Genomic DNA, 162,355 nt, shown 5'->3' with positions numbered 1-162,355 from the left:
CCAGCACCTCGCCTTCGCGCGGACCTTCGAGGTCGACCTCGACGATCTCGAGCGGCTTGGCTTTCTCAAAGGCAACGGCGGCGCGGGTTTTCATGTCCACGATTCTCCTTCAGCATTTTTCATCGATCTAGCCCGGCGGGCGCCGGGCCGTCCACCCCAAGACAGGATCGCGGAATCAGGCCTTGAGGACGCCCGAGGCCTTGGCGACATGGGTGGCGATGTAATCCATGAGCGGCGGCGACAGGCAGTCATAGGGCTCGAGGCCAATTTCCTTGAGCCTCGCTCTGACAGCGCCCATCTGATCGGGTTTCGCGCCGGATTCGATGATCGAGGAAACGAAGGCCGCGAATTGCGGCGGCGACCAGCCTTGCTCCTTGGACAACTCCGTGTGGATGAAGTCGAGGCCATAGAAAGGATGCTTGGTGTTCTCGACCCGGCCATACATATGAACGCCGCAGCCGGTGCAGGCTTGGCGCTGGATTGTGGCATTGGCATCAACGACCTTGAGCTTGTTGCCATTGGCGGTGACGGAAAGGCTGTCGCGCGGCACAACGGCGACGACCGAGAATACCGCACCTTCCGGCTTCCAGCACTTGGTGCAGCCGCAAGCGTGATTATGGGCGCTCTGGCTCGTTATCTTGACCGTCACCGGATTGCTCGCGCATTTGCACGTAAGCGTGCCGCCCTTGAAGTTTTCGGCAGCCGGCTTGAATCCATTGTCGACCGACGGATGAATGGCAACTGGCATTAAAACTCCTCCCTGTTGAGCACAAACTACTGGAGGGGCGCTGAACCCAGCACCCTCATCTCTCATTTTGCAGAAATCCCCCTAGGTCAGGATACCGCCTTGAGAAGGCGACAGCAAGCCACCAGCCTTTCACCGGTGCGATCATCGTGAGACGGCTTGCGTTCTACTGTCTGCGGACATGCGCGCTGCCGGCTGCGGTCATGGCTTTCAGCGAAATGCTCAGCCGCTTCAGGAGCCTCATGATCCATCCCGATGCGGCATTGGGAATCGCGGGACGGCTTTTCATTGGTGCTGTCCGAAGGGCCAAAGCCTCTCGCTCGATTTCCTTGAGATGCATCATTGGGCCAAGCGGATTGACGTCGGACATGGCGTTGTCTCCTTCAGCTGCTTTTTCACGTCACCCACCCGGTTGACGCGGTGAGAGGATGGCGCTATGGCTAGCAACTAGTAAACTGGTCTACTAGACATGCTGGAAAAAAATAACCCGACCCGTGACCGGCTGATCGCCGAAGGCCTCAAGGTCTTGATTTTGAAAGGTTTCGACGGAATCGGTCTGAACGCCATCCTGCATTCGGCCGGCGTGCCCAAGGGCTCCTTCTACTATTTCTTCAAGAGCAAGGAGGAGTTCGCCGGCGCGGTTCTGGACGCCTATGAGCGCCACTATGTCAACATGCGCGCTGAAATATTCAAAGACACGTCCCGCAGCCCCTTGCAGCGGCTTCGCGACTATTTCGACGCGGCCGAACGTCTGCATCTGGCCGAAGCGCCTCTTGGAGGGTGCCTTTACGGGGTCCTGAGCCAGACCGCCGCCGCGCGCAGCCCCGAATTCAGGGCAAGGCTTGCCCGGGTGTTCGTCACCTGGGAAAGACAGCTGCGCAGATTGCTGGAAGAGGCACAGGCCGCTGGCGAAGTCGATCCGAGGCTCGATGCCAAAGAGGCGGCAGCCTTTCTTATCGATTGCTATGAGGGAACGCTGGTCCGCATGAAGGTCGACGGCGATCGAAATTCATTCCGCAGATTCCGGCGCCTTGCGCTCGAGTCCCTCGCGATCGACAAACGATCACAGTGACCGATATTGCACTGCCGCTATTTTGATTGCTTCTGCTTCCGTTCAGGCTTTTTTCGTTGCTGCTCTTTCGGTGGCGGTGGAGGCCGCTTTGGTTTCCCCAATTTGTCCGGGTCCACGCCGGCTATGCCGTTTACATTGTCGCCGGGAAGGACATTGAGCACACGGGAGTTCACCACCAGACGAAGCGGGCCGGGAAAGACCTGTATGATTTTTTCGCCGGGAGGAAGTGGAGCGGCGGGAGGAGGGTTCAGGCTGACCCAGACCACATCATCTGGGGTAAGATCGTTCTGGTCGCGGTTGCGAATGGCGAGTGCATCGATGTTGACGTTCGGCCCCAACCCCAACTGCGCGGCCGTAGCCCAAACGCGCGGCGGTGTTCCCGCTCCGGTCGCCGGATCAATGTCGACGCGAATGATGTCCGCCGGCCCCCAGTTTTGACCGGGCACAGGGCCGCGTACTGAAAAATAGACGCTTTGGCTTGTGGCACCCGTCGTGAACACCAAGCCGTCAATGTCGGACTCATTGGCGGCACCGCCCGTGGGCGTGAGGCCAAGTGCCACCGAGTCCGCCGTGAGCCCACGCGTGATCGGCACCATACCCACGCCAGGCGCGAAGCGGGCCGTCAGGAAAAAGATATCACCGGCAGCACCATTGCCGTTGACCTGCACGCGTACCGCGCCGGCCCCTGGTTGGGGGCCAGCCGGCAAGCCTCGGGTGGCTCGATCAACAGAATAAAAGATGGCGACGAAAGCCGTCGGGCTGATCGGGACGATCTGGTCGTGACCGAAGCTCAACCCGTCGATTTCCGTTGCAGCCGGGAGTCCCAGCGCAGTTGCCGATATGACCACGCCGAGCCCGCTTTCGAGAATGTCCGCCTGGCTAACTGCGGGCACCTCGGGTGATTGCTCATCCAAGCTAAAGAGAAATTGAGCCTGTGCGAGATTGCTCTGCAGCCATAGGGCCGCGGCGATGGCGATCAAAGTGCTTCGAGATTTCATCGGCCTTCTCCCCTTAGGGCTTGGCTGTCGTCTCGGGTGCCTTCGTCTCGGGTGGTTTCGTCTCAGGTGCTTTCGTCTCAGGTGCTTTCGTCTTAGGTGTCTTCGTCTCAGATGTTTTCGCCTCGGGGGCTTTCTTCTCGGGCATTTTCTCAGGCACCGATTTCGGCGCGCGCTCGAGCAGGATCTTGCCGGACGGATCGATGGGATTGCCCTTCGGGTCCGACATGATGACATGGACGTGGTTGGGCACTTCCGGCGGATAGACGGGATGAAGGTCCTGGGCCTTGCCGAGCACGGTCTCGCCAGCCTTCACCTCATAGCGGCTCTTGTCCTTCAGCGCCTTGTCGATCTCAGGTGTCAGTTCGACGAAATAGATGCTGACGCGGTAGCCGTCCTTGTTGCGCAAGATGAGGCCCTGGAATTCCTTGCGCGGATCCTTGCGCATCTCGACCCAGCCATCGATCGTCGCATAAATCGGATCGCCGGGCTTGGTGAGATAATCGGCACCGCCATAGAAGCGAAGCTTCGTCTTGTCGAGCCGGTCGGTGAGGAAGCCGCCGCCACCGCCCTTCTCGCAGCAGGGGCGGATCTCGCCCGACTTGGTCGGCGGCACGAGCTTCTCCTTCTCGGGGAAGCCTTCGCCGAGCTTGGCATTGGGCAAGAGGAAGCGCCGGAACTTGTAGACGTCGCGATCCTCGATCTCGGACGGCGTCAACTCCTTGGTCTTCACATAGGCGGCGAATTTGCTGAGCTCCTTGTCACGATCGGTGGCTTTTGGATCGGTGTCATCGCCGCGGTACTTCTTCTTGGGGTTCTTCGGGTCATAGGCATAGGTGCCTTTCTTGTCGCGCCCGACGCTGCTGTTGACGCGGCATTTCCGGTTCTCGGAGAGCTTGCAATAGCCTCTTTCCATGTCGCGGCCGAGCTTGCGCGCGCCGCGCCCGATGGCATTGCCCGCATCCTCGACACCCTCGCCGATGGCGCGGCCAACCTTGTTGGCGCCGCGCTTGATGTCGGTGAGGAAATCGGCATTCGCGGATCCCGACTCCGCCGCCGAAAAGGCGACGAGAAGCGTGCAACAAAGAGCAAGGCGCTTGAGGGTCATGAGCTTCCGCCTTTCGATGTCCGATGGACGCCAGAATCGCATCCCGGCTCGAAGATTACAATGACGATCCGTGTGGTTGGACCCACATCTTGTGGGAAGAATTCGCTAACCGCATAGTGCGTTTTCGGTTTGTTTCCGTAGAGGAACCACAGACGACACGATACACTTTGAATAGAAGTTTGGTCGGTCAGTGGTGAGTATCATGGCAGCTCCAGGGCGCGCTTATTGGAAGGGTTTCCTCAGGCTCTCCCTCGTCTCCGTCGGCGTCGCCGCCTACAATGCCGTCGATCCGGGCGCCGAAATCAAATTCAACCAGATCCACAAGCCGACCGGCCAAAGGATCAATTACACCAAGACCGTCAAGGGCCTGGGCCCCATCGACAATGCCGACATCGTCAAGGCCTATGAGGTCGACGAGAACACCTATGTGACGCTCGAGCCGGAAGAGCTCGCGGCGATCAAGCTCGAAAGCACGAAAACACTCGAACTCAAGCAGTTCGTCGAGACCGAGGAGATCGATCCGCGCTATTTCGAGCGTCCCTATTATCTCGTGCCGGTCGATGAGCATGCGGTCGAAGGCTATCTCGTCATCCGCGACGCCCTGAAGAAGAGCGGCAAGCTCGGCGTCGGCCAGGTGACCATGTCGGGACGCGAATATCTCGTCGCCGTCGGCCCGCTCAGCCAGGGCATCGGCATGCATATCATGCGCTATGCCGACGAGATCAGATCGACGGCACAGTATTTCGGCGACCTGCCCGACCAGAAGCTCGATTCGGAGATGGTGGCGCTGGCGGGCGAGCTCATCGGCCGCAAGGCTGCGAGCTTCAAACCCGAGCAGTACAAGAACCGCTACTCGACGGCGCTGCAGGAGCTGGTGAAGGAGAAGGCCAAGGGCCACAAGATCGTCGCCACAAAGGAAGACCGGCCGACCGGCACCAATGTCGTCGATCTCATGGATGCCTTGAAGCGGAGCGTCAAAGGCGACAAGGTGGCGAAAGAGCCCGCCGCTCAGAAAGCCGCCACGGCCAAGGGTGGCGACAAATCCCCGCCGAAGAAGAAGGCGGGCGGCGGCAGCCGGCGTTAGACTGGTTTCCCCAAACGGAACGCCTTATGTTCGTCGCATGACGAAGCTCGATCCTGTCTCGCATGGCGACGCCTAGCTCTGCGAAAAAGCCCAAGAAGCGCGCGTCCGGCCGTCTCAAGGCCTATCGCGAGAAGCGCGATTTCACCAGGACAGCCGAGCCCAAGCCCAAGATCCGCCGAGAGAAGGCCTGGCGCTTCGCCGTTCAGCGCCATGACGCGCGCCGGCTCCATTTCGACCTCAGGCTCGAGCTCGACGGCGTGCTCAAGAGCTGGGCCGTCGCCAAGGGCATCAGCATGGTTCCGGGCGTCAAGCGCCTCGCGGTCCAGACCGAGGACCATCCGCTCGACTATCTCACCTGGGAAGGCACCATCCCCAAGGGCGAATATGGCGGCGGCACCATGATCGTGTGGGATCGCGGCACCTGGATGGCCGATGGCGATCCGCGCGAAGGCATCAAGCAGGGCAAGTTCATTTTCGCGCTGAATGGCGAGCGGCTCAGAGGCCACTGGCACTTCGTGCGCATGAAGCGGAAACCCGGCGAGACCAAGGACAACTGGCTGCTGTTCAAGGGCGATGATGAATATTCGATCGGCGCCGCCGATCCCGAGCCTTCCGCAACCGAGCTCACCTCCGTCATCTCCGGCCTCACCAATGAGGATCTCGAGAAGCGCAAGCGGGTCAGGCCCGACCACAAAGCGCGTGAGAAGATCAGGAAGGAAAGCGGCGCCTCGGCCGCGCGCTACGGCAAGCTTGAAGGCGCCAAGAAGGGCATCCTGCCGGTCTTCGTCGAGCCCGCCTTGGCGGAAACACAGGATGGGCCGCCCACCGGCAAGGGCTGGCTGCATGAGATCAAGCAGGACGGCTATCGCATGCAGGCACGGATCGATGGCGGCAAGATCAAGCTCCTGACGCGAACGGGACTTGATTGGACAAAGCGCTTTCCGACCATCGCCAAGGCGCTCGAGCAATTGCCGGTGAGCTCCGCCCTGATCGACGGCGAGATCGTCGCCCAGGAAGAGAGCGGCATATCGACCTTCACCGCTTTGCAAAGCGACCTGCGCGACGGGCGGCGCGACCGGCTGGGCTATTTCCTGTTCGACCTTCTCTATTGCGAAGGCGTCAATCTCACCGGCGTCGTCCTCACGGAGCGAAAGGAAGCGCTGGAGGAGATTTGCCAATCGCTTCCCGCATCGTCATTGATCCGCTACAGCCAGCACATGGACGAGGGCGACGCCCGCACCATTTTCCAGCATGCCTGCCAGATGGGGCTCGAAGGGCTGATCTCGAAACGCGCCGATGCGCCCTATCGCAGCGGCCGCACCACTACGTGGATCAAGTCCAAATGCACCTTGAGCGATGAGTTCATCATCATCGGCTATGTGCCGTCCTCGACCTCGCGCCAGGCGGTGGGCTCGCTGGTGCTGGGCTTCTATGAGGGCAAAGGCAAGGAGCTCGTCCATGCCGGGCGCGCCGGCACCGGTTTCACCGACGAGACGGCGCTCGCTCTGCGTAGCGGTCTTTCGGCGATCGAGACGGCAAAACCCAAATTCAAGCGGCCGATCGAGCGGGAATCGCTCGAGGGCGTGCGCTGGGTCGAGCCCCGCCTCGTCGCCGATATCCAGTTCAGAGGCTGGAGCCCGGACAAGCTTTTGCGCCAGGCTGCCTTCAAAGGTATCCGCGAGGACAAGGCGCCAGAGGACGTCGTGCTCGAGGAACCCTGGAACCGGAAGGGGACGCGCGCCAAGGAGGTGCCGAGCGGCGCCAAGCTCACGCATCCCGATCGCATTCTCTGGCCGCAAGACGGCATGACCAAACAGGGCCTCGCCGAGTTCTATACCGATATCGCCGACTGGATCCTGCCGCATGTCACCGGCCGGGTGCTGAGCCTGGTGCGCTGCCCAGGCGGCGTCGGCAAGTCCTGCTTCTATGCCAAGCATATGTGGGAGGGCGCGGGCAATGCCTTCGAGCCCGTCGATGTCGGCGAGGCCGAGCCGATGATGGCGATACGCGATCTCGATGGGCTCCTGGCGCTGGTGCAAGCCAATGTGCTGGAGATCCATCCCTGGGGATCGCGCGTCGATAAGCTCGAGCAGCCGGACCGGATCATCTTCGATCTCGATCCGGGCGAAGACGTCGCCTGGGAAGAGGTCATTGCGGCCGCGGTCGAGGTCAAGGAGCGGCTCAAGGCGCTCGGCCTCGAAAGCTTCGTCAAGACCACGGGCGGCAAGGGCCTCCATGTGGTGAGCCCGATCGTGCCCGAGGCGCAATGGGAGGAGGTCAAGGCCTTCACCAAGACATTCGCCGAAGCGATGGCGGCGGATTCATCGAAGTATCTGGCGGTGATGAGCAAGTCGCGGCGCAAGGGCCGGATCTTCGTCGATTATCTGCGCAACGGACGCGGCGCCACGGCGGTCGCCGCCTATTCGACCCGCGCCCGGAACGGGGCGACGATCTCGGTGCCGCTCACCTGGGCCGAGCTCAAGACCGGCATCAGGGCCAATCACTTCACCATCGACAATCTCCGCCAGCGGCTCAGCCACCGCAAGCGCGATCCTTGGGCGCAATTCTTCACGCTCAAGCAGAAATTGCCGCGACGAAGCGCTTGAGGCTCTTCTCGACGAAGCGCGCCACGTCCTCCTCAGGCTCGAAGCCCCACCACAGAAGCGAGCCCTGCCAGTGCGTGGCCATCAGGAGCCCGACATCCTTCGGCGCCGACGGAATTCCTGAGAAGCAGCGGTCGAGCGCCTCAGACAAAGCCCGACGCCAGGCGGTGCCGCGGGCGCGGAGCACCGGATCGCGCAGATCCTCGCGCAAGATGAGCAAGCCCTCGGCATAGGATTCGATCCCGCCATAATCGCCCGAAAGCGCCGTCAATAGCCGGACAGCGCCTTGCGGCGTCCTCGGCATACTGGCCGCGAGCTGCGCGGTCTTGGCATCGAGCCCGTCCCAGGCATAGAGCAAGGTCGCCTGCATGAGCCCGGCCTTGGTCTTGAAGCGCTGTACCAGGGTGGCCGGCGCCAAGCCGCAGGCTTGCGCAAGGCGCGCGAAGGTCAAGGCTTCCGGCCCCTCCTGATGGATGAGCCGGTGGGCGGCCGCGAGCACTTTTTCGTCGGACTGGGTTTTTGGACGCGGCATCTTGACTTTCATTTATAAACGAACGATCATTTATATATTATTCTGCGGGTCATTGGCAAGGCGTCAGTCAGTTGGAGGAGAGTCATGAAGCTTCAGGGAAAAGTCGCGCTTGTGGCGGGCGCGACGCGCGGCGCCGGGCGCGGCATCGCGACCGAATTGGGTGCCGCCGGGGCCACGGTCTATGTCACCGGCCGGACGACCCGCCTGAAGCCATCCGAATATCAGCGGCCCGAGACGATCGAGGAAACCGCCGAGATCGTGTCATCGCTTGGCGGCAAGGGCATCGCCGTAGAGGTCGATCATCTCGTCTCGGCCGAGGTCGCCAAGCTCATCCAGCGCATCCGGGACGAGCAAGGCCGCCTCGACATATTGGTGAACGACATCTGGGGCGGCGAGAAGCTGTTCGAATGGAACAAGGCGGTGTGGCAGCACAATCTCGAAAACGGCCTCAGGCTCTTGCGCCTCGGCATCGACACACATCTCATCACCGCGCATCACGCCCTGCCCTTGCTGATCGAACGGCCGGGCGGCCTCCTGGTCGAGGTGACGGACGGCACCGCCGACTACAATGCGACCCATTACCGGCTGTCGCCCTTCTATGATCTCGCCAAGGTCGGGGTGACGCGCATGGCGTGGGCGCATGCCAAGGACCTCAAACCCCATGGCGCGACATCGGTTGCGATCACGCCCGGCTGGCTGCGCTCGGAGATGATGCTCGAGCATTTTGGCGTGCGCGAGGACAATTGGCGCGAGGCCACGGCGAAAGTGCCGGATTTCGCGATATCGGAAACGCCGCGCTTCGTCGGACGCGCGGTGGCGGCGCTCGCCGCCGATCCCGACAGAGCGCGTTTCAACGGGCAATCGCTGTCGAGCGGCGGGTTGGCGCAGGTCTATGGCTTCACCGATCTCGACGGATCGCGGCCCGACGCCTTCCGCTTCATCGTGGAAGTCCGCGAGGCGGGCAAGCCCATCGACGTGACGGGCTATCGCTGATTTGATCCTCGCCCCGCGCAGCGGGGAGAGGAAGGGGCCCATTGCGCCCTTGCTCCGCCGAAGCAGTGCTACCTTTCTCCGTCGAAGCAAATCCTTGGCTTCGCGAAGGCGAGAGCAATGGGAAGGTGAGGGGCTTTCTAAGGCGCGTATAACGCTCTATCACGAGCTCCAGTTGCACAAACGAAAACGGGAAATCGACAATTCACAAAATGCCCCTCACCCTCCCTCTTCCCGCTTCACGGCCGAGGGTAATTGCCAAAGATCATGACTAATCAATCATCCTCACGGTCGACTACCGGCATCCTGCTCATGACGCTGGCCATGCTGTCCATCCCCACGGTGGACGGCTTGGCCAAATATCTGAGTGCCGCTTATTCACCGCTCTTCCTCGGCTGGGCGCGCTATATGGTGGCATCGCTGATCGTGCTGCCGATCGCCGCCTTGCGCCCCCGCGGACAGGTCTTTCCCACAGAAGGGCGTGCCTCGCATGTCCTGCGCACGCTGTTCCTGGTCATATCGATGACCCTCTATTTCCTCGCTCTGGCGCGCATACCGCTCGCGACCGCGATCAGCGCCTTCTTCATCGGTCCGATCGCCGCGGTGCTGTTGTCGGTCTTCGTGCTGAAGGAGCGCATGACTTGGCCCAAGACGCTCAGTCTCGTTCTGGGCTTCCTCGGCGCGCTCGTCATCTTGCGGCCAGGCACTGAGATCAATCCCGGCATCCTGCTCGCTTTCGCTGCCGGCCTGTGCTTCGGCATCTACCTGGTGGCGACCCGGCTCGCGGCGCAAAGGAGCGATCCCTTGAGCACGCTTGCATTCCAATGCGCCGTCGGCACGCTCTTGCTGACGCCGCAAGCCATCGCTACCTGGGCCGTGCCGCAGTGGAACGACCTCGTCTTCTTCCTCGCCCTCGGCCTGTTCTCGGCCCTCTGCCATCTCCTGTCGATCGCCGCCTTCCGTTTCGCCGAAGCCTCTATGCTGGCACCTCTGGTGTATCTGGAGCTGATCGGCGCGGCCTTCATCGGCTATTATGCCTTCAATGAGATCCCAGACGCCTATACGGTCATCGGGGCGGGCCTCATCATCGCGGCGGGCCTCATCCTCCTGAAGAGATCAAGGGGCAGATAGCGACCCGCGAAGCCATCCAATTTGGCTAGTGTTTCGTGGAACTTAACCCGATAACCGGCGTTGAATCGGCGAGTACCGCGCTCACCTTCCGGGGCGCGATGCTCTTCTTTTACCCAATATGGAGACGATCATGACCAATCGTAATCCGCAGGACCAGAAGCACGTCCAGGGCCAGAAGCAAAAAGAAGAGGATAAGCGCCAGAAACAACAGCAGGCCGAGAATCCCGATCGCGAGCAGCAGGGCGGCTTCGATCCAAACAAGGATCGCCAGCAGGGCAATCCCGATCCGGTACGGCAAATGCCGGACCAGAGCCGCTAATCACTCAGGTAATCACTCAGGGCGCTTCGGCGCCCTGTTCCCTGGAGAACCAATGGAACGCGCCCATCCCAATCACGATCTGATCTCATCCCAGCAAGTGGAGGGAACCAGCGTCTTCGACCGCCAGGGCGAGAAGATCGGCAAGATCGATCATCTCATGATCAACAAGAAGACCGGTCAGGTGATCTATGCGGTGATGAGCTTCGGCGGCTTCATGGGCCTCGGCCACAATCATTATCCCCTGCCCTGGTCGGCGCTGTCCTACGATATGGACCTCGAGGGCTATCGCACCGCGGTCAGCGAACAGCAGCTGCGTGACGCGCCTGAATTCACCGATGATGCGTGGCAGGACCGCAACTGGGAAAGCCGGATCCACGACCATTATGGCGTGCCCTACTACTGGTAGCCATGGCAAAACACGAACAGCAGAGCACGGGCAGCAAGGAGATCGATGCCCGTTTTGCGAAGGTGACCTCCTGGGTGGCGCGCCAGGCGGGGAACCCCGTCGCTTTCGCGCTCGCCGCCTGCCTGATCATCGCATGGGCGGCGGCGGGGCCCTTCCTCGGCTATTCCGACATGTGGCAGCTCACCGTCAACACGGCGACGACGATCATAACCTTCCTGATGGTGTTCATCATCCAGAACTCGCAGAACCGCGACACCGAGGCGCTGCAGATCAAGATCGACGAACTCATCCGCGCCAGCCGCGGGGCGGAGAACGCCCTCCTCGACCTCGAGAATCTACCACAGAACAGCCTCGACGAGTTCCGCGACCATTATCGCAAGCTCGCCGAACATGCGCGCGCCAAGGGCTTCGACTTGGCCGCGGTCATTGCCGGCATGGAGGCGGAGAAGGAGCTCCTCAAGGCTCAGCGCCGCACCGGAAAACCGGACCAGAAAACGCGAAAACGCAAGCTATCTCTGGCTGTTAAGGGAACCTGATGCGCGAAAAGCGCGTTAGGAGAGTGACGGCCAGAGAATTCAAGGAGTTCCCTCATGAAAAGATTCGCCATCCCTGCAATCTCGCTCGCGGCTCTGATGGCGAGCGCAGTTGCTTTTGCCCAGACGACGCCGGACCAGCAGCCTTCCACGCAGCCCTCCCAGGAGATGCAGCAGAAGCAGCAACCGTCCACTGAAGCGCCAACGACGGCACCAGATCCGTCAAAGTCTTCGGAACAGCCGAAGGACGACACCACGGCTGAGCAACCCAAGCCGTCGGATTCCAACCTCGCCGTGACGGTCGATGCCGGCAAGGCGGTGCTCGCCACGAGCTTCATCGGCAGTGCCGTCTATACGACGACAGACGAGAATATCGGCGACATCAACGACCTGATCTTCGACGATAAGGGCGCGATCCAGGCGGTGATCGTCGGTGTCGGCGGCTTCCTCGGCATGGGCGAGAAGGACGTGGCCCTGCCTCTGGACAAGATCACCGTGACGAAGGACGAGAACAACGCGATCAAGCTGACGGTCCAGGCCTCGCGTGAGGAGCTGGAAAAGGCTCCCGCCTTCGACAAGACCCTGTTCCTGGTGAAGGCGCCGGCTTCAGGCTCGTCGCCGACGACGCCGACAACGCCGAGCGGCGGTTCGAGCACGACGCCGCAACAGTAACTGATAACGAGCTTGCCCGGCCCGGAGCGGACGAACCGCTCCGGGCCTTCTCAAAAGGGAGTTGAGACAAGTCCCAATGTTTCGAGTACTCTGCCGTGCTTTCCCGTAACAGACCTCAAGCGTATATCGTGCGACAGGCGGCAAACAGCAACAAGAGGGGAAACAAGGAGCGCGACGCGACAGCGGCCGCGATGCTCAATGACGTCTCGACGGCGGTGGGCCTGTCGGGCGCCATGCTCTACCACCAGGATAGCGATCTCAAATATGTATGGGTCAACAACCCGCCCGCCGGCTACCAGCCGCAACAATTCGTCGGCCACGCCGATGAGGATATCTTTTCCGCCGAAACCGTGAACATCATTGTCCCGGCCAAGCGCAAGGCCTTGGAGAGCGGCGAGCCGCAGACCGTCGAATTCCAGATGCTGGTCAACGGCAAGCCGCGATGGTTCGAACTGCGCATCGCGCCTGCCAGCCTGGACAAGAAACGGAAAGAGAAGGGCCTGCTCTGTGCCGCCATCGACATCGGCGAGCGCAAGCAAACCGAATATCATATGCGGGTGCTCCTGCTTGAACTGGCGCACCGGTCGAAGAACCTGCTTGCCGTCATCCAGGGCATCGCCAACCGCACCGGCCAGACGTCTTCGACCATCGACGAGTTCAATCAGCGATTTTCCGGCCGGTTGATGTCGCTGTCGCGCGCCCATGACATTCTTACCGACGAGAATTGGCGGGGCGCCGCAATGGGCGAGCTCATTCGCACGCAAGTGCTGCTCTTCGCCGGCAAGGCGGCGGAGCGCGTGCACTACGGGGGCGATCAGATGTCGCTCCGGCCGTCAGCGGCACAGCATGTGGCGCTGGCGCTCTACGAGCTCACCGCCAATGCACTGAAATTCGGCGCCTTGTCGGGTGAGACCGGCCGGGTCGACATCACCTGGTCCCTCATCGCGAAGGCTTCCGAGGCCAATCCCCTGTTCCAGATTCTGTGGACCGAGACCGCAGGCCCCAAGGTCGCGCCGCCCAATGCGCGGCATTTCGGCCGCGTCCTCCTCGAAGAGGTGGTGCCTCTGTCGGTACAGGGCAAAGCCAAGCTCGAATTCACCCCCGAGGGCATCAGCTACCGGCTGACCATGCCGCAAAGCGAGCTGATCTAGCCTTCTGACATTAAAGCGCGATGGTTTTTCCTCGAGTCACCATCGCGCTTTATCCTTTTGTTTGCGCATGATCTTTCGGAAAACCGGTATCCACTTTTCCGGATCATGCGCGAGGGAACAACCAGGTCACAGGCGCATTTTGTCCTCAGGCACATGTCAGCGCATGGAGGAACTCATGAACTGGGATCGTATCGAGGGTAACTGGAAGATGTTCAAGGGCCAGGTCCAGCAGCAGTGGGGAAAACTCACCAATGACGATCTGGACGTCATCGCCGGCAATCGCGAAGAGCTGATCGGGCGCATCCAGAACATCTATGGCATCGCTCGCGATGACGCCGAGAGGCAGGTCGCGCAGTGGGAGAAGGACCGGAAGGTCTTCTGACCTTCACCGCCATCACAGTTTTACATTCCCGTCGGCCGCGCTGAGCGCGGCCGGCGAAATTCGTTTTTACCTTACGACACCCTCGAGCGCCCGATGAACGTTGCGCTCGAATACGACCATTAACCTTCCCGGTGCTTTTTGACGACCGGTGCGGGAACGATCTTCTCGTCGCCGCATTCGGTGTCCGGAGGGGGAGCCTCTCCCGGGACGATATCCACGGAGATCGAGTGATGACTTTAGTGTCACCTGTGAAACTGGCTGCCTTGGCCGCAATCGCCGGTATGATGATCATGACCAGCACACCCGCCCGGGCGCATCATGGCGGGGCATTGATCGGCGGCCTGATCGCCGGCGCCATAGTGGGCTCTGCTATCGAGGCCTCCCAGCATAAGCATAAGAAATACTACTACTATGGGGGACCTCCACCAGTTTATTACCCACCGCCGCGAGTTTATCCGCCAGTCTATGCGCCGGCTTATTGCGGCTATCCACCCTATCCGCCCTGTTACTAGCGCAGGTTCTGGAAGTGGTTGCGCTTTTCCGACAGGCCATGTTCAGGTTGTTTGCCCTGGCAATGGACCATGGGCGAGAAGCGGATTGATCGATTGGCTCAACATACGGAGCATCTCCAATGCATAGATTCACCATCGCGGCTCTTGCACTCGCCTGCATGAGTGGCACAATGCTGGCCCAGGAAGCCAAGACGGAAACACCGGCACAGCAGCCTGCCACGGAAGCACTGCCGACACCCGCCGATTGCACGCTGACGAAGGCGCAGCTCTGCAAGGCGGATGGCGGCTGTGCCGAAAGCGCTTCGCTTGGCGACCTCGCATTGCCGGCGAGAGTCCTCGTCCATTACACCGATCGGGTGATCGCGAGCACGAGCGCCGACGGTCTGCCGCATGTCTCCACCGTCGACACGCTGTCGAGCGTGGGAGACAATCTGACCCTGCAAGGCGTGGATGGGCTTACGGGATGGATCGTCCAGACGTCCAAATCGGAGGATGGCGTTTCCTTCACCGTGGTGTCGCATGAGGTGGTCCTGACAGCGTTCGGAACATGCCAGGCAACCCACTGAATCTCCACCGGCGCTGGGCGGTGATGCCATGATCGCCGGCCGGCCTCCCAGCGCCGGTGCAGACTTCCCGCTGCAAGGAAGGAGGAGGCCACTCATGTGTGGATACAGCGATCTTATCCATCGAGGCGCAAAAAGCGTCACGATCGGCCTCATGGGGCTGGGAATGACGCTGACGCCCGCTCTCGCCGCGAAGAACGATTGCGACGGCGTGAAGGTCGAAGTGACAGAGGCGCGCAAGCAGGAATATGCCCCTCTCGTCGCCTCGGCGATTACCAAGAAGGTGAAACCCGCAGAGGTGAAATTCCTCGCGATCCTAGAAAGCAGGAACTGGAGTGCCGCCTACGTCACCACACCCCTTAGCGATGACGGCATGATGTTCTTCCAGACGGTCAACGGAAAGAAGCAATTTCGCGAAGTATGGGGCGGTTATGCCGATCCGTCGGAAAAGCCTGAACTGGCAAGCTGGGCAGAGAAGCTTGGAGCGCCCCAAGATCTAGCCAGGTGCTTCGCCAAGACGGTTACGGAATGACGGTGACGATCGCCTGAGATTGCCGCCGGCCGGATCAATCAGACGTCAGGCCGCGAGGGCATCCTTGGTGAAGTCGAGCTGGATGCGGGTTCCACGCCGGGGTCCCGCAGGAAGGACGTGGCTGCGGGTCAATTGCGCCCGCAGGCTCATCGACAGCGCTTCGGTGATCTGGCTGCCGAACCCGGCCTGGCTGCTGCTGTCGTCATAGCCCGCACCATCATCCTCCACGGTGACACGCTGGAGCTTCTTGGCCTGATCGCCCTCCAGCGTGACCGCGATGCCGAGCGGTCCTCCCGCGCTGCCGGCATATTTGATGGCATTGTTGATCGCCTCGGTGACGATGACGCCGATGCTCACCGCATCATGGCTCGGCGCCACGACCTCATCGGCCTTCAGATTGATGGTCACGTGTTCATTTCCGCCGAGCGCCGAGCGCAAATCCTGGATCAGAGTGTCGAGGAAATGATTCACCTCGACGAGATCGTTGGCGCCGCTGAGACGCACGCGGCGCTGCGCCGAGGCGATGGCATGGACGCAGCCGCGCACCGCCTCGATCACGTCGCGGGCTTCCTGGCTCTTGACCCGCGTCCCATGCATGCCGAGAAGGGACGACACGATCTGCAGGCTGTTGCCCACCCGATGATTGAGATCCGCCAGCAAGGCCTCGGCCCGGTCCTTCTCGCGCTGGATATCGCTCTTGGCCGCCTCCAATTCGTGTGTCCTCTGGCGCACGCTCATCTCAAGCTGCGCGTTGAAGGCGGCGAGGACCCGTTCGCTGGCCTTGAGCAGATTGACGCGCCGGCGCAGCAGGAACAGCGCGCCCACGCACAGCAGACCGGAGAGAAGGAATGATGTCACCGAGCCGACCGTCTGCCACCAGCGTCCGGTCTCGGAGTCGCTGCGGCTCTGCACCAGATTGATCATCTCGGCATTGGCGATCTGCCGGAGCAGGCCGCCCATTTCGTCGCGGGATGCTTCACTCACATTGTGAAACTCCTCGTTGAAGGCGGCATCGAGGCCGCTCGCGCGGCGATCGTCCACGGCTTCCTTGAAGCGGGCTGACCGCGCGGCGATCTGGTCGCCGATCGTGCGGAGGGCGTCAGCATGACGGCCTGCCTTTTCGGTCAGGGCGGCGAGATTGGCGAGCTTGCCGCCCAAGCTCTCCTCGCTGCGATCATGGGCCGCGAGCGATGCGTCATCGCCGGTCACCAGGAATTCCCTGGCCGCGATCTCCTCGTTCTGCACGGCATTGAGAAGCTCGAGGCTGGCGACACGGATCTCATTGGCATTGCGCGCCAAGGCGCTTCGATAGGACGTGTCCCAGGAGAGATAGGTCGAGATCGCCGCCACCAGGAGCAGGAGCCCCAGTCCCAGGAGCAGCGCCGCGCTGCTCATCTCCTCGCGCAGCCGCCAGAAACTGCCATTCGTCATCAGCGCCCTGATGCGGCTGGTTGAAGACATTCTCGCACGTCCTTCCGGTTTGCCTGGTCCGGCAAGTAAAAGGCGATCACGTTCATCACTTCCGATTGCAAACGATCCGAAGTGATCGCGATCTGACGCAAACGTCTCGCGGGCGACAATCCTGGCGGGAAGCGCCTGGGAACCCTGCCTCGATCCCTACGTTGATATTAAACAACATTCTGAAAGGGTACAGCAATGACAAAATCGGTCGTTAATGAGGCGATCGCCGATCCGTCACGAATGTTTCCCAATCCCATGGCGGTGGTCGAGGCTAAGGATCTGTCGCGCGAAGAAAAGATCAAAGTGCTTCAGAACTGGGAACTCGACGCCAAGAGGCTGCTCGAATCGGACGACGAGAACATGTCGGACGAGCGCGGCCGCGAACGCAACCAGCTCCCGGAAATCCATAGAGCACTCAAGGCTCTCAGCCCCGAGCAAGGCTCTGGCAAGCGATGACGGAAAGCTCCTGAGTTAGAGAAAAGGCCCGCGAATTCGCGGGCCTTTTCCCTAGATTGCGGACCTCAATCCGATTTTCCGGAGCCGCCCTGGCGCAATTGCGAGAAAGTCGCCTCCGATGTGTGATCGGGGCCGATATCCGCGGTGCTTTCGATATTGAGACGCTTGGCCAGATGGGTGCGGGCGCGATTGACCCGGCTCTTGATGGTGCCGATCGCCACGCCGCAGATCTTGGCGGCATCCTCGTAGGAGAAGCCGGAAGCGCCGACGAGGATGAGAGCTTCGCGCTGATCATCCGGGAGCTTCTGCATCGCCGCCTTGAAGTCGGCCATGTCGAGATGGCCATACTGGGCGGGGTGGGTTGCGAGCGTTGCCGAATAGCGGCCCTCGACATCCTCGATCTCGCGCCGGCGTTTGCGGATCTCGGAGTAATAGTGATTGCGCAAGATCGTGAAAAGCCAGGCCTGGAGATTGGTGCCCTCCTCGAATTTGTCGAGATTGGACCAGGCCTTGACGATGGTTTCCTGAACCAGGTCGTCGGCGAGATCGGTGCGGCCGCACAGCGAAACGGCGAAGGCGCGCAACGACCTGATCGACTTCAGCATCTCTTCGGTTATTTGCGGATTGAGCTTCATTCCTTGGAACGACTTTCCAGCTTCTCGAGCAAATCCATGATTTCCTTGGGCAGCGGTTCGGCCGCGACCTCGTCGTATACGGCCTTCAATTTCCGGCCGATATGAGCTTGGATCTGGCGGTCGAGCACGGGCTTTGTTCCTGTTTTATTGGGACGGCCACCAGCCGCCTCGGCGTCATCGTTCGACATTCATGATTCGGCCTGCCTCAGCAGCACCCCTTCCGATTTGTAGTCGTCACCACATGCCGATAACTCCCATTTCCCCCCAGGGTTTCCTAGGGGCGGAACTTTTTTGCGAGGCGAGGAACCGGAGCGGCCGCGAAACGTTGAAAACCAGCTGCTACGCTGCCAAATTCGACCAGGGACAGAGGGATAGGCATGGCCATTGCACAGAAAATTTCCCCGCATATTCCGTATCTTAGACGGTATGCGCGGGCGCTGACCGGCAACCAGAAATCGGGCGACGCCTATGTCGCGGCAGTCATTGAATCCCTGCTTGCCGATCCATCTTCCTTTGATCATGAATTAAATCCTAAAGTGGCGCTCTACAAGGTCTTCACCAAGATCTGGCACTCGCTCAGGATCAACCGCCAGAAATCCGAAAGCCGGCCTTTCGATCACGATATCGACAACAAGCTCGACATCATCACGCCGCCGGCCCGGCAGGCCTTCCTGCTCCTCTCCATCGAGGATTTCAGCAATGCCGAGGCCGCCGCCATCCTGGACGTCGACGAGAAGGAGTTCGACGAGCTCCTGACCCAGGCCGGCCGCGAGATCGCCGAGCAGATCGCGACCAATGTCCTCATCATCGAGGATGAACCCATCATCGCCATGGATGTGGAGCATATCGTCCGCTCGCTCGGCCATGATGTGGCCGGCATCGCCCGCACCCATAACGAGGCCGTGGCCATCGCCCGCAAAGGCGGCATCGGACTGGTGCTGGCCGACATCCAGCTTGCCGACGGCAGCTCAGGCATCAATGCGGTGAACGAGATCCTGCAGAATATCGAGCTACCGGTGATCTTCATCACCGCCTATCCGGAGCGGCTTTTGACCGGCGAGCGGCCGGAGCCCACCTTCCTGATCACCAAGCCCTTCCAGCCGGAAACGGTGAAGGCGGTGATCAGCCAGGCGCTGTTCTTCGAATCCGCCGCTCATACGCTCACCCGGAAGACCGCCTGAGGGGTCATCCAGAATACGCCCACCGAGAGGACGATTTCTGCTCGATGGGCGATAGCATCTCGAGATTTAGTCGAGGCTTCACATAGGATGCCGCTCAGTTGACAAAGCGCGTCCAGCCGAACAATACGCGCAAAGGGGCAAAGTCGCTGCGGCTTGCATGGTCCGGTTTGCTCTCGACCGTGGGCGCCGGCTCAAAGCCGATATCCTCCAACAAGCGCCGGTCGAGAGCGCGGAGCATCGCTTCTTCGCGATGCCTGGCAATGCTCCGATCAATCGCCAGAAGCCCTGCCAAAACCGTGGAAGATACGAGCCCAAGTCCGTTGCGGAAGAACGAGCTCTTTGGCTGCAGCGCAGGAAATATCTTGCTCATAGTGTTCACCTCTGCTCAGTCTGCCGTTTCAGACCGGCCTTTCAGCCCATGTCTGTGCCGATGAGACTAGAAAAAGGCGCCGTATTCTGGCGTCTCTGCCACGTGAAACGCGCGTGAATCTGCGTTATAAATCGACGCGGGGCGTAAAAACCGCTGGTTCGGCGGATCTTTGGGCGCAGAGCCGTCATGGCATCTCTCAAACTGGGTCTCCTGGGTAGCTTTGAGGTCCGCGACCGGGCAGATCTGCCTGTGGTCATTTCGGCGAAGAAATCCCGGGGCCTTCTCGCGCTCCTAGCTTTCTCCCCATCGATCCCGCGCGAGCGACTTGCCAATCTTCTGTGGAGCGACCGCGGCGATGCCCAGGCGCGCAGCAGCCTTCGTCAGGCACTGGCGTCTCTGCGCAAGGATTTGGGACCGGTCTACGCCTCGTGTGTGAGCATCGATGACGAAAGGGTTTCCCTCGATCCGGCTCATGTCGAAACCGATGCCGCTGTCTTCCAGGAGCTCGCCCGCCTGGAGAAGGCTGAAAGCCTGCGCACCGCGCTTTCACTTTATCGAGGGCCGCTGCTTGAAGACACGACGATCGACGACCCCGCCTTTGAGGAATGGATCACTTCGAAACGCGCCGCGCTGCACGACCTGGCAGTCGCGACCTTCGAGAAATTGTGGGGCATGGAGAATGGATCGGCGCGAGTCCGGCTCGCCAAACGGCTTGTCGAGATCGAACCGCTCAAGGAATTCTCGCATCTCGCCCTGATGCAATCCTATGCCGATACCGGCGAAGACGGGCTTGCCTTGCAACATTATTCGGCGTGTCAGAATCTGCTCCGAAGCGAGCTGGGAATCGCACCGGGTCGAGACATCGAAATCCTGCGGCAACGGCTCTTGGAGCGTGGGCAGGCAAAGCCGGCGCCCGGGACGGACATGACGGTGGCGGTAAATTCCGCGCCGGTCCTGCCTGACAAACCGTCTATTGCGGTCCTGCCGTTCCAGAATCTGAGCGGCGATCCCGGGCAGGACTACTTTGCCGATGGCGTCGTGGAGGAAATCATCGTCGCTCTGTCGCGCCTCCACTGGCTCTTCGTGATCGCCCGCAATTCGAGCTTTGCCTATAGAGGCCGTTCCGTGGATGTGAAGCAAATCGGGCGCGAGCTTGGGGTCCGTTACGTGCTTGATGGCAGTCTGCGCAAATCGGCCGACAAGGTCCGTATAACCGGCGAGCTCATCGACGCAGCCACGGGCGCCCATATTTGGGCGGACCGTTTCGAGGGACGTCTCGAAGACATTTTTTCCCTGCAGGATCAGATGACCGCAAGCGTGGTCGGTGAGATTTCACCCCGGCTGGTACAAGCCGAAATCGACCGGGTCCAGCGCAAGCCAACCGACAGTCTCGACGCTTACGATCATTTCCTGCGCGGTCTTGCCAATCTGCATAAATGGACACGCGAGGGCAATGATGCGGCACTGACCCATTTCTATCGCGCGATCGAGCTCGATCCCAATTTTGCGACAGCGCACGGCTTGGCGGCGCGCACCTATGTCGCCCGCAATTCCAGCGGCTGGATGAGCGACCACGTGGCGGAAATCGCCGAAGCCGAGCGGCTGGCCAGGAGAGCGGCCGAGCTCGGCCGCGATGATGCCGTCGCTCTGAGCTCTGCCGGCTTCGCCCTCTCCGATCTCTGCGGCAATGTCGATGACGGCGATGCCTATGTCGAAAGGGCTCTTGCCCTCAATCCCAATCTCGCTTCAGCCTGGCTGTTCAGCGGATGGGTCAAGGCTGCCAAGGGCGAAGCTGCCCTCGCCCTCGAGCGCCTCGCCTATGCCAAGCGCCTGAGCCCGAACGACCCGCAGGATTTCAGCCGCCAATGCGCCATGTCCTTCGCGCATTTCGTCGCCAGCAACTATCTGGAGGGGCTCGCCTGCGCGGAAGCCTCGTTGCGGTTCAGGCACCCTCTTCTGTATCCGCTCGTTTCTATCACCATCTGTGCCGCCCTTGCCGGACGCAACGATCAGGCGCGCAAGGCCATGGCAAGTATTCGGCAGATCAACCCCACCTTGCGCATTTCCCGTATCTCCACATACCAGGCCATGCGGCCGGAAGATTTCGTAAGGTGGAAAGAAGGCCTCCGGCTGGCCGGAATGCCTGAATGAAAGGCCGATAGTCGATCATTGATTGACTATTCAGCCAGAATAGCCATAGCTTGACGCCCGCAAAAGCGGATCAAGGAGCTTATGGCCGACCACGGCACCGGCGGAGAACTCTATTCCGGACAACTCATCGGCATGCTGGAGCTTGTCTGGGGGGAAGGCTGGCTGTCGCCCGGCGGCCCGGAGGAAGTCGCCACCGTGATCAACGGCATCGATTTCCAAGGCAAGACCGTTCTCGATATCGGCTGTGGGGTCGGCGGGGTCGACTTCCTTCTCATCGAGACGCATGGCGCCAGCTATGTGACCGGCATCGATGTCGAGGACACCGTGCTGACGACGGCGCGCCGCCGCGCTGAAGCCAAAGGCCTTGCCGGAAGATGCGGCTTCGTGAAGGTCTGGCCAGGGCCGCTCGCCTTCCCGCCGGAAAGCTTCGACATCGTGTTCAGCAAGGATGCGGTCGTCCATATTCCCGACAAGCATGCGCTGATGCGCGATGTCTTCCGCATCCTCAAGCCCGGCGGCTGGTTCGCGGCGTCGGACTGGCTCATCGGCCATGACGGCGATCCTTCGCCCGAAATGAAGGCCTATGTTGCCGTAGAGGGACTCGATTTTGGCATGGCCTCGCCCCAACGCTATCGGGCGGCACTCACGGAAGCCGGTTTCGGCAACATCGCCGTCGCCAATCGCAACGACTGGTATCGCCAAACGGCGCGTCAGGAGCTGGCGCAGATGAAGGGGCCGCTCTATGGCAAGGCGGCGGAGCGGCTGGGCAAGGATTTCGTCGACCACAATATCGACATCTGGGGCAAGATGCTTGTGGTCCTCGACAAAGGAGAGCATTGTCCGACGCATCTCAGAGGACAGAAGCCCGCTTAATGGCCACGCTCGAACAAACCACCATCATCGGCCGCAAGGCGTCGAAGGAAATCCGCCGCCAGCAATTGATCGAAGCCACCATCGATGTGATGGCGCGCAAGGGCTATTCCGGCACCACCATGCTGGATGTCGCCAAGGCGGCGGGCCTGTCGAGCGGCATCGTCAATTTCCATTTCGAGACCAAGGAGAAGCTCCTGGTCGAGACGCTGAAATATCTCGCCGACGAATATCGCGCCAACTGGCACAAGGCGTTGACGGCGGGCGGCGACGACCCGGCGATGAGCTTGCGCGCGCTCTTGTTCTCCGACTTCAATCCCGAGATCTGCTCACCCCGCAAGCTCGCGGCCTGGTGCGCCTTCTGGGCCGAGGCGCAAAGCCGGCCGACCTATCTCGAACATTGCGGGTCGAATGACGAGGAATATTCGGCGATCGTCCTCGATCTCTGCCGGGCGATCATCAAGAAAGGCCGCTATCCGCTTGCGCCTGAGCTCATTGCGCGTGCCCTCGATGCCCTGCTCGAAGGCCTGTGGCTCGATCTCATGACCATGGCCAAACCCTATTCGCTCGACGACGCCAAGCAGACGATCGCCGCCTGCCTGCATGCCTTCTTTCCCAAGCATTATCCAGCCGCCGGACCATCATGACCTTCACTTTGCCGCCGGAGGCGGTCCATTGGCGTGACAAGGCTCGGGATTTCGTCGACCGCGAGCTCAAGCCTTACGAAGTCGAAGCGGAAATGAATGACGGCCGCATCCCCGAGGCGGCACGCAAGGCGCATGAGAAAGCGTGCATCGCGATGGGGGTGACGGTGATGGACGTCCCCAAGGAGCGCGGCGGCCTTGCTCTTCCGATTCTGACCCAGACGGCCATCGTCGAGCAGTTCGGGCGCGTGACCAATGCGCTGGGCTGGTGCTATGGCGAAGCGCAAGGGTGGATGTTCGAGGCCTTCAATGAAGACCAGATCGCCCGCATCGTCATGCCGGTCACGCGCGGCGAGATCCATCTGTGCTATGCCATCACCGAGGAGAATGCCGGCTCAGACCCGGGCAATATCGCGACGACGGCGCGGCGCCAAGGAGACACTTACACCATCACCGGCGAGAAATGGCATGTCACCAGCCACAATCTCGCGAGCCACATGGTGGTCCAGGCCAAGCTCGCGGATGGCCCTCATGCGGGCGAGCATTGCCTGTTCGTCTGTCCCGCCGACGCCAAGGGCGTCACCATCGCGCGCTCGCCCGCCTATGCCCATAATTACAACCACCATCATCCGATCCTGCGCTTCGACGATGTCGCCGTTCCGGCCCGCGACCGGATCGGCGCCGAAGGCGACGGCATGGGCTTCACCCATTCCTGGTTCCGGCGCGAACGGCTCCTGATCGCGGCCCGCTGCTGCGGCGCCATGGCGAGGCTCATCGAGGACGCAACCGATTTCGCCAAAAACCGCATCGTCTCCGGCAGCGCAATCGCCGACCACCAGATGATCCAGGCGATGCTGGCCGACAGCGTGCTCGATCTCCATGCCGCGCGGCTCCTGACCTATGAAGCGGCCGCCGCCCATGATCGCGGCGAGAATCTCAAATCGCTGCATGCGCGCTGCTCCATCGCCAAGCTCTTCGCGTCGGAAGCCGCTTTCCGGGTGGCCGACCGGGCGGTGCAGATCTTCGGCGGGCGCGGCTATATGCGCGAAAATGTCGCCGAGCGGTTCCTGCGCGAGGTCAGGGTCGACCGGATCTGGGAAGGCACCAGCGAAATCCAGCGGCTGATTATCGCACGTTCCCTGATCAAACGGGGGCTTGAGGGGACGATTGGGCCGAACTAGTATTGAATGTCCATTCAATGAACCGGCCGGAAAGAGCCGGCACATAGGGAGTAAACATAATGAAGCTTACCAGACGTTCTGCGATCCAGCTTATCGGGGCCACGTCCCTCGCCATGCCCTTCGTCAAAAGGGCCAGGGCCGAGGAAGGCAAGGTCCATGTCTATAACTGGGTGGACTATATCGGCGAGACGACGCTCGAAGACTTCAAGAAAGCCACCGGGATCGAAGTCGTCTACGACACCTATGATTCGGCCGAGACCGTCGAAGCCAAGGTGATGGCGGGCTCGACCGGCTATGATGTCATCGACATTGCCTCGGTGAACCTGCCGCGCTTCACGGAGAGCGGCGCCTTCGAAAAGCTCGACAAATCCAAGCTGCCCAATATCGCCAATATGGATCCCGCGATCATGCAGGTCCTCGCCGACCGTGATCCGGGCAATCAATATGCGGTACCCTATATGTGGGGCACCGTCGGCACGACCTATAATGTCGACATGGTGAAGGAGCGGCTGCCCAATGCCGATCTCAAGTCGCTCGACACGATCTTCAAGCCGGATAACATCTCCAAGCTCGCCGATTGCGGCATCAACATGCTGGAAAGCCCCGGCGACATCATACCGATGGTCCTCAAATATCTCGGGCGCGATCCCGATTCCGAGAAGCAGGAGGACTATGATGCGGTGGTCGAGGCCTTCAAGCCGATCCGGCAATATATCAAGACATTCGACTCCGCGAATTATTTGAACGCGCTGCCCAACAAGGAACTGTGCGTGTCCGGCACCTGGTCGGGCGACTATGCGACGGCGGCGACCCGAGCCAAGGAGGCCGGTATTGAGCTCAAGCTTGAATACAACGTGCCGTCCTCAGGATCGCCTGCCTGGTTCGATGTCCTGGTCATTCCGGCGGACGCACCGAACAAGGAGGCGGCTTACAAATTCATGAACTACATGATGGATCCGGAAGTCATCGCCAAATGCACGAACTTCACCAACTATGCCAATGCCAATCTGGCGGCCAAGAAGTTCGTCGACAAGGGCGTGCTCGAAGATCCGGCCGTCTATCCGAGCGATGACATCATGAAGACGCTGTTCGTGCCCAAGATGCTGTCGCAGAAAGGCGAGCGGATACGCACCCGGGCCTGGAACAAGATAAAGTCGGGCTCATAATTCCCCAGCGCACAAACCCGGCATCGAAAGATGTCGGGTTTTCACGTTGAAAGCGAGGGATGAGAATTATGGATGTCGAGACGAAAACCTCGAGCAGCAGCGATAGGCCCTGGCTCGATCAAAAGGCAAAACCCTACATCCGCATCGAGAAGGTGACGAAGAAATTCGGCGACTTCGCCGCCGTCGACAATGTCAGCCTCGATATCTTCAAGGGCGAGCTGTTCGCGCTGCTCGGCGGATCGGGCTGCGGCAAGACCACGCTGCTGCGCATGCTGGCCGGCTTCGAGATGCCGAGCGAAGGACGCCTCTATCTCGATGGCGAGGACATGACCGACATGCCGCCCTATGAACGGCCGGTCAACATGATGTTCCAATCCTATGCGCTGTTCCCGCATATGACGGTCGAGAAGAATGTCGGCTATGGCCTCAAGCATGAGGCGATGACCGACAGCCAGCGCAAGGACCGGGTGAAGCAGCTGCTCGATCTCGTGCAGTTGACGCCGCTGGCCGGGCGCAAGCCGCACCAGCTCTCGGGCGGCCAGCGCCAGCGCGTGGCGCTGGCGCGGGCGCTTGCCAAGCAGCCCAAGGTACTGCTGCTCGACGAGCCCCTGGGCGCCCTCGACAAGAAGCTCAGGGAGCAGACGCAGTTCGAGCTCATCAACATCCAGGACAAGCTCGGTGTCACCTTCATCGTCGTGACCCACGATCAGGAAGAGGCGATGACGCTGGCGAGCCGCATCGCGGTCATGGACCGGGGCATCATCCGGCAAATCGGCACGCCGACCGAGATCTATGAATTCCCAAGGACCCGCTTCGTCGCCGACTTCATCGGATCGATCAACATCTTCGACGGCGAGGTGAAATCCTCCGCCAAGAACAAGGTCACCGTCGCTTCGCCCGGCCTCGGCGCCGATGTCGCCGTCGATCACGACGGCCCCCTCACCAATGGCGCCAAGGTCACGATCGCGGTCAGGCCGGAAAAGATCGCCATCGAGCGCAAGAAGCCCGGCGCCAAGGCGGCCGGCAACGCCATTGCCGGCAAGGTCATGGATCTCGGCTATTTCGGCAAGGATTCGCTCTATCGGGTGAAGCTCGCCTCCGGCACCATGGTGCGCGTCAATGCTGTCAACAACCGGCGGGCCGGCGAAGCCGAGCGCGTGGCAGTGTGGGAGGACGATGTCTGGCTCACTTTCGCGCCCTCTTCCGTCATCATCCTGACGGAGTAGCCCATGGCCGCATTCGCTCCCGCTTCCACAGCCGCGCAAGGCGATGAAAGCCACCTGCCCAAGGCCACGACCTGGCGGCAATGGCTCGACCGCGAGGCCTGGCGCAAGGCCATCATCGCCATTCCCTATCTGTGGCTCGTCTTCTTTTTCGTCGCCCCCTTCCTCATCGTGCTCGCCATCAGCGTCGGCACGTCGCAGGTCGCTATCCCGCCGGTCGTGTGGAGCGACAGCTGGCCTTTCGGCACTTTCGATAATTATGTCTTCCTGACGGAGGACGACATCTACTGGCAAGGTTATCTCAACGCCCTCAAGATCGCGGTGATCTCGACCTTCTTCGCGCTCCTCATCGGCTATCCGATGGCGCTTGGCATCGCGCGCACCTCGGGCACCTGGCGCAACGTGCTGCTGCTGCTGGTGATCCTGCCCTTCTGGACCTCCTTCCTGTTGCGCGTCTATGCCTGGATCGGGCTCCTCGGCAACAACAGCTGGTTCAACCACGGCCTGACCTCGATCCTCAGCACGTTTTTTCCCTTCTGGGTGCAAGGCGACCACATACAGATGATGAACACGAATTTCGCCGTCGTGCTCGGCATCGTCTATTCCTACCTGCCCTTCATGATCCTGCCGCTCTATGCGACGCTCGAGAAGCTCGATCGCACCCTCGATGAAGCGGCGATGGATCTGGGCTCCAAACCCTGGCAGGTGTTCAAGGACATCACGCTGCCTTTGTCGGTGCCGGGCATTGTCGCCGGCGCCATGCTGGTCTTCATCCCGGCGACCGGCGAATATGTCATCCCCTCCCTTATGGGCCGCGGTGACAGCCCGATGATCGGCCGGGTGCTGGCGGATGAGTTCTTCCAGAACCGCGACTGGCCGGTCGCGTCCTCGGTCGCGGTGGCGCTCCTCGCCATCCTCGTCATCCCGATCATGATCTACAACTTCTTTCAGGCGCGCAGCGAAGGCGGTGCGAGATGAAGCGCCGCCCCTATTTCCTCATCGTCGTCCTGATCTTCGGCTACGCCTTCTTCTATGTGCCGATCGCCTCGATGATCTTTTATTCCTTCAACAAGTCGCGGCTGGCGACCGTGTGGGGCGGCTTCTCGACGGAATGGTACGGCAAGCTCGTCGAGAACCAACAAGTGCTCGATGCCGCCTGGCTTTCCTTGCGCATCGCCTTCCTCTCCGCCACCATCGCCACCATTCTCGGCACCATGGCCGGCATGGCGCTCGCCCGCTTCGCGCGCTTCCGCGGCCGCACGCTGTTCTCGGGGCTGGTCTCGGCGCCGCTGGTGATGCCGGAAGTCATCACCGGCATCTCGCTGGTGCTGTTCTTCATCGGGCTTGAATATCTGATCGGCTGGCCCAATGGCCGCGGCTTCACCACCATCACCCTCGCCCATATCACTTTCTCGCTCTCCTATGTGACGGTGGTGGTGCAGTCGCGCCTCGCCTCGATGGACCGCTCGGTCGAGGAAGCGGCAATGGACCTGGGCTCCAAGCCCTTGCGCGTCCTCTTCGACGTGACCTTGCCGATCATCGCGCCCGCCATCGTCGCCGGCTGGCTGCTCGCCTTCACGCTGTCGCTCGACGATGTGGTGATCACCGCCTTCACCAATGGCCCCGGAACGACGACGCTGCCGCTCTACATCTTCTCGAAGGTCCGGCTCGGCGTCACGCCCGACATGAATGCGCTCGCCACCATCATCGTGGTCCTGGTCGGCGGCGGCGTCGCCATTGCCGGCTGGATCATGTACCGGGCAGAGAAGAAGCGTGAACGCGATGTGCAAATGGCGATCGCGGCGAATAAGTAGAACCCCACCCGGCGCTTTGCGCCACCCTCCCCCACGCCTCACGGCGCGTGGCAGGGAGTTTTTTAGCCGAAATAGCTCAGCACCAGATTGCCGAGGATGACGATGCCGAAGACGGCGATGGCGACGCCGGCCCAGATATTGAGCCTGACCAGCGTGTAGCTGGTGACGCGGCCCTTGATGTGGGTGACGAGATAAGTGACGAAGCTCCACCAGATGAGCGTGCCGAGGATGACGCCAACGATTGCATTCAACGGCCGGTAGGGCACGCTGCCGAGATCGAGCACGCCGCCGAGCCCGCTGAAGATCGCGAAGAAGCCGAGGAGCGCGCCGGGATTGGTGATGGTGAGGAACAGGCAGGTCAGGGACTTGCGCACATAGGCGCCGCGGCCGAGATCGGACAGCGACAATTCGGCATCCTTCACATGATGCATCGCGGTGCGGATGCCGATGAAGATGAGCAGCAGGCCGCCCGCGATCTGGATCACGGTCGAATGGGCATGTACCCAGTCCTCCACCCAGCGCACGCCATAGGCGGCGAGCGTCGCGAAGAGCGCATCGCCCGCCATCGAGCCCGACGCCGCCGCCATGCCGCCGCCCATGCCGGCGCGCAGCGCCGCGCGGATCACGGTGAGATTGACCGGCCCCAGGGGCGCGGTGACGGCGATGCCAATGGCCACACCAATGGCGATGAGCTCGGGATCCATCAGATGTCTATGACCACACGGCCGCGGATCTTGCCGGCAATGATATCGGCGGCGATCGCCGGCACATCATCGAGGCGGGCATGGCTGGTGAGGTCCTTGAGCTTGGCGAGATCGAGATCGCGCGAGAGGCGCGACCAGGCCTCGGCGCGCCGTGTCGGCGAGGCGGTCACCGAATTGATACCGATCAGCTTGACGCCGCGCAGGATGAAAGGCGCCACCGAACCCGGCAGATCCATGCCCTGGGCGAGGCCGCAGGCGGCCACCGCACCTTCCGGGTTGATCTGGGAGAGCACATTGGCGAGCGTCGTCGATCCGACCGCATCGACGGCCCCGGCGAAACGCGCTTTGGCGAGCGCCTTCACCGGCCCTGCGAACTCACCGCGGTCGATGATCTGAGTGGCGCCCAGCTTCCTCAGAAAGGTCTCTTCCTCGGGCCGGCCGGTCGAGGCGGCCACGCGATAGCCGAGCTTCGCCAAGAGAGCGATGGCAATGGACCCCACGCCGCCCGCCGCACCGGTGACCAGGATCTCGCCGTCTTCCGGCCTCACCCCCTGGCGCTCCAGCGCAATGACGCAGAGCATGGCCGTATAGCCTGCCGTGCCGATCGCCATGGTGTCGGCCGTGGTCATGTTCTCAGGGACGGGCACCAGCCAGTCGCCCTTGACGCGGGCGAGGCCGGCATAGCCGCCATGATGGCTCTCGCCGACGCCCCAGCCATTGAGAATCACCTTGTCGCCCGCCTTGATCAGGCGATGGCCCGAGGCGGTGACGGTGCCGGCAAAATCGACCCCCGGAATGAGCGGGAAATGCCGGATGATCGGGGCTCGCCCGGTGACCGCGAGGCCGTCCTTGTAGTTGACGGTCGAATGCTCGACGGCGACGGTCACATCGCCCGGCATCAGATCGTCTTCATTGAAAGTCACGAAAGCGAGGGACTGGCCCTTGTCCGTCTTGCTGATCAGGATGGCGCGAAATTGTCGATTCATGAAATCCCCTTATCCAAAGGTTATACAGAGGGGAGTGCTTCCATGAAAGCGATGGGTTGGCCCTGGGCCGGCCCCAATATCTCGCCTTCCCACATCACGCGCCGTCCACGGATGATTGTTCCCTTGGGCCAGCCCTGAACCTCGACGCCGTCATAGGGCGTCCAGCCGGCCCGGCTCTCCATCCATCGATTGGTGATGCGCTGGCGCTGCTTCAGATCGACGATGGTGAAATCGGCGTCATAACCCTCGGCGATCCGGCCCTTGCCGGCAATGCCGAAAATGCGGCCCGGACCATGGCTCGTCAGATCGACGAAACGCTCGAGCGTGAGACGGCCCTTGTTCACGTGGTCGAGCATGATCGGCACCAGCGTCTGGACCCCGGTCATGCCGGAGGGCGATTCGGGGTAAGGTTTTTCCTTCTCGGTCAGCGTATGGGGCGCATGATCGGAGCCCAGCACATCGACGATGCCGGAGAGCAGCGCCCGCCAGATCGCCTCCTGATGATGCCGGTCGCGCACCGGTGGGTTCATTTGCGCCTTGGTGCCGAGCTTCTCATAGGCCTCGGGTCCCACGAGGGTGAGATGATTGGGCGTCACCTCGACGGTCGCCAAGTCCTTATTGGCGGCGAGCAGCGGCATCTCGTCCGCCGTCGAGACATGCAGCACATGGACGCGCTTGCCATGCCGGCGCGCGAGCTTCAGCAGGCGCTCGGTGCACAGACGTGCGGCTTCGGCATCGCGCCAGACCGGGTGGCTCGCGGCGTCGCCGGCGCGCTGCTCGTTCTTGCGCGCCCGCAAGCGGAACTCGTCTTCGCTGTGGAAGGCGGCGCGGCGCTTCACCTGCGACAGGATGAGATCGATCCCGGCATCGTCATCGACCAGGAGATCGCCCGTGGAAGAGCCCATGAACACCTTCGTCCCGGCACAGCCCGGCAGGCGCTCGAGCTCGGGGAGGAACCGCGCATTCTCGCGCGTGCCGCCCATATAGAAGGCGAAGTCGCAGAACATCCGATTGGTGGCGCGTGCGATCTTGTCGGCCAGGGCCTCGGCCGATGTGGTGAGGGGCTTGGTGTTCGGCATCTCGAAGACGCCGGTGACACCGCCCGCCACCGCGGCGCGGCTCCCGGTTTCGAGATCTTCCTTGTGCTCAGCCCCGGGCTCGCGGAAATGGACCTGGCTGTCGATGACCCCGGGCAGGATATGGAGTCCGCTGCAATCGATGGTCGTCCCGGCCGCTTCCGCCGGAAAACTGCCCAGGCCCGCGATCCGCGCCGCTCTGACGGCCACGTCCCGGACCGCCACGCCGTCGTGGTTGGCGACAGTTCCGCCTTTCAAAACAAGATCATAGGTGGCGGGCATCACGGCTCCTTGAATAGAACGGTGAGCATTCGTAGATGTTGAGCCCCGGAGGTGCAATATCCATGCAACGCCTGCCCTTTGCCACCCAGAGGCTTCCTTCCCGTGCCGTCATCTCGGTTGCGGGTGAAGGGGCGAAGGAGTTCCTGCAGAACCTGGTGACCGCCGATATCGATACGCTCGAGCCGGGCCAGGCGACCTATTCGGCGCTCCTCCAGCCGCAGGGCAAGATCCTGTTCGATTTCTTCATCCTGGCCGAGAACGGGCGCTATGCGATCGACTGCTCCAAGGCGCAAAAGGCCGATCTCCTCAAGCGCCTCAGCTTCTACAAATTGCGCGCCAAGGTCAGCTTGAGCGACAGCGACGAGGACGTGGGCATCGCCCCCGTGAAGCCTGCCAATGGCCTCTCCTATACCGACCCGCGCGCGGCTCAACTGGGCGCCCGCCTCATTGCCCGCAAAGGCGATCTGCCCCAAGGCGATGCGGAAGCCTATCGCGGCGGGCGCATCAGGCTCGGCATCGCCGACACCGACGAGGATATCGGCTCGGGCGAATTATTCCCGCATGAGGCCAATCTCGACCAGCTGGGCGCCGTCAGCTTCAAGAAAGGCTGCTTCATCGGCCAAGAGGTCGTCTCGCGCATGGAGCATCGCGGCACGGCGCGCAACCGCATCGTGCCCGTCTACAGTCCCAAGGGTAGCGCGGCCAAAGGCAGCGTCGTCACAGCGGACGGCAAGACCATCGGCACCGTGCTTTCCTCCTCCGACAGGGACGCCCTCGCTCTGATCCGGCTCGACCGGCTGAAGGACGCGGTCGGGGCGCAAGAGGGACTGCTGACAGAAGCGGGGCCCATCTATGTTAGAAAGCCGGGCTGGGCGCGATTCGACGTCGCCCTGCCGAAAGACGACGAATGACCAAAGCCAATGACTCCGTGATCAAGCATGAAGACGGCATCAGCCGGTGCTTCTGGTGTGGAACCGATCCGGTCTATATGGCCTATCACGATGATGAATGGGGCGTGCCCGAATATGACTCGCGCGCGCTGTTCGAAAAGCTCCTGCTCGACGGTTTCCAGGCCGGTCTCTCCTGGATCACGATCCTGCGCAAGCGCGACGCGTTCCGGAAAGCCTTCGACGGCTTCGATCCCGAAATCATGGCGCGCTACCAGCCCCGTAAGCTGCAGAGCCTCATGAAGAACGAAGGCATCGTGCGCAACCGGCTCAAGATCGAGGCCAGCGTCAGCAATGCGCAAGCCTATCTCAAGCTCTCGGAGCATCAGGACTTCTCGACCTATCTGTGGAATTTCGTCGGCGACAAGCCGCTGCAGAACCGCTTCCGCGCTGCCAAGGACGTGCCGGCGGCCACGCCTCTGGCCGAAACGATCGCCAAGGACCTGAAGAAGCGCGGCTTCCGCTTCTGCGGTCCCACCATCGTCTATGCCGTGATGCAGGCCTGCGGGTTCGTCGACGATCATATGGTCACCTGCCACCGCCATGGCGCGTTCCGGGACAGCCGGCGGCCGAAATCGAAATAATGGCAAGACGCCGGACAGAGGAACCGCGCGCCTGGCAGCGCATGCTGTCGGGCCGCAGGCTCGATCTGCTCAATCCCTCGCCGCTCGACATCGAGATCGAGGACATCGCCCATGGGTTGGCGCGCGTGGCGCGCTGGAACGGCCAGACCAAGGGTCCGCATGCCTTCTCGGTGGCGCAGCATTGCCTCCTGGTCGAGGCGCTGGTCGTCTATGCCGAGGACAATCTCGATCGCCAGGCAAGGCTCGCCGCCCTCCTCCATGATGCGCCGGAATATGTGATCGGCGACATGATATCGCCGTTCAAGGCGGCCCTCGGCGTCGATTACAAAGCCTTCGAGAACAAGCTGCTCGCCGCCATTCATCTGCGGTTTGGCCTGCCGCCCAAGACCACTGAGCTCCTGGCCAGGAAAATCAAGAAGGCCGATCAGATCGCCGCCTATCTCGAAGCGACCCAGCTCGCGGGCTTTAGCCTGGAGGAGGCGGCAAGATTCTTCGGCCGCCCCTCAGGGCTCGACGGTACCAAGAGCTTCCATGCGCTGCGCCCCCTTGCGCCCAATGACGCGGAAGCGGCATATGTGCGCAAATTCAAGCAACTTCTTTAGGTATCATGGAAATCATCGTCAGCCCGCTCGCCGCCGTACAGCTTCTGGTCAGCAAGCACAAGGTCAGCCACGTCGTGAGCCTGCTCGGCCCCGAGACGCCGCATCGCAGCTTCTCCGGCATCACCGATGCCAACCATCTCAAGCTCACTTTTCACGACATCCTCGCGCCGTCCGAAGGCCTGACCGCGCCCGCGTCCGATCATGTCGAGACGCTCATCGCCTTCCTGAAAGCGCGCCAGGGCGAAGATCCGATGCTCATCCATTGCTGGGCCGGCATCAGCCGCTCGACGGCGTCGGCCTTCACCGCGATGTGCCTCTATAATCCGCAAGTCGATGAATGGCGGCTCGCCCAGCAATTGCGCTCGCTCTCGCATGTGGCGACCCCCAACCGGCGCATCGTCGCCTTCGCCGACGACATCATGGGCCGGCAAGGCCGCATGGTGGACGCGATCGACGCCATCGGGCGCGGCGAAGAGGCCTATGAGGGCGTCATCTTCCAGTGGAAGATGACGCTATGACATGCGACCAAGCTTCCGAGGCAGCCAAGGCTTCAATACGGCTCAGCGAAACTCAACAGATAGAAATGCGCCGCAGGATTGAGGCGCCCGAACCCTTCATTCCAGACCACGAGATGCAGGCGTTTTTCCGTAAGCTTGCGGGATGATCGTCCGCTAACGGGGAGGGCTATCGCAAAATGGAATTTGTAAGACCCCTCCCATCATTTCCCTTCTCCCGTTGCGAAGCAATGGGAGAAGGTGCGCAAAGCGCGGATGAGGGCTCTTTCGCGCAGCGCGCTCTAATCTCAACGAATATGACTTACTGAGACAAAGAGCCCTCACCCGCCCTATCGGGCACCCTCTCCCATTGCTTCGCAACGGGAGAGGGGGAGCTGGCTCCTTCAGCCGCCATGCGCGAATTCCCAATAGAGCTCGCGCGCTTTCTTGAAGAGCGGGCCGGGCTGCAGATCACGCGTCTCGATGCGAGTGACGGGAATGACCTTGCCATAGTTGCCGGTGGAAAATACCTCATCGGCCGCGAGCACATCGCGCCAGGGGACGGCGCGCTCATGCACCGTGACGCCCGCCTTGCGCAGGAGCTTGATGACACGCTGGCGGGTGATGCCGTTCAACAACGTGCCATTGGGGATCGGCGTGTGCACCTCCCCGTCCTTGGCATGGAAGAGATTGGACGTGGAGAATTCGGACACGTTGCCCACGGCATCGAGCAATACCGCATTGTCGAAACCCCTACCTTGCGCTTCGCGTATGGCGCGAGCGGAATTGGCATAGTGGCAGGCCGCTTTGGCATCGGTCGGCGCATATTCGTAAGACGGCCGGCGGAAGGATGAGAGGCCGGCGGAGAAGCCCTTGGTCGACGGCATGGCCGATTCATGGACCGAGATCGAGTAGCGTGTCTCGATCGGTCCCGCATCGAGGAAGTTCGTCTCCGCCCAGAACATGGGGCGCAGATAGAGGGGGGTATTCTTGGGGAACTTGCCGATGCCGTCGCGCACCAGTTCTTCGATGGCGCCCGCCTTCAGGGGTTCCAAGCCGAAGGCCAAGGCTGAACGCTCGCAACGCTGGCAATGGAGATCGAGGTCTGGGGTCACGCCCTCGAAGGCGCGCGCACCGTCAAATATGGCGGAACCTAGCCAGGATGCATCGCTCCACGGCCCCATGATGGGAGGATTGCCCTGATGCCATTTGCCGTCGAGATAGGTCCACCATTTGCTGTCGTCATATTGCGAAATCGCCATGTTTTTCTCCCATTGCCGACAAGCTTAGGCAAATCGGGTGTAAAAGACAAAGCGGCAAAATCAAGAAATCGGCATCCCGGACATGCACCAAAATCTTGTCACAGAGTTAGCCGATGGAGCTAATGGGACATCAATCACTGGATGGCATCAATGTTGAACAGACCGGCCGTTTCGCCGAACAGGATGAAAGTTGCGTGCCTGGCGCTGGCAATCACGGCGTTCGCCCTGCCGGGCAAGCTCGGCGCGGCATCGCAGAACCAGATCGCGATCTCCTATGAGGTCGAGGTCGGCAGCATGTCGGCGATGCACATTGCCTACAAGGCCACACTTTCCGACACGGCCTATCAGTCGACAGCCTCGATCAAGACCAAGGGCCTGGCGAGCATGTTCTCGGACTACCAGATGGACATGACCTCGTCCGGCGCCTTCGACGGCGAGGGCCTCAAGCCACAGCATTACCGTTCAAAAGCGGACAAGAAGAATGCGGAAAAGGTCCTCGAAGTGAGCTGGCCGAGCGAAGATCCTCCGGCCGTCAAGACCACTCCCAGGGACAAGGAGGACGAGGCCCTGCTGGCACCGGCACTCACCACCGGGCTCGTCGATCCCCTGTCCATGCTGCTGCGCATGACGGCACTGCAGGCGGGCAAGCCCTGCCAGAGCGTCGAAAGAGTGGTCGACGGGCGGGAAGTGTATGAGCTCCGCTTCGCTCTCGCCGGCGAAGTGAAGCTCGGCAAAGACAGCCCGGGCGCCTATCGCGGCCCCGCCTTCAAATGCAGCATGACCTACACGCCGGTCGGCGGCCGGCCGGCCGTCAAGTACAAGAAGAGAGGCGGCGTGCCGTCCAAATTCGACATCTGGTTCGCGCCGGTCAAGTCCGGTGCTTCCGATGAAGCGCTGTTCGTGCCGGTGCTGGCGACCGGCAGGCTGCAAGGGCTCCGCTTCATCGCCTATGCGCGCAAGGCGAGCATCGGCGGGCAGTCGATTGCCGGCAGCGCGGATTAAATCCTATTGGAAATGCACGCGAAGGCCGGTCGTGACGAAGGTCGACCCGCCCGATGCGCCATCGAAGAGGCCAAAAACACCGGAGCGGTGATGGAGTTGGACCAGCCACTCGACATTCTTGTCGTCGGGATCGGCAAAGGTGATCTCGGGCGTCAGATAGTGCATCAGCTGTGAACTCTGGCCGTCGCTCCGGCCTTTTTCAAATTCCGACGTATGGGTGATGTAGCTGACGCCCGTGTTGGCCGCGATCGTCGTATAGATCGTGTCGTTCCACGGAAATCCGTCATAGCGAAGGTAAATCGCGCCCCAGAACTCGCCCATCTCTTCATCGCCGCATTCATCGCCGCATTCATCGCCGAAGCGGTATGCGGCGCCTGTTTCCAGGTCGATGGAAAAATCATCGCCGATGCTGCCGAGATCCCAGCCAGTCAGCTCGTTCACCGTTCCGACCCGAGCGGACACAGCAGCACCCACGATACCCAGATCGACAAAATGTATCGTCCAGGGCTGGGTCAAGGCCGAAAAAAAGTCGGTGTCCGTTCCCTTGCCGGCAAAGACGGTGAAGGCATAAGGATCGCTCTTCTCACCGGCGAGCACCGGCGTCGTGAAGCAGAGGAGCGCCATCGCACCGCCCAGCGCAGTGAGAAAGCCCGTGGACCCGCTTTTGCAGCCTTCCGCCAATCGAATCATCCCCGCCCCAAATCTCAGCCAGCCTCCGGGAACGAGACGGTTCTGAATCGACCCCTTCCCCGAGGCTAAGTCTCCCATGGTATTGCGCCAGGGACAAGGGGCCTAGAGGCCAATGCTGAATGGATTTTTCGTCAATTCAGGGGGCGGGGCGATGCCCTCGGGGCGGTCGACTAGCTGTCGGAATAGAAAATGTGGCGGCCGATCTTGATGAGCTTGCGCATTTCCTTGGCCCAGCGCGGGCGCACATAATCGGCATGGTAGTTGGTGGCCGCGCCGATGACGCGAATGGTCTGGTCGCCGTCGATGGCCTTCTGGGCGACGCGCTTGGAGTTTTCCCAGGCCGCCTTGTTCTTCACTTCGTCGGCGACGCCGTCGCAAGCGAAGGAGAATTGGCAGGAATTGCGCCGATCGGAGCCCTGATAGACGACGCCGCAGATCGTCTTGGGGAAGTTCGGGTCTTTGACGCGATTGAGAACGACTTTCGCCACCGCGAGCTGGCCCAGCTCCGATTCGGAGCGCGCCTCGAAATAAACGGCCTTGGCGAGGCAGTTCTCCTCAGCCATACGGATGCGGCGCTGGGCGACGACCTTCTGCTTCTCGTTGCGCTTGAGCTTGAAGGTCGATTCCATCTTCCACACCGGCGGCGTCAAAGCGAGACGCTTCTCGATCTTTTCCGGCTCGTGCTTCACCACCGCTTCCGGCGCTTCCGGCACGTCGGGCTCAGGCTCGATATAGTCGCCCTTGCTGGTCGAAACGACTTCCTGCTCGCGGATGATCGGCAGATTGACGAGATCAAGGGTCGCATCGCTCGGCATCAGCGAACCCTTCTGGATCAAGGTCGATACCGGCGAGGATGTCGCCACTTGCGGCTCTTCTTCGACGAGGCTGTGAGCTACGGCATTGCGGCCCATATAGTGGCCGGCAAAGGCAAAGCTCGCGATCAGCATGGCGCCGCCAAAAGCATAGGGCACGTAGCTCAGCATGCCATTACGCTCAGGCTGCAGCGGCTCGTCAAAATCAGGCTCGAAAGCCCTATGCCCTCGCTTCGCTGGTCTCACTTCCCCTCGCGCTACCGTCTAAACCCTTAAAGCTTCCCGAACAGGCGGTAGTATGATCTCCGAGCGTTTAGCATAGGTTAACCATGGCGGCAACACAAAGCCGCCCATAATCAGCCGCTAAATGCTCTAGGGTTAACAAGGCCTTAGAGGACTGCCTTGCCTTAATTCAGCCACGATTTGCGAGGGCGGCTTGAGCCGCGGCAAGCCGCGCGATGGGCACCCTGAAGGGTGAGCAGGAAACGTAATCGAGGCCCACTTTCTCGCAGAATCTGATGGATGCCGGATCGCCGCCATGCTCGCCGCAAATGCCGAGCTTGATTTCGGGCCTCGTCTTGCGTCCCCGCTCTGCCGCGATCTGCACCAGTTCGCCGACACCTTCCGTGTCGAGCGACACGAATGGATCCGTCTTGATGACGCCCTTGGCCGTGTATTCACCAAGAAATCGGGCCGAATCATCGCGGCTGATGCCGAAAGTGGTCTGGGTCAGGTCGTTGGTGCCGAAGGAGAAGAACTCGGCCGTCTCGGCGATGTCGCCGGCCCGCAAGGCGGCGCGCGGCAGTTCGATCATGGTGCCGACGAGATAATCGAGCTTGGCGCCCGTCTCCTTCTGGACCTCTTGCGCCACGGCGACGATACGATCGCCGACGATGTCGAGCTCAGACTTGGTGGCGACGAGCGGCACCATGACCTCCGGGATCGGCGGTGTGCCGGTCCGCCGCGCTACCTCGGCCGCGGCCTCGAAAATGGCGCGCGCCTGCATCTCGGCAATCTCGGGGTAAGAAACCGCGAGCCTGACGCCACGATGGCCCAGCATCGGGTTGAACTCATGCAGCTCCGCCACCCGGCTGCGCAGCGAATCGGCGCTGACGCCGATGGCGGTTGCGACCTCGGCGATCTCGGCCTCATTCTGCGGCAGGAATTCATGCAAGGGCGGATCGAGGAGCCGGATCGTCACCGGCAGCCCGGCCATGATCTCGAACAATTCGATGAAATCCTCGCGCTGCATCGGCAGGATCTTGGCGAGTGCTGAGCGCCTGCCCTTCTCGCTCGAAGCCAGGATCATCTCGCGCATCGCGACGATGCGGTCGGCCTCGAAGAACATGTGCTCGGTACGGCAGAGGCCGATGCCCTCGGCGCCGAATTCGCGCGCGGCTCTCGCATCGAGCGGCGTCTCGGCATTGGTGCGCACCTTCATGCGGCGCGCCTTGTCGGCCCATTGCATGATGATGGCGAAGTCGCCGGAGAGCTCGGGCTTGATGGTGGGGACGGCGCCCTTCATCACCTGCCCGCTCGAACCGTCAATGGTGACGACGTCGCCCTTCTTGAGGGTGACCCCCATCGCGGTCAGTGTCGCTCGGGCGTAGTCGACGCGGATACTGCCGGCGCCCGACACGCAAGGCTTGCCCATGCCGCGCGCCACGACCGCGGCATGGGACGTCATGCCGCCCCGCGTGGTGAGGATGCCTTCCGCCGCATGCATGCCGTGGATGTCTTCCGGGCTCGTCTCGACCCTGACCAGGATGACGGTGCGCCCCTCGCCCTTCAGCCTTTCGGCCTCGTCTGAATCGAAGACGATCTCGCCCGAGGCGGCACCGGGCGATGCCGGCAGGCCCTGGCCGATGATCTCGCGCTTGGCCGAAGGGTCGAGTGTGGGATGCAGGAGCTGATCGAGGGATGCCGGGTCGATGCGCTTCACCGCCTCCTCCTCGCTGATCAGGCCCTCATTGGCGAGATCGACGGCGATCTTGAGCGCCGCCTTGGCGGTGCGCTTGCCGGAACGCGTCTGCAGCATCCACAGCCTGCCGTCCTGGATGGTGAATTCCAGGTCCTGCATGTCGCGATAGTGCTTTTCGAGACGCGCGAAAGTATCGGCCAGCTGGACGAAGGTTTCGGGCATCAGCCTCTCGAGCGAGGGCGCCTTGGAGCCCGCCTCGACGCGCGCGGCCTCGGTGATGTTCTGCGGCGTGCGGATGCCGGCCACGACATCCTCGCCCTGGGCATTGACCAGGAACTCGCCATAGAGCTCATGCACACCCGTCGAGGGGTTGCGCGTGAAGGCGACGCCGGTCGCCGACGTGTCGCCGAGATTGCCGAACACCATGGCCTGCACATTGACGGCAGTGCCCCACTCCTCGGGGATATTGTGAAGCTTGCGATAGGTCTTGGCGCGCGCCGACATCCACGACTGGAAGACGGCGCCGATGGCGCCCCAGAGCTGCTCTTTCACGTCCTGCGGAAAGGGTTTCCCCGTCGCCTTCTCGACGCAGGTCTTGTATTGGGCGATGACCTTCGTCCAGTCCTCGGCGGTGAGATCGGTATCGAGGCCGAACGCCTTCCCATCCTTGTATTCGCCGAGAATGTCCTCGAACTGATGATGCTCGACGCCCAGCACGACATCCGAGTACATATGGATGAAGCGGCGATAGCTGTCATAGGCGAAGCGGCGGTCCTTGGCGCGCGAGGCCAAGCCCTCGACGGTCGCGTCATTGAGGCCGAGATTGAGAACGGTGTCCATCATGCCGGGCATGGACGCACGGGCGCCGGAGCGCACGGAAACGAGAAGCGGATTTTTGGCGTCGCCGAAGGCCGCGCCGACGATGCGGCCCACTTCGGCCATGGCGGCGTCGACATCACCGGTGAGCGCTGCGGGATAGGTGCTGCCGTTCTTGTAGTAGCCGGTGCAGACTTCGGTGGTGATGGTGAAGCCGGGCGGGACCGGCAGACCGAGATTGGCCATTTCGGCAAGATTGGCGCCCTTGCCGCCGAGCAGGTTTCGCATTCCCGCATCGCCATCGGCCTTGCCTTCGCCAAAGCGGTAAACGAGTTTCCCATTCGCTTGCTGATTCACCCTCAAAGCTCCTCCTGGACAGGATCGGTTGGTTCAGTAGCGAGCGCCGCTCATGAGCCGCACTAGCCATATTGCAGTTGCGAAATCAACTGTGCATTTGCGGCGGGAATGCCGCAGCATCACAACTCAGCCGTAATGGGCGAGGTTCCGGCGGAGCCCTTCCGCTGTCTGAGCGTAATCCGAGGGCGAATAAAGGTGGCGGCCATGCTTGTCCTTGGGGTTGTTGGCAATGAACTCCTGGAAGCGCCTTGCGAGCCCGCTTTCGATCGCAAGCCCCAGGCGCTCACAGACGCGCCGAGCCACTTCGAGGGGCTGGCGCGTCAGGGTCTCATAGTCCACCTCCAGAATGTGACCGCGCCATGTCGCATATGCCGATAGGTAACGTCCGGTTTCTGCCGCATAGAACGCCAGGTTCGACTGGCCGAGCGCCGCACGGTCGCTCGCGCGCGAGGTCACCTTGTGCACCCCGTCAAGGAGGCTGTTGAGGCTGGTGAGAGCCACCACGGGATCGCGCCGGCAGACGACGATGAGGGCCTCAGGGACAGCGGCGAGAAGCTCGGCGACGCCGCCCAGATGGTCCGGCGCCTTGAGGAGCAGGCGCCTTTCCTGGTCGCGGCGCTGCAGGAGGCAAAGAATGTCGCGATATTCGCGGTATTTCTGACGGCGGTCGGCGGTGCTGAGCCAGGCGAGATAGGAATGCACCGGCGCCAATGTCCAAGGCAGCACGGTGCGGAACGAGATCGCCAGAGCGAACATGCATTCTTCCGGCTCCTCGCCGCGGGTGAAGTGCCTGGCATCGAGCCCACGATTGAAAAGCCGCATCACCGCCAGCTCGCATTTGAGACGCAGGTCAAGCCATCGCCGCCGCCAGTCCGAGCCCCTGGGCACCGGTTCGAGAAGCTCGTTCAGAACGGGCGCACGCATCGCCGGATCGGCGGCGAGCAGGCGATGGAGGAAGGTCGTGCCGCTCCTCGGCATGCCGGTGATGATGACAGGCGGCATAAGCCTGCCTTTGAATATCTGGGGCTCCGTCCGTCGCAGATGCTGGATCATGAGGCGCTGCTCAACGGCGGTGGCGATGCTCCGCCCGAGCAACATGCGGCCGATGAAGGTGAGTTGGGCCTCGCGCCGCAAGCTGCGCAGGAGAATGCGTAAACCGGTGCGATAATAGGGATCGCCGAAATCCGCCAATCCGGTCGAGCGGCGCGCTGCGGCGCAGAACTTTTCGAGGCAGCCTAGTGTGGTGGATTTGACATTCGCCCCAGTGTTTCGGTTTGCGTTCATGGCGAATGTCAAATCCAAGACCACACTAGAATCCTAGATTTGCTAGTATCCCTTTGATCCTGACATTCGCAACATGCCGGCCGTGAACTGGAGCGAATGTCAGGATCAGGACACTAGCGCGCCGCCTCGCCATCTACCCCTCGATCTTGGAGAAGTCGGCGACCTCGCGGGTCGCGGCGCGAATGCGGTTCAGGAGCTTGAGCCGGTTCTCGCGGAAGGAGGGATCATCGGCATTGACGGTCACCTTGTCGAAGAAAGCGTCGACCGGAGCCCTGAGCTTGGCAATGGCGCGCATCGCGCCTTCGAAATCTTCGGCGTTCACCGATTGGCGCGCCCGGGCCGCCGCGGCATTGACCGCCGTGTTGAGCTCGCGCTCCTCGCCCTGGATGAGGATGTTGGTGTTGACATTGCCGTCATAGGAACGGCCGTCCTTCTTCTCCTCGATCTTGAGGATGTTGGTGGCGCGCTTGACGCCGGTCAGGAGATGGTCGCCATCCTCGGTGTCGAGGAACTTCGACAACGCCTCGACACGCTTGACGATCATCAGCAGATCATCCTGACCACCCAAAGCGAAGACCGCGTCGATCAGATCATAGCGGGCACCTTGGTCGCGCAAATAGACCTTCAGACGATCGGCGAAGAAGGAGAGGAGGTCATCTGCACGCGTATCTATGTCCTGCCCAGTAGCAGGGTCCCGGCGAGATACCTTCACCTTGACTTCACCGCCTGTGAGTATGGCGATGGAGGGATCAGTCGACTTAACAATGTCTTCCGGTTTCCTTCGAGGATGAATCCTATCCATCGCTGACGATGCAATCGGCAGAAACCTAAGGCGTAGTTGCTGCTCAAGAATGATCCGCACACATCCTAGGGCAGCTCGTCTGAGCGCATATGGATCCTTTGAGCCTGTCGGTTTCTCGTCAATCACCCAAAAGCCAGCGAGCGTATCGAGCTTGTCAGCGAGCGCCGCCGCAACGCCTATTCTTGAAGCAGGAAGTGAATCCGACGGACCTTGTGGCTTGTAGTGGTCTCGGATCGCATCGGCAACCTCCTCATCCACGTGTTGCGCCTGCGCATAGTAGCTGCCCATCAGGCCCTGCAATTCGGGAAATTCGCCGACCATGCCAGTGACGAGATCAGCCTTGGCGAGACGAGCCGCGAGCATGGCCTTGTTCTGATCCGCACCGATTGTTTTGGCGATCTCGCCGGCTAGCGTCTCGATGCGCTTCACCCTTTCGCCTTGCGTGCCAAGCTTGGCATGGAAGGTGATCTGGTCGAGCTTGGGCAAGAGCTTCTCGAGCGGCGTCTTCTTGTCGTGCTCCCAGAAGAATTTCGCATCCGAGAGGCGCGCCGCGATGACCTTGTTGTTGCCCTCTGTGATCTTAAGGCCGCCATCGCTGGCGATCATGTTGGAGACGAGCAGATAGCGGTTGGCGAGCTTGGCCGTCTTGCCGTCTTTCAGCGCGAAGCATTTCTGATGTTGCTTGATCGAGGTGACGATCACTTCCGGCGGCACTTCGAGGAAGCTCTCGTCGAACGAGCCCATCAGCACCACCGGCCATTCGACAAGCCCCGCGGTCTCCTTGAGCAGCGCCTCGTCCTCGATCACTTCGAGGCCTTGCGCGAAGCTCAAATTCTTCGCTTCCACGCGGATGAGCTCGGTGCGGCGGGCGGCATCGACCACCACTTTCGCGTCAAAAAGCTTCTGCGCATAGTCTTCGAAGCGGCGCGCGGTGATCTCTTGAGGCGCGAGGAAACGATGGCCCCTTGTGACGGCGCTGCTCGCGAGGCCTCCGATCTCGAAAGGCACGACCTCGCCGTCGAAGCAGCACAGGATCGACTGCAAGGGCCTGACCCAGCGCAGGTCGCCCGAGCCCCAGCGCATGGATTTGGGCCAGGGGAATTTGCGGATCACATCGGGCACGATCTCGGCGACCACATCGGGCGTGGCCCGCCCCGGCTTGCTGATCCGGGCGATATAGAACTTGCCCTTCTTGTCGTCCTGTTGGGTGAGGTCGGAAAGCTCGAGGCCGGTCGATTTGAGAAAACCTTGGATTGCCTGCTCCGGCGCGTCGATGCGGGGGCCTTTACGCTCCTCCGTCACATCCTTCGTGCGCGCGGCCAGGCCTTCGACCGAGAGCACCAGCCGGCGCGGCGTCGCATGCGCCTGCGCGCCCTCATAGACGAGGCCCAGATCGACCAGCGCATTGGTGACGAGCGATTTCAGATCCTCGGCCGCCTTGGCTTGCATGCGCGCCGGGATTTCCTCGGAAAAAAGCTCGAGTAGAAGCTCAGGCATCAACTTCCTCAAAATCGCTCTTCGGATAATTCACGTCGGCAATATCAAGCTTGCCGGTCTCGTGGTTCCAAAAATAAACATCACTTTTGCCAGCAAGGAGTACGAGGCAATCTCCACTGCCATTACCAGCAATAGCAACAGCTTCCGATGGGAACGCAGGAAAGTCCCGGAAGGAGTCAGTCTCACGCAAGATATGATTGGCCGAACGGGCAATATGCTTGCGGCTGCTCTGATCCAATACCGGAAATGCCTCCCAATTTTCGCAACTCGCTTCGATCGAAAATCCATTCGAGCGGAGCAGCATGCGCTTCCATGGCAATGGTAACGCGAAGCGACCACTATGCTCTGCCTCCGCGATATGACTTTCGCTCGTCGGCAAGCCCATCAGCTGCTCCCTCGTCTCAGGCTCGATCGAGCTTCACAACGTCTTATGCGTGCCGTCGCAGAAGGGCTGGCCGTTGGTGTGCTTGCAGGCGCAGAAGAACTTGCGGCCTGAAGCCTCGGCCGTCCATTTGACGGGCGAGAATTCGCTGCCCTTGTGGCTGCCGTCGCAGAAAGGCTGGTTCTTGGAACGCCCACAGGCGCACCACCAGTAATCCTTGCCCGCTTCGACCACGACCGGGATCGGCGCCTTCTGGACGATATTGGGTACCGACATCGCGTGTCCTCCCTCGTTGCCATCGCGATCATTGAGCACCTCCGCCCGCGGTCCTGGCCCAGGCCTCGCAGCAGCCCTTGGCCAATTCGCGCACGCGCAGGATATAGGCTTGGCGCTCGGTGACCGAGATCACGCCTCGCGCGTCGAGCAGATTGAAGACATGACTCGCCTTGATGCATTGGTCATAGGCGGGCAGCGCCAGTTCATGGCGGTTGCCCTTGTCGCCCGCCTTCAGCAGAGCCAGGCACTCCTTCTCCGCATCCTTGAAATGCTGGAGCAGGATGTCGGTGTCGGCATATTCGAAATTGTAGCGTGAGAACTCCTGCTCGGCCTGCAGGAACACATCGCCATAGGTGATGCGCTTCGCCCCGTCCGCGCCGTTGAAGTTGAGATCATAGACATTGTCGACGCCCTGCACATACATCGCCAGGCGTTCGAGACCATAAGTGAGCTCGCCCGAGACCGGCGCGCAGTCGAGGCCGCCGACCTGCTGGAAATAGGTATATTGCGAGACCTCCATGCCGTCGCACCACACTTCCCAGCCGAGACCCCAGGCGCCGAGCGTCGGGCTCTCCCAATCATCCTCGACGAAACGGATGTCATGCAGTTGGGGCTCGATGCCGATGGCATAGAGGGAGCCGAGATAGAGCTCCTGCAGGTCGGGCGGCGATGGCTTGATGATCACCTGGTACTGATAATAGTGCTGCAGGCGATTGGGGTTCTCGCCATAGCGGCCGTCCTTGGGCCTCCGCGAAGGCTGCACATAGGCGGCAGCCCAGGGCTTGGGACCCACCGAACGCAAGGTCGTGGCGGGATGGAAAGTGCCCGCCCCCACTTCCATGTCATAGGGCTGCAGGATGACGCAGCCCTTGCTGCCCCAATACTGATGCAGCGTGAGGATGAGGTCCTGGAAGGATTTGCGTGGGTTTAAAGACATTTGCGCCCGCAAAGCATGAACTGTTGCGGGCGCAAACTATGGGTCCGGACCCTATGGGTCAAGAAGTCTTACGGCTTCTTGGGCGCCTGGGATTCCTCTTCCTCGTCGGCCTGGGTGTCGTCGGGATCGACCTCATCGCCAGGGGTGTCCTCATCGCCCTGGGTGTCGTCGCCCGCGACTTCGCCACCGTCTTCGGCAGCCTTCATCCAGGCCTGCAGCGTGTAGAAGGTTTCCTCGTTGATGCGCTGGCCCCAGAGATCGGCGCCTTTGAGCGGACCGCCATGGATGGCGACGACCATCGGGCCGCTGGACCCTTTGTCGACCATCCAGATCGCCGCTCCCGCCATGCCTTCGAGCGGCTTCTTCAGCGGACAATTATAGGCGATGAATGCCTTGTCGGCGGCCTTCACCGGGCACGTGGTCTCCCACATGGTGAAATCGGGCACGCCCGCCGGATAGCCGGTCATGGCCGGACCCTTCGGGAATTGCGGAACGTGGCCATAGCCGAACCAGCCGTTCTGATCGCCGACATCGCTCTGCAATTCGACGAGGCCGAAGGCCAGCTCCCAATTGCCCTCTTCGGCAAAGCCCTTGGTCACCCAGGCATTCTTCCACTGCACGCCGTCAAAGGGACGGCTGTTGCCATTGATGCCGGGATAGAAATCGAGATTCTGGTCCCACTGCTTGGTCTCGAGATTATAGATGCAATAGGCGGCGGTGAGCACGAAGCGCTTGCCGATCAAGGTGCCGGAGCAGCCATTGGAAAGCAGACCCACGGCCGTATAGGGATATTGCGTCGTGTCCTTGATCGCAACGAGCTTGCCGGGCTTCGGCGCCTCCTGGATGGCGGCGGCGCCCTGGCCCTTCAGGATCATGCCGCGCAGGCGACCCGGCACCTTCATCGAACGGCTCTTGCCGTCGCGGCTCATCGAAAGACCGGTCAGCGCATCGAGCTTGCCCGCGGGGGTGAGCTTTTCCGGCGCCTTGCGGGTGGGATTGGCGGCAGCGGGCTTCGCCGTGGGTCCCTTGCCGTCGCTCGGTTTGGCCGCACCCGCGTCCACGGACGGCCATTGGCCGCGCTGGACCGCGGCCTTCTCGGCGGAAGCGGACCCGGCGAGAAGTGTCGCGACGATGAGCGAACTGGTGAAAGCAAGGGAAGTGATCGATAAGGATCGAATCATTAGCCGTCCTTGGGTTGTTGTTAGATTGCAGCCGTTTGTTCAAACGACATTACAATCTAGCCATGTTCCCATGACGAAAACTAGACCTCGCGGCAATATTTTGTAGGCGGAAAAGTGCTCGTGGCCGGGCATGACTCGGCCATCCAGCGGCGCTTAAGCTTCCGGATAGTAGATGCCGGTCCTGGGATCCTGCCGGAGACGGGTCACGGCGCGCGGATCGACCGGGCGCCTGGCCGCGACACGAGCCTTGGCGGCGTTAAGCCCATCCATGAGCTGCTTAATGGCGGCGGCCGTCAGGATACCGGCTACGGCAATCGTCAGGGCTTTCAACATGAAATGGTCCTCTCCGTCACAAGCACGCTCAAGGCATCATAAACCGAAACGTCCCCATAGTGCACGTATTTCCATGGCATCAATGAGGCCTGAGACCGGATCGGCTTCCATGCCGAAGCCCAGCCGGCGCAATCCCCAGCCTTGCGGCTTGGCTATCACCTTGAATTCAGTCTTTTCTCCGAAACGGGCGCGCATAATGTCGCGCAAATGACCGATCCCGTCGATGAGCCCGAGCGCCAGCGCCTGGCGGCCCGACCAGAAGGCGCCGGAGAAAAGCTCAGCCTCCTCACCCCGCAACTTGCCGTTGCGGCGGCTGCGTACCAACGCCTTGAAGTCCTCATGCACGTCGCGCTGCAGGCTTTTCAGGCGCTCGACATCCTCAGGCTTTTCGGGCTGGAACGGGTCGAGGATCGCCTTCGATTCACCCGCGGTGTGCACGCGCCGCTCGACGCCCAGCTTCTTGATCGCCTCGACAAAGCCGAAGCCCGCGGCGATGACGCCGATCGAGCCCACGATGGAGCTCGAATCGGCATAGATCTCGTCGCCGGCGCAAGCGAGCCAATAGCCGCCCGAGGCAGCGACATCCTCACAAAAGGTGAAGACCGGGATTTTCTTCTCCTCCGCCAGGGCGCGTATGCGGGCATGGATCAGGGCCGACTGGACCGCAGCACCTCCCGGCGAATTGATGACCAGGGCGACCGCCGAAATGCCCTTGCGGGCGAAAGCGCGCTCGAGCGTCGGGGCGAGGCCCTCCATGGTCAAGGGCGGCTTGAAGGGCGTGCCGACGCCGATGGTGCCGGTGAGGCGCACGACATGGACAAGCGGGGTCGTCTTGCGCCAGCGGCGGGGGATCAGGCGCTCGAGGAGATTGGGCATGGGGCACACATAGGCATCCGGGCGAGAGCGGGCAAGGACCGCCGCGCTTTGTGAGTTTCCGCACCGACGGCTTGGCCGGCACCTTCTAGATATCCTTCGTGGGGTTCGAAAACCGGCCGTTCATAGCCGGAACAGCCACAGGAGGACATCATGGCCACGCATGTCGAGCATGGCACGATCCGTCAGGCCGGCTCGCCTCTGTTCACCCACCTCGCCGCCGCACTACGGGCAAAAGTCAAGGCATGGCGCGCCCAGCGCATCGAGCGCGCGCAAACCGAGGCGCTGAAAGCGCTGGACCCTGAGGTCCTGGACGATATGGGCGTCAGCTTCGGGAAAGACGACAAGGCGCCTTTCTTCCTGCCCGTGGTGAACCCTTATGCGATCGTCGTGACCGCGCTCATGACATCGCGGCCTACGGACCGTCCCGAGTTGTAGAGCTCGCCCGGTGCGGGGCTGTTCCGGGCGGCCCCGCCTACTTGGAATTCATGTTCCAGCTGTCATAGAGAACTTTCCAGCTGCCCTTCTCCTTGCGCCAGACCACGACATATTTCGCGATCTGCATTTGCGTCTTGCCGTTCACCTCCTGACCGAACTCGACCTTGCCGAAATCGGAGGCGAGCGAGGCATCATCGGAAATCACGATACGCTCGGGCGTGAAGCGCAGTTTAAGGCCCGTGATGGTGTCCATCATCTTCTTCCAGTTGGCGCGGATATTCGCGGTGCCGTGCACCGCGGGCTCATCTGGCCAGACCAGCGAGCCGTCATGGGCGTAGAAACTTACGACCGCGTCGATATCGCTGTTCGTCGCCGCCTTGCCCCATTCCTCGTCCAGCCGGCGGATCGCCGCTTCGTCGGCTTTGTGTTTTTCACCCATGTTTCACTCCTCTCCGCAACTGAAGCCCAAGCTCATCGAGGAGAGCCCTGGCATCCGTCAAATCCCTGGTGTTGAAGCCTTCGGTGAACCAGCCATAGATGGCCTGGAGCATGTCGAAGGCACGGGCCTCTTCGCCCTCTTCGGCGAGAAGCCGGGCAAGCGTGGTCGTGGCGCGCAACTCCCACGACTTCGCACCTTGGGCCCGCGCGACGGCAAGCGCCGCGCCGAGCCGCTTCTCGGCCTCAGCGCGCCTGCCCTGCCGCGCCAGAAGCCAACCCTTGAGGCGCAGCACCTCGGCATAGTGACAACGTTCCTCGCCGCCCTCGATCCTGGCGATGCTCTCGTCGAGGAGAGCCTCGGCAGCCTCGACATTGCCGCCCAGCGCCAGCGCTTCGGCCTGGAGCGCCCGCAAATAGGCGATCCAGATGCGATGGCCGGTCGCGGCGAGGCGGGTGATGGCGCGGTCGAGCCGCGTGGCGCTGTCGGCATGACGCCCAGCCCGAAGCCAGGCAATGCCCTGGCTGATCTCGGCCATGACCTCGAAGAACAGCGAGACACCAAAGCGACGGCCCACATTGTCGGCCTCCGCCGCGCGCGCCAGCAATTCTTCAGGCTGCGAGAGGAAATCGAACGCCTGGGCGCCCAGCGTCAGCGAGAAGGCGAGGTCGAAGGGATGATTGCGGCGCCGCGCGTGGTCGTCCCTTGCATCGCTCGCCGCCACCGCCTGGTCGGGATAGCCGATGATCCAAAGATATTGTGCCCGGTAGATGCTCTCGCCGGTCAGCGGATCGGTGTTGGTCAGCTGCGCAATGTGCCAATGCTTCCCGGCGTCGTATAGTGCATGAAGCTTGTCGCCATGGGCTTTGGCCACGTCGAAGCGACCCTGCCAGAAGGCCGAGCCCGAGACCGCACGGTGACCGACGATGACCAGATTGTCGTCTTGGGTCTCAGCCCCGACCTCCAGCAATTTCTCCGCCCAATGCATCGATACATCGAGCCGGTCGGTGCACAGGCAATGCACCCAGAGCGCATTCAGGATGGGCAGATAGCCTTGGCGATGCGTGAGCCTGCGGGCCAGCGACCAGGCGGGTTCCATGACCGCGCTCAGCTCCGGATGGCCCCAGCCGCGCCCGGCCACGAGCGCCGGCCCCAATGCGGCGCGAAAGCGCAATTCCAGAAGATCGCGCTCGGCGCTCGGCGAAGACGTCGCGAGCAGCTCCATGCCCTTGCGCAGATGACTGTCGGCCTCGGGCACCGCGAAACGCCGCATCGCCACCTCGCCCGCCTTGAGCCACAAGGGGGCTGCCGCCGCCTGGTCATCGGCCGCCGAATAATGATGCGCGAGCAGTTCCGGCTCGCGCTCGCGCGTCTCGGGATGGCGCTCCTCCAGCACTTGGGCGATGCGCGCATGCAAGGGCTTGCGCTGGCTGCGCAGCAGCGAATCATAGGCCACGTCCTGGACCAGGGCATGCTTGAATGTGTAGGACACGGGGCCAGGCGACACGCCCGAGCTCATGGCGAGACCCGAGGCGGTCAGTTCCGCCAGGCCCTCGGCCAAGGCGGCCTCGTCCATCTGAGCGAGCGCCGAGATGAGCTCATGGCTGAAGGTGCGCCCGACGACAGAGCCGATCTGGGCGACGGGCTTCGCCTTGGCGAGGCGGTCGAGACGCGCGGCCAGCGAATCGCGCAGTGTCTCGGGGATGGCGAACCCCAAAGTCGGGCCGGTATAGACATAGCGCCCGCCCGCTTCGACGAGCCCGCCCGATTCGAGGATGGTGCGCGTCAGTTCCTCGACGAAGAGCGGGACACCATCGGTCTTGGCGATGATCTGCTCGACGATCTCGGCCGGCAGCGACTTCCCCTCGGCGAGCCTCGAGACCATCTCGCTCGATTGCTCGGCCGTGAGCTTGGCGAGATTGAGCACCGCGACATTGACATGACGCGACCAGTGCGGCTCGAATTCCGGCCGATAGGTGGCGACGATCAGCAAAGGAATGCCGGCAAGCTTGCCGATCAGCCGCTCCAATGTCTCGAGCGTCGTCGGATCGGCCCAGTGCATGTCCTCGAACAGGAGCAGCGTGGGACGCAAGCGGGCGGCGGCGGCCACCATGTCCTCCATCACGCGGACGGTTTCCTGCTTGGCGAGCCGCGGCGATATATCGAGCGCGCCATAGCGCTCCTCGCAGGGGATGGACATCATGCTCGCGATGAAGCGCACGTCGGAACGAGGCAGGCCGTAACGCCCGACGATCAGCGCCTCCAGCTTGTCGAGCCTCGCATCGGCCGGGCTGTCGTCGCCGATCTGCAGCACCTCATCGAGATGCGTCCTGATCGGGTAGAAAGCGCTGTTGAGATGGAAGGGCGAGCATTGGAAGCGCCAGATCTGGGCATGCTCATGCTCGAGGCTGGCGCATAGCGCATCGGCGATGCGGCTCTTGCCGATGCCCGGCTCGCCGCAGAGATTGATGGTGAAGCCCTCGCCCGCATCATGGACGCGCCGCCATTTGTCGAGCAGCGCCTCCATCTCGGGCCCGCGTCCGATGAGCGGCTTGTCCTTGGCCTGGCGGTCTTCGGCGGTCGCCACACCTGCCACGCGATAGACCTGGACGGGAAGCGTGATGCCCTTGAGACTTTGCGCGCCGATATCGGCATAGCCGAAGACGTCCGCAGCGAGCTTGCGCACCTTGGAGCTGACCGCGATGGTGCCCGGCTCGGCCACGCTCTGCAGGCGCGCCGCGAGGTTCATGGTCTCGCTCACGGCGGTGCGCCCGTCGGCGGAGACGACGACGATGCCGGTGGCGATGCCGATGCGGACCTCGAGCTTCGCCGTATCGGGCGTCTTGAAACAGGCCATCGCGTCGAGGATGTCCAAGCCGGCGCGGATGGCGCGCTCGGCCTCGCGCTCATGGGCGAGCGGGAAGCCGAAGAAGGCGATAATGCCGTCACCCAGGCGCTGGAACAGATAACCCTCGTAACGGGCGATGCAGGCGGCGCAGGCATCCTCATAGGCGCGCACGATGTCTTTCAGCACCTCGGGATCGACGCGCTGGGCGAGCCCGGTAAAACCCACCATGTCGCAGAACATCACGGTGAGCTGACGCCGCTCCTCGGCCCTGACCGCCGGCTCCGGCTTCAGCGCCTTGGCCTCGGCCAGCGCGCCGAGCAGGCGCTTGCGGGCGCCGAATGAGAGACCGAGCTCCTTCAGGTCATTGTCGGTCAAGAGCAGCAGCGTGGTGAAATCGACATCGTTGTCGATGAAGAGCCGCGCATGCTCGGAAAAGCCATGCGCGTCGAGCCAGTCGGTGAGCGCGCTCATGGCAGCACCCCGCCGCGGTCGACCAGAATGCCGCTGTTGCGCAGCCAGATGGCGATCGACAAAGCGGATTTGAACGGCATGCGCCGCGACCAGCCTTGCGCGATCTCGACCAGCGTCGCGCCGGACGAGAGATCGTTCACCAGCGGCGCCAAGGGCTGACCACCGAGAAAAGCGACGGGACCCGCAAGCCCCGGATGGCGCAACGCCTTGGCGAGCGTGACGAACTCACCCTCGATGCAGGGCAGATCCTCGATGACGAGATCGCGCGAGAGCTCGACCGGTTGCGCGGCCGCACCTGCGGCATCGGTGGAAACCACCGCTGCGCGGGGAATTTCGTCAGGCGCGGCTGCCGCGCGATCCTGCCAGAACGAGGCCGGTCGCGTCCGCGCCGCCTCGGCATAATAGCCGGCGGCCCAGCTGCGATGGCGCGTGGAGGCTTCCTCCAGGCTTGCCGTGTAGAAATCCATGGCGGCCGCGGCCCAGGCCGGCCTTCTGATCAGCGTATTGGCGACGATGGCGCCGGCGAGCGATGTCTGGATCGCTTTCTGTACGCCCGACGACGACAAAGGATCGAGCGCCAAGGCCGCTTCACCGAGCCCGATGCTCGAAGATGTCGCGGCGCTGCGGGCGACATAGGGCGTCGCATCACTCGCCATCACCTCGCTCTGGCGCAAGCCGCGCCGGAACCCTGAATGATCGAGAAGATCGAGATAGCGCGCCGCCAGCGCGGCTTTCGGCGCAGCGCCGAATTGCCTGGCATCGACGAAGACCTGCAGGTTCGAGGTGCCGTCGGGAAGCGGCACGGCCCAATACCAGGCCTCATCACCCGCCTGGATCACCGGATGCGTCGGAGGTCCTGTTCCCTTCCAATAGGCATGAAGCGCCAAGGTCAGGGGTCCGGTCGTCGCCCTGCGCCAGGCGCCCGCCGCAGCGCGGCCACGCGCATCGGCGAGGAAATCGGCCGCGCGTTCCTCTCTTCCCGCTTCCGTCTCGATGGTCAGGCGAAAGCCCCGCTCATCCTGCCGCCGCTCGATGATCCGGGCCGGCTGGCGGATGCGCACGCCAAGGCCTCGCGCATGATCGATGAGCCGGCGGTCGAAAGTGCCGCGATCGACCAGCCGCCCCTCGGCGCGCACATCCGCGCGGATCAGCGGCGGACCATCCCAGGCGACCTCGACCTGGCGCACCGGGCGTGCGCCGGCAAGGGCGCCCTCGGCGCCGAGGCTCTCGAGCAGCGGCACAACACCCGGGCTCAGCGACTCGCCCAGATGCGGCCGGGGAAAGCGCGCGCTCTCGATGAGCTCCACCTCATGGCCGAGCTCAGCCATGCGGATGGCGAAGATGCTGCCCGCCGGACCGCCGCCCATGACGCAGACCAGGGCCATGGCTCACCCCGCCATCGGCTGCAGGGCAGCCTGGCCGAGGCGCAAATAGGCCTCCAGGCAATAATGCAGCCAGCCTCTGATGTAGTCGCAGGCCGGACGGCCGCGCTTCGTCACTTCATGATGGCAGCCGCCGCCACAGAGATAGCGCGCCCAGCAGCCATTGCAGGGCTCCTGGCGATGCACATGCCTCTCGGCCAGCCACGCCCTCTGGCGCGCGCCATCGATGCCGTTGGCGAGCGAGCCCATGGCGCCTTCGGCGTCATCGACAAAACGATGGCAGGCGGCAAGATCGCCGGAAGCGGAGACGCCGAGATAGCCGGCGCCGGCGCCGCATGGGTAAGGCCGATGCGTGCCCCGCCCGATCTCGCGGAGCGCATTCAGCATGTTGGCGAAGGGATAGCGCTCGCCGGCCCGCGTGCGGCGCTCGAATTCCTGCCCGCACGCGATCATCTGCTCGAGCATCAGCGCCAGATCGTCACGCCCCATCTCGCCTTGCCGCGAGGGCGAAGCGAGCATGGGCGAGAAACCGACGCTGTGGAAGCCGGCTTCGATGAAGCCATCGAGCGTGGCGCGCAGATCGAGATTGCGCGGCGTGACGGTGACGCGCGCCGAGACCTGCATGCGGCGCTGGTGAGCGAGCAGCGGCGCGATCCGGCGCATGATCCGCTCGAAGCTCCCCTGGCCATTGCGGAAGGGGCGCTGGTCGTCATGCGCTGCTCCGATGCCGTCGAGGCTGACGGTCACCGCGAAGCCATGCTCCTCGAAAAAGTCCACATCGGCGTCGGTGACGAGCGTGCCGTTGGTGGTGATCGAAAAGGTGATCGGCGTGCCCCTTTGGCGCGCGAGATCGGCGGCATGACGGGTCGCCTTCTGCAGCACCGGCCGGTTGACCAGGGGCTCGCCGCCCAGAAAGGAGAGATTGAGCCTGGCGCCCGGACCCGCATTGCCGATGAGCTGCTCGACCGCCTGAAGTGCCGTCGCCTCGGGCATATTCTTCGGCGCGCCGCCAAAGCCACCCTGTTCGGCATAGCAATAGGTGCAGCCGAGATTGCATTTCTGCGCCACGGCGAGCGAGAGCGCATGGATCGGCGGCGGCTCGAGCGGCGCATCGTCGATCAAGGGCGCACCGTCGAGGCCCGCTCGCGCCAGCAGGCTTGCGACCTTGCCGGCATCCAATCCCGTCAAGGCCGTGTCGAACGCGGCGAAGAGATCGGCATCGATATCGAACAGCCGGCTGCCGTCGGCGACGAAAAGATGCCGGCCCGCTTCGGTGGCCAGAAGATGCGCCGCCGGCAAGCGCGGGCCGGAGGCCTTCATATAGTGACGGGCGAGACCGCTCACGATCGCTCCTCGCCCTGCGCATCGCGGCCCTTGACCTGGAAGCGCAGCCATTTCTCCCACTCGGTGAACAGGTCGTCATAGAAGACGAGACGGGAATCGGTGTAGTCGTCGGGCACATATTGCCCGGTGCGCTTCTTCTGCAGCCAGTTGTCGCCGATGCTGAGACCCTTGGGGCCGGGCTCGACATTCACATAATCGGGCCGGGCGGAAGCCCAGTAATAGCACGAGCATTCCCGGTAATCATTCTGCCAGGGCGAGCACAGGCCCTGGGTGAGCTCGCCCGCTTGCGCCAGGGCCTCGGAGATGACCGCCGTATCGGGCGCGAAGAAATGCCGGACCTTGAAGCTCAGCGTCTCATAATTCTTCGGATCCTCGATGCACGGCACTTGCGCGTCTTCCTCGGCAAGCGAGATGTCGCATTGGACGGTCTGGCCCTGGAAGCCGTTCAACAGACGCGCCAGCGCATTCGACCATTCGAGCGGCGCCAGGCCATAAGGATTCTCGTCCGTGGTCAGAATGACATAGCCTTCGGGATCGGATGCCGCCGGCCCCTTGATATAATTCATGGGCTCGATCGGTTTCTGGCGGCCCGGAAGGTTGATGCGCAGCAGGCGATGGCCTTTCAGCCGCGCGAAGGCCGGATCGGCAGCGACGATCAGATTGTCATATTCGCGCAGCTCCAGGCCCTCGAGCATGCGCCGCCAGATGGCGCGGAAATCCACTTCGAGTCCCGGGCAGCAATTGGCGACCGACGTCACCGGCCGCGAACTCACCGGATTGCCCGCCGCCTCGTAGTGAAGCTGGGCGGTGAGATTGCGCGGCGTGAGCGCGGGCGCCTTGGGCGCAGCGGCAGGACGGCCGAGAGCGCCTTCCGCCACTTTGCGGATGGTGTCGATCTGGCGATGAGTGAGAGCGAGATAGCTGTTGTCGGCGCCGCACATCAGAGCCGGCATCTTGCGACGGCCGCGGTCGGTGAAGTCGGAAACCTCATCAGGGTTCCGCAGCAGGCGCAGGAACCAGGGTGCGGCGCCACCGCGCAAGGCGGCGTAGACCTGCTGGTGCAAAGCGAGGATCGCCAGCGTATCGGCGCCGCCGGGCGCGATCACCGGGCGGATGGCGCGCTCGGTGTCGGCGGCCTCCTCCTCGGGCATCGAATCGAGCGAGAGCGCCGAGCGGCCCTTATAGTCGTTGCCGTTCATCACCGCGACATTGAGGAAGCGCACGGTCTCGAAAGCGCGGCGCACGATATCCTCGGCGCGCGCCCGGGTGACTTCGGGCGGCTCGTCATCGCCGACGGCCGGACCGTGGATGACCTGCTCCAGATCATCGGCGAGGCTGCGCACGAAGAGCGAATCCGGCACCACCGCGGGCGGCGACGCGCAGATCCGCGCCGTCGCGGTGAGCGCCTGGCCGTCGGCAGAGGTGAGCCTTACCTCGACGAAGCCGTCACAGGCATCATCGAGATAGCCGCGGCTGACGGCGACATTGTCGTTGAGCCACGACGGCGCCGGCGGCTCGATGGCGAAGAGCGAGGGCGGAATGGTCTCATCCTCGCCATGCGTTTCGAAGTGATACCATTTGCCCTTGCCGCGATCATAGATCGCGCGCTCGGGCGGGATGACCGGATCCTTCGCGTCGGGCGCTTGCGGCCCGTAGATCAAGCCTTTCGCCGGCGTGAAGCGCAGGCGGATCTGCGGAAATCCATCGCTGGGCTTGATGAAGCGCGCGCTGCCGAAATCGACATGGGCTTCCTGCGATATGAAGTTCCGGCAGTGGCCTTCGAGCGGTCGCGGCGCGTGATCGGAAAACCAGCCGGTATCGGCGGAAACGAGATCAGCTTCGTCCCTCGTGCGCCGGACCACCTTGCGGTTGGCCAGCGTGACGCGCCAGGCGAGCTCGCCGCCCGCCAACATGTCGCCAGTCAGCGGCACAAGCTCGTCATTCTCCGTCAGCGCGAAGACTTCGAGGAACGGCGCCACCGGACGTATCCGGCCGTCCTGTTTGAACGCGATCTCTTCCGGCACATGGCTGCCCGTGATCTCGCCCGTCGCCGCATCGACGATCAATGTTTCAACCGGCCTGATGCTGCGATAGCCCAGCGGCCCCTCGGCATCGGTCGCGATGGTGTAATTGTCGAGCGGATCGGGCGCCGAACCGAGCCTGCCGATGGCGAAAGGCGGCAGGATGCGAAGCTCTTTTATCTTGGTCGTCTCACGGGTCACTTGCGTCTGCTCCCCTGGCCGTCGAGCAAGGCGTCGATGGAGGCGATGGCCCGGCGGTCGAGATCCTTGAGCGCCAGAAGATAATCGCGTTGGGCGCCCTTCGCCTGCTCCAACAGCAGCTCCGCCACATCGATCGAGCCCTGGAGGAACTCCTGATGCAGCCGCCAGGCATCGGGCTCGGCGTCCGGCAGCGTCAGCATGAAGGGCATCTCGAAAGGCGGCCCGGCGAAGCGCGGGCTTCCCTGCGGCGCTCCTTCCTTGTGCAGGTCGAGGCCGACGATGATCCCGGCGATCGTCTTGATGTTGTACATCTCGCCGAAAGCCCGATGCATGACCATGCCGCGCAGATTGGGCTCGCCCGCTTGCGAGAGCCGCTGCAGCCGGAAGGAATGAGCGAGACAGGTGAGGAGCAGCCGGTAGCGGTAATTGAACAGCGTGCCCCAATCGCGGGCATGATCGTTGTCGATATAGACCGCGTCATTCTTGTTGAATTGCCGGGTCGTCGGATTGTCCGGAATGTCGCGCGCCGGCACCCAGTCGTCCGGATATTGCTGGAAGATCTTGAGGAAGCGCTCGAAATGCGAGAGCTCGTCGGTGCGTTTGGGCTCGAGGTGTATGGCCTCGCCCTGGCTGCCGATCGCCTTCAGCGCCGTGAGCGCCTCGGTGCGCGTGGCGGCGCGCATGATGAGGAGGTTGGCCTCGCGCTGGCGCTCGGGGTCTCCCACCGCCGATCCGCTCGCATCGAGGCGGCGCAATTCGGGCCCATAGCCTCGTCCCCAATCGTCCCAGGAAGCCTGGCAGACATAGCTTTCCTCATCGAAGGCGGAATCGGGGATCAGCTCCTCGTTGCCGATGATGCCGACGATCTCGTCATAGATGGCGGCAACGGTATGGATCTGGCCCCTGGCCCGCTCCTTGACGAGCCGGTCGATCCAGGCCTTGTCCTTCTCGGTGAACTCCTTGAAGCGCCGGGAAAGCTCCGGATATTTCTTCAGCATGGCGGTGATATGCGGCGGCATCTCGGCATGGACGTAGCAGGCGAGCGATGATCGCGTGAGCTTCTCGAGCCGGAAGGGATAGGGATAATAGGGAACGGTCCAGGGATAGTTTTCGCGCCCGAAATGGACCGGCGCGCCGATGAGACAGAGGATGTTCTGCACGGTGAGGAGATGGCCCATCTCCTCCTTGGCGACTTTGATCAGGCTCGCCTGCCAGTGCTTGATGAGATCCTGGCGCTCAGGCGTCGCCGAGGCATCAGGACCGCCCAGCGAATAGGCGGCATAGAGATACTGGACCATGAGCCCGTGCTCGATCTCGGCGGCGACATGGAGCAGCATGACGAGATGATCATGCCAGGTCAGGCCCGGATGCTTGGCCGCGCGCGATGTCGGCTCATGTTCCGCCGACGGCACAGGCTCCAGGACAAGATACTGCTGCCAGGCCTGTGCCATTGACACCCCTTCGTGTTCTTATCGGACAACGTGGCGTGGTCCAACGCTCGCACCCCCGTGCCTCCTAACATTTTTGCCGGGCGGCGTCGATTGTGGGAAGCGCGCGTTAACCAGTTTCGCCTCGGCAGCACTCAAATGTGTGACGCGCGGCTAGCGCATCGGCCAGGCGGCACCTTCGCGCAATACGGCTTCGGCGGCCTCTGTAAACTTCCCGTCATCGCCATGGAGGATGAGGCCGGGAAGGATCTGCAGAGGAGCGCGTGAGCCTTTGACGCCCTGGACGATGATGCGGGTCGCGGCGAGCCCTGCGCGCGGAAAGAGCGGCGCGACAGTGATATCGCCGAAGCGGCCTTCGAAGGTGGCGAGCACCCGGGCGAGCGCCTCGGCCCGGTAGATGATGGTGGCGGTGCCGCGGGTCTCGATCAGCCCGTGCATGGCCTTGACCCAGAGATCGAGGTCCTCGGGCCCGAAATTATGGGCGCCGGCTTTCAAGGCCACGGGCGACGGCGTCGCCTTGCCCTCCTCGAAATAGGGCGGGTTGGCGAAAGCATGCGCCATGGAGCCGGCCGCCGGCAAGAGGGCCGAGCCCCGGCGCAAGGCCTCCTTGATATCGGCATGGATGACTCGGACGCCCGAACCACAGTCGTTCCGACGGGCGTTCTCCTCGGCCAGCAGGGCGTAGCGGGCAGCGATCTCGACGCCCGTAACCTGGAGGCCTGGCACTCGATAGGCCAGGCAAAGGGCAGCGACCCCCGTGCCGATGCCGGCCTCGAAGACATGATCGCCCGTGTTGCAGGGGATGCTGGCGGCGAGGAAAACCGCGTCGATCCCGGCCCGGTAGCCCTTTTCCGGCTGCAATATGCGCAGGCGGCCATTGAGGAAGCCGTCCTCGGTCAGGCTCGGCGGAATGGCCCCGGTAGGCATGCTGGGATCGGCGGGCGAAGCGTTTGGCATGGCGGGCGGCAGCCTACTATTGCCCAGTTATCGCAACGTTACCCAATTCGCGCAAAGCCTGGGCAATATCCTCGTCCTGGACCATCAGGCGGCGGGGAAAGGCCCCGATCGAGCCCTCGACCGCGCTCATATGGGCATCGAAAACCACGGCCTCGATGCCGGCCTCGGCCAGGACATGGGTCGCATAGGAGAGCAGCACGAGGTCGTTGGTCCGCAGCACTTCCTTCATAATCTATTATCCTTAGCGTCAACCGGTCGCGCTTGCCCGGGGGCGGCAAGCCCCCTTATTGTCCGGGACAGTATCATAAGCAGGCAGGTTCAACCTTGGGTGTCGTCATTCCCTTCGAAGGCAGCGGTGAAAAGCAGCCGAGCCTCGATCCTCTGATCGCTCTGACCTCAGGCGATATGGTCAAGGTCAACGAGGCCATTCTGGCGCGCGCCGCGTCGCATGTCGAACTGATCCCGGAACTCGCCGGCCATCTGATCAATTCCGGCGGCAAGCGGATCAGGCCGATGCTGACCGTGGCCTCGGCCCGCATGTGCGCTGCCAAGGGCGACGCCCATATCAAGCTCGCCACTTCCGTCGAATTCATGCACACGGCGACGCTCCTCCATGACGACGTCGTCGATGAGAGCGATCTCAGGCGTGGCAAGAAGACGGCGCGGCTCATCTGGGGCAACCAGGCGAGCGTGCTGGTCGGCGACTACCTCTTGGGCCAGGCCTTCAAGATGATGGTCGAGACCGGCTCGCTCGAGGCCTTGCGCATCCTCGCCAATGCCGCCGCGGTGATCGCCGAGGGCGAGGTGCTGCAGCTTTCCGCCGCGCATGACACATCGACCACCGAGGACGCCTATATGCAGGTGATCGTCGCCAAGACGGCGGCCCTGTTCTCGGCCGCGGCCGAAGTCGGCGCCGTGGTCGCCAGAAGGCCCAAGGACGAACAGGCGGCACTCGAATCCTATGGCCGCAATCTCGGCATCGCCTTCCAGCTCGTCGATGACGCGCTCGACTATTCCGGCAAGCAGGCGCTGATGGGCAAAAGCGTCGGCGACGACTTCCGCGAAGGCAAGATCACCCTTCCGGTGGTCCTCTCCTATCGCCGGGGCTCCCAGGAAGAGCGCAATTTCTGGAAGCGCACGCTCGAGGAAGGCAACCAGACGGCGGACGACCTCCTTTATGCGCAGAAGCTGATCGAGCGCCACAATGCCATCGCCGACACGGTGGAGCGCGCCCGCCATTACGGCGCCATCGCCCGCGACGCGCTCGCCATCTTCCCCGACAGCGCGCATAAGTCGGCGCTCGCCGAGGCGGTCGATTTCTGCGTGGCGCGCGCTTATTGATCGTTGTTTTGCGCATCGGATTTTTCTGAAAACCGCTTCACACTTTTCAGTCCGATGCGCTAAGCTCCTCCGAAAACAGACAATTATCAGGGGAAACGAGGCAAGGGGCGAGCTGCCACAAAGCTTTCCCCCTCTCCCGTCCGAAGGATGGGAGAGGGTGGCCGAAGGCCGAGTGAGGGCTCTTTGTCTCAGCAGGGAATACGCGTGAAGATCGGAGTGCACTGCACGAAAGAGCCCTCATCCGCGCTTCGCGCACCTTCTCCCATTGCTTCGCAACGGGAGAAGGGAAAAGAGGCGAGAGGGACGCGGCTTCAATGATCCAGCAGACGCGTTTCGCCTGGTATCTCTTGGCGCCGGCGCTCGTCCTGCTCATCTTGCTGCTGCTGCTGCCGATCGTCATCATGGGCATCTACACATTTTACGAATTCGTCACCGCCGGCGTCGAGAAGGCGAATTTCACGCTTGCCAACTGGCAGGAATTCTTCACCGACAGCTATTACCATCTGTTCCTGTGGAAGACCGCGCGGGTCGCCGCCATCACCGCCATCGCCTGCGCCATCATGGGCTACATCCCGGCCTATTTCATCTGGATGACGTCCTTCCGGCACAAATGGCTGTTGCTGCTCCTCCTCATCGTGCCGTTCTGGATCTCCTTCACCATCCGCACCTTCTCCTGGATCCACATACTGGGCGAGCAAGGCGCCATCAATGTCACGCTGACGTCATTGGGGATCATCGAGAGCCCGATCCAGATGCTCTATACCGAGGGCGCGGTGATCATGGGCATGATCCATTTCCTGCTGCCCTATATGATCCTCAATGTCTATGTGAGCCTCGAGGGCATCGACCGCGACCTGATCTCGGCGGCGCGCACCTTGGGCTGCACCAGCGCTGAGGCCTTCCGCGAAGTGACGCTGCCGCTGTCGCTGCCGGGCCTCTGCGCCGGGCTGCTCTTGTGCTTCGTGCTGGCGGCCGGCAGCTATGTCACGCCGCAGATCCTCGGCGGCACCCGCGATGCCCTGTTCGGCAATCTGATCTTCGACACGATCATGGGACAGCTCAACTGGCCGATGGGCTCGACGCTCTCGATCGTGCTCTTCGTGCTGCTCGGCATCGTGTCGGCGATCTACAGCCGCTATATGGGCCTCTCCACCATCTTCAAGGGCTTGAGCCGATGAGTGGGACCCGGCAAGTCGAGGATGCGAGCGGCATCTGGGGCTGGCGGGCGGTGAAGCTCGTCACCGTCCTCGTCTATATCTTCATGTTCGCGCCGATCCTGGTCACCGTCATCCTGTCCTTCAACGCCTCGATGTTCGGCGGCTTCCCGATGACGGGCCTCTCGCTGCAATGGTACGGCAAATTGTTCCAGAACGAGGCCGTGCTGCGCGCGTTCAAGACCTCGATCTGGATCGCGCTCCTGACCGCCGCCGTCTGCACCGTCATCGGCGTCATGGCGGCGTTGGCACTTACCCGCTACGAGTTCCGCGGCAAGCACTGGATGAACACGCTGGTGATCATGCCGGCCTTGGTGCCGGAGACCATTCTCGGCGTCGGCCTCCTGCTCTTGATGAAATGGGCGAACCAGCCCAGGACCTATCTGCTCCTGGTGCTCGGCCACATCATGCTGGCGCTGCCCTTCGTCGTGCTGGTCGTCCAGGCGCGGCTCATCGGCGTCAAGCGCGTCTATGAGGAGGCCTCGCTCTCGCTCGGCGCCAACCGGTTCAACACCTTCCGGGAAGTGACCTTGCCGCTGCTGATGCCCGCCATCGTGGCGAGCGTGCTTCTCGTCTTCACCATCTCCTTCGACAACATCACCGCGAGCCTGTTCTGGCGCCCGCCCGGGGTCGAGACCATGCCGACGCAGATCCTGGCCATGCTGAAAATCTCGATCAGCCCGGAGATCAATGCGCTCGGAACCTTGATGATCCTCATCACCATCGGCCTCCCCTTGGCAGGCGGTCTCTTAGGGCGCATTCTATTTGGTAATCGTCAATAATAACCAGGGAGAAACAGAAAGATGAAACTCACGCAGACCAAGAGACTGGAGCGGCTCAAAGAGCGCTACCAGAATGGCGGCATGGACCGCCGCACCTTCCTAGGGTTGACCGCGGCGGCGGCGGCCTCGGCCGGCCTGATGACGCGCTGGAGCGGACCGGCCCTTGCGGCGGTGACGGAAGTGCGCTTCGACGGCTGGGGCGGCACGGTGCAGGAGGCGATCGATAAATTCGCCTTCCAGCCCTACACCAAGAAGACCGGCCTCAAGGTGGTGCAAGGCACCTTCGGCGACGAAAACGAGGTCATCACCAAGGTGAAGACCTCCAATCCGGGCGACTTCCAGATCATCCACTCCTCCGGCACCGAATATTACAAGAAATATGTCGATGGCGGCTGGGTGTCGGAGATCAACGAGGCCAACATCCCGAACATGGTCAATGTCATGGCGGCGATGATCGAGCCGTTCCGCAAGCTGACGCCGAAGCTTTCGGCGGTGCCTTACGACTACGGCACCACCGGCATCGCCTACAACACCAAGGTGATCTCGCCCGAGGAAGCCAAGGAAAAGGGCGCCAACCTCCTCATCGACAAGAAATACACCGGCAAGATCGGTGGTTTCGGCGACAAGAACACGCGTGTCTGGTATGCGGCGCTGCAGACCGGCCAGAGCCCCAACGACATCAAGGACATCGAGGCGGTGTGGGCCAAGGTGCGCGAAAGCCGCGACATGGCGAAGAAATACTGGAGCTCGGGTGCGGAGCTCATGGACCTCCTGTCGAAGGGCGAGATCGTCGTCACCGACGCCTGGTCGGGCCGCATCGCCGCCCTTCAGGAGCAAGGCCATCCGATCGGCTATCTCGACCCCCCTGGCAGCTATGCCTGGATGGAGGACATGCTGATCCTCAAAGGTTCGCCGATGGCCGAATGCGAGGAGCTGTGCAACTTCATGCTGGAGCCGGCGACGGCGATCGCGGTGGCCGAGGGGCAGAGCTATCCGCCCTCGCTCGACCCCAACAAGGTCAAGCTCACGGAGAAGATCGCCAAGCTTCCGGCCTTCGATCCGACCGGCACCATGAAGGCGCTGACCTTCGCCGACCCGAACTATTGGGCCGAGCACGACGCCGAATGGCAGAAGCAGTGGGACCGCATCTCGAAAGGTGCGTGAGCTGAAGCTTGAAGTGAGCGAGCCGCCTCCGATGTTCCCCCTCTCCCGTTGCGAAGCAATGGGAGAGGGTGCCCGACAGGGCGGGTGAGGGCTCTTCGCTTGCAAAGGAAATAGCTTTTGAAAATCCGTTCTTGCCTCGACAAAGAGCCCTCATCCGGCCTTCGGCCACCTTCTCCCACGCGTGCCGCGCGGGAGAAGGGAAGCACTCTTACCGCATCATCATGACCGAAACCGCCGTCGATCTCAAAGGCGTCACCCTGACCTACGGCCCGTTCGTGGCCGTGAAGGATGTCGATCTCAAGATCGACAAGGGCAGCTTCGTGACGCTCCTCGGCCCTTCGGGCTGCGGCAAGACGACGATCCTGCGCTCGATCGCCGGCCTCGTCTCGCCGACCGCGGGCGAGATCGTCGTCGCCGGAAGGCTGATCAACGACGTGCCCATCTACAAGCGCAATATCGGTCTCGTCTTCCAGAATTATGCGCTCTTCCCGCACAAGACGGTCGCCGACAATATCGCCTTCGGCCTCAAATATCGCAGCGTCCCCAAGGCCCAGATCCTCGCCAAGGTGAAGCGGGCGCTCGACATGGTGCGGCTGCCCGGCGTCGAGAAGAAGCTGCCCTCGCAACTCTCCGGCGGCCAGCAGCAGCGCATCGCGCTCGCCCGCGCCATCGTGATCGAGCCCGACGTGCTCCTGCTCGATGAGCCCTTGTCGGCGCTCGATGCAAATCTGCGCGAGGAAATGCGCACCGAGCTCAAGATCATCCAGCGCGAGGTCGGCATCACCACGATCTTCGTGACGCATGACCAGGAAGAGGCGCTGGCGATGTCGGACCGCATCGTCGTCATGAATCACGGCCTCATCGAGCAGAACGGCACGCCCGAAGAAGTCTATCGCACGCCAGCTTCCAAATTCGTCGCAAGCTTCCTCGGCCAATCCAATCTCATCGCCGGCACCATTGCGGAAGCCGCCGATGGCAAGGCCAAAATTACCCTCGACAACGGCTTGAGCATCGAGGCCGAGGCCCCGGCTTCAGCGAAGCAAGGCGGCAAGGTCACGGTCATCGTGCGCGCCCAGCGCCTCGAGGTCGGCAAGAAGGCCAAGGGCCCCAACAAGCTCAAGGGCAAGATCGCTGCGACCTCCTATCTCGGCGGCAGCGCCATCTATGCCATCGAGGCGCAGGGCCTGAAGCTGCAGGCCAACACGATCATCGAGGACCAGGTCTTCCGCGAAGGCGATGCGGTCGATGTCAGCTTTGCGCCCTCCGACTGCGTGCTGCTCGGCGAGGATGATCGAAGGCTTGCCTGAGAGGGCAACCCTTCTCTGGCAATAGCCGGTCGCTCCCGATCAGCTCACGGCGTGGTGTCGAATCCGCATTGCTTGCGCTCCATGGCGATCTGCTCGGTAATGCGGATGGCGTTCTCCGCATAGGCCTGCGTCACCGAGCCATGATTCACGGTCTTGCCGCGCAGAGGACTTACCGCCTCGCAAAGATGGAAGACATGCGGGGTCTTGGACTTCGTGGCGCCTGGTTCCGGCGCGATCCAGTACACGACATCCTGGCCGTTCGGGTTCTGGGCATCTTTCGTCGCGTCGGCCACCACCGCGGAATCCCGGGCGATGTCCTGCGCCTGCGAAGCGACCTCGGGTGAGCAGGCGGTGGTTGGCTGGCCGGCCTTGATCTGTTGGGCGCACTCATTCATGTCCTGGGTGTACTGCTCGACCGATGGCGGCTGGAAATTCACCCCGATAAGGGTGGCGAGCACCGCGAGGACAGCGCCGATGCCGCCGGCAATCTGCTTGTTCTTGGGATCCATGTCCTTGTCCATGAGGATCAGGACAATCAGCGGAAGGAAGGCGATCAGCGTTATGATCGCGCCGAGCTGGTTCTGCACGAAGTACCGGAACCCGTCGGCCTTGCTGGCCGGATTTTTCCGGTTGGCGGCCTTCCACAGCAAGCTGCCGGCAATGGCGAAGACGGCGATCCCGACAAGAATGCCGATCAGCAGGAGAAGATTGCCGCTGTCGAATCTGTGCTGCAGGAGCAGATAAATGCCGACAGCCTCGCCGGCAATGGCCACGGCCCAGCAAATCAGGGCGAAAATCCGAAGCCGCCGGGAAGAGCTCTTCTGGTCCTGACTGGCTTGCCAGTCTTTGGTGACATCCGGCTTGTTCTCGGCCATGGTCTCAACCCTCATATCGACGCTTCCCGCAGCGCTGATGCGCCGTCCGGTGCGCTTAAGCGTCACGGGTCGAAGTTTGGCAAAACTTTCCCACATGTCAACAATCATTCAATGGCGCTCTGACCTCGAACGATGAGGTCGATGTCGGATTTTCGCCGTCCGACTGCGTGCTGCTCGGGGAAGACGATAGCGGCTCACGTGAGCGCCATTTTTCAGGCGCTCGCCTTAATCTTCTCCCTTGCCGCCGACGCCAGAAAGGCCGAGCGGGTAAGACCGAGGCGCTCCGCCTCCTTGTCGATGGTTTCGAGCAGGCCGGCGTCGATCGAGACATTGGCGCGAACGGGTTTGCCGCTTTCGCGCAACAGGGGAACGGTCGCGATCATGCCGCCTTGGCCAGGGTCGAATTCGTTGGACTTGAGCAGTTGCATATAGGTGCGCGGCACGGGCGCCGGGCGACCGTCCGCAACCTCATCGGCAACCCATTCGGCAAGCGCCTCGATGGCATCGGCGATCACTTCGGCCTCGGTTGCACCCATTGCGGTGGCGCCGGGTGCATCGGGGAAGTATGCGCCGTATTTTCCGCTCGCTTCGTCATAGTCGATGATGGCGATATATCGAGACATTCTGACCTCCAATAGACGGGCCGGACTTTACTTGGTCCAGCCCGCAGCTTTGGCAATGGACTTTGCCACGCCGGGGGTAACGGTGCGGTGCCGAGGCACCATGATGGAAGAGTGACCGGGCTTCTTATACTTGTCGTGCTTCGTGCCGCCTTCCCGCGTCCAACCCTCACGCTCGAGCCGGGCCTTTATCCTTCCGGTGTTGTTTTCATGCTGCATATCGCGCCCAGTTATGCGCAAATATATACGCAATTCATCCCGCGCGTCAATGGAAAATGCGCAAAATATTGCGTAATATCTCGCCCCAAGATGATGCCAGGTCTTTCGAGATGACTTCCGCGAAGGCGATGACCTCGATGACGGCTTCGCGCCGTTTTAGCTGAAGGCTGCGACCACTGTCTCTATGGGCAGGAACAGGGTCCGGCTGTCTTCGGGATATTCGATGAACTCCGCGCAGCGCAGATAGAAGCGCTTGGCCGCGTCGTCCTTGGCGTGGACGAGAACAGCCCCGATGCCGATGCTCTGCGAGGCGATTGCGATCCGCCGCAGCGCGTCCGCAAGCAGGTCCGCGCCCAACCCCTTCCCGGCATGTTGACGGCTGACAGCAAGCCGCCCGATCACCGAAACTTGTATAGTATCGGGCGCGTTGCGTCGCAGCTTGCCCGGCACGGCGCCGCGTTCCACCGCGCCCGCCGAGATGCAGAAATAGGCGATGACCCGATTGCCTTCGCAGATGACATAGGTGCGCGAGAACCGGCTTTCATTCTTCAAAGCCCGATGGCGCAACCAGTCGTTCAGCGCGGGCTCGCCGCAGTCGAACGCCGACAGGTCGTGCTCCGCCGTCAGCGGAACAGGAGCCGACGGTCGCGATAGAGGACGGTCCGGCACAATCCTATTTCCGCCATGCCGGTGTCCGGCGCAGCAGCGACTTGAGCTTTGGTCCTGGTGCTGGTGGATTGTCGAGCGCCTGCATGAAGGCGTCGTAGCGCTCTGGATCGAGGACGAACAGGCGTTGGTCGAGCAGCACGTCGACCGCTTGCCGCCGCGCACTCTCGACCATGAACTCCGTGCGCGTCTTGCCGAGGATCGCCGCCGCATCGTCGATGAGCTGCCGGGTCCCGGTCTCGATCCGCAGATTGATGCTGCCCTTCGTGTCGGACGCAGAAACGCGGTCCACGACCGTGACGGTGGCGGAACGGGAGGATTCCGAAGGGGCGTTGCGAGCTTTGGCCATGGCCGGAATATGAGCACTTGTATCCACAATGTCAATACAGCGCGCGGCAATGCGGAATGGGCGCAGCTAGCGCATGATCCGGAAAAGTGGATACCGGTTTTCCGAAAAGATCATGCGCAAACAAAAAGATAAAGCGCGATGGTGACTCGAAGAAAAGCCATCGCGCTTTAGCGCCGGCGCTGAAACACCGAAGGCGGGCGCAGGTCTCGACCAGCTCGAGGGCAAGCCGAAGCACGAACTCAGGGGCGCGGACCCGCGCCGCCCGGGGCAACGTGCTGCACCGAGGCGGCGATGGCGCGCAGGTCGTCGGCGACGGAGGGATATTGTCCGGCCAGCGCATCGAGGTTTCCGATCTCGACATCGGCCGGCAGCACGCCCGGCCATTCGGTGCTGGCGCCCAGAAACCAGCGCTGGCGTCCGATCAGCCTTGCGGTGTGGAACGTATCACCGGGGATGAGGAGCTGAACGCGCTGGCCTTGGCGCAAGTCGGGCCCCACGACGACACGCTCAGAGGCGCCGTCGCCATGCAGCAGGAAGACCTCGAGCGGGTCGCCCAGATAATAGTGGTAGAGCTGATCGTTGCGGATGCGATGCAGGCGCACGGGGGCGCCGGGCGTCACCATGAAATAGAGCGCGGAGCCGAGCGGCCGCCCATCCGCGAACGGCGCCGGCAGGCCGCCCGCTGCAATCGCGTGCTTGCTCACAAACGTCACCCTTACATATCCGCAGGTGGCATTGGGCTCGAGATCGAGGAGCGTGCGGATTTCGTCGGCGCTGAGCTCGTCCGTCATGGGCGTCCCCTCGGGCGCGGTTTGAGCATGGGCCGCGAATGCCGGCGCCATTGTCGCCCCGCCGGCGAGGACGGTTGCCTGCAGGACGCGCCGGCGGCCGACAAGCGGCGGATGACCTGTTGGCACGGCGACCTCCCTATCATTGCGCCGGAACCGGGCTCACGCAAGCACAGCGAGAAACGCGGGCGAGATGGTCGCGCCAGCCGTCCCTGCTCCCCATGGGTCGCAATCCAACAACAGAATGGCCCGCAAGGCAATCGGACGGAAATCCCGGGAGGGGCGCGCGCGGCTCGGCGGGGCGGCGCCTCAAAAATCGCAAAGCGCTGGGCGCAGGTCGTCAGACCAGTCCATGAGCTTCACGGGCGTGAACGTCCCGTCGATCGGCTTCTCCTCGTCGAGCCCCTCCGACACGACGCCTTTTCCCGCGAGGAAGTCGATGTCGCAGCCGCCCATGATCGTCTCGACGCTCCCGTCCGCGAGATGGCTGTTCCAGTCCCAGTCCCTGGCATAGCGGGCGACCAGGAATTCGCCGGAGCGATAGACGATGGTCAGCGTCTGGCTCCATGATTTATTGGCGCCGCAGCCATAGCAGGACTGAACGACCAGCGATGCGCCGTCCGTGCTCTCGAGCGGCTGGACCCAGGGTGTCTCCTCCGGGTCGACGATTTTCCTCTTGAGAAGGGCGGGCTGGCGCGAAAGATCGAGCTTTTCATCGCCGGCAGCCAGATAGAGGTAAAGATCCACGCTCTCGCCGTCGCCCACCGCGGTGAGCTCGCCGGTCGCGGGGCCGATGTCCGTGCGGTTGGACCCGGCCAGCACCAGCACGGCCCGATCCGTCCTGCCGTCCTTGTCGATGTCGAGCGTAACCTCGTAGAGCGCCGACGGCTTGTCGCCGGCGACCGCCGACACCGGACCCATCGCGAGGGCGACGATCGCGAGCCAGACCGAATGTCGAAATGCCGTCTTCATCAGCACTCATCCCATGCGTGGGCTCATCTAGCGTAACATCCACCGGACGAGAGGGCTATCGCATACAAGAATCCTGAAATGAGCGAGCCGCCTCCGATGTTTCCCCTCTCCCGTTGCGAAGCAATGGGAGAGGGTGGCCGAAGGCCGGGTGAGGGCTCTTTGTCCCAGCAGGAATGCCCGTTGAAGTCGGAGCACACTGCGCGAAAGAGCCCTCATCCGCGCTTCGCGCACCTTCTCCCATTGCTTCGCAACGGGAGAAGGGAAGGAGAGGACCTTGCAAACCTTCGAATGCGATTGCCCTACACCAAACTAGAGGCTCAAGGACCAGCCGTCTCCAACTAAAACAAATGAAATTGTAAGCCTATGCGATCTTCGTCGGCATGGCCGGCCAATCGAGATGAGCTTGCGTGACATGTCGGCCGCAAGATCGCCGCTTGGCATAACCCCGAAAGCCATCCTCACGCGGCCCCGAAGACATGGCGCAACATCAGGAAGGTGACAACCGCCTGGAGGCTGATCGACACTGTGCGCGGCCAATTATAGCGGATCAGCTCTGAGATGATGGCGTCGTTCCGGCCACCCTTCTCCAGCCTTGCGTGCCGCGGTATCTCGAGCAGCACCGTGACCAGGAGGCCGGCAAGGCCGGCCATGATGTTGGCGGCGCTCATCCACAGGGGAACGGCGGGGCCATAGACGGCCAAAAGAGCCGGCAGCAGGAAACTGGCGAAACCGGGAAGGATGACCGGCAGCGGGATGCGCCGCGTGTAGGAACGGTGATAGCGGATATAATCCGCCGCGCCGACCTCGGCGAAGAGCGGATAGATGACGATCTGGACCAGCCAGATCTGTCCCAGCACCCAGAAGGCGAGCGCCGCCCACAGCAGCAGAAAGAGGTTTGCCGTTTCCATCGCGAGACCCGGCGGTCAGCGGGCTTCGCCGCGGGCGAGTGCCGCGGCATGGTCCAGGCCGATGCCGGCAACCAGGGGATCGGCGTGGCGATGCGCCAGCCGCCATTCATCCTGCTCGCGGCGATAGACCAGGGTTACGCGTAGCGGCCAATCCTGGGCCGGCAGGCCGCCGACCTCGCCATGTCCGTGTTCGATGATCACCAGCACCACCATGTCGGCCGAGGCGTAGGATTGAACCAGTTCGTGCTGCAGCGTCCCGTTCCGGAAGAACCGCCCCATCGCCGCCCAGCGCTCTTCTGTCATGTCGCGGCCGCGCGTCGGCGTTCCCCCGAACGGCGCCATCAGCGTGAAGTCGTCCGCGAGCGTGATCAGCGCGCGGTACGTGTCGACATCCCCACGCATGAGTGCAGCGTTCGATTCCGCCGATCGCTGGATAAGCAGGGCAATCTCCTTGCCGATTTTCGACATGCCTTCACTCGCTTCTTGACGGCCCGGACTTGGCCAAAGGGACGATGAGCTTTCAAATACGTGCAGTGCGTTACGCTCATTCCAAAGGCACTTTGTTCTCCGGGCAAAAGGGCCAGAAGCTTGAGTTTCGCGCCCGGAATGATCCGGGCTGAGGGCTTCATGCCGCACCAGATCGACATGGATTTCGCGGCGGAGGCAATCTCCGACTGCGTGCTGCCCGACTTCTTCGCCAATCGTTAAAGAGATGCAGCAGCCGCTCTTGGCGACGCGAGGCACGTATGAAGCCTTGCTTAGAGCCCGCCAACTTTCGAGGCCTACCGGACGACCGCTGTATGAGTATCGTTTTCCTACATTGGCGCGCAGGCAGCGGAGCTTTCTTTACTCCTGCGGCGGGTCGCTTTGGCGTTCGGCCGTAAACCCGAAGAGATACGGTACGTCGCGACCTCCGCAACTATTGGTGGCGAAAACGCCGGTGGACTTCGCGGATTTCTACGCGATCTATCCGGTGCGCCGGAAGAAAACGTTCACGTGATACGTGGCACCCGCGCTCCACTTCCCAAAGCGCCGGCGCTCTCACAAGAGTGTGTAGATCTCGCACTTCTCAGGGCATCGGAACCCGCGGTCGCGGGAAAAATGCTTGCGCAGTCGGCGTCTCTGAGAGAGCTTCGCGAAAAGCTCCGTCAAGGTTTGACTATCTCATGGAACGGCTGGATGAGGGAGGCGGCAAAGATATGCGGGCCTTCGGCGGATCCAACCAAACTTCTTGTGCATGCGGCTCAGGCTCGCGACCCTTATGCCGATGAACTTCTGGTAAAGAACGGTGGTAATTCAATTTTGCCCACTCGGGTGCATATCTTCCACCGCACGCTTACTGGACTTTGGGCCTGCGTCAATCCTGACTGCCTTGACAGGCCGAAGATAGTAAAAGGCGACTGGCCTTTTGGCGCAGTATATTTCGAAAAGCGCGAACACTGCCAATCCTGCCAGTCGCTTGTGCTTGAGTGGGCTTTCTGCTCCCGCTGCGGCGAAGGTGCCTTCAAAACAGAGATTGCCGATGAAGGTACGCGCATAGTCCCCTGGGACGAGCCAGCGCGGGAGGACGGCTTTGACCAGGCACTCGATCGTGACGAAACTTACGGTGCGGAGGCGGAGGACGATGCAACTCCGTCTCCTGTCATAACCCCAGCAATTGATCGCCGCTACCTTTCGAAGTCGACCGGAAAGCCAATCCCAAAGCTCACCTTCCATCCTGGCACGGGGATAATTGCCGAGGGGCCAGGACCGAGTGGCCTTACATTGTATAGCAGCCACGACGTCACCCATTGTCCGTTTTGTGGCTTCCCACCAGAAGGTAGTGATCCCGACCGAGGTGCTCTTCGGTCGCTGGCAGCGGGCGCGCCTTATCTGATGTCCCAGATAGCGCCGGGCGTGGTTGGTCGGTTGTCGCCTAAAACGCCCGCTAGCGAAGCACTACCCCTCGACGGCCGGCAGCTCATCACCTTCACTGATGCTCGGCAGGGCACTGCTCGTCACGCGGCGAATATCCAGATAGCCTCAGAGCGGAGCTACATTCGCAGCTTTCTCTATCATTTTGTCCAAGAAAGGCCGGCCCGCAATGAACTTGAACTTGCGAACCTAGACCGCAGCATTGCCAAACTTCGCACAATGGCCGCTGAGGATCCGGACATATCAGCTGTCATTGCGACGCTTGAAGCCAGGCGGCCTGAATTCGAAGGCAAAAGTAGTCCGAAGCCGTGGAAGGAATTGGTTCGAAGGTTGGCGAGCGAGGAGACCGTTGCCACCTTTCTGAGAACCATATGGGCCGAACGAGAGGAGACTTTTTCCGATCCTACACAGCTGGCTGAATTCCTCTTATACCGCGAGATTATGCGTAGGCCGGTGCGAGCTAACAGTGCTGAAACGCTAGGCCTCTTGCAGCTAATAGTGCCCGCCGTCGATGTGAAGGAGACAAACTTACCGGGGGCCGCGGCGAAACTTGGCCTTACGCTAGACGACTGGCGCAATGTGGTACGACTTGTCTTAACTCACTTCATCCGCACCAACGTTATCCTAGACTTCGATGCCAGACGCTGGATGCGTTGGATTGATCGACGCCAAGCTCAAATCGTCATGCTTCGACGCCGCGAACGCGGGGCTCCGACACCGCCCTTTACAAGGTTTTGGCCTGACCCATATGCGCCTGGAAAAGGCATCGTGGTGGATGGTGTAGTTCGCGAATCCAGCGGGGTAACACTTAACTGGAAAAAGCCAGCTGACGAAGAAGGTGTCCGCGAAGTCCAGAACCTTCGTCAGGTGCGTGAGTGTCGGACGTGCGGCGGGCTTACGTCTGCGCCTGCTTCGGTCGGACTCAGCACGTGTGACGAATGCGGTGGTTCAGAGTTTCGCGTGGTACGCTTTTTGGCGCCAGCCGGCTTTACCGTCGATTTGCGTTACGAAGTGCACGACGATACCCGTGATCTCGGCGGCTCGCCATCAATTGACCCATGGGTATCAGCGAGGACGTCCAATTGGCGCGCCCTTCCTGACCCAAGGATCGGGCGAGTGCGTACTGGAGCCGATGGTTTGGTGTTCTGGTTTAATCCAGGCCCACACGGATTGGGATTCGAAATCTGCCTTCATTGTGGGCGCTCAGTTCCCGAGACGGCGGCCGACGGGCCTAGCGCCCTCGGCGGACACAAGCCATTGCGAGGGGTACCTCGGGCCCACGACGGGGTTACCTGCACAGGCGGGGTGGCGAACGACGCCCCTTTCGCGGTCGCGCGTCATTTGAGCCTTGGTCAGGAGATCCGCACTGATGTTTGTGAACTCCAGCTGTACGAGTGTTCGAGCCGGGAAGCTGCGCTCACTATCGCGCTGGCATTAAGAGAGATAGCCGCTCGTAGGCTTGGGGTCGATGCGGATGAAATGGGATTCGCTGCCCCTGAAGCTGCGCATCCTTCGTTGGGTCGAAGCTACAGTGCCGTTGTTTTCGATCGGGCGAGTGGCGGCGCGGGTTTCTGCTCCACTATCGCGCGTGATCCCATGGGTTTTCTTGCCGAGGCTCGCGACCTTCTTGACTGTAACGCTCAAGGCAGATGTGGCGATCCCGACGCCACGCACGCCTGCCCTCGTTGCGTGCTTGCGGTCGACAGCCAGCATGCAGCCGAAGATACAGACCGGAAATTAGCGCGCCAGATTCTCGCAGCTGCGGTCACCCGTTTGTCGCTTCCAGATTCGGCGAAGCTCTTTGGCAATGAGACTGCGTACGAGCCGGCGCCTTTGGCGGACGCACTTTCTGAGTGCCTTGTCCACGACTCCTCTGCAGAAGTCATCGTGCTTATGACCGGCAATCCGGCCGACTGGGACTTGGGCGCATGGCCAATGACTCCCATTCTGGAACGCTGGGGGGCGCGCGGTCGCTCCGCTGTGGCTATCGTGGATGCAGCATTGGTCAAGGCAGCCGACCCGATCACTCGACGGCAATTCGTACTCTGGGCTCAGCGGGCTCGGGTCACAGTGCGGTCGGCCGAAAATATCGGGTCGCTTACTTGGCTTGCGGGTGTTGTAAGTCCCAAGGGCGCTACCGGTTGGTCGTCCAGTTCCAAAAGTGCGCGAGAAATTGGAATCGCGTGGGCGGCTGCGTCCGATGCGCCAGTAGTCAGAGGCAAAATCGAGCAGCCTACGTTCGGTCCGGTAGTTGATCTCGCTTCGCTACTAACCTCGCTTGGTGGCGAAGCTCTGCTTGAAATCGAGAACGAATTGGACGGACCGACAACTAGTTTTGGGAGCCGTCTACTCTCGATGCTAATCGGCAAATCGCCCGAATTGGACCACGTGCTATCAGCTAAGTTTCTCTCATTATCTTACTCGGATCGATATATTTTCAGCCCGCTAGCTGTTCGCCTTGTAACCGAACTAATAGCGGGATTCGCCAATATGGATACAGAAGTCACGATCATCACCCTTTCCGGCAGACCAGACGGTCGCCCACGGTCCGGCCGCTGGCTTCACACCGACTGGCCAGACCTCGGCATACGTTCGTTTGTGCTGGAACAGATGCTGGCTGCCGTCGCGCCGCGATCTTCGGTTGATTTGCGGAATCGCCTTGGCCATAGGCGAAAGTTAGATTTTCGGACTGAGCGGGGCGCGGGCACAATCTTCTTCGATCAGGGCGTGGGCTCCTGGTCGACGCCTAATCGAGTAGAGTTTGATCATTACGCTCCGGTTGGGAGTCAAATATACGCGCTAAACCAGCCTCTGAAAATCACAAACGGTCCGGAAGGTACCTTCGTGGCAGTACGAATTACCAATTGATGTTCATGTTCACCAAGCAAGCCGCTTGTCTCGTTTCAATCAGCCGGTTAGTCCTTCAATGTTTTGGTCGGGTCAGAAATCGGCCTTGCCACAGCCATTCGCCTTTGTTGGTCTTGCGGGCAACAGTTCAGGTCAATTGATGACGAGTCCTGTTCCCGGCGTCTCAATTGTCTCTTTATTCCTGAGCTGTTATCTTTTCGGCGGTTCTAACCATTGGAACTGAAATGCACGGTCCAGACATTCTCGTTCGCACACTTTCTCGGGAAACGCGCGAAGATCGCCATGGCAATCGTTGGCAATATCACTCTCGAAGTGACCACCATTCGAAGGTCGCATGCTGGGGTATCGTCTTTGATTTATTGCGTACCAACTCTCTTCTGCGCCGTCATGTTGAAGAGGCTCGCGTCTTTTTCGGAATTAATCATGAAATGCGCGATTTTGTTCATGACCGGAAGAAGAATCTCGACCTAGTCCTCTGCACACCATCAAGTTCCAACGGAGGGCATTCCGTACAAAATCTCAGCCGCATGGCGAAAGACTACGAAATCAAACTAACTGCGGATCAACAAACGGAGCTTAGGGAGTTGCCGGTACTACGCGGGGGCCCGGTTGGGAGCGTCCTTATGGCGCTGGAAGCAAAAGCGTGCATGACAGCCCATCAGCGTGCTCTTCCTCGACTATATGATGAGCTGAATTCGTCGCATCTGACCGTGCACGGTGCGACCGATCAAGCGATCGCCGCCGGCTTCGCGATGGTAAATATTTCCTCTCAGTATCTCAGCCCGGACCTCAATAAGAGTAACCGTTCGACAAATCCAGTCTGGAGCTCTCACGATCAACCGCGTGATGCGGGCTTGGCAATCGACAAGATTCGCCAGCTGCCGAGGCGCTCCAAAACTGGAGATACCGGATACGATGCGCTGGCCATTGTCGTAGTAGATTGCGCCAATGACGGTTCAACCGTACGGCTTGTTGGGACGCCACCTGCGCCACAGGCCAACGACATCTATCATTACTCGTCAATGATCGATCGTCTTGGGCACATATATGCGACGAGATTCAAGCAGCTTTGAGAGCCTGTTTGTCAGGGTCAGATCGTCCTTGGCTTTGCAGGCCCAAACGATTGCGACACGAAATCCCGCACTGCGTAACGTGCGAATAGCCTTCGCATCACGCTGGCGGTTAGTAAGGAATTTATCTCGCCAAAATCGTTTGTTGGTTTTGGGAATAGTTGCTTGACGACAGCCGCTGTGGTGGTGCCAAAAACAACCATTGACAAAGATAGCCCACTTCCTCTTGCGGTTTGCAAAGTCTGGCGACCCAGGTAAAGACTTGACATTCAGACGATAGGCATATCCAAGGTTCCTCAGGATAACAGCGACTTCAAGTTCGGTTGCTGTTCCTCGTTGCCTAACTCGGCTCATCAAGGCACTTCGTTTTGGATCGCGGGGCGTAGGTGCCTTCATTCAGCCGCGATTGCCAAGGCTCTCAAATTTATTTTCGAAAGGTCCATGTGTTCCATTCGATCCAAGTGCTGTCGCAGCCTATCTAAGAACCCAGGAACGAAACGTAGCGTACTTCTGTCCGTTCGTGAGAGAAATCCTCGTGTGGCACGTGTAGAAAGCAATTTGCCATCAAACTGGAGAAATTCTACCAGGGAGGAGCGTTCTCGCCAAACGGGGAAAGTGCCGATGTCCACTTTCTTTCTTTGACGGCCGTCAAAACGTGCCGCTTTCGGCCAACGGGAATCATTGGAAAGCTCCCGATCCCGACTCTTTTGATAGAGGCTTGGGGCCGCAAGGCGCATTCCAAGCCATTCGGCAACCGGTACACTCACAGCATTTCCAACCAACGACCACCGAAGTGACGCTCTCCCCACCGACGATGCCGGCTCCGTCCATCCGAATTCAAAGCCCTGTAACCGCTCGGCGTCCCGAATATCCGGAGTTATGACAGCTCCATTGGGCAGCATAATCGCCGGCGGTGAAGGGATGCCAACAGTCGACCCATTCTTAAGTGTTGGGATCGCATCCGGCGCCCACCCCAGGCCACGGATTCCCTCCGTCCAATAGAAGCCATGAGCATGTGTAGTTATCGATGTCACCAAATCAGAAACAACAGTGTCATCCGCCAAAAGAACATCAGCCGGGTCAACATCTGTCTTTGTCGCAACAAAAATCACGCGCTCTCGCCGTTGAGGCAGAAATGCAAGCGAGTTTACTACGCGATACGCCCAGCGATAACCGCGCTCTTCAAAAGCCGCGACGAGTGTCGTCAATGCTCTTCCCTTATCAAGGTGAAGCATAAAGGATACATTCTCGAGGACGACCCAAGGCACAGGCTGCTGATCTAGAAGCCTAAAGACATGTCCTACGAGGCCTGACCGTTTTCCATCAATTCCTGCAGTCAACCCGGCCTGACTCAAATCTTGACATGGAAACCCACCGACCAGCACGTCGATATCACTTGGAAGGTCTTTTAATACCGTGATGTCCCTTTCAATCGGAATATGTGGAAATCGCCTTTCCAGAACTGCACGCGCCGGCTCCCAGATTTCGCAGAGCATCATCGCGTGATGTCCTGCTTGGGCAAGGCCGGTCTCCAGACCGCCGATACCGGCAAACAATCCTACGACCTTCATCACAATGCCTTACGTTCCTTGGCTCTGTTCGAATCAGTGCACTTGAGACCGATTCAACGAGAGCCACAAAAAATGCGAGTCGTCCAGACGTTCTCATAATGTTCATGTCCTGTAAAGAGTATATTTTCAGTTATACAATTATAGATTGAATTCATTCGGGCCAAAGCGTGAGATTTGGGAAATATCACCTGCGAGCGCCGCGCCTTCGGACGATGAGGAGAAACAGGACGCTGGCGATGGCAGCGGTACTCCCGCAGCTCCCGAATTCGAGGTCTACATTGTCGATCCGAAATAGGCTTGAAATCCCGCGCGCCTTCAAGCCGCTGCTGTTCCCTAAGCGGGTCCTCAGGTCCACTTCATCCTGTGGAAGTACGCTCGCCAGCGCTTTCGACAAAGAAGGAATCGGAGCGTGAATAAGTCTGTTACTGAGTTGCGCCATGAGAAATTGCTTGACATCGTGGGCCAAAGCATAAGATTTGGGAAATATCAGGATCGAAGAAATTGCGCCTGCGGCTCAAACCCGCGGGCGTTTCGATTCTGAAGCTCGGCTTGCGCTCAAACCGCAAGCGAGGCGCAGCTTCTCGGTGGCATGGCCACCGGACATGCCGCTTCCCACTCTCCCCAACACATCACGGTGCATCATGGTTGGCCATCGCTTCAGGAGCCGGAACCCTTCTATCCCGACGTTCCTGACTGAAACCGGCCACAGGCATTCGAACAATCATATGGAGGCCCTCTCGCCAACCGCGCAACTACCTGAGACATCAGGACAATCGCCGCGATTTGCTGCCCGGGCACCAACACTATCCGACATCTCATCGGCCAGTCCGGATTCCTCACCCATACGGCCGCTACGCAATGCCGAGCGGATTGCCGCCGACCGCCAGAAGATCACCGAGAGCGGCGTCCTCGACCTCCTGCTCGATCACGTTCGCGGGCGGCAGGAGCTCACCCCGTCCCAGATCTCCACCGCCTTCGGCCTGCTCAAGAAAATCCTGCCCGACTTCTCCACCAGCGCAGCCCCGCGCGACAGCGAGGAGAGCCGGGAGAGCCAGGACGACGGCGCTTCCTCCGATTCAGACTTCGAGCTTTACATTGTCGACCCGAAAGAGGCTTGAAATCCCGCGCGCCTTCAAGCCGCTGCTTTCGCCTCGGCGCTACAAGGGCGCCTATGGCGGCAGAGGCAGCGCCAAATCGCATTTCTTCGCCGGCGAGCTCATCAGGCGGTGCCGCAGCACCCGGCTGCGCTGCGTCTGCATCCGCGAAGTGCAGAACTCGATCCGCGAATCGGTGCGCCAGCTCCTGATCGACAAGATCGCCGCATTCGGCTTGAGCGACTTCTTCAGCGTGCTCGAGCAGGAGATCCGCGGACGCAACGGCTCGCTCATCATCTTCAAGGGCATGCAGTCCTTCAATTCCGAGAACATCAAGTCGCTCGAAGGCTACGACATCGCCTGGGTCGAGGAAGCGCAGAACCTCTCCGAACCCTCGCTCAGGCTGCTCAGGCCCACCATCCGGAAAGCCGGCTCCGAACTCTGGTTCTCATGGAATCCGCGCCATGAGACGGACGCCGTGGACCGGTTCTTCCGCGGCGGGCCCCAGCGCGCCGATGCCGCCCTCGTCGCCGTCAACTGGCATGACAATCCGTGGTTTCCGGACGTGCTGAGAATAGAGAAGGAGTCCGATTATGCCAGCGATCCCGAAATGGCCGATCATGTCTGGGGCGGCAATTACGAGATCGTCAGCGAGGCCTCCTACTATGCGCGCCTCATCGCCGAAGCGGAGCGCCAGGGCCGCATCGGCGATTTCCCGCATGATCCGGCACGGCCCGTCGACACCGCGTGGGACATCGGCATCGACGATTATACGGCGATCTGGTTCCTCCAGGACGACGGCGTGCAGGTGACGGCGATCGACTATCATGAGACGAGCGGCCAGGGCGCGGAGGAGATCGTGCGCGAGGCCCTGCCCGAATTGCAGCCGGAGCCGCGCCTGGTCGCGCCGGCTCTCTCATGCGTGGGACGCGAGCGCGCTTTCGCTTACGGCGAGCACTATCTTCCCCATGACGTGAAGCTGCGCGAATGGGGTGCTGCCGGGCGCAGCCGCGCCTTGACGCTGATGCGGCTCGGCGTGAAGCCGATCCGCGTCGGCGCGCAGCAGGGCCCGGCGGAGCGCATCAACGCAGGCCGCGCTCTCCTGCCGCTCATGCGCTTCAACCGCACCAAGCGGGTGATGCTGGGCCTGTCGCGCTTGCGGCGATACTCGCGCCGGCAGAGCGCCACGCTCGGCGGCTTTGCCGGCCCCTTGCATGACGTCAACAGCCACGGCGCCGATGCCTTCGGCGAATATGCCGTCAACTGCCCGCTCATCGCGCCGAAGGTCCCTGCCCCGAGGGAGCGGCCGCGGCTGCAAGGCGGCGTCTACCTCGAAGGCCCGCCGGTCGAAGGCTCGGGGCGAAGGATGGTGACGTGAGACCGCTCCCCTCCGGGGCAATCGCATATGGAAGTTGTAAGGCCCCTCCGTCCTTTCCCTTCTCCCGTTGCGTAGCAATGGGAGAAGGTGCGCGAAGCGCGGATGAGGGCTCTTTCGCGCCACGGGCTCTGACCTCAACCAGCATTCCTTGCTGGGACAAAGAGCCCTCACCCGGCCTTCGGCCACCCTCTCCCATTGCTTCGCAACGGGAGAGGGGAAACATCGGAGGCGGCGCTGCTCGCCTTGAAAGAATTCAATGGATCCCGGCTTTCGCCGGGATGACGAAAGGAGGATAGGGTTTTCACCGAATTGCCGTTTCGGCGAAGCATCTCTGTACGGCCACCTCGACCTCAGCCGGCCTTCTCCGGGCCAAGCGCCAGCAGCTTCTTCCTGACGTCTTTGGTGACCGCGGGGCCGTGTCCCGAGCAGAGCCACTCGACGTGCGGCAGGGCGCGCAGATACCTCCGCACATTGGCGCGGCAACGTTCGACATCCTCGGAGAAGGCGGCATCGGCGAGGCTGATCCACTCGATCATGCGCAAGGGCGGCGGCCCGGCCAGGATCGCATCGCCGGAGAACAGGGTGGCACTCGGCTCGTGGTAGAGCAGGCAGCTCCCCTCGGTGTGCCCCGGCACCGGCGTCACGTCGAAGCCCCATTGCCAGCGGCCCTCGCCAAAGGTGCCATCGACGTCGAGGCGGGCCGGCATCAGGTCCTCGATGCGACAGAGGACGTCCGCCCAGAGCGGCGCACGCCTTCCGGAGAGCGGGGCAGCTTTGCTTGTGCCGTCGAGGACAGAAGCGTCGTCCGGGTGGCAGAGGATCAGGGCGCCATAACGCTCGCGCAGCCATAGGGCGTTGCCGGCGTGATCGCTATGCCGGTGTGTCAGGAGGATTGCGTTGAGGTCACCCCGCCCGCGGATGCCGGCGGCATGGAGCTCCGCCATCAGCAGGGGGCGCTCCACCTTATGGCCGGTGTCGATGAGAAAGCGGTTGCCGTCGAACTCCAGCAGCCAGACATTGGAGATGCGCAACAACGCGCACAGCCGCAATGTTCCATGAACACGACGCATGACGGATCAAGTATACGACAATCCGCGGCGAGGCCTCACTCAAAACACCCTCATGCTGAGGTGCGAGCGAAGCGAGCCTCGAAGCATGATCCAGGTACAAAAAGCACGCCGCTTGCCACCCTTCGAGGCCCGCCTGCGGCGGGCACCTCAGGGTGAGGGTTATGGGTTGGACTAGAGTCGTCACGCTCGAGAGCGATGCGCCGCGGTGATCCCTACAAATAACTGGTCCCGACATAGATGAGGACGGAGCCGAGCCCGATAAGTGCAAGGCCGGGCCAGTTCGCTCTGGGATCAAAGGCAGCACTTCGACCCTTGGGTTCCAGAGTTGGGCTTTCCGCCGTTGAATCGCGCCGGCTCGCACCGCTCAACCGCCCGCGCCAGATGGCCACGTAGGCCATGAACAACAGGCCGGCAAAGACGAGGAGCGCGCCAATGAGGATGACGATCATTCCAACCTGCTCGTCTGGAGCGTCGGGCGTTCCGATGGAATCGCCTCGGCGCTCTATTCTTTGTTTGCGCATCGGATTATCCGAAAACCGCTTCGCACTTTTCGGTCCGATGCTCTAGCCTACATTCCCGTGGTCTTGAGATAGGCGATGACGTTGGCGACATCTTGCGGATTCTTGAGGCCGGGAAAGACCATCTTGGTGCCGGGCACGAAGGCCTTCGGATCGGGCAGATAGGCGGTAAGGGTGGCCTCGTCCCAGATCACCCCTTCAGCGGCCTTGGCCTGCATGGCGGGGGAATATTTGAAACCTTCGACCGACGCCGCCTTGCGGCCGACAATGCCCTTGAGCGAGGGCCCGACCTTGTTGGTCGCGTCCGTCGCCGTATGGCAGACCAGGCACTTCTTGAAGACTTTCTCACCCTCGGCCGCATCTTGCGCAAAGCCGGCGGTGCTGAAGCCCATGAGCGCCAGGGCGGCGAGAACCAATCTGAACTTCATCCGTCACTCCTTTGGGGTTTGTAAGGCTTCCGCGTCACTCCCCTTCGCCCGTTGCGAAGCAATGGGAGAAGGTGCGCGAAGCGCGGATGAGGGCTCTTTCGAGCAGTGTGCTCTGACCTCAACGAGCATTCCTGCTGAGACAAAGAGCCCTCACCCGGCCTTCGGCCACCCTCTCCCATTGCTTCGCAACGGGAGAGGGGGAACACCGCAGCCAGCTCACTCACTTCAAGAATTTTCATATGTGATAGCCCTGTCTTTGCGAGGATCAGGATCCTGCCTTGAAGAAGAGTTCGCGCGTGATGAGGGTGTAGTCCGATTCAAGCGTCATGAGGCTCACAAACACCAGCACCAGGACCGGCGGGAGCAGGATGGCATAGATCAGGGCCAGCCGCTCCCAGGCCATATGCATGAAGACGGCGACGATCAGCCCCGCCTTCAGCACCATGAACAGGAGGATCAGCGACCACCGGAGATGGCCTTCGAGGTTGAAGTAGTCGACCAGGTAGGAAAAGGTGCTGAGGACGAAGAGCAGTCCCCATGTCCACAGATATACGCCGATCGGATGCTGCTGCGCCTGTGCGTGTGCCATGTCTTGCCTCACCAAAGATAGAACAGGGCAAAGATGAAGACCCAGACCAGGTCGACAAAGTGCCAGTAGAGACCCATGATTTCGACGACCTCGTAGTTGCCTTTGCGGCTCGTAAAGAAGCCGCGCCGGTTGACGTCGAAATCTCCGCGCCAGACTTTTCGGGCGATGGCGATGAGGAAGATCACCCCGAACGTCACATGCGTGCCGTGGAAGCCGGTGATCATGAAGAAGGTCGAGCCGAACTGCGGCGCGCCCCAGGGGTTGCCCCAGGGACGCACCCCTTCGAGGATCAGCTTGGTCCACTCGAAGGCCTGCATCCCGACGAATGTGGCGCCGAAGGCCGCCGTCACCAGCATCAGGATCGCGGTCTTCCTGCGCTCGCGGGCATAGCCGTATTTGACCGCCATGGCCATCGTGCCGCTCGATGAGATCAGGATGAAGGTCATGATGGCGATCAGGATGAGGGGGATGCTGGTGCCGCCGATATTCAGCGCGAAGACCTCGCTGGGATTGGGCCACGGCACCTTCGTCGACCATCTGACCGTCATGTAGGACAAGAGGAAGCAGCTGAAGATGAAGGTGTCGCTGAGCAGGAAGATCCACATCATCGCCTTGCCCCAGGGCACGTTCTTGAATGCCCGCTGATCCGAGGACCAGTCGGCAGTGAAGCCGCGCAGGCCTTGAGGCCGCGCCAGGGGTTCGGTCGTATCGCTCGCTGCAGTATCTGCCATGGGGATTGTTCCCTTCACCTGAGCCCGCAGAGCGCCAGCAGGACGCCCAGATTGTCGTTGCCCGAAAACAACAGGCCGAAAAGGACCAGCCAGACCAGAAGCAGGAAGTGCCAATAGACGGTGCACAGCTCGACGCTCAAGCGAACCTGGGCGACATCCGAGCCGCGCCATGCCTTGGCGGTGGTTCTGCCCCAGGCCACGAGACCGCCCAACAAATGCAGCCCGTGCAGCGCGGTGATGAGGAAGAAGAAGGCGATCGCCGGGTTCGCGACGTCGAAGACGGCCAGCATGTTCAGTTGCCGCCAGGCCAGGATCTGCCCGCCCAGAAACGCAACGGCACAGGCGCCGCCCGCCAGCAGGCCGTTGCGCACGCCGTCGATCTCGCCGCGGCGCGCGGAAACCTCCGCCCACTGCATCGCGAGGCTGCTCAGGACGAGAAGGCCTGTGTTCAGCCACAGGAGCCTGAGCGGCGGCGTGGGGCGCCAGTCCTCGAACTCCATCCTTGTGCCATAGCTGAGGACGAGAAGCGTGAACAGAACCGTGACCACGGCAAGAAACGTGCGCAAGGCTACCGTCTTGGCCGGCAATCGGAATGTGCCGCCGCGGTGACGGTCGTCGATCCTGGCCTGTGCCGGAACCCAAGGTTTTTCCGTCAGCTGGCGGATGAGGTTCATGGCTTTGCTGCCGAGGTGGCGACCTGATCGGGCGGAAGGTTCTGCGGCAGGAAGTCCTGAGCGGCGCCCGGCACGCTGTAATCGTAAGCCCAGCGATAGACCACCGGCAGCTCCTTGCCCCAGTTGCCGTGCGCGGGCGGCATCTGCGGTGTCTGCCATTCGAGCGTGGTGGCCCGCCAGGGGTTGCGCTCTGCCCGCTTGCCTTTGAACAGGCTCCACGCCAGGTTGAAGATGAACACCACCTGCGCGAAGCCGACGATCAGGGCCGCGACGGTGATGAACTCGTTCAGCGTCTGGGCGGATGGCGGCACGAAGGCGACGTCACCCATCTCGTAATAGCGCCGCGGCACGCCGATGAAGCCCAGATAATGCATGGGAAAGTAGATCGCATAGGCGCCGAGGAAGGTGACCCAGAAGTGGAAATGACCCATGGCCTGGTTCAGCATCCGTCCGGTTATCAGCGGATACCAATGGTAGATGGCCCCGAAGATGACGAGGATGGGCGCCACACCCATCACCATGTGAAAATGGGCGACCACGAACATGGTGTCGGAAAGCGGAACGTCCACCACGGCGTTGCCGAGGAACAGGCCGGTCAGCCCGCCATTCACGAAGGTCAGGATGAAGGCGATGGCAAACAGCATCGGCAGGGTCAGATGGATGTTGCCCCGCCACAGCGTCAGCACCCAGTTGTAGACTTTGATGGCGGTGGGCACCGCGATGATGAGCGTGGTGGTGGCGAAGAAGATGCCGAAATAGGGGTTCATGCCGCTGACATACATGTGGTGCGCCCACACCACGAAACTCAAGGCGCCGATGGCGACGATCGCCCACACCATCATCCGGTAGCCGAAGATGTTCCGTCGCGCATGGGTGCTGATCAGGTCGGAGACGATGCCGAAGCCCGGAAGCGCTACGATATAGACCTCGGGATGGCCGAAGAACCAGAACAGGTGCTGGAACAATATCGGGCTGCCGCCGCCATATTTCAGGCTTTCGCCGAACTCGACGATATCCGGCATGAAAAAGCTGGTGCCGAGAAGCCGGTCGAACATCATCATCACAGCGCCGGCGAACAGAGCGGGGAAGGCCAGCAGCGCCAGAATGGTGGCGACGAAGATGCCCCACACCGTCAAGGGCATGCGCATCAGCGTCATCCCGCGCGTGCGCGCCTGCAGCACCGTCACCACATAGTTCAATCCGCCCATGGTGAAGCCGATGATGAACAAGGCGAGCGAGGCGAGCATCAGGATGATGCCGTAGCTCTGTCCCGGGGTGCCGGCGAGGATGGCCTGCGGCGGATAGAGCGTCCAGCCGGCGCCGGTGGGCCCGCCCGGCGCGAAGAAGCTCGCAACCAGCACCAGCACGGCCAGCAGATAGACCCAGTAGCTCAGCATGTTCACATAGGGGAACACCATGTCGCGGGCGCCGACCATCAGCGGGATGAGGTAGTTGCCGAATCCGCCCAGGAACAGCGCGGTCAGGAGATAGATGACCATGATCATGCCGTGCATGGTGATGAACTGCAGGTAGGATTCGGGCGTGATGAAGGAGAAGGCCTCCGGGAATCCGAGTTGCAGCCGCATCAGCCACGACAGCACCAATGCCACCAGGCCGATCGCGATCGCGGTCAGCGCATACTGTATGGCGATCACCTTGGCGTCCTGGCTCCAGATGTATTTGGTGACGAAGCTTTTCGGATGATAAAGCTCCACATCCTCGACTTCGGCGGGTGCCACATAATTGATGGCGTCGGGTGCTGTATCGGTCATCGCGTCACCCTTCGGTTTGAATATCTCTCGAAAATGCGGGCTGCGTATCCGTTGCGGGTAGGGCTATCGCATATGGATATTTCCGTGGAGGGCCGTGCCAGGTTTCCCCTTCTCCCGCTTGCGGGAGAAGGTGGCCGAAGGCCGGATGAGGGCTCTTTCGTGCAATATACTCTGATTTCAACCAACTTCCTTGCTGAGCCAAAGAGCCCTCACCCGCCCTTCGGGCACCCTCTCCCATTGCTTCGCAACGGGAGAGGGGGAAGCGTGGAGAGGCCTTCACCAACGCCATATGCGACAGCCCGGCCTTCGTTTTGACGGTGCGCGTGCTCATGGCGCGGAACCCGTTTTGGTCGCGCTCAAGGCGAGACTTGTCCCCTCACCCGTGCCGTTCCCCGCATCGGCCGACTGCTTGAAGATCGACTGCTCCTGCAGCCACGCCTGATAGGCGCCCTCTTCCTCGACCACGACCACGCCGCGCATGGTGTAGTGTCCGGTGCCGCACAGCTCGGCGCAGATGGCTGCGAATGTTCCGGGTCGGGTCGGGGTGAACCAGAAATAGGTGACCATGCCCGGAACCATGTCCATCTTGGCCCGGAACTCCGGCACGTAGAAGTCGTGGATGGTGTCGATCGAGCGGAGCAATACCCTGACGGGCCGGTTGAGCGGCAGGTGCAGGTCGCCGCCCGCGATCAGGACATCATCCTCGCCATGGGGATCGTTCGGATTGAGGCCCAGCGGGTTTTCAGGCGTGACATTGCGGGTGTCGGAAGTGCCCAATACGCCGTCCTTTCCGGGGAGGCGGAAATTCCACTGCCACTGCTGGCCGATGATCTCGACCACATCTGCTTCCTTGGGCACGGTGACGAATTGGTGCCAGACGAACAGGCCGGGCGTCAGCAGGGCCGCTACCCCGACCGAGGTCAATATGGTGAGCCACCATTCCAGCCTCTTGTTTTCCGGCTCATATGCCGCCTGCGTTCCTGCCTGGTGGCGGAAGCGCCACAGGCAATAGGCCATGAACAGGACGATGGCGACGAATACGATGCCGGTGATCCAGAATGTGAGGGTGATCGTGTGGTCGATATAGTCCCAGTTCGAGGCGATCGGAGTCCACCACCACGGGCTCAGCAGATGAAATACGACCGAGCCCAAGGCCAGCACAATCAAAGCGAACGCGATCTTCATATCGACACCGAAGTCAAACCGGGTAGTGCTTGACGACCTTGCGATACAGGTGCCAGGTCGCATGCCCGAGCACCGGCATCACGACAGCGAGGCCGGCGAACAACGGCAGGGCCCCGATCAACAGCAGGCTGGCGACGATGAAGCCCCACAGCATCATCGTCGTCGGATTGGCCAGAAACGCGTGAACGGACGTCCGTATCGCCGTCACCACGCCGACATGCACATCGACAAGCATCGGAAAGGACACGGCGCTGATGGCGAGCACCACGACGGCGAAAAGAAAGCCGACGCCGCAGCCGACGATGATGAGCGCCCAGCCGGCTGGCGTGGTGAGAACCTCCCAGACGAAGGGGGTGATCGCCGTCGGCACGGTGCTGCCGTAGATCTGCCGGTAGATGAGGAACGCCGCGCCGAGCCACACGAAATAGATCACGCCGACCAGCACGCTCAGCGTCAGGACGCTGATGGACGGCCTGCGGATGACGTTATAGGCGTGCTCCCAGGAGATATCGAGGCCCTGCTCGCGCCGCCGGCTGATCTCATAGAGGCCGATCGCGGCGAGCGGGCCGATCAGGGCGAATCCCGAAAGCAAGGGAAAGACCAGCGGCAGGGGTATGTAGCCGGCCGCGATATTGGCCGACACCACCATGGCGAGCGGGTAGAGAATGGCGAGGATGACCAGGTGGCTGGGTTTCGCCTTGAAGTCATCGACGCCTTTGGACAAAGCGTCCACGAGGTCAGCTGCACTGATCTTTTGGATCTCACCGTAAGCGGTGCTGTCGTCTACAGCGCCGATCGGTTTTCCATGTAAAGAGGCCATGACTGACCTCCTGAACAACCGCGTCCGAATGGCCTGATATGCCTTCTCCTTGGGCGTTCAGGGCCAACTCGAACACGGCGGGATTATACACCCCTAACCCGGTCCCTTCAATTCTGGACGCGCCGTCCGACGGCGCGCTGCGCGGCGAGGATGACCGGCGGTGAGCCTGGGCAAAAGGAAAGCAACCCAAGCCACAAAATTCAACGTTACACAATAATATCAAATAGATATATGAAATCCGCCAGAGCTTTGCGGATGACGGAGCTGCTTCTCTTGATACGCCAATCTCTTTTGATTCGACGCCAGCGGCCTGAAGTCGAATTGCGGTTCTCACATCGCTCGCCTAGAGGGCGTCCGCTTCCGGCGTGGCGCAGGCTGTGCCGGCTGCGAGAGGGGCGACTAGGACCCCCGGGTCGCTTCCCGCCCCCGGCGCAATACCCCCCGGTCTGCGCCGGGGGATTATTGCCGCCGGAGCCACCGCCAAATTCGCGAGGCCAGCCGCCAGGCGATGACGGCGCCGGCATAAAGCAGCCCGCCCAATGCCATTCCCGCCACGATGGCGCCAAGGAACGACGCCGTATCCGAGAGCAACATCATGGCCGGCTCGTTCATGGTTTTCCATCACGTGAAGAATGGCGCCGCATTCGGGCGCGGCCTTTGCCGTCGGGAAAAAGACTAGCGGTCTCACGGGGCGCGAGAGCCGCTAGTCCGACACCGGGACTCTGAGTTCTTCTGTGACCCGGCGCCTGTCGCTTTCCCTAGCGGGCTTGAGAAGTTTCGGCCCGTGACTTAGGCATTCGGTGCCTCAAAATTCTTTCGAAACCCCGCCAAACGCTTGCCATTTCGTGACAAACGGTTCCCAATGGCGGGTTCCAAGCTTTCGGGATGACGATCATGGCCAAGCGGCAGACCAGGCTCGATCCGGGGAAAATCCTGGTTCGGGCTTTATGGGCAAGGATGGTTGTCGACAAGCTCAAGCAGGCGGGAGCCGACCTCGAAGCGGCGCTTGCCGAGGCGGGGCTCGAGTTGCGCATGCTCAACAAGGCCGATGCCTGGATCCCCTTCACCGACCATGCGAGGCTTCTCGAGATCGCCGCCCGCGAGCTCAGCGATGACTGCTTCGGTCTCAATTTCAGCGCCACGATCGACATTCGCGATGCCGGCCTCCTCGCCTATCTCGGCATTGCGTCCCGCACCGTCGAGGAGGCCATGCACAACCTCGCCCGCTATCTGCGCGTGTTCTCGGAAGCCTATCAGATCAGCCTCAAGGTCGCGGGTGAGACCGGGACGCTCACGATCATTCCGCTGCATTCCTCCTATGGCCAGTCGCGCCAGGCGGTCGAATTCTCCTATGGCGTCGTCATCCATGCCTATCGCCAGCTCGCCGGCATCAGGCTTGCCCCCCTCTCCGTGCAATTCGTCCACAATCGCCGCTCGCATCTCGATCAATTCGCGAAACAGTTCGGCTGCCCGGTGAAATTCAACCGCAACCAGGGGCACATCGTCTTCTCCCGCAAGACGCTGGCCATGCCCATCCGGTCATCCGACGACCGCCTCCTCGCGGTGCTCAGGGACCATGCCGATGACCTGCTGCGCAAGCGTCCGCCGCAGCGCGAGGAATTCCTGGATCAGATCGAGCGGCGGCTGGCGGAGCTCCTGCCCAGAGGCCAGGCGCGGATCAAGACGATCGCCACCGAGCTCGGCATGAGCGAGCGCACGCTGGTGCGCCGGCTGGCGGAGATCAACATGCCGTTCACCACCATCGTCGAGCGCCTGCGCCAGGACCTGGCGTCGCGCTATCTCGCCGAGGAGGAGCTGAGCTTCACCCAGATCGCCTTTCTTCTCGGCTACTCCAACCCGAGCGCCTTCTCGGTCGCCTACAAACGCTGGACCGGCCGGAGCCCGCGCAAAGGCCGGGCCGAGCGGCCGGCCGGATAGTCTTGCACGGAGGTTATCATGCTGCGCCAGCTGCTTCTCGCCGGCCTGTTGATCGCCATTACCATCGCCGTCCAGGCGCTCTTCATGGCTTTTGGACTGCGACGGTTCAGGTCGATCGAGCAGCACCACCCTGCCATTCTGGCGCGCTGGCCGACCGCCGTGACGGTCATTTGGATTTTGTATCTCCTGCTGCCGATTGTTCTCGACGTGGTGGTGTGGGCGATCTGTTACGACCTGAAGCAAGCCTTGCCGACCTTTGAGCAAGCGCTCTATTTCTCGATCGTGACATTCACCACCGTCGGTTACGGCGACATAACACTGGGACCCGACTGGCGTGTGTTGGCTACGTTCGAGGCCGTCAATGGCTGGATCATCTTCGGCTGGGCGACGGCGTTGATCATGGCGGTCATCCAGCGGCTGTATTTTCGCTCCGATGCTTCGAGAGGATGAGGAAAGAAAGGTAGAGGTTTCTCTTCCGCCACGTAAGTAAAAGCGCGAGCGCAGCGTTTAGCCGATCATGGTCGGCACGACCCACCATTGCGGATGAGTCTGGGAAATGCGCCGTGCCGCTTCCTTCGCCGCCTCCCGGGATGCGAAAATGCCAAAGCACGTCGCGCCCGATCCCGACATGCGGGCGAAACGCAAGCCGGCCTGGACGCTCAAGCCCGCCATCACCTGGCCGATGACCGGCGCCGAAGCGAGCGCCGACACGGTGAGGTCGTTGCGGCATGAGGCCAGATCCATGGGCGTCGTGAGGCCGGCAAAGGCCTTGTCGCCGGGCTTCAAGGCAAGCCTCGCGAAAACATCCCTGGTCGCAAGCTCAAGGCCGGGATTGACCAGCACGGCCGGCATCGGCTCGATGTCGTCCAGTAAGTCGATGCGCTCGCCAATCCCTTGCATGCGGCAGGCCTTGCCGACGAGGCAGACCGGCACATCGGCGCCAAGGCCGCAAGCGAGCTTCCCCAGATCATCGCTGACGCCGGCGAGCGATGCGAGCGCCCTGAGGCAGGCGGCGGCGTCAGCCGATCCGCCGCCGATGCCGGAAGCGATCGGCAGGTTTTTTTCCAGCCTGATGCGGTAGGTGCGCGACGGATAGGCCGCGGCAAAGGCACGAGCGGCCTTCAGCACCAGGTTGTCCGGCGCGGCCTCGAGACCTTCCGCAAAGGGGCCCGCAATATCGAGGCGCCAGTCGGGGGCCTCCTCGAAGGTCAGGCGGTCGGCGACCTGGGCAAAGGCGACGATGCTGTCGAGCTCGTGATAGCCGTCGTCTCTGCGGCCAAGCACATGCAGCGCCAGGTTGACCTTGGCAGGCGCCAGCTCCGTATGAGGCAAAATATCAGCCGTTATTGCCGCCGGCGCTGTTCTGCGCCGGAGTCACGGGCGGCTCGTCGGCCAGCCCCTCTTTCAGCTTCTTGTCGATGCGCGCCAGGTCTTCGGGCTCGGGCTTGTTGTCCTTGGCATGCTGCCATTGGAAGCGGGCCTCGAGCTGGCGGCCGACGCGCCAATAGGCATCGCCCAGATGATCGGCGATCACCGGATCCGAAGGTTTGAGCTCGACGGCGCGCTCCAGCTGCTTGACCGCCTCCTCATATTCGCCGAGGCGGAAATGCGCCCAGCCGAGGCTGTCGACGATATAGCCGTCATTCGGCTTGAGCTCGACCGCCTTGCGCACCATCGCGATCGCCTCGTTGAGATTGAGCTTCTTGTCGACCATCGAATAGCCGAGATAGTTGAGCACCATCGGCTGATCGGGCTCGAGCTGGAGGGCTTTGCGGAAATCGGCCTCGGCCTTGTCCCACTGCTTGGTGCGCTCGAAGGAAATGCCGCGATAGTAGAAGACCGTCCAGTTGTCGCGCGTGGGCACGCCGAGGAGAGCAATGGCCGCGTTGTAGGTGTCGGCCGCAGGTGCGAATTCCTCGTTGTTGCGGTAGAGATTGCCGAGCGTCACCAGCGCTTCGTAGTCCTTGGGGTCCGCCTGGGTCAGCGCCTTGAGCCTCGCCTTCGCCTCATCCTTCTTCTCGAGCCTTTGCAGGTTGACCGCGACCTCGAGCTCGGCATTGGGCTTGAGCACCGAGTTCTTTTCGATTGCGTCATAGGCATCGATCGAGCGCTGATAGCTGTTCATGCTTTCATAGATGTCGCCGAGCAGCGTCAGGTTGATGTTGCGATCGCCGTCGATGGAGAGAGCGAGCTGGGCATAGGCCAGCGCTACATCGAGGCCCTGGTCGTCGGAGAGCGCGCTCGCCACCGAGAACAGCGCTTCGCTCATGCCGGCCTGCGGTGTCTTGATGAAAGCTTGCGGCTTGACGCCCTTGTTCAGATTGTCGAGCGACTGGCCTACCAGCGGATTCTTCTCGGCCGTCGAGAGGAACTGCTCATAGATCTTGCGCGCCTCGTCCTTGTGCCCGTTGCGCTCGAGATAGTTGCCATAGGCCTGGACGACGCGCAACGAATTGCCGGCCTGGGCATAGGCCTTCTTGTAGAAGCTTTCGGCGCGCAAGGAGGTGCCGAGATAATCGGCGATGAGGGCGCCGTGATAGGCTTTGAAATTCTCGAGCGACTCGTTCTGGTCGAGCTTGTCGAGCGCGTTGAAGGCCGCCGCCTGGTTGCCCTGGGCGGCATAGGTCCAGGCGGAGAGGAGTGCCGAGGTCAGCTCGCCGATCGGCGTATAGGCCGCCTTCTTGAAGTTCTCGCGCGCCCGCTGATAGCGCTTCAGCCTGACATCGCGCAGGCCGAGCACGAAACGCGCCATGCGATGCTGGCTGTTGAAGGAGAGGACCCGCTCGGCATAGTCCTCGGCGCTGGCGATCTTGCCTTCCGACAGGTCGAAGACGAAGACCCGCTCGATGAGCACGGCATTGTTGGGATCATCGCGCAGAGCCTGCTGGAAATACTGGCCGGCGGCGTCCATGTCGCGCTGCTTGCCGGCGAAACGGCCCGCCAGATAGCTGCCGGAAAGCGAGCTCCCCTCGATGTCGAGTTCTTCATAACCCGCATTCGCGGGAAGGGCGGCAAAGATGACGAGGCCAGCGGCCAGGGCCGGCAGCATCCGGTGCAAGGTCTTGATCATTAAAGCGGAACTCTTTCCGATCGCATCAGGGCTAAGGCTGGCGATTCAGGACATAAAATGAGGTTTTTTCACGATTGCCGCAAGGGGCATTGCGAGCATAGGGCGGCAAACCCCAAGAAAAAGGGGGCATTTCGCCAGGAAACGCCCCCAGGATGCAAGCCGACCTGAGGTGGTGGAGAGGGTCACTTGCTTGATATCGACGCCGTCGCGCTGGCGGCTATTTGATCAGCGCCACCTTTTCAGTGCCGCCGGCCTTCACCGTCGGGCATTCCATGACGATCCGGATATCGTTGTAGTCGCGGTCGGAGCCGCCCTTCTCGGGCGGGCGGTCTTCCCAACCGTAATAGAGGAACTTTCCAGGCGCGCAGGCGCCCGTCTTACTATTATCCGGCGTCCGGTTCGGACCTTCCGGAAGCGTGCCGCCATCCTTCGGGAGCTGGCAGGCGCTCCGGCTGTCGCAGAGCACGGTTTCGAGCAGGCTGTACTCGAGAGCGTAGCTTTCCTTGCCGCCGGTGATGACCGTGTCGGTGTAATAGTCGTAGTGCTCCGCCTTCGGATCATCCCATTTCGACTTCTGGGTCCGCGCGTTGCGCACATTGTGGAGACGGAAGCTCAGGGTTTCCTTGGGTCCGCATTCCGGCATTGTGTAGTTGTATTTCGTCAAGGCGTTGTCGGCGACGGCCGTCATCTTCGTCCGCCTCTCGGACGCCTTTTTCTTCTCGCTGTTGAAGCAATAGACAGAGACGCGGTTGTAGTCGGCGGCATCCGGATTGAGGTCGGTGAGAACGGGCGGCTTGTATTCGAGCACCGGCTCGGCATAGCGGGCCACCGCAGCGACGCTCACTTTCATCGTCTTGGAGAAGCCGGGCACGGCCGCGAGCAGCGACACGGGCACGGTGGCGCTCGCATCGACGCCGAAATCCGTGGCCGACAGCCATTTGCCCTGAACGGAGACGTCGCTGACGCCCGCTCCAAATCGCGATTTCGTGTGCCCCTCCGCTGCCGTCGCCCATGTCGCATCATTGGCCGAGGGCCCGCCGACGGCGGCGCCAAGGGCCGCGGCATCGGCCTCGGCCTGCAGGTATGAACGCACGAAACTCGCATGCGAATAATCGATGGCAACGCCTCCGGCCGCACACAGCGGAATGGCGGCAAGAGCTGTGATGACGGCGACATTGCCCCGCGCGTCGCTGGTGAAGCGCCGCCGCAGCGCGCTGCCTTTGATTGTCATGGCCTTCAGGTGATGTCTCATGGCTGTCCCGGTCGCGAGGCGCTCTTCGCCTGCGGGGCAAGCTATGCAAAGACCGTTCCACAGACCTTGCCGGTTTAATTAAAGTTTTAGGCAATCGGGCATTGTCGCCCGCATCTTTAGCGCCTTGGCTAAATGGCGCTGAAGGCGCGCGAAGAAGAATCGCAGTCTTTTCCTAGATCTACATGTTCGGATAATTGGGGCCTTCGCCGCCTTGCGGCACCACCCAGTTGATGTTCTGCGAGGGATCCTTGATGTCGCAGGTCTTGCAGTGCACGCAGTTCTGGTGGTTGATCTGAAAGCGCGCATCCTTGCCTTCCTCACCCACCACCTCATAGACGCCGGCCGGGCAATAACGCTGGGCGGGCTCGGCCCATTTGGGCAGGTTGACCGCGATCGGCACCGTCGGATTGATGAGCTTGAGATGCGGCGGCTCGTCCTCTTCGTGATTGGTCGCCGAGAAAGCCACATTGGTGAGCCGGTCGAAGGAAATGACGCCGTCGGGCTTGGGATAGTCGATCGGCTTCATCTCGGAGGCAGGCTTCAGCGTCGCGTAATCGGGCTTGCCGTGCTTCCAGGTGCCGAGGCCGAAGCCGAAGAGCTGGTTGAGCCACATATCGGCGCCGCCCAGCGCCAGCCCGCCGATAAGGCCGAGCTTCGACCACATCGGCTTCACATTGCGCACCCGGCTCAGATCCTTATAGACCCAGGATTTCTCGTAAGCCTTCTCATAGTCGGCGAGCTCATCGCCGGCGCGGCCGGCCTTGATCGCCTTGAAGGCCGCCTCGGCCGCCAGCATCCCGGTCTTCATCGCATTGTGCGAGCCTTTGATGCGCGGCACATTGACGAAGCCCGCCGAGCAGCCGATCAGCACGCCGCCGGGGAAATAGAGCTTTGGCACCGACTGCAGGCCGCCCTCGGTGATGGCGCGCGCGCCATAGGCGATGCGCCGCCCGCCGCGCAGCACCGGCTCGATCAAGGGATGATGCTTGAAGCGCTGGAACTCCATGTAGGGATAAAGATGCGGATTGTCGTAGTTGAGGTGTACGACGAAGCCGATCGACACGAGATTGTTCTCGAGGTGGTACATGAACGAGCCGCCGCCCGCCTTGAGACCGAGCGGCCAGCCCATCGTATGCGTGACCTGCCCGGGCTTGTGCTTCTCGGGCAGCACCTCCCACAGCTCCTTCATGCCGAGGCCGAATTTCTGCGGCTCCTTGCCGGCCGAGAGACTGAACTTCGCGATGATCTCCTTGGCGAGCGAGCCGCGCACGCCTTCGGCAATGAATACATATTTGCCGAGGAGCTCCATGCCGGGCTGGAAATCGGGCTTGCGCGATCCATCCTTGGCGATGCCGAAGACGCCCGCGACGACGCCCCTGACGGAACCGTCCTCGCGATAGAGCACCTCGGAACAGGCGAAGCCCGGATAGATCTCGACGCCCAAGGCTTCGGCCTGCTGCGCCAGCCAGCGGCAGACATTGCCGAGCGAGACGGCATAGTTGCCGTGGTTGTTCATGAGCGGCGGCATCATGATATTGGGCAGGCGCACAGCGCCCTGCGGACCCAGGACATAGAAGCGGTCTTCGTTGACCTCGGTGGTGAGCGGCGCCCCCTTCTCCTTCCAGTCGGGAATGAGCTCGTTGAGCGCGATCGGATCGACCACGGCGCCGGAGAGAATATGGGCGCCGACCTCCGAGCCCTTTTCGAGGACACAGACCGAGACCTCCTGGCCGGCAACCGCTGCGAGCTGCTTCAGCCGGATCGCGGCGGCAAGCCCCGCGGGCCCCGCGCCCACGATGACGACGTCATATTCCATGGCTTCGCGCTGGACGTCTTCCACAGTCTCTCGTCTCCCAATTTCAACCGGCTTCGCCTGCGCGACCGGCCCTTGCTTTTCGCATAACCTTCTATGGCTACGATGGTTTCCGGCCTGTTATAGTGGCAAGAGGCAGGGGCGCAAGCCACCCTTTAAGACATCGGGAACGCTGAGTGCGACATGAAGGCAGCTGAAGCAGCGGCCATGATCGAATGGCTGGTCGAGATGGGAGCGGACGAGATCATCGGCGATCGGCCGGTGAACCGGCTCGTCGCGCCCAAGCCAAAGCCTGAGCCCGAGGCCAGGAAGCCCGCCCCCGCCCCGATCCTCCGGCCCCAAACGGTCATCGGAGAGTTCCGCGGCGGCCCGCTTCCCGCGCAGTCCTCGGGAACAAGCGATGCCGCACAAATGGCGGCCGAATGCGGTACGCTCGCCGAGATCGAGCAGGCGCTCATGCGTTTCGACGCCTGCCCGCTCAAGAAGACCGCGACCAATCTGTGCTTCGCCGACGGCAACCCGCAAGCGCAAGTGATGCTCATCGGCGAAGCGCCTGGCCGCGACGAAGACATCCAGGGCAAGCCCTTCGTCGGCCGCTCCGGCCAGCTCCTCGACCGCATGCTGCAGGCGATCGGCCTGTCGCGTCGCGGCGAGACGCCTGAGACCTCCGTCTACATCTCCAATGTCATCTTCTGGCGGCCGCCCGGCAACCGCACGCCGACCGACCAGGAAACCCTCATGTGCCTGCCCTTCCTCAAGCGCGCCATCGAGATCAAGCAGCCGCGCCTCCTCGTCTGCCTCGGCGCCACGCCGACGCAGCGCCTGATCGGCAAATCGGAAGGCATATTGAAGCTCAGAGGCCGCTGGTTCGACTTCGCTGCCGGCCACGGCAGCATCCCTTTGCTGGCGACGCTGCATCCCGCCTATCTGCTGCGCCAGCCGGCGCAGAAGCGTCTCGCCTGGCGCGATTTCCTGTCCCTCAAGCAGAAGCTCAACAGCGATGCCCACTAATGCTACGACGAAATCTCCCGCCGCCGCCGAAGGCGGGGAGGGTGGCGCGCGGAACGCGCGACGGGTGGGGTGTCCCCACAAGAAAGATCTCTCAAGGAAGGCATTTGCAAGCTGCTTAAGCCGATCGTTGAGTACCTCCGGGCGGAGACACCCCACCCGGCCGCCCTTCGGGCGTTCTCCCTCCCCGCGCTTCGCGCGGTGGAGGGAGAATGGTGCGTCACCCTTCGAGCGGCGCTGACATGGCCGAAGCCCGGCAAGACCGTCCGTTCGTTCCGGTGCGCATCGCGGTGCTCACTGTGTCGGACACGCGTACGCCTGAGACCGACAAGTCGGGCGGCGTGCTCGCCGAGCGGATCGCCGAGGCCGGGCACAACTTGAGCGACCGCCGGATCGTCAAGGACGACATCCGCGCGATCCGCGCCCAGGTGCGCAAATGGCTCAAGCGCGAGGATGTCGATGTCGTCATCTCGACCGGGGGCACAGGGCTCACCGGGCGCGATGTGACGGTCGAGGCGATGCGCGGCCTGTTCGAGAAGGAGATAGAGGGGTTCGGCACCGCCTTCCACATGATCTCCTTCCAGAAGATCGGCGTCTCGACGGTGCAGTCGCGGGCCACCGCGGGTGTGGCCAAGGGCAAATACATCTTCTGCCTGCCGGGATCGCCTGGCGCCTGCCGCGATGGCTGGGACGGCATCCTCAAGAGCCAGCTCGACTACCGGCACATGCCGTGCAACTTCGTCGAGATCATGCCGCGGCTCGCCGAGCACATGCAGCGGCGCAAGGGCTGAGGCGAAGTGATCATCGAGAGCGCCTCGGGCACGACGGTCCATACCGCGTTCGATCTTGTCGCGGCGCTGGCGGCCACGGGCATGACCCTTGTCGTCTATCGCTGGCGGCTTTCCCATGCCGCGGCGCGGATCGAAAGCGCGGGCCTCTTCTATGCCGTGGCGCTCATCGCCGGCGCCGTCATCGGCGGCTTTGGCGCGGGCACGCTCAATCTCTGGCTCTCGGGACTCGCCGGCGCCGGTCGCAGCATCGTTGGTGCGCTGGCCGGCGCCATCGCCGGCGTCGAGCTCTACAAGTGGAAGAAAGGCATAACGGGATCGACGGGACTCATCTTCGTAGCGGCCTTCGCCACGAGCGTCGCAGTGGGCCGCTGGGGCTGTTTTCTTTCTGGCCTGGGGGACGAGACCTATGGCACACCCACGGCACTTCCCTGGGGCCACGACTTCGGTGACGGCGTCATGCGCCATCCGGTGCAGCTTTATGAGTCCTTCACCATGGCCTTATTCCTCGTGGTGGCCCTCATTCTCATCGGCAGACGGGACGCGTGGTTCCTGCGCTGCGGCTTTTACGCGATGGTGCTCGTCTATGCCGGGCAGCGCTTTCTCTGGGAATTCCTCAAGCCCTATGGAACGGTGCTAGGCCCCTTCAACCTCTTCCATTTCATCTGCGGTGGACTTGTGATCTATTCCGTCATTATGATCGGCAGAACGCAGGCGGAGGGAGCGGTGCACAGGCCATGAATGCCCCGCTTCGCAAGATAGCGCCCTACATCTTCTACGGCCAGACGACCTCGATGTGCGGCGTGTGCATGGCGCTGGTCCCCGCCAAGATCATCATCGAGGGAAACCGCGTCTATTATCTCAAGCGCTGCAAGACGCATGGCGTCGAGAAGACGCTCGTCTCGACCGATGCCGCATATTACAAGCTCTGCCACGATTACCTGAAGCCCGGCGACCGGCCGCTCACGGCGCAGACCCGCACGGAGCTCGGCTGTCCCTATGACTGCGGCCTCTGTCCCGATCACGAGCAGCATTCCTGCCTCGCCCTCATCGACGTGAACGAGACCTGCAATCTCACCTGCCCCGTCTGCTTTGCCGATTCCTCCGTGCACCGGACGGCGCACCGCCCGTTGGCCGAGATCGAGCGCATGATGGACGCGCTGGTCGCGAGCGAGGGCGAGCCCGATCTCCTTCAGCTATCGGGCGGCGAGCCCACCATCCATCCGCAGATCATCGAGATCATCGAAGCGGCGAAACGGCGCCCCATCCGGCACATCATGCTCAACACCAACGGCATCCGCATTGCCCAGGAGCCGGATTTCGCCAAGCGCCTCGCCGCCTTCAAGCCCGGCTTCGAGATCTATCTCCAGTTCGATTCGCTGCGCGCGTCCGCGCACAAGGAGCTGCGCGGAGCCGACCTCACCCGGATCCGGAAAGAGGCGCTCGAGGCCCTCGAACGGGAGGCGATCTCGACCACTCTCGTCGCCGTCGTGAAGAATGGCGTGAATGACGACGAACTGGGCGAAATCATCCATTTCGCCCTGCAATGGCGGTGCGTGCGCGGCATCACCTTCCAGCCCATCCAGGATGCCGGCCGCAACGAGGATTTCGATCCCGCGACCGACCGCATCGTGCTCTCCGACATCCGGCGCAGAATCATCGAGGCGGGAACGCCGTTCGGAGCCGGCGACATCATTCCGCTGCCGTGCAACCCCGAATCCATCGCCATCGGCTACGCCCTCAGGAAAGGCCGACAGATAGCGCCGATCACTTCCTTCTTTCCGAGGGACATGCTGGTCGAGGCCTTGCCCAATGCCATCACGTTCGAGAAATATCCGGAACTGCACCGGCAGGTGCTGGACTTCTTCTCGCTGGCGACGGCCGAGTGCAACAATCCGGAGAAGCTCGCGGCACTGCTCTGCTGCTTGCCGGAAGTGCCGATGCCGGAAGGCATGGGCTATGAGAATATCTTTCGTGTCGCCATCGTCGAATTCATGGATCGCCACAATTTCTGCCTGTCGCGCGTAAAGCGCTCCTGCATCCATTTCGTGACGCCCACGGGACAGATCATCCCGTTCGAGACCTACAACATGTTCTACCGCGATGAAGCGGCGCGAGCGAGGATGGCAAGGTCGCTGGGGTTGGCGTCGAACAAGGTCGGAACCTGAGGGTCGCACAATGCACATTGTCCTCATCATCTTCGGCGTGCTGCTTCTCCTTTTCGGCGGCGGCTGCACGCTTATCGTGCTCTTTCTGATGGTCAGTGAACCGAACCGCATCGGGAGCGCCCTTCAGGAAATGGCGCCTTTCTGGATACCGCTTGGCTTGCTGCCGCTGGTCATAGGCTGGCTGCTGTTCCGTTGGGGCGTGAGGTCGCGCCGAGCAAGCTTGCTGCGCCGAAGCGAAGCCTCGGCTTCGCAGAGGCCAGAGCGCGAGGAGAAATAACGTCGAACCCACGGTTGCGCCTCGACGAGCTGCGTCGGGCAAATGGCAGCGGCGCAAGGGTTGAAACCCTTTATTTTCCTTAACAAAACGATCGCCTCGCCGGCTTCCATCCGATCACACGACGGCCCTCGACGATTTAACCACCCGTAGAGATAATGTCATTTACAAGGCGGCATCTGATTAAATTCTGCCGTATGATGAATCCGGTCACGGCAAGTGCGGTTTAACGTGATCGGCCGGCATAGTGCAGCTCATTCGCGATCCCTTCTGGAGCCGACAAATGCATAAGATGATCAAGGCACTTGTCCTGACCGCCTGCTTCATGGCGCTGCAGACAGGTCTTGCCCGTGCCGAGCTCAAGATCGGCTTCGCCGCCGAACCTTTCCCGCCCTTCAGCTCCAAAGATGCCGCAGGCAAATGGGTGGGCTGGGAGGTCGAAGCCATCGAAGCCGTCTGCAAGGCGATGAAGGAGAAATGCGACTATGTCGAAGTGGCCTGGGACGGAATCATCCCGGCGCTGCAGGCGAGGACCATCGATGTGATCTGGAGCGCCATGGTCATCAATCCGAAGCGCCGTGAAGTCATCGATTTCTCCATGAGCTATTACCGCACCACCTTGTTCATCGTCGGACCCAAGAATGGCGACCTCGACGTCAGCCCAAAGCGTCTTGCCGGCAAGACCATCGGGGTTCAGGGCGGCACCGTCTCGTCCAAATATGCCGAAGAGAAATACAAGCCCGCCGGCGTCGAGATCAAAACCTATGGCACCCAGGATGAAGTGAACCAGGACATCGGCTCGGGCCGGATCGACTATGCGATCGGCAGCGCTGCGGTGATGACGGGCTTCGTCAAATCGGAAGCGGGCCTCGCCTGCTGCGAATACAAGACCAATGTCGACGACCCTTCCGTGGTCGGCGAAGGCATCGGCGCCGGCATCCGCAAGGGCGACAAGGACCTCAAGACCAAGCTCGACGCCGCCATCAAGGAAGTGGCGAAGGCGGGCGAGTTCGACCGGATCACCGGCAACTATCCCGAGCTCAAGGACGTCATCGCCACGCCCAAGCCATAGCCTGATTTTTATCCGTTCTTGATTTGTTCATGGAGAACGCCTATATGTACTCGCATGACCACGCTCATCGACAGACGGCAGACGTCGGGCCTTGACCCCTCCGCCTTGGGGGGTGGCCGCTATGCGACCTTGCCGCAGCAGCAGCGCGGTCGTGGCGCTCTTCTCAATATGCCGGGACGCTACGAGAAGCACGGCACCACGGTGTTCGACGACGGCTGGCAGACGCTCGAAGAGCTGCCGCCGCTCAAGACGACGGTGTTCGAGGAAACGCCGAAGAAGATCATCACCACCAACGATTCGCCCGATATCTCCTTCCGGCAGTCGATCAATCCTTATCGCGGCTGCGAGCATGGCTGTTCCTATTGCTATGCGCGGCCCACCCACGCCTATATGGGCCTGTCGCCCGGTCTCGATTTCGAGAGCAAGCTTTTCGCCAAGACGAATGCGGCGCAATTGTTGCGCGCTGAACTGTCGAACCCGAATTACGAGCCGATGACCATAGCACTCGGCGCCAATACCGATCCCTATCAGCCGATCGAGCGCGACTACCGCATCTCGCGGCAGATCCTCGAGGTGCTGTCGGAGTTCAACCACCCCGTCGGCATCGTCACCAAATCGGCGCTGGTCCTGCGCGATCTCGACATCCTCGCCGACATGGCGAAGCGCAATCTGGTGAAGGTCGCGGTCTCGGTGACGACGCTCGATCCCAAGCTCGCGCGCACCATGGAGCCGCGCGCCGCCACGCCGCCGAAGCGGCTCGGCACCATCGAGGCCCTGTCGAAAGCGGGCGTGCCCACCGTCGTGATGTCGGCACCGATCATCCCGGGCCTCAATGACAGCGAGATCGAGAACATCCTCAAGGCCGCCTACGCGGCGGGTGCCCGCGAGGCGGGCTATGTCGTACTGAGACTTCCGCTCGAAGTCAGGGACATCTTCAAGGAGTGGCTCTGTACGGCGCTGCCCGATCGCGCGGCGCGCGTGATGTCGCTCATCCGGCAGACGCGCCAGGGCAAGGAGAACGACGCCACTTTCGGCCGGCGCTTCACCGGCACGGGTCCCTATGCCTGGTCGATCGGACGGCGTTTCGAGATGGCGGCGCAGAGGCTCGGCTACAATCGGGTGCGCCGTCAGCTGGCTACCGACGATTTCCGGCGGCCGCCCATGCCAGGAGAACAACTCAAGCTTTTCTAAAGAGGGGTAATCATGATCTCTCAAGCCGAAAAGGGCAGGACATTCGCGGCTTTGCATGAGGAGCCCGGCGCCTTCGTCATCCCCAATGCCTGGGACGCGGGCAGCGCCAGGCTCCTGCAGAACCTGGGCTTCCCGGCAATTGCGACGACGAGCGCGGGCTTCGCCTTCACCATCGGCAAGCCCGACGGCACAGGTGCCGTCACCGGCGCAGAGCATCTCGAGAATGCGCGCCAGATCGCGCAGGCGACGAGCCTGCCGGTTTCGGCCGACCTCGAAGGCGGTTTCGGCGATGCGCCCGAAGACTGCGCCAGAACGATCCTACTTGCTGCCGAAGTCGGTGTCGTCGGCGGATCGATCGAGGACTGGACCGGGCGCAACGACGACCCGATCTATGATTTCGACGCTGCGGTTGCGCGGGTTGCTGCCGCGGCGCAGGCGGCAAGAAGCCTTCCCTTCACCTTCACGCTCACCGCGCGCGCAGAAAATTTCCTGTGTGACCGGCCTAATCTTGCCGACACGATCATGCGGCTGCAGGCCTTCCAGGATGCTGGCGCCGATGTGCTTTATGCGCCCGGACTGACGCGCCCGGACGATATCGAGACCGTTGTCAAGGAAGTCGACAAGCCGGTCAATGTGGTGATGGGCCTGCAGGGCACCCCGCTCAGCGTCGAGGACCTGACCCAGCTCGGCGTCAAGCGCATCAGCGTCGGCAGCGCCTTCACCCGGGCAGCGCTCGGGGCCTTCCTGGCAGCCGCGCGCGAGGTGCAGACGAAGGGCACCTTCAGCTTCGCCGAGCAGGCGACGCCGCATGGGGAACTCAACGCGATCTTTGCCGCCTGGCCGAAGTAGTGAGAAAACGGATCACTCGGTGCGAGGGACTCGCTGCAGCCGTCGGGTGTGATGGGCGTGCAGAATTCGTTCGCGCAAATGAGCGAAGAACCGGGGCGGCAGCATACCATAGTCGAGACGACGCGATGTCGAGTGGGGAACAGGCTTCAAATCTGGACCGGGCCACAGGAAGTCATTGGTTTCCGTGACGACTATCCATGATGGCGCATCATCCAAGCCGAGATGCGCTTTCAGGGCGACCGGCAGCTCGACCGCGTCTGCTGGATCAAGCGGAGCCGCGTGGGTCACTGGCACAACCGTGACAACTTCCCTGCCCGCAATAACTTGACGAGCGGCAATTATGGCGCAGGGACGATCTTTGCGACCATCTTCCGCGCCTTGGCTGTGTTCTCTTGCCCATAGATATGAATAGGAAATCACCAAGCCTGGCCGTGGCTTCGGTAGGCTCACGGTTTCCAGTCTTCGATGAGCTTATCGAGTTCTGCGAATTCGGCGGGCACAGTGCTGGTGCTGATCGCCCTCAGCGTATCATCGTCAAGGTCCTCGATCTTCCGCGCAATACGGCCCTTTATTACCATCTCAAAAAATGCCGCAGACATGAGGACCGTGTGAGTGCGACCATTCTTCGTAATGGCAACAGGCTCCCGTTGGGCCGCGTCCTGATAGCGCCCCACATTCTGCTGGAACTCGGTCGATGTTACTTTCATATTGTCTATTATATCTAAAATAGATAATTATTGCAATAATGATGTGTCACATTGCGAGACGATCGAGAGTTCCATTTGGATGGCTGAAACGCCGGAATTGACCTCTACGCTGCGGTCGCCAGACTGGCGGCATGAGCCGTGCTGATTCGGTTTTTCCGCATTTCGATTTCGAGCGTGCTGCTCTTGCGCGGGGTCATGCTTGCGTCGCCGGCATCGATGAAGCCGGGCGCGGTCCCTGGGCCGGCCCGGTCGTCGCCGCGGCGGTGATCCTCAATCCCGACGTCCTGCCGCTCGGCGTCAACGACTCGAAGAAGCTCACGCCCGAGAAGCGCGAAGAGCTCTATGACGTTATCCTCTCGGTCGCCGAGGTCGGCGTCGGCATATCCGATGTGACGCTGATCGATCGCGACAATATCCTTCAGGCCACCTATGCGGCGATGATCCAGGCGGTCGCCGGCCTCAAGCGGGCGCCGCACCTCGCCTTCGTCGACGGCAACCGCGCGCCCAAGCTCACCTGTATCACCGAGACCATCATCGAAGGCGACGGCCAGTGCCTGTCGATCGCCGCCGCCTCCATTGTCGCCAAGGTCACCCGCGACCGGATGATGATCGACCTCGACCGCGAATGCCCGGGCTATGGCTTCGCCCAGCACAAGGGCTATGGCACGCCCGAGCATCAGGCGGCCTTGAGCCGCCTCGGGCCCTCGGTGCATCACCGCCGCTCCTTCGAGCCCATCCGCATCCTCTATGAGGCGGCCACGCGGTATTTGGGCTAAGCCGCTCATCGGATTGACTGAAACTCTCCCGCTCGATGCGTCGTTAACCATTTCCCCAGAAGCCGATTCACCCGCGAATCCCTTTGATTCATAAAGGATTCTGTCGAGTGTGTTGCGTTGGTTCTGGGGTGGTCCATGGGGTTCGAGTCGCGGCCTGATCTGAAGCCGCTTTACGATACGGTGCTGATCGGCGACTGCCTGGTCGAGCTGGCCAAGATCCCATCCGGGTCGGTCGATCTCGTCTTCGCCGACCCGCCCTATAATCTCCAGCTCAATGGCGACCTGCACCGCCCCGACCAGAGCAAGGTCGATGCGGTCGATGACGAATGGGACAAGTTCGCCTCCTTCACCGACTATGACGCCTTCACGAACGCCTGGCTCAAGGAATGCCGGCGCGTGCTCAAACCCGACGGCGCTTTGTGGGTGATCGGCTCCTATCACAACATCTTCCGTGTCGGCACGCTGCTTCAGGATCTCGGCTTCTGGATCCTCAATGACGTGATCTGGCGCAAGACCAACCCGATGCCGAATTTCCGCGGCCGGCGCTTCACCAATGCTCATGAGACGCTGATCTGGGCGAGCCGCGAGCAGGCCTCGCGCTACACCTTCAACTATGATGCGATGAAGGCGCTCAATGAGGAGCTGCAGATGCGCTCCGACTGGCTCCTGCCGATCTGCGCCGGACCTGAACGGCTCAAGGACAGCAAGGGCGACAAGCTGCATCCGACCCAGAAGCCCGAAGCCCTGCTCCGGCGCGTGCTGCTCTCGTCCTCCAATCCGGGCGATCTCATCCTCGACCCGTTCTTCGGATCGGGCACCACCGGCGTCGTCGCCAAGCAGCTCGGCCGGCATTTCATCGGCATCGAGCGCGAGAAAACCTATGCCAAGGCGGCCAAGACGCGCATCGGTGAGACGGAAACATTGCCACCCGAGGCCTTGAAGGTCTCGACCGGCAAGCGCGCCGAGCCCCGCATCCCCTTCGGCTCGCTCATCGAGCGCGGCCTGGTCAAGGCCGGTGACACGCTCTGCGACCCGACGCAGCGCGTCGCCGCCAAGGTCAGGGCCGACGGCTCGATCGCCTGCCGCGACGCCTCGGGCTCGATCCACAAGATCGGTGCCCATGTGCAAGGAGCGGAAGCCTGCAATGGCTGGACTTTCTGGCATCTGCGCAAGGGAAAGACGCTGATCCCGATCGATCTCCTGCGCCAGCAGGTGCGCAGCGAGATGGCCGAAGCCGATTGAGCCGTGGCCCGCTTCGTCCGCGCCTGTTCACCGGAAGACGCCGAACGCATCGCGGAAATCTACAATCAGGGCATGGAAGATCGCAGCGCGACCTTCGAAACGGAGCCGCGCTCGGCGCAGCAGATCGCCCCATGGTTCGCCCAGGGCCATCCGGTATTCGGAGCAGGCGAAGGAGATCGCATCCTCGCTTACGCCGCGGCCTTTCCCTATCGCACACGGCCCTGCTACGACGGCGTGCGCGAATTCTCGGTCTATGTTGCCCGCGAGGGGCGCGGACAAGGCTATGGCCGCGCTGCCATGGAAGCGCTCATTGCCGACGCCAGGAAGCGAGGCTGGTGGAAACTTGTTTCCCGCATCTTTCCCGAAAACCACGCCAGCCGCGGCTTGCTCAAATCCTTGGGCTTCCGTGAAATAGGCACCTATGAGAAGCACGCCAAGCTCGATGGCGAGTGGCGCGACGTGATCATCGTCGAGAAGTTCTTCGGCTCGTGACCTCTGTAACGATCTTGCGCATGACCGAGGGCAGCGCTTCTTCGTTCAGTGTCGCGGCCGGCACCCAGCGATAATCACGCGCTGGGAGGGGCGCCTCCAGGCTGATCCGTGCCCGCCAGATGTCGAGCGTCAGATGGAAATGCGTGAATGTGTGCTCTATCCGCTTGCCCGTCCTCTGCCAAGCCGCGGCAAGGGGGGCCTCGGCTTCCGGATGAGTTGAACCCCGGGCAGTCCACTCGGTCGAGGGGATCTCCATCATGCCGCCGAGAAGTCCCTTGTCCGGCCGCTCGCGCAGCAGGACCTTGCCGTCGTCGCGCTCGACCCAGAAGGCGACGCCCTTACGGCGAGGGCGCTCGGCCTTCTCCTTGCGGCGCGGCAATTCATCGGCGATGCCGGCACGCCTGCCGGCGCATTCCTCCGTCCACGGACAGATCATGCAATTGAGGCGCTTTGGCGTGCAGATGGTGGCGCCGAGGTCCATGAGCGCCTGGGCGAAATCGCCGGTGCGGCGCTCGGGCACCATCGCGGCCGTGAGCGCGCGGATGCGCGGCTTGGCGTCGGGCAAGGGCGTCTCGATGGCATGAAACCGCGCCATGACGCGCTCGACATTGCCGTCGACAGCGGCCGCTCGGCGGTCGAAGGCGATGGCCGCAATGGCGCCGGCGGTATAGGGGCCAATGCCCGGCAGGGCGCCTAAAGCCTCTTGCGTGTCGGGGAAGCGGCCGCCCAATTCCTCGGCGACGACCTTGGCGCAGGCATGGAGATTGCGGGCGCGGGCATAGTAGCCCAGCCCAGCCCAGGCCTTCAGCACCTCCTCGCGGGGGGCCGCCGCCAGCGCCTCGACCGTCGGCCATAGCTCCAAGAACTTACGGTAATAGCTCGCGACCGTCGCCACCGTCGTCTGCTGCAGCATGATCTCGGAAAGCCAGACATGATAAGGATCAGGGACTTGGCCCGGCTTTGCCCGCCAGGGCAGATCGCGACGGTGCCGGTCATACCAGGCCAGAAGCCTGTGCGTTTCCGCTTCACGCTTTGGTGAAAGCCCTTGTTCCGCCATGGTTCGTGGCGACATGATCCCTCGCATGCAAACGCTCGACAAGGACTTCCGCGCCCTCACGCGCGCCGCCTTTGCCCGCTATGGTTTTGCCTATGCCGACCTCATCACGCAATGGCCGGCCATCGTGGGGGACGCGATCGCGCAATGGAGCGAGCCTGAGCGAATCAAATGGCCGCGGGCCGGGACGGATGAGCGCAAGCAGGGCGGAACCCTGGTGATCCGGGTGACGCCCGGCCGGGGCCTCGACCTCCAGCATGAGACATCCCGGATCATCGACCGGATCAACGCCTTCTATGGCTATGCCGCCATCGCCGCGATCAAGATCAGGCAAAGCGCGCTCAGCCGGAAAAAGGCTCAATCCCGGGCCTTGCCGCCGCTCGACGCCTCCAAGGCCCAGGCGCTCGAAACCGAGCTTGCAGGGGTGGCCGACCCCGAGCTCAAGGAAGCCCTCAAGCGGCTGGGACAAGGGGTGCTAAGTCCCCGTTCTCCACAGGCAAAATGACCGCTTGGTCACACCCCCCAATATCTAGTAGTCAGGAGACAATATGTACCTAGATCGCCGCCAACTGATTCTCGGGGCCAGCGCGCTCGCCGGCCTTACCGGTCTCGCATCGACCGGCCATGCCGCTATCGACCTGGCCGCCCTCCATGCGCCGCCTGCCGAGGGCGAAATGGCCATGGGGCCGGAAACCGCCAAGGTCACGGTCGTCGAATATGCTTCGGCCTCCTGCCCGCATTGCGCCAATTTCTACAAGACGACCTTCCCGGAGCTGAAGAAGGACTATATCGACACCGGCAAGATCCGCTTCATCTTCCGCGAGTTCCCGCACAACCAGCCAGCGCTCGCCGCCTTCATGCTGGCGCGCTGCGCGCCCAAGGACAAATATTTCCCGCTCATCGACATGTTCTTCATGCAGCAGGACAGCTGGCTCGAAGCGCCGCTCGAAGGATTGCAGAAGATCGCCCAGCTTGCCGGCTTCACCAAGGAAAGCTTCGATGCCTGCCTCAAGAACGAGGCGGTGGCCAAGGGAATCATTGCGGTGCGCGACAAGGCAGAGAAAGAGTTCGGGGTGGATTCGATACCGACCTTCTTTGTCAATGGCGAATTGCTCAAGGGTGAAACTACAATCGATGTGTTCCGGAAGGCGATCGATCCGCTCCTCTAGGGGAGCGCATCGCTTTCCGCATTCTGGACTGCAAGGGGTGGGGTTATGAAGTTCTCGCGACTCAGGCTTTCGGGCTTCAAGTCGTTCGTCGAACCGACGGAATTGGTCATCGAAAAGGGGCTGACCGGTGTCGTCGGCCCCAATGGCTGCGGCAAGTCCAACCTGCTCGAAGCCTTGCGCTGGGTGATGGGCGAAAGCTCCTACAAGAGCATGCGCGCCTCCGGCATGGACGACGTCATCTTCTCCGGCACCGCTCAGCGTCCGGCCCGCAACATGGCGGAAGTGCTGGTGACGATGGACAACACGGAGCGCAGCGCGCCGCCCCAGTTCAACGACAATGAGACGCTCGAGATCTCGCGCCGCATCGAACGCGAGGCGGGCTCGGCCTACCGCATCAACGGCCGCGACGTCCGGGCCCGCGATGTGCAATTGCTGTTCGCCGACGTGTCGACCGGCGCCCGCTCTCCCGCTTTGGTGCGGCAGGGCCAGATCGGCGAGATCATCAACGCCAAGCCGCAGGCACGCCGGCTGATCCTCGAGGAAGCCGCCGGCATCACCGGCCTGCATACGCGAAGGCACGAAGCCGAGCTCAAGCTCAAGGCGGCCGAGCAGAATGTGGCGAGACTCGAGGACGTGATCGGGCAATTGCAGGCGCAATTGTCGAGCCTCAAGCGCCAGGCCCGCCAGGCAGCGAAATACAAGTCGCTTTCCGCCGAGATCAGGCGGCTCGAAGCGACCGGCCTTTACCTCGCCTGGAAGGATGCTGCCGATCACGCCGAGCGCGATGCCAAGGCGCTCGACGAGGCGACCCGCCTTCTCGCCGAACATACGCAGGCCGCCTCAGAGGCGTTGCGCCATCGCGACGAGCTCGGCGACAAGCTGCCGGCCTTGCGTGAGGAAGAGACGGTGCGCGCCGCGGTGCTGCAGCGCCTCACCATCGAGCGCTCCAATCTCGATGAGGAAGAGAAGCGCGCCGAGGCAAGGCGCCGCGAATTCGAGGCCCGCCTCGTCCAGGCAGTGGCCGATCTCGGCCGCGAGGAAGAGACGATCCGCGATACAGAGGGCGTGCTCGAGCGGCTCGGCGGTGAAGAGAGCGAATTGCACGCGGCCCAGGAAAGCGATGCCCAGCACCGCGCAGAAGCCGCGCTCAAGCTGCAGGAAGCCGCAGATGCCCTGGCTCGCGCGCAAGAGACGCTCGATCAGGCCAATCTGCAGCTTTCCGATCTCACCGCCAAGCGCAATGCGGCGCAGCGCGTCATCGACGGCGAGCGCCAGCGCATCTCGCGCTTCGAGCGCGAGGCGCAAGAGACGGCGGCCCGCTTCCAGGCGCTGATGGCGCAATTGGCGCCGCCCGAGGAAGGCGAGCGCCTGGCGCAAGCGGTCGAGACGGCACTCATGGTTGTCGCCCAGGCGGAAGAATCGGCCGGCGAAGCCGAAGCGCAATTGCGCCAGGCTCGGCAGACCGAGGCCGACAGCCGGCAGGCTTTCGATGACGGAAGGCGCAACTGGGAAAAGCTCTCGACCGAAATGCGCACGCTGAGCAATCTGCTGCGCGCCAATGACGGCGATCTGTGGCCGCCGCTGGTCGATGCGATCAAGGTCGAGCGCGGCTATGAGGCGGCGCTCGGTGCCGCCCTTGGCGAAGATATCGACGCCTCCGCCGATGAGGCAGCGCCGGTGCATTGGCGGGGCCTGCCGCCGCTCGCCGTGAGCGAGCCGCTGCCGCAAGGGGCGGAGTCCTTGACCCGTTTCGTCGATGCGCCGCCGGCGCTGGCGCGGCGGCTGTCGCATATCGGCATCGTCAGCCGCGCGCTCGGCCAGGCGCTGCAGAGTGAATTGAAGCCCGGCCAGCGGCTCGTCAGCCGTGAGGGCGATGTGTGGCGCTGGGACGGCTTCACCGCCGCCGCCGATGCGCCCAGCGCCGCGGCGAAGCGGCTCGCCGAGCGCAACCGGCTCGTGGCGCTCGAGGCCGAGACGGCCGAAGCGCAAGCCGGCATGGAGAACGCCAAGACGCTGTTCGACCAGGCTCGCGGCGCGGTCGAGACCTCGGTGCGTGCCGAGCGCGAGCACCGCGAGGCTTGGCGTGCCGCCACATCGGCCGTCGAAGTGGCGCGCCGCGCATTGAGCCAGCATGAGCGGCAAGTGGCCGAGCGCCTGCAGCAGACGGGCGCTCTCGATGAAGCGAAGCGCCGCGTCGAGGCGAACCTTGCCGAAGCCCGCTCGCTCCTCGGCTCGGCCGAGACCGAGCTTGCCGAATTGCCGGCACTCGACGGGCTCGCCGAAGAGATTTCGGGCCTTCGCGATCGCGTCAATCATGAGCGCGCCCTTTATGGCGAGGCGCGCGCCCGCCATGACGGCATCGAGCGCGAGGCGAAGAACCGTGCCGATCGCCTGAAGGCGATCCTCGCCGAGCAATCGCAATGGCAGGAGCGCTCGAAGCGCGCCGCGGCCCAGATCGAGACCCTCACCAAGCGCGCCGACGAGACCCGCGCCGCGATCGCCGAAATGGCGGACCTGCCGCAGCTTTTCGCCGACAAGCGGCTGAAGCTCATGAACACGCTGTCGGAAGCGGAAGGCGAGCGCAGAGCTGCGGCGGACGCGCTGGCCGAGGCCGAGAACGCGGTGCGCGCCGCCGACCAGGCATTGCGCGCCGCCCAGGACCAGGCCTCCACCTCGCGCGAGGACCATGCCCGCCATGAGGCGCGCCTCGAATCATCGCGCGAGCGTCACGCCGAGGCCGAGCGGCGCATCGCCGAAGCCCTGCATTGCGCGCCGACCGAGATCGTCGAAACGGCAGGACTCGAGGAAGGCAAGATGCCGCCTCTCGATGAAGTCGAGCGCAAGCTCACCACCTTGCGCGACGACCGCGAGAGGCTGGGCGGGGTCAATCTCAGGGCCGAGGAAGAGGCCGAGGAAGTCGCCAAGCAGCTCGACGGCCTCACCAAGGAACGCGACGACGTGGTCCAGGCCATCGCCAAATTGCGCGGCGGCATCCAGAACCTCAACCGCGAAGGCCGCCAGCGCCTGCTCGACGCCTTCGGCACGGTGAACGAGAATTTCGGCCAGCTGTTCACCACGCTCTTCGGCGGCGGCAAGGCCGAATTGCAGCTCATCGAATCGGACGATCCGCTGGAAGCCGGCCTCGAGATCCTGGCGCATCCGCCGGGCAAGAAGCCCACTGTGCTGTCGCTGCTCTCGGGCGGCGAGCAGACGCTCACCGCCCTGTCGCTCATCTTCGCGGTGTTCCTGACCAATCCGTCGCCGATCTGCGTCCTGGACGAAGTCGACGCACCATTGGACGACCACAATGTCGAGCGCTTCTGCAACCTGCTGGATGCGATGCTGGAGCGGACCGAGACGCGCTTCCTGATCATCACCCACCATCCGCTCACCATGGCACGCATGCACCGCCTGTTCGGCGTCACCATGATGGAGCGCGGCGTGTCGCAGCTTGTCTCGGTCGATCTCGAAACCGCCGAGCAGCTCGCCGAAGCGGGCTGATCAGACCGCAGGCCCACGCTGAATGACGGCGCCTGACGGATAAAGCCGCATGATCCAGAGCAGGAGCAGCAGGCCCGGTACAGCTAGGAAAGCGGTCAGGCTCCAGAAGGTGAACCAGTCGGTGTTGTCGGCGAGCCAGCCGCTGCCGGAAGACAGCCAGGTGCGGCCCTGCGCCATGAAGGACGTCAGCAAGGCATATTGCGTGGCGGTGAAGGCAACATTGCACAGGCCCGACAGATAGGCGACGAGTGCCGCGCCCGCCGCGCCACCGGCGATGTTGTCGGCCGTTATGGCGATCGCGAGTGCGGGAAGATCATGCGGATAGGCGGCGCACAGCGTGCTGACCAGCGCCTTGGGATCGGCGGCCAGCGCCTCTTTGGCGCAGAGGCCATATTCCGTGCCCCTGATCGCGACATAGGCGAAGGCGAAATTGGTGACGGCCTGCAGGATGCCCCCGATCAGAAGCGCCCGGAACACGCCCCAGCGCGCCACGGCGATGCCGCCAATGAGGGCGCCGACGATCGTCATCCATATGCCCCAGACCTTGCTGATGCTGGCGATCTCGAGCCCGCTATAGCCCATCTCGACATAGAAGGGATTGGCCATTGTGCCGCCGAGCGCATCGCCGAATTTGTAGAACAGGACGAAGAGCAGGATGACGACCCATCCGGTGCGGCTCATGAAATCGGCGAAGGGATCGATGACCGATTCCTTGACCCATTGCACATAGTCGCGCTTGCCGGGCTTCACGGCGACCTTGGGCTCCGGCACGAACAGGGTCAGCACCGCCGAGGCCAGCATGGCGGCGCTCAAGACGCCGAACACCACCGGCCAGGAATAGAAATCCGACATCCCGACGGCGCCGGCGCCGGCGAGAAGCAATCCGAAGCGATAGCCGACCTGGGTGGCGGCCGCCCCCTGGCCTTGCTCGTCCTGAGGCAGCAATTCAATACGATAGGCATCGATGACAATGTCCTGGCTGGCGGACAAAAACGCAACGATGACGGCGATCAGCGCCGTTCCCCACGGATTGACGGTCGGGTCGACCTGGCCCATGGCAAAGATCGCGATGGCGAGCAGCACCTGCGTCAGCAGCAGCCAGCTGCGCCGCCGTCCCAACAGCCGCGTCAGGATGGGCAGCGGCACCTGGTCCATGATCGGCGACCACAGGAACTTGAAGGTATAGGGCGTACCGACCAAAGCGAAGAGGCCGATCGTGGTCTTGTCGACGCCGAGCTTGGACAGCCAGTAGGATAGAGTGGAGAGCGTCAAGAGCAGCGGCAGGCCGGAGGCAAAGCCCATGGCCAGGATGATGAGCATCCGGGGGGTCAGATAGGCCCCAACCGCTTCCCACCAGTTCTTCTTGACACTCACGGTTTCGGCCATCGCATGTCCTCAATACAACTCGCGACTCAAGCTCGCGAGCACGGTGCCTCATCGTTACGCACTTGCCGGAAGCGCGTCCACCCTCTGGACTCCGGCAAAATAGTCTGATATCGTACTATCCGTGACCGAGCTGACGCGGAACAATATCGGCTTCCTGCTCGCCAAGGCGTCGCAGCGCTGGAACGAGCTTCTCTACGAAGGGTTCCGCGCGGAAGGTTACCCGCAGGTGCGTCCTTCCTTCGGCGCCATATTGGTGCCGCTCTATGAGGAGGATGGCCTTCGGCTCAGCGAGCTTGCCAGGCGCGCGAAGCTGTCGAAGCAGACGATGACGACCATGATCCGGCTCATCGCCAAGGCGAAGCTCGTTACGACGCGGCCGGATCCCGAAGATGGCCGGGCGACCTGCGTGTTCCTCACTGAGGAGGCTCGCCGGTTCCGGCCCGTCGCGGAGAAGGTCTTGGCCCGGCTCGAACGGCGCGCCCTCAAGGCCGAGGGACGCGAGAATCTCGACCAGCTGCGCCGCTGGCTGCACCAGTTCGCCAACATCTGACCGCCAGACAAGAGGCATTGCACCAGAATTAGTACGATATCGAACCAAATGGAGAGACCGATGAATACCAATACCCACACACTCCCCCTCGCCGCCTCGAAGGATAAGGCATTCGCCTTCCTGTCGAAGATCGAGAACCTGCCGAAATGGGCGACGCGCTTCTGCAAGGAGTTGAGGCAGGACAAGGCCGGGCGCCACAGGATCGTGACGCCGCAAGGCGAGATCTTCTTCCGCATCGAGGCCGACGCGCGAACCGGCGTCATCGACATGTATGGCGGCCCCGGCCCCGATGCGATGGCCTATTGGCCGGCGCGCGTGGTCGAGCGGCCGGGCCATGGCAGCCTGTTCATCTTCACCGCCATGCAATATCCGGGCGTTTCCGATGCCGACTTCGCCGCCCAGTGCGAAGGGCTCAAGGCCGAGTTCGAACACGTCAAGGCTTACGTCGAATGAGCGCCGAAGCGTGGGGCGCGGGGCGAGGCCGCGTGGTGTTTGCGGCAAACCTCGCGCGCGAATCGCCGCATCGTCACCGGGCCATCAAAAGACCAAGCAAATCAACGGCTTGAATCGAGGATGCGTTCCTTGACACCATTTCGCCCAATCTCTATGGTGCGCGCGATTTTGAGGGGGCGTTCACGCCGCATCAGTCATTTTCTCGAGCGGGCTCATGAACACATCGGATGACCGGCTCAAGGATCTGGAAAAGCGGCTGGACACCAGTCTGAGCCAGCGCAAAGGCGAAAAGCCCGACACGACCGAAGGGTCGGCCGCGGGTCTTGCCATGCGGGCGGTGACCGAGCTCTTTGTCGGCATCGCGGTCTGCATGGGCCTGGGCTGGATGGCGGACAAATATTTCGGCACGGCGCCGTGGGTCATGCTGGCCCTCATGCCGTTCGGGATCGCTGCGGGGGTCGTCAATGTGATGCGGCTCTCAAAGAGCAAACAGGCTGAGGAGGTTCTGGGCGGCAAAGGCCCGGTGGCTCCATCGGTCAAAGACGATGACGAGGATTGAAGGTGTCAACGACCACAACCGAAGCAGCAGCGGGCGCGGCAGCCGAACACGGCGAAAAGATCATCGACCCGATCCATCAGTTCCAGATCAACAAGATCATCGATCTCGGGCCCTTCTCGCTCACCAATTCGGGCCTGTGGGCCATCATCGCCGTCGTCTGCATCACGCTGCTGTTCCTGCTCGCGCCCAAGAACCTCATCCCGACCAGGCTGCAGTCGGTCGCCGAGAGCATCTACGAATTCATCCACAACATGACGGAGGAAGTGCTGCATGAGAATGCCCGCACCTACTTCCCCTTCGTGCTGACCCTCTTCACCTTCATCCTGTTCTGCAATGTCCTGGGGCTCATCCCCTATTCCTTCACGGTGACGAGCCACATCATCGTGACGCTTGCGCTCGCCCTCGTCGTCTTCATCGGCGCCACGATCATCGGCTTCATGCGCAACGGCTTCGGCTATCTCAAGCTGTTCGTGCCGTCCGGCGTGCCGGCCGTCCTCCTGCCGCTCGTCGTCGTCATCGAGATCGTGTCCTATTTCATCCGCCCGATGAGCCTCTCGATCCGTCTCTTCGCCAACATGATGGCCGGCCACATGATGCTCAAGGTGATGGCGGGCTTCGTCGTCATGCTCGGCATCACCGCCGGCTGGCTGCCGCTCATCGCCATGGTCGGCCTCTATGGCCTCGAGCTCCTGGTGGCGGCGCTGCAGGCCTATGTCTTCGCCCTTCTCACCTGCATGTATCTCAGCGATGCCATGCATGTGGACCACTAATCACTGAACCTTAGATCCATCCATTCAACAGGAGACGTAAAATGGAAGTTGATGCAGCAAAGATGATCGGTGCGGGTATCGCGGCCATCGCGCTCGGCGGCGCCGGCGTGGGTATCGGCCACATCTTCGGCAATTACCTCGCGGGTGCGCTCCGCAATCCGGCGGCCGCCGCCGGCCAGCGCGGCACGCTGTTCCTCGGCTTCGCCTTCGCCGAAGCGACGGGCCTGATCGGCTTCGCCGTCGCCATGCTCATTCTCTTCGGCTGATTGAAGCTTAAGCCTTCGCCAACCGGCAGGGCCCACGCCTTGCCGGCCAATGGATCATGAAGAGGCGCTAGAGACATGCCGCAACTCGACGTCAATGCCTGGCCGCCGCAGCTCTTCTGGCTCGCGGTGACCTTCCTTGTCCTTTATTTCATCATCTCGAAGATCGTGATCCCGCGCACCGGCGGTGTCATCGCCGGCCGCCAGAACCAGATCGACAGCGATCTGGCCTCGGCCCAGCGCTTCAAGGCGGATACGGACAAGGCGGTCGCCGAATATGAGAAGGCGCTGGCGGAGGCGCGCGGCAAGGCGCAGGGCATCGCCAAAGAGACGCGCGACAAGCTCAATGCCGAGGTCGACAAGGAACGCAGCAAGCTCGACGGCGAGCTCGGCGAAAAGATCGCGGCCGCCGAGAAGGCGATCCAGGCTACGCGCAGCAAGGCGCTGGCCAGCGTGAGCGACCTTGCCACCGATATCGCGGCCGACATCGTCAGCCAGCTCACCGGCACCAGCGTGACGAAAGCGGATGCGGCCAAGGCCGTAGCCAAGGCGCAAGGGAACTGACCATGTTCGGACATGCGGAAACCTGGGTTGCCGTCGCCTTCGTGCTTTTCGTGGCGCTTCTCATCTATCTGAAGGTGCCGGCGAAGGTCGCGGCGATGCTCGACGAGCGGGCGGCGCGCATCGCCAAGGAGCTGGCGGAAGCCAAGCGGCTGCGCGAAGAGGCGCAAGCGCTCCTCGATGAATACAAGAAGAAGCGCGTCCAGGCCGAGAAAGACGCCGAGGACATCGTGGCCCTCGCCCGCAGGGAAGCGGAAGCCTATGCGCATGAGACCCGCGCCAAGCTTGCCGAGACGCTGGAGCGGCGCACCAAGCAAGCCGAGCAGAAGATCGCCCAGGCCGAGCAGCAGGCGGTGAAGGACGTGCGCACGGCGGCGACCGATGTCGCCATCAGTGCGGCGAGCGAGCTCCTGGGCGTCGCGGCGGAAGGCGCCAAGGGCGCCAAGTTCATCGAGGAATCGATCAATGCGGTGAAGTCGCGCCTCAACTGAAGCACAGCTTCATACGAGACACGAAACCCGGCCATCGCGGCCGGGTTTTTTTTGCGCGCCGGTGAGAGGCGTTCTCCAGGTGTCGTGCTGCTCGCCAGGAGAGCGCTATGTGGGGCGTGATCGAATGCCGAACGGCGGCGGGTTCAATCAAGCTGCCGCGACGCATCTAGAGCAAATCCCGCCAAAGTTTGCAGACTTTGGCGATAAGGATTTGCTCCAAGATATTGATTTTGGCGCGAATCCTTTTCGGCGAAGTGATTCCACTTCGCCGGGATGCGCGCTAAGTGAATGCGTGCAAATGGCGGTATTCCGATGGCGCGATCCCCGTCCACCGCCTGAAGGCGCGCGTGAAGCTTGCAGCATCGGCATATCCAAGGTCATAAGCGATATCGATGAGCTTGCACCGACGGTCCTTGAGAAGATGCGTCGCGATATCAAAACGTGCTCCTTCGACCAATGTCGAGTAGTCCACGCCGCGTTCGGCCAATCGACGCTGCAAGGTGCGGACGCTGATGCCCGCTGCCGAAGCGATCCAGGTGATGTGAGAGTGACCGTCTCTCAGAAACATGCGAACGAGTTGCCCGACGGAGTCGGGAAAATCGAGCGCCGGGGCGGTGGAGACGAACGCCTCATATTCCCGCCGTCCTGTGTCGATCCGGGCCAGCCGGGCGCGCTCGATAGGCGCGCTGAGGAGCGCGCGGTCGAAGACGATCGCCGACACGTCCTGGCGGCGGACCGGCAGCCCGCCAAACGCATGGGAATCCCCTGCAAAGGCGTCCCAAAGCGTCGTGCCCAGGTGAATTTCCGTGGGCATCCAGGCCGGACCCGCCGCGAAACGGATGCAGTCGATCAGGAGCATCAGCGTGTACTGCTCGCCATGCTGCCGCCCTGGGCCCACATTCGGCCCGTATGCCGTACAGACGCGCGCTTTGCCGTTCCAGGTATCCGCCCAGATGAATTGCGCCGAATTGTAGAGATGAATGACCTGCGAGATCTTCGTCAGCGCATCATACAGGGTTAACGACTGAAGGATCAGCCGGCCGAATGCGCCCAGCTCCGGAAGATGTGTCTCGCGCCCGACCAGGACGCCGAGGTCCCTGAGCCCTTCGGTGCGGGCGATCCTGTCGATAAACAGGAGCCCTTGATTGAGGGGAATGAGGCTCTCGGGATCGGACAAGGTTTGATAGGGCAGCCTGACCTCGGCCATCCGTCGCTCGACCGGCGCCCCGATGCGTTCGCAAAATCCAATGAAGGGAAGCAGCGAGCTCGTCCGCACCAAAGGTATGGAGTCCCCGGCCCTGTCGGCTTCCGCACTTTCGCTTGACGATGCCATCGTGTCCCTGCCGCCCCGATCGACTTCCGCGCCCCACGATGGCCAGACATTAGACCGGTTTGGCGCCAAATGCCAAGAGAAAGCCGGCGAGGTGACATAGAACGTGTCGTATCGTTCGGATGAACGCGGCGGAGCTGTGTTGCTCGAGGAGAACACGCGGAAGGAGGAGGCATAGTCATGCGCGCGCTCAAGACGTCACGTCGATCGTGCGAGACCGGCGTGTCGCTTCTTCTGCAAAGCCGTCTACACAGCGACATAATGAGCCTGGGAGGGCATATGGATCTTACGCGCAGAATGCGTCTGGTGTTGGCGGCGAGCGCAGGGTTGCTCCTTGCCGCCTGCCAGATCGAGGCGACGACGCCGATGCGGACATTCGATATCACGAATGTCGTCCAGACGGGCGTGCCGGTCGCCGTCAATGCGATGCTTGCGGCAAGCTTCGCCTCCAAATCCTGGTGCGAGGATGAGGGAGCGATGGCCATAGCTGCGCTCGGAAGCGCCACGGCGCCCATCCAGCCCGTCAGCTGCAAGGCGGCCGGAAGCAAGGGTGCCGGCACGTTCCGGCTGACGACGAATATGGTGCGGACCAATGGCGCCCATAATTCCGGCACCGTCGTCGAGGAGGTGCTGGGCGATGATCTGGTCCGATTTGCGGTATTTCCGCATGGGAAACACAAGGACCTGTTGTCGGTCGGCATCTTTCTCAATGTCGCAAAGCTCGAGGCCGCCAAGGCCCGGCTCCTGCAGATGCCGGTGTTTCAGGCCGGCGGCGATACGAGCGAAATCACACTGGCGCTCAGCATCGACGTCACCAACGACCTCCCGCACAGTGCCAAATTCTACCTGAAGGACGTGGGGGCCGGCGGCGATCTGCCTGCCGATGACTCGGTGCTCGAAATCCCGGCGGGCGGGGCGGACACGATCACCTTGGACGCCGAGACCCAAGCCAAGCTGATGCAGCAGGGCTGGGTTAATTTCTTCGCGATGGCGGCGCGCTGAACCCGCCGCCGGAGCCGGAAACCGTGTTGCACCACGTGAGATAGTCAGGAACAGAGGAGTTCATTGAACATGACGACGACGAGACGAACTTTTGTTGCGGGCTCCGTGATGGCCGCGCTGCCGCTTTCTCTGGCTGCGGCGCTCGCCGAGGACGCCAAGCAGGCCGATTTCCTGTTCGTTCAGACCGCGAAAGGAATGACCTTTGACAAGGCTGCGAGCAAATTGACGCTCGAAGGGGTAAGTCCGGTGACGGTGATGTTCACCGACCGGCCCGAGCGCATTGCCTCGCATATGAGAACCGCCGCCTTCGTCCCTTTCTGGAGTCAAGGGAAGGACAGTTTCCTGTCCGATCCGCCAAACGCGGATATTTCGATACTCGAGGGCGACAAGCTTCAGCAGATTGTCGTCACGTTGATGGATCCCGTGCTTGATGGCGACCGGTTGAGCTATGGCGTCAAAGTCCTCGAGGGAGAGATGCCCGCGAAGGCCGCCGATGTGTCCGTCTTCATCGATGTCATCGGCATGCCGTTGACTCCGCTCTCCTATGCCGGTGTTGCGCGGCGAACCTGGCGGCGCGCCGTCCTGTATTGATCCTCCCGTCCGACCCTCTGCCGCGCACGATCCCGAGAACGTCCATATTGCTCACCACCGCAAGGAGAGACGACATGAAATTCAGAGTGACCATGAGCTTGATGCTCATCGCAGCGGGCTTATCGCTCGGTCCCGCTCTCGTAAATGCCGCCGAGCCCGCCAAGAAGGCCCATATCCCCTTGGAGAAGACCATCGGAACCGTGAAGGCGACCGCCCCGGTTCCCTCTCTGGCCGTCCTCAACTCTGAGGGAGCCACGCTGGCCGACGGCAAGCTCACGCTGACAGGCGTGTCGACGAACACCATCGTCTTTGCCGATCGCCCCGTGCGCTCGGCCGGCCACCAGACGACGGCACAGTTCATCATGCAGTGGGACGAAGGTAAGGACAGCTTCGCCGTCGATCCACCGAACGCCACGGTTTCAGTGCTTGGAAGCAATGGCTCCGGCGTGAGCGATGCCGTTGTCGTTCTGACAAAGCCCAAGCTCGACGGCACGACCCTTACTTTCGATGTAAAGACCCTCGAAGGCAGCCTCGAAGGGGCCAACGGTCCGGCGGCCCTGTTCATCGACTGGTTCGCCGCGCGCGGTCCCATGGGCGGTGTTGCCGTGGGCGGCGGCTTCCACGGCTACGGCTATTGGCATGCGCCGGTCTACCACGGAGCCTGGTATGGCGTGCATCCGGGCGTCGTCGCCGGCGCCGCGGCCGTAGGTGCCGCAGTGGGCGCCGCGGCCGTTGCGCCGTATTATCCGCACTATCCCTGCGGCTACTATCCCTATCCTGCCTGCTACTGATGCCTCGGGCAGCGACCGCGCCGGCGGAAATCCGCCGGCGATCTGCGCGATCATTCGAGATCGGATCGTGGCGGCGGGACTGAACCGGATGTCCCCATCTTGGTGAGGTCTATGCGCGACTTCTGGTCGAATGCCCTGACCTGAGAGGGGGAAAAACCTGTCCATCTCTTGAAAGCGCGATCGAAGTTCGCGGCATCGGCATACCCAAGCCTGCGGGCAATTTCGGAAAGCTTGATCGATCGATCATCGATCAAGGCGAGTGCGCTCGCCAGGCGCACTTCATCGACGAGCTGCGAATAACTCACACCCGTTTCGGCGAGGCGGCGCTGCAGCGTGCGCACGCTCATGCCGACGATCATAGCGGCGCTCCCGATCCCGGACCTGCCATGGGGAATAAGCCGTTGTATGACTGTCCTCATTGCGGTCACAGGGTCAGCTCGTATCGAGCCTGATGCCGCCGGGACTCTCGATTTTCTGTTCATCGCGTGGGCTGCGCCCGTTTCTGACCTAAGGATGTTTCGCGCTCCCTGCCAGTCGCATAGCTAATGCAATCCGCTGAGCCCCGTCTTGACGTTCGGTGCCACGAGCATGCACAGACTCCAAATATCCAGCCGGCTCCGGTCAAGATGGCGCGAGATGACAAGAGGCATTGCCATTTCGCTGGTAGCACTTGCCGACGGTCCGGTTATCGAGGGAGTAAAAGTGCCGGCATGATGCCCGTCGAACCGACAACGGCCGATCACCTTGCCCTGGTCCTCTCGCATGTCATCGCGCCGTCCTTTCTACTCGGCGCGGTGGCGGGCTTCGTTTCCATATTGTTCACGCGGATGACCCATATCCTCGACCGCCTGCGCAGCCTCAACGCCGTTCCGGATGAGGGACATGCCCGTTCTCCGCTCAAGGCCGACATTCCTCGTCTCGCGCGGCGCGCCAGGCTGATGAACAGGGCAATGTTTCTATCCGTCTGCAGCGGCATCGTGGCGACCATCCTCATCGTCCTGGCTTTCGCAAGCGCATATCTCGGCATCCAGCATATCTGGGGAGCCGCGATCCTTTTCATGCTCTCACTCCTCCTGCTCGGCGCGGCGCTCGTCGTGTTTGCCGCCGAGATCCGGATTGCACTTACCGATTATGACCACCACTGATTGCGCTCGATCAACGGCCGGCACGGCCGTCCTGCCGGGTCGCGCCGGACGGAGCCATCGGAAATCGGGGCGAATGGCGCGAACTGATAAGACGCTCCAGAAGGCCGGATGATACTTTCCAGGGCCAGACGGGAATTCACGGACGTACGGCGAGTAAAACAGCCGCGGCGGGCCTTATATGCACATTGCCGTCGTGACTGAAGCGAGCCAGGGAGAACTCGATGAGCCGAAATGCAATATGGAGACCACATGTGCCGGTCCTTGGCAGATGGATCGCAAAACTGCTGTTGCCTCTGTCGATGGCGATCTTTGTCGCGTCAGGCGCGTGGGCCCAGGACAACGAGGCCACGAAGATCCTGAAGGCGATGTCGGACTATGTTATCAGCCAGAAATCCTTCTCCGCCAAGTTCGATGTCGATATCGAAGTAATCACGCCGGCGATCCAGAAGATCCAGTTCGCCAGCTCCGGCGAGGTGCTCGTGGACCGTCCGGGCAGGCTCAGGGTCACAAGGAAGGGCGGCTATGCCGATGTCGAGCTCGTCTTCGACGGAAAGACCATCTCGGTCCTCGGCAAGCATGAAAATGCCTATGCGCAGGCAGACGCCCCGGCTACGATCGACCAGCTCGTGGATCTGTTGCGGGATAAATATGCGGTCGACATGCCCGGCGCCGACCTGCTCCTGTCGAATGCCTATCTGGTTCTGAGCGAAGACATCCTCGATGCCAAGTATATCGGTCATGCGGTCATCGATGGGGTCGAGAGCGATCACCTCGCTTTCCGCAACCAGGATACCGATTGGCAGATCTGGGTAGAGCGGGGCGAGCGGCCCATTCCGCGTAAATATGTCATCACCAGCAAGGCAGTGGCCGGCGCGCCGCAATACACGCTGCGCATCACGGAATGGAAATCCGATGCGCAGATAGATTCCAATGCTTTCGAATTCAAGCCGCCTGCCGAAGCCAAGAAGGTTGAAATCGAGGCCTTATCCGGCATCGACGAAGTGCCCGCGGGTGTCGTTGAGGGAGAAACGAAATGAAGAGCACGATTGGAACATTCTTACGTATCACCCTGGCCGCCGCCGCCGGTATTGGCTGTCTGCTCCTCAGCGACAAGCCAACGCTGGACAAGCCCGGCTCGCTGTTCTCGCAGGCCCACGCCATCGTCGGGCGCCCCCTCACTCCCTTGAGCTACGCGGGCGTGGCGCGGCGTACGACCAGGCGCGCCGTGGCCGTGGGAGCGGCCGCGGCGACCGTCTACAGACCCGGTTGCGTGCAGGCCGTGGACGCTTATGGCCGGATTTATTGGCGCTGCCCGTAGCGGTTGCCGCAGGCCGGTCGGCAGGGGCGAACCGGTCGGGGTGCTCATGCGGGCACCCCTCGCCGACCGAGGCGCTTCATGGCTTAATGGTGCGCAAGCCGTGCGAGCATCATGCACACAAGGGACCGAAGGCCAATGGACGGAGGGTCGGTAATTGCTTATCGTAAACACGCGCCGACTTCCGAGGGGAGTACCTAAAATGCCCAAGAAACTGATATTGGCGGCCATCGCTCTTGCGGCCGCAGCGCCCATGGCCAGCGCGGCGGACCTTCCCACCCCGCCGGCGGAAGCCGACAGCGGATGGAGCATCACTTTCGCGCCCTATGTCTGGGCTGCCGGCATGGACGGCAAGGTGGCGCAATTCGGTCTGCCGGAAGTCGACGTCGATGCGAGCTTCAGCGATGTGCTGAACCACTTCGATATCGGCCTCATGGGTGCCGGTGAAGCGCGATACGGCCGCTTCGGGGTCGCCACCGATCTGCTCTGGGTGAAGCTGTCGGCCGATGCGGATACGCCGCTTGGCCTGCTCGCCAACAGCGTGGATGCGGAAGTCGAGACCCTGATGTTCACCGCAGTGGGGTCCTACAGCCTCTTCCTGGACGAGACGGCAAATCTCGACATCGTGGCCGGCGGACGGGTCTGGTCCGTCGATACCGATCTCGACTTCAAGGGTGGTCTCCTCGGCGGCCAGACCGCGAGCGACGGGGATACCTGGGTCGATCCGCTCGTCGGCCTGAAGGGCCGGGCGAATTTCACGCCGGAATTCTACATTACGGGCTGGGGTCTCATTGGCGGCTTTGACGTCTCCTCGGAATTCATGTGGGACGTCATGGGCGGCCTGGGCTACGCGCCGAGCGACGGCTTCTCCATCGTTGCCGGATACCGCGGAGTCGGCGTCGACTACCGCAACGACGGCTTCGTCTACGACGTGGTCCAGCACGGGCCGATTCTCGGCTTTGTATTCAACTTCTGAGAGGCGGCGCTGCTCCAATCAGCGCCTCGAACCAATGGTCATTTCGCAGATGCCGAAGGCCGTGCGGCCGGTTGCCGACGATCCCAGTGCGCGGCGCCGGAATGTCTTTCTCTGCCGGTTTGGAAAGATTGCCCGTGCATGTGCCGGTGCCGCACTGGTGATAATGGCCGGCGCCTGCGCATCGAGCGACGCCCTCAGGGATCCGGTTCCCAAGGGTCTCGTCGATCGAGCCACTGTCGACAATCTCGAGGGTATCCGTTTCTGGGGCGACGCGCCTCCGGGCACATACCGTTCCATTGCCGAGGCACGCATTGCGCAGCTGGAGAAGAAGTATGGAGCTTCAGGTCTCAAGGGCAAGAAAGTAGCGGTCGAGTCTCTGTCCCTGTCGGGCGGGGGCGATGACGGCGCCTTCGGCGCCGGGCTCCTGGTCGGCTGGAGCGAAAGCGGCACGCGGCCGGAATTCGAGATCGTAACGGGGATCAGCACCGGCTCCATGATCGCCCCCATGGCATTCCTTGGGCCGCGTTACGATGGGATGCTCAAGGAGGCCTACACCACAGTCTCCTCGAAGCAATTGGTGAAGACGCAAGTCCTCTCCGCGCTCCTGGGATCGTCCGACGGCCTTGCCGATCCTAGGCCGCTCGCCAACATGATCGCCCGCTACACGAGCCAGAAAATGCTCGAGGAGATCGCCGCCGAATATCGCAAGGGTCGCTTCCTGCTGATCGGCACGACCAATCTCGATGCCCAGCGCCCGGTGATTTGGGACATCGGAGCGCTCGCCAACAGCGGCAGACCGGATGCCTTGCAACTCATGCGAAAGATTATTCTTGCCTCTGCATCCGTGCCGGGCGCCCTGCCGCCGGTCGAGCTCAAGGTCGCGGCGGATGGGAAGTTCTATGATGAAATGCATGTCGATGGCGGCGTGACCCGCCAGGTGTTTCTCTACCCGCCGGGTTTCGAGCCGGAGATCATCGACGAGGCCTTGGGGTGGAAGCCCGCGCGCCGCGCTTATATCATCCGCAACGGCAAGGTCTCGCCGGAGTTCGCCGTGACCAAGGCGAAGCTCCTTCCGATCACTTCGCGCTCGATCTCCACTCTGATCAAGACGCAAGGTGTGGGAGATCTTTACCAGATCTACCTGACTACAAAGCGGGATCGTGTCGATTACAATCTCACCTATATACCTGCCGATTTCGCCATGCAGAGCAAATCCGCATTCGACAAAGCCTATATGAATGCGCTCTTCAAGCTGGGCTATTCTCTCGGCCGCGCAGGGATGAAGTGGGAGAAGTCCCCGCCCGGATGGGAGTGAAAGGGTAGGATTTGAGGGCGCTTTACATGCCTCAAGACTCGCCGTCATGACCGGTCACGCCAGTTCCGCCTGTGGTGCGAAATTCACGTGGTCCCATGCCGGTCGCCTTTCGAAAGGCCCGCGAAAATCCGGCTGGAGATGAATAGCCCAGATCTTCCGAAATGCTGATGATCGACACGCTCCTGTCTCGCAACAGTTCGGTTGCGCGCCGAATTCTTACGTCACTCGTAAGGCTGCGAAAGTCAGTGCCAGCGTAATGAAGCTCCCGCTGCAGTGTCCGGACACTGGTATCCATCGATCGCGCGATGTCGTCGATCGATACATTGCCAGCAAGTAGCTGGGTACGGATCTGCTCCTGGGCGACGTCGAGCAAGTTTCGTGGAGCGCCGCCAGCCCGGTCGCGCGCGACATCGTCTATCGTCACGATTGATCGCGATGCGCGCTTCGACACAGCCGCCATGCGGTGCCGCTCAACGATGACCGCCACTGTGGGAGCGTTGAAAAGGACCGGGCACTGAAACACATCTTCAAAAAGAGAGGCTTGGCGTGGCGTTTCGATATCAAGCTCGACGCGCAGCGGTCGCCAATTGTCGGGCAAATATGCCTTGAACAGGCTCAACAGCTCGCCAGCGGCGGCGCTCGCGACAACGCCATATCCTTGAGAACCGGCCAAGGCAAAGGCATAACTGTATCGGACTTCATCGGCAAAGGTTGTGACAGACAATCGGTCATAGGTGCTGTGATAGCGCAAGGCTGCAATGCTGCGCGTGATGGCCTGGCCGAGGGTGTCGGCTCCAAACACATAACGTCCGAAGGTGCCGTAGGCGGCGGCGTTCATGCTGGGAGCGAGCAGGAGCCCGAGATTGGGATCGCCGGCCGCTCTTGCCATTGCCTCGACAAAGCCCACCACCGACTGTTGAGGTATGAAGCAATTTCGATCCTCAATCAGTTCGGCATCGAACCCCGCGGCGCGATTGGCGCATTGCAGGGCCTTCTCCCCGATTTCACCTCGTATGAACGCGGGCAGACCTTGCAAGACATGACTGGAGATCACAGGGACTTCGACTATTTGACGATGCTCCTGAGCGGGGCCGTTGGCGCAAAATGGATGGCTTTTGAATATCGGCCGGCGCCAAGCGTGGCAAGCGGTATTCTCCATACGTCCCGTCCGCGCATCGGTGCGGGCGCGCAACGCTCACGCTCCCATCATCAAGCGCGCGCTTGACGCGCGAGCGCCTTCCTGGTCGATGCATCGGAACACTTCTAGGAAAGTGCCGGGAATACGGCCGGTTTCTTGGCGTGCGCTACGCCGCCGTCCAGAGCATCAGGCGTTCTTATGGAATCGCCCCCGTGCTCCACCTCCTTGTTTTTGCGCATCGGCTTGGCCGGAAACCGGGAAGGCCGGCCCCGAGCTTTTAGGACCGATGCTCTAATTGATCGGGGTTACCTTTGTCAGGACGGCCCGCACATTGGCGACATCCGCCGCGTCCCCGTAGAACCGCACGAGACCTTTTTCCTCTGCGGTCGCCCCGTCGACCTTTCCATCCAGGAACGCGCGGATAACCTTCTCCTCCGTCACGATCACCAGGTCATCTGCCTCGGGTCCTGCAACGTGACTTTGCATGGTGATGCCTTCGGGGCCGACCTTGAACCGCGTCCACAGCACCTGCGGTATCAACACGACGGAGACGACCCTGCCGCTCTGCGCCAGGCGCGGATCCGCAAGATTCGCGCCGAACGACTTCATTGCCGCCGTCGCACGATGAAATGCAAACAGTCCCGAGCGCAACGGATCGGCGGCGGGCAGCAAGCCTGCAACCTCGGCCTGTGAAACGGCTGTACGCACGTAAAGCGCGTCCGGGTAGACCCAATTGAGCGACCCCAGCGCGATGGACTGCGGATTGTCGTAGCCGCAGGCGTTAACCGTACCCGGTTGCATCCCGGCGGCGGCAAGACAGGCTACAAAAATGGCCGAGCGCAACTGCATGCATTCACCCCAATCGATGAAAATTCCCGATCCTGCTCCGCCCTAAAGTGTGATGGCTTCAGATGGAATCGCCATCACGCTTTACCTTTTTGATTGCGCATGACCTTTTTGGAAAACCGGTATTCACGTTATCGGATCAAGCGCTAGTCGACGGCCCTGAGCGTGACCTTGGCGATGCCGGCGGCGAAGTTCACACCGCTCTGGGTCTGCAGCGAATAGGGCTGAAGCACATAGGCGCCGTTGAAGCCGCCACTGAGGTCGTTGGCGCCGAACCCCTCGCCCAGCGACGCATTGGCGACCGCGCCCACATAAGTTCCCGCCAGAAAGCCGCGCGGCGCAGCATCCTGCTTTTCGACCGCCACGACGACCCAATTCAGGTGCCCGCCGCTGGTCGTGCCGAGCTCGAGACCCACTTCCTCGATCTTGCCGGCATAATCTTCAGGCGCACCGCCGGCATCGGGCATGTAGCGGCATTTCAGCGTCTGCTTCTCGGTGAAGATCAGACCGATGCCGGCGGAGATGTCGCAGGACAGCACGCCATAGCGCACATGCGGCCCCCCGGCGCCGGCGGGAGCCCGGGCAAGCGACAGGGCCGCGAGCGCCAGCACGAGCGTCAGGCAACGCGGCAGCAAACGCGCCTGCAGGCGCATCAGTCTTGGAAGTCCGGTCATCATTGATCCACTCCTTCGATAAAACGGCCTTCGGGCGTCACTGCTTGCGCCCTCGATCGATTGTGATTTGTCGCGGCCACAAGCTAAAAGTGCGGCTGGTTCTATGGCGCCGGCTGCGAAATCGTGGAACGCATCCGTATTCATGTCCCCAGCAAGTCGATTTGATCGATCCTACTGCGGCGTGAAGGCGCTGTCTTGTCACTTCACGCCAGGCGCCTTCGCATGTCGCTGCCCGCGTCGCCCCACGCGACCGGTTGCAGTTTTGAGTTTGGCGTAAAATGCCAAGACTGCTGGAGGAGATCTAGCTAGTCTTTCGAACGCTTGGTGTCAGCGGGGGCCCGGGATTTCGCATCTCAGGCAGGTGTCGGCGGCATGTCGATGGAAGCTGACCGCTCGTTGCGGATTTCGGAGGACAAAATGGTTAATCTGCGGATTTCTTCTTGTGCAAAGTGGATGGTGCGGGTGAGCGCCCTGGCCATTCTGTCAGCTTGTCCGGCGCTGGCGGACCCCAATCCCGACAGGGACGTTTTCTTCGGCGAGCAGCACCTCCATACGAGCTGGTCCTTCGATGCCTATATTTTCGGCGACACAAAGTCGACGCCGGCTGATGCCTATAACTATGCCAAGGGCAAACCGCTCAAGCACGCGCTGGGCTTCGAGATGAAGATCGAGCAGCCGCTCGACTGGATGGGCGTCACCGACCATTCCGAATATGTCGGCGTGGTCCAGCAGGCGAACGACCCGAGCACGGCGCTCGCCAAGAGCGCGCTCGGCAAGGAATTGCAGGTCAAGACGCCGGCGGATATCCAGCGCATCTACCTGCTGCTCGGGCGTACGATGACCGCGAACAAACCGATCGCGCAACTGGTTTCGCCCGAGCTGATGTCGTCGGTCTGGGACCGCAACAACGAGATGGCGGATGCGGCGAACGAGCCAGGCAAGTTCACCGCCTTCAACGCCTATGAATGGACGTCGACGCCCAACAGCCGCAACATGCACCGCAACATCTACTTCAAGGACAGCAAGCACCTGCCTCCCTATCCGTTCTCGTCCTTCGATTCGCAGGCCCCGGAAGATCTGTGGGCCTGGATGGACAAGCAGCGGGGAGAGGGCATCGAACTGCTCGCCATCTCGCACAACGCCAACCTGTCCGACGGCCTGATGTATCCGACCGAGGTGGACATGAAGGGGCGCCCGATCGATGAGGCGTGGGCCGAATCGCGCGTGCGCAACGAGCCGCTGATCGAGATGAAGCAGATCAAGGGTGCCTCCGAGACTCACCCGCTGCTCTCGCCGAACGACGAATTCGCCAATTACGAGATCCTGTCCTACCTGCTCGGCTTTCCGGAGGGCCGCTTCGACGGGATCAAGGGCAGCTTCGTGCGCGATGCTCTGCGCAACGGCCTCGCCATGCAGGATACGCGGGGCTACAATCCCTACAAGATGGGCTTCGTCAGCGGTTCGGATTCGCACAACGGCGCCGCCCCCTACCGTCAGGACAATTTCTTCGGCGGGCACGGCGCGGGCGACGGCGACATGAAGGGCCGCATGGAAGGCAAGATATTCGCCGGCATGGACCCCCGCTTCCTCAATCCCGCGGGCCTGAGCGCGCTCTGGGCCGAGGAGAACACGCGCGCTTCGCTGTTCGAAGCGATGAAGCGCAAGGAAACCTATGCCACCAGCGGAACGCGCATCAAGGTGCGTTTCTTCGGTGGTTACGATTTCACCGATCGCTCGCTCTGGGGCGATCGCTGGAGCGAGTTCTGGGTCACGGAGGCCTACAAGAGGGGCGTGCCGATGGGATCCGATCTACCGTCAGACAGCGGCGGGAAGGCTCCGTCCTTCCTGGTCTGGGCGGTGAAGGATCCGACCTCGGGCAACCTCGACCGCGTGCAGATCGTCAAGGGCTGGTCGTCGAGCGGACAGTCCTTCGAGAAGGTCTATGACGTGGTGTGGTCCGGCGACCGTAAGCCGGATGCGGTGACCGGCAAGGTGCCGGCCATCGCCTCCACGGTCGACATCGAGAACGCAACTTACGAGAACTCCGTCGGCTCGTCGGAACTCAGCATGGTCTGGACCGACCCGGACTTCGATCCGTCGGTGCATGCCTTCTATTATGCACGCGTGCTGGAGATCCCGACCCCGCGCTGGACCACGATCCAGGCCAAGGAAGTGGGTATCAAGGTGCCGAAAGTCGTGCCGGCCACGGTGCAGGAGCGCGCCTGGACCTCGCCGATCTGGTATGCCCCCGGCAAGGCCAAGGAACGCGCCGCGGCGGGCGTCCGCATCGCCGATATAGGCACCGGCGGCGAGGCTCTCGACCAGCAGGCGCTAACCGCGCTGACGGTCGGCAAGACGGCATGGCTGAAGAACCTGGTGAATGGCGCCATGTATCGAATGGTATGGGACGCGAACGGGCAGCGCCTGATGCACAATGTCGATCCCGGCCAGGCGCTGCCGCAGCATTTCGGCGACGCGGTGGAGAACTCGGCTTTCGGCATTCCGGTGGCCTATGAGGTCACCGACGGCAAGATCGTCGAGAACTTCGGCAATGAAAAGTTGAGCTGGACCGCCTACAAGGTCGGCGAGCGGACGCTGTTCGCGCGGAGCGACGAGTTCGGTTACGCCAACTATGAAGTCGTTCCGGCGCCTGAAACGCTGGTCGACCTCAACAAGGACAAGCGCTGAGCGCCGCCTCTGCTCAGCTTGCGAGCAAGGGGCGCTGCGTGAGTCATTCCAACCCTTCCTTCCTGAAGCGGCTCGTCTGCGAGCCGCTTCTGCATTTCGTGCTGATCGGCGCGGCGCTCTTCTTCATCGGCAACCGAACGGCGCCGGAGGACGCTTCCGCGAGCAACGAGATCGTCATCACCGAAGGCGATATCAACCAGATGCTGGTGTCGTGGCAGGCGCAGGGCCGGCCGCCGCCCTCGGCCGAAGCCATCCGCAGCATGGTCGAGGGAAAGGTCCGGGAAGAAGTGCTCTACCGCGAGGCGATCGCGATGGGGCTCGACAAGGAAGATACCATCGTCAAGCGGCGACTGGCGCAGAAGATGGATTTCCTGGCGGAGGACCTGTCCTCGCTTCAGGAGCCGACGGCGGAGGAGCTGCGCAAGTGGTTCGAGGCCCATCGCGACGAGTTCGCGCAACCGCCGCGAGTGAGCTTCCACCATGTCTATTATTCCTTCGACGCGCACGGAAAGGAGGCGCGCGCCATCGCCGCGCGGGAAGTCGCGGCCGCCGCCGGGCCTCAGAACGGCGATCGCTTCATGTTCCAGAACTCCTATGCGGAGCGCACCGAGGCCGAACTCTATTCGATTTTCGGCCCGGCCTTCGCGCACGACCTTTTTACCCTCGAACCCGGACGCTGGGTCGGACCCGTCGAATCGGCTTACGGCTGGCACGCGGTCTTCGTCGAGCGCAAATCGCCGCCGGTCCTGCCCGCCTTCGCGGAAGTCGAAGAGGACGTGAAAGCGGCCTATCTCGCGGCGCGCCGCACGGAATTTCGCGAGGAGGCCTACCGGGTGATGCGCGAGAAGTACAAGGTCGTGCTGCCGAAGTTCGAAGCGCCGGCAGCGGCTCCCGATGCGGCTGTACGGGAGCAGGGCAGTGGCGATGCAAGCTGACCAGGCAGGCTGGTCCTGCATGCTGTCCCGCATGGCACTGAAGCTCCTCGTCCTTCTCTGCCTGGCGGCGGCCTGCATGCCGCCATCGGCCGAAGCGCATGAGTCCCGGCCCGCTTATCTCCAGATGCGCGAGACGGGGCCGGGCCGATTCGACGTGCTGTGGCGCACGCCGGTCAATTCGGAAATGCCGCTGCTGGTCATGCTGCAACTGCCCAAGGCGGCACGGAATGTGGGCGAGCCGGTGATCCAGCGGCTGAACGATTCCACGATCGAACGGCGCCGGATCGAACTGCCCGGGGGCGAACTCGCGGGCCAGCGCATCGATTTCGTGGGCCTGCAGGCGACGATCACTGACGTTCTGGTCCGCGTCTCCTGGCTCGACGGCCGGCAGGTCACCGAAATCGTCAGGCCCGCGCAGCCGTGGCTCGAGCTTTCGGATCGTCAGAGCACCTGGCAGGTCGCCAAAACCTACGCGGCATTGGGCATCGAGCACATACTGATGGGCATCGACCATCTGCTGTTCGTCGCCGGGCTGATGATCATCGTCCGCTCGACCCGCTCGCTGATCAAGACCATCACCGCTTTCACGGTCGCTCACAGCATCACGCTGGCGCTCGCCACGCTGGGTTATGCGTCGGTTCCCGCGGATCCGCTCAACGCCGCCATCGCCCTTTCGATCCTGTTTCTGGGAGGCGAGGTCGTGCGCTACTGGCGGGGCCAGACGAGCTTCACGCTGCGCCATCCCTGGATCGCGGCGTTTGCCTTCGGGCTTCTGCACGGATTCGGCTTCGCCAGCGGACTGATCACTGTTGGATTGCCGAGCGGCGACATTCCCTTGGCGTTGCTGGCCTTCAACATCGGCGTGGAGATCGGCCAGCTGGCCTTTGTGCTGATCATTCTGCTGCTCCATCGCGCGCTGCAAGCGCTGCGGTTCGATTCGCCCGCCTGGGCCCGCTATGTGCCGGGATATCTGGTCGGATCGCTCGGCGCCTACTGGACGATCGAGCGGGCGGCGCTTCTTTTCCGATAGGCAACGAGGTACCAATGACAAAAGCTCATTTCTTTCGACTGCTTCTCGCGTCGGGCATCGCCGCGGCGGTTCTCTATTCTCCTGACGCGGCTTTCGCGCATGTGGAAGGCGAGGGGGTCAGCGGCTTCTTCTCCGGATTGAGCCATCCGGTCAGCGGGTGGGATCATATCCTTGCCATGATCGCCGTCGGTCTCTGGGGCGCGCTGCTCGGTCCTCCGGCGCTGTGGATCCTCCCGATAGCCTTCCCGATCGCCATGGCGACGGGCGGGATGCTGGGCTTGCTCGGCATAGCTCTGCCCTGGGTCGAGATCGGCATCGCGGCCTCATCGATCGTGCTCGGCCTTCTCATTCTCACGAACATGCGGCTGAGCCTCGTGGTCGCGATCCCGCTGGTGATGGTCTTCGCCCTGTTCCATGGCCACGCACACGGAACCGAGCTTTCGCCCGGAGCAGACGCGGTGCTCTACAGCCTGGGGTTCGTCATCGCCACCGGCCTGCTTCACGCATTGGGAATTGGAATAGGCGCCATCGACAAGCTGCCGCGAGGCAGAACCGCGGTGCGCGCTTTGGGCGGAGGCGTCCTGCTTGGCGGAGTCTATTTCCTGCTGGGCGCCTTTGCATGAAGCGTCGACCCGCGGGGCTGCTCTTTCTTCTGGCGGCCTTCGCGCCAACCGACGCCCATGCGCATCTCGTCAATTCCGGCCTCGGGCCTTTCTACGACGGCGCGCTGCATCTGATCCTGAGCCCCATGGACATCGTGCGATTGATGACGCTCGCTCTGTTCGCGGGGGCGCAAGGACGGGAATCGGCTCGATATGTGGTGCTGGCCGCTCCTGTGGCATGGTTCCTTGCCGGCGCATCAGCCCTTATCTTCGATGCGACAGGCATGCCTGGAATAGCAAATGCCGCCAGTCTCTTCCTGCTCGGCGGGGCGGTCGCCTTCGAGCTGAAGCTGGCGCCGTCGGTGGCCGCAGCGGCGGCGGCCGGGTTTGCCGCCCTGCTGGGCTTTCAGAGCGGCATCGAGTTGCGTTCCGATGGCGCCGATTGGGTGGCGCTTCTCGGCACCGCCGCGGTGGTTTTGGCAATAGTCTTACCGATTGCCGCCCTCGTCGTATCGGCCACTGCATTTCCGGTTCGCGTCGCTTGCCGCGTTCTGGGCAGCTGGGCGTCAGCGACGGGCCTGTTGTCGATCGGATGGATAATAGCCGCGAATCGCTAGCCTATCCCCCTGCTGCGGGTCCGCGTAGGCACGAAAGCAGCTTCCGATGAAAAGCACTGTGAAGGCCTGCTGCATGTGGGGAGCATTTTTCGTCAATTCCGGCGATCGTGATGGACTCGTCCTAGGCGGGAAACCCCAAGGGCGCCAAGCTCATCGAGGAATCGATCGATGCGGTGAAGTCGCGCCTCAACTGAGCGATCTTCCATTCCGAACACCCAACCCCGGCTTTCCGCCGGGGTTTACTTTTGCCGTCACACAAACGTCATTGAGTGACGAGCCGGAAACCTGATAAAATTCGCCGTGAGAGCATATAGCGTTCTCTTCCCACATAGGGAGGCCCCAGATGCACAATACACGCAGGAAGTTTCTTGGGCTCGCCGCTTCGGCGGCCTTGTTCGCCGGCTCGTCCCCTCTTGCCATCGCACGGGCCCCATTGGCCGGCGCGGTCACGCCCAGCTATCGGCTGAAGATCGGTGAACTCGAAGTCACGGCGCTCGCTGACGGCTATATCGATCTCGATCAGGCCATTTTTGCCAGCGCCGACAAGAGCGAGATGAGCAAGCTGCTCGAGGGCGCTTTCCTCAAGAGTGACGCGCCGTTGCGGACCTCGATCAACGCCTTCGTGGTCAATACCGGCAAGCAACTGATCCTCATCGACTGCGGCACGGTCCAGGCTTTCGGCCCCACTCTGGCGAAATTGCCGGAACGACTGGAAGCCCAGGGTTTTATGCCCGAGCAGTTCGAAGCCGTTCTGCTCACCCACATGCATCCCGATCATGTGGGCGCGGCGACGAACAAGGAAGGGGTCGCGCGATTCACCAAGGCAGAGCTCGTCGTTTCCGAAACCGAGTGGAAGTTCTGGTCGGACGAGAGCATCGCCGCCAAGGCTCCGAAAGAGGCGCAACCCTTCTTCAAGTTCGCCACGGATGCCGGCAAAGCCTATGGCAAGGCAATGAGGCTTTTCGGCAAGGATGGCGAGATCGTGCCAGGCATCACTTCGGTGGGGTTGCCTGGCCATACGCCGGGCCACACGGGTTTCATCGTGGCATCAGGGAATGAAAGCCTGCTCATTTGGGGCGATATTGTGCACTCGCCGGCACTGCAATTCACGCATCCCGAATGGTCGATCACCTTCGATGTCGACCAGGCGCAGGCCGCGGCCACGCGCAAGACGATTTTTGACCGGGCAGCGGCCGACAAGCTCCTTGTCGCCGGCATGCATCTCGATTTTCCCGGCTTCGGACATGTCGCTCGTGGCGCCAGTGCCTATGACTTCATTCCGGCTCCGTGGCGGCTCGATCAGTGATGCTGACGGAAAGTTGATCCGGAGCAACATTCACGCGACGGGCCTTGAGCGGTTAGTCTGTCCTGGGACGTGCATCTTTCGGAGCACTTACAGGTGACCGCTCTTCGGTTCCTCGCCTTTCTTCTGTTGCTGGTGCCGCCTTTCACGGCAGCGGAGGCGCAGGCGCCGGTGAGCGAGTGTCTCGCCATGGCGCAAGGACCTGGCTTGGTTCAGCCCGCGCGATATAGGGAAGCCGCCCTCGAGGCTAGCCAGGTGCGATTCACCTTCGTCGGCCATTCGACCTTTCTGATCGAGAGCCCCGGCGGCGTCACGATCGCGACCGACTATTCGGGCTATGCGAACGGAATCGTGCCCGACGTTGTCACCATGAACCACGCCCACAGCACGCATTACACCGACTTTCCCGACCCCAAGATCAAGCATGTGCTGCGCGGCTGGAACCCGCAAGGGGGTCCGGCGCGCCATGATCTCCAGGCCGGCGACGTGCGCATCCGCAACGTCACGACCGACATCCGCGGCGGCGCTCTCGGCCGGGTCCCCGACGGCAATTCCATCTTCATCTTCGAGATCGCCGGATTGTGCATCGGCCATCTCGGCCATTTGCATCACGAGCTGAGCCCGGCACAATTGGGATCGATCGGACGGCTCGATATCGTGCTCGTGCCGGTCGACGGCACCTACACCATGGCCCAGGCCAATATGCTCACCGTGCTCAAGGAACTGAAAGCGCGCATCGTGATACCGATGCACTATTTCAGGCCGGAGACGCTCTCACGCTTCATCAACGGCCTCTCCGGCACGCTTGCTGTCGACTACAAGGCCGATCCAACCGTGATCCTGTCGGCCAAGACGCTGCCCGAGAAACCGACGCTCATCGTCCTGCCGGGCTATTGAGCACCGCTGTTGCCTTGCGCTCAGGTCCTGTGTTACGGCTCCCCGCGTGCATTCCACCTGAATACAACTTAAGATATTTTGGGGACAGCCATGCTTCTTCGCCATCTTCGCCTTTGGGCGATCCTGCTGATCGCTGGGATTTCCAGCGCCGCGGCGCAGGACGCCTCCCCGCCCAATAGCGGCATCGAGCAGACTTTCGACGCCGCGATAAAGGCTGCGACGCATGGTCCGGCGGATGTCGCATTGCGCGATCTGGCGACCATCCATCTGCCCGATCCTTACAGCTTCATCCCCGTCACCCAAGGTGCTGCCTTCATGCGCGCGCTGGGCAACACGACAGGTGACAACTTCCATGGCCTCGTCATACCGAAACAGCACGACAAGTTCTGGTTCGTCGAGATCACCTATACGGACAGCGGCTACATCAAGGACGACGATGCCAAGTCGTGGAAGGCCGACGATCTCCTGCAATCCATCAAGGATGCTACCGAGGCCAGCAACAAGGACCGCGCCGAACGGGGTTATCCGCCGCTCGATATCGTCGGCTGGGTCGAAAAACCCGCCTATGATGCGAGCACCCACCGTCTGGTCTGGTCGATCCTCGCCAAGCAACGCGGCAACGAGGCGCAAGGCGCCACGATCAACTACAATACCTATGCGCTCGGCCGGCAGGGCTATTTCGAGCTCAATCTGGTGACCGGCGAAACCTATATCGCCGAAGACAAGAAGCATGCCGGCGCCATTCTGGCCGCACTCGATTACAAGCCCGGCGAACGCTACACGGATTTCAACGCATCGACCGACCGGGTCGCGGAATACGGCCTCGCCGCCCTCATCGGCGGCTTTGCGGCGAAGAAACTCGGCCTGCTTGCGGTGATCGGAGTCACCCTCGCCAAGTTCTGGAAAATCATCCTCATCGCCATCGCAGTCGCCGGCGGCGGCATCTTCAAGCTGTTCCGGCGCAAGAACACGACGCCACAAGCTTGATCAAGGCCCTTCTCCTCTTTCTGGCGTCGCTGAAGCTCGGCAAGGTGCTGCTGTCCGTCGGCAGCATGCTCGTCACCATCTGGGTCTATACGACGATCTACGGCCTGCCTTTCGCTGCCGGCTTCGTCGGCCTCATCCTGGTGCATGAGCTCGGCCATTATGCCGCCGCCCGGCAAAGAGGCCTCGATGTGGGCCTGCCGATGTTCATCCCCTTCCTCGGCGCCTGGATCACGCTCAAGGACAGGCTCGTCGATGCCGAGACCGAAGCCTATGTCGCTTATGCTGGGCCATTCATCGGCACATTGGGCGCCTTCGCGGTCTATTTCCTCGCCCGCGCAGAGGAGAGCGATCTCCTCATGGCGCTCGCCTATTCAGGCTTCATGATCAATCTGTTCAACCTGATACCGCTGTCGCCGCTCGATGGCGGGCGCATCACGCAGATCCTCTCGCCGCGCATCTGGTTCCTGGGCGTGCCGTTGCTCGTCGCGCTCTTCTTCTATTTCCCGAGCCCGTTGTTGATCCTGATCGCCGTCCTCGCCGCGCCGAGCCTTCTCGCCGCCTGGCGCTATGACCCGAACTCGCCCGAGGCCCGGCGCTATCGCGACGTGCCGACGGCGGTCCGGATGGAATACACCATCCTTTATCTGGGCCTCGCCGTCGTGCTTGCTCTACTGGCCTACAATATCCATGAGAGCCTTCGACATTAGAGAAATCTACTCCGCCGCCTCCTGATAGGCCTCCATCGGCGGGCAGGTGCAGACCAGGTTGCGATCGCCAAAGACATTGTCGACGCGGCCGACCGGCGGCCAGTATTTGTCGGCATTGATGTATTTGAGCGGGAAGAAGGCCTTCTCCTTGGAATAGGGCCGCGTCCAGTCGCCGAGCAGCAGCTGATGGGTATGCGGCGCGTTCTTCAGCACGTTGTCGGTGCGGTCGGCCTTGCCTTCCTCGACCTCGGCGATCTCGCGCCGGATCTCGATCATCGCATCGCAGAAGCGGTCGAGCTCGCGCTTGCCTTCCGATTCGGTCGGCTCGATCATCAGCGTGTCGACGACGGGGAAGGACATGGTCGGCGCGTGGAAGCCGTAGTCGACGAGGCGCTTGGCCACATCCTCGACGGCGAGGCCGGTGCGCTCCTTGAGCCAGCGCAGGTCGATGATGCATTCATGGGCGATGAAGCCGCCAGGCCCCGTATAGACGATGGGGAAATGCGGCGCCAAGCGCTTGGCGATGTAATTGGCGTTGAGGATCGCCATGATCGTCGCCTGCTTGAGGCCTTCGCCGCCCATCATGGCGATATAGGTCCAGGAGATCGGCAGGATCGATGCCGAGCCCCAGGGGGCTGACGAGACCTGGCCCTGCGACTGGTCACGCCCGGCCGCCGGGTTGACGCCATGCACGACCGCGTGACCCGGCAGATAGGGTGCCAGATGCGCCTTGACGCCGATCGGCCCCATGCCGGGACCACCGCCGCCATGCGGGATGCAGAAGGTCTTGTGCAGGTTCATGTGGCAGACATCGGCGCCGAGCTCGGCCGGACGCACCAGGCCCACTTGCGCATTGAGATTGGCGCCGTCGAGATAGACCTGGCCGCCATGCTCATGGATGATGGCGCAGATGTCCTTGATGCTCTCCTCGAACACGCCATGAGTCGAGGGATAGGTGATCATCAAAGCGGCGAGATTGGCCTCATGCTGCTTGGCCTTGGCCTTGAGATCGGCGACGTCGACATTGCCCTTCTCGTCGCAGGCGACGACGACCACTTTCATGCCGGCCATCACGGCGGAGGCGGGATTGGTGCCGTGGGCCGAGACCGGAATGAGGCAGACATCGCGATTGGCCTCGCCTCTCGCGTGATGGTAGCCGCGAATGGCGAGCAGGCCCGCATATTCGCCCTGGCTTCCGGCATTGGGCTGCAGCGAAACGGTGTCGAAGCCGGTGATCTCAGCCAGCATCTGCTCGAGCTCCTCGAAGAGCTGCTGATAGCCTTGCGCCTGCTCGAGCGGCGCGAAGGGATGCATCATGGCGAATTCGCGCCAGGTGACCGGGATCATCTCGCTCGTGGCATTGAGCTTCATGGTGCAAGAGCCCAGGGGGATCATCGAGCGGTCGAGCGCCACGTCCTTGGCCTGGAGCCTAAGCATATAGCGCAGCATCTCGGTCTCCGAGTGGTACATCTCGAATACCGGATGGGTGAGATAGGGCGACTTGCGCTGCAAGGCGGGCGGGATCACCTCGGCCGTCCCGGCGTCGAGCTTGTCGATGTCGATCCTGTCCATCGCGTCGGTCTTGAACACCGTGAGCAGGCGCTCGAGCTCCTGGCGGCGGGTCGACTGATCGAAGGAGATGCCGACATGATCGGCATCGACGAAGCGCAGATTGATGCGCTTCTCCTTGGCGCGGGCGAGGATGGCATGAGCGCGGCCGGGCGCCACGATGGTGACCGTGTCGAAGAACGCCTTGGTCTGGACCTCGTAGCCGAAGCTTTTCACCGCTTCGGCGAAGATCTCGGCCAGGCGGTGGGTGCGCTCGGCCGTCTTCCTGATGCCCCTTGGGCCATTATAGACGGCGAACATCGAGGCGATGACGGCGAGCAGCACTTGCGCGGTGCAGATATTGCTCGTCGCCTTCTCGCGGCGGATATGCTGCTCGCGCGTCTGCATCGCCATGCGCAGAGCCTGGTTGCCGTGCGAATCGACCGAGACGCCGATGATGCGGCCGGGCATGGCGCGCTTATACTCATCGCGCGTCGCGAAGAAGGCGGCATGCGGGCCGCCATAGCCCATCGGCACGCCGAAGCGCTGGGCGGAACCCAAGGCGATATCGGCGCCGAGCTCACCGGGAGGGGTGAGCAGCGCCAGAGCCAGGAGGTCGGTCGCCATGATGGCGAGCGCGCCCGCGCCATGGAGCTTGTCGATGATGCTGCGATAGTCGCGCACCTCGCCCGAGGAGCCCGGATAGGAGAGCAGCGCGCCGAAGACCTGGGCCGGGTTCAAGTCCTTGGCGGGATCGCCGATCACGAGATCGAAGCCGAAAGCGTCGGCGCGCGTCTTGACCACGCCGATCGTCTGGGGATGCGTGTCGCGGTCGACGAAGAAGGTGTTGGCCGAGGTCTTGACCACGCGCTTGGCCATGGCCATCGCCTCCGCCGCCGCGGTGCCCTCATCGAGGAGCGAGGCGCTGGCGAGCTCGAGCCCGGTGAAATCGATGACCATTTGCTGGAAGTTGAGCAAGGCCTCGAGACGGCCCTGGCTCACCTCCGCCTGATAGGGCGTATAGGCCGTGTACCAGCCGGGATTTTCCAGGATGTTGCGCAGGATGACCTTGGGCGTGACGGTGCCGTAATAGCCCATGCCGATCATCGAGGTGAACACCTCGTTGCGCGACGCCATCTGGCGCAAATAGGAAAGCGTCGTGCGCTCGGCCTTGCCCTTCGGCAGATCGAGCGGCTGCGCCGCCCTGATCTTCCTCGGGATGACCTTGTCGATGAAGTCATCGAGCGATGAGCTTCCCAAGAACCTCAGCATCTCGGCGGTCTCGGCGGCATTGGGCCCGATATGACGCGGAACGAAATTCGCCTCCGGCTCGAGCTCGGCAAGCGTTGCACGTTTGGTCGACATGGTTTGGTTTCCTATTGCTCCGCCACGAACTTATCGTAGGCGGCCTTGTCCATCAGATCGGCGAGCTCGCCCTTGTCCTTGAGCCTGACCTTCATGAACCAGGCGGCACCTTCCGCCTCGCGGTTGACGAGGGCCGGATCGCCTTCCAGCTGTTTGTTCACTTCGACGACCTCGCCTGTGACCGGCGCATAGACCTCGCTCGCGGCCTTGACCGATTCGACCACGGCCGCATCGCCGCCCTTGGTCACGGCCTTGCCGATCGCCGGCAATTCGACGAAGACGACGTCGCCCAATTGTTCCTGCGCGTGATTGGTGATGCCGATCGTGGCGATGTCGCCATCGACGCTGATCCACTCATGCTCTTTCGTGTAGTGCTTGCTCATCGATTACTCCCCTGAAAACTAGCGTTTGTAATTGTGCGGCGTGAACGGCAGCGCGGCGATCTCCGCCGGCATCGGCTTGTCGCGCACCACGAGGCTGATCTTCGTACCCGGCGCCGCATAGGCCGTCTCGACATAGCCCATGGCGACCGGACCATTGACCGTCGGACCGAAGCCGCCGGAGGTCACGATGCCGATGGCGCGGCCTTCCGCGTTGAGAATGACCGAACCCTCGCGGGCGGGAGCGCGGCCTTCCGGCTTGATGCCGACGCGCTTGCGCTTCGCTCCGTCACGGATCTCGCGGGTGATGCGAGAGGCGCCTGTGAAGCCGCCTTCGGCGCGCCGCCTCTTGCCGATCGACCAGACGAGATCGGCTTCGACCGGGCTCGTCTCCTCATCGATGTCATGGCCATAGAGGCAGAGCCCCGCCTCGAGGCGCAGCGAATCACGCGCGCCGAGCCCGATCGGCTTGACGTCTGGATCGGCCAGCAAGGTCTCGACCAACGGCAGCGCATCCTTCGCGGCGACCGAGATCTCGAAACCGTCCTCGCCGGTATAGCCCAGCCGTGCGACATGGCATTGAATGCCGTCGAATGTGTCATTGGCGGCGCTCATGAAGGCAAGGCTCGCGGCCTTCGGAGAATGGCGCGCCAGGACGGCGGCGGCCTTGGGGCCCTGCAAGGCGACAAGGGCGCGATCCTCGATGGGCTCGAGCTTGACCTCCCTCGGCAGATGCTGCCGGAGCCAGGCATAGTCGACGTCCTTGCGCGACGCATTGACGACGATATAGAGGCGGCCATCCTCGAGGTCGCGGGTGATCATCAGATCATCGATGATGCCACCTTGCGGATTGGTGAATTGCGTGTAGCGGGTGCGGTGCGGCGCCAGGCCCAAAACATCGCCCGGCACCAGCCTTTCCACGGCCTTGGCTACCGTCGCGTGATCGGGTCCCGTCACATAAGCCTGGCCCATGTGGGAGACATCGAAGAGCCCCGCCGAGCCTCTCGTCCAATTGTGCTCGGTGAGGATGCCGGTCGGATACTGCACCGGCATCTCGAAGCCGGCGAAGGGCACGATGCGGGCGCCCAGCTTTACATGAAGATCATAGAGGGGGGTGCGGTGAAGCGTTTCTGTGAGCGTTGCCATTCAAATCCCGGTTCCGACAAGATTGAGCAAGACCCGGCCGCAGCCAAGCCTGCCCCCTCTGTCAGAGAACCTGAGAGATTTCGCCCATGTCGCTCCGACACATGGGCTTGGCTCCTTCGGTGAGGGGTTGTCCCCTGCTCTCCAGAGTCGGCGAACGCATGCGGTCCTTTTGCCTGAGAGTTTCCGGGGCGGTTGCTCCTTCGGCGCCGGATCGAACCGGCCTCTCCCGCGTGTGTTCTCAACGAACGGCGCGAAGGTAGTTGCGGGTCTGAAGAAAGGCAAGAGGTCTTGACGAACGGCTGCCGTGGCGCCGGCGCATGACAACCGGGAGAGGAATTTCTCAACCCCCGGCCGCGAATGCCAGTGCTGGGTTTCTCCACAAGTCAGTCGTTAACAGGTTCATCTTCAGCTAGACTGTGCGATATGCGAATACAATTTATCTGGATAAATATAATAATTAGCCAGCACCGCGCCCATGGCGTGCACGACATGATGATCGCAGCTTGCGACCAATTGCACTACGAGCAGCTCGGCTACAAGGGCAACCATGCGAGCTGCGCCGACAATCTCTGCGTCGCCATGCGCCGCATGGGCTACAATATCGACGTGATCCCGCAGCCGATCAATCTCTTCACCAGGACGGTCGTCGGCGCCGACGGCTCCTTCTCCTCACCCGACAATCCGGTGCAAGCCGGCGCCTTCATCGAGTTCGAAGCGCTGATCGATCTCATCTGCGCCGTCTCGTGCTGCCCCTTCGATCTCAATCTCGAAGGCTGGGCGGTCAACGCTCACGGTGCCGAGCCCAGCGAACTTGTCGTCGAGCTTCTTTGAGAAAAAACAGGGCGCCGGGCCAAGTGCCCGACGCCCTGGGAGGAAGCGGTTCTACTGCTGGGTGGAGCGGCCGTACTTCTTCATGAGTTCCTTCACCCGGTCATGCGGAAGGGCGAAGGTCGTATTGTCGTCACGGCCCTTCATCGTCTCGGCCGCGACCATCGCATTGATGATGGCCTCTTCGGTGGCATAGGCCGTCGCCTTGATGATGGGATCCATGTCGTCATTCGACATCATCTCGAGCTTCGTGTTGCCGCCGCGGCTGTAAGCTTGCGGATTGGCGGTGGAGAAGGCGACGAAGATATCGCCTGAGCCATTGCCGCCGAAGCCACCGACGCGGCCGATGCCGATCGTCACGCGCTTCGCCAGGCGCCGCAATTGCTGCGACAAGAGCGGCGCATCGGTCGCCACCACCACGATGATCGAGCCCTGTTCCTTCTCCGCATCGGACAGGACATCCTTGATCTCGGTCTTCTTCCTGTTCCAGGAATAGTCCGGCAGCAGATCCTGAATCTCAGTCCCGACCGGGACGCCCGCGATCATGAGATCCTCACGCCGGCCGAAATTCCCCTGCACCAGGACGCCCACCGTGTAGCCGCCATTGTCGGCTGGAAGCTTGCGCGAAGCGGTGCCGGTGCCGCCCTTGAAGCGAAAGAGATTCATGCCGGTTCCGCCGCCGACATTGCCTTCCGCGATGGGGCCGGAGGCCGCGCTGTCGAGGGCCTGATAGACATGCTCCGGCTTCACATGCATGCCGTTGATGTCATTGAGGATGCCGTCCCAGGTTTCGGCCACCACCGGCAACAGCCAGTAGAGATTGTTCTCGGTCGGACCGACGAGATCGTGCTTGGCCTGCCAGGTGATCACCGCATCGCGCACCACGCCGACGCTGTGGGTGTTGGTGATCATGACCGGGCCTTCGAGGAAGCCGCTCTCGTCGATCCAGGTCGTGCCCGTCATCTCGCCATTGCCGTTATGTGTGTACCAGCCGGCAAAAGTCGGCCCGAAGGTCTTGCCGCGCGGCAGGATGGCCGTGACGCCGGTGCGTATCGGCCCCTTGCCGACCTCGGTCTTGCCTTCGCCCTCGATGATCGTCGAATAGCCTACCTCCACGCCGGCCACGTCGGTGATGGCATTATTGGGTCCAGGCGTGCCCACGAAGGGAACACCGAGATCGCGCGCCCGCTCCTTGCCGGCCGCCATTGCGGTGCCGGCGCCGAACGCCAGAGCGGCGCCGAGGGCCAGTATCGCGACCGTATTCATCAGTCTGGTCATTTGCCTTCCTCCTCAGACAGCGTTTCTCCCCCTGATGGATCACGCCGGCACCCTCACCATTTCCGATTGTTATATTTATATGTATAAATATGATAATTGAGCGACCGCTGTCAAAAGGAATGTCAGTTGACCTTGAAAGGGTTCACAATGTGAACCGATCGGCTTTTCAACATCCCGGGCTCGTCTATTCTGTTTTTCTGATTCAAATGGCACTGCCGCTATCATGAGCGACATCGAGGATAAGAGCCGCCCGCACCTGCCTTTGCGGCGGCCGAAATTGTCCAATCTGATCGCCGACGACCTCAGGCACCGGATCGCGCGCGACCGGCTCAAGCCTGGCGACAGGCTGCCCAATGAGCGCATGCTGGTCGAGCAATATGACTGCTCGAAGGGAACGGTGCGCGAGGCGCTCACGGCGCTCGAGGTCAACGGGCTCGTGAAAATGCAGACCGGGCCCAATGGCGGCGCCGAGGTCCAGGCGGTCTCGGTCGATTCCTCGATCCAGCAGCTCAGGACCTATCTGCATTTCCTCGATCTGAGCTTCGAGCAGGTCTATGAGGTGCGCCGTAGCGTCGAGGTGACGTTGGCCGTGCATGTGACGGGTAGGCTGAGCGCGGATCAGCTGCAGCGGATGGAGGCCAATGTGGCGGCCTGCGTGAAGGCGCGCGCCGACGGCGATCGCGCCACGGCCCGTCGCCTCGAGCTCGATTTCCACGACATTCTCTGCGAGAGCTGCGACAATCCCTTCCTCGCTTTCATCTGCGGCTTCATCAACGGCGTCCTGCGCGACCTGGTCGAATTCCGCCGCGAGGGCGAGGATGCGCGCGATGCCTTCGGCCAGCATAATGCGCAGAGCCATCTCGACCTCGTCGCGGCCTATCGCAAGGGCGATGCCGCCGCGGTGCGCAAGATCATGGAGGAGCACATGCGCTGCGCCGAGGTATTTATGTCGCAGCTCGACGCCGCCTTCCGCACCGACATGCTGAGCAGCATCGGCACAAGCGGCAGGTAGGGTTCCCGGCCGCCACCGTGCCACCTTGACAAGCCTTGACCACCTTCGCCATCTAGCCCCCATGAGCAAGCCCCCTCTGACCATCCTCCTTGCCGCGCCCAGAGGTTTCTGCGCCGGCGTGGTGCGGGCCATCGACATCGTCGAGCGGGCGCTCAAGCTCTATGGCGCGCCGGTCTATGTGCGCCACGAGATCGTGCATAACAAATTCGTGGTCGACGATCTCAAGGCCAAAGGCGCCATCTTCGTCGATGAGCTCGACGAGATCCCGGATGGCGACCGCCCGGTGATCTTCTCTGCCCATGGTGTGCCCAAGGCGGTGCCCCAGGCAGCTCGCCAGCGCCAGCTGTTCCAGATCGACGCCACTTGCCCCCTCGTCACCAAGGTTCATATGGAGGCGCAGCGCCATCACAATGAGGGCCTCGATATCGTGCTCATCGGCCATAAGGGACACCCCGAGGTCATCGGCACGATGGGGCAGCTGCCGGAAGGCGCCATCACCCTCATCGAGACGGTCAAGGAAGCGGAAAGCTTCTCACCACACGATCCGGCGAAGCTCGCCTATGCCACGCAGACCACCTTGTCGGTCGACGACACGAAAGAGATCGTCGATACGCTGAAGCGGCGCTTCCCCGAAATCCGCGGGCCGTACAAGGAAGACATCTGCTACGCCACCACCAACCGCCAGGAGGCGGTAAAGTCGATCGCCGAACGGCTCGACCTGCTGCTCGTGGTCGGGGCCCCCAACTCCTCCAATTCGAAGCGCCTCGTCGAGGTCGGTCTCAAGAACGGCTGTCCGTCGGCGGAGCTGGTGCAGCGGGCGCAGGATCTCGACTGGTCGAGGCTCAAGAACCTCTCGACCATCGGCCTCACCGCCGGCGCTTCGGCACCAGAAGTGCTGGTCAACGAGATCATCGATGCGTTCCGCGCGCATTACGACGTGACGGTCGAGAATGTCGTGCTGCGCGAAGAGAATGTCTCCTTCAAGCTGCCGCGGGAATTGCGCGAAGCGAAGCCCGCCGCATGACGGCGCCGGCAGTCGTCATCCATACCGACGGCGCCTGTTCCGGCAATCCGGGACCGGGCGGCTGGGGCGCCATACTGCGCTATGGCGGGCATGAAAAGGAGCTCAAGGGCGGCGAGACCCTCACCACCAACAACCGCATGGAGCTCACGGCGGCGATCATGGCGCTCGAGGCGCTCACCCGACCGGCGGCCGTCGAACTCCACACCGACTCGCAATATCTGCGCGACGGCATCAGCAAATGGATCCATGGCTGGAAGCGCAATGGCTGGAAGACGTCCGACAAGAAGCCGGTCAAGAATGCCGAGCTATGGCAGCGCCTCGACCAGGCGCTGCACCGCCATCAGGTGACCTGGCATTGGGTAAAAGGCCATGCCGGCCATGACGACAATGAGCGCGCCGACGAGCTGGCGCGCGCGGGAATGGCGCCGTTCAAGAAAGGCGCCAAGATTTCCTAAAACGCGATGGCTTCAGCGGCCATCGCGTTTTATCTCTTGTTTGCGCATGATCTTTTCGGAAAACCGGAATCCACTTTTCCGGATCATGCGCTAAAGCTGCTTCAGCACCGTATCGGCGCCCGAGACGTTGACGCCGGGCTTGTCCTCGACATTGAGCGCCTTCACCACGCCGTCCTCGACGATCATCGAATAGCGCTTCGAGCGGTGGCCCATATGATTGGCGGTGAGATCGAATTCGAGGCCGACCGCCTTGGCGAAGCTGCCATTGCCGTCGGCGAGCATGAGGATCTTGCCGTCGGCCCCCGACGAGCGCGCCCAGGCATTCATGACATGGACGTCGTTCACCGATGTGCAAGCGATCGTGTCCACACCCCTGGCCTTGATGGCATCGACCTCCTTCACGAAACCCGGCAGATGATTCATGCTGCAGGTCGGCGTGAAGGCGCCTGGTACCGCGAAGAGCACCACCTTGCGGCCGGCGAACACCGTGCCGGTGGTGAATCTCTGCGTGCCGTCGGCGGTCATGGTGATGAATTCGGCCTCGGGCAGACGATCGCCAACCTTGATCATGATTGCTCCTCACACATTCATTCTCTGAGGGGAGGAGGCTTAGTCGACCACGACATCCTGTTCAAGGCGAATATCGCCTGCCGTCATGGTCAAGCTCAGCTGGCGGCCCTTGAGCTTTTGGGCGTCCTTGAGGCCGTCAATGCGCAATTGGACCAGCCCTTCCTCGCCCGCCGGCCTGGGGCTCCGGAAATAGGCGAAATCGCTGCCTTCGACAAAGATGTCGAGATCCTTGTCGAAGCCCTGGCCTACGAGGCGGAGGGCGAGATCGAATTTGCCATCCGTCTCGACGAGCGCGGCGCTCGCGACATGGAAAGGCGCCTCAGCGTCGGCCTTCTGCGGCACGCGGGCGGCGAAAGCGGCAATGAGGCTCGCATCGGCCGGTGTCGGCTCGGACTGGACCAGCGACATTTCGAGCTTCACCGGGATGCAGATGATCTCGCAGACGCCAAGAAAGGCATCGAGCGCCAGATCGATCGGCTGTCCCGGATCCTCGGCGACCACATCCACCGGGAAGACCACGCGATCCTTGTAGCCGACGGTCTCACCGCCTTTGTCCGCGAAGCGCGTGGGCGCCGGCCACAGCACCGTCACCGATTTGACATTGCGCGAGCGCGACCAGTCGAATTGCGGCGGAACGCCGGCATCGCCCGGCATGCGCCAATAGGTCTTCCAGCCCTTGGCGAGCGTGATGTCGAGACCGGCGCGCCAAGTGCTCCCGGCCCGCTCGCCGCCGATGAGCCTTGCCGAGTAATGCGGTCCGGCTCCCGCGCGCCCCACCAGCGTGAAGGCCGGCAGGCCAAGAGCGGCCAAAATCAGCGCGCGTCGCTTCATGAACGGCATGGTCACAATCTGTTCCATAGACGGCGGCTCGTCTCCCGGCCAAATCAACTTAACGAATAAGGCAATCAACTTAATGTCAGATTGACCGCTTTGCGCCGGCGCCAAATCGCACTAACTTATGGGCCAGCAGCAAAGGGTGGAGTTCCATGAAAAGATCATCCTTTCTCGATGGTCAGATGCTGATCGCGATGCCCGGCATGAGCGACCCCCGTTTCGACAGATCGGTCATCTTCATGTGTGCCCATTCCGACAATGGCGCCATGGGCATCATCGTCAACAAGCGCGCGCCGATGATCTCCTTCAGCGAGCTCCTGGAACGGCTCGACATCCTGCCGCAGGAAAACCGGATCAAGCTGCCGGACGACGTCCAGTCCATGCTGGTCCAGTTCGGTGGCCCGGTGGAGCCGGGGCGCGGTTTCGTGCTGCACACATCGGACTATTTCTCCGCCGACACCTCGCTGCCGATCGATGAGCGGGTGGCGCTGACGGCGACGCTCGACATATTGCGCGCCATTGCCGGCGGCCAGGGCCCCAGGCGCTCGCTCTTGGCGCTCGGCTATGCCGGCTGGGCGCCGGGCCAGCTCGAGGACGAGATCCAGCGCAATGGCTGGCTGAGCTGCATGGCGGATGAAGACCTGCTGTTCAGCAACGATCTCGACAGCAAATATCTCAATGCGCTGCACAAGATCGGCGTCGATCCGGCGATGCTGTCGTCGGAAGCCGGGCATGCGTGATCGCCGCGCGCAGCAGCTCACCTCACCTTTCAAGGTTCTGCCGGCGGCTGGTCCTTGGCCTGCATCTTGCGCCTGAGCTTCTTGCCGAGGCGGGCGGCCTTGGCCTTCTGTGCAGCGGCATCATCCGCGCTCTGACCGGAAGGCTCGCTCTCGTCGGCTGACGGTTCGTCCGCCGATTCAAGCTCTTCGCCTTCTTCTTCCGCTTCCTCCCGTGCCGAGGCACGCGGCGCCATGGGCGCTCCGCCCGGCAAAGGCCGCGGGGCGGCGTGGGTGGGCTCCGACTTGACCAGATCGTTCGCCTCTTCGCGTTGGGCTTGGGGCTCGGGCGCCGCCGCTTGGGGCGGAGCCTCCGCTGCCGGCTTGGGCGGGCTCGCGGCTGCCGGCCTCTGCCCGCCGGCGCCCGGCTTCACAAAAACTGGCGGTGTCAGCGGCGGCAACAGCACGATCGGCGGCTTGCCGGGCTTGATCAGCTTGGTTTCAGGCGGGGGTGGCGGCGGCGCGACCTCGGGCGGCCGGTGCTCCTCGGCCGGCGGCGGCTCCGGCGGCTTGCCCGCGGCCGGCTCGGGCGCTGCCTGCTTTACAGGCTCAGCCTTCGCCGGCTCAGCCTTCGGCTTCGCTTCCGGGGGCGGCGCCTTCGGCGGCTCGGCTTTTCTTTGCGCCGGCGGCGCGGGCTTCGCATCACGCAACGGTTCCGGCACGCGCACGTTCGACGTTCCCGCCATGCGCTCCCACAGCGAGTCGATCGTCGTCTTGTGCTTTGCGGCACTCAACGGCACGCCCGACAGGACATCGACGACCTGCTTCGCCGTCATCGGCTCGCCGATGAAATAGCCCTGGCCGAAATCGCAAGCGAGGGCGCCGAGCCGGTCGACATCGTCCTGCGACTGGATGCCTTCAGCGACGACGGTCAGGCCCAGGTCATGGGCGAGCAGGATGATCGATTCCAGAATGAGCGACGCCTTGGCGTCATCGGCATCCGCCTCGATGAAGCTGCGGTCCACCTTGAGCGTGTCGAACGGCATGCGGCGCAGATTGGAGAGCGAGGAATAGCCGGTGCCGAAATCGTCGCAGGCGACGCCGATGCCCATCTGCCTCAGCCGTTCGAGGATCTGGCTCACCAGCTCTGGATTCTCCATCACGATCGATTCGGTGACCTCGAGCTTCAGTGTATCGCGCACCAGTCCTTCACGCGTGAGAAGCGCCTTCACGTCGTCGATGAGATCGGCGGCGAGGAATTGGCTCGACGACACGTTGACGGCGACGAATAGCGGATCATGCGGACGGAAGGCGCGCTGCCAGATACCGAGCTGGCGGCCGGCTTCGTTGAGCACGTGATGGCCGATATCCTTGATGATCCCGGTGGTTTCGGCGAGACCGATGAAGGTTTCAGGCCCGAGAAGGCCCAGGCTCTTGTGGCGCCAGCGCACCAGCGCCTCGAAGCCCGCAAGCTCCATGTCGGCGAGACGCGCGATCGGCTGATAGAGCACCTCGATCTCGTTGCGCTCGATGGCCCGGCGCAGCTCCGCCTCCAGCACCACGAGCTCGGTGCGGTCATCGCGCATCGCCTCGCGGAAGAACTCGACCGTGTCCTTGCCGCGCCGTTTCGCTTCGTAGAGCGCGACGGCGGCATCCTTGACCAGCCCTTCGGCGGTCAGGCTGCCTTCGCGCAGAGCCGAAACGCCGACGCTGGCGGTGAGGAATATCTCCTGCGGACGCATGTTCACCGGCTTCGAGACCGTCGCGCGCACCTTGTCGGTGAACGGCAGGATATCGCGTTTAGGCTTGTCGCCGTGGAAGAGGATGGCGAACTGATCGCCCGGCATGCGCGCCACGGTATCATACTCGCTGGCGATGGCCGCGAGCCTGCGGCCGACGATCTTGAGGAGACCATCGCCCGTCTCATGACCGAGACCGTCATTCACCGCCTTGAAGCGGTCGAGATCGATCAGCATGAGATAAAGATTGTTCACCGGTGTACGTCCCGCGGCGCTGATCTCGCGCTCGATGCGGTCGACGAGCAGCGCCCGGTTGGGCAGGCCGGTGACGCGGTCGTGCACCGCATCGCTCAGCAACTGGTCCTGGGCGCGGCGCGTCGCGGTGATGTCGGAGAGCGTGCCGATGCAGCGCGCGGCGCGTTGCTGGGCGCCTGGAATGGCGCGGGCGCGCAGCAGGAACCAGCGGAACGTCCCGTCGCCGCGGCGCAAGCGGAATTCCTGCGAGAAGCTGCCATGGCCGCGGCGCTCCGCCTCTTCCACCGCCGCCAGATAGGCGCTGCGGTCGGCCGGATGGACGAGATCGAGCCAAGCTTCCGGTGTGTTGTTCTTCAGGCTGCCGCGGCGCAGCCCCAGGATCTTCTCGATATCCTCGCCGACATGCAGATTGTTCTCCTCGACCTGCCAGTCCCAGACGCATTGCTGCGAGGCCGCCAGCGCCAAAGCCCGGCGCGCGTCTTCGGCAAAGAAACGCTGGGCCAGGAACCCCTGCGCGAAGGCGAATTGAGCGAGAGCGAAGCTCATGGTGAGGATGACGAGCACGAGGCCCGCCGAGAGAAACGGCTTGACCATGCTGTCGGCGGCGGGCGTCAAAGCGGCGACAGCAGCAAGGACGGTCCAGGCCACGATCATGACCCAGGACAGCAAGGAGACGCGCGCCCGCGCCGCACCCTCGCGCCACATGGCGAAGATGACGACGCAACCCAGCGCCGCGACGACGGCAAAGGCGATGCGAGCGATGCCCGAAGCATAGGCCGGCTCGAACCAGCCATAGACGGGCAAGGCCAGCAGAAGCCCGGCGGCGAGCAAAAGGATGTTCCAGGCGACGGGGCGCCTGCGGCGCAGGTCGGCGAAAGCGACGAGGCACAGAATGAGGCCGACCACCATGAGGCCTTCGATCACTGCGCGGATCTCGGGGCCGAGCTCGTATTCCTTCGGCAACAGGTCGTTGATCTGCGGCAGGTATCCGGATTCGAGCGCGATGAAGGCAATGGCCGACCAGATGAAGACCGAGGCGAAGGGAAAGACCGCTATGGTGCGCACCGCATAGAGCGAAAGCGCGATGACGCCGAGAAGCATGGCGATGCCGAGGAGGACGCCGCGATAAAAGCCGTTCTGCTCCGCCTTGGCATCGAAGGCGTTGCGTTGCCACACTTCGATCTCGTCGAGGCCGGTGCGGGTCAGCTCCATGGCCACCGTCACCCGGCCCTTGGGCTCGATGCGCAGCGCGAAGGCGTCGGAATTGATGACCCGCATGGGCGCAATGGTGGCCTGGCCGGCCGCGACGACGTTCTGGATGCGCGATCCGATGGGCTTTGGCCACAGAATGCCAGATCCGGCGAAGCCCTGATGCGGGGTGGCGACAACGACATCGCGCGCTTCGGTCCCGCTGTTGGTCAGTGTCGCCACAACCCAGCGATGGACGGGCTCGCTGCCCTTGGCTGGAAGTTCCATCAGGAGGCCGGTCGCGTCGTCGGCGGTCCTGATCGTCACCACCGGCTTGTCGGTATCGACCGAGAGCAAATGGGGCAGAAGGTCGACGCTCGGACCGTCAAAAGCCGTATCCACCGTCTTGTCCTGCGCCGCGGCGGAAAGGGACAAGAGCAGCAGGAGAAAGAATGCGATGGATATGCGCAGCAGCGCCATTCTCAGCCGGCCTCAGCTAATGCGCGATGGTCTAACGCTACTGCCACCGCGCTTCATCCTTTTGTCCGAGCAGGGATCTTATCAGCTCATGCTCCAATACGAATCAATTCCTTGATACCTCCGAAGGCCGGATAATGGCAAATTTGGCCGGCTTTATCTATCGTCGGCCAAGCGGGAGAAAAGCAGGTGGTCTTCCCAGCGGCCGTTGATCTTGAGGTATTTGCGGGCAAGGCCTTCCTGCCTGAATCCGCATTTCGTCAGTAGTCTGATCGACGCCTGGTTGACGGGGATGCAGGCCGCCTCCAGCCGGTGCAGGTGCAAATGGCCGAAGGCGAAGGGAACGAGGGCGTTGAGCGCCGACGTCATGTGGCCCTGGCGCGCAAAGGGAACGCCGATCCAATAGCCGACCGATCCGGTCTGGGCGACGCCGCGGCGGATATTGGACAGGGTGATGGCGCCCATCAGGGCATCGTCCTCGGCGCGGAAGACGAAGAAGGGATAGGCGATGTCGCCCTCGATATCGCGGATATAGCGCTTCACCCGGCCGCGGAAGGCGGTGCGGGTGAGGTCGTCCTGCGGCCAGGACGGTTCCCAGGGGGTCAGGAAAGCGCGACTCTCGAGGCGCAGCGCCGCCCAGCTCTCATAATCGCCCATTTCCGGCACACGCAACTCTATGCCGCCTTGCATCAGGATGGGCGGCAGATCACGCGCAAATGGGCTTCTGAGGAAAACCATCAGGTGAACTGGGCCTTGATCTTGGCATAGGGCGTCAGGGTGGAAAGCTGCCCGACCGCGCTCAAGGCGGGCGACTGGCCGCGGAACAGGGTCGAGGCCAGGCCCGCCACGTGATCGGCCGTCACCGCGTCGATCTTGGCGACCAGCGTCTCCATGGCCGGCACTTCGCCGAAAGCCAGGTACTGGCGGGCGATCTGGTCGGCCCGGCCGGTGGCGCTCTCGAGGCTCATCACCAGGCTCGCCTTGAGCTGCGCCTTGGCGCGCGCCACCTCGACCTCGGTGACGTTCCTGGCCGTCGACAGCATCACCTCGGCGGTCACATCGACGAGCTCGGGGGTGTCGTCGGGCGAGGTCGCGGCATAGACGCCGAACTGGCCGGCATCCTCATAGGCCGAAGCGAAGGAAAAGACGCTGTAGCAGAGGCCGCGCTTCTCGCGCACCTCCTGGAACAGGCGCGAGGACATGCCGCCGCCCAACAGGCTCGACAGCACCTGGAGCCGGTAGATCTCGGGATTGCGGTAGCCGGGGGCCGAGAAGGACAGGACCATATGGGTCTGGTCGAGCGGCTTCTGTGCCAGTTCCGTATGCGAGACGAAATCCGGCCGGTTGCGCCCCGGAGGTGCCCCCGAGCTTAAATTCCCCAGCAATTTCTCGGCCTCGCGGCGCAAGGCGCCATGCTCGATATTGCCGGCGGCGGCCACCACCATGCGGGACGCCCAGTAGTTGCGGTTGCGCCAGGCCAGGATCTCATCGCGCGTGACGCTGGCGATCAGGTCGTGGACGCCGAGAATGGGACGGCCCAGCGGATGCGAGCCGAAGGCGGCACTCTGGGCCAGGTCGAAGACCAAGTCATCCGGCGTGTCGCCGGCGGCGGCGATCTCCTGCAGGATGACATGGCGCTCGCGCTCGAGCTCGTCGGCATCGAAGACCGACTCGGTCAGGATGTCGGCCAGGATGTCGAGCGCCTGCGGCCAGTCGTTCTTGAGGACGCGGGCATAATAGGTGGTGGTTTCCATGCCGGTCGAGGCGTTGATCTCGCCGCCGGCGGATTCGATCTCCTCGGCAATGGCCTGGGCGGTGCGCCTTTTGGTGCCCTTGAAGGCCATATGCTCGAGGAAATGAGCGATACCGTTCTCCTCCGGCAACTCATCGCGCGAGCCCGCCTTGACCCATATGCCGAGCGCCACCGTCTCGAGATGCGGCATGCTGTGCGTTACGACATGCAGACCGTTATCCAGACGCGAAATTTCAACGCTCATGCCACACCAAGCTAGGACCCAACCCGTTCCAGGATGAAGGCTTTGACCTCTTGCGGGTCATTGGCCAGGACACTCATCCGCTCCTCGGCCATCATGAGGGGTGCAAGGCGCGGCGGCAAGCCCGGTCTTAGGCCTGAGGCCCTCTCGACCGCATCGGGGAATTTGGCCGGATGGGCGGTCGCCAAAGTCACCATGGGACCGCTATGGCCCTGTTCCTTGCGCGCCACCCCATAGCCCACGGCCGTGTGCGGATCGAGCAGCTCGCCGGTTTCCTTAAGGGTCGCGGCAATGACCTTCGCCGTCTCGGCCATATCGGCGCTGCCCGAGGCGAATTCCGCCCGGATGGAGCTCAAGGGACCGGTTTCGATGGTAAAGGCACCCGACTGCCCGAGGCTCGCCATCAGGCGGCGGATCGCCCCTGCGTCCCGGCCATAGGCCTCGAACAGCAGGCGCTCGAAATTGCTCGATACCTGGATATCCATCGAGGGGCTGGTGCTTGGCTTGACGCCTTTGACCTCGTAGCGACCGCCCTTCAGGGCCCGGTCGAGAATGTCGTTCTCATTCGTCGCGATGATAAGGCGGCCAACGGGCGCACCCATGCGCTTCGCCACCAGCCCGGCGAAGATGTCACCGAAGTTCCCGGTCGGAACCGTGAAATTCACCGGCCGGCCGGGCGCGCCCAGAGCGAGAGCCGAGGTCACGTAATAGACGACCTGCGCCACGATGCGCGCCCAGTTGATCGAATTCACGCCGGCAAGGGTGACCGAATCGCGAAACTGATGATCGTTGAACAGCGCCTTCAGGATGGCCTGGCAGTCGTCGAAGGTCCCGCGCAAGGCAATATTGTGGACGGAAGGCGACAGCACCGTCGTCATCTGACGGCGCTGCACCTCGCTGACCTTGCCTTCCGGATGCAGGATGAAGATCGAGGCATGGCGGCTCGCCTTGAAGGCTTCGATGGCAGCACCACCCGTGTCGCCCGAGGTGGCGCCGACAATGGTGGCGCTGAGCTTGCGGCGCGCCAGGGCCCAGTCCATCACCCGCGCCAGGAACTGCATCGCCACGTCCTTGAAGGCAAGGGTGGGGCCATGGAAGAGCTCGAGCAGCCACTGGTCGGCATCGAGCTGCTTGAGCGGCGTCACCGCCGGATGGCCGAAGCCCAGATAGGCATCGGCGATCATCGCCTTGAGCTCGGCAAGCGGCACCTTCTCGCCGGTGAACTTCGCGATCACCGCGAAGGCGACATCGGCGTAAGGCTTGCCGCTGAGCGAAGCGAGCTCGGCTTGGGAGAATTTCGGCCATTGGGCGGGCACATAGAGCCCGCCGTCACGGGCAAGGCCGGTGAGCAGCACGTCCTCGAAATCGAGCTCTGGGGCTTCGCCACGAGTGGAAACATAACGCAAGGCCAGGAAATCCTTATCTGAGGGCGGGGCACCTTAGGTGGAGAGAGTCCGTAATTCAATCACGCTTGCGCAGCGTCTGGCGGATCAGGAGCCCCGACATGACGATGAGCAGGCCCGCCAAGGCGAACCAGGTAAGCGCATATTGCAGATGGTTGTTGGTCAGCCCCTCATCGACGGCGACCGGCGTCGGCAAGGTCTTAGGCCCCTCGCCCGGCGGCAGATGCAGCGCGAAAGGCGCCACGCGGGCGTCGGGCGCGACACTGGCATGAGCCAGCATCGCCGGTATGTCCCACCAGTACCAGATATTGGCCTCGGGATCGTTGTCGGGCGTGAACGGACCGCGGCTTTTGACATGCCGGCGCAGGACGCCCACGACGCTGACCTCGCCTTGCGGCTGGCTTTCGGGGCGCTTGGCCGGGTCCTTCAGGGGCTCCGGGATGAAGCCGCGATCGATGAGGACGATGACGCCGTCGGTGCTCACGAAAGGCGTCACCACCTGAAAGCCCGGCACGCCGCCTTCGGTCGCGAGCATGAAGAGCTCGGCCTTGTGCTGGAAGGCGCCTGATGCCGCGACCTTCAGGAACTCGACGGAGCGGTCGGCATCGAAATCCTTGAGCGCCTGATCGAGCGACACCGGTGCGGCATCGAGCCTGGCGTCGCGCTCGGCGACGAGCGCCTCCTTCCATTGCAGCCGCTGCAACTGCCATGCGCCGAGCCCAATGAGGACGGCAACGCCGAGGACGGTCGCGATGACGATTTGCCAAACCCTGCCCGTCATCAATGCCGGAGCCGGGCTTCCTCGGCCTTGGTCTTCCACTGCTGGCACAGAAGCATGCCCTTCGCCGGGCGCAGCAGGATCAGAGGCATGAGGATGATGAGCGGAATGGCGATGAGCGCATGCGCCCAGTAGGGCGGTGAATAGGCAACCTCGATGCCGAGGATCGCCCCAACGCCGACGAAGCAGGTGAACAGCATCACGAACCAGGCGGCCCCGTCACCGGCATCGGCGAAGTCGAAGGAGAGCCCGCAGGCATTGCACTTCGGCGCCACCGCGAGATAGCCCTGGAACAGCCGGCCGCGGCCGCAGCGCGGGCATCTGCCGGCAATGCCGGTCTTGATCGGCGAAAGATCGGGATAATAGGGCTCGGTCACAATGCTTACCCCCACCCCGGCCCTACGGGCCGTCCCTCCCCACAATGGGGAGGGAAATACGCGACAATCAATGCTCGACGAACTGCACGCCGGCCGAGCCCCACACATAGATGCAGGCGAAGAGGAACAGCCAGACGACGTCGACGAAGTGCCAATACCAGGCCGCCGCCTCGAAGCCGAAATGCTTCTCAGGACGGAAATGGCCCTGCAGGGCGCGCAACAGACAGACGATCAGGAAGATGGTTCCGACGATCACGTGGAAGCCATGGAAGCCCGTCGCCATGAAGAAGGTCGAGCCATAGATGTTGCCGCCATTGTCGCGATTGAAGGCGAAAGCGGCATGGGCATATTCATAGGCCTGGACGGCGGTGAACAGGAGACCGAGCCCGACAGTGAGGGCGAGGCCCCATCTCAGTCCCTTGCGATCGTTGTTCAGGAGCGCGTGGTGGGCCCAGGTGACGGTCGTGCCCGAGGTCAGAAGGATGAGGGTGTTGACGAGCGGCAGGTGCCAGGGATCGAACACATCGATGCCCTTGGGCGGCCACACGCCGGCCGTGGCATCGAAGCGCGACGGCTGCATAGCATCACCCGCGAACAGGCTCGCATCGAAGAAGGCCCAGAACCAGGCTACGAAGAACATGACCTCGGAGGCGATGAAGAGCAGCATGCCGTAGCGCAGATGCAGCGACACGACATCGGTGTGGTCGCCCTTGTGGCTCTCCTTGATCACATCGCGCCACCACATGAACATGGTGTAGAGGACGCCCGCAAGGCCGATGAGCGCTATGGCGGGGTTGGATCCGTGCATCCACATGATCGCGCCGACAGCGAGAATGAAGGCGCCGGCGGCGCCGACCGCCGGCCATGGGCTTGGATCGACCAGATGGTAGTCGTGGTTCTTTGCGTGTGCGTCGGCCATAGCCCCTGCTCCTCGGTCGGTCAGTTCAGATTGGTTTCAGTCGAAGGTTTTTTCTCGGCCGACGACAAAGTGTCGGGCTCGCCGGCCGGATAGAAGGTGTAAGACAGCGTGATGGTGGTCACCTTGTCGAGGCCGTGATCCTCCGCGATCGCCGGATCGACGAAGAAGGACACCGGCATCTCGACGCTCTCGCCCGCCTTCAGCGTCTGCTCGGTGAAGCAGAAGCACTGGATCTTGTTGAAATAGGCGCCGGCGGTGTCCGGCGTCACATTGAAGACGGCGCTGCCGGTGACGGCATGGGTGGATTTGTTGGTGGCGCGGTAATAGGCGAAATTCTCCTCGCCGACCTTGACCTCGAGCGAGCGCTGCACCGGCTCGAAGGTCCAGGGCAGGCTTCCCGCCGTGTTGGCGTCGAAGAGGATGGTCATGCGGCGGTCGATGGTCTTTTCCGGCGCCGCCTCGGCGCGCTGGGTGGTGCCGCCGAAGCCGGTGACCTGGCAGAACATGCGGTAGAGCGGCACGGAGGCATAGGCAAGGCCGATCATGCCGGCGACCACCGCCGCCGAAACGAATGCGACTTTGCGGTTTTTGGCCGAATTGGGGGTGACGGGAAGGCGCGGCATGTCAGAACGACCTCGTGGCGACATCACCGCCCAGCCTGACGATGGTGGTCACGAAGAACAGAACCACGAGACCGAGGAGCACCAGCGCCAGAGCGATGGATCGCTTGCGGCGGCGGCGCATGTCCTCGGGCGAAAACGGTTTCTGGTCCATCACGTGGCTCATCCGATCACCGGCGCGAAAGGCGCCACACCCAGAATGCGCTCGGCGATGATGAGCGCAAAGATGGCGAAGAGATAAAGGATGGAGAAACCGAAGAGCCGCCGGCAGGCGCGACGCGCCGCTTCGCCCTCGCGCAAGCGGTACACGTCGACCGCATGCCAGAGGAACGCTGCGCCCAGGAGCGCCGTCACGATCGTGTAGAGCAGCCCCGTGGTGCCGAGGAGAGACGGCAGGAACGTGACGGGCACCAGGATGAGGCTATAGAGCAGGATCTGCCTGCGGGTCTCGCTGGCGCCGGCGACATTGGGCAGCATCGGCACATTGGCGCGCGCATAGTCGTTCTCGCGGAACAGCGCCAGGGCCCAGAAATGCGGCGGCGTCCAGATGAAGATGATGAGGAAGAGCGCGATCGAGGCGAGCGTGATCGAGCCCGTCGCCGCGGCCCAGCCGATCATCGGCGGAAAGGCGCCGGCGGCCCCGCCGATGACGATGTTCTGCGGTGTCGAGCGCTTGAGCCACATCGTGTAGATCACGACATAGAAGAAGATGGTGAAGGCGAGAAGCGCTGCCGCCACGATATTGACGAGGAGGCCCAGAACCACGACCGAGCCGACCGCCAGAGCGAGGCCGAAGCCCAAGGCTTCGCCCGGCAGAATGGCGCCGCGCGGCACCGGCCGGTTGGCGGTGCGCGCCATCAAGGCGTCGATATCGGCGTCATACCACATGTTGAGCGCGCCCGAGGCGCCGGCGCCAACCGCAATCGCGAGCAGCGCCACCAGAGCGAGCCAAGGATGGATGTCGCTCGACGCGGCGACGAGCCCCGAAAGGGCCGTGAAGATGACGAGCGACATTACCCTGGGCTTGAGCAAGGTCCAGTAATCACCGACCGAACCCTCACCGCCCAAGGCGGCGGCGCTGCGGTCGGAGATATCGGCGTGAATGTCGCTCATGCTCGTCTTTCAATAGAGCGAAGCCGCCTCGATGGCGGCCTCGCCTCAAATCACCGGATGACCGGCAAGGTGTTGAACTGGTGGAAGGGCGGCGGCGAGGAGAGAGTCCATTCGAGCGTCGTCGCGCCTGCACCCCACGGATTGTCGGCGGCCTTCTGCTTGCGCGCATAAGCCTGGAACACGCCATAGAGGAAGATCAGCACCGAGAAGGCCGAGATATAGGAGCCGATCGAGGACACCATGTTCCAGCCGGCATAGACTTCCGGATAGTCGATATAGCGGCGCGGCATGCCGGCGAGCCCCAGGAAGTGCTGCGGGAAGAAGATCAGGTTCACGCCGATGAACTGGATCCAGAAATGCGCCTTGCCGATGGCTTCCGAATACATGTAGCCCGTCATCTTCGGGAACCAGTAATACCAGCCGCCGAAGATGGCGAAGACCGCGCCGAGCGACAGCACGTAGTGGAAGTGCGCCACGACGTAGTAGGTATCGTGCAGCGAGCGGTCGGCGCCGGCGTTGGCCAGCACGACACCGGTCACGCCGCCGACGGTGAACAGGAAGATGAAGCCGATCGCCCACAGCATGGGGGTGCGGAACTCGATCGAGCCGCCCCACATGGTGGCGATCCAGGAGAAGATTTTCACGCCCGTCGGCACCGCGATGATCATCGTGGCGGCGACGAAGTAGGCCTGCGTATCGGCATCGAGGCCAACCGTGTACATGTGGTGGGCCCACACGACGAAGCCGACGACGCCGATCGCCACCATGGCGTAGGCCATGCCGAGATAGCCGAAGACCGGCTTCCTCGAGAAGGTCGAGACGATCTGGCTGACGATGCCGAAGCCCGGAAGAATGAGAATGTAGACTTCGGGATGGCCGAAGAACCAGAACAGATGCTGGAACAGCACGGGATCGCCGCCCTTCGACGCCACGAAGAAGCTGGTGCCGAAATTGCGGTCGGTCAAAAGCATGGTGATGGCGCCGGCGAGCACCGGCAGCGACAGCAGGAGCAGGAATACCGTCACCAGGATCGAC

General features: G+C 62.3%; 165 protein-coding genes and 2 riboswitches (1 of these 167 only partly in view). Of the genes, 83 read left to right on the top strand and 82 right to left on the bottom strand.

Features of this window, described 5'->3' with window-relative positions:
* Positions 1–175: 175 nt before the first annotated feature.
* Together gfa and DS839_RS19210 are read right to left on the bottom strand one after the other, a co-directional pair.
* On the bottom strand, positions 176–748 hold the full coding sequence (gfa, locus tag DS839_RS19215) for an S-(hydroxymethyl)glutathione synthase (RefSeq protein WP_119272060.1): 573 nt from the start codon (positions 746–748) through the stop codon (positions 176–178).
* 163 nt (positions 749–911) lie between these two features.
* Positions 912–1,115, bottom strand: a complete 204-nt coding sequence (locus DS839_RS19210) for a hypothetical protein (protein ID WP_119272059.1) — start codon at positions 1,113–1,115, stop codon at positions 912–914.
* Between the two features lie 99 nt (positions 1,116–1,214).
* Between DS839_RS19210 and DS839_RS19205 the strand changes: the two genes are divergently transcribed.
* Entirely contained in the window at positions 1,215–1,817 is a 603-nt protein-coding gene (locus DS839_RS19205) for a TetR/AcrR family transcriptional regulator (RefSeq protein ID WP_119272058.1), read from the top strand.
* 17 nt (positions 1,818–1,834) lie between these two features.
* Here DS839_RS19205 and DS839_RS19200 read toward each other — a convergent pair whose 3' ends face one another.
* Positions 1,835–2,815, bottom strand: a complete 981-nt coding sequence (locus DS839_RS19200) for a hypothetical protein (RefSeq protein ID WP_119272057.1) — start codon at positions 2,813–2,815, stop codon at positions 1,835–1,837.
* A 13-nt stretch (positions 2,816–2,828) separates the two neighbouring features.
* The gene (locus tag DS839_RS19195) at positions 2,829–3,920 is read right to left on the bottom strand and encodes a M23 family metallopeptidase (protein ID WP_162918664.1); all 1,092 of its coding nucleotides are present in this window, start codon (positions 3,918–3,920) and stop codon (positions 2,829–2,831) included.
* A gap of 202 nt (positions 3,921–4,122) precedes the next feature.
* Here DS839_RS19195 and ku point away from each other — a divergent pair, with 202 nt between their 5' ends.
* Positions 4,123–5,004, top strand: coding sequence for a non-homologous end joining protein Ku (gene ku / locus DS839_RS19190; RefSeq protein WP_119272055.1), 882 nt, complete (start codon positions 4,123–4,125; stop codon positions 5,002–5,004).
* A gap of 62 nt (positions 5,005–5,066) precedes the next feature.
* Positions 5,067–7,610 carry a DNA ligase D gene (gene ligD, locus DS839_RS19185; protein ID WP_119272054.1) on the top strand — a complete coding sequence of 848 codons (2,544 nt, stop codon included), beginning with the start codon at positions 5,067–5,069 and terminating at the stop codon, positions 7,608–7,610.
* On the opposite strand, the gene DS839_RS19180 is transcribed toward ligD, so the two are convergent.
* Positions 7,579–8,139 carry a TetR family transcriptional regulator gene (locus DS839_RS19180; protein ID WP_119272088.1) on the bottom strand — a complete coding sequence of 187 codons (561 nt, stop codon included), beginning with the start codon at positions 8,137–8,139 and terminating at the stop codon, positions 7,579–7,581. The genes ligD and DS839_RS19180 overlap by 32 nt on opposite strands.
* Before the next feature lie 84 nt (positions 8,140–8,223).
* On the opposite strand from DS839_RS19180, the gene DS839_RS19175 reads away from it, so the two are divergent.
* From DS839_RS19175 to DS839_RS19125, 10 genes are all read left to right on the top strand, one after another.
* Positions 8,224–9,132, top strand: a complete 909-nt coding sequence (locus tag DS839_RS19175; protein ID WP_119272053.1) for an SDR family oxidoreductase — start codon at positions 8,224–8,226, stop codon at positions 9,130–9,132.
* A 264-nt stretch (positions 9,133–9,396) separates the two neighbouring features.
* Positions 9,397–10,260 (top strand): DMT family transporter, encoded by an 864-nt coding sequence (locus tag DS839_RS19170; RefSeq protein ID WP_119272052.1) that lies wholly within the window; start codon positions 9,397–9,399, stop codon positions 10,258–10,260.
* A gap of 130 nt (positions 10,261–10,390) precedes the next feature.
* Positions 10,391–10,579, top strand: a complete 189-nt coding sequence (locus DS839_RS19165) for a hypothetical protein (protein WP_162918663.1) — start codon at positions 10,391–10,393, stop codon at positions 10,577–10,579.
* 52 nt (positions 10,580–10,631) lie between these two features.
* The gene (locus tag DS839_RS19160; RefSeq protein ID WP_119272050.1) at positions 10,632–10,985 is read left to right on the top strand and encodes a PRC-barrel domain-containing protein; all 354 of its coding nucleotides are present in this window, start codon (positions 10,632–10,634) and stop codon (positions 10,983–10,985) included.
* Positions 10,986–10,987: 2 nt separating this feature from the next.
* Complete coding sequence (locus DS839_RS19155; RefSeq protein ID WP_119272049.1) at positions 10,988–11,521, top strand: low affinity iron permease family protein; 534 nt, start codon at positions 10,988–10,990, stop codon at positions 11,519–11,521.
* Between the two features lie 54 nt (positions 11,522–11,575).
* Positions 11,576–12,190: a PRC-barrel domain-containing protein gene (locus tag DS839_RS19150; protein ID WP_119272048.1), complete on the top strand. Its 615-nt coding sequence runs from the start codon at positions 11,576–11,578 to the stop codon at positions 12,188–12,190.
* A gap of 128 nt (positions 12,191–12,318) precedes the next feature.
* Positions 12,319–13,341, top strand: a complete 1,023-nt coding sequence (locus tag DS839_RS19145) for an HWE histidine kinase domain-containing protein (RefSeq protein WP_162918662.1) — start codon at positions 12,319–12,321, stop codon at positions 13,339–13,341.
* Positions 13,342–13,516: 175 nt separating this feature from the next.
* The gene (locus DS839_RS19140) at positions 13,517–13,723 is read left to right on the top strand and encodes a CsbD family protein (protein WP_119272046.1); all 207 of its coding nucleotides are present in this window, start codon (positions 13,517–13,519) and stop codon (positions 13,721–13,723) included.
* Positions 13,724–14,354: 631 nt separating this feature from the next.
* Positions 14,355–14,801 carry a hypothetical protein gene (locus tag DS839_RS19130; RefSeq protein WP_119272044.1) on the top strand — a complete coding sequence of 149 codons (447 nt, stop codon included), beginning with the start codon at positions 14,355–14,357 and terminating at the stop codon, positions 14,799–14,801.
* A 94-nt stretch (positions 14,802–14,895) separates the two neighbouring features.
* Complete coding sequence (locus tag DS839_RS19125; RefSeq protein ID WP_119272043.1) at positions 14,896–15,330, top strand: hypothetical protein; 435 nt, start codon at positions 14,896–14,898, stop codon at positions 15,328–15,330.
* A gap of 45 nt (positions 15,331–15,375) precedes the next feature.
* Here DS839_RS19125 and DS839_RS19120 read toward each other — a convergent pair whose 3' ends face one another.
* The gene (locus DS839_RS19120; RefSeq protein ID WP_119272042.1) at positions 15,376–16,791 is read right to left on the bottom strand and encodes a sensor histidine kinase; all 1,416 of its coding nucleotides are present in this window, start codon (positions 16,789–16,791) and stop codon (positions 15,376–15,378) included.
* A gap of 195 nt (positions 16,792–16,986) precedes the next feature.
* On the opposite strand from DS839_RS19120, the gene DS839_RS19115 reads away from it, so the two are divergent.
* Complete coding sequence (locus tag DS839_RS19115) at positions 16,987–17,247, top strand: hypothetical protein (RefSeq protein WP_119272041.1); 261 nt, start codon at positions 16,987–16,989, stop codon at positions 17,245–17,247.
* 65 nt (positions 17,248–17,312) lie between these two features.
* On the opposite strand, the gene DS839_RS19110 is transcribed toward DS839_RS19115, so the two are convergent.
* Positions 17,313–17,882 carry a sigma-70 family RNA polymerase sigma factor gene (locus DS839_RS19110; protein WP_119272040.1) on the bottom strand — a complete coding sequence of 190 codons (570 nt, stop codon included), beginning with the start codon at positions 17,880–17,882 and terminating at the stop codon, positions 17,313–17,315.
* Positions 17,879–18,070, bottom strand: a complete 192-nt coding sequence (locus DS839_RS19105; RefSeq protein ID WP_119272039.1) for a NepR family anti-sigma factor — start codon at positions 18,068–18,070, stop codon at positions 17,879–17,881. The genes DS839_RS19110 and DS839_RS19105 overlap by 4 nt, the downstream gene beginning before the upstream one ends.
* A gap of 189 nt (positions 18,071–18,259) precedes the next feature.
* Here DS839_RS19105 and DS839_RS19100 point away from each other — a divergent pair, with 189 nt between their 5' ends.
* Positions 18,260–19,063 carry a response regulator gene (locus DS839_RS19100; RefSeq protein ID WP_119272038.1) on the top strand — a complete coding sequence of 268 codons (804 nt, stop codon included), beginning with the start codon at positions 18,260–18,262 and terminating at the stop codon, positions 19,061–19,063.
* Between the two features lie 94 nt (positions 19,064–19,157).
* On the opposite strand, the gene DS839_RS19095 is transcribed toward DS839_RS19100, so the two are convergent.
* A complete protein-coding gene (locus DS839_RS19095) occupies positions 19,158–19,433 on the bottom strand; it encodes a hypothetical protein (protein ID WP_119272037.1) in 276 nt (91 codons plus the stop codon).
* Between the two features lie 186 nt (positions 19,434–19,619).
* Here DS839_RS19095 and DS839_RS19090 point away from each other — a divergent pair, with 186 nt between their 5' ends.
* The 8 genes from DS839_RS19090 to DS839_RS19055 all read left to right on the top strand — a co-directional run bounded on the left by DS839_RS19090 (position 19,620) and on the right by DS839_RS19055 (position 28,482).
* Positions 19,620–21,584 (top strand): BTAD domain-containing putative transcriptional regulator, encoded by a 1,965-nt coding sequence (locus DS839_RS19090; RefSeq protein WP_119272036.1) that lies wholly within the window; start codon positions 19,620–19,622, stop codon positions 21,582–21,584.
* Positions 21,585–21,665: 81 nt separating this feature from the next.
* Positions 21,666–22,457, top strand: coding sequence for a methyltransferase domain-containing protein (locus tag DS839_RS19085; protein ID WP_119272035.1), 792 nt, complete (start codon positions 21,666–21,668; stop codon positions 22,455–22,457).
* Positions 22,457–23,101, top strand: coding sequence for a TetR family transcriptional regulator C-terminal domain-containing protein (locus tag DS839_RS19080; RefSeq protein ID WP_119272034.1), 645 nt, complete (start codon positions 22,457–22,459; stop codon positions 23,099–23,101). Before DS839_RS19085 ends, DS839_RS19080 begins: the two co-directional genes overlap by 1 nt.
* Positions 23,098–24,279 (top strand): acyl-CoA dehydrogenase family protein, encoded by a 1,182-nt coding sequence (locus tag DS839_RS19075; protein WP_119272033.1) that lies wholly within the window; start codon positions 23,098–23,100, stop codon positions 24,277–24,279. The genes DS839_RS19080 and DS839_RS19075 overlap by 4 nt, the downstream gene beginning before the upstream one ends.
* 59 nt (positions 24,280–24,338) lie before the next feature.
* Positions 24,339–25,445, top strand: coding sequence for a polyamine ABC transporter substrate-binding protein (locus DS839_RS19070; protein ID WP_368911730.1), 1,107 nt, complete (start codon positions 24,339–24,341; stop codon positions 25,443–25,445).
* 68 nt (positions 25,446–25,513) lie between these two features.
* Positions 25,514–26,671: an ABC transporter ATP-binding protein gene (locus DS839_RS19065; protein WP_119272031.1), complete on the top strand. Its 1,158-nt coding sequence runs from the start codon at positions 25,514–25,516 to the stop codon at positions 26,669–26,671.
* Between the two features lie 3 nt (positions 26,672–26,674).
* Positions 26,675–27,646: an ABC transporter permease gene (locus DS839_RS19060; protein WP_119272030.1), complete on the top strand. Its 972-nt coding sequence runs from the start codon at positions 26,675–26,677 to the stop codon at positions 27,644–27,646.
* Positions 27,643–28,482: an ABC transporter permease subunit gene (locus DS839_RS19055; protein ID WP_119272029.1), complete on the top strand. Its 840-nt coding sequence runs from the start codon at positions 27,643–27,645 to the stop codon at positions 28,480–28,482. The genes DS839_RS19060 and DS839_RS19055 overlap by 4 nt, the downstream gene beginning before the upstream one ends.
* Before the next feature lie 62 nt (positions 28,483–28,544).
* Here DS839_RS19055 and DS839_RS19050 read toward each other — a convergent pair whose 3' ends face one another.
* From DS839_RS19050 to DS839_RS19040, 3 genes are read right to left on the bottom strand one after another with little or no spacing between them, the layout of a single operon-like run.
* Positions 28,545–29,186 carry a LysE family translocator gene (locus tag DS839_RS19050; RefSeq protein ID WP_119272028.1) on the bottom strand — a complete coding sequence of 214 codons (642 nt, stop codon included), beginning with the start codon at positions 29,184–29,186 and terminating at the stop codon, positions 28,545–28,547.
* Complete coding sequence (gene acuI / locus DS839_RS19045) at positions 29,186–30,172, bottom strand: acrylyl-CoA reductase (NADPH) (RefSeq protein ID WP_119272027.1); 987 nt, start codon at positions 30,170–30,172, stop codon at positions 29,186–29,188. The genes DS839_RS19050 and acuI overlap by 1 nt, the downstream gene beginning before the upstream one ends.
* Before the next feature lie 20 nt (positions 30,173–30,192).
* The gene (locus DS839_RS19040; RefSeq protein WP_119272026.1) at positions 30,193–31,530 is read right to left on the bottom strand and encodes a dihydroorotase; all 1,338 of its coding nucleotides are present in this window, start codon (positions 31,528–31,530) and stop codon (positions 30,193–30,195) included.
* A gap of 62 nt (positions 31,531–31,592) precedes the next feature.
* Here DS839_RS19040 and ygfZ point away from each other — a divergent pair, with 62 nt between their 5' ends.
* Genes ygfZ through DS839_RS19020 form a run of 4 tightly spaced genes read left to right on the top strand, consistent with a single transcriptional unit; the run spans position 31,593 to position 34,181 of the window.
* Complete coding sequence (ygfZ, locus tag DS839_RS19035; protein WP_162918661.1) at positions 31,593–32,441, top strand: CAF17-like 4Fe-4S cluster assembly/insertion protein YgfZ; 849 nt, start codon at positions 31,593–31,595, stop codon at positions 32,439–32,441.
* On the top strand, positions 32,438–33,061 hold the full coding sequence (locus DS839_RS19030; protein WP_119272024.1) for a DNA-3-methyladenine glycosylase I: 624 nt from the start codon (positions 32,438–32,440) through the stop codon (positions 33,059–33,061). Before ygfZ ends, DS839_RS19030 begins: the two co-directional genes overlap by 4 nt.
* Positions 33,061–33,663 carry a YfbR-like 5'-deoxynucleotidase gene (locus DS839_RS19025; RefSeq protein ID WP_119272023.1) on the top strand — a complete coding sequence of 201 codons (603 nt, stop codon included), beginning with the start codon at positions 33,061–33,063 and terminating at the stop codon, positions 33,661–33,663. The genes DS839_RS19030 and DS839_RS19025 overlap by 1 nt, the downstream gene beginning before the upstream one ends.
* Before the next feature lie 5 nt (positions 33,664–33,668).
* Positions 33,669–34,181: a tyrosine phosphatase family protein gene (locus DS839_RS19020; protein ID WP_368911729.1), complete on the top strand. Its 513-nt coding sequence runs from the start codon at positions 33,669–33,671 to the stop codon at positions 34,179–34,181.
* A gap of 380 nt (positions 34,182–34,561) precedes the next feature.
* On the opposite strand, the gene DS839_RS19015 is transcribed toward DS839_RS19020, so the two are convergent.
* A complete protein-coding gene (locus DS839_RS19015) occupies positions 34,562–35,419 on the bottom strand; it encodes a branched-chain amino acid aminotransferase (RefSeq protein WP_119272021.1) in 858 nt (285 codons plus the stop codon).
* A gap of 150 nt (positions 35,420–35,569) precedes the next feature.
* On the opposite strand from DS839_RS19015, the gene DS839_RS19010 reads away from it, so the two are divergent.
* A complete protein-coding gene (locus tag DS839_RS19010) occupies positions 35,570–36,421 on the top strand; it encodes a DUF3108 domain-containing protein (protein ID WP_162918660.1) in 852 nt (283 codons plus the stop codon).
* Positions 36,422–36,424: 3 nt separating this feature from the next.
* On the opposite strand, the gene DS839_RS19005 is transcribed toward DS839_RS19010, so the two are convergent.
* From DS839_RS19005 to DS839_RS18955, 11 genes are all read right to left on the bottom strand, one after another.
* Positions 36,425–37,102: a hypothetical protein gene (locus tag DS839_RS19005; RefSeq protein ID WP_162918659.1), complete on the bottom strand. Its 678-nt coding sequence runs from the start codon at positions 37,100–37,102 to the stop codon at positions 36,425–36,427.
* Positions 37,103–37,281: 179 nt separating this feature from the next.
* Positions 37,282–38,094: a cell wall hydrolase gene (locus DS839_RS19000; RefSeq protein WP_119272018.1), complete on the bottom strand. Its 813-nt coding sequence runs from the start codon at positions 38,092–38,094 to the stop codon at positions 37,282–37,284.
* A gap of 241 nt (positions 38,095–38,335) precedes the next feature.
* A complete protein-coding gene (ppdK, locus tag DS839_RS18995; protein WP_368911740.1) occupies positions 38,336–40,948 on the bottom strand; it encodes a pyruvate, phosphate dikinase in 2,613 nt (870 codons plus the stop codon).
* Positions 40,949–41,143: 195 nt separating this feature from the next.
* Positions 41,144–42,301, bottom strand: coding sequence for a sulfotransferase family protein (locus DS839_RS18990; RefSeq protein WP_162918658.1), 1,158 nt, complete (start codon positions 42,299–42,301; stop codon positions 41,144–41,146).
* Between the two features lie 133 nt (positions 42,302–42,434).
* Positions 42,435–44,600 carry a glycine--tRNA ligase subunit beta gene (glyS, locus tag DS839_RS18985; protein ID WP_119272015.1) on the bottom strand — a complete coding sequence of 722 codons (2,166 nt, stop codon included), beginning with the start codon at positions 44,598–44,600 and terminating at the stop codon, positions 42,435–42,437.
* Positions 44,593–44,985 (bottom strand): SMI1/KNR4 family protein, encoded by a 393-nt coding sequence (locus DS839_RS18980; RefSeq protein ID WP_119272014.1) that lies wholly within the window; start codon positions 44,983–44,985, stop codon positions 44,593–44,595. The genes glyS and DS839_RS18980 overlap by 8 nt, the downstream gene beginning before the upstream one ends.
* A gap of 33 nt (positions 44,986–45,018) precedes the next feature.
* Positions 45,019–45,258, bottom strand: coding sequence for a CDGSH iron-sulfur domain-containing protein (locus DS839_RS18975; protein ID WP_119272013.1), 240 nt, complete (start codon positions 45,256–45,258; stop codon positions 45,019–45,021).
* 28 nt (positions 45,259–45,286) lie between these two features.
* Positions 45,287–46,195 (bottom strand): glycine--tRNA ligase subunit alpha, encoded by a 909-nt coding sequence (locus DS839_RS18970; RefSeq protein ID WP_119272012.1) that lies wholly within the window; start codon positions 46,193–46,195, stop codon positions 45,287–45,289.
* Positions 46,196–46,263: 68 nt separating this feature from the next.
* Entirely contained in the window at positions 46,264–47,376 is a 1,113-nt protein-coding gene (locus tag DS839_RS18965) for a trypsin-like serine peptidase (RefSeq protein ID WP_119272011.1), read from the bottom strand.
* A 153-nt stretch (positions 47,377–47,529) separates the two neighbouring features.
* Positions 47,530–47,709, bottom strand: a complete 180-nt coding sequence (locus DS839_RS18960) for a hypothetical protein (protein ID WP_119272010.1) — start codon at positions 47,707–47,709, stop codon at positions 47,530–47,532.
* A 36-nt stretch (positions 47,710–47,745) separates the two neighbouring features.
* Positions 47,746–48,585 carry a S49 family peptidase gene (locus DS839_RS18955; protein ID WP_119272009.1) on the bottom strand — a complete coding sequence of 280 codons (840 nt, stop codon included), beginning with the start codon at positions 48,583–48,585 and terminating at the stop codon, positions 47,746–47,748.
* Between the two features lie 150 nt (positions 48,586–48,735).
* Between DS839_RS18955 and DS839_RS18950 the strand changes: the two genes are divergently transcribed.
* Positions 48,736–49,020 (top strand): hypothetical protein, encoded by a 285-nt coding sequence (locus DS839_RS18950; protein WP_119272008.1) that lies wholly within the window; start codon positions 48,736–48,738, stop codon positions 49,018–49,020.
* Between the two features lie 37 nt (positions 49,021–49,057).
* On the opposite strand, the gene DS839_RS18945 is transcribed toward DS839_RS18950, so the two are convergent.
* From DS839_RS18945 to DS839_RS18910, 8 genes are all read right to left on the bottom strand, one after another.
* Positions 49,058–49,459, bottom strand: coding sequence for a YybH family protein (locus DS839_RS18945; RefSeq protein WP_119272007.1), 402 nt, complete (start codon positions 49,457–49,459; stop codon positions 49,058–49,060).
* Entirely contained in the window at positions 49,452–52,775 is a 3,324-nt protein-coding gene (locus DS839_RS18940; RefSeq protein ID WP_119272006.1) for an AAA family ATPase, read from the bottom strand. The genes DS839_RS18945 and DS839_RS18940 overlap by 8 nt, the downstream gene beginning before the upstream one ends.
* The gene (gene qhpG / locus DS839_RS18935) at positions 52,772–54,160 is read right to left on the bottom strand and encodes a flavin-dependent monooxygenase QhpG (protein WP_119272005.1); all 1,389 of its coding nucleotides are present in this window, start codon (positions 54,158–54,160) and stop codon (positions 52,772–52,774) included. Before qhpG ends, DS839_RS18940 begins: the two co-directional genes overlap by 4 nt.
* Positions 54,161–54,163: 3 nt before the next feature.
* A complete protein-coding gene (locus DS839_RS18930) occupies positions 54,164–55,501 on the bottom strand; it encodes a radical SAM/SPASM domain-containing protein (protein ID WP_368911728.1) in 1,338 nt (445 codons plus the stop codon).
* Positions 55,498–57,723, bottom strand: coding sequence for a hypothetical protein (locus DS839_RS36970; RefSeq protein ID WP_368911727.1), 2,226 nt, complete (start codon positions 57,721–57,723; stop codon positions 55,498–55,500). The genes DS839_RS18930 and DS839_RS36970 overlap by 4 nt, the downstream gene beginning before the upstream one ends.
* On the bottom strand, positions 57,720–59,174 hold the full coding sequence (locus DS839_RS18920; RefSeq protein WP_119272003.1) for a ferritin-like domain-containing protein: 1,455 nt from the start codon (positions 59,172–59,174) through the stop codon (positions 57,720–57,722). The genes DS839_RS36970 and DS839_RS18920 overlap by 4 nt, the downstream gene beginning before the upstream one ends.
* Before the next feature lie 150 nt (positions 59,175–59,324).
* On the bottom strand, positions 59,325–60,128 hold the full coding sequence (locus tag DS839_RS18915) for a tRNA1(Val) (adenine(37)-N6)-methyltransferase (RefSeq protein WP_119272002.1): 804 nt from the start codon (positions 60,126–60,128) through the stop codon (positions 59,325–59,327).
* A 16-nt stretch (positions 60,129–60,144) separates the two neighbouring features.
* Positions 60,145–60,357, bottom strand: a complete 213-nt coding sequence (locus tag DS839_RS18910) for a putative signal transducing protein (RefSeq protein ID WP_119272001.1) — start codon at positions 60,355–60,357, stop codon at positions 60,145–60,147.
* 95 nt (positions 60,358–60,452) lie between these two features.
* Here DS839_RS18910 and DS839_RS18905 point away from each other — a divergent pair, with 95 nt between their 5' ends.
* The 5 genes from DS839_RS18905 (at position 60,453) to DS839_RS18885 (ending at position 65,936) form a co-directional block, all read left to right on the top strand.
* Positions 60,453–61,469 carry a polyprenyl synthetase family protein gene (locus DS839_RS18905; RefSeq protein ID WP_119272000.1) on the top strand — a complete coding sequence of 339 codons (1,017 nt, stop codon included), beginning with the start codon at positions 60,453–60,455 and terminating at the stop codon, positions 61,467–61,469.
* A gap of 314 nt (positions 61,470–61,783) precedes the next feature.
* Positions 61,784–62,647 (top strand): ABC transporter permease, encoded by an 864-nt coding sequence (locus tag DS839_RS18900; protein ID WP_119271999.1) that lies wholly within the window; start codon positions 61,784–61,786, stop codon positions 62,645–62,647.
* A complete protein-coding gene (locus DS839_RS18895) occupies positions 62,644–63,465 on the top strand; it encodes an ABC transporter permease (RefSeq protein ID WP_119271998.1) in 822 nt (273 codons plus the stop codon). Before DS839_RS18900 ends, DS839_RS18895 begins: the two co-directional genes overlap by 4 nt.
* Positions 63,466–63,486: 21 nt before the next feature.
* The gene (locus DS839_RS18890; protein ID WP_119271997.1) at positions 63,487–64,629 is read left to right on the top strand and encodes an extracellular solute-binding protein; all 1,143 of its coding nucleotides are present in this window, start codon (positions 63,487–63,489) and stop codon (positions 64,627–64,629) included.
* A gap of 221 nt (positions 64,630–64,850) precedes the next feature.
* The gene (locus DS839_RS18885) at positions 64,851–65,936 is read left to right on the top strand and encodes an ABC transporter ATP-binding protein (RefSeq protein ID WP_119271996.1); all 1,086 of its coding nucleotides are present in this window, start codon (positions 64,851–64,853) and stop codon (positions 65,934–65,936) included.
* A gap of 44 nt (positions 65,937–65,980) precedes the next feature.
* On the opposite strand, the gene DS839_RS18880 is transcribed toward DS839_RS18885, so the two are convergent.
* The 9 genes from DS839_RS18880 to DS839_RS18840 all read right to left on the bottom strand — a co-directional run bounded on the left by DS839_RS18880 (position 65,981) and on the right by DS839_RS18840 (position 71,801).
* Complete coding sequence (locus DS839_RS18880; protein ID WP_368911726.1) at positions 65,981–66,826, bottom strand: hypothetical protein; 846 nt, start codon at positions 66,824–66,826, stop codon at positions 65,981–65,983.
* Positions 66,827–67,023: 197 nt separating this feature from the next.
* Positions 67,024–67,434 carry a type II toxin-antitoxin system HicB family antitoxin gene (locus DS839_RS18875; protein WP_119271995.1) on the bottom strand — a complete coding sequence of 137 codons (411 nt, stop codon included), beginning with the start codon at positions 67,432–67,434 and terminating at the stop codon, positions 67,024–67,026.
* A gap of 27 nt (positions 67,435–67,461) precedes the next feature.
* Positions 67,462–67,650, bottom strand: coding sequence for a type II toxin-antitoxin system HicA family toxin (locus DS839_RS18870; RefSeq protein ID WP_119271994.1), 189 nt, complete (start codon positions 67,648–67,650; stop codon positions 67,462–67,464).
* Between the two features lie 156 nt (positions 67,651–67,806).
* Positions 67,807–68,319, bottom strand: a complete 513-nt coding sequence (locus tag DS839_RS18865) for a GNAT family N-acetyltransferase (protein WP_119271993.1) — start codon at positions 68,317–68,319, stop codon at positions 67,807–67,809.
* Positions 68,320–68,323: 4 nt separating this feature from the next.
* Complete coding sequence (locus tag DS839_RS18860; protein WP_119271992.1) at positions 68,324–68,665, bottom strand: type II toxin-antitoxin system TacA family antitoxin; 342 nt, start codon at positions 68,663–68,665, stop codon at positions 68,324–68,326.
* A gap of 239 nt (positions 68,666–68,904) precedes the next feature.
* Positions 68,905–69,582: a cupin domain-containing protein gene (locus DS839_RS18855; protein ID WP_368911725.1), complete on the bottom strand. Its 678-nt coding sequence runs from the start codon at positions 69,580–69,582 to the stop codon at positions 68,905–68,907.
* Positions 69,583–69,762: 180 nt separating this feature from the next.
* Complete coding sequence (locus tag DS839_RS18850; protein WP_119271991.1) at positions 69,763–70,425, bottom strand: hypothetical protein; 663 nt, start codon at positions 70,423–70,425, stop codon at positions 69,763–69,765.
* A 458-nt stretch (positions 70,426–70,883) separates the two neighbouring features.
* On the bottom strand, positions 70,884–71,333 hold the full coding sequence (locus DS839_RS18845) for a hypothetical protein (protein WP_119271990.1): 450 nt from the start codon (positions 71,331–71,333) through the stop codon (positions 70,884–70,886).
* A gap of 15 nt (positions 71,334–71,348) precedes the next feature.
* A complete protein-coding gene (locus tag DS839_RS18840; protein WP_119271989.1) occupies positions 71,349–71,801 on the bottom strand; it encodes a YybH family protein in 453 nt (150 codons plus the stop codon).
* A gap of 633 nt (positions 71,802–72,434) precedes the next feature.
* On the opposite strand from DS839_RS18840, the gene DS839_RS18835 reads away from it, so the two are divergent.
* A complete protein-coding gene (locus tag DS839_RS18835; protein ID WP_119271988.1) occupies positions 72,435–76,115 on the top strand; it encodes a Zn-binding domain-containing protein in 3,681 nt (1,226 codons plus the stop codon).
* Between the two features lie 224 nt (positions 76,116–76,339).
* Positions 76,340–77,188 (top strand): hypothetical protein, encoded by an 849-nt coding sequence (locus DS839_RS18830; protein WP_119271987.1) that lies wholly within the window; start codon positions 76,340–76,342, stop codon positions 77,186–77,188.
* Here DS839_RS18830 and DS839_RS18825 read toward each other — a convergent pair.
* Positions 77,135–77,581 (bottom strand): very short patch repair endonuclease, encoded by a 447-nt coding sequence (locus tag DS839_RS18825; protein ID WP_119271986.1) that lies wholly within the window; start codon positions 77,579–77,581, stop codon positions 77,135–77,137. The genes DS839_RS18830 and DS839_RS18825 overlap by 54 nt on opposite strands.
* Positions 77,578–78,756: a DNA cytosine methyltransferase gene (locus tag DS839_RS18820; RefSeq protein WP_119271985.1), complete on the bottom strand. Its 1,179-nt coding sequence runs from the start codon at positions 78,754–78,756 to the stop codon at positions 77,578–77,580. The genes DS839_RS18825 and DS839_RS18820 overlap by 4 nt, the downstream gene beginning before the upstream one ends.
* Before the next feature lie 725 nt (positions 78,757–79,481).
* On the opposite strand from DS839_RS18820, the gene DS839_RS36580 reads away from it, so the two are divergent.
* Entirely contained in the window at positions 79,482–79,874 is a 393-nt protein-coding gene (locus DS839_RS36580; protein ID WP_162918657.1) for a hypothetical protein, read from the top strand.
* On the top strand, positions 79,852–81,228 hold the full coding sequence (locus DS839_RS18810; RefSeq protein ID WP_162918656.1) for a PBSX family phage terminase large subunit: 1,377 nt from the start codon (positions 79,852–79,854) through the stop codon (positions 81,226–81,228). Before DS839_RS36580 ends, DS839_RS18810 begins: the two co-directional genes overlap by 23 nt.
* A gap of 350 nt (positions 81,229–81,578) precedes the next feature.
* Here DS839_RS18810 and DS839_RS18805 read toward each other — a convergent pair whose 3' ends face one another.
* From DS839_RS18805 to DS839_RS36575, 10 genes are all read right to left on the bottom strand, one after another.
* A complete protein-coding gene (locus DS839_RS18805) occupies positions 81,579–82,298 on the bottom strand; it encodes an MBL fold metallo-hydrolase (protein ID WP_119271982.1) in 720 nt (239 codons plus the stop codon).
* 212 nt (positions 82,299–82,510) lie between these two features.
* Positions 82,511–82,747 carry a hypothetical protein gene (locus tag DS839_RS18800; protein ID WP_119272085.1) on the bottom strand — a complete coding sequence of 79 codons (237 nt, stop codon included), beginning with the start codon at positions 82,745–82,747 and terminating at the stop codon, positions 82,511–82,513.
* Positions 82,748–82,866: 119 nt separating this feature from the next.
* Positions 82,867–83,244 (bottom strand): c-type cytochrome, encoded by a 378-nt coding sequence (locus tag DS839_RS18795; protein WP_119271981.1) that lies wholly within the window; start codon positions 83,242–83,244, stop codon positions 82,867–82,869.
* A gap of 265 nt (positions 83,245–83,509) precedes the next feature.
* A complete protein-coding gene (locus DS839_RS18790) occupies positions 83,510–83,833 on the bottom strand; it encodes a cytochrome C oxidase subunit IV family protein (protein ID WP_119271980.1) in 324 nt (107 codons plus the stop codon).
* Between the two features lie 8 nt (positions 83,834–83,841).
* Positions 83,842–84,564 (bottom strand): heme-copper oxidase subunit III family protein, encoded by a 723-nt coding sequence (locus DS839_RS18785; protein ID WP_119271979.1) that lies wholly within the window; start codon positions 84,562–84,564, stop codon positions 83,842–83,844.
* 14 nt (positions 84,565–84,578) lie between these two features.
* Positions 84,579–85,238, bottom strand: coding sequence for a cytochrome c oxidase subunit 3 (locus tag DS839_RS18780; protein WP_119271978.1), 660 nt, complete (start codon positions 85,236–85,238; stop codon positions 84,579–84,581).
* Positions 85,235–87,010 carry a cbb3-type cytochrome c oxidase subunit I gene (locus tag DS839_RS18775; protein WP_119271977.1) on the bottom strand — a complete coding sequence of 592 codons (1,776 nt, stop codon included), beginning with the start codon at positions 87,008–87,010 and terminating at the stop codon, positions 85,235–85,237. Before DS839_RS18775 ends, DS839_RS18780 begins: the two co-directional genes overlap by 4 nt.
* A gap of 327 nt (positions 87,011–87,337) precedes the next feature.
* Entirely contained in the window at positions 87,338–88,195 is an 858-nt protein-coding gene (locus tag DS839_RS18770; protein WP_119271976.1) for a cytochrome c oxidase subunit II, read from the bottom strand.
* A 13-nt stretch (positions 88,196–88,208) separates the two neighbouring features.
* On the bottom strand, positions 88,209–89,015 hold the full coding sequence (locus DS839_RS18765) for a DUF2189 domain-containing protein (protein WP_119271975.1): 807 nt from the start codon (positions 89,013–89,015) through the stop codon (positions 88,209–88,211).
* A 459-nt stretch (positions 89,016–89,474) separates the two neighbouring features.
* A complete protein-coding gene (locus tag DS839_RS36575) occupies positions 89,475–89,612 on the bottom strand; it encodes a hypothetical protein (protein ID WP_162918655.1) in 138 nt (45 codons plus the stop codon).
* A 297-nt stretch (positions 89,613–89,909) separates the two neighbouring features.
* Here DS839_RS36575 and DS839_RS18760 point away from each other — a divergent pair, with 297 nt between their 5' ends.
* Both DS839_RS18760 and DS839_RS18755 read left to right on the top strand, forming a co-directional pair.
* Positions 89,910–90,953 (top strand): AraC family transcriptional regulator, encoded by a 1,044-nt coding sequence (locus tag DS839_RS18760; RefSeq protein WP_162918654.1) that lies wholly within the window; start codon positions 89,910–89,912, stop codon positions 90,951–90,953.
* Between the two features lie 18 nt (positions 90,954–90,971).
* A complete protein-coding gene (locus tag DS839_RS18755) occupies positions 90,972–91,403 on the top strand; it encodes a potassium channel family protein (RefSeq protein WP_119271973.1) in 432 nt (143 codons plus the stop codon).
* Between the two features lie 57 nt (positions 91,404–91,460).
* Here the strand turns inward: DS839_RS18755 and DS839_RS18750 are convergent, their stop codons facing one another.
* The 4 genes from DS839_RS18750 to DS839_RS18735 form a co-directional block, all read right to left on the bottom strand.
* Positions 91,461–92,288: a 4-(cytidine 5'-diphospho)-2-C-methyl-D-erythritol kinase gene (locus DS839_RS18750; RefSeq protein ID WP_119271972.1), complete on the bottom strand. Its 828-nt coding sequence runs from the start codon at positions 92,286–92,288 to the stop codon at positions 91,461–91,463.
* Between the two features lies 1 nt (position 92,289).
* Positions 92,290–94,023, bottom strand: a complete 1,734-nt coding sequence (locus tag DS839_RS18745; protein WP_119271971.1) for a tetratricopeptide repeat protein — start codon at positions 94,021–94,023, stop codon at positions 92,290–92,292.
* A gap of 217 nt (positions 94,024–94,240) precedes the next feature.
* Entirely contained in the window at positions 94,241–95,275 is a 1,035-nt protein-coding gene (locus DS839_RS18740; protein WP_119271970.1) for a pilus assembly protein TadG-related protein, read from the bottom strand.
* 178 nt (positions 95,276–95,453) lie between these two features.
* The gene (locus DS839_RS18735) at positions 95,454–97,091 is read right to left on the bottom strand and encodes an electron transfer flavoprotein-ubiquinone oxidoreductase (protein WP_368911739.1); all 1,638 of its coding nucleotides are present in this window, start codon (positions 97,089–97,091) and stop codon (positions 95,454–95,456) included.
* A 180-nt stretch (positions 97,092–97,271) separates the two neighbouring features.
* On the opposite strand from DS839_RS18735, the gene DS839_RS18730 reads away from it, so the two are divergent.
* From DS839_RS18730 to DS839_RS18695, 8 genes are all read left to right on the top strand, one after another.
* A complete protein-coding gene (locus DS839_RS18730; RefSeq protein ID WP_119271968.1) occupies positions 97,272–98,099 on the top strand; it encodes a uracil-DNA glycosylase in 828 nt (275 codons plus the stop codon).
* 239 nt (positions 98,100–98,338) lie between these two features.
* Positions 98,339–98,887: a molybdenum cofactor biosynthesis protein B gene (gene moaB, locus DS839_RS18725; RefSeq protein WP_119271967.1), complete on the top strand. Its 549-nt coding sequence runs from the start codon at positions 98,339–98,341 to the stop codon at positions 98,885–98,887.
* 6 nt (positions 98,888–98,893) lie between these two features.
* On the top strand, positions 98,894–99,625 hold the full coding sequence (locus DS839_RS18720) for a prolipoprotein diacylglyceryl transferase family protein (protein ID WP_368911724.1): 732 nt from the start codon (positions 98,894–98,896) through the stop codon (positions 99,623–99,625).
* Positions 99,622–101,052, top strand: a complete 1,431-nt coding sequence (locus DS839_RS18715; RefSeq protein WP_119271966.1) for a radical SAM protein — start codon at positions 99,622–99,624, stop codon at positions 101,050–101,052. Before DS839_RS18720 ends, DS839_RS18715 begins: the two co-directional genes overlap by 4 nt.
* 10 nt (positions 101,053–101,062) lie before the next feature.
* Positions 101,063–101,329, top strand: coding sequence for a hypothetical protein (locus tag DS839_RS18710; RefSeq protein ID WP_119271965.1), 267 nt, complete (start codon positions 101,063–101,065; stop codon positions 101,327–101,329).
* A gap of 280 nt (positions 101,330–101,609) precedes the next feature.
* On the top strand, positions 101,610–102,398 hold the full coding sequence (locus DS839_RS18705) for a transporter substrate-binding domain-containing protein (protein WP_119271964.1): 789 nt from the start codon (positions 101,610–101,612) through the stop codon (positions 102,396–102,398).
* Between the two features lie 54 nt (positions 102,399–102,452).
* A complete protein-coding gene (locus tag DS839_RS18700) occupies positions 102,453–103,589 on the top strand; it encodes a PA0069 family radical SAM protein (protein WP_119271963.1) in 1,137 nt (378 codons plus the stop codon).
* 12 nt (positions 103,590–103,601) lie between these two features.
* The gene (locus DS839_RS18695) at positions 103,602–104,438 is read left to right on the top strand and encodes an isocitrate lyase/PEP mutase family protein (RefSeq protein WP_119271962.1); all 837 of its coding nucleotides are present in this window, start codon (positions 103,602–103,604) and stop codon (positions 104,436–104,438) included.
* Between the two features lie 446 nt (positions 104,439–104,884).
* Here DS839_RS18695 and DS839_RS18685 read toward each other — a convergent pair whose 3' ends face one another.
* Positions 104,885–105,145 (bottom strand): type II toxin-antitoxin system prevent-host-death family antitoxin, encoded by a 261-nt coding sequence (locus DS839_RS18685; RefSeq protein WP_119271960.1) that lies wholly within the window; start codon positions 105,143–105,145, stop codon positions 104,885–104,887.
* A gap of 131 nt (positions 105,146–105,276) precedes the next feature.
* Between DS839_RS18685 and rnhB the strand changes: the two genes are divergently transcribed.
* From rnhB to DS839_RS18670, 3 genes are all read left to right on the top strand, one after another.
* Complete coding sequence (gene rnhB, locus DS839_RS18680; protein ID WP_119271959.1) at positions 105,277–105,921, top strand: ribonuclease HII; 645 nt, start codon at positions 105,277–105,279, stop codon at positions 105,919–105,921.
* Positions 105,922–106,056: 135 nt separating this feature from the next.
* Positions 106,057–107,163 carry a site-specific DNA-methyltransferase gene (locus DS839_RS18675; RefSeq protein ID WP_119271958.1) on the top strand — a complete coding sequence of 369 codons (1,107 nt, stop codon included), beginning with the start codon at positions 106,057–106,059 and terminating at the stop codon, positions 107,161–107,163.
* Positions 107,164–107,166: 3 nt separating this feature from the next.
* A complete protein-coding gene (locus DS839_RS18670) occupies positions 107,167–107,655 on the top strand; it encodes an arsinothricin resistance N-acetyltransferase ArsN1 family A (protein ID WP_119271957.1) in 489 nt (162 codons plus the stop codon).
* Here DS839_RS18670 and mutY read toward each other — a convergent pair.
* A complete protein-coding gene (gene mutY / locus DS839_RS18665; protein WP_438816531.1) occupies positions 107,627–108,727 on the bottom strand; it encodes an A/G-specific adenine glycosylase in 1,101 nt (366 codons plus the stop codon). The genes DS839_RS18670 and mutY overlap by 29 nt on opposite strands.
* 10 nt (positions 108,728–108,737) lie before the next feature.
* On the opposite strand from mutY, the gene DS839_RS18660 reads away from it, so the two are divergent.
* From DS839_RS18660 to smc, 3 genes are read left to right on the top strand one after another with little or no spacing between them, the layout of a single operon-like run.
* Positions 108,738–109,214 carry a DUF721 domain-containing protein gene (locus tag DS839_RS18660; protein ID WP_162918653.1) on the top strand — a complete coding sequence of 159 codons (477 nt, stop codon included), beginning with the start codon at positions 108,738–108,740 and terminating at the stop codon, positions 109,212–109,214.
* A gap of 43 nt (positions 109,215–109,257) precedes the next feature.
* On the top strand, positions 109,258–109,878 hold the full coding sequence (locus tag DS839_RS18655) for a DsbA family protein (protein WP_119271954.1): 621 nt from the start codon (positions 109,258–109,260) through the stop codon (positions 109,876–109,878).
* Positions 109,879–109,923: 45 nt separating this feature from the next.
* Positions 109,924–113,379, top strand: a complete 3,456-nt coding sequence (gene smc, locus DS839_RS18650) for a chromosome segregation protein SMC (RefSeq protein ID WP_119271953.1) — start codon at positions 109,924–109,926, stop codon at positions 113,377–113,379.
* Here smc and DS839_RS18645 read toward each other — a convergent pair whose 3' ends face one another.
* The gene (locus DS839_RS18645; protein WP_119271952.1) at positions 113,380–114,765 is read right to left on the bottom strand and encodes an AmpG family muropeptide MFS transporter; all 1,386 of its coding nucleotides are present in this window, start codon (positions 114,763–114,765) and stop codon (positions 113,380–113,382) included. It abuts the gene before it with no gap.
* A gap of 121 nt (positions 114,766–114,886) precedes the next feature.
* Between DS839_RS18645 and DS839_RS18640 the strand changes: the two genes are divergently transcribed.
* From DS839_RS18640 to DS839_RS18610, 7 genes are all read left to right on the top strand, one after another.
* Complete coding sequence (locus DS839_RS18640) at positions 114,887–115,315, top strand: MarR family winged helix-turn-helix transcriptional regulator (protein ID WP_162918652.1); 429 nt, start codon at positions 114,887–114,889, stop codon at positions 115,313–115,315.
* Between the two features lie 60 nt (positions 115,316–115,375).
* Positions 115,376–115,768, top strand: coding sequence for an SRPBCC family protein (locus DS839_RS18635; RefSeq protein WP_119271950.1), 393 nt, complete (start codon positions 115,376–115,378; stop codon positions 115,766–115,768).
* Positions 115,769–115,982: 214 nt separating this feature from the next.
* Positions 115,983–116,327, top strand: a complete 345-nt coding sequence (locus DS839_RS18630) for an AtpZ/AtpI family protein (RefSeq protein WP_119271949.1) — start codon at positions 115,983–115,985, stop codon at positions 116,325–116,327.
* A gap of 59 nt (positions 116,328–116,386) precedes the next feature.
* Positions 116,387–117,097, top strand: a complete 711-nt coding sequence (locus tag DS839_RS18625) for a F0F1 ATP synthase subunit A (RefSeq protein WP_119272083.1) — start codon at positions 116,387–116,389, stop codon at positions 117,095–117,097.
* A 41-nt stretch (positions 117,098–117,138) separates the two neighbouring features.
* Positions 117,139–117,363, top strand: a complete 225-nt coding sequence (locus tag DS839_RS18620; RefSeq protein WP_119271948.1) for a F0F1 ATP synthase subunit C — start codon at positions 117,139–117,141, stop codon at positions 117,361–117,363.
* A gap of 75 nt (positions 117,364–117,438) precedes the next feature.
* Positions 117,439–117,924 (top strand): F0F1 ATP synthase subunit B family protein, encoded by a 486-nt coding sequence (locus DS839_RS18615; protein WP_119271947.1) that lies wholly within the window; start codon positions 117,439–117,441, stop codon positions 117,922–117,924.
* 2 nt (positions 117,925–117,926) lie between these two features.
* A complete protein-coding gene (locus DS839_RS18610) occupies positions 117,927–118,412 on the top strand; it encodes a F0F1 ATP synthase subunit B family protein (protein ID WP_119271946.1) in 486 nt (161 codons plus the stop codon).
* Positions 118,413–118,692: 280 nt separating this feature from the next.
* On the opposite strand, the gene DS839_RS18605 is transcribed toward DS839_RS18610, so the two are convergent.
* Entirely contained in the window at positions 118,693–119,745 is a 1,053-nt protein-coding gene (locus DS839_RS18605) for a helix-turn-helix domain-containing protein (RefSeq protein WP_119271945.1), read from the bottom strand.
* Positions 119,746–120,021: 276 nt separating this feature from the next.
* Between DS839_RS18605 and DS839_RS18600 the strand changes: the two genes are divergently transcribed.
* From DS839_RS18600 to DS839_RS18590, 3 genes are all read left to right on the top strand, one after another.
* Positions 120,022–120,744, top strand: a complete 723-nt coding sequence (locus tag DS839_RS18600; protein WP_119271944.1) for a hypothetical protein — start codon at positions 120,022–120,024, stop codon at positions 120,742–120,744.
* A gap of 69 nt (positions 120,745–120,813) precedes the next feature.
* Complete coding sequence (locus DS839_RS18595; protein ID WP_368911738.1) at positions 120,814–121,335, top strand: hypothetical protein; 522 nt, start codon at positions 120,814–120,816, stop codon at positions 121,333–121,335.
* A gap of 74 nt (positions 121,336–121,409) precedes the next feature.
* Positions 121,410–122,126 carry a hypothetical protein gene (locus tag DS839_RS18590; protein WP_119271942.1) on the top strand — a complete coding sequence of 239 codons (717 nt, stop codon included), beginning with the start codon at positions 121,410–121,412 and terminating at the stop codon, positions 122,124–122,126.
* A gap of 50 nt (positions 122,127–122,176) precedes the next feature.
* Here DS839_RS18590 and DS839_RS18585 read toward each other — a convergent pair whose 3' ends face one another.
* Positions 122,177–122,485, bottom strand: coding sequence for a helix-turn-helix domain-containing protein (locus tag DS839_RS18585; RefSeq protein ID WP_162918650.1), 309 nt, complete (start codon positions 122,483–122,485; stop codon positions 122,177–122,179).
* 351 nt (positions 122,486–122,836) lie between these two features.
* On the opposite strand from DS839_RS18585, the gene DS839_RS18580 reads away from it, so the two are divergent.
* From DS839_RS18580 to DS839_RS18560, 5 genes are all read left to right on the top strand, one after another.
* Positions 122,837–123,271: a DUF2721 domain-containing protein gene (locus DS839_RS18580; RefSeq protein ID WP_162918649.1), complete on the top strand. Its 435-nt coding sequence runs from the start codon at positions 122,837–122,839 to the stop codon at positions 123,269–123,271.
* Between the two features lie 251 nt (positions 123,272–123,522).
* The gene (locus DS839_RS18575) at positions 123,523–124,308 is read left to right on the top strand and encodes a DUF2092 domain-containing protein (protein WP_368911723.1); all 786 of its coding nucleotides are present in this window, start codon (positions 123,523–123,525) and stop codon (positions 124,306–124,308) included.
* On the top strand, positions 124,305–124,589 hold the full coding sequence (locus tag DS839_RS18570; RefSeq protein ID WP_119271939.1) for a hypothetical protein: 285 nt from the start codon (positions 124,305–124,307) through the stop codon (positions 124,587–124,589). Before DS839_RS18575 ends, DS839_RS18570 begins: the two co-directional genes overlap by 4 nt.
* A 199-nt stretch (positions 124,590–124,788) precedes the next feature.
* Positions 124,789–125,562, top strand: a complete 774-nt coding sequence (locus DS839_RS18565) for a hypothetical protein (protein ID WP_119271938.1) — start codon at positions 124,789–124,791, stop codon at positions 125,560–125,562.
* Between the two features lie 163 nt (positions 125,563–125,725).
* Positions 125,726–126,877: a patatin-like phospholipase family protein gene (locus DS839_RS18560; protein WP_162918648.1), complete on the top strand. Its 1,152-nt coding sequence runs from the start codon at positions 125,726–125,728 to the stop codon at positions 126,875–126,877.
* A gap of 31 nt (positions 126,878–126,908) precedes the next feature.
* Here the strand turns inward: DS839_RS18560 and DS839_RS18555 are convergent, their stop codons facing one another.
* From DS839_RS18555 to DS839_RS18545, 3 genes are all read right to left on the bottom strand, one after another.
* A complete protein-coding gene (locus DS839_RS18555; protein ID WP_368911722.1) occupies positions 126,909–128,069 on the bottom strand; it encodes an AraC family transcriptional regulator in 1,161 nt (386 codons plus the stop codon).
* Between the two features lie 237 nt (positions 128,070–128,306).
* Positions 128,307–128,864: a hypothetical protein gene (locus DS839_RS18550; RefSeq protein ID WP_119271936.1), complete on the bottom strand. Its 558-nt coding sequence runs from the start codon at positions 128,862–128,864 to the stop codon at positions 128,307–128,309.
* A 143-nt stretch (positions 128,865–129,007) separates the two neighbouring features.
* Positions 129,008–129,538: a DUF992 domain-containing protein gene (locus DS839_RS18545; protein ID WP_162918647.1), complete on the bottom strand. Its 531-nt coding sequence runs from the start codon at positions 129,536–129,538 to the stop codon at positions 129,008–129,010.
* 459 nt (positions 129,539–129,997) lie between these two features.
* Here DS839_RS18545 and DS839_RS18540 point away from each other — a divergent pair, with 459 nt between their 5' ends.
* The 9 genes from DS839_RS18540 (at position 129,998) to DS839_RS18500 (ending at position 139,301) form a co-directional block, all read left to right on the top strand.
* Positions 129,998–132,223, top strand: coding sequence for a DUF3604 domain-containing protein (locus DS839_RS18540; RefSeq protein ID WP_438816530.1), 2,226 nt, complete (start codon positions 129,998–130,000; stop codon positions 132,221–132,223).
* 38 nt (positions 132,224–132,261) lie between these two features.
* Positions 132,262–133,158 carry a peptidylprolyl isomerase gene (locus DS839_RS18535; RefSeq protein ID WP_119271933.1) on the top strand — a complete coding sequence of 299 codons (897 nt, stop codon included), beginning with the start codon at positions 132,262–132,264 and terminating at the stop codon, positions 133,156–133,158.
* Entirely contained in the window at positions 133,148–134,188 is a 1,041-nt protein-coding gene (locus DS839_RS18530) for a HupE/UreJ family protein (protein WP_368911737.1), read from the top strand. The genes DS839_RS18535 and DS839_RS18530 overlap by 11 nt, the downstream gene beginning before the upstream one ends.
* A 14-nt stretch (positions 134,189–134,202) precedes the next feature.
* Complete coding sequence (locus DS839_RS18525) at positions 134,203–134,811, top strand: HupE/UreJ family protein (RefSeq protein ID WP_119271932.1); 609 nt, start codon at positions 134,203–134,205, stop codon at positions 134,809–134,811.
* On the top strand, positions 134,808–135,407 hold the full coding sequence (locus tag DS839_RS18520; RefSeq protein WP_119271931.1) for a HupE/UreJ family protein: 600 nt from the start codon (positions 134,808–134,810) through the stop codon (positions 135,405–135,407). Before DS839_RS18525 ends, DS839_RS18520 begins: the two co-directional genes overlap by 4 nt.
* Before the next feature lie 343 nt (positions 135,408–135,750).
* Complete coding sequence (locus DS839_RS18515; protein ID WP_119271930.1) at positions 135,751–136,713, top strand: MBL fold metallo-hydrolase; 963 nt, start codon at positions 135,751–135,753, stop codon at positions 136,711–136,713.
* A gap of 93 nt (positions 136,714–136,806) precedes the next feature.
* Entirely contained in the window at positions 136,807–137,607 is an 801-nt protein-coding gene (locus DS839_RS18510; protein ID WP_368911721.1) for an MBL fold metallo-hydrolase, read from the top strand.
* 90 nt (positions 137,608–137,697) lie between these two features.
* Entirely contained in the window at positions 137,698–138,594 is an 897-nt protein-coding gene (locus DS839_RS18505; RefSeq protein ID WP_119271929.1) for a DUF2167 domain-containing protein, read from the top strand.
* A complete protein-coding gene (locus DS839_RS18500; RefSeq protein WP_119271928.1) occupies positions 138,591–139,301 on the top strand; it encodes a site-2 protease family protein in 711 nt (236 codons plus the stop codon). Before DS839_RS18505 ends, DS839_RS18500 begins: the two co-directional genes overlap by 4 nt.
* 6 nt (positions 139,302–139,307) lie before the next feature.
* Here the strand turns inward: DS839_RS18500 and gcvP are convergent, their stop codons facing one another.
* Genes gcvP through gcvT form a run of 3 tightly spaced genes read right to left on the bottom strand, consistent with a single transcriptional unit; the run spans position 139,308 to position 143,740 of the window.
* Entirely contained in the window at positions 139,308–142,214 is a 2,907-nt protein-coding gene (gene gcvP, locus DS839_RS18495) for an aminomethyl-transferring glycine dehydrogenase (protein WP_119271927.1), read from the bottom strand.
* 11 nt (positions 142,215–142,225) lie between these two features.
* The gene (gene gcvH, locus DS839_RS18490; protein ID WP_119271926.1) at positions 142,226–142,597 is read right to left on the bottom strand and encodes a glycine cleavage system protein GcvH; all 372 of its coding nucleotides are present in this window, start codon (positions 142,595–142,597) and stop codon (positions 142,226–142,228) included.
* An 18-nt stretch (positions 142,598–142,615) separates the two neighbouring features.
* Positions 142,616–143,740, bottom strand: coding sequence for a glycine cleavage system aminomethyltransferase GcvT (gcvT, locus tag DS839_RS18485; protein ID WP_119271925.1), 1,125 nt, complete (start codon positions 143,738–143,740; stop codon positions 142,616–142,618).
* A gap of 48 nt (positions 143,741–143,788) precedes the next feature.
* A riboswitch (glycine riboswitch) is annotated at positions 143,789–143,891 on the bottom strand.
* Positions 143,892–143,979: riboswitch (glycine riboswitch) on the bottom strand.
* A gap of 250 nt (positions 143,980–144,229) precedes the next feature.
* Between gcvT and DS839_RS18480 the strand changes: the two genes are divergently transcribed.
* Positions 144,230–144,571 carry a DUF1989 domain-containing protein gene (locus tag DS839_RS18480; protein WP_162918646.1) on the top strand — a complete coding sequence of 114 codons (342 nt, stop codon included), beginning with the start codon at positions 144,230–144,232 and terminating at the stop codon, positions 144,569–144,571.
* A gap of 51 nt (positions 144,572–144,622) precedes the next feature.
* On the opposite strand, the gene DS839_RS18475 is transcribed toward DS839_RS18480, so the two are convergent.
* Positions 144,623–145,846, bottom strand: coding sequence for a DmpA family aminopeptidase (locus DS839_RS18475; protein WP_368911720.1), 1,224 nt, complete (start codon positions 145,844–145,846; stop codon positions 144,623–144,625).
* 223 nt (positions 145,847–146,069) lie between these two features.
* On the opposite strand from DS839_RS18475, the gene DS839_RS18470 reads away from it, so the two are divergent.
* The 3 genes from DS839_RS18470 (at position 146,070) to rnhA (ending at position 148,337) form a co-directional block, all read left to right on the top strand.
* A complete protein-coding gene (locus DS839_RS18470) occupies positions 146,070–146,858 on the top strand; it encodes a FadR/GntR family transcriptional regulator (RefSeq protein ID WP_119271923.1) in 789 nt (262 codons plus the stop codon).
* Positions 146,859–146,919: 61 nt separating this feature from the next.
* The gene (gene ispH / locus DS839_RS18465) at positions 146,920–147,882 is read left to right on the top strand and encodes a 4-hydroxy-3-methylbut-2-enyl diphosphate reductase (RefSeq protein WP_119271922.1); all 963 of its coding nucleotides are present in this window, start codon (positions 146,920–146,922) and stop codon (positions 147,880–147,882) included.
* Complete coding sequence (rnhA, locus tag DS839_RS18460; protein WP_119271921.1) at positions 147,879–148,337, top strand: ribonuclease HI; 459 nt, start codon at positions 147,879–147,881, stop codon at positions 148,335–148,337. The genes ispH and rnhA overlap by 4 nt, the downstream gene beginning before the upstream one ends.
* 90 nt (positions 148,338–148,427) lie before the next feature.
* Here the strand turns inward: rnhA and DS839_RS18455 are convergent, their stop codons facing one another.
* Both DS839_RS18455 and DS839_RS18450 read right to left on the bottom strand, forming a co-directional pair.
* On the bottom strand, positions 148,428–148,910 hold the full coding sequence (locus tag DS839_RS18455; RefSeq protein ID WP_119271920.1) for a peroxiredoxin: 483 nt from the start codon (positions 148,908–148,910) through the stop codon (positions 148,428–148,430).
* 36 nt (positions 148,911–148,946) lie between these two features.
* On the bottom strand, positions 148,947–149,765 hold the full coding sequence (locus DS839_RS18450; protein ID WP_368911719.1) for a protein-disulfide reductase DsbD domain-containing protein: 819 nt from the start codon (positions 149,763–149,765) through the stop codon (positions 148,947–148,949).
* Positions 149,766–149,893: 128 nt separating this feature from the next.
* On the opposite strand from DS839_RS18450, the gene DS839_RS18445 reads away from it, so the two are divergent.
* Entirely contained in the window at positions 149,894–150,481 is a 588-nt protein-coding gene (locus DS839_RS18445; RefSeq protein ID WP_119271919.1) for a YqgE/AlgH family protein, read from the top strand.
* A gap of 29 nt (positions 150,482–150,510) precedes the next feature.
* Here DS839_RS18445 and DS839_RS18440 read toward each other — a convergent pair whose 3' ends face one another.
* From DS839_RS18440 to ctaD, 11 genes are all read right to left on the bottom strand, one after another.
* On the bottom strand, positions 150,511–154,119 hold the full coding sequence (locus tag DS839_RS18440; protein WP_119271918.1) for an EAL domain-containing protein: 3,609 nt from the start codon (positions 154,117–154,119) through the stop codon (positions 150,511–150,513).
* Between the two features lie 153 nt (positions 154,120–154,272).
* On the bottom strand, positions 154,273–154,854 hold the full coding sequence (locus tag DS839_RS18435; RefSeq protein ID WP_119271917.1) for a GNAT family N-acetyltransferase: 582 nt from the start codon (positions 154,852–154,854) through the stop codon (positions 154,273–154,275).
* A complete protein-coding gene (locus DS839_RS18430; protein WP_119271916.1) occupies positions 154,854–156,113 on the bottom strand; it encodes a M16 family metallopeptidase in 1,260 nt (419 codons plus the stop codon). The genes DS839_RS18435 and DS839_RS18430 overlap by 1 nt, the downstream gene beginning before the upstream one ends.
* An 11-nt stretch (positions 156,114–156,124) precedes the next feature.
* Positions 156,125–157,516, bottom strand: a complete 1,392-nt coding sequence (gene thrC, locus DS839_RS18425; RefSeq protein ID WP_119271915.1) for a threonine synthase — start codon at positions 157,514–157,516, stop codon at positions 156,125–156,127.
* A 55-nt stretch (positions 157,517–157,571) separates the two neighbouring features.
* Positions 157,572–158,294, bottom strand: a complete 723-nt coding sequence (locus DS839_RS18420; protein WP_119271914.1) for an SURF1 family protein — start codon at positions 158,292–158,294, stop codon at positions 157,572–157,574.
* A complete protein-coding gene (locus DS839_RS18415) occupies positions 158,294–158,668 on the bottom strand; it encodes a DUF983 domain-containing protein (RefSeq protein WP_368911718.1) in 375 nt (124 codons plus the stop codon). The genes DS839_RS18420 and DS839_RS18415 overlap by 1 nt, the downstream gene beginning before the upstream one ends.
* A gap of 67 nt (positions 158,669–158,735) precedes the next feature.
* Complete coding sequence (locus DS839_RS18410) at positions 158,736–159,587, bottom strand: cytochrome c oxidase subunit 3 (protein WP_119271912.1); 852 nt, start codon at positions 159,585–159,587, stop codon at positions 158,736–158,738.
* Positions 159,588–159,607: 20 nt separating this feature from the next.
* Positions 159,608–160,210 (bottom strand): cytochrome c oxidase assembly protein, encoded by a 603-nt coding sequence (locus DS839_RS18405; protein ID WP_368911717.1) that lies wholly within the window; start codon positions 160,208–160,210, stop codon positions 159,608–159,610.
* Between the two features lies 1 nt (position 160,211).
* Entirely contained in the window at positions 160,212–160,361 is a 150-nt protein-coding gene (locus tag DS839_RS36570; RefSeq protein WP_162918620.1) for a cytochrome c oxidase system small membrane protein, read from the bottom strand.
* A gap of 8 nt (positions 160,362–160,369) precedes the next feature.
* Entirely contained in the window at positions 160,370–161,320 is a 951-nt protein-coding gene (locus DS839_RS18400) for a heme o synthase (RefSeq protein WP_119271910.1), read from the bottom strand.
* Between the two features lie 50 nt (positions 161,321–161,370).
* A protein-coding gene (gene ctaD, locus DS839_RS18395) for a cytochrome c oxidase subunit I (RefSeq protein ID WP_119271909.1) crosses the window boundary here: on the bottom strand, positions 161,371–162,355 show its 3' portion. The gene runs 665 nt beyond the window's last position; only the last 985 of its 1,650 coding nucleotides appear in the window; the start codon falls outside the window, past its right edge; it ends in the stop codon at positions 161,371–161,373.

It is taken from the genome of Taklimakanibacter deserti (genome assembly GCA_003574785.1).
This window is presented reverse-complemented; position numbering and strand designations above follow the sequence as displayed.

What these genes read in the sequence shown, in the direction of transcription:
- DS839_RS18405 (WP_368911717.1), bottom strand. Translation starts at nt 160,210, where the DNA reads ATGCCGCGCCTTCCCGTCACCCCCAATTCGGCCAAAAACCGCAAAGTC.
- DS839_RS18660 (WP_162918653.1), top strand. Translation starts at nt 108,738, where the DNA reads ATGCAAACGCTCGACAAGGACTTCCGCGCCCTCACGCGCGCCGCCTTT.
- ygfZ (WP_162918661.1), top strand. Translation starts at nt 31,593, where the DNA reads ATGCAACGCCTGCCCTTTGCCACCCAGAGGCTTCCTTCCCGTGCCGTC.
- DS839_RS18915 (WP_119272002.1), bottom strand. Translation starts at nt 60,128, where the DNA reads ATGCCAAACGCTTCGCCCGCCGATCCCAGCATGCCTACCGGGGCCATT.
- DS839_RS18795 (WP_119271981.1), bottom strand. Translation starts at nt 83,244, where the DNA reads ATGAAGTTCAGATTGGTTCTCGCCGCCCTGGCGCTCATGGGCTTCAGC.
- rnhB (WP_119271959.1), top strand. Translation starts at nt 105,277, where the DNA reads ATGAGCCGTGCTGATTCGGTTTTTCCGCATTTCGATTTCGAGCGTGCT.
- DS839_RS18965 (WP_119272011.1), bottom strand. Translation starts at nt 47,376, where the DNA reads ATGATTCGATCCTTATCGATCACTTCCCTTGCTTTCACCAGTTCGCTC.
- DS839_RS19090 (WP_119272036.1), top strand. Translation starts at nt 19,620, where the DNA reads ATGGCATCTCTCAAACTGGGTCTCCTGGGTAGCTTTGAGGTCCGCGAC.
- glyS (WP_119272015.1), bottom strand. Translation starts at nt 44,600, where the DNA reads ATGCCTGAGCTTCTACTCGAGCTTTTTTCCGAGGAAATCCCGGCGCGC.
- DS839_RS18600 (WP_119271944.1), top strand. Translation starts at nt 120,022, where the DNA reads ATGGATCTTACGCGCAGAATGCGTCTGGTGTTGGCGGCGAGCGCAGGG.
- DS839_RS19140 (WP_119272046.1), top strand. Translation starts at nt 13,517, where the DNA reads ATGAACTGGGATCGTATCGAGGGTAACTGGAAGATGTTCAAGGGCCAG.
- DS839_RS18770 (WP_119271976.1), bottom strand. Translation starts at nt 88,195, where the DNA reads ATGAAGATCGCGTTCGCTTTGATTGTGCTGGCCTTGGGCTCGGTCGTA.
- DS839_RS18550 (WP_119271936.1), bottom strand. Translation starts at nt 128,864, where the DNA reads ATGCAGTTGCGCTCGGCCATTTTTGTAGCCTGTCTTGCCGCCGCCGGG.
- DS839_RS18570 (WP_119271939.1), top strand. Translation starts at nt 124,305, where the DNA reads ATGAAGAGCACGATTGGAACATTCTTACGTATCACCCTGGCCGCCGCC.
- DS839_RS19075 (WP_119272033.1), top strand. Translation starts at nt 23,098, where the DNA reads ATGACCTTCACTTTGCCGCCGGAGGCGGTCCATTGGCGTGACAAGGCT.
- DS839_RS18560 (WP_162918648.1), top strand. Translation starts at nt 125,726, where the DNA reads ATGGCCGGCGCCTGCGCATCGAGCGACGCCCTCAGGGATCCGGTTCCC.
- DS839_RS19000 (WP_119272018.1), bottom strand. Translation starts at nt 38,094, where the DNA reads ATGCTGAGCTACGTGCCCTATGCTTTTGGCGGCGCCATGCTGATCGCG.
- DS839_RS18765 (WP_119271975.1), bottom strand. Translation starts at nt 89,015, where the DNA reads ATGGCCTCTTTACATGGAAAACCGATCGGCGCTGTAGACGACAGCACC.
- DS839_RS18710 (WP_119271965.1), top strand. Translation starts at nt 101,063, where the DNA reads ATGCACATTGTCCTCATCATCTTCGGCGTGCTGCTTCTCCTTTTCGGC.
- DS839_RS19040 (WP_119272026.1), bottom strand. Translation starts at nt 31,530, where the DNA reads ATGCCCGCCACCTATGATCTTGTTTTGAAAGGCGGAACTGTCGCCAAC.
- DS839_RS18480 (WP_162918646.1), top strand. Translation starts at nt 144,230, where the DNA reads ATGATGATCGCAGCTTGCGACCAATTGCACTACGAGCAGCTCGGCTAC.
- DS839_RS18705 (WP_119271964.1), top strand. Translation starts at nt 101,610, where the DNA reads ATGCATAAGATGATCAAGGCACTTGTCCTGACCGCCTGCTTCATGGCG.
- gfa (WP_119272060.1), bottom strand. Translation starts at nt 748, where the DNA reads ATGCCAGTTGCCATTCATCCGTCGGTCGACAATGGATTCAAGCCGGCT.
- DS839_RS18790 (WP_119271980.1), bottom strand. Translation starts at nt 83,833, where the DNA reads ATGGCACACGCACAGGCGCAGCAGCATCCGATCGGCGTATATCTGTGG.
- DS839_RS19055 (WP_119272029.1), top strand. Translation starts at nt 27,643, where the DNA reads ATGAAGCGCCGCCCCTATTTCCTCATCGTCGTCCTGATCTTCGGCTAC.
- DS839_RS36580 (WP_162918657.1), top strand. Translation starts at nt 79,482, where the DNA reads ATGGAGGCCCTCTCGCCAACCGCGCAACTACCTGAGACATCAGGACAA.
- DS839_RS18450 (WP_368911719.1), bottom strand. Translation starts at nt 149,765, where the DNA reads ATGGAACAGATTGTGACCATGCCGTTCATGAAGCGACGCGCGCTGATT.
- DS839_RS18830 (WP_119271987.1), top strand. Translation starts at nt 76,340, where the DNA reads ATGCACGGTCCAGACATTCTCGTTCGCACACTTTCTCGGGAAACGCGC.
- DS839_RS18880 (WP_368911726.1), bottom strand. Translation starts at nt 66,826, where the DNA reads ATGAGGGTTGAGACCATGGCCGAGAACAAGCCGGATGTCACCAAAGAC.
- DS839_RS18475 (WP_368911720.1), bottom strand. Translation starts at nt 145,846, where the DNA reads ATGACCAGACTGATGAATACGGTCGCGATACTGGCCCTCGGCGCCGCT.
- DS839_RS18785 (WP_119271979.1), bottom strand. Translation starts at nt 84,564, where the DNA reads ATGGCAGATACTGCAGCGAGCGATACGACCGAACCCCTGGCGCGGCCT.
- DS839_RS18630 (WP_119271949.1), top strand. Translation starts at nt 115,983, where the DNA reads ATGAACACATCGGATGACCGGCTCAAGGATCTGGAAAAGCGGCTGGAC.
- DS839_RS18685 (WP_119271960.1), bottom strand. Translation starts at nt 105,145, where the DNA reads ATGAAAGTAACATCGACCGAGTTCCAGCAGAATGTGGGGCGCTATCAG.
- DS839_RS18800 (WP_119272085.1), bottom strand. Translation starts at nt 82,747, where the DNA reads ATGATCGTCATCCTCATTGGCGCGCTCCTCGTCTTTGCCGGCCTGTTG.
- smc (WP_119271953.1), top strand. Translation starts at nt 109,924, where the DNA reads ATGAAGTTCTCGCGACTCAGGCTTTCGGGCTTCAAGTCGTTCGTCGAA.
- DS839_RS19165 (WP_162918663.1), top strand. Translation starts at nt 10,391, where the DNA reads ATGACCAATCGTAATCCGCAGGACCAGAAGCACGTCCAGGGCCAGAAG.
- ligD (WP_119272054.1), top strand. Translation starts at nt 5,067, where the DNA reads ATGGCGACGCCTAGCTCTGCGAAAAAGCCCAAGAAGCGCGCGTCCGGC.
- gcvP (WP_119271927.1), bottom strand. Translation starts at nt 142,214, where the DNA reads ATGTCGACCAAACGTGCAACGCTTGCCGAGCTCGAGCCGGAGGCGAAT.
- DS839_RS19150 (WP_119272048.1), top strand. Translation starts at nt 11,576, where the DNA reads ATGAAAAGATTCGCCATCCCTGCAATCTCGCTCGCGGCTCTGATGGCG.
- ku (WP_119272055.1), top strand. Translation starts at nt 4,123, where the DNA reads ATGGCAGCTCCAGGGCGCGCTTATTGGAAGGGTTTCCTCAGGCTCTCC.
- DS839_RS18420 (WP_119271914.1), bottom strand. Translation starts at nt 158,294, where the DNA reads ATGACGGGCAGGGTTTGGCAAATCGTCATCGCGACCGTCCTCGGCGTT.
- moaB (WP_119271967.1), top strand. Translation starts at nt 98,339, where the DNA reads ATGGCCGAAGCCCGGCAAGACCGTCCGTTCGTTCCGGTGCGCATCGCG.
- DS839_RS19025 (WP_119272023.1), top strand. Translation starts at nt 33,061, where the DNA reads ATGGCAAGACGCCGGACAGAGGAACCGCGCGCCTGGCAGCGCATGCTG.
- DS839_RS18975 (WP_119272013.1), bottom strand. Translation starts at nt 45,258, where the DNA reads ATGTCGGTACCCAATATCGTCCAGAAGGCGCCGATCCCGGTCGTGGTC.
- DS839_RS18760 (WP_162918654.1), top strand. Translation starts at nt 89,910, where the DNA reads ATGGCCAAGCGGCAGACCAGGCTCGATCCGGGGAAAATCCTGGTTCGG.
- DS839_RS18820 (WP_119271985.1), bottom strand. Translation starts at nt 78,756, where the DNA reads ATGAAGGTCGTAGGATTGTTTGCCGGTATCGGCGGTCTGGAGACCGGC.
- qhpG (WP_119272005.1), bottom strand. Translation starts at nt 54,160, where the DNA reads ATGGCCCTGGTCTGCGTCATGGGCGGCGGTCCGGCGGGCAGCATCTTC.
- DS839_RS18970 (WP_119272012.1), bottom strand. Translation starts at nt 46,195, where the DNA reads ATGTCTTTAAACCCACGCAAATCCTTCCAGGACCTCATCCTCACGCTG.
- DS839_RS18900 (WP_119271999.1), top strand. Translation starts at nt 61,784, where the DNA reads ATGATCCAGCAGACGCGTTTCGCCTGGTATCTCTTGGCGCCGGCGCTC.
- DS839_RS18950 (WP_119272008.1), top strand. Translation starts at nt 48,736, where the DNA reads ATGGCCACGCATGTCGAGCATGGCACGATCCGTCAGGCCGGCTCGCCT.
- DS839_RS19200 (WP_119272057.1), bottom strand. Translation starts at nt 2,815, where the DNA reads ATGAAATCTCGAAGCACTTTGATCGCCATCGCCGCGGCCCTATGGCTG.
- DS839_RS18755 (WP_119271973.1), top strand. Translation starts at nt 90,972, where the DNA reads ATGCTGCGCCAGCTGCTTCTCGCCGGCCTGTTGATCGCCATTACCATC.
- DS839_RS19065 (WP_119272031.1), top strand. Translation starts at nt 25,514, where the DNA reads ATGGATGTCGAGACGAAAACCTCGAGCAGCAGCGATAGGCCCTGGCTC.
- DS839_RS18565 (WP_119271938.1), top strand. Translation starts at nt 124,789, where the DNA reads ATGCCCAAGAAACTGATATTGGCGGCCATCGCTCTTGCGGCCGCAGCG.
- DS839_RS19210 (WP_119272059.1), bottom strand. Translation starts at nt 1,115, where the DNA reads ATGTCCGACGTCAATCCGCTTGGCCCAATGATGCATCTCAAGGAAATC.
- DS839_RS18545 (WP_162918647.1), bottom strand. Translation starts at nt 129,538, where the DNA reads ATGATGACCGGACTTCCAAGACTGATGCGCCTGCAGGCGCGTTTGCTG.
- DS839_RS18585 (WP_162918650.1), bottom strand. Translation starts at nt 122,485, where the DNA reads ATGATCGTCGGCATGAGCGTGCGCACGCTGCAGCGCCGCCTCGCCGAA.
- DS839_RS18745 (WP_119271971.1), bottom strand. Translation starts at nt 94,023, where the DNA reads ATGATCAAGACCTTGCACCGGATGCTGCCGGCCCTGGCCGCTGGCCTC.
- DS839_RS19160 (WP_119272050.1), top strand. Translation starts at nt 10,632, where the DNA reads ATGGAACGCGCCCATCCCAATCACGATCTGATCTCATCCCAGCAAGTG.
- DS839_RS18730 (WP_119271968.1), top strand. Translation starts at nt 97,272, where the DNA reads ATGAAGGCAGCTGAAGCAGCGGCCATGATCGAATGGCTGGTCGAGATG.
- DS839_RS19110 (WP_119272040.1), bottom strand. Translation starts at nt 17,882, where the DNA reads ATGAAGCTCAATCCGCAAATAACCGAAGAGATGCTGAAGTCGATCAGG.
- DS839_RS18410 (WP_119271912.1), bottom strand. Translation starts at nt 159,587, where the DNA reads ATGGCCGACGCACACGCAAAGAACCACGACTACCATCTGGTCGATCCA.
- DS839_RS19195 (WP_162918664.1), bottom strand. Translation starts at nt 3,920, where the DNA reads ATGACCCTCAAGCGCCTTGCTCTTTGTTGCACGCTTCTCGTCGCCTTT.
- rnhA (WP_119271921.1), top strand. Translation starts at nt 147,879, where the DNA reads ATGACGGCGCCGGCAGTCGTCATCCATACCGACGGCGCCTGTTCCGGC.
- DS839_RS18470 (WP_119271923.1), top strand. Translation starts at nt 146,070, where the DNA reads ATGAGCGACATCGAGGATAAGAGCCGCCCGCACCTGCCTTTGCGGCGG.
- ispH (WP_119271922.1), top strand. Translation starts at nt 146,920, where the DNA reads ATGAGCAAGCCCCCTCTGACCATCCTCCTTGCCGCGCCCAGAGGTTTC.
- DS839_RS18775 (WP_119271977.1), bottom strand. Translation starts at nt 87,010, where the DNA reads ATGACCGATACAGCACCCGACGCCATCAATTATGTGGCACCCGCCGAA.
- acuI (WP_119272027.1), bottom strand. Translation starts at nt 30,172, where the DNA reads ATGAATCGACAATTTCGCGCCATCCTGATCAGCAAGACGGACAAGGGC.
- DS839_RS18870 (WP_119271994.1), bottom strand. Translation starts at nt 67,650, where the DNA reads ATGCAGCATGAAAACAACACCGGAAGGATAAAGGCCCGGCTCGAGCGT.
- DS839_RS19205 (WP_119272058.1), top strand. Translation starts at nt 1,215, where the DNA reads ATGCTGGAAAAAAATAACCCGACCCGTGACCGGCTGATCGCCGAAGGC.
- DS839_RS19155 (WP_119272049.1), top strand. Translation starts at nt 10,988, where the DNA reads ATGGCAAAACACGAACAGCAGAGCACGGGCAGCAAGGAGATCGATGCC.
- DS839_RS18890 (WP_119271997.1), top strand. Translation starts at nt 63,487, where the DNA reads ATGAAACTCACGCAGACCAAGAGACTGGAGCGGCTCAAAGAGCGCTAC.
- DS839_RS18645 (WP_119271952.1), bottom strand. Translation starts at nt 114,765, where the DNA reads ATGGCCGAAACCGTGAGTGTCAAGAAGAACTGGTGGGAAGCGGTTGGG.
- DS839_RS18580 (WP_162918649.1), top strand. Translation starts at nt 122,837, where the DNA reads ATGATGCCCGTCGAACCGACAACGGCCGATCACCTTGCCCTGGTCCTC.
- DS839_RS18835 (WP_119271988.1), top strand. Translation starts at nt 72,435, where the DNA reads ATGCTTGCGCAGTCGGCGTCTCTGAGAGAGCTTCGCGAAAAGCTCCGT.
- DS839_RS18655 (WP_119271954.1), top strand. Translation starts at nt 109,258, where the DNA reads ATGTACCTAGATCGCCGCCAACTGATTCTCGGGGCCAGCGCGCTCGCC.
- DS839_RS19105 (WP_119272039.1), bottom strand. Translation starts at nt 18,070, where the DNA reads ATGTCGAACGATGACGCCGAGGCGGCTGGTGGCCGTCCCAATAAAACA.
- DS839_RS19180 (WP_119272088.1), bottom strand. Translation starts at nt 8,139, where the DNA reads ATGCCGCGTCCAAAAACCCAGTCCGACGAAAAAGTGCTCGCGGCCGCC.
- DS839_RS18520 (WP_119271931.1), top strand. Translation starts at nt 134,808, where the DNA reads ATGAAGCGTCGACCCGCGGGGCTGCTCTTTCTTCTGGCGGCCTTCGCG.
- DS839_RS19080 (WP_119272034.1), top strand. Translation starts at nt 22,457, where the DNA reads ATGGCCACGCTCGAACAAACCACCATCATCGGCCGCAAGGCGTCGAAG.
- DS839_RS18980 (WP_119272014.1), bottom strand. Translation starts at nt 44,985, where the DNA reads ATGGGCTTGCCGACGAGCGAAAGTCATATCGCGGAGGCAGAGCATAGT.
- DS839_RS18860 (WP_119271992.1), bottom strand. Translation starts at nt 68,665, where the DNA reads ATGGCCAAAGCTCGCAACGCCCCTTCGGAATCCTCCCGTTCCGCCACC.
- DS839_RS18805 (WP_119271982.1), bottom strand. Translation starts at nt 82,298, where the DNA reads ATGCGTCGTGTTCATGGAACATTGCGGCTGTGCGCGTTGTTGCGCATC.
- DS839_RS18435 (WP_119271917.1), bottom strand. Translation starts at nt 154,854, where the DNA reads ATGGTTTTCCTCAGAAGCCCATTTGCGCGTGATCTGCCGCCCATCCTG.
- DS839_RS18850 (WP_119271991.1), bottom strand. Translation starts at nt 70,425, where the DNA reads ATGAAGACGGCATTTCGACATTCGGTCTGGCTCGCGATCGTCGCCCTC.
- gcvT (WP_119271925.1), bottom strand. Translation starts at nt 143,740, where the DNA reads ATGGCAACGCTCACAGAAACGCTTCACCGCACCCCCCTCTATGATCTT.
- DS839_RS18620 (WP_119271948.1), top strand. Translation starts at nt 117,139, where the DNA reads ATGGAAGTTGATGCAGCAAAGATGATCGGTGCGGGTATCGCGGCCATC.
- DS839_RS19060 (WP_119272030.1), top strand. Translation starts at nt 26,675, where the DNA reads ATGGCCGCATTCGCTCCCGCTTCCACAGCCGCGCAAGGCGATGAAAGC.
- DS839_RS19095 (WP_119272037.1), bottom strand. Translation starts at nt 19,433, where the DNA reads ATGAGCAAGATATTTCCTGCGCTGCAGCCAAAGAGCTCGTTCTTCCGC.
- gcvH (WP_119271926.1), bottom strand. Translation starts at nt 142,597, where the DNA reads ATGAGCAAGCACTACACGAAAGAGCATGAGTGGATCAGCGTCGATGGC.
- DS839_RS19175 (WP_119272053.1), top strand. Translation starts at nt 8,224, where the DNA reads ATGAAGCTTCAGGGAAAAGTCGCGCTTGTGGCGGGCGCGACGCGCGGC.
- DS839_RS18895 (WP_119271998.1), top strand. Translation starts at nt 62,644, where the DNA reads ATGAGTGGGACCCGGCAAGTCGAGGATGCGAGCGGCATCTGGGGCTGG.
- DS839_RS18700 (WP_119271963.1), top strand. Translation starts at nt 102,453, where the DNA reads ATGACCACGCTCATCGACAGACGGCAGACGTCGGGCCTTGACCCCTCC.
- DS839_RS18445 (WP_119271919.1), top strand. Translation starts at nt 149,894, where the DNA reads ATGAAAAGATCATCCTTTCTCGATGGTCAGATGCTGATCGCGATGCCC.
- DS839_RS18595 (WP_368911738.1), top strand. Translation starts at nt 120,814, where the DNA reads ATGACGACGACGAGACGAACTTTTGTTGCGGGCTCCGTGATGGCCGCG.
- DS839_RS19050 (WP_119272028.1), bottom strand. Translation starts at nt 29,186, where the DNA reads ATGGATCCCGAGCTCATCGCCATTGGTGTGGCCATTGGCATCGCCGTC.
- DS839_RS18940 (WP_119272006.1), bottom strand. Translation starts at nt 52,775, where the DNA reads ATGAGCGCGCTCACCGACTGGCTCGACGCGCATGGCTTTTCCGAGCAT.
- DS839_RS18505 (WP_119271929.1), top strand. Translation starts at nt 137,698, where the DNA reads ATGCTTCTTCGCCATCTTCGCCTTTGGGCGATCCTGCTGATCGCTGGG.
- mutY (WP_438816531.1), bottom strand. Translation starts at nt 108,727, where the DNA reads ATGTCGCCACGAACCATGGCGGAACAAGGGCTTTCACCAAAGCGTGAA.
- DS839_RS19020 (WP_368911729.1), top strand. Translation starts at nt 33,669, where the DNA reads ATGGAAATCATCGTCAGCCCGCTCGCCGCCGTACAGCTTCTGGTCAGC.
- DS839_RS18920 (WP_119272003.1), bottom strand. Translation starts at nt 59,174, where the DNA reads ATGGCACAGGCCTGGCAGCAGTATCTTGTCCTGGAGCCTGTGCCGTCG.
- DS839_RS18735 (WP_368911739.1), bottom strand. Translation starts at nt 97,091, where the DNA reads ATGGAATATGACGTCGTCATCGTGGGCGCGGGGCCCGCGGGGCTTGCC.
- DS839_RS19120 (WP_119272042.1), bottom strand. Translation starts at nt 16,791, where the DNA reads ATGTCTTCAACCAGCCGCATCAGGGCGCTGATGACGAATGGCAGTTTC.
- DS839_RS18615 (WP_119271947.1), top strand. Translation starts at nt 117,439, where the DNA reads ATGCCGCAACTCGACGTCAATGCCTGGCCGCCGCAGCTCTTCTGGCTC.
- DS839_RS19170 (WP_119272052.1), top strand. Translation starts at nt 9,397, where the DNA reads ATGACTAATCAATCATCCTCACGGTCGACTACCGGCATCCTGCTCATG.
- DS839_RS19015 (WP_119272021.1), bottom strand. Translation starts at nt 35,419, where the DNA reads ATGGCGATTTCGCAATATGACGACAGCAAATGGTGGACCTATCTCGAC.
- DS839_RS18400 (WP_119271910.1), bottom strand. Translation starts at nt 161,320, where the DNA reads ATGAGCGACATTCACGCCGATATCTCCGACCGCAGCGCCGCCGCCTTG.
- DS839_RS18515 (WP_119271930.1), top strand. Translation starts at nt 135,751, where the DNA reads ATGCACAATACACGCAGGAAGTTTCTTGGGCTCGCCGCTTCGGCGGCC.
- DS839_RS19125 (WP_119272043.1), top strand. Translation starts at nt 14,896, where the DNA reads ATGTGTGGATACAGCGATCTTATCCATCGAGGCGCAAAAAGCGTCACG.
- DS839_RS18590 (WP_119271942.1), top strand. Translation starts at nt 121,410, where the DNA reads ATGAAATTCAGAGTGACCATGAGCTTGATGCTCATCGCAGCGGGCTTA.
- DS839_RS19130 (WP_119272044.1), top strand. Translation starts at nt 14,355, where the DNA reads ATGCATAGATTCACCATCGCGGCTCTTGCACTCGCCTGCATGAGTGGC.
- DS839_RS18885 (WP_119271996.1), top strand. Translation starts at nt 64,851, where the DNA reads ATGACCGAAACCGCCGTCGATCTCAAAGGCGTCACCCTGACCTACGGC.
- DS839_RS18845 (WP_119271990.1), bottom strand. Translation starts at nt 71,333, where the DNA reads ATGGAAACGGCAAACCTCTTTCTGCTGCTGTGGGCGGCGCTCGCCTTC.
- DS839_RS18910 (WP_119272001.1), bottom strand. Translation starts at nt 60,357, where the DNA reads ATGAAGGAAGTGCTGCGGACCAACGACCTCGTGCTGCTCTCCTATGCG.
- DS839_RS18825 (WP_119271986.1), bottom strand. Translation starts at nt 77,581, where the DNA reads ATGAAGGCACCTACGCCCCGCGATCCAAAACGAAGTGCCTTGATGAGC.
- DS839_RS18740 (WP_119271970.1), bottom strand. Translation starts at nt 95,275, where the DNA reads ATGAGACATCACCTGAAGGCCATGACAATCAAAGGCAGCGCGCTGCGG.
- DS839_RS18840 (WP_119271989.1), bottom strand. Translation starts at nt 71,801, where the DNA reads ATGTCGAAAATCGGCAAGGAGATTGCCCTGCTTATCCAGCGATCGGCG.
- DS839_RS19070 (WP_368911730.1), top strand. Translation starts at nt 24,339, where the DNA reads ATGAAGCTTACCAGACGTTCTGCGATCCAGCTTATCGGGGCCACGTCC.
- DS839_RS18430 (WP_119271916.1), bottom strand. Translation starts at nt 156,113, where the DNA reads ATGAGCGTTGAAATTTCGCGTCTGGATAACGGTCTGCATGTCGTAACG.
- DS839_RS18695 (WP_119271962.1), top strand. Translation starts at nt 103,602, where the DNA reads ATGATCTCTCAAGCCGAAAAGGGCAGGACATTCGCGGCTTTGCATGAG.
- DS839_RS18440 (WP_119271918.1), bottom strand. Translation starts at nt 154,119, where the DNA reads ATGGCGCTGCTGCGCATATCCATCGCATTCTTTCTCCTGCTGCTCTTG.
- ppdK (WP_368911740.1), bottom strand. Translation starts at nt 40,948, where the DNA reads ATGCGAAACCTGCTCGGCGGCAAGGGCGCCAATCTTGCCGAAATGGCC.
- DS839_RS18955 (WP_119272009.1), bottom strand. Translation starts at nt 48,585, where the DNA reads ATGCCCAATCTCCTCGAGCGCCTGATCCCCCGCCGCTGGCGCAAGACG.
- DS839_RS19030 (WP_119272024.1), top strand. Translation starts at nt 32,438, where the DNA reads ATGACCAAAGCCAATGACTCCGTGATCAAGCATGAAGACGGCATCAGC.
- DS839_RS18945 (WP_119272007.1), bottom strand. Translation starts at nt 49,459, where the DNA reads ATGGGTGAAAAACACAAAGCCGACGAAGCGGCGATCCGCCGGCTGGAC.
- DS839_RS19115 (WP_119272041.1), top strand. Translation starts at nt 16,987, where the DNA reads ATGACAAAATCGGTCGTTAATGAGGCGATCGCCGATCCGTCACGAATG.
- DS839_RS18635 (WP_119271950.1), top strand. Translation starts at nt 115,376, where the DNA reads ATGAATACCAATACCCACACACTCCCCCTCGCCGCCTCGAAGGATAAG.
- DS839_RS18675 (WP_119271958.1), top strand. Translation starts at nt 106,057, where the DNA reads ATGGGGTTCGAGTCGCGGCCTGATCTGAAGCCGCTTTACGATACGGTG.
- DS839_RS18610 (WP_119271946.1), top strand. Translation starts at nt 117,927, where the DNA reads ATGTTCGGACATGCGGAAACCTGGGTTGCCGTCGCCTTCGTGCTTTTC.
- DS839_RS18875 (WP_119271995.1), bottom strand. Translation starts at nt 67,434, where the DNA reads ATGTCTCGATATATCGCCATCATCGACTATGACGAAGCGAGCGGAAAA.
- DS839_RS18990 (WP_162918658.1), bottom strand. Translation starts at nt 42,301, where the DNA reads ATGAACGCAAACCGAAACACTGGGGCGAATGTCAAATCCACCACACTA.
- DS839_RS19085 (WP_119272035.1), top strand. Translation starts at nt 21,666, where the DNA reads ATGGCCGACCACGGCACCGGCGGAGAACTCTATTCCGGACAACTCATC.
- DS839_RS18780 (WP_119271978.1), bottom strand. Translation starts at nt 85,238, where the DNA reads ATGAACCTCATCCGCCAGCTGACGGAAAAACCTTGGGTTCCGGCACAG.
- DS839_RS18605 (WP_119271945.1), bottom strand. Translation starts at nt 119,745, where the DNA reads ATGGCATCGTCAAGCGAAAGTGCGGAAGCCGACAGGGCCGGGGACTCC.
- DS839_RS18525 (WP_119271932.1), top strand. Translation starts at nt 134,203, where the DNA reads ATGACAAAAGCTCATTTCTTTCGACTGCTTCTCGCGTCGGGCATCGCC.
- DS839_RS18530 (WP_368911737.1), top strand. Translation starts at nt 133,148, where the DNA reads ATGCAAGCTGACCAGGCAGGCTGGTCCTGCATGCTGTCCCGCATGGCA.
- DS839_RS18960 (WP_119272010.1), bottom strand. Translation starts at nt 47,709, where the DNA reads ATGTTGAAAGCCCTGACGATTGCCGTAGCCGGTATCCTGACGGCCGCC.
- DS839_RS19010 (WP_162918660.1), top strand. Translation starts at nt 35,570, where the DNA reads ATGTTGAACAGACCGGCCGTTTCGCCGAACAGGATGAAAGTTGCGTGC.
- DS839_RS18715 (WP_119271966.1), top strand. Translation starts at nt 99,622, where the DNA reads ATGAATGCCCCGCTTCGCAAGATAGCGCCCTACATCTTCTACGGCCAG.
- DS839_RS36575 (WP_162918655.1), bottom strand. Translation starts at nt 89,612, where the DNA reads ATGATGTTGCTCTCGGATACGGCGTCGTTCCTTGGCGCCATCGTGGCG.
- DS839_RS36570 (WP_162918620.1), bottom strand. Translation starts at nt 160,361, where the DNA reads ATGGACCAGAAACCGTTTTCGCCCGAGGACATGCGCCGCCGCCGCAAG.
- DS839_RS19100 (WP_119272038.1), top strand. Translation starts at nt 18,260, where the DNA reads ATGGCCATTGCACAGAAAATTTCCCCGCATATTCCGTATCTTAGACGG.